The organism is Mesorhizobium sp. BR-1-1-10, from assembly GCF_020165595.1.
GTDB lineage: Bacteria > Pseudomonadota > Alphaproteobacteria > Rhizobiales > Rhizobiaceae > Mesorhizobium > Mesorhizobium australicum.
This window is the reverse complement of record NZ_JAIUIL010000003.1, coordinates 170,792-397,524: the sequence shown is the minus strand read 5'-3', so window position 1 is coordinate 397,524 and position 226,733 is coordinate 170,792. Positions and strand designations below refer to the sequence as shown.

Annotated in this window: 210 protein-coding genes, 3 tRNA genes, 3 pseudogenes and 1 riboswitch (2 of these 217 running past the window's edge); of the genes and pseudogenes, 81 read left to right on the top strand and 135 right to left on the bottom strand. The window is 62.9% G+C overall.

Annotated features, from left to right (window positions below; genetic code table 11):
• The 10 genes from LB555_RS07775 to LB555_RS07730 all read right to left on the bottom strand — a co-directional run.
• Nucleotides 1-789, bottom strand: the 5' portion of a protein-coding gene (locus LB555_RS07775) for an ABC transporter ATP-binding protein (RefSeq protein ID WP_224682589.1). The gene continues 279 nt to the left of window position 1, outside the view; only the first 789 of its 1,068 coding nucleotides appear in the window; its start codon is at nt 787-789; the stop codon falls past the left edge of the window.
• A 10-nt stretch (nt 790-799) separates the two neighbouring features.
• The gene (locus LB555_RS07770; RefSeq protein ID WP_224682588.1) at nt 800-1,879 is read right to left on the bottom strand and encodes an ABC transporter ATP-binding protein; all 1,080 of its coding nucleotides are present in this window, start codon (nt 1,877-1,879) and stop codon (nt 800-802) included.
• 41 nt (nt 1,880-1,920) lie between these two features.
• Nucleotides 1,921-3,447, bottom strand: a complete 1,527-nt coding sequence (glpD, locus tag LB555_RS07765) for a glycerol-3-phosphate dehydrogenase (protein WP_140616337.1) — start codon at nt 3,445-3,447, stop codon at nt 1,921-1,923.
• Nucleotides 3,448-3,573: 126 nt separating this feature from the next.
• A complete protein-coding gene (locus LB555_RS07760; protein ID WP_015317731.1) occupies nt 3,574-4,341 on the bottom strand; it encodes a DeoR/GlpR family DNA-binding transcription regulator in 768 nt (255 codons plus the stop codon).
• A 127-nt stretch (nt 4,342-4,468) separates the two neighbouring features.
• Nucleotides 4,469-5,881, bottom strand: coding sequence for a pyridoxal phosphate-dependent decarboxylase family protein (locus tag LB555_RS07755; RefSeq protein WP_015317730.1), 1,413 nt, complete (start codon nt 5,879-5,881; stop codon nt 4,469-4,471).
• Nucleotides 5,882-5,994: 113 nt separating this feature from the next.
• Nucleotides 5,995-6,726: a peptidase gene (locus LB555_RS07750; RefSeq protein WP_023773863.1), complete on the bottom strand. Its 732-nt coding sequence runs from the start codon at nt 6,724-6,726 to the stop codon at nt 5,995-5,997.
• 31 nt (nt 6,727-6,757) lie between these two features.
• The gene (locus LB555_RS07745) at nt 6,758-7,549 is read right to left on the bottom strand and encodes a transglutaminase domain-containing protein (RefSeq protein ID WP_140664319.1); all 792 of its coding nucleotides are present in this window, start codon (nt 7,547-7,549) and stop codon (nt 6,758-6,760) included.
• Nucleotides 7,550-7,613: 64 nt separating this feature from the next.
• Nucleotides 7,614-8,555, bottom strand: coding sequence for an alpha-E domain-containing protein (locus tag LB555_RS07740; protein ID WP_140616333.1), 942 nt, complete (start codon nt 8,553-8,555; stop codon nt 7,614-7,616).
• 147 nt (nt 8,556-8,702) lie between these two features.
• Nucleotides 8,703-10,115, bottom strand: coding sequence for a circularly permuted type 2 ATP-grasp protein (locus LB555_RS07735; RefSeq protein WP_224682587.1), 1,413 nt, complete (start codon nt 10,113-10,115; stop codon nt 8,703-8,705).
• A 171-nt stretch (nt 10,116-10,286) separates the two neighbouring features.
• A complete protein-coding gene (locus LB555_RS07730) occupies nt 10,287-10,523 on the bottom strand; it encodes an Lrp/AsnC family transcriptional regulator (RefSeq protein ID WP_010909609.1) in 237 nt (78 codons plus the stop codon).
• A gap of 321 nt (nt 10,524-10,844) precedes the next feature.
• On the opposite strand from LB555_RS07730, the gene LB555_RS07725 reads away from it, so the two are divergent.
• Complete coding sequence (locus LB555_RS07725) at nt 10,845-11,264, top strand: DUF4864 domain-containing protein (RefSeq protein ID WP_224682586.1); 420 nt, start codon at nt 10,845-10,847, stop codon at nt 11,262-11,264.
• Nucleotides 11,265-11,270: 6 nt separating this feature from the next.
• On the opposite strand, the gene tgt is transcribed toward LB555_RS07725, so the two are convergent.
• The 7 genes from tgt to coaD form a co-directional block, all read right to left on the bottom strand.
• Nucleotides 11,271-12,401: a tRNA guanosine(34) transglycosylase Tgt gene (tgt, locus tag LB555_RS07720; RefSeq protein ID WP_224682585.1), complete on the bottom strand. Its 1,131-nt coding sequence runs from the start codon at nt 12,399-12,401 to the stop codon at nt 11,271-11,273.
• Nucleotides 12,394-12,663 (bottom strand): hypothetical protein, encoded by a 270-nt coding sequence (locus LB555_RS07715; protein WP_015317723.1) that lies wholly within the window; start codon nt 12,661-12,663, stop codon nt 12,394-12,396. The genes tgt and LB555_RS07715 overlap by 8 nt, the downstream gene beginning before the upstream one ends.
• Nucleotides 12,653-13,738, bottom strand: a complete 1,086-nt coding sequence (gene queA / locus LB555_RS07710; protein ID WP_015317722.1) for a tRNA preQ1(34) S-adenosylmethionine ribosyltransferase-isomerase QueA — start codon at nt 13,736-13,738, stop codon at nt 12,653-12,655. Before queA ends, LB555_RS07715 begins: the two co-directional genes overlap by 11 nt.
• A gap of 6 nt (nt 13,739-13,744) precedes the next feature.
• Nucleotides 13,745-14,194, bottom strand: a complete 450-nt coding sequence (locus LB555_RS07705; RefSeq protein WP_015317721.1) for a DMT family transporter — start codon at nt 14,192-14,194, stop codon at nt 13,745-13,747.
• Between the two features lie 12 nt (nt 14,195-14,206).
• Nucleotides 14,207-14,719 carry a peptidylprolyl isomerase gene (locus LB555_RS07700; RefSeq protein WP_015317720.1) on the bottom strand — a complete coding sequence of 171 codons (513 nt, stop codon included), beginning with the start codon at nt 14,717-14,719 and terminating at the stop codon, nt 14,207-14,209.
• 27 nt (nt 14,720-14,746) lie between these two features.
• Nucleotides 14,747-15,241, bottom strand: a complete 495-nt coding sequence (locus LB555_RS07695) for a peptidylprolyl isomerase (RefSeq protein WP_411908818.1) — start codon at nt 15,239-15,241, stop codon at nt 14,747-14,749.
• Between the two features lie 108 nt (nt 15,242-15,349).
• Nucleotides 15,350-15,850, bottom strand: a complete 501-nt coding sequence (gene coaD, locus LB555_RS07690) for a pantetheine-phosphate adenylyltransferase (RefSeq protein WP_224682584.1) — start codon at nt 15,848-15,850, stop codon at nt 15,350-15,352.
• Nucleotides 15,851-16,044: 194 nt separating this feature from the next.
• Here coaD and LB555_RS07685 point away from each other — a divergent pair, with 194 nt between their 5' ends.
• On the top strand, nt 16,045-16,197 hold the full coding sequence (locus LB555_RS07685; RefSeq protein WP_015317717.1) for a hypothetical protein: 153 nt from the start codon (nt 16,045-16,047) through the stop codon (nt 16,195-16,197).
• Nucleotides 16,198-16,264: 67 nt separating this feature from the next.
• Here the strand turns inward: LB555_RS07685 and gyrA are convergent, their stop codons facing one another.
• Together gyrA and LB555_RS07675 are read right to left on the bottom strand one after the other, a co-directional pair.
• Nucleotides 16,265-19,063, bottom strand: a complete 2,799-nt coding sequence (gene gyrA, locus LB555_RS07680) for a DNA gyrase subunit A (protein ID WP_224682583.1) — start codon at nt 19,061-19,063, stop codon at nt 16,265-16,267.
• Between the two features lie 235 nt (nt 19,064-19,298).
• Nucleotides 19,299-20,129, bottom strand: a complete 831-nt coding sequence (locus LB555_RS07675; protein WP_224682582.1) for a helix-turn-helix transcriptional regulator — start codon at nt 20,127-20,129, stop codon at nt 19,299-19,301.
• 85 nt (nt 20,130-20,214) lie between these two features.
• Between LB555_RS07675 and LB555_RS07670 the strand changes: the two genes are divergently transcribed.
• The 3 genes and pseudogenes from LB555_RS07670 to LB555_RS07660 all read left to right on the top strand — a co-directional run bounded on the left by LB555_RS07670 (nt 20,215) and on the right by LB555_RS07660 (nt 21,883).
• A complete protein-coding gene (locus LB555_RS07670) occupies nt 20,215-20,748 on the top strand; it encodes a hypothetical protein (RefSeq protein WP_224682581.1) in 534 nt (177 codons plus the stop codon).
• 32 nt (nt 20,749-20,780) lie between these two features.
• Nucleotides 20,781-21,172: pseudogene (locus tag LB555_RS07665) on the top strand (VOC family protein).
• An 81-nt stretch (nt 21,173-21,253) separates the two neighbouring features.
• The gene (locus tag LB555_RS07660) at nt 21,254-21,883 is read left to right on the top strand and encodes a MarC family protein (RefSeq protein WP_015317712.1); all 630 of its coding nucleotides are present in this window, start codon (nt 21,254-21,256) and stop codon (nt 21,881-21,883) included.
• Between the two features lie 5 nt (nt 21,884-21,888).
• On the opposite strand, the gene LB555_RS07655 is transcribed toward LB555_RS07660, so the two are convergent.
• Nucleotides 21,889-22,314, bottom strand: a complete 426-nt coding sequence (locus tag LB555_RS07655) for an OsmC family protein (RefSeq protein WP_140616314.1) — start codon at nt 22,312-22,314, stop codon at nt 21,889-21,891.
• 127 nt (nt 22,315-22,441) lie between these two features.
• Nucleotides 22,442-22,966, bottom strand: a complete 525-nt coding sequence (locus tag LB555_RS07650; protein WP_023773877.1) for a single-stranded DNA-binding protein — start codon at nt 22,964-22,966, stop codon at nt 22,442-22,444.
• 225 nt (nt 22,967-23,191) lie between these two features.
• Here LB555_RS07650 and LB555_RS07645 point away from each other — a divergent pair, with 225 nt between their 5' ends.
• The 8 genes from LB555_RS07645 to LB555_RS07610 all read left to right on the top strand — a co-directional run bounded on the left by LB555_RS07645 (nt 23,192) and on the right by LB555_RS07610 (nt 31,275).
• Entirely contained in the window at nt 23,192-23,506 is a 315-nt protein-coding gene (locus LB555_RS07645) for an ArsR/SmtB family transcription factor (RefSeq protein WP_224682580.1), read from the top strand.
• A complete protein-coding gene (locus LB555_RS07640) occupies nt 23,503-23,964 on the top strand; it encodes an SRPBCC family protein (RefSeq protein ID WP_140616308.1) in 462 nt (153 codons plus the stop codon). Before LB555_RS07645 ends, LB555_RS07640 begins: the two co-directional genes overlap by 4 nt.
• Before the next feature lie 24 nt (nt 23,965-23,988).
• Entirely contained in the window at nt 23,989-24,594 is a 606-nt protein-coding gene (locus LB555_RS07635) for an ATP-dependent Clp protease proteolytic subunit (protein WP_224682579.1), read from the top strand.
• An 87-nt stretch (nt 24,595-24,681) separates the two neighbouring features.
• The gene (locus LB555_RS07630) at nt 24,682-24,981 is read left to right on the top strand and encodes a hypothetical protein (RefSeq protein WP_140664216.1); all 300 of its coding nucleotides are present in this window, start codon (nt 24,682-24,684) and stop codon (nt 24,979-24,981) included.
• A gap of 697 nt (nt 24,982-25,678) precedes the next feature.
• Nucleotides 25,679-28,600, top strand: a complete 2,922-nt coding sequence (gene uvrA, locus LB555_RS07625) for an excinuclease ABC subunit UvrA (RefSeq protein ID WP_140664219.1) — start codon at nt 25,679-25,681, stop codon at nt 28,598-28,600.
• A gap of 41 nt (nt 28,601-28,641) precedes the next feature.
• Nucleotides 28,642-29,109: a GNAT family N-acetyltransferase gene (locus LB555_RS07620; RefSeq protein WP_224682578.1), complete on the top strand. Its 468-nt coding sequence runs from the start codon at nt 28,642-28,644 to the stop codon at nt 29,107-29,109.
• Between the two features lie 28 nt (nt 29,110-29,137).
• Nucleotides 29,138-29,944: a DUF72 domain-containing protein gene (locus tag LB555_RS07615; protein ID WP_140664221.1), complete on the top strand. Its 807-nt coding sequence runs from the start codon at nt 29,138-29,140 to the stop codon at nt 29,942-29,944.
• Nucleotides 29,945-30,126: 182 nt separating this feature from the next.
• Nucleotides 30,127-31,275 carry a GGDEF domain-containing protein gene (locus LB555_RS07610; protein ID WP_140664224.1) on the top strand — a complete coding sequence of 383 codons (1,149 nt, stop codon included), beginning with the start codon at nt 30,127-30,129 and terminating at the stop codon, nt 31,273-31,275.
• A gap of 37 nt (nt 31,276-31,312) precedes the next feature.
• Here the strand turns inward: LB555_RS07610 and LB555_RS07605 are convergent, their stop codons facing one another.
• The 6 genes from LB555_RS07605 to urtA all read right to left on the bottom strand — a co-directional run bounded on the left by LB555_RS07605 (nt 31,313) and on the right by urtA (nt 37,508).
• Nucleotides 31,313-31,489: a hypothetical protein gene (locus LB555_RS07605; RefSeq protein ID WP_013531844.1), complete on the bottom strand. Its 177-nt coding sequence runs from the start codon at nt 31,487-31,489 to the stop codon at nt 31,313-31,315.
• 261 nt (nt 31,490-31,750) lie between these two features.
• Complete coding sequence (urtE, locus tag LB555_RS07600; protein ID WP_015317701.1) at nt 31,751-32,446, bottom strand: urea ABC transporter ATP-binding subunit UrtE; 696 nt, start codon at nt 32,444-32,446, stop codon at nt 31,751-31,753.
• Nucleotides 32,447-32,515: 69 nt separating this feature from the next.
• A complete protein-coding gene (gene urtD / locus LB555_RS07595; protein WP_015317700.1) occupies nt 32,516-33,262 on the bottom strand; it encodes an urea ABC transporter ATP-binding protein UrtD in 747 nt (248 codons plus the stop codon).
• Nucleotides 33,263-33,268: 6 nt separating this feature from the next.
• A complete protein-coding gene (urtC, locus tag LB555_RS07590; RefSeq protein ID WP_015317699.1) occupies nt 33,269-34,504 on the bottom strand; it encodes an urea ABC transporter permease subunit UrtC in 1,236 nt (411 codons plus the stop codon).
• On the bottom strand, nt 34,501-36,117 hold the full coding sequence (urtB, locus tag LB555_RS07585; protein WP_224682577.1) for an urea ABC transporter permease subunit UrtB: 1,617 nt from the start codon (nt 36,115-36,117) through the stop codon (nt 34,501-34,503). Before urtB ends, urtC begins: the two co-directional genes overlap by 4 nt.
• A gap of 110 nt (nt 36,118-36,227) precedes the next feature.
• A complete protein-coding gene (urtA, locus tag LB555_RS07580; protein ID WP_224682695.1) occupies nt 36,228-37,508 on the bottom strand; it encodes an urea ABC transporter substrate-binding protein in 1,281 nt (426 codons plus the stop codon).
• 344 nt (nt 37,509-37,852) lie between these two features.
• On the opposite strand from urtA, the gene LB555_RS07575 reads away from it, so the two are divergent.
• The gene (locus LB555_RS07575) at nt 37,853-38,263 is read left to right on the top strand and encodes a hypothetical protein (protein ID WP_224682576.1); all 411 of its coding nucleotides are present in this window, start codon (nt 37,853-37,855) and stop codon (nt 38,261-38,263) included.
• A gap of 156 nt (nt 38,264-38,419) precedes the next feature.
• Here the strand turns inward: LB555_RS07575 and LB555_RS07570 are convergent, their stop codons facing one another.
• The 3 genes from LB555_RS07570 to LB555_RS07560 all read right to left on the bottom strand — a co-directional run bounded on the left by LB555_RS07570 (nt 38,420) and on the right by LB555_RS07560 (nt 41,041).
• Nucleotides 38,420-39,991, bottom strand: coding sequence for a GMC family oxidoreductase (locus tag LB555_RS07570; protein ID WP_224682575.1), 1,572 nt, complete (start codon nt 39,989-39,991; stop codon nt 38,420-38,422).
• 46 nt (nt 39,992-40,037) lie between these two features.
• Nucleotides 40,038-40,568, bottom strand: coding sequence for a hypothetical protein (locus LB555_RS07565; RefSeq protein ID WP_015317694.1), 531 nt, complete (start codon nt 40,566-40,568; stop codon nt 40,038-40,040).
• A gap of 77 nt (nt 40,569-40,645) precedes the next feature.
• Nucleotides 40,646-41,041: a VOC family protein gene (locus LB555_RS07560; RefSeq protein WP_015317693.1), complete on the bottom strand. Its 396-nt coding sequence runs from the start codon at nt 41,039-41,041 to the stop codon at nt 40,646-40,648.
• A gap of 246 nt (nt 41,042-41,287) precedes the next feature.
• Between LB555_RS07560 and LB555_RS07555 the strand changes: the two genes are divergently transcribed.
• Nucleotides 41,288-41,587, top strand: a complete 300-nt coding sequence (locus LB555_RS07555; RefSeq protein ID WP_015317692.1) for a ribbon-helix-helix domain-containing protein — start codon at nt 41,288-41,290, stop codon at nt 41,585-41,587.
• Here LB555_RS07555 and LB555_RS07550 read toward each other — a convergent pair.
• Both LB555_RS07550 and cckA read right to left on the bottom strand, forming a co-directional pair.
• On the bottom strand, nt 41,584-42,297 hold the full coding sequence (locus LB555_RS07550; RefSeq protein WP_140726833.1) for a DeoD-type purine-nucleoside phosphorylase: 714 nt from the start codon (nt 42,295-42,297) through the stop codon (nt 41,584-41,586). The two genes, LB555_RS07555 and LB555_RS07550, sit on opposite strands and share 4 nt — an antisense overlap.
• A gap of 86 nt (nt 42,298-42,383) precedes the next feature.
• Entirely contained in the window at nt 42,384-44,960 is a 2,577-nt protein-coding gene (gene cckA, locus LB555_RS07545) for a cell cycle histidine kinase CckA (RefSeq protein ID WP_224682694.1), read from the bottom strand.
• A gap of 329 nt (nt 44,961-45,289) precedes the next feature.
• Between cckA and LB555_RS07540 the strand changes: the two genes are divergently transcribed.
• Nucleotides 45,290-46,042: a flagellar biosynthetic protein FliO gene (locus tag LB555_RS07540; RefSeq protein ID WP_224682574.1), complete on the top strand. Its 753-nt coding sequence runs from the start codon at nt 45,290-45,292 to the stop codon at nt 46,040-46,042.
• 146 nt (nt 46,043-46,188) lie between these two features.
• Here the strand turns inward: LB555_RS07540 and dksA are convergent, their stop codons facing one another.
• The gene (gene dksA, locus LB555_RS07535) at nt 46,189-46,605 is read right to left on the bottom strand and encodes an RNA polymerase-binding protein DksA (RefSeq protein WP_015317688.1); all 417 of its coding nucleotides are present in this window, start codon (nt 46,603-46,605) and stop codon (nt 46,189-46,191) included.
• 275 nt (nt 46,606-46,880) lie between these two features.
• On the opposite strand from dksA, the gene LB555_RS07530 reads away from it, so the two are divergent.
• The 4 genes from LB555_RS07530 (at nt 46,881) to LB555_RS07515 (ending at nt 50,696) form a co-directional block, all read left to right on the top strand.
• Nucleotides 46,881-47,384 carry a SixA phosphatase family protein gene (locus LB555_RS07530; protein ID WP_140726830.1) on the top strand — a complete coding sequence of 168 codons (504 nt, stop codon included), beginning with the start codon at nt 46,881-46,883 and terminating at the stop codon, nt 47,382-47,384.
• Nucleotides 47,385-47,460: 76 nt separating this feature from the next.
• A complete protein-coding gene (locus tag LB555_RS07525; RefSeq protein WP_224682573.1) occupies nt 47,461-48,939 on the top strand; it encodes a YcjX family protein in 1,479 nt (492 codons plus the stop codon).
• Nucleotides 48,936-50,021, top strand: coding sequence for a YcjF family protein (locus LB555_RS07520; protein ID WP_140821797.1), 1,086 nt, complete (start codon nt 48,936-48,938; stop codon nt 50,019-50,021). The genes LB555_RS07525 and LB555_RS07520 overlap by 4 nt, the downstream gene beginning before the upstream one ends.
• 123 nt (nt 50,022-50,144) lie before the next feature.
• Entirely contained in the window at nt 50,145-50,696 is a 552-nt protein-coding gene (locus LB555_RS07515) for a hypothetical protein (protein ID WP_140716846.1), read from the top strand.
• Between the two features lie 121 nt (nt 50,697-50,817).
• On the opposite strand, the gene LB555_RS07510 is transcribed toward LB555_RS07515, so the two are convergent.
• From LB555_RS07510 to LB555_RS07500, 3 genes are all read right to left on the bottom strand, one after another.
• Entirely contained in the window at nt 50,818-51,084 is a 267-nt protein-coding gene (locus LB555_RS07510; RefSeq protein WP_015317683.1) for a hypothetical protein, read from the bottom strand.
• A 173-nt stretch (nt 51,085-51,257) separates the two neighbouring features.
• The gene (locus LB555_RS07505) at nt 51,258-52,466 is read right to left on the bottom strand and encodes an MFS transporter (RefSeq protein ID WP_224682572.1); all 1,209 of its coding nucleotides are present in this window, start codon (nt 52,464-52,466) and stop codon (nt 51,258-51,260) included.
• Between the two features lie 59 nt (nt 52,467-52,525).
• On the bottom strand, nt 52,526-53,515 hold the full coding sequence (locus LB555_RS07500; protein WP_224527824.1) for an AraC family transcriptional regulator: 990 nt from the start codon (nt 53,513-53,515) through the stop codon (nt 52,526-52,528).
• A 159-nt stretch (nt 53,516-53,674) separates the two neighbouring features.
• Here LB555_RS07500 and LB555_RS07495 point away from each other — a divergent pair, with 159 nt between their 5' ends.
• A complete protein-coding gene (locus tag LB555_RS07495) occupies nt 53,675-55,510 on the top strand; it encodes a monovalent cation:proton antiporter-2 (CPA2) family protein (RefSeq protein ID WP_224682571.1) in 1,836 nt (611 codons plus the stop codon).
• Between the two features lie 11 nt (nt 55,511-55,521).
• Nucleotides 55,522-56,067 carry a DUF924 family protein gene (locus LB555_RS07490; protein ID WP_140716840.1) on the top strand — a complete coding sequence of 182 codons (546 nt, stop codon included), beginning with the start codon at nt 55,522-55,524 and terminating at the stop codon, nt 56,065-56,067.
• 8 nt (nt 56,068-56,075) lie between these two features.
• Here the strand turns inward: LB555_RS07490 and folK are convergent, their stop codons facing one another.
• Genes folK through folP form a run of 3 tightly spaced genes read right to left on the bottom strand, consistent with a single transcriptional unit; the run spans nt 56,076 to nt 57,783 of the window.
• Complete coding sequence (folK, locus tag LB555_RS07485; protein WP_140726813.1) at nt 56,076-56,588, bottom strand: 2-amino-4-hydroxy-6-hydroxymethyldihydropteridine diphosphokinase; 513 nt, start codon at nt 56,586-56,588, stop codon at nt 56,076-56,078.
• Nucleotides 56,572-56,931, bottom strand: coding sequence for a dihydroneopterin aldolase (folB, locus tag LB555_RS07480; protein ID WP_140616272.1), 360 nt, complete (start codon nt 56,929-56,931; stop codon nt 56,572-56,574). The genes folK and folB overlap by 17 nt, the downstream gene beginning before the upstream one ends.
• A gap of 3 nt (nt 56,932-56,934) precedes the next feature.
• On the bottom strand, nt 56,935-57,783 hold the full coding sequence (gene folP, locus LB555_RS07475; RefSeq protein WP_140726810.1) for a dihydropteroate synthase: 849 nt from the start codon (nt 57,781-57,783) through the stop codon (nt 56,935-56,937).
• Between the two features lie 114 nt (nt 57,784-57,897).
• Between folP and LB555_RS07470 the strand changes: the two genes are divergently transcribed.
• Entirely contained in the window at nt 57,898-58,515 is a 618-nt protein-coding gene (locus tag LB555_RS07470) for a DUF922 domain-containing Zn-dependent protease (protein WP_224682570.1), read from the top strand.
• A gap of 230 nt (nt 58,516-58,745) precedes the next feature.
• A complete protein-coding gene (locus tag LB555_RS07465; protein ID WP_224682569.1) occupies nt 58,746-60,227 on the top strand; it encodes an MDR family MFS transporter in 1,482 nt (493 codons plus the stop codon).
• On the opposite strand, the gene LB555_RS07460 is transcribed toward LB555_RS07465, so the two are convergent.
• The 3 genes from LB555_RS07460 to LB555_RS07450 all read right to left on the bottom strand — a co-directional run bounded on the left by LB555_RS07460 (nt 60,228) and on the right by LB555_RS07450 (nt 62,180).
• Entirely contained in the window at nt 60,228-61,259 is a 1,032-nt protein-coding gene (locus LB555_RS07460) for an NAD(P)/FAD-dependent oxidoreductase (protein ID WP_224682568.1), read from the bottom strand.
• A gap of 88 nt (nt 61,260-61,347) precedes the next feature.
• A complete protein-coding gene (locus LB555_RS07455) occupies nt 61,348-61,668 on the bottom strand; it encodes a 2Fe-2S iron-sulfur cluster-binding protein (RefSeq protein WP_015317672.1) in 321 nt (106 codons plus the stop codon).
• A gap of 143 nt (nt 61,669-61,811) precedes the next feature.
• Nucleotides 61,812-62,180 (bottom strand): Hpt domain-containing protein, encoded by a 369-nt coding sequence (locus tag LB555_RS07450; RefSeq protein WP_015317671.1) that lies wholly within the window; start codon nt 62,178-62,180, stop codon nt 61,812-61,814.
• Between the two features lie 274 nt (nt 62,181-62,454).
• Between LB555_RS07450 and LB555_RS07445 the strand changes: the two genes are divergently transcribed.
• Together LB555_RS07445 and LB555_RS07440 are read left to right on the top strand one after the other, a co-directional pair.
• Nucleotides 62,455-68,808, top strand: a complete 6,354-nt coding sequence (locus tag LB555_RS07445; RefSeq protein WP_224682567.1) for a kinesin — start codon at nt 62,455-62,457, stop codon at nt 68,806-68,808.
• Between the two features lie 124 nt (nt 68,809-68,932).
• Nucleotides 68,933-69,476: pseudogene (locus LB555_RS07440) on the top strand (exonuclease).
• A 37-nt stretch (nt 69,477-69,513) separates the two neighbouring features.
• Here the strand turns inward: LB555_RS07440 and LB555_RS07435 are convergent.
• The 4 genes from LB555_RS07435 to LB555_RS07420 form a co-directional block, all read right to left on the bottom strand.
• On the bottom strand, nt 69,514-70,092 hold the full coding sequence (locus tag LB555_RS07435; RefSeq protein ID WP_181166274.1) for an ABC-type transport auxiliary lipoprotein family protein: 579 nt from the start codon (nt 70,090-70,092) through the stop codon (nt 69,514-69,516).
• A gap of 109 nt (nt 70,093-70,201) precedes the next feature.
• Nucleotides 70,202-71,575, bottom strand: a complete 1,374-nt coding sequence (locus LB555_RS07430) for an MCE family protein (RefSeq protein WP_140664276.1) — start codon at nt 71,573-71,575, stop codon at nt 70,202-70,204.
• Between the two features lie 14 nt (nt 71,576-71,589).
• Nucleotides 71,590-72,399: an ABC transporter ATP-binding protein gene (locus LB555_RS07425; protein WP_224682566.1), complete on the bottom strand. Its 810-nt coding sequence runs from the start codon at nt 72,397-72,399 to the stop codon at nt 71,590-71,592.
• 4 nt (nt 72,400-72,403) lie between these two features.
• Entirely contained in the window at nt 72,404-73,591 is a 1,188-nt protein-coding gene (locus tag LB555_RS07420) for an ABC transporter permease (protein WP_140664278.1), read from the bottom strand.
• 77 nt (nt 73,592-73,668) lie between these two features.
• On the opposite strand from LB555_RS07420, the gene dgcA reads away from it, so the two are divergent.
• Complete coding sequence (gene dgcA / locus LB555_RS07415; RefSeq protein ID WP_224682565.1) at nt 73,669-74,652, top strand: N-acetyl-D-Glu racemase DgcA; 984 nt, start codon at nt 73,669-73,671, stop codon at nt 74,650-74,652.
• Here dgcA and LB555_RS07410 read toward each other — a convergent pair.
• Nucleotides 74,623-75,837, bottom strand: coding sequence for an MFS transporter (locus LB555_RS07410; RefSeq protein ID WP_224527843.1), 1,215 nt, complete (start codon nt 75,835-75,837; stop codon nt 74,623-74,625). The genes dgcA and LB555_RS07410 overlap by 30 nt on opposite strands.
• 130 nt (nt 75,838-75,967) lie before the next feature.
• On the bottom strand, nt 75,968-76,750 hold the full coding sequence (locus LB555_RS07405) for a UDP-2,3-diacylglucosamine diphosphatase (RefSeq protein WP_181171109.1): 783 nt from the start codon (nt 76,748-76,750) through the stop codon (nt 75,968-75,970).
• A gap of 153 nt (nt 76,751-76,903) precedes the next feature.
• Here LB555_RS07405 and LB555_RS07400 point away from each other — a divergent pair, with 153 nt between their 5' ends.
• The 4 genes from LB555_RS07400 to LB555_RS07385 all read left to right on the top strand — a co-directional run bounded on the left by LB555_RS07400 (nt 76,904) and on the right by LB555_RS07385 (nt 82,397).
• Nucleotides 76,904-77,683 carry an SDR family oxidoreductase gene (locus LB555_RS07400; RefSeq protein WP_140664287.1) on the top strand — a complete coding sequence of 260 codons (780 nt, stop codon included), beginning with the start codon at nt 76,904-76,906 and terminating at the stop codon, nt 77,681-77,683.
• A gap of 175 nt (nt 77,684-77,858) precedes the next feature.
• On the top strand, nt 77,859-80,183 hold the full coding sequence (locus tag LB555_RS07395; protein ID WP_224621981.1) for an NADP-dependent malic enzyme: 2,325 nt from the start codon (nt 77,859-77,861) through the stop codon (nt 80,181-80,183).
• A 193-nt stretch (nt 80,184-80,376) separates the two neighbouring features.
• Nucleotides 80,377-81,054: an outer membrane protein gene (locus tag LB555_RS07390; protein WP_224682564.1), complete on the top strand. Its 678-nt coding sequence runs from the start codon at nt 80,377-80,379 to the stop codon at nt 81,052-81,054.
• Nucleotides 81,055-81,197: 143 nt separating this feature from the next.
• Nucleotides 81,198-82,397, top strand: a complete 1,200-nt coding sequence (locus LB555_RS07385; protein ID WP_224682563.1) for a DUF2865 domain-containing protein — start codon at nt 81,198-81,200, stop codon at nt 82,395-82,397.
• Here LB555_RS07385 and LB555_RS07380 read toward each other — a convergent pair.
• The 6 genes from LB555_RS07380 to LB555_RS07355 form a co-directional block, all read right to left on the bottom strand.
• Nucleotides 82,315-83,688: a glutamate--tRNA ligase gene (locus tag LB555_RS07380; RefSeq protein ID WP_224682562.1), complete on the bottom strand. Its 1,374-nt coding sequence runs from the start codon at nt 83,686-83,688 to the stop codon at nt 82,315-82,317. The two genes, LB555_RS07385 and LB555_RS07380, sit on opposite strands and share 83 nt — an antisense overlap.
• A 169-nt stretch (nt 83,689-83,857) precedes the next feature.
• Nucleotides 83,858-85,225 carry a hypothetical protein gene (locus LB555_RS07375; RefSeq protein ID WP_224682561.1) on the bottom strand — a complete coding sequence of 456 codons (1,368 nt, stop codon included), beginning with the start codon at nt 85,223-85,225 and terminating at the stop codon, nt 83,858-83,860.
• Nucleotides 85,226-85,231: 6 nt separating this feature from the next.
• Complete coding sequence (locus LB555_RS07370) at nt 85,232-87,037, bottom strand: ABC transporter ATP-binding protein (protein WP_140716810.1); 1,806 nt, start codon at nt 87,035-87,037, stop codon at nt 85,232-85,234.
• A gap of 382 nt (nt 87,038-87,419) precedes the next feature.
• Nucleotides 87,420-87,836: a GNAT family N-acetyltransferase gene (locus tag LB555_RS07365; protein WP_015317654.1), complete on the bottom strand. Its 417-nt coding sequence runs from the start codon at nt 87,834-87,836 to the stop codon at nt 87,420-87,422.
• Nucleotides 87,837-87,892: 56 nt separating this feature from the next.
• On the bottom strand, nt 87,893-89,569 hold the full coding sequence (locus LB555_RS07360) for an NAD+ synthase (protein WP_224682560.1): 1,677 nt from the start codon (nt 89,567-89,569) through the stop codon (nt 87,893-87,895).
• Between the two features lie 63 nt (nt 89,570-89,632).
• The gene (locus LB555_RS07355) at nt 89,633-90,349 is read right to left on the bottom strand and encodes a DNA-3-methyladenine glycosylase I (RefSeq protein WP_140821817.1); all 717 of its coding nucleotides are present in this window, start codon (nt 90,347-90,349) and stop codon (nt 89,633-89,635) included.
• A gap of 191 nt (nt 90,350-90,540) precedes the next feature.
• Here LB555_RS07355 and LB555_RS07350 point away from each other — a divergent pair, with 191 nt between their 5' ends.
• Complete coding sequence (locus LB555_RS07350) at nt 90,541-91,101, top strand: DUF1003 domain-containing protein (RefSeq protein ID WP_015317651.1); 561 nt, start codon at nt 90,541-90,543, stop codon at nt 91,099-91,101.
• Complete coding sequence (locus LB555_RS07345; RefSeq protein WP_224682559.1) at nt 91,098-91,685, top strand: DedA family protein; 588 nt, start codon at nt 91,098-91,100, stop codon at nt 91,683-91,685. The genes LB555_RS07350 and LB555_RS07345 overlap by 4 nt, the downstream gene beginning before the upstream one ends.
• Before the next feature lie 3 nt (nt 91,686-91,688).
• Here the strand turns inward: LB555_RS07345 and LB555_RS07340 are convergent, their stop codons facing one another.
• The 3 genes from LB555_RS07340 to LB555_RS07330 form a co-directional block, all read right to left on the bottom strand.
• Nucleotides 91,689-92,276 carry a hemerythrin domain-containing protein gene (locus LB555_RS07340; RefSeq protein WP_224682558.1) on the bottom strand — a complete coding sequence of 196 codons (588 nt, stop codon included), beginning with the start codon at nt 92,274-92,276 and terminating at the stop codon, nt 91,689-91,691.
• A gap of 40 nt (nt 92,277-92,316) precedes the next feature.
• Nucleotides 92,317-92,676 (bottom strand): diacylglycerol kinase, encoded by a 360-nt coding sequence (locus LB555_RS07335; RefSeq protein ID WP_015317648.1) that lies wholly within the window; start codon nt 92,674-92,676, stop codon nt 92,317-92,319.
• A 78-nt stretch (nt 92,677-92,754) separates the two neighbouring features.
• Nucleotides 92,755-93,171, bottom strand: coding sequence for a GFA family protein (locus LB555_RS07330; RefSeq protein ID WP_015317647.1), 417 nt, complete (start codon nt 93,169-93,171; stop codon nt 92,755-92,757).
• A 397-nt stretch (nt 93,172-93,568) separates the two neighbouring features.
• On the opposite strand from LB555_RS07330, the gene LB555_RS07325 reads away from it, so the two are divergent.
• Entirely contained in the window at nt 93,569-94,639 is a 1,071-nt protein-coding gene (locus tag LB555_RS07325) for a GGDEF domain-containing protein (protein WP_015317646.1), read from the top strand.
• 114 nt (nt 94,640-94,753) lie between these two features.
• On the opposite strand, the gene LB555_RS07320 is transcribed toward LB555_RS07325, so the two are convergent.
• The 3 genes from LB555_RS07320 to LB555_RS07310 all read right to left on the bottom strand — a co-directional run bounded on the left by LB555_RS07320 (nt 94,754) and on the right by LB555_RS07310 (nt 100,142).
• Complete coding sequence (locus LB555_RS07320) at nt 94,754-96,127, bottom strand: class II 3-deoxy-7-phosphoheptulonate synthase (protein ID WP_015317645.1); 1,374 nt, start codon at nt 96,125-96,127, stop codon at nt 94,754-94,756.
• Between the two features lie 158 nt (nt 96,128-96,285).
• Nucleotides 96,286-99,783: a transcription-repair coupling factor gene (gene mfd / locus LB555_RS07315; protein ID WP_224682557.1), complete on the bottom strand. Its 3,498-nt coding sequence runs from the start codon at nt 99,781-99,783 to the stop codon at nt 96,286-96,288.
• Between the two features lie 71 nt (nt 99,784-99,854).
• Nucleotides 99,855-100,142: a succinate dehydrogenase assembly factor 2 gene (locus LB555_RS07310; RefSeq protein ID WP_224682556.1), complete on the bottom strand. Its 288-nt coding sequence runs from the start codon at nt 100,140-100,142 to the stop codon at nt 99,855-99,857.
• A 92-nt stretch (nt 100,143-100,234) separates the two neighbouring features.
• Here LB555_RS07310 and recG point away from each other — a divergent pair, with 92 nt between their 5' ends.
• Complete coding sequence (gene recG / locus LB555_RS07305; protein WP_224682555.1) at nt 100,235-102,343, top strand: ATP-dependent DNA helicase RecG; 2,109 nt, start codon at nt 100,235-100,237, stop codon at nt 102,341-102,343.
• Here the strand turns inward: recG and LB555_RS07300 are convergent.
• The 4 genes from LB555_RS07300 to LB555_RS07285 all read right to left on the bottom strand — a co-directional run bounded on the left by LB555_RS07300 (nt 102,295) and on the right by LB555_RS07285 (nt 107,445).
• The gene (locus LB555_RS07300) at nt 102,295-103,047 is read right to left on the bottom strand and encodes a DUF502 domain-containing protein (protein ID WP_031240956.1); all 753 of its coding nucleotides are present in this window, start codon (nt 103,045-103,047) and stop codon (nt 102,295-102,297) included. The two genes, recG and LB555_RS07300, sit on opposite strands and share 49 nt — an antisense overlap.
• A gap of 92 nt (nt 103,048-103,139) precedes the next feature.
• Nucleotides 103,140-104,963, bottom strand: coding sequence for a glutamine--fructose-6-phosphate transaminase (isomerizing) (glmS, locus tag LB555_RS07295; protein ID WP_224682554.1), 1,824 nt, complete (start codon nt 104,961-104,963; stop codon nt 103,140-103,142).
• Nucleotides 104,964-105,163: 200 nt separating this feature from the next.
• Entirely contained in the window at nt 105,164-106,540 is a 1,377-nt protein-coding gene (glmU, locus tag LB555_RS07290) for a bifunctional UDP-N-acetylglucosamine diphosphorylase/glucosamine-1-phosphate N-acetyltransferase GlmU (protein WP_224682553.1), read from the bottom strand.
• A 158-nt stretch (nt 106,541-106,698) separates the two neighbouring features.
• Nucleotides 106,699-107,445, bottom strand: a complete 747-nt coding sequence (locus LB555_RS07285) for a cytochrome c biogenesis CcdA family protein (RefSeq protein WP_140726755.1) — start codon at nt 107,443-107,445, stop codon at nt 106,699-106,701.
• Between the two features lie 168 nt (nt 107,446-107,613).
• Between LB555_RS07285 and LB555_RS07280 the strand changes: the two genes are divergently transcribed.
• The 8 genes from LB555_RS07280 to rpmG all read left to right on the top strand — a co-directional run bounded on the left by LB555_RS07280 (nt 107,614) and on the right by rpmG (nt 116,668).
• On the top strand, nt 107,614-107,991 hold the full coding sequence (locus LB555_RS07280; protein ID WP_140716784.1) for a hypothetical protein: 378 nt from the start codon (nt 107,614-107,616) through the stop codon (nt 107,989-107,991).
• Between the two features lie 344 nt (nt 107,992-108,335).
• Nucleotides 108,336-110,957 (top strand): type I DNA topoisomerase, encoded by a 2,622-nt coding sequence (gene topA, locus LB555_RS07275; protein ID WP_224527904.1) that lies wholly within the window; start codon nt 108,336-108,338, stop codon nt 110,955-110,957.
• 6 nt (nt 110,958-110,963) lie between these two features.
• A complete protein-coding gene (gene rnr, locus LB555_RS07270; RefSeq protein WP_224682552.1) occupies nt 110,964-113,270 on the top strand; it encodes a ribonuclease R in 2,307 nt (768 codons plus the stop codon).
• Complete coding sequence (locus LB555_RS07265) at nt 113,270-113,704, top strand: DUF983 domain-containing protein (protein WP_181166275.1); 435 nt, start codon at nt 113,270-113,272, stop codon at nt 113,702-113,704. Before rnr ends, LB555_RS07265 begins: the two co-directional genes overlap by 1 nt.
• 73 nt (nt 113,705-113,777) lie before the next feature.
• Nucleotides 113,778-114,518 (top strand): NUDIX hydrolase, encoded by a 741-nt coding sequence (locus tag LB555_RS07260; protein WP_224682551.1) that lies wholly within the window; start codon nt 113,778-113,780, stop codon nt 114,516-114,518.
• A 76-nt stretch (nt 114,519-114,594) separates the two neighbouring features.
• Nucleotides 114,595-115,773 carry an MFS transporter gene (locus LB555_RS07255; RefSeq protein WP_140616205.1) on the top strand — a complete coding sequence of 393 codons (1,179 nt, stop codon included), beginning with the start codon at nt 114,595-114,597 and terminating at the stop codon, nt 115,771-115,773.
• Nucleotides 115,774-115,887: 114 nt separating this feature from the next.
• Nucleotides 115,888-116,346: a hypothetical protein gene (locus tag LB555_RS07250; protein WP_224682549.1), complete on the top strand. Its 459-nt coding sequence runs from the start codon at nt 115,888-115,890 to the stop codon at nt 116,344-116,346.
• Nucleotides 116,347-116,500: 154 nt separating this feature from the next.
• Nucleotides 116,501-116,668 carry a 50S ribosomal protein L33 gene (rpmG, locus tag LB555_RS07245; RefSeq protein ID WP_006201775.1) on the top strand — a complete coding sequence of 56 codons (168 nt, stop codon included), beginning with the start codon at nt 116,501-116,503 and terminating at the stop codon, nt 116,666-116,668.
• A gap of 207 nt (nt 116,669-116,875) precedes the next feature.
• Here the strand turns inward: rpmG and LB555_RS07240 are convergent, their stop codons facing one another.
• From LB555_RS07240 to LB555_RS07200, 9 genes are all read right to left on the bottom strand, one after another.
• Nucleotides 116,876-117,943 (bottom strand): ABC transporter ATP-binding protein, encoded by a 1,068-nt coding sequence (locus LB555_RS07240; RefSeq protein ID WP_140661181.1) that lies wholly within the window; start codon nt 117,941-117,943, stop codon nt 116,876-116,878.
• Nucleotides 117,944-117,947: 4 nt separating this feature from the next.
• Nucleotides 117,948-118,796, bottom strand: coding sequence for a carbohydrate ABC transporter permease (locus tag LB555_RS07235; protein WP_015317628.1), 849 nt, complete (start codon nt 118,794-118,796; stop codon nt 117,948-117,950).
• On the bottom strand, nt 118,796-119,719 hold the full coding sequence (locus LB555_RS07230; RefSeq protein WP_015317627.1) for a carbohydrate ABC transporter permease: 924 nt from the start codon (nt 119,717-119,719) through the stop codon (nt 118,796-118,798). Before LB555_RS07230 ends, LB555_RS07235 begins: the two co-directional genes overlap by 1 nt.
• Before the next feature lie 183 nt (nt 119,720-119,902).
• A complete protein-coding gene (locus LB555_RS07225; RefSeq protein WP_224682548.1) occupies nt 119,903-121,180 on the bottom strand; it encodes an ABC transporter substrate-binding protein in 1,278 nt (425 codons plus the stop codon).
• A 29-nt stretch (nt 121,181-121,209) separates the two neighbouring features.
• Nucleotides 121,210-122,397 (bottom strand): PLP-dependent transferase, encoded by a 1,188-nt coding sequence (locus LB555_RS07220; protein WP_224682547.1) that lies wholly within the window; start codon nt 122,395-122,397, stop codon nt 121,210-121,212.
• Complete coding sequence (locus LB555_RS07215; RefSeq protein ID WP_140661178.1) at nt 122,394-123,128, bottom strand: FadR/GntR family transcriptional regulator; 735 nt, start codon at nt 123,126-123,128, stop codon at nt 122,394-122,396. Before LB555_RS07215 ends, LB555_RS07220 begins: the two co-directional genes overlap by 4 nt.
• Before the next feature lie 67 nt (nt 123,129-123,195).
• Nucleotides 123,196-124,749 (bottom strand): FAD-dependent monooxygenase, encoded by a 1,554-nt coding sequence (locus LB555_RS07210; protein ID WP_224682693.1) that lies wholly within the window; start codon nt 124,747-124,749, stop codon nt 123,196-123,198.
• A 552-nt stretch (nt 124,750-125,301) separates the two neighbouring features.
• On the bottom strand, nt 125,302-126,675 hold the full coding sequence (locus LB555_RS07205; RefSeq protein ID WP_224682546.1) for a PleD family two-component system response regulator: 1,374 nt from the start codon (nt 126,673-126,675) through the stop codon (nt 125,302-125,304).
• A gap of 33 nt (nt 126,676-126,708) precedes the next feature.
• On the bottom strand, nt 126,709-127,065 hold the full coding sequence (locus tag LB555_RS07200) for a response regulator (RefSeq protein ID WP_280110242.1): 357 nt from the start codon (nt 127,063-127,065) through the stop codon (nt 126,709-126,711).
• 262 nt (nt 127,066-127,327) lie between these two features.
• Between LB555_RS07200 and LB555_RS07195 the strand changes: the two genes are divergently transcribed.
• Together LB555_RS07195 and LB555_RS07190 are read left to right on the top strand one after the other, a co-directional pair.
• Nucleotides 127,328-127,627, top strand: coding sequence for a DUF3572 domain-containing protein (locus LB555_RS07195; protein WP_140661177.1), 300 nt, complete (start codon nt 127,328-127,330; stop codon nt 127,625-127,627).
• A complete protein-coding gene (locus LB555_RS07190) occupies nt 127,624-128,277 on the top strand; it encodes a hypothetical protein (RefSeq protein WP_140661176.1) in 654 nt (217 codons plus the stop codon). The genes LB555_RS07195 and LB555_RS07190 overlap by 4 nt, the downstream gene beginning before the upstream one ends.
• Before the next feature lie 74 nt (nt 128,278-128,351).
• On the opposite strand, the gene LB555_RS07185 is transcribed toward LB555_RS07190, so the two are convergent.
• Both LB555_RS07185 and LB555_RS07180 read right to left on the bottom strand, forming a co-directional pair.
• Complete coding sequence (locus LB555_RS07185) at nt 128,352-129,926, bottom strand: hypothetical protein (protein WP_224682545.1); 1,575 nt, start codon at nt 129,924-129,926, stop codon at nt 128,352-128,354.
• 78 nt (nt 129,927-130,004) lie between these two features.
• Nucleotides 130,005-130,592, bottom strand: coding sequence for a GNAT family N-acetyltransferase (locus LB555_RS07180; protein WP_224682544.1), 588 nt, complete (start codon nt 130,590-130,592; stop codon nt 130,005-130,007).
• Between the two features lie 65 nt (nt 130,593-130,657).
• Here LB555_RS07180 and LB555_RS07175 point away from each other — a divergent pair.
• Nucleotides 130,658-131,985: pseudogene (locus LB555_RS07175) on the top strand (DNA polymerase IV).
• 6 nt (nt 131,986-131,991) lie between these two features.
• Here the strand turns inward: LB555_RS07175 and LB555_RS07170 are convergent.
• Nucleotides 131,992-132,498 carry a hypothetical protein gene (locus LB555_RS07170; protein ID WP_015317615.1) on the bottom strand — a complete coding sequence of 169 codons (507 nt, stop codon included), beginning with the start codon at nt 132,496-132,498 and terminating at the stop codon, nt 131,992-131,994.
• Nucleotides 132,499-132,689: 191 nt separating this feature from the next.
• Here LB555_RS07170 and LB555_RS07165 point away from each other — a divergent pair, with 191 nt between their 5' ends.
• A complete protein-coding gene (locus tag LB555_RS07165) occupies nt 132,690-133,571 on the top strand; it encodes a DMT family transporter (protein WP_140723582.1) in 882 nt (293 codons plus the stop codon).
• Nucleotides 133,572-133,580: 9 nt separating this feature from the next.
• Here LB555_RS07165 and LB555_RS07160 read toward each other — a convergent pair whose 3' ends face one another.
• The 3 genes from LB555_RS07160 to LB555_RS07150 form a co-directional block, all read right to left on the bottom strand.
• On the bottom strand, nt 133,581-134,384 hold the full coding sequence (locus LB555_RS07160; RefSeq protein ID WP_140661174.1) for a potassium channel family protein: 804 nt from the start codon (nt 134,382-134,384) through the stop codon (nt 133,581-133,583).
• A 55-nt stretch (nt 134,385-134,439) separates the two neighbouring features.
• Nucleotides 134,440-137,985 (bottom strand): DNA polymerase III subunit alpha, encoded by a 3,546-nt coding sequence (dnaE, locus tag LB555_RS07155; RefSeq protein WP_224682543.1) that lies wholly within the window; start codon nt 137,983-137,985, stop codon nt 134,440-134,442.
• Nucleotides 137,986-138,092: 107 nt separating this feature from the next.
• A complete protein-coding gene (locus tag LB555_RS07150) occupies nt 138,093-140,105 on the bottom strand; it encodes an acetyl/propionyl/methylcrotonyl-CoA carboxylase subunit alpha (protein ID WP_224682542.1) in 2,013 nt (670 codons plus the stop codon).
• A gap of 249 nt (nt 140,106-140,354) precedes the next feature.
• Here LB555_RS07150 and LB555_RS07145 point away from each other — a divergent pair, with 249 nt between their 5' ends.
• From LB555_RS07145 to LB555_RS07115, 7 genes are all read left to right on the top strand, one after another.
• The gene (locus tag LB555_RS07145; protein WP_224682541.1) at nt 140,355-141,482 is read left to right on the top strand and encodes an S-(hydroxymethyl)glutathione dehydrogenase/class III alcohol dehydrogenase; all 1,128 of its coding nucleotides are present in this window, start codon (nt 140,355-140,357) and stop codon (nt 141,480-141,482) included.
• Nucleotides 141,483-141,550: 68 nt separating this feature from the next.
• On the top strand, nt 141,551-142,120 hold the full coding sequence (gene gfa, locus LB555_RS07140; protein WP_224682540.1) for an S-(hydroxymethyl)glutathione synthase: 570 nt from the start codon (nt 141,551-141,553) through the stop codon (nt 142,118-142,120).
• Between the two features lie 64 nt (nt 142,121-142,184).
• Nucleotides 142,185-142,652, top strand: a complete 468-nt coding sequence (locus LB555_RS07135) for a YaiI/YqxD family protein (RefSeq protein ID WP_140723596.1) — start codon at nt 142,185-142,187, stop codon at nt 142,650-142,652.
• A 30-nt stretch (nt 142,653-142,682) separates the two neighbouring features.
• Nucleotides 142,683-143,360 carry a DUF1345 domain-containing protein gene (locus LB555_RS07130; protein WP_015317608.1) on the top strand — a complete coding sequence of 226 codons (678 nt, stop codon included), beginning with the start codon at nt 142,683-142,685 and terminating at the stop codon, nt 143,358-143,360.
• A 97-nt stretch (nt 143,361-143,457) separates the two neighbouring features.
• Nucleotides 143,458-144,339, top strand: coding sequence for a cytochrome b/b6 domain-containing protein (locus LB555_RS07125; protein ID WP_224527948.1), 882 nt, complete (start codon nt 143,458-143,460; stop codon nt 144,337-144,339).
• Between the two features lies 1 nt (nt 144,340).
• Entirely contained in the window at nt 144,341-145,132 is a 792-nt protein-coding gene (locus LB555_RS07120; RefSeq protein ID WP_140616171.1) for a molybdopterin-binding protein, read from the top strand.
• Nucleotides 145,132-145,605: a GNAT family N-acetyltransferase gene (locus LB555_RS07115; RefSeq protein WP_411970756.1), complete on the top strand. Its 474-nt coding sequence runs from the start codon at nt 145,132-145,134 to the stop codon at nt 145,603-145,605. The genes LB555_RS07120 and LB555_RS07115 overlap by 1 nt, the downstream gene beginning before the upstream one ends.
• Here the strand turns inward: LB555_RS07115 and LB555_RS07110 are convergent.
• Nucleotides 145,566-146,567 (bottom strand): hypothetical protein, encoded by a 1,002-nt coding sequence (locus LB555_RS07110; RefSeq protein ID WP_224682538.1) that lies wholly within the window; start codon nt 146,565-146,567, stop codon nt 145,566-145,568. The genes LB555_RS07115 and LB555_RS07110 overlap by 40 nt on opposite strands.
• Nucleotides 146,568-146,741: 174 nt before the next feature.
• Nucleotides 146,742-146,828: riboswitch (glycine riboswitch) on the top strand.
• A 149-nt stretch (nt 146,829-146,977) separates the two neighbouring features.
• Between LB555_RS07110 and gcvT the strand changes: the two genes are divergently transcribed.
• The 3 genes from gcvT to gcvP are packed head-to-tail and all read left to right on the top strand — an operon-like array spanning nt 146,978 to nt 151,281.
• On the top strand, nt 146,978-148,078 hold the full coding sequence (gene gcvT / locus LB555_RS07105; RefSeq protein ID WP_224682537.1) for a glycine cleavage system aminomethyltransferase GcvT: 1,101 nt from the start codon (nt 146,978-146,980) through the stop codon (nt 148,076-148,078).
• Between the two features lie 5 nt (nt 148,079-148,083).
• The gene (gene gcvH, locus LB555_RS07100; RefSeq protein WP_015317602.1) at nt 148,084-148,452 is read left to right on the top strand and encodes a glycine cleavage system protein GcvH; all 369 of its coding nucleotides are present in this window, start codon (nt 148,084-148,086) and stop codon (nt 148,450-148,452) included.
• Nucleotides 148,453-148,470: 18 nt separating this feature from the next.
• Complete coding sequence (gene gcvP / locus LB555_RS07095; RefSeq protein ID WP_224682536.1) at nt 148,471-151,281, top strand: aminomethyl-transferring glycine dehydrogenase; 2,811 nt, start codon at nt 148,471-148,473, stop codon at nt 151,279-151,281.
• On the opposite strand, the gene LB555_RS07090 is transcribed toward gcvP, so the two are convergent.
• From LB555_RS07090 to cpaB, 9 genes are all read right to left on the bottom strand, one after another.
• Nucleotides 151,282-152,394: a GGDEF domain-containing protein gene (locus LB555_RS07090; protein ID WP_224682535.1), complete on the bottom strand. Its 1,113-nt coding sequence runs from the start codon at nt 152,392-152,394 to the stop codon at nt 151,282-151,284.
• Nucleotides 152,395-152,630: 236 nt separating this feature from the next.
• Nucleotides 152,631-153,104 carry a tetratricopeptide repeat protein gene (locus LB555_RS07085; RefSeq protein WP_140661163.1) on the bottom strand — a complete coding sequence of 158 codons (474 nt, stop codon included), beginning with the start codon at nt 153,102-153,104 and terminating at the stop codon, nt 152,631-152,633.
• Between the two features lie 150 nt (nt 153,105-153,254).
• A complete protein-coding gene (locus tag LB555_RS07080) occupies nt 153,255-154,217 on the bottom strand; it encodes a type II secretion system F family protein (RefSeq protein WP_015317598.1) in 963 nt (320 codons plus the stop codon).
• 1 nt (nt 154,218) lies between these two features.
• On the bottom strand, nt 154,219-155,184 hold the full coding sequence (locus LB555_RS07075; RefSeq protein WP_015317597.1) for a type II secretion system F family protein: 966 nt from the start codon (nt 155,182-155,184) through the stop codon (nt 154,219-154,221).
• A 5-nt stretch (nt 155,185-155,189) separates the two neighbouring features.
• Complete coding sequence (locus LB555_RS07070; protein ID WP_015317596.1) at nt 155,190-156,608, bottom strand: CpaF family protein; 1,419 nt, start codon at nt 156,606-156,608, stop codon at nt 155,190-155,192.
• On the bottom strand, nt 156,605-157,813 hold the full coding sequence (locus tag LB555_RS07065; RefSeq protein ID WP_015317595.1) for a CpaE family protein: 1,209 nt from the start codon (nt 157,811-157,813) through the stop codon (nt 156,605-156,607). Before LB555_RS07065 ends, LB555_RS07070 begins: the two co-directional genes overlap by 4 nt.
• Before the next feature lie 33 nt (nt 157,814-157,846).
• Nucleotides 157,847-158,116 (bottom strand): hypothetical protein, encoded by a 270-nt coding sequence (locus tag LB555_RS07060; RefSeq protein ID WP_015317594.1) that lies wholly within the window; start codon nt 158,114-158,116, stop codon nt 157,847-157,849.
• A 3-nt stretch (nt 158,117-158,119) separates the two neighbouring features.
• Nucleotides 158,120-159,565 carry a type II and III secretion system protein family protein gene (locus LB555_RS07055; protein WP_015317593.1) on the bottom strand — a complete coding sequence of 482 codons (1,446 nt, stop codon included), beginning with the start codon at nt 159,563-159,565 and terminating at the stop codon, nt 158,120-158,122.
• A 30-nt stretch (nt 159,566-159,595) separates the two neighbouring features.
• Entirely contained in the window at nt 159,596-160,522 is a 927-nt protein-coding gene (gene cpaB, locus LB555_RS07050) for a Flp pilus assembly protein CpaB (protein WP_245262879.1), read from the bottom strand.
• 237 nt (nt 160,523-160,759) lie between these two features.
• Between cpaB and parE the strand changes: the two genes are divergently transcribed.
• Nucleotides 160,760-162,817: a DNA topoisomerase IV subunit B gene (gene parE, locus LB555_RS07045; protein ID WP_015317591.1), complete on the top strand. Its 2,058-nt coding sequence runs from the start codon at nt 160,760-160,762 to the stop codon at nt 162,815-162,817.
• Between the two features lie 44 nt (nt 162,818-162,861).
• Nucleotides 162,862-164,931, top strand: coding sequence for an FUSC family protein (locus tag LB555_RS07040; RefSeq protein ID WP_015317590.1), 2,070 nt, complete (start codon nt 162,862-162,864; stop codon nt 164,929-164,931).
• Here LB555_RS07040 and LB555_RS07035 read toward each other — a convergent pair.
• A complete protein-coding gene (locus LB555_RS07035; RefSeq protein ID WP_041163439.1) occupies nt 164,928-166,052 on the bottom strand; it encodes a DUF2336 domain-containing protein in 1,125 nt (374 codons plus the stop codon). The two genes, LB555_RS07040 and LB555_RS07035, sit on opposite strands and share 4 nt — an antisense overlap.
• A gap of 152 nt (nt 166,053-166,204) precedes the next feature.
• Here LB555_RS07035 and LB555_RS07030 point away from each other — a divergent pair, with 152 nt between their 5' ends.
• Together LB555_RS07030 and LB555_RS07025 are read left to right on the top strand one after the other, a co-directional pair.
• Complete coding sequence (locus LB555_RS07030) at nt 166,205-166,657, top strand: MaoC family dehydratase (protein ID WP_015317588.1); 453 nt, start codon at nt 166,205-166,207, stop codon at nt 166,655-166,657.
• Nucleotides 166,657-167,538 (top strand): HpcH/HpaI aldolase/citrate lyase family protein, encoded by an 882-nt coding sequence (locus LB555_RS07025; protein WP_140616141.1) that lies wholly within the window; start codon nt 166,657-166,659, stop codon nt 167,536-167,538. Before LB555_RS07030 ends, LB555_RS07025 begins: the two co-directional genes overlap by 1 nt.
• Nucleotides 167,539-167,541: 3 nt before the next feature.
• Here the strand turns inward: LB555_RS07025 and LB555_RS07020 are convergent, their stop codons facing one another.
• Together LB555_RS07020 and LB555_RS07015 are read right to left on the bottom strand one after the other, a co-directional pair.
• Nucleotides 167,542-168,150, bottom strand: a complete 609-nt coding sequence (locus tag LB555_RS07020; RefSeq protein WP_224682534.1) for a flavin reductase family protein — start codon at nt 168,148-168,150, stop codon at nt 167,542-167,544.
• The gene (locus LB555_RS07015; RefSeq protein ID WP_015317585.1) at nt 168,151-168,735 is read right to left on the bottom strand and encodes a nitroreductase; all 585 of its coding nucleotides are present in this window, start codon (nt 168,733-168,735) and stop codon (nt 168,151-168,153) included.
• Between the two features lie 155 nt (nt 168,736-168,890).
• Between LB555_RS07015 and LB555_RS07010 the strand changes: the two genes are divergently transcribed.
• On the top strand, nt 168,891-169,853 hold the full coding sequence (locus LB555_RS07010) for a hypothetical protein (RefSeq protein WP_140616135.1): 963 nt from the start codon (nt 168,891-168,893) through the stop codon (nt 169,851-169,853).
• 3 nt (nt 169,854-169,856) lie between these two features.
• Here LB555_RS07010 and LB555_RS07005 read toward each other — a convergent pair whose 3' ends face one another.
• The 4 genes from LB555_RS07005 to yidD all read right to left on the bottom strand — a co-directional run bounded on the left by LB555_RS07005 (nt 169,857) and on the right by yidD (nt 174,334).
• Nucleotides 169,857-170,795 carry a lysophospholipid acyltransferase family protein gene (locus LB555_RS07005; protein ID WP_140716732.1) on the bottom strand — a complete coding sequence of 313 codons (939 nt, stop codon included), beginning with the start codon at nt 170,793-170,795 and terminating at the stop codon, nt 169,857-169,859.
• A gap of 86 nt (nt 170,796-170,881) precedes the next feature.
• A complete protein-coding gene (thrS, locus tag LB555_RS07000; RefSeq protein WP_224682533.1) occupies nt 170,882-172,858 on the bottom strand; it encodes a threonine--tRNA ligase in 1,977 nt (658 codons plus the stop codon).
• A gap of 144 nt (nt 172,859-173,002) precedes the next feature.
• Entirely contained in the window at nt 173,003-173,821 is an 819-nt protein-coding gene (gene blaOXA / locus LB555_RS06995; RefSeq protein WP_224682532.1) for a class D beta-lactamase, read from the bottom strand.
• Between the two features lie 138 nt (nt 173,822-173,959).
• Nucleotides 173,960-174,334: a membrane protein insertion efficiency factor YidD gene (gene yidD, locus LB555_RS06990; RefSeq protein WP_224682691.1), complete on the bottom strand. Its 375-nt coding sequence runs from the start codon at nt 174,332-174,334 to the stop codon at nt 173,960-173,962.
• Nucleotides 174,335-174,656: 322 nt separating this feature from the next.
• On the opposite strand from yidD, the gene LB555_RS06985 reads away from it, so the two are divergent.
• Nucleotides 174,657-175,574, top strand: coding sequence for a LysR substrate-binding domain-containing protein (locus LB555_RS06985; protein WP_140616125.1), 918 nt, complete (start codon nt 174,657-174,659; stop codon nt 175,572-175,574).
• Between the two features lie 22 nt (nt 175,575-175,596).
• Here the strand turns inward: LB555_RS06985 and LB555_RS06980 are convergent, their stop codons facing one another.
• Together LB555_RS06980 and LB555_RS06975 are read right to left on the bottom strand one after the other, a co-directional pair.
• A complete protein-coding gene (locus tag LB555_RS06980) occupies nt 175,597-176,064 on the bottom strand; it encodes a cell envelope integrity protein TolA (protein WP_224682531.1) in 468 nt (155 codons plus the stop codon).
• Nucleotides 176,065-176,084: 20 nt separating this feature from the next.
• Nucleotides 176,085-176,531: an iron-sulfur cluster assembly scaffold protein gene (locus LB555_RS06975; protein ID WP_015317578.1), complete on the bottom strand. Its 447-nt coding sequence runs from the start codon at nt 176,529-176,531 to the stop codon at nt 176,085-176,087.
• A 240-nt stretch (nt 176,532-176,771) separates the two neighbouring features.
• Here LB555_RS06975 and folE point away from each other — a divergent pair, with 240 nt between their 5' ends.
• The 4 genes from folE (at nt 176,772) to LB555_RS06955 (ending at nt 179,616) form a co-directional block, all read left to right on the top strand.
• A complete protein-coding gene (gene folE / locus LB555_RS06970; protein WP_015317577.1) occupies nt 176,772-177,407 on the top strand; it encodes a GTP cyclohydrolase I FolE in 636 nt (211 codons plus the stop codon).
• 42 nt (nt 177,408-177,449) lie between these two features.
• A complete protein-coding gene (gene hisI / locus LB555_RS06965) occupies nt 177,450-177,911 on the top strand; it encodes a phosphoribosyl-AMP cyclohydrolase (protein WP_015317576.1) in 462 nt (153 codons plus the stop codon).
• Nucleotides 177,912-177,991: 80 nt separating this feature from the next.
• Nucleotides 177,992-178,966 carry a patatin family protein gene (locus LB555_RS06960; RefSeq protein ID WP_411908811.1) on the top strand — a complete coding sequence of 325 codons (975 nt, stop codon included), beginning with the start codon at nt 177,992-177,994 and terminating at the stop codon, nt 178,964-178,966.
• Between the two features lie 92 nt (nt 178,967-179,058).
• Entirely contained in the window at nt 179,059-179,616 is a 558-nt protein-coding gene (locus tag LB555_RS06955; RefSeq protein ID WP_140873667.1) for a dihydrofolate reductase family protein, read from the top strand.
• A 23-nt stretch (nt 179,617-179,639) separates the two neighbouring features.
• Here the strand turns inward: LB555_RS06955 and recJ are convergent, their stop codons facing one another.
• From recJ to LB555_RS06920, 7 genes are all read right to left on the bottom strand, one after another.
• The gene (recJ, locus tag LB555_RS06950) at nt 179,640-181,421 is read right to left on the bottom strand and encodes a single-stranded-DNA-specific exonuclease RecJ (RefSeq protein WP_015317573.1); all 1,782 of its coding nucleotides are present in this window, start codon (nt 181,419-181,421) and stop codon (nt 179,640-179,642) included.
• 219 nt (nt 181,422-181,640) lie between these two features.
• Nucleotides 181,641-182,624: a class II fructose-bisphosphatase gene (gene glpX / locus LB555_RS06945; protein ID WP_015317572.1), complete on the bottom strand. Its 984-nt coding sequence runs from the start codon at nt 182,622-182,624 to the stop codon at nt 181,641-181,643.
• A 202-nt stretch (nt 182,625-182,826) separates the two neighbouring features.
• Complete coding sequence (locus LB555_RS06940; RefSeq protein ID WP_015317571.1) at nt 182,827-182,994, bottom strand: Thivi_2564 family membrane protein; 168 nt, start codon at nt 182,992-182,994, stop codon at nt 182,827-182,829.
• A 69-nt stretch (nt 182,995-183,063) separates the two neighbouring features.
• The gene (locus tag LB555_RS06935) at nt 183,064-183,420 is read right to left on the bottom strand and encodes a hypothetical protein (RefSeq protein WP_015317570.1); all 357 of its coding nucleotides are present in this window, start codon (nt 183,418-183,420) and stop codon (nt 183,064-183,066) included.
• 128 nt (nt 183,421-183,548) lie between these two features.
• Entirely contained in the window at nt 183,549-184,862 is a 1,314-nt protein-coding gene (locus LB555_RS06930; protein ID WP_015317569.1) for a homoserine dehydrogenase, read from the bottom strand.
• A 37-nt stretch (nt 184,863-184,899) separates the two neighbouring features.
• A complete protein-coding gene (locus LB555_RS06925; RefSeq protein WP_015317568.1) occupies nt 184,900-186,117 on the bottom strand; it encodes an LL-diaminopimelate aminotransferase in 1,218 nt (405 codons plus the stop codon).
• A gap of 44 nt (nt 186,118-186,161) precedes the next feature.
• Complete coding sequence (locus LB555_RS06920) at nt 186,162-186,554, bottom strand: hypothetical protein (protein ID WP_224682530.1); 393 nt, start codon at nt 186,552-186,554, stop codon at nt 186,162-186,164.
• Between the two features lie 98 nt (nt 186,555-186,652).
• Between LB555_RS06920 and phaC the strand changes: the two genes are divergently transcribed.
• The 4 genes from phaC (at nt 186,653) to LB555_RS06900 (ending at nt 191,614) form a co-directional block, all read left to right on the top strand.
• Nucleotides 186,653-188,488 carry a class I poly(R)-hydroxyalkanoic acid synthase gene (phaC, locus tag LB555_RS06915; protein ID WP_224682529.1) on the top strand — a complete coding sequence of 612 codons (1,836 nt, stop codon included), beginning with the start codon at nt 186,653-186,655 and terminating at the stop codon, nt 188,486-188,488.
• Nucleotides 188,489-188,703: 215 nt separating this feature from the next.
• The gene (locus LB555_RS06910) at nt 188,704-189,951 is read left to right on the top strand and encodes a YcbK family protein (protein ID WP_224682528.1); all 1,248 of its coding nucleotides are present in this window, start codon (nt 188,704-188,706) and stop codon (nt 189,949-189,951) included.
• 246 nt (nt 189,952-190,197) lie between these two features.
• Nucleotides 190,198-190,272: transfer RNA gene (locus LB555_RS06905), tRNA-Glu, on the top strand.
• Between the two features lie 202 nt (nt 190,273-190,474).
• On the top strand, nt 190,475-191,614 hold the full coding sequence (locus tag LB555_RS06900) for a hypothetical protein (RefSeq protein WP_140616111.1): 1,140 nt from the start codon (nt 190,475-190,477) through the stop codon (nt 191,612-191,614).
• A 100-nt stretch (nt 191,615-191,714) separates the two neighbouring features.
• On the opposite strand, the gene LB555_RS06895 is transcribed toward LB555_RS06900, so the two are convergent.
• The 6 genes from LB555_RS06895 to LB555_RS06870 all read right to left on the bottom strand — a co-directional run bounded on the left by LB555_RS06895 (nt 191,715) and on the right by LB555_RS06870 (nt 194,855).
• Nucleotides 191,715-191,790, bottom strand: a tRNA-Cys gene (locus LB555_RS06895).
• Nucleotides 191,791-191,940: 150 nt separating this feature from the next.
• Nucleotides 191,941-192,345 carry a TadE/TadG family type IV pilus assembly protein gene (locus LB555_RS06890; protein WP_140661131.1) on the bottom strand — a complete coding sequence of 135 codons (405 nt, stop codon included), beginning with the start codon at nt 192,343-192,345 and terminating at the stop codon, nt 191,941-191,943.
• The gene (locus tag LB555_RS06885; protein ID WP_041163437.1) at nt 192,335-192,775 is read right to left on the bottom strand and encodes a TadE/TadG family type IV pilus assembly protein; all 441 of its coding nucleotides are present in this window, start codon (nt 192,773-192,775) and stop codon (nt 192,335-192,337) included. Before LB555_RS06885 ends, LB555_RS06890 begins: the two co-directional genes overlap by 11 nt.
• Before the next feature lie 6 nt (nt 192,776-192,781).
• Entirely contained in the window at nt 192,782-194,023 is a 1,242-nt protein-coding gene (locus LB555_RS06880) for a pilus assembly protein TadG-related protein (protein WP_015317561.1), read from the bottom strand.
• Nucleotides 194,024-194,136: 113 nt separating this feature from the next.
• Nucleotides 194,137-194,400: a DUF6074 family protein gene (locus LB555_RS06875; RefSeq protein WP_015317560.1), complete on the bottom strand. Its 264-nt coding sequence runs from the start codon at nt 194,398-194,400 to the stop codon at nt 194,137-194,139.
• Nucleotides 194,401-194,558: 158 nt separating this feature from the next.
• The gene (locus tag LB555_RS06870) at nt 194,559-194,855 is read right to left on the bottom strand and encodes a DUF982 domain-containing protein (RefSeq protein ID WP_015317559.1); all 297 of its coding nucleotides are present in this window, start codon (nt 194,853-194,855) and stop codon (nt 194,559-194,561) included.
• 327 nt (nt 194,856-195,182) lie between these two features.
• On the opposite strand from LB555_RS06870, the gene map reads away from it, so the two are divergent.
• Nucleotides 195,183-196,010, top strand: coding sequence for a type I methionyl aminopeptidase (map, locus tag LB555_RS06865; RefSeq protein ID WP_015317558.1), 828 nt, complete (start codon nt 195,183-195,185; stop codon nt 196,008-196,010).
• A gap of 84 nt (nt 196,011-196,094) precedes the next feature.
• Here the strand turns inward: map and LB555_RS06860 are convergent, their stop codons facing one another.
• Entirely contained in the window at nt 196,095-196,331 is a 237-nt protein-coding gene (locus tag LB555_RS06860) for a hypothetical protein (protein WP_015317557.1), read from the bottom strand.
• A 188-nt stretch (nt 196,332-196,519) separates the two neighbouring features.
• Between LB555_RS06860 and radC the strand changes: the two genes are divergently transcribed.
• Nucleotides 196,520-197,281, top strand: a complete 762-nt coding sequence (gene radC, locus LB555_RS06855) for a RadC family protein (RefSeq protein WP_224682527.1) — start codon at nt 196,520-196,522, stop codon at nt 197,279-197,281.
• Between the two features lie 155 nt (nt 197,282-197,436).
• Here the strand turns inward: radC and LB555_RS06850 are convergent, their stop codons facing one another.
• The gene (locus LB555_RS06850) at nt 197,437-197,937 is read right to left on the bottom strand and encodes a hypothetical protein (protein WP_224682526.1); all 501 of its coding nucleotides are present in this window, start codon (nt 197,935-197,937) and stop codon (nt 197,437-197,439) included.
• A gap of 176 nt (nt 197,938-198,113) precedes the next feature.
• Nucleotides 198,114-199,598 (bottom strand): trigger factor, encoded by a 1,485-nt coding sequence (tig, locus tag LB555_RS06845; RefSeq protein WP_140723678.1) that lies wholly within the window; start codon nt 199,596-199,598, stop codon nt 198,114-198,116.
• A 360-nt stretch (nt 199,599-199,958) separates the two neighbouring features.
• On the opposite strand from tig, the gene LB555_RS06840 reads away from it, so the two are divergent.
• Nucleotides 199,959-200,041: transfer RNA gene (locus LB555_RS06840), tRNA-Leu, on the top strand.
• 112 nt (nt 200,042-200,153) lie between these two features.
• On the opposite strand, the gene LB555_RS06835 is transcribed toward LB555_RS06840, so the two are convergent.
• Both LB555_RS06835 and LB555_RS06830 read right to left on the bottom strand, forming a co-directional pair.
• Nucleotides 200,154-200,738: a GDYXXLXY domain-containing protein gene (locus tag LB555_RS06835; protein WP_015317553.1), complete on the bottom strand. Its 585-nt coding sequence runs from the start codon at nt 200,736-200,738 to the stop codon at nt 200,154-200,156.
• Nucleotides 200,735-201,853, bottom strand: a complete 1,119-nt coding sequence (locus LB555_RS06830; protein ID WP_015317552.1) for a DUF2157 domain-containing protein — start codon at nt 201,851-201,853, stop codon at nt 200,735-200,737. The genes LB555_RS06835 and LB555_RS06830 overlap by 4 nt, the downstream gene beginning before the upstream one ends.
• A gap of 234 nt (nt 201,854-202,087) precedes the next feature.
• Between LB555_RS06830 and LB555_RS06825 the strand changes: the two genes are divergently transcribed.
• Together LB555_RS06825 and LB555_RS06820 are read left to right on the top strand one after the other, a co-directional pair.
• On the top strand, nt 202,088-202,228 hold the full coding sequence (locus LB555_RS06825) for a DUF1127 domain-containing protein (protein WP_013531315.1): 141 nt from the start codon (nt 202,088-202,090) through the stop codon (nt 202,226-202,228).
• 48 nt (nt 202,229-202,276) lie between these two features.
• Nucleotides 202,277-202,417 (top strand): DUF1127 domain-containing protein, encoded by a 141-nt coding sequence (locus LB555_RS06820; protein WP_015317551.1) that lies wholly within the window; start codon nt 202,277-202,279, stop codon nt 202,415-202,417.
• Nucleotides 202,418-202,499: 82 nt separating this feature from the next.
• Here LB555_RS06820 and LB555_RS06815 read toward each other — a convergent pair whose 3' ends face one another.
• Complete coding sequence (locus LB555_RS06815; RefSeq protein ID WP_157163657.1) at nt 202,500-202,649, bottom strand: hypothetical protein; 150 nt, start codon at nt 202,647-202,649, stop codon at nt 202,500-202,502.
• 341 nt (nt 202,650-202,990) lie between these two features.
• Between LB555_RS06815 and trmFO the strand changes: the two genes are divergently transcribed.
• From trmFO to LB555_RS06800, 3 genes are all read left to right on the top strand, one after another.
• The gene (trmFO, locus tag LB555_RS06810; RefSeq protein WP_041163435.1) at nt 202,991-204,403 is read left to right on the top strand and encodes a methylenetetrahydrofolate--tRNA-(uracil(54)-C(5))-methyltransferase (FADH(2)-oxidizing) TrmFO; all 1,413 of its coding nucleotides are present in this window, start codon (nt 202,991-202,993) and stop codon (nt 204,401-204,403) included.
• Nucleotides 204,404-204,474: 71 nt separating this feature from the next.
• Complete coding sequence (locus LB555_RS06805; RefSeq protein ID WP_015317549.1) at nt 204,475-204,777, top strand: type II toxin-antitoxin system ParD family antitoxin; 303 nt, start codon at nt 204,475-204,477, stop codon at nt 204,775-204,777.
• Nucleotides 204,749-205,075, top strand: a complete 327-nt coding sequence (locus tag LB555_RS06800; RefSeq protein ID WP_015317548.1) for a type II toxin-antitoxin system RelE/ParE family toxin — start codon at nt 204,749-204,751, stop codon at nt 205,073-205,075. The genes LB555_RS06805 and LB555_RS06800 overlap by 29 nt, the downstream gene beginning before the upstream one ends.
• A gap of 8 nt (nt 205,076-205,083) precedes the next feature.
• Here LB555_RS06800 and LB555_RS06795 read toward each other — a convergent pair whose 3' ends face one another.
• The 6 genes from LB555_RS06795 to yajC form a co-directional block, all read right to left on the bottom strand.
• Nucleotides 205,084-206,034: a sterol desaturase family protein gene (locus tag LB555_RS06795; protein ID WP_015317547.1), complete on the bottom strand. Its 951-nt coding sequence runs from the start codon at nt 206,032-206,034 to the stop codon at nt 205,084-205,086.
• Nucleotides 206,034-206,456: a hypothetical protein gene (locus tag LB555_RS06790; protein WP_224528052.1), complete on the bottom strand. Its 423-nt coding sequence runs from the start codon at nt 206,454-206,456 to the stop codon at nt 206,034-206,036. Before LB555_RS06790 ends, LB555_RS06795 begins: the two co-directional genes overlap by 1 nt.
• 96 nt (nt 206,457-206,552) lie before the next feature.
• Nucleotides 206,553-207,401, bottom strand: coding sequence for a phytoene/squalene synthase family protein (locus tag LB555_RS06785; protein WP_224682525.1), 849 nt, complete (start codon nt 207,399-207,401; stop codon nt 206,553-206,555).
• A gap of 1 nt (nt 207,402) precedes the next feature.
• A complete protein-coding gene (locus LB555_RS06780; RefSeq protein ID WP_015317544.1) occupies nt 207,403-207,795 on the bottom strand; it encodes an Mth938-like domain-containing protein in 393 nt (130 codons plus the stop codon).
• Nucleotides 207,796-207,822: 27 nt separating this feature from the next.
• Nucleotides 207,823-210,372, bottom strand: coding sequence for a protein translocase subunit SecDF (gene secDF / locus LB555_RS06775; protein WP_015317543.1), 2,550 nt, complete (start codon nt 210,370-210,372; stop codon nt 207,823-207,825).
• A gap of 51 nt (nt 210,373-210,423) precedes the next feature.
• On the bottom strand, nt 210,424-210,765 hold the full coding sequence (gene yajC, locus LB555_RS06770) for a preprotein translocase subunit YajC (RefSeq protein WP_010909882.1): 342 nt from the start codon (nt 210,763-210,765) through the stop codon (nt 210,424-210,426).
• A 291-nt stretch (nt 210,766-211,056) separates the two neighbouring features.
• Here yajC and LB555_RS06765 point away from each other — a divergent pair, with 291 nt between their 5' ends.
• Nucleotides 211,057-211,932: an ATP-binding protein gene (locus LB555_RS06765; RefSeq protein WP_015317542.1), complete on the top strand. Its 876-nt coding sequence runs from the start codon at nt 211,057-211,059 to the stop codon at nt 211,930-211,932.
• 39 nt (nt 211,933-211,971) lie between these two features.
• Here LB555_RS06765 and LB555_RS06760 read toward each other — a convergent pair whose 3' ends face one another.
• The gene (locus LB555_RS06760; protein WP_015317541.1) at nt 211,972-212,790 is read right to left on the bottom strand and encodes an AraC family transcriptional regulator; all 819 of its coding nucleotides are present in this window, start codon (nt 212,788-212,790) and stop codon (nt 211,972-211,974) included.
• 115 nt (nt 212,791-212,905) lie between these two features.
• On the opposite strand from LB555_RS06760, the gene LB555_RS06755 reads away from it, so the two are divergent.
• Nucleotides 212,906-213,802 (top strand): NAD-dependent epimerase/dehydratase family protein, encoded by an 897-nt coding sequence (locus LB555_RS06755; RefSeq protein ID WP_015317540.1) that lies wholly within the window; start codon nt 212,906-212,908, stop codon nt 213,800-213,802.
• Nucleotides 213,803-213,905: 103 nt separating this feature from the next.
• Here LB555_RS06755 and LB555_RS06750 read toward each other — a convergent pair whose 3' ends face one another.
• From LB555_RS06750 to LB555_RS06700, 11 genes are all read right to left on the bottom strand, one after another.
• Nucleotides 213,906-215,438: a peptidoglycan DD-metalloendopeptidase family protein gene (locus LB555_RS06750; RefSeq protein WP_224682523.1), complete on the bottom strand. Its 1,533-nt coding sequence runs from the start codon at nt 215,436-215,438 to the stop codon at nt 213,906-213,908.
• A gap of 164 nt (nt 215,439-215,602) precedes the next feature.
• Nucleotides 215,603-216,262: a protein-L-isoaspartate(D-aspartate) O-methyltransferase gene (locus tag LB555_RS06745; protein ID WP_015317538.1), complete on the bottom strand. Its 660-nt coding sequence runs from the start codon at nt 216,260-216,262 to the stop codon at nt 215,603-215,605.
• Nucleotides 216,259-217,017 (bottom strand): 5'/3'-nucleotidase SurE, encoded by a 759-nt coding sequence (surE, locus tag LB555_RS06740; protein ID WP_015317537.1) that lies wholly within the window; start codon nt 217,015-217,017, stop codon nt 216,259-216,261. The genes LB555_RS06745 and surE overlap by 4 nt, the downstream gene beginning before the upstream one ends.
• Complete coding sequence (gene serS, locus LB555_RS06735; RefSeq protein WP_224682522.1) at nt 217,017-218,321, bottom strand: serine--tRNA ligase; 1,305 nt, start codon at nt 218,319-218,321, stop codon at nt 217,017-217,019. The genes surE and serS overlap by 1 nt, the downstream gene beginning before the upstream one ends.
• Nucleotides 218,322-218,422: 101 nt before the next feature.
• The gene (tatC, locus tag LB555_RS06730; RefSeq protein WP_015317535.1) at nt 218,423-219,298 is read right to left on the bottom strand and encodes a twin-arginine translocase subunit TatC; all 876 of its coding nucleotides are present in this window, start codon (nt 219,296-219,298) and stop codon (nt 218,423-218,425) included.
• Entirely contained in the window at nt 219,295-220,065 is a 771-nt protein-coding gene (tatB, locus tag LB555_RS06725; RefSeq protein WP_224682521.1) for a Sec-independent protein translocase protein TatB, read from the bottom strand. The genes tatC and tatB overlap by 4 nt, the downstream gene beginning before the upstream one ends.
• A gap of 29 nt (nt 220,066-220,094) precedes the next feature.
• Nucleotides 220,095-220,316, bottom strand: coding sequence for a twin-arginine translocase TatA/TatE family subunit (locus tag LB555_RS06720; RefSeq protein WP_015317533.1), 222 nt, complete (start codon nt 220,314-220,316; stop codon nt 220,095-220,097).
• A 180-nt stretch (nt 220,317-220,496) separates the two neighbouring features.
• Nucleotides 220,497-221,261, bottom strand: coding sequence for an SMC-Scp complex subunit ScpB (gene scpB / locus LB555_RS06715; protein WP_224682520.1), 765 nt, complete (start codon nt 221,259-221,261; stop codon nt 220,497-220,499).
• Entirely contained in the window at nt 221,258-222,058 is an 801-nt protein-coding gene (locus LB555_RS06710) for a segregation and condensation protein A (RefSeq protein WP_140724173.1), read from the bottom strand. Before LB555_RS06710 ends, scpB begins: the two co-directional genes overlap by 4 nt.
• Before the next feature lie 62 nt (nt 222,059-222,120).
• Nucleotides 222,121-223,140 (bottom strand): beta-N-acetylhexosaminidase, encoded by a 1,020-nt coding sequence (gene nagZ / locus LB555_RS06705; protein ID WP_023783178.1) that lies wholly within the window; start codon nt 223,138-223,140, stop codon nt 222,121-222,123.
• A gap of 243 nt (nt 223,141-223,383) precedes the next feature.
• Nucleotides 223,384-226,733, bottom strand: partial view of an SPOR domain-containing protein gene (locus tag LB555_RS06700; RefSeq protein ID WP_224682519.1) — the 3' portion only. 100 nt of this gene lie beyond the right edge of the window; 3,350 of the gene's 3,450 nt are visible here — the last part of the coding sequence; the start codon falls outside the window, past its right edge; it ends in the stop codon at nt 223,384-223,386.

Sequence of the window (226,733 nt, the reverse complement as noted above, 5' to 3'; positions counted from 1 at the left end):
CTGCGAGCCGAGCGTCGCCGTCTTGCCGTCGATCGCCACAGGCATGACGTTCATGCCCGGCGAACCGATGAAATAACCGACAAAGGTATGGCGCGGCCGCTCGAACAGTTCGGCCGGCGTGCCGATCTGCACGATGCCGCCATCATACATGACGACGACCTGGTCAGCGAAGGTCAGCGCCTCGGTCTGGTCGTGGGTGACATACACCATCGTGTAGCCGAAGCGGCGATGAAGCTGTTTCAATTGCGAGCGCAGCACCCACTTCATATGCGGGTCGATGACGGTCAGCGGCTCGTCGAACAGGATGGCGTTGACGTCCGAGCGCACCAGGCCGCGGCCGAGCGAGATCTTCTGCTTCTGGTCGGCGGTCAGGCCCCTGGCCTTCTTCTTGGCCCAGGACGCCAGGTGGATCATTTCCAGCGTCTCGCGCACCTTGCGGTCGACGTCTGCCTCCGGCACGCCGCGATTGCGTAGCGGGAACGCCAGATTGTCATAGACCGTCATGGTGTCGTAGATGACCGGGAACTGGAACACCTGCGCGATATTGCGCTCCTGCGTCGACAGGGTGGTCACGTCCCTGCCGTTGAACAGCAACTGGCCATGCGAGGGATGCAGCAGCCCCGATATGATGTTGAGCAGCGTGGTCTTGCCGCAGCCGGACGGCCCGAGCAGCGCATAGGCACCACCATCCTCGAAAGTGTGATGCACTTCGCGCAGCGCGAAATCGGCATCCTTGCGCGGGTTCGGTAGATAGGAATGCCTGACATGGTTGACGTCGATGCGCGCCATATCGTCCTCCTCAAGCCGCCAGCTTCGGCGCGGTCACGGCCCGGCCGTGCTCGTCGAAGACCATGATGTGACGTGGATCGATGAACACTTCGACCACCGCGTCTGTCTCGAAATCCCTGATGCCATGGGTCAACATCACCCAGCGTACATCGGCAAAGTCGAGATGGATGAAGCTTTCGGACCCGGTGATTTCCGTGATGGTGACTTTCGCCCGCACCGGCACCGCGGAGGGATTGGGCCGGTCGAGCGAAAGATGGTGCGGCTGGAAGCCGACCGTATAGTTCGCATCGGCGATGTCGACGAGATCAGCGGGCACCGGCAGCTTGACGCCGCCCTCCAGCAGAAAATCCGCCCCCTTCTTGGCCAGCACGATGGTGTTGAGCGGCGGATCGGCGAAGGTCCTCGCCGTCACCAGGTCGACCGGTTTGCGGAACACGTCGATGGTCGGCCCAAACTGGGTGATGCGGCCTTCCGACAGCGTTGCCGTATTGCCGCCGAGCAGCAGGGCCTCATGTGGCTCGGTGGTGGCATAGACGAAGATGGTACCGGCGGCCGCGAATATCCTCGGCAGTTCGGCTCGCAATTCCTCGCGCAATTTGTAGTCGAGATTTGCAAGGGGTTCGTCGAGCAGCACAAGGCTGGCATTCTTGACGATGGCGCGCGCCAGCGCGGTGCGCTGCTGCTGCCCGCCCGACAGACTGAGCGGCGTGCGGTCGAGATAGGGGGTCAGTTTGAGGAGTGCCGCCGCTTCGCGCACCTGGCTGTCGATCTTGCCCTGCTCGACGCCGGCCACCTTGAGGGGTGAGGCAATGTTGTCATAGACGGTCATCGCCGGATAATTGATGAACTGCTGGTAGACCATGGCGATCTTGCGCTTCTGCACAGGCGTGCCAGTGACATTCCGGCCGTCGAACCAGACCGAGCCGGAGGTCGGCACATCGAGGCCGGCCATCAGCCGCATCAGGCTGGTCTTGCCTGAAAGTGTGGGCCCGAGCAAAACGTTGAGCGAGCCGTGCTGAAGCGTCAGCGACACGTCGCGGATGTGCTCGACCGCACCGACCGTCTTGGTGACGTTCCTCAGTTCCAGCATGACGCCTCCTCCCAGGCTTTCCGCATCAGCTCAAAACCTCTTCATTCGGCGGCCGCGACGTGCTGCCGGCTTATGCCGCGCATGAATTCATCGAGTGCCGCGACCTGCTCGCGGTTAAGATGCAGGCCGCGCTTGGTTCGCCGCCACAGCACGTCTTCCGCCGTGACAGCCCATTCGTTTTCAACGAGATAGCGCACCTCGGCTTCGTGGAGATCGCCACCGAAATTGCGGCCGAGATCGGCAATCGACTTGGCCAAGCCGAGCAGCACCTGTACACGCGTTCCATAGAGCCTCGTCAGCCGGCGCGCCAAGCGCTGGTCGAGGAAAGGATAGGCGCTTTTCAGCTTCGCCACCTGCGCATCGAAACCCGTGGCCGGAAAATCGCCGCCCGGCAGCGGCGCATCTGATGTCCACGGCTTGCCGCGCTTGCCGAGAAAACCTTCGATCTTCTCCAGCATCGATTCCGACAGCCGGCGATAGGTGGTGATCTTGCCGCCAAACGCGTTGACCAGCGGTGCGGCGCCGTCGCCGCCATCCGCCTTCAGCACATAGTCACGTGTCGCTTCCTGCGCCTTGGAGGCGCCGTCATCGTAGAGCGGACGCACGGCCGAATAGGTCCAGACGATGTCGGAACGCTTGACGGGAACCGCGAAATACTCGCTCGCCGCGGCACAGAGATAGTCGATCTCGGTGTCGCTGATCCTCACATCGTGTGGGTCGCCGGGATAATCCTGGTCGGTGGTGCCGATCAGCGTGAACTCGTCTTCGTAGGGGATGGCGAAGATGATGCGGCCGTCCCTGTTCTGGAAGAAATAGGCGCGCGGGTCGTCGAACTTCTTGGCGATGACGATGTGGCTGCCCTGCACGAGGCGGACATTGTGCACGTCGTTGAGGCCGACGACGCCGGACAGCACGTGGTCGACCCAAGGACCCGCCGCATTGACCAGCAACCGTGCCTTGACCTCGTCGGTCTCGCCGGTCCGCAGGTCCTCGATCTTTATCGCCCAGATTCCGCCCTCGCGGCGCGCTCCAACCACTTTGGTGCGAGTCCGGATCGTTGCGCCCCGGTCAGCGGCGTCACGAGCATTCAGCGCTACCAGCCGCGCATCGTTGACCCAGCCATCCGAATATTCGAAAGCCTTTTTGAACAGCGGCTTCAAAGGCTTGCCCGCCGGGTCGCTTGCCATGTCGAGCGTTCTGGTCGCCGGCAGCAACTTGCGCCCGCCGATGTGGTCGTAAAGGAAAAGGCCGAGCCGGATCAGCCAGGCCGGGCGCAGGCCCTTGGCATAGGGCAGCACGAAGCGCATCGGCCAGATGATGTGCGGAGCGTTCTTCCACAGAACCTCGCGCTCCATCAGCGCCTCGCGCACCAGGCGGAATTCATAGAATTCGAGATAGCGCAGCCCGCCATGGATCAGCTTGGTCGAACCGGACGAGGTTCCGCTGGCGAGATCGTTCATTTCGGCGAGAAAGACCGAGAACCCGCGTCCCACGGCATCGCGGGCGATGCCGCAGCCGTTGATGCCGCCACCTATGACGAAAATGTCCCGGACTGAAGATGTGTCCACCTAGCTCCTCCACGATTTCGCATTGCACCATTTTTGCTCTTTTGCGAAACCGTGGCGGAATTATTTCGAACTCATAACGAATGTCAAACGAAATATCACACGCCTGTGAGAAGACCGTGAATTGCGTCAGCCAAGCGACGTCTCGATGAGCTGAACCTCGGCCTCCTGGCAGATCTTGCGCACGGACGGGATGTCGCAGCGATCGGTGATGAAGGTGTTGACCTGCGACAGATGGCCGATACGCACAGGCGCCGTGCGTTCGAACTTGGTCTGGTCGGAAACCAGGATGACGTGCCTGGCGTTGGCGATGATCGCTTGCGCCACCTTCACCTCGCGGAAATCAAAATCGAGCAGCGCGCCATCATGATCGATAGCCGAGGCGCCGATGACAGCGTAGTCGACCTTGAACTGCCTGATGAAATCGACCGCCGCCTCGCCGACAACACCCCCGTCGGAGCCGCGCACCACGCCGCCCGCAATCACCACCTCGATTGAGGGATAGATGCGCATCCTATTGGCAACATTGATGTTATTGGTGATGACCATCAGGCCGTCGTGATCGAGCAGTGCCTTGCTGACCGCCTCTGTCGTGGTGCCGATGTTGATGAACAGCGAGGCGTTGTCGGGGATCAGCCTGGCCGCCGCGCGGCCTATCGCTTCCTTCTCGTCGGCCGCGATCTTGCGCCTGGCTTCATACTCCATGTTCTCGATACCGGACGGGAACAAGGCGCCGCCATGGACACGCGAAAGCAGCCGCTGGTCGCACAAATCGTTGAGGTCCTTGCGTATGGTCTGCGGCGTCACGTTGAAATGCGTGGCCAGGTCATCGACCAGCACGCGGCCGTTGTCCTTGGCCATCTGGATGATCTCGGCATGGCGCGGCGACAGATACATAAGGCAAGCTCCCGTTTTCGTTTTTCTTGCTTATAATAGAAAACGAAACCGATGAAAAGGTGCAAGCCGGCTAACGAAATCTGATGATTGTACGGGTGAACCTCGGTGCCACCTTCATCCAGCCTTTTCAGGCCGTGGCACGCGCAATTTCGGTAATGGCGGTGAAAGCGGCATCGACGTCTCCCGCCGTCGCGTCGAACTGGCCGACCTGGAAGCGGATCGCCACCTTTCCATCGACCTTCGTTTGCGTCAGGTAGATGCGGCCATCGTCGTTGATCGCATTGACGAGCCGCAGATTGTGCTCGTCGGCATCGGCGCCCGAGGCAGCCTTGTGCCGGAACGAAAACAGCGACAGCATCGGCTCGGTGACGATCTCGAAATCCACCTCCCCTGCCAGCCGAGCGGCAAGGCCCTCGCTCCAGGCGACATGGTTGCGGATCATGGTTCGCAGGTTTTCCAGTCCATGCGCGCGCAGCAGAAACCAAAGCTTCAGCGCCCGGAAGCGCCGACCGAGCGGCACCGACCATTCGGAATAGTTGATGATGCCGTCGCGGCCATGTGTCTTGAGGAATTCGGGCTTGATGGCCAGCGTACGAACGAGGTCCTCGGGCTGGCGAATGAACTGCATCGAGCAGTCGAATTGCGCGCCTAGCCATTTATGGGGATTGAAGACGATGGAATCCGCCAGTTCGGCGCCGGCCCAGAAATGCCGGTACTCCGGGCAGATCATCGCCGACCCGGCCCAGGCGGCATCGACATGCAGATAGAGCCCATGCCGACCGGCGACCGCCGCAACTGCTGCAATATCGTCCGTCCCCCCGGTGCTGGTGCCGCCGACGCTGGCGATGATGCCGGCGGGCAACATGCCGGCCACGCGGTCGGCGACGATTGCCGCGTCGAGTGCGGCCGCATCCATGGCGCGAAAACGGCCGGCGACCGGAATGCGCACGAGATTGTCCTCGCCTATGCCTGACACCCAGATCGCCCGATCGATCGAAGTGTGCACCTGGTCGGAGGAATAGACGCGCAATCGGCCCTGCCCGGCCAATCCTTTTTTGTTGCCTTGCCAGTCCAGCGCCCGCTCGCGCATCGTCAACACCGCGTTGAGTGTCGCCGACGAGGCCGAATCCTGGATAACGCCGGAGAATCCTTCCGGCAGGCCGAGCGCCTGGCGCATCCAGTCGATGGTCCGCATTTCAAGCTCGGTCGCCGCCGGCGAGGTCTGCCAGAGCATGCATTGCGCGGCCATCGCCGACACCAGATATTCAGCCACCACCGAGACCGGCGCCGCGTTGGCCGGGAAATAGGCGAAGAAGCGCGGGTGCTGCCAATGCGTCATCCCCGGCACGATCTTCTCTTGGAAATCGGCGAAAATCCTGTCCATCGACTCCGCGTCTTCGGGCGGCGACGCCTCGATGCTCCTGAAAATGTCGCCCGGCTCGATCAGCGGCCGCACCGGCCGCTCACGCAAATTGTTGCGATAGTCGGCGCCCCAATCAGCGGCGCGTTGCGACCATTGCCGGAAATCATCATTGTTCATCTTGTCCTCCCGACAGGTCATTCGCTGCCGGTGGTAGCCGCCGGCTCCTCAAGATCGGATATTAGTCACCATGTGAAATATTTGAAGCCGCCGACGGGCGCGAGATATGCGGACTAGCCAGGAAAATCCGGCAGGCTGGCGAAGGCCGTCTTCAGCGCATTCGACCATCCATCGGAGATCGTGCGGTAATACTGGTCGTCCTGGCCGATCCGCTTTTTAAGGCCGACCTGAAAGGCGTCCTGCTCCAGGAAAAGCAGGTCGAGCGGCAGGCCGACCGACAGGTTCGACTTCAGCGTCGAATCGAACGACACCAGAAGCAGTTTCACCGTCTCGGCCAGGCTCATCGTCTTTTCGTAGGCGCGAATGATGATCGGCTTGCCGTACTTGGTTTCTCCGATCTGGAAGAACGGCGTGTCCTCGGTCGACTCAATGAAATTGCCTTCGGGGTAGATCATGAACAGGCGTGGCGGGCTGCCCTTGATCTGCCCGCCCAGGATGAAGGAAGCATTGAAATAGGAATCAGCCTTCTCGCCGGCGGGCGACGATTGCGCGATCACTTCCTTCACCGTGTCGCCGAGCAGCCGCACCGTCTGGTACATGGATGGCGTCTCGAGCAGCTTCTCATGACGGTCGGTCACCGCCTTTGTGCGTTCGTCGAGCAGGCTGACCACGGCCTGTGTCGTCGCCAGGTTGCCAGCCGACATCAGCACGATGACGCGCTCGCCCGGCTGTTCCCAGACATGCATCTTCTTGAAGGTCGAGATCGAATCCATACCGGCATTGGTGCGCGTGTCCGACATGAACACGAGCCCGCGATCGATCTTGAGGCCGACGCAATAGGTCATGGAATCTCTTAAGGCGGTAATCCCTGGGGGATTACTGCTCTACCGTGACGGTGACCGCAAGCAGTTCTTCCGCCTGTCCCAGTCGAATTCCCGACACAGGCGAAGCGTCACGGTAGTCGCGGCCGGTGGCCACCTTCACATAGCGTTCGTCGGGAGAAATACCGTTGGCGGGATCGAAGGCAACCCAGCCGAGGCCCGCGACATGCGCTTCTGCCCAGGCGTGGCTTGCTGCCTGCTCCACTGCATCCATCATCAGATAGCCGCTGACATAACGGGCCGGAAATCCCATGGCGCGCGCCGCGGCGGCAAAGATGTGGCTATGGTCCTGGCAGACTCCGGTTTTCAGTACCAAAGCTTCCTCGGCCGAGGTCGTCGCATTGGTTGTTCCCGGCGTGTAGGCGACGCGCTCGCCAATGGCGGCCATCAGCCGGTGCAGCCTGTCAAGGTCGGTGCCCTTGCCGACCGCCTCGGTAAGATCACGGATGCCGCCGCCTATCATGGTCAAAGCGGTCTCCTGCGCGAACAACCAGAGTGGCGCGAAGCCTTGATGAGGCCCGCAAACACCCGATGTATCGCGCGTCACCACCTCGCCCAACGCTTCGACTGTGATGAAGTCGTGGTCACCCTCGACGCTCAACAGCCTGTTGTCGTTGCCGTAATGATCGGTAAATCGCACTTCCTCGCGCGCACCCTCGACCTTCAGCGCCCAGGACAGCACGGTCTGAGTCGGCCCGCTCACGGGAAGCAGCCGCAGCCTCTGGAGCAAATACTGCACCGGTGCGTCGTAGCGGTACTCAGTCCGGTGCGTTATTTTCAGCCGCATGGCCATCTTCCGTTCGCGTGCATGATCTCTAGCGAAAAACGACATCCACTTCCCGGCATCATGCTCAATAAAACCTGTAGTCCTGCGCGATCTCGTCGCCGAGCCTGGTGTTGTCGCGAATGAACCCGGCCAGGAACTCGTGCAGCCCGGCATCGAATATGTCCTTGATCGATCCTGCTTGCAGCATTGCCTGCGTGTTTTGCGCCGTCGCATGGCAGGCATGGCGCTCGCCATAGTCGTCGCCCAGGAACTTCAGATGCTCTGCCAGGAAGCGATAGCAGAAGGTCAGCGATCGCGGCATGCGGACGTTGAGAATCAGGTAGTCGGCGATGTTGGTCGGCTTATAGTCGGCATCATAAACCCAGCGATACGAGCGATGCGCCGACACCGAGCGCAGGATCGATTCCCACTGATAGTTGTCGAGCGTCGAGCCGACCCAGGAGATCGACGGCAACAGCACGTAGTATTTCACGTCGAGGATGCGCGCGGTGTTGTCGGCGCGCTCGACATAGGTGCCGAGCTGCGAGAAATCGAAGATCTCGTTGCGCAGCATGGTGCCGTAAAACGAGCCGCGGATCAGCGCGGTCTCGCGCTTGATCGCGTCGAGCACGTTGGGCAGGTCGCGCTCATCGATCGGCCTCGCCAGCATCCGTTTCAGCGCCATCCAGGCTTCGTTGATGCTCTCCCATGTCTCGCGCGTCAGCGCGGTGCGCACCATGCGCGCATTGTTGCGGGCGGTCTCGATCGACGACATCGTGCTCGATGGGTTCGACGTGTCGCGCAAGAGGAAATCAGAGACATTGGCGGCGGTATAGTCCGGGTATTTCTGCTTGAAGGTGATATCGGAGCCGGCGCTGAGCAGCACCGAATTCCACTCCTCCGACGCGCTCTGGGTGCGAGTGAGCGCCATGCGCAGCCCGGCGTCGACCAGCCGCGCCATGTTTTCCGCCCGCTCAATATAGCGGTTCATCCAGTAGAGCCCGTTGGCGGTGCGGCCGAGAAGCATGGGAAGGCCCTTGGGCTAGTGAGTAGGGATTAGTGAGTAGTCAGTAGTAAATAGTTGAATCCATATGAGATATGACATGCGCTTTCCCTCTGTAGCTGACTACTCACTACTCACTACTTACTAATCGCTAATCCCTACTCGCTCAGCTCAATCATCCAGCACCCAGGTATCTTTCGTCCCGCCGCCCTGGGAAGAGTTCACCACCAGTGAGCCTTCCTTCAGCGCCACCCGCGTCAGCCCGCCGGGCACGATCTGGATGCGATCCGAGACCAGGACGTAGGGCCTGAGATCGACGTGGCGCGGCGCCAGCCCCTTTTCAGTCAGGATCGGACAGGTCGAGAGCGCGAGCGTCGGCTGGGCGATGTAATTAGACGGTTTGGCCTGCAGCTTCTTGGCGAAATCCTGACATTCCTTCTTGGTCGCCGCCGGGCCGACCAGCATGCCGTAGCCGCCGGAACCATGCACTTCCTTGATCACCAGTTCGTGGATGTGCTCGAGCACATATTTCAGGCTGTCCGGTTCCGAACAGCGCCAGGTCGGGATGTTGCCGAGGATCGCCTTGCGGCCGGTGTAGAATTCGACGATCTCGGGCATATAGGAATAGATCGCCTTGTCGTCGGCGATACCCGTGCCAGGCGCATTGGCGATGGTGATATTGCCGGCGCGATAGACATCCATGATGCCGGGTATGCCAAGCGCTGAATCCGGCCTGAAGGTCAGCGGATCGAGGAAGGAATCATCGACGCGGCGGTAAAGCACGTCGATCTGCTTGTAGCCTTCGGTGGTGCGCATCGCGACATGCCCGTCGACGACGCGCAGATCCTGGCCCTCCACAAGCTGCACACCCATCTGGTCGGCAAGGAAAGCGTGTTCGAAATAGGCGGAATTGAAACTGCCCGGCGTCAGCACCGCGATGGTCGGGGCACCGTTGGTGTTCTGTGGCCGCACGGCCGCCAGCGACTGGCGCAGCAGCTGCGGGTAGTTCTCCACTGGCCGCACCTTGATCTTCTGGAACAGCTCGGGGAACAGCTGCATCATCGTTTCGCGGTTCTCCAGCATGTAGGAGACACCGGACGGCGTGCGCGCATTGTCTTCCAGAACGTAGAACTCGTCCTCGCTGATGCGAACGATGTCGACGCCGATAATGTGGGTATAGACGCCGGCCGGCGGCCGCACGCCGATCATCTCCGGCAGGAAGGCCTCGTTCCTGGCGATGAGATCCCTTGGGACGCGGCCGGCGCGCAGGATTTCTTGGCGATGGTAGATGTCGTCGAGGAAGGCGTTCAGCGCCTGGACGCGCTGCTCGATGCCTTGCGTCAGGCGCCGCCACTCATTGCCTGAAATGATGCGAGGGACGATGTCGAACGGGATCAGCCGTTCGGAGGCTTCCTGTTCGCCATAGACGGCGAAGGTAATGCCCGTCTTGCGAAAGACGCGTTCGGCGTCCTGCATCTTCTCGGTAAGCCTGGCTGGATCCTGCTCCTTCAGCCAGCGATCGTAAGCCGAATACGGTCTTCTCAATCCGGAGACTCCCGGAAGCATTTCATCGAACGCTGCCAATCGCATACTCCCCTGTGAAGCCATTTCACTGGCGTCGTGGGAGAAAATCAAGCGCAATCGGTGATTTGGGGGAAGCGGACGATCAGTATGTTGCGGCTGCCCAAAATTAAGGCAGCCCAAATACAAGCTTGATCAGCCTTTGCCTCGTGCCCGGGCAACTGCCTCGCACTGTTAGAAGGCGCGGAAGGTGACGACGGTGAACGTGTCCTTGATGCCGGGAAGAATCTGCACCTTCTCGTTGACGAAATGGCCGACGTCTTCTTCGTCGTCGACATAGAATTTGGCGAGCAGATCGTAGTTGCCGGCGGTGGAGTAGATTTCCGAGGCGATCTCGGCGTCGGCAAGCGCGCTGGCAACCTCATAGGATTTGCCCAGCTCGCATTTGATCTGCACGAAAAACGCCTTCATGGCTTCGTCCCGCTAAACTTCCAGGTCCAAGCGGCCCTTCTGGCAGACTGGAGGCAGCCTTTCAAGCACTGGAATGCGCGCTTAGCCGGCGCGGGGTCCCGGCCACCCGCCTCGCGCGGCTCCGCAACCGGCATGCCGTGCTTGCAGAGCCTGCCGCCGATCACTAGCGCGGGCATGCCCCTGCAATATCGTTCGTGCATGGCTTCTGCACCGAGGCGCGACGAATATTGGCGGCCGCTGAAACCGTGAGGCGCCCTCGCACGTATGTTAGGATGTCTCCTGGAACTTCTGGAGGCGGTTCGAGGACGGTGGAGACAAGCCATGCGCCGCGGCTTTTTCGCATTCGCGTTCGTTTCGCTCATGCTGGCTTCCCAGGCGTCTGCCGGAGATGCCGAGATCAAGGCTGGTCAGGCCGTCATCGACAGTCAGTTGAAGGCCCTCATCGCCGATGACGGGGCCAAGGCCTACAGCTTTGCCGCCCCGAACGTGAAGCAGATATTCCCGACCGTCGATGCCTTCATGAATATGGTGACCAATGGCTACCCGCCTGTGCGCAAACCCCAGTCCTACGCTTTCGGTAAGGTCGAGCAGACTGGTCCCGGTTCTATCGTCCAGCAGGTACTGATCGTCGGCCCTGACGGCAAGGATTATGAGGCGGTCTACACGCTGCAGCAGCAGCCTGACGGCACATTCCAGATCACCGGCTGCAGCCTGCGGGCGTCGAACTCGCTCAGCACCTGAACGGGTTTACAGCGCCGGGATATCGCCCCTCGCCCAGCCCTCGGAAATCTCGGCCCCGCGCGTCTCGAAGGTGCCGGTTTCGATCGCGGCGCGGATCTCCTGCATCAGCTTCTGGTAGTAGGACAGGTTGTTCCAGGTCAGCAGCATCGCGCCGAGCGCCTCCTGCGAGCGCACCAGATGGTGCAGATAGGCACGCGAATAATCCCTGGCTGCCGGGCAGTCGCTCTCTTCATCGAGCGGGTGCGGATCGTCGGCATGGCGGGCGTTGCGCAGGTTGACCTTGCCGCGCCTCGTATAGGCCAGGCCGTGCCGGCCGGCGCGCGTCGGCATCACGCAATCGAACATGTCGATGCCGCGGGCAACCGATTTCAGGATATCGTCCGGGGTTCCCACGCCCATCAGATAGCGTGGCTTGTCGTCTGGCAGTTCGGGACAGGTGATGTCGAGCATGTCGAGCATCACCGCCTGCGGCTCGCCGACGGCCAAGCCGCCGACAGCATAGCCCTTGAGCTCCATCGCGCTCAGCGCCTGTGCCGAGCGAACCCTGAGCGCCGCGTTGTCACCACCCTGCACGATGCCGAACATCGCTTTGCCCGGCTGGTCGCCGAACGCCGTCTTGCAGCGCTCCGCCCAGCGCAGCGACAGCTCCATGGCGCGCTCGATCTCCTTGACCTCGGCCGGCAGCGCGGTGCATTCGTCGAGTTGCATCTGGATATCGGAATCGAGCAGACCTTGAATTTCGATCGAGCGTTCCGGCGACATCTCATAAGCCGCGCCATCGATGTGAGAGCGGAAGGTGACGCCCTTTTCCGTCAGCTTCCTCAGCTTCGACAGCGACATCACCTGAAAACCGCCGCTGTCGGTCAGGATCGGGTGCGGCCAGCGGGCGAATTCGTGCAGACCGCCGAGCCGCGCCACGCGCTCGGCCCCGGGCCGCAACATCAGGTGATAGGTGTTGCCCAGGATGATGTCGGCACCAACGCCGCGCACCTGGTCCATGTACATGGCTTTGACCGTGCCACCGGTGCCGACCGGCATGAAGGCCGGCGTGCGGATTTCGCCGCGCGGCATCTCGATCAGGCCGCGCCGCGCCTTGCCATCGGTCGCCAACACCCTGAAGGTGAAATTCTCAGCCATTGAATTCCTTGTCGAATACCGGCGCATCCGGCGCCTGCTCGTCGAGCGACTGACGGTACTGGATGCAGCCGCGCATGAATTTTGGCCAGGGCGGCACCGCGATTGACGGCTCGGTCTTTTCCGGCAGCAGGTCCCACAGATCGGGGTGATGCCAGCAGAGGTCATGACCTGATGTATCGCGGTGCGCGCGAATGCCGGCGCGCAGCCTTTTCACTTCCGCGATCAGCTTGTCGCGGTCGAAGGTCTGCAGATCATCGTCCATCGTTCTCCTCCCTGAACAAAAGACTGGCGTCTCCATAGGAATAGAACCTGTAACCGCTCTCGATGGCATGCGCATAGGCGGCACGCATCGTGTCGAGGCCACTGAAAGCCGAGACCAGCATGAACAGCGTCGAGCGCGGCAGATGGAAGTTGGTCATCAGCATGTCGGCCGTGCGAAAGCGGTAGCCGGGCGTGATGAAGATGTCGGTCGGTCCGGACCACGGCGCCAGCGTGCCGTCTTCACGCGCCGCACTCTCGAGCAGGCGCAGCGAGGTCGTACCGACGGCAATGACGCGCCCGCCCCTCGCCTTCGCCGCATTGAGCGCATCGGCGGTCGCCTGGCTGACCGAGCCGATCTCGGCATGCATCTTATGGTCCGCGGTATCGTCCGCCTTGACCGGCAGGAACGTACCGGCGCCCACATGCAAGGTGACGAAGCGGCGTTCGACCCCTTTGGCGTCCAGCGCCGCGAAAAGCGCCGGCGTGAAGTGCAGGCCCGCGGTGGGCGCCGCTACCGCGCCTTCTTCCCGGGCATAGATGGTCTGGTAGTCGGCACGATCGCGCTCGTCGTCATCGCGCTTCGAGGCGATGTAGGGCGGTAGTGGAATGTGGCCGACCGCGTGCAGCGCTTCGTCGAGGAAAGGACCGGATAGATCAAAGCCGAGCAGCGCTTCGCCGCCCTCGCCTTTTTCGATCACGGTGGCGTCGAGCTGGCCGAGGAAACAGGAATTGCCGTCATGGCCGAAATGGATGCGGTCGCCGGCGGCAATGCGCTTGCCCGGCCGCATGAAGGCCAGCCAGCGGTCCGGCGCCATGCGCATGTGCAGCGTGGCCTCGACTTGCGACTGTGCTTCGCCGCGCCGCCTGATGCCTTTCAACTGCGCCGGAATGACCTTGGTGTCGTTGAAAACCAGCACGTCGCCGGCGCGGAGCAAGGATGGCAGGTCGCCAACCGTCCTGTCCTCCAGCCCCTTGCCTGGCTTGACCACCAGCATTTTGGCGCTGTCGCGCGGTTCTGCCGGGCGAAGCGCGATGCGCTCCTCCGGCAGGTCGAAGTCAAAGAGGTCGACACGCATTGGGACTCAAAACAGCCGAACGAGCAGCGCTCCGGCCAGCAGAAGCACCGCGCCGGCGACGCGGCCGAGCGAGATTTCACGCACGGCGACCCCAAGGAAGCCGACGCGGTCGATGAGCATACCCGCGAGCAGCTGGCCGGCCACCAGGAACGCCATCAGGGCGGCCGCGCCGATGCGCGGCGTCAGGATCGTCGAAAGCGTGACATAGAAGCCGCCAAGCATGCCGCCGGCGACAAACAACCAGGGCGCGGGCGCCTTCCAGTCGAGCGAGATGCCTTGCAGCTTCACCACCGTGACGGAGATGATGCCAAGCACGATCGCGCCCGACAGGAACGAAAACGCTGCCGCCGCGACCGGGAGACCCAAGCCGCGCGCAAGCTGCGAATTGATCGGCGCCTGGATGGCAATGAAGGCGCCGGACAGGATGCCGAGAAGCGACCATACGACGCCCATCATTGTCGTTTGTCCTTACTTGACGTCGGCCGCGACCTTTAGGGACACGATCTTGTCGGGATCCTGCACCGGCTCGCCGCGCTTGATCTTGTCGACATTGTCCATGCCCTCGATGACCTGGCCCCAGACCGTGTACTGGCGGTTGAGGAACGCGGCGTCGTCGAAGCAGATGAAGAACTGCGAATTGGCCGAGTTCGGGTTCTGCGAACGAGCCATCGAGCAGGTGCCGCGGCCGTGGTTCGCGTTGGAGAACTCGGCCTTCAGGTCAGGCTTTTCCGAGCCGCCCATGCCGGCGCGAGACGGCGCGAAGCTGGGCTTGCTGGAATTGCCGAATTTCACGTCGCCGGTCTGCGCCATGAAGCCTTCGATGACGCGGTGGAAGACGACGCCGTCATAGGCGCCTTCACGCGCCAATTCCTTGATGCGGGCGACATGGCCAGGAGCCAAATCGGGAAACAGTTCGATGACGACCTTGCCCTTGGTCGTTTCCATGATGAGCGCGTTCTCGCGGTCCTTGATCTCAGCCATGTCAGATATCCTTTTGTAAAAATGAAACTATTTGTCGGCGGCGATGCGCACTTTGATCATCCGGTCGGGATCGGTGACCGTGCCATTGTCCGCCTCGTCGCCCTTCTTGATCTTGTCCACCAGGTCCATGCCGCTGACGACATTGCCGACGATCGTATACTGGCCATCGAGCGGCGGCGCCGGTGCGAACATGATGAAGAACTGCGAATTGGCGGAGTTCGGATCCTGCGAACGGGCCATGCCGACCACGCCGCGCTTGTAATGCTCGGCCTGCGAGAACTCGGCAGGCAGGTCGGGCAGGTCGGAGCCGCCGGTGCCGACGGCCTGGGCATTGAAACCCTTATTCATGTTGCCGAACTTGACGTCGCCGGTCTGCGCCATGAAGCCGTCGATGACACGGTGGAATGCGACATTGTCGTAGGCATGGTCACGCACCAGCTTCTTGATCTGCGCGACATGCTTGGGCGCCAGATCGGGGCGCAGCGCGATGGTCACGTCGCCATCTTTCAGCGTGATGATCATCGTGTTTTCCGGATCTGCGGCATAGGCCGAGACCGATGCGGTCACGAGACCGGCGAGCACAACAAGGAATGAGGCGAGCCTTTTGAGCTGCATGAGGGTTCTCCGAGCTTATTTCGCGAATTTTGCGGTGAGCGCGCCGGCCACGGCCGCCGGCACGAAGGGGCGGATGTCGCCGCCCATTGAGGCTATCTGGCGCACAAGTGTGGCGGTAATGGTGCGCACCGACGGGCTGGCGGGCAGGAAAACCGTCTGCAATTCAGGCGCCATGGTTTCGTTCATGCCGGCCATCTGCATTTCGTAGTCGAGGTCGGTGCCGTCGCGCAGACCGCGGATCATGATCGAGGCGCCTTCTCTCCTGGCCGCATCGATCACCAGCCCATCGAAGGCAACCACCTTGATGCGGGCGCCATCGCAGCCGAATTCGGCTTTCGCGGCGGCTTCGATCAACTGCACCCGATCCTCGAACGAAAACAGCGGCTTCTTGCCCGGATGAATGCCGATCGCGGCATAAACAATGTCGGCAACCGCCAGCGACGCTTTCAGCACATCGAGATGGCCGTTGGTCAGCGGGTCGAAGGAGCCGGCATAAAGGGCGATGCGTTCGGTCATGGCGGAGCTTCTAGCGAGCCTCTATCACAAAGGCAAATCCGATTGGCAGGCGGCCCATGAACCTTTTCCGGCACATGAACGACAGATGAACACGCTGATCACGAAGCCTTCACGCAGCGTTCACTAGGCTGCACCCTTAATAAGATGAAACCAAAGTCCCATATCTCCGTTGTAAGGCGCAGGAGAACACGCACATGCTGATCTACATGCTCGCCACCGCAATGACCGTTGCCATGCTGATCGCCACAGTATTCGGGCTGCATCAGGAAGCGCAGCGCATCCGCGTCAAAGCCACCACCAAACGCTTCGAAGGCTTTGGCCTGCGCAAGCCGTATCGCCACTACTAAGACAGTCCGCACTTGCTGCTGCGCCGGCCGACAGGCCGGCGTTGCTATATCAAACCTGCTCCAGGAACTATTCGGCGTTATCCGGACCGCTGGCAGTCGAATCCGGCTCCGCGCCACCCTCGACGGCCTCTTCCACTTCCTCGTCCGATTGCGGCTCCGAAATCCGCTCGACCGAAACCACCTTCTCACCTTCAGCCGTGTTGAAGATGGTCACGCCCTTGGTGGCGCGGCTAGCGAAACGGATGCCGTTGACGGGTACCCGGATGACGGTGCCGCCATCCGACACCAGCATGATCTGATCGTCATTGCCGACCGGGAAGGTTGCCACCAGCTGGCCGATTTCGGCTGCCTTGGACACGTCGGTGGCACGGATGCCCTTGCCGCCGCGGCCAGTCAGGCGGAAATCGTAGGACGACGAGCGCTTGCCGTATCCATATTCAGTCACCGTCAGCACGTACTGCTCATGCGCCTTGAGGAATTCGTAGCGGTCGTCTGGAAGCTCGGTCTCCTCGCCGATCTCCTCATTGGTGAGCGCGATCTCTTCTTCCTCTCCGGCTGTCTCGGCGGCAAGCCGCCGCTCCGACGCCGCCCGCTTGAGGTAAGCGGCGCGTTCCGCCGGTGAAGCATTGACATGCTCGATCACCGACATGGAGATGATGCGGTCGGTTTCAGCCATGGTTATGCCGCGAACGCCGACGGAATTGCGGCTCTGGAAGACGCGCACGTCGCCGACGGAGAAGCGAATGCACTGGCCCGAATTCGCCGTCAGAAGCACGTCGTCATTGTCGGTGCAGGTCTCGACGCCGAGAATTTCGTCGCCCTCCTCCTCCAGCTTCATGGCGATCTTGCCGTTGCGATTGACCTGGACGAAGTCGGACAATTTGTTGCGGCGCACGGTGCCGCGCGTCGTGGCGAACATCACGTCGAGATCGCCCCAGCTCGTCTCGTCCTCGGGCAGCGGCATGATGGTGGTGATGCGCTCGCCCTGCTCCAGCGGCAGCATGTTGATCAGCGCCTTGCCGCGTGACTGCGGGTTGCCGATCGGCAGCCGCCAGACCTTTTCCTTGTAGACGATGCCGCGCGAGGAGAAGAACAGCACCGGCGTGTGGGTGTTGGCCACGAACAGCCGGGTGACGAAATCCTCTTCCTTGGTCGACATGCCGGAGCGGCCCTTGCCGCCGCGGCGCTGCGCCCGATAGAGCGACAGCGGCACGCGCTTGATGTAGCCGGAATGGCTCACCGTCACGACCATGTCCTCGCGCTGGATCAGATCCTCATCTTCCATGTCCGCGCCGCCATCGGTGAGCTCGGTGCGGCGTGGCGTGCCGAATTCGTCGCGCACGGCGGCGAGCTCGTCCTTGACGATCTGCTGGATGCGCGCGCGCGACGACAGAATGTCGAGGTAGTCCTTGATCTCGTCGCCGATCGTATTCAACTCATCGGCGATTTCGTCGCGGCCAAGCGCGGTCAGGCGCTGCAGGCGCAGTTCGAGGATAGCGCGCGCCTGTTCCTCGGACAGATTGTAGGTGCCGTCCTCGTTGATACGATGGCGCGGATCGTCGATCAGGAGGATCAGCGATTCAACATCGCCCGAGGGCCAGCGCCGCTCCATCAACTGCTCGCGCGCCGTCTGCGGGTCCGCCGCGGTACGGATCAGCTTGATGACCTCGTCGATGTTGGCGACGGCGATGGCCAGGCCAACCAGCACATGGGCGCGGTCCCGCGCCTTGCGCAGCAGGAACTTCGTCCGCCGGCTGATCACCTCCTCGCGGAAGGTGACGAACGCCTTCAGCATGTCGGTCAGGTTCAGCAGTTCCGGCTTGCCGCCGTTCAGAGCCACCATATTGGCGCCGAAAGAGGTCTGCAGCGGCGTGAACCGGTAGAGCTGGTTGAGGACGACGTCGGCAACGGCGTCACGCTTGAGCTCGATGACGACGCGATAACCCTGGCGGTCGCTTTCGTCGCGGATATCGGAAATGCCCTCGACGCGCTTGTCGCGCACCAGTTCGGCCATCTTCTCGATCATCGAGGCCTTGTTCACCTGGTAGGGAACCTCGGTGATGATGATCGATTCGCGGTCATTGCCGCGCTGCTCTATGTTGACCTTGCCGCGCATGACGATGGAGCCGCGGCCGGTGGAATAGGCGCTGTAGATGCCGGAACGGCCAAGCACGATGCCGCCGGTCGGGAAATCGGGGCCCGGAATGATCTCCATCAGCGCCGGCAGGTCGATCGCCGGATTGTCGATGACGGCAATAGCGGCGTTGCAGACTTCACCGAGATTGTGCGGCGGGATGTTGGTGGCCATGCCGACGGCAATGCCGCCCGAACCGTTGACCAGCAGATTGGGAAAGCGCGCCGGCAGAACCTTAGGCTCGGTGTCCGAAGCATCATAAGTGTCCTGGAAATCGACGGTATCCTTGTCGATGTCCTCCAACAGCTCGTGCGCGACCTTGGTCAGGCGCGATTCGGTGTAGCGCATCGCCGCCGGCGGATCGCCGTCGATCGAACCGAAATTGCCCTGCCCGTCGATCAGCGGCACGCGCAACGACCAGTCCTGCGCCATGCGCACCAGGGCGTCATAGATCGAGGCGTCGCCATGCGGATGGTATTTACCCATCACGTCGGCGACGGGGCGCGCCGATTTCACATATTTGCGGTTCCAGTGATAGCCGCTCTCATGGGCGGCATAGAGGATGCGACGGTGCACCGGCTTCAGGCCGTCGCGCACATCGGGCAGCGCACGACTGACGATCACGCTCATGGCGTAATCGAGATAGGAGCGCTGCATCTCCTCGATGATGGATATCGGCTCGATGCCGCTAGGGCCGCCGTCTGTGCCGCGCGGTGTCTTCTGGTCGGTCAAATCGGATCACAATCTAATCAGGAATCACTCGCTGCTTATATAGGAAGCGAGGCCGAAACTCCAATGTCCGGGGCACTTTTCCAGTGTCAATTTTAGCGGTAATTTCAAGTGGATACCACTGATTGCGACGATATGGCCACGACCCTTTCGCCGCCAGCAAGGCAAAAGCCGGCAATGGACCGTTTTCCCCAGACGAACGCCCCGAGCGCGATCAATTGGAGCTCCTGGCAACTTTTCAGCGGCTGCCAACGCGCCCGGACCGATACCGGCCAGGCGTTTCGCCCATGACGCGCCGAAACCGGCGGTTGAAGGTCGACAGATCGTTGAAGCCGGCTTCGAAAGCAATTGCCGAGATGGCATCGTTGGACGTGCGCAATCGCACCGCCACACGATGCAATCGGGTCCTGAGCAGGTATTGATAGGGCGTCATGCCGGCAACCTGCCGGAAGGTGCGCAGGAAATGATAGGGACTGGTCGCGGTCTCATCCGCCAACGCTGGAAGCGAGACCGGTCCGTCGGCATCCAGTTCGATCCGCCTCACCGCCTCGGCAACCCTTTTCTGGTCGCGGCGGCTCGGATCGCGACTGGCGTGCCTTGCGCCTGAGATTGTCGCCACGGCGGCACCGGCGATGCGTAGGGCAACTTCCTCGAAGGCGCCTGCGTCGGCCATGTCGCGCGCGGCTTCCGCCTCGGCCAGCAGCGGTGCGATGGCGGGTAACGGCGGCAGGCGGGGCGTCTTGAAGGTGAGCTTCCCAGCGCCCGGTACGTCGGCGACGATCCGGTCCATATAGGCCGGCCCGAAATGGAAGGAGAGGCAACGGTCGCCGCTGCCATGCTCGTGCCCGCATTCGTAGCATGTGCCGGAATTGCCAAGCAGGAGGCTGCCTGGCGCGAGCATTGCGGTGCCTTGCTGTGCGCGATAGCGGAAGGTGCCACTGGTGACCGCCGCGACGCAAAAATCCCGATGGACTTCCTCGAACGGCCGATCGCCGGCGCTGGCCGTGCAGATCACATCCGCCACGTCCCAGCCAGGTCCGGACGCAAGGGTATTCGCGGTCGCCGTCATGGCTGAAATATAGCAATTTTTCCCAAGCCCAAAACCCCGCCGGCACCTATTGCTCGCGGTCTCCTGACAAGAAGAGGCCGCAGCCATGCCCGACCAATCCACATTTGCCGAAGCCTTGCACAGTCCCGGACCGATCGAAGGGCTTGCCGAAAAACTGAACCTTTACGGCCGCTTCGTCGGTGCCTGGACGTTTGACGCCGCGCGCCATCTCGAGGACGGCACGGTGCTGACCGGACGCGGCGAGGTGCACTTCGGCTGGGCGCTGGAAGGCCGCGCCATCCAGGACGTCTGGATCTTGCCCGCGCGTGACGCCGGCCCCTCGCCATCGCTTGGCAAATGGACCTTTTACGGCACGACGCTGCGGGTCTATGACCCCGGAATCGATGCCTGGCACATCTTCTGGAGCGACCCGCGCAACCAGTATTTCAGCCGTCAGCTCGGCCGCGCCGAAGGCGGCACGATCGTGCAGGTCGGCGCCGACGGCACTGGTTCCTCGGTACGCTGGAGCTTTTCGCGCATCACCGAGAATTCCTTCCGATGGCTCGGCGAGCGCTCGCATGACGGCGCGGACTGGCACCTCGAAGTCGAGTTCCTGGCGCGTCGTCAATCTGAAAGATGACCCCACAACCCTTGGTAACAATGGAGAAAACCATGTTCGATCATACTCGATCGGCGTTAGCGACGTCACTGCCTCCAAACGTTTCTACGATGCCGCGTTGAGGCCGCTCGGCTTCACTTGCGTCAGCCAATCGCCGGGTTCGCTCGGCTATGGTGTCCAGGCTGTCGCGCCCCAGGCTGTCGCGCTGTGGGTCAACGAGGCGGCGCGCCCGGTGCCGGCGGACGAAAGATCCGGCCTGCATTTCTGCTTCGCCGCGCCGACACGGGATAGCGTCGGTGCCTTTCATGCCGGGGCGTTGCGCGAAGGCGGCAGCGACAATGGCGGACCGGGCCTGCGCGCCGACTATGGCGAGAACTATTACGCGGCCTTCGTCGTCGATCCGGACGGCTATCGCCTGGAGGCCTATTGCGGCGCTGCCGCCTAACCTGCGGTTCTGACTGTTCCCACCGACCGGGCTTTGCTCTACCAATGTGGGTACGGGCTTGGCCCGGCGGGAGGGTCAGCGATGCCGAGTTTCGACAGCCTGTTCAATGCCTTCGTCACCATTCTCGTGACCATCGATCCGCCTGGGCTGGCGCCTCTGTTCCTCGCCGTGACACGCGGCATGAACCGCGAGGAGCGCAGCCAGGTTTCCGTGCGCGCCTCGGTCATCGGTTTTCTGGTGATGGCGCTGTTTGCGGTGGCCGGCGCATCGATCCTGTCGGTGTTCGGCATCACCTTGCCGGCGTTCCGTGTCGCCGGCGGATTCCTGCTGTTCTTCATCGCCTTTGAAATGGTGTTCGAGCGCCGGCAGGACCGCAAGGAAAAGATCGGCGACGTCGCCATCACCAAGGACATGATCCACAACATCGCCGCCTTCCCCCTGGCGATCCCGCTGATCGCCGGCCCCGGCGCGATTTCAGCGACGGTGCTGCTCTCAGGCTCGTTTCAGGGTTTTGCGGCGCAGGCGGCCCTGGTCGGCATCATTCTTGTCTGTCTCGTCATAACCTATCTGGTATTCGTGCTGTCGGAACGCATCGACCGCATCCTCGGCCAGACCGGCCGCTCGATCCTGACCCGCCTGCTCGGGGTTATCCTGGCGGCACTGGCCGTGCAGTTCGTGGCAGATGGCATCAAGGCGCTGATGGCCTCGTAGGCCGCTTATTCTGCGGTCGTATCGATGACTTCAAAGTCGTGGGTAATCGTCGCGGTCTTGGCCATCATGGCGGAGGCCGAGCAGTATTTTTCGATCGAAAGGTCGATTGCCCGCTTGACCTTGTCGCTGGACAGCGCCCGCCCCTTGACGATGAAATGCATATGGATGCGGGTGAACACTTTGGGATCGGTTTCGGAGCGGTCGGAATCGAGCTCGACCACGCAATCCTCGACGGCCTCGCGCCCCTTTTCGAGGATATGGACGACATCATAGGCCGAGCAGCCGCCGGTGCCGATCAGCACCAGTTCCATCGGGCTCGGTCCCGGCGTCTTGCCTTCCGGGCCTGACGCCGTGCCCAGCACGACCTTGTGGCCGCTGCTGGACTCGCCGACGAAGGTGCGCTCCTCGACCCATTTTACCCGTGCCTTCATCGCCAGTCCTCTTACGTCTCTGATCGCGCCAACGTCAGCTCAAAACCACCATGCAAAACCCCGAAAGTCCATGCGGACCCTCGGGGCATATCAAGTAAAGGCATTCGCTATTTGGTGCGGCTTTCGATCAGAACGGAATTTCGTCGTCCAGTTCGCGCGACGAACCACCGCCACCGCCGCCCCTGGGAGCGTTGCCGCCACCGCGGTTGAACCCTTCGTTCGGGCTCGACTGGCCGAAATCGGAACCACGGCTGCTGCCACCACCGCTGTAGCCGCCAACCTGACCGCCCTCACCCTGGCCACGCGCGTCGAGCATCTGCAACTCGCCGCGGAATTTCTGCAGCACGACTTCGGTCGTGTATTTGTCGGCACCGGTCTGGTCCTGCCATTTGCGCGTCTGCAGCTGGCCCTCGACATAAACCTTCATGCCCTTCTTCAGATACTGCTCCGCCACCTTGGCGATGCCCTCATTGAAGATGACGACGTTATGCCACTCGGTCTTTTCCTTGCGCTCGCCGGAATTCTTGTCGCGCCAGCTTTCCGACGTCGCGATGCGAATGTTGACGACCGGCTCGCCCGAGTTCAGGCGGCGGATTTCAGGGTCAGCGCCGAGATTGCCGACCAGAATGACCTTGTTGACGCTACCCGCCATGATATTTCTCCGCGCTATCCGAAACAAATTTTTGTCGCAGCACCTTACAGGCTACGCACGTCAGCCGCTTGCCAAGGCTGGCTTTTCCCACAAGGTTTTTGTTCCCTTTTCGTTCCTATATGCACTGCGGCCAATTGTCAAGGAATGGCAGCAATGCCGGAACGCCGCATATGGGTCTCAAAACAGCGCTTGCCAAATCGATAAGTATCGACTTATGCTTTTGTCATGATCGAAGCAGAGATTTTCCGCGCCTTGGCCGACCCGACACGCCGCGCCGTCTTTGAGCGTCTCGCCACAGGCGAGATGAGCGTGTCGGAATTGCGCAGCGGCCTGACGGTGTCGCAACCGGCGGTGTCGCAGCATCTGGCGGTGCTGCGGGGCGCCGGCCTCGTGGTCGAGCGGCGGGCCGGCCGCAACGCCTATTATCGTGCGGATCCGCAGGGGCTTGCCCCGCTGCTCTCATGGATCGAACGCTACCGTACCTTCTGGCCGGAGCGCATCGAAAGGCTGAAGACGGTTTTGAAGGACATGGATCAATGAACAGCCAAAGCGAAGTCTCTCCCGATGCGATTGAGTTCGAATACGATCTTGCCGAGCCGCCGGAAAAGGTTTGGCGGGCGCTGACCGTGCCGGAACTGCTCGCCGCCTGGATGATGCCCAACGACATCAGGCCGCAGACCGGCAGCCGCTTTGCCTTCGCCGGTCAAGACGCGGCGATCGAATGCGAGATTCTCGATGCCGAGCCCGAACGCCTGCTGCGCTATTCCTGGCGCGAGCGGTCGGACGATGCCGCGCACCCACTCGACAGCACCGTCACCTTCACACTCGCCCGAACCGTTTCCGGCGGCACGCATCTGCGCATCGTCCATGACGGCTTTGCTCGCAAGGCGATGCCGGCCGTGGCCATGGCGGGGGCAGGCTGCCGGCTTTCGCTGCACGGGACCGGCACGCCTATAGCCGCGAACACCCCACGCCTTCTGCTGCTGCACGCGGCTTGAACACGGAAAATTGGAGACAAAAAAATGGGCGGTGTTGCCAGTCTTGTGCCGATGGTAATCGAGCAATCGAGCCGCGGCGAACGCGCATTCGACATTTTTTCGCGGCTGCTGCGCGAGCGCATCGTCTTCGTCAACGGGGAGATTAACGATGACGTCTCGGCGCTGGTCTGCGCGCAACTTTTGTCGCTGGAGTCGGACAATCCCGAGAAGGAGATCTCGCTCTACATCAACTCGCCCGGCGGCATGGTGACCAGCGGCTTCGCCATCTACGACACGATGCAGTATATCAGCTGCCCGGTGTCGACCGTATGCATGGGCTTTGCCGCGTCGATGGGATCGTTCCTGCTGATGGCGGGCACCGCCGGGCGCCGCATCGCACTACCCAACGCCACCATCCTGCTACATCAGCCGCTGGGCGGCTTCCAGGGCCAGGCTTCCGACATCCAGCGGCACGCCGAACGCATCGGCCAGACCAAACGCCACATGACCGAACTCTACGCCCAGCATTGCGGCCGCAGCTATGACGAAGTCGAGCGCACGCTCGACCGCGACCATTTCATGACCGCCCGCGAGGCCCAGGCCTGGGGCATCGTCGACCATGTGTTCGACACCCGCAAAAAGGCTGCGTAGGACCAGAGTGAGGTCAAATCCTGCTGCTTGTCGAAGATTTGACGATCCCGCTCTGGCTCCGGTGGCGGCAGGCCCCTATAACAAGGGATGACCGACACTCATCGATCAAGAACATCGCACCGTGTCACGGCCGCCATGGTGCTTGCCATCGTCGGCCTTGTGTCCAGGTCGGCACTTGCCGACGAGGCCTCGTCGTCGGTTCGGAAAGGCGCCCTGCCCGGCGTAACCGGCGATTATCGCATCGCAAAGCCCGCCCCGGTGCCCGAACCCGACGACGCGTTCCCCAGCAGCGGCAACGGGCAGTTCAAGATCGGCAATACCGATGTCAGGATTTCCGGCAGCATCACCGTCGATGTCGGAGTTGGCGGGACCAAGCCACCCAGATAGGCAAAGATCGGGCCTTCCAACTGGAGCCCGCCAAAAGAACAGCCCCGCCGTGCCTTGGGCAAACGGACGGGGCTTTTCTGGATCTCAAATCCATTTTTGCCGGGAGTGTACTGCCGGCGTTTGATTTCGGATGCTTCGCGGCATTCAGCCGACGATCCGACTAGCAGTCTCTGATTTTCAGGGATACGGCAGGTCACGGTTTGTCGGGGGGCGAAAACGCCTGCCCTTGGCACTTATGCCTGCCGCGGCTCCAGTAACAACTGAAGCCCTGGGGGACTATCCGGTGGCGTCATGCTCCGCTCCTCTTGTCCGTTGCGACATTGTCGTCGTGAAGCGCAAATCGCAAATGCCTGCGGCGTCTCGCAGGCCGCCTTGGGGCGGCGAGGCCATCGATAGACGGCCGGCTTCGCTGACTTCGCAAGACTGCTCCCGTGAGTTGGCCGCGTCAACCATCAATAGCCGGTTACGGAAAAATGTGATCGCCGGGAGCTTACGTTCGGGTCAGCTTCCGCACAGCTTTGTCAGGAGCGTGTTCGGTCTTTGTTCTTTCCGCTTGCCCCCTCGCGCGAAAGGCGGTTAAACGACTTCTGTCGAGAATTGTGGCGTCTCTCGACGTGGCGGCAAAAATAACTACATAGGGAATGGCCGGGGAAACCCGCCTATCCCACAAATTCCAGATCTGAGGCGGCGACCTGACATGGCCGACCATAAATATCTTTCCATTCGCGGGGCGCGCGAACACAATCTGAAGAATGTCGATCTCGACCTGCCGCGTGACAGCCTGATCGTCATGACCGGCCTGTCGGGCTCCGGCAAATCGTCGCTTGCTTTCGACACCATCTATGCAGAAGGCCAGCGCCGCTATGTCGAGAGCCTCTCGGCCTATGCCCGGCAATTCCTCGAAATGATGCAAAAGCCCGACGTCGACCAGATCGACGGCCTGTCGCCGGCCATCTCGATCGAGCAGAAGACCACGTCGAAGAACCCGCGTTCGACGGTCGGTACCGTCACCGAGATCTACGACTATATGCGCCTTCTGTTTGCCCGCGTCGGCGTGCCCTATTCGCCGGCCACCGGCCTGCCGATCGAGAGCCAGACGGTCAGCCAGATGGTCGACCGGGTGCTGGCCGTCGAGGAAGGCACGCGCCTGTTCCTGCTGGCGCCCATCGTGCGCGGCCGCAAGGGCGAATATCGCAAGGAACTGCTGGAGTTGCAGAAGAAGGGCTTTCAGCGCGTCAAGGTCGACGGCGTCTTCTATGAAATCGCCGATGTGCCGGCGCTGGACAAGAAATACAAGCACGACATCGACGTCGTCGTCGACCGCATCGTCGTTCGCGGCGACCTTGCCACAAGGCTTGCCGACTCCATCGAGACGGCGCTGAAGCTGGCCGAGGGGCTGGCAGTGGCCGAGTTCGCCGACAGGCCGCTCGATGCCAGCCAGACTGGCGAGGATTCGGTCAACAAGTCGAAGAACGAGACGCATGAGCGCATCCTGTTCTCGGAAAAGTTCGCCTGCCCGGTTTCCGGCTTCACCATTCCGGAAATCGAGCCCAGGCTGTTCTCCTTCAACAACCCGTTTGGCGCCTGCCCGACCTGCGACGGTCTCGGCAGCCAGCGCGCCATCGACCCCAACCTCGTGGTGCCGGACGAGAACGTGTCGCTGCGCGACGGCGCCGTCAGCCCATGGGCGAAATCGACCTCGCCCTATTACTCGCAGACGCTCGAGGCATTGGGCAAGGCGTACGACTTCAAGCTCGGCGACAAGTTCAAGGATCTTTCAGCGCAAGCCCAGGAAGCGATCCTGCGCGGCACCGGCGAGCGCGAGATCACCTTCCAGTATGATGACGGCCTGCGCTCCTACAAAACGACCAAGACCTTCGAAGGCGTCATCCCCAATCTCGAGCGCCGCTGGAAGGAGACCGAATCCGCCTGGATGCGCGAGGAGATCGAGCGTTTCATGTCGGCAACGCCCTGCCCGGTCTGCAAGGGCTACCGGCTGAAGCCGGAGGCGCTGGCGGTGAAGATCGCCGGCAAGCACATTGGCGAAGTGACGGAACAGTCGATCCGCAACGCCGACAAATGGTTCACCGACCTGCCGGCGCAGCTCAACGACAAGCAGAACGAGATCGCTGTCCGCGTCCTGAAGGAAATCCGCGAGCGTCTGCGCTTCCTCAACGATGTCGGGCTCGACTATCTCACCTTGTCGCGCAATTCCGGCACGCTGTCGGGTGGCGAAAGCCAGCGCATCCGGCTGGCCTCGCAGATCGGCTCAGGCCTGACCGGCGTGCTCTACGTGCTGGACGAGCCGTCGATCGGCCTGCACCAGCGCGACAATACCCGCCTGCTCGACACGCTCAAGCACCTGCGCGACATCGGCAACACCGTGATCGTCGTCGAGCATGACGAGGACGCCATCCTGCATGCCGACTATGTCGTCGATATGGGTCCGGCCGCCGGCATCCATGGCGGCGAGATCATCGCCCAGGGCACGCCGCAGCAGGTGATGGCCAATCCCAATTCGATCACCGGCAAATATCTGTCCGGCGCGCTCGAAGTGGCAACGCCCGGCGTGCGCCGCGAGGCGAAGAAAAACCGGCGGCTGAAGATCGTCGGCGCGCGCGGCAACAATCTGAAGAACGTCACCGCCGAAATCCCGCTCGGCACCTTCACCGCCGTCACCGGCGTGTCGGGCGGCGGCAAGTCGACCTTCCTGATCGAGACGCTGTTCAAGGCGGCCTCGCGCCGCATCATGGGCTCGCGCGAGCATCCGGCCGAACATGACCGCATCGAGGGATTGGAGTTCCTCGACAAGGTCATCGACATCGACCAGTCGCCGATCGGCCGCACGCCGCGTTCGAACCCCGCCACCTATACCGGCGCCTTCACGCCGATCCGCGACTGGTTCGCCGGGCTACCGGAAGCGAAGGCGCGCGGCTATCAGCCCGGCCGTTTCTCCTTCAACGTCAAGGGCGGCCGCTGCGAGGCCTGCCAAGGCGACGGCGTCATCAAGATCGAGATGCACTTTTTGCCCGACGTCTACGTCACCTGCGACGTCTGTCACGGCAAGCGCTACAACAGGGAGACGCTCGACGTGCTGTTCAAGGGCAAGTCGATCGCCGACGTGCTCGACATGACCGTCGAGGAAGGCGTCGATTTCTTCGCCGCCGTACCCGGCGTACGCGACAAGCTGGAGACGCTGAAGCAGGTCGGCCTTGGTTACATTCATATCGGCCAGCAGGCGACGACGCTGTCCGGCGGTGAAGCGCAGCGCATCAAGCTCGCCAAGGAACTGTCGCGCAAGGCGACCGGCAAGACGCTCTACATCCTCGACGAGCCGACCACAGGCCTGCACTTCCACGACGTCGCCAAGCTGCTGGAAGTGCTGCACGAACTGGTCGACCAGGGCAATACCGTCGTCGTCATCGAGCACAATCTCGAAGTGATAAAAACCGCCGACTGGGTGCTCGACCTCGGCCCTGAAGGTGGCGACGGCGGCGGCGAACTGGTGGCGTCCGGCACACCGGAAGCGATCGTGCGGGAGAAGCGCAGCTACACCGGCCAGTTCCTCAAGGAGTTGCTGGAGCGTCGCCCTGGAGGCAAACGCGAAGCGGCGGAGTGATGGGTAGGGATGATCTCATCACGGTCCAGAGCAGCTTTGGCATGAGGCTTGCCGGCCCTGAAGATCTCGCCGCGATCGTCGCGCTGACGCAAGCCGCCTACGCTCCCTACTCCGCCATACTCGATGCACCGCCGATGCCGGTTACCGAGGACTACGCGCCGCGTATTGCCCAGGGTCAGGTCTGGCTGCTGGAGATCGGTGATGAACTTGCCGGAGTGATCACGCTGGAGCGGCATGAAGATCACGCGATGATCTTCTCCGTCGCGGTGTCGCCTGCCTTCCAGGGCAAGGGGTTCGGTATTGCATTGCTGAAGCACGCTGACGAGCAGGCGCGGCAGTGGGGCCTGCCGGAGATACGGCTCTACACCAATGCGAAAATGGAACGAAACATCGCGCTCTATCTCGCTTACGGCTATCGCGAAACGGGTCGCCGGCCCAATCCCTACCGGCCAGGGTGGATACTCGTCGACATGGCCAAACCCGTCGACAACAGGTCCACCACGGCCTGATCGCCACTAGAAATCTGGGAGGACGACAATGAGCAAATCGGGAACAATCCGCGCCGGCATGGGCGGCTGGACCTTCGAACCCTGGGACACGTCCTTCTACCCCGAGAAACTGTCGAAGGCCAAGCAACTGCAATACGCTACCCGGCAGGTGCCGAGCATCGAGGTCAACGGCACTTATTATTCGAGCTTCAAGGAGCCGACCTTCGTCAAATGGGCCAACGAAGCACCTGACAATTTCGTCTATTCGCTGAAAGGCAACCGCTTCGTTACCAACCGGCGCGTGCTGGGCGAGGCCGGTGAATCGATGATGCGTTTCCTGGGTTCCGGCGTTGCCGCGCTCGGCGACAAGCTGGGACCGATCCTGTGGCAGTTCGCTCCGACCAAGAAGTTCGATCCGGACGATTTCGAGGCGTTTCTGAAGCTGCTGCCGGAAAAGCAGGATGGTGTCGCGCTGCGCCACGCGCTGGAAGTGCGCAACGACAGTTTCATCGTGCCGGAATTCCCAGCGCTCGCGCGCAAATACAAGGCGGCGATCGTCTATGCCGACCATGCCAAATATCCTGATATCGCCGACATCACTGGCGATTTCATCTACGCGCGGCTGCAGACCGGCTCGGATGACAATCCGGACTGCTACACGCCAAAGGGCCTCGACGAATGGGCGGCGCGGGCCAAGATCTGGGCGCAAGGCAAGCAGCCGGCGGATCTGCGGCGCGCCGACCCTGCCAGCGACGCGCCGGTCCAACCGCGCGACGTGTTCGTCTACTTCATCACCGAGGGCAAGGTGCGGGCGCCGTTCGGGGCGATGGCATTGATGAGGCGCGTAGCCGACTGAAAAGGCATCAGTCGGTTTCCAGCTACACACAATAGGCGCATAGCCTGTGCGTATTAGCGTAGCAAAGCGCCTGTTCCTGGGCATCTTCGCCACGATCGTAACCTTATCGACACTTCCTTGCCGCATGAATGCGCCGACGCCAAGCCGCAGAGCTGGGACCGCCGCCGGCAGGGAAAGAGGGCATGTCGCTCGACTACACTTCACTTCTGCTGGCCGTCGGTTTCTCGGCCGCTTGCCTAAGCCTGACATTGTTCGGCATGTGGCTGACCGCCCGCTCGGAAAAATTCCTGCTGACATGGGCGATCAGCCTGGTGTTCGTGGTCGGCGATATTTTTATCTATGACGCCTATATCGAGATGCCGGGACGCCTGCTCGGCATCGCCACCTCCGCGTTTCTGCTGATCGGCTTTTCGGCCATGCTGGGTGCGGCCTATCAGTTCCGAACCGGCGGCTCGCCACTGCCGCGGACCCTGTGGGGTTGCTATTCCCTGGCGATAGCGTTGCCCCCCATGGCTCTGGGCTACGATGGCCTCGGCTTCGTGGCGGAGAACATGTTTGCCGCCGTGCTCCTGTTCGCCACGGCTTTCGAATACTGGAAGGGCCGTGATGAGGCACCCGCCCTGACGATCGGCATCACCGCGCTCTATTCGGCCACGGCCACCTCCTTCGGGCTCTGCGCCATGGTTCTCGCCTGGGAAGGAAAACTGGTGCTCGGACATGCACCAAGCAACTGGGCCGAGGAGCTCAGCCTCGTCGTGGTTATCGCCAGCATGACAGGTATTGGCGCGCTCTCGCTTGCCCTCAATCAGGGGCGTCTGGCGAGGCACCACCATCGCAACGCCCAGACGGATTCCCTGACCGGCCTGCTCAACCGGCGCGCGCTGTTCGACATGCATGGCCATGTCCCGGTCGGCGCCTTTACCGCGGTGGTCGTCTTCGACCTCGACAACTTCAAAACCATCAACGACGAATTCGGCCATGCGGCGGGCGATGAAGTGCTGAGGGTGTTCGCCAACGAGTTGGTAGCCAACCTTCGACCGGCCGACGTCGCCGCGCGCATGGGCGGCGAGGAATTCGCGCTGGTACTGAAGCGCACGCTGCCGGAGGCGGTCGAGGAAGCAGCCGAGCGTATCCGGGCGGCTTTCGCGGCGCGACTGATAGAAACCGAAACCGGTTCCCTCACCTGTACGGTCAGCGCCGGATTTGCGTTTGGCAGCAAAGAGGGGATCAGCCTGGACAAGGTACTCAGCGCCGCCGACAAGGCGCTCTATGACGCCAAGCGGGGAGGTCGCAACCGCGTCACCGCCTCGCCATTCCGACGCGCGAGCTAAACGCGCGTATCATGCCAAGCCCGCCGGGCGACATGCATTAGGCCGCCATGACGATTTCATTGAAGGTATCGAGATCGACATAGAAGACCTTGGTGATCTCCTCGATCAGGTCGTCGTAGTCACAGCCCTGCGACCTCAGAATGTTGATGGCGGCGATGATGTCGACGCGTTCGGTAAGCCGCCGCTTCTGGTAGTCCTCGACGTAACGTTCCATGGCTGTCCCTTAGCCTGTGTGCCCAAACGCGTTTGAACGACAATCAGATCGGGAAGCTAGGAAGCCTTGCTTGCGTGGAACTTGCAGGGCCTTTGCCGCGCCGCGATCTGCGATGACCAGACTGATACGGAAACGGCCGACTCACAAAGCCACGAAAAGACTAGCATGCGATATTGCATGTGCCAGAGACGCAGATGATGGATGTAGGAAATATTGGACTTGCCAATAACTTCAAATCTTCAATGAAGTCTGGCGCCGATTCTAGACCGTGAGGAATTTGCGGACATCAGCCCGGTCTAAATCTTCCGCTGGGCCGGTGTGGACGATCTGGCCGCGATCCATGATGTTGACCTCGTCGGCGAGTTCGCGGCAGAAATCGAGATACTGTTCGACCAGCAGCACCGCAATGCCGGCCTGGTCGCGCAGATAGCGTATGGCGCGGCCGATATCCTTGATGACAGAGGGCTGGATGCCTTCGGTCGGCTCGTCGAGCACCAGCAGCTTCGGCCGCATCACGAGTGCCCTGCCGATGGCGAGCTGCTGTTGCTGGCCGCCGGAAAGATCGCCACCACGGCGGCCAAGCATCTGCTTCAGCACCGGAAACAGCTCGAAGACGTGCGCAGGCACGTTGCGGTCGGCGCGCTTCAAGGGCGCGAAGCCGGACTCGAGATTTTCCCGCACGCTGAGCAGCGGAAAGATCTCCCTGCCCTGCGGCACGAATGCGATGCCCGACCGGGCGCGGTCATACGCCGCGCTCCGGTCGAGCGCCTTCCCCTCGAAGGCAACGCTTCCGCTCGTCAGCCGGTTATGGCCGACGATCGATCTCATCAAACTGGTCTTGCCGACGCCGTTGCGGCCGAGCACGCAGGTGATTTTGCCCGCACCCGCCTTCAGCGACACCCCGCGCAACGCCTGGGCGGCGCCGTAGTGCAGCGTGGCATTGGAAACCTCGAGCATGTCAGCGCCTTCTCCAGAACCTCAGCAAAGACAGATCGAAGCGATGGAATTGAACCCGCCAATGCATGCTCATCTCCCCAGATAGACTTCGACGACGCGCTCGTCGGCCGAAACGAAATCGAGCGTCCCTTCCGAGAGCACCGAGCCTTCATGCAGGCAGGTAACCTTGACGCCGAGTTCGCGGACGAAATGCATGTCGTGTTCGACGACAATGACCGAGTGGTCACGGGCGATATCCCTGAGCAGCCGCGCGGTTTCCTCGGTCTCGGCATCGGTCATGCCGGCCACCGGCTCGTCGACCAGAAGCAGCTTCGGGTCCTGCGCCAGCAGCATGCCGATCTCGAGCCATTGTTTCTGGCCGTGGCTAAGATTGGCGGCGAGTTCGCGGCGCTTGTCGCCCAACCGGATGATGCCAAGGATGTCATCGATCTGCCGCGCCTCGGCGGGCGATTGGCGATGGAACAGCGCCGGGAAGATCGAACGCGGTCCCTTCAGCGCCAGCATCAGGTTTTCTTCGATCGTGTGGCTTTCGAAAACGGTCGGCTTCTGGAATTTGCGGCCGATGCCCATCATGGCGATCTCGGCTTCGTCATGCCTGGTCAGGTCCACCTGGCCGTCGAAGAACACTTCGCCTTCATCCGGCCTCGTCTTGCCGGTGACGATGTCCATCATCGTCGTCTTGCCGGCGCCGTTGGGGCCGATGATGGCGCGCATCTCGCCCTTGTCGAGCACCAGGGACAGATTGTTGATGGCGCGAAAGCCGTCGAAGGACACCGAGACGCCGTCGAGATAGAGGATAGTGTTGGATTTGCTCATGGTCGCCTACTCCGCCGCCTGCGGTTCGGGGTCGGACCAGGACCATTCGCCTGGGTTTCTCGCCGGCGAGCGAGCGGGCTTCGAGGTCGCGGACGCGATGCCAACCTCGGCGCCGGCTTCTTCAGCCTGGGACGCCACGCGCAGCGCCCTGGCATTGCCGCGCCAGCTGTCCCACATGCCGATGATGCCCTTGGGCAGGAGCAAGGTGACGGCGACGAACAGGCCGCCGAGCGCGAACAGCCAGAATTCCGGCAGCACGCCGGTGAACCAGGATTTGCCGGCATTGACCAGCAACGCGCCGATGATCGGCCCGACAATGGTGCCGCGGCCGCCGACCGCCGCCCAAATCACCACCTCGATCGAATTGGCCGGCTCGAATTCGCCTGGATTGATGATGCCGACCTGCGGCACGTAGAGCGCGCCGGCAATGCCTGCCATGACGGCCGAAACGGTAAAAGCGAACAGCTTTACGTTCTCGGCCCGCCAGCCGAGGAAACGCGTGCGGCTCTCGGCGTCGCGCACGGCCATCAGCAGCTTGCCGTATTTGGAGCCGACGATCGCCCAGGTGATGAAAACGGCGAGTGCCAGCATCACCGCGCTGGCCGCGAACAGTGCCGAACGGGTCGTATCGGCCTGCACGTTGAAGCCCAGAATATCCTTGAAATCGGTCAGGCCGTTATTGCCTCCGAAACCCATGTCGTTGCGGAAGAAGGCAAGCAGCAGCGCATAGGTCATCGCCTGGGTGATGATGGAGAGGTAGACACCGGTGACGCGGCTGCGGAAGGCGAACCAGCCGAAGATGAAGGCAAGCAGGCCGGGCACCGCCAGCACCATGATGGCGGCGAACCAGAAATGGTCGAAACCGGTCCAGAACCAGGGCAATTCCTTGTAGTTCAGGAACACCATGAAATCGGGCAGGATCGGGTTGCCGTAGACGCCGCGCGAGCCGATCTGGCGCATCAGATACATTCCCATCGCATAGCCGCCGAGCGCGAAGAAGGCGCCGTGGCCGAGCGAGAGGATACCGCAATAGCCCCAGACCAGATCGAGCGAGAGCGCCAGCAGTGCATAGCAGAGATATTTGCCGGTCAGCGCCACGATGTAGGACGGAATGTAGAAGGCGCTTGTCGGCGAGACGGCCAGGTTAAGCACCGGCACGATTATAGCCACCGCCAGCAGGATGAAGATGGTGATGGCGATGCGGCGATCCGCGCCGGCGGCAAAGAAGCGTCCCGATATCATGCTTCCACCGCCCTGCCCTTGAGCGCGAACAGGCCTCGCGGGCGCTTCTGGATGAACAGGATGATCAGCACCAGCACGACGATCTTGCCGAGCACCGCGCCGGCATAGGGCTCGAGAACCTTGTTGACGATGCCGAGCGAAAAGGCGCCGACCAATGTACCCCAGAGATTGCCGACACCGCCGAAGACGACCACCATGAAGCTGTCGATGATGTAGCCGCGACCAAGATTGGGCGAGACATTGTCGATCTGGCTGAGCGCGACGCCGGCGATACCGGCAATGCCGGATCCCAGCGCGAAGGTCAGCGCGTCGACCCAGGGCGTCCTGATACCCATCGAGGCGGCCATGCGCCGGTTGGCGGTGACGGCGCGCATCTGCAGCCCCCAGGGCGTGCGCTTCATCACATAGAGCAACATGCCGAATACCGTGAGCGCGAACACCAGAATCCACAGACGGTTCCAGGTGATGGCCAGTTGCCCGACGTCGAAGGAGCCGGACATCCAGGACGGATTGCCGACCTCCTGGTTGGTCGGTCCGAAGATCGAGCGCACCGCCTGCTGCAGGATGAGCGAGACGCCCCAGGTTGCCAGCAGCGTCTCCAGCGGCCGGCCGTAGAGGAACCGGATCACGCCGCGCTCGATGATGAGACCGACGAATGCCGCGACCAGGAAGGCGAGCGGCAGCGCGATCACCAGCGACCAGTCGAACAGGCTGGGAAGGGACGTCCGGATCACCTGCTGGACGACGAAGGTCGTATAGGCGCCAAGCATCACCATCTCGCCATGCGCCATGTTGATGACGCCCATGACGCCGAAGGTGATGGCAAGCCCGATCGCTGCCAGCAGCAGCACGGAACCCAGCGAAATCCCGTACCAGATGTTCTGTCCGGCATCCCACAGGGCCAGCGTCGAATTGATGTTGGCGATCGCTGCCGTCGCCGCGTCCTTGACCGCGCCGGAGGCACTGGCCTCGACCGAAGTGAGCAGCGAAACCGCGTCCCGGTCGCCACGCGCGCCGATCAGGGCGACCGCGGCGAGTTTGTCGGCCTCGGGCCTGTCGGAAACAAGCACCGAGGCCGCACGGGCCTGTTCGAGCAGAGCCTTGACGCTGGCCACGGTCTCGCCGGCAATCGCCGTGTCGAGTGGCTCGATGTTGGCTGCGTCGGGCGTCTTGAACATGGTGCCGGCGGCGGCCAGCCGCACAGCCGGATCCTTGGCGCCAAGCGTCAACGTGCCGAGCGCATCGCGGATGACGCGGCGCAGTGTGTTGTTGACCTTGATCTTGGCGACGTCGTCCTTGGCCGCCTCGCCGGATGCTTCGCTGCTGAGCGGATCGAAAAGCTGGACGCTTTCGCCGGTTTCCTTGCCGACGAAGACCAGGGAATCGGCCTTGCGGATATAGAGATTGCCATCGGCGAGTGCCGAAAGCGGGTGTTCGACCAAAGGATCGCCGGTGGCGGCGAGGTCATGCACGACGGCTCCGGTCTCGGAAAAGCCCTTGGCGCTCGCGAACTTGGCGATGATGGCGCGCAGATCGGCTTCGCCTGCGCCCGACGACGACAGTGTCGCCAGCAGGAACAACAGCGTCAGGCCAATCGTGCGGATCAAGGTCATCGGCTTGAGTTAACCCTTGAAGGTTTGAAATGGGCGCGTCCGGACAGTGGAGGAAACCGTCCGGACGCGTGCGGTCTTGGGCTTGGCATGAAGGCCCAGCCCGGGGAGGATCAGTTTGTGCCCTTGCCGCCGCACTTGCCGGTGGCAACGTTGAAGTTGCCGCACGACAGCGGCTTGCGCCAATCGGAGATCAAATCCTTGGAGTCCGGCAGGTAGTCGGACCATTCGTCGCCCATCACTAGGCCCGGCGTGCGCGAAACCGTTTCGAACTGGCCGTCGGCCTGGATTTCGCCGATCAGCACCGGCTTGGTGATGTGATGGTTCGGCATCATCGTCGAGTAGCCGCCGGTCAGGTTTGGCACAGAAACGCCGATCATGGCGTCGATGACCTTGTCCGGATCGGTGGTGCCGGCCTTCTCGACCGCCTTCACCCACATGTTGAAGCCGATATAATGGGCTTCCATCGGGTCGTTGGTGGTGCGCTTGTCGCTCTTGATGAACTTGTGCCAGTCGGAGATGAACTTCTTGTTCTCGGGCGTATCGACGCTCTCGAAATAGTTCCAGGCGGCGAGATGGCCGACCAGCGGCGCGGTGTCGAGACCGGCCAGCTCTTCCTCGCCGACCGAGAAGGCCATGACCGGGATGTCCTCGGCCTTGATGCCCTGGTTGCCGAGTTCCTTGTAGAACGGCACGTTGGCATCGCCATTGACGGTCGAGACGACGGCGGTCTTCTTGCCGGCCGAGCCGAATTTCTTGATCGCCGAGACTTCGGTCTGCCAGTCGGAGAAGCCGAACGGCGTATAGTTGACCATGATGTCTTCGGCCGCGACGCCCTTGGCCTTCAGATAGGCTTCGAGGATCTTGTTGGTGGTGCGCGGATAGACGTAGTCGGTGCCTTCGAGCACCCAGCGCTTCACCGAACCGCCGTCCTCGCTCATCAGGTAATCGACGGCCGGAATGGCCTGCTGGTTCGGCGCGGCACCCGTGTAGAAGACGTTGCGCTCGCTTTCCTCGCCCTCATACTGGACCGGATAGAACAGGATATTGTCGAGTTCGGAAAACACCGGCAGCACCGACTTGCGCGACACCGAGGTCCAGCAGCCGAACACCGCGGCGACCTTGTCCTTCGAGATCAGCTCACGCGCCTTTTCGGCGAACAGCGGCCAGTTGGAAGCCGGATCGACGACGACCGCCTCGAGCTTCTTGCCGAGCAGGCCGCCCTTGGCGTTCTGCTCGTCGATGAGCATCAGCATGGCGTCCTTCAGCGTCGTCTCTGAAATCGCCATCGTGCCCGACAGCGAATGAAGAATGCCGACCTTGATCGTATCATCGGCGGCCCTGGCCGGAGCAGACATCACCAGGCCGGCGGCAACTACGCTCGCCGAGAACATTTTTGCTATTGTCGAGAAATTACCCCTCATGCGGAAGACTCCCAAGCTGGTTTGATTGCACCGCGACTATGCAAAGCAACCCCCGTGCCAACCACTGAAGGCATGCGGAAAAGCGCAAAATAGATACATGTTATCAGTGCGTTGCTATATTAGATTGAACGAAACAAAGAGAGCCGCTTAAAAATTGATTGAGGGAAATTTGCGCAATGCACAAGGTATATGCCTAAGTTTTGATCATTTTCTTTAGATGCCTATATTTTGATCTCGGAGGGAGATCGCCGACAGCAAATGTTGCGGCGCGGCGCAAAAATAGGGCAAGCTTGGTCGTTCAAGCGGACGGCATCATGACATCAGCCATTTCACGCATATTCATCGGCATAGTGGCTCTGGCGGCGGCAACCGGAGCGGCCCGAGCCGACTTCAGCGACGGCAGGATGCCCGACGGCATCTATCACTGCGAGGCCTACCTGCTCGGCATGTTCCTCAACCTCGGCGACATCACCATCAAGGGAAACGTCTATAGCGGCCCGGTCACGTTCGGGACCGCGCAGCAGCAGGGCTACAACTATCAGATGGATGCAAACGGCGTGATCTCCTGGCTGGGACCAGTTGGCGGTTACACCACCGGCGGCAACTCGCTCTCGCTCACCCAGGCAACGCTGGACGGCCAGAGTCCGCCCTCCTTCGACATCATCATGAAGCAGCCCGACGGCGCCTTCACCGCCACGACCTGCACCAGGGGAAGCAATCAATAGATCTTCCCTGGCAATGACACCGCCTCGGTCTGCAACCCTGCCCGTCTTCTCATCTCATCTGGATGTTGCCGAAGGACCGCCAGCCGGTCGGCGCCTGAGGCCATGAAAAAAAGGCGCGGAACTGGTCAAGTTCCGCGCCAGCAGGCAGTCGGGAGGTCAGATGGTTTTCGCCGACATCTGCGCGGCGATATAGTCGGCCTGGCGGATCGCCAGCGACACGATGGTCAGGGTCGGGTTTTCGGCCGCACCCGTCGTGAACTGGCTGCCGTCCGACACGAACAGGTTCTTGATGTCGTGTGCCTGGCCATGCTTGTTGACGACGCCGTCGGCGGCCTTCTCGCTCATCCGGTTGGTGCCGAGATTGTGCGTCGAGGGATAGGGTGGCGTCGGGAAAGTGCGTGTGGCGCCGACCGCATCGTAAAGCGCCGTGGCCTGCTTGTAGGCATGATTGCGCATTGCCGTGTCGTTGGCATGGTCGTCGAAATGCACATCGGCGATCGGCATGCCGTGCTCGTCCTTCTCGTCGCCATGCAGCGTGATGCGGTTCTCCTCGCGCGGCATGTCCTCACCGACGATCCACAGGCCGGCCATGTGGTCGTAGTGGTCGAGCGCGGTGGTGAAGGAACGCCCCCAGCCGCCAGGGTTCAGGAAGGCAGCCATGAAGGGCAGGCCGAGCGACAGCGTCTCGAACTCGTAACCGCCGACAAAACCGCGTGACGGATCATGGCGCGCCTCATCACGGATGATGCCGGCCATGGTTGTGCCGCGATACATGTGCACTGGCTTGTCGAAGATGGCATAGACCGATCCCGTGGTATGCCGCATGTAGTTCTTGCCCACCTGCCCCGACGAGTTGGCAAGGCCGTGCGGGAACTTGGCTGATTCGGAATTGAGCAGCAGGCGCGGGCTCTCGATCGAATTGCCGGCGACCGCCACGATGCGGGCCTTCTGCTCCTGCAGCTTGCCGTCCTTGTCGGCATAGACGACGCCGGTGACCTTTCCAGAGGCGTCATGGTTGATCTTGATCGCCATGGCGTTCGGCCGGACCTCGAGGTGGCCGGTCGCCTCGCCCTTCGGGATTTCGGTATAGAGCGTCGACCATTTGGCGCCCCATTTGCAGCCCTGGAAGCAGAAGCCGGTCTGCTGGCAGGAATTGCGGTCGTCGCGCTCCACCGAGTTGATCGCCATGTTGCCGGTATGGCATTCCTTGTAGCCGAGCTTGTCGGCGCCGGCCTTCAGCACCTTGAAATTGTTGTTGCCCGGCAGGCGTGGCCAGCCATTGGTGCCGGTGACGCCCATCTTGGCTTCCGCCTTGGCGTAGTAGGGCTCCATCTCGGCCAGCGTCACCGGCCAATCCAAAAGGTTGGCGCCTTCCAGCTTGCCGTAGGTCGACAGCGTCTTGAACTCATGCTCCTGGAAGCGCAGCGATGCGCCCGCCCAGTGCGTGGTCGAGCCGCCGACCGACTTGACGATCCAGGCCGGAAGGTTGGGAAGATCCTTGGCCACGCGCCAATCGCCGGATGTGGTGCGCTTGTCCGTCCAGGCGAGCTGAGCGAACGAATCCCACTCGTCGTTGATGAAGTCCTCATATTCGTGGCGGGCACCGGCCTCGAGAATGACGACGTCGATGCCCTTCTGCGCCAGCTCGTTGCCGAGCGTGCCGCCGCCGGCGCCGGAGCCGATGATGACGACCACGCCGTCGTTTTTCAGATCAAATGCTGCTGCCATGGTTTCCTCCCATGAAATCAATTGAATGCGGTTTGGGCGAAGCGGGTCAGAGCCACTCGATGTCGCTGAATCCCCGCGCGATGTAGCCGCCCTTGGAATAGGATTCGCCCTCGTAGCCGAAGATCGGCCAGACCTCCTTCTGGTTGTAGAGGCTGACGACAAGACCGCCGCGAACCGCCTGGAAGAAGGCCGTACCCTCAATGTCCCTGAGCAGCGCGACCCGCTGCTCCTCCCAGCCGAGCCCGCGATAACCGCCCTCGCCGGCTCTCTTGTCGAGATCGGCGATCCCGTTTTCGATAAGCTCCTTGTGAGCCTTGTCCTTGGCGGCCATCTCGTCATGGCCCTTGACCGCCACGGCGTAATATTTGTCAGGGACCTGGTCATGTGGGTAGATATCGCGCGCCAGCTGGATCAGCGTCGCCATTGTCTCGGGCTTCAGAGCCGAGGTTTCCAGCCCCCAGGCATGTTGCGGACTGATGACGGCGCTGCCGGAAATGACGAGCAGCGCGCCGACGCCGCCGCGTTTGAGAAGTTCGCGCCGTGAAAGCCCGGGCTTCCCCTCGTGGATCGTGACCATGTTTTCCTCCCTGCTTGCTGTTCGCACTCGAAGAGTGCCGTTGCTGGCGCCGCGCCGGTCCGCGCGGCCGGTTGTCCCTATTGGAAGCGCCCTCCGCGCTGCAGGACCTCGACCTTGTAGCCGTCGGGGTCCTCGATGAAGAAGAAGCGGGCGATGAGCGACCCGTCGCGGCTGAATTCGACAATCTTCTTCGGATTGAGGCCGAGAGCGCCGAGCCGATCATGTTCGCTGTCGAGATCGGCGACCGAGACCGCGAGGTGACCGTAGCCATCGCCCAGCGCATAGGGCTCCGCGCGCCCCTTGTTGACGGTCAACTCAACCTCGAAAGGCGCATCGGCATTGCTGAGGTAGACCAGCGTGAAGGTCTCGAAGTCCAGTCGTTGGGCGACCTCAAGGCCGAATGCCCGGGTGTAGAAATCGATGGAGCGGGCTTCGTCGAGAACCCGGATCATGGTGTGGATTGCCTTCGCCAAATCAGACTCCGCAGCTTCATGCTTTCGAAGGTGATTATGCGCGCCGGCGAAGAAAGGTGGTGGCAGCCGACTACCACGCATGGGGTTGGAAAAACGGATATGCCCATCCCAAGGACGTAAGTCTGCCAAGGACGAAAGTCTGATTGCCGTTGACGACCTTCCGGTCGATGATGAAACCGCAGGCAGTGTTCAAAAGGCACCGACCGCCCCGTCGGCGCCCAAGACCAACAAAAACGGGAGGTAACGATGTGCAGAGTCTTTGCCGCACAGGATCCGGAAGGCTATCGTCAGATCAACCGGTCGATCCGCATTGACGGACATTCGACGAGCATCCAGCTCGAGGTCACGTTCTGGGCCTTGCTCGACGAAATCGCCGAAAGCCAGAACCTGACGACGCCGAAATTCATCTCGAAGCTCTACGACGAAGCCATCGAGATCAACGGCGAGATCCCTAATTTCGCGTCGATGCTGCGCACCACTTGCGCACTCTATCTACGCGGCCACCGACCATCCATGGAGGAGGTGTTGAAGCGAGAGGCCGCCTAGCGCCCTTCCGTGGCGACTTCGAGCGCGAGCCGGCTCATGTCCGTGAAAAGCGCCTGGCGTTCGGAATAGTCGGTCTGTTCGCCGGTAAGCAGATTGTCGACGACGGTCAGCAGCGACAACGCCCTCGCGCCGAAATGGGCCGATATGCGATAGAGAGCGCTGGTTTCCATGTCTACCGCCAGCGCCCCGAGCGCCCTTGCGTCGGCATAACGGGCACGCGCTTCAGGATGGTAGAATATATCGGTGCAGGCTGTCAGGCCGGCGTGGTGGTCGATGCCAAGTGCGGCTGCCTTGCTCAATGCGCTAGCCAGCAGCGCCGGATCCGGGCCAACATCGGCTACGTAAAGGCCAAAAACTCGACCGCTCTCGGTATTTTCAGGCCGTGCCGATTGCGAGATCACAAGGCTGCGCAGCTTTGCCTCGGCGCTCAGGCTGCCGCAGGTACCGGTGCGGATCAGTGTTCGGACGCCATAAAAGTCAAGCAGTTCATGGGCGTAGATCAGGAAGGATGAAACGCCGATGCCCGTCGCCTGAATGCTGACAGGCTTGCCGCGAAACAAGCCGGTAAAGCCGAGAGCGCCGCGTCGGCGATTGACGCAGCGCGATGCCTCCAGGAATGTCTGCGCCATCCACTCCGCGCGCTGCGGGTCGCCCGGCAACAAAACCGTGTCGGCGTAATCGCCCTTGCCTGCCTCGATGTGTGGCGTCAACAGCCGCTCCCCCAAGCCCGCCTGCTGTATTTTCAACAATCATGGCGTTGTTACGGCGTTGTGCAAGAGCGCGGCATTGGAAGCACCTAGGATTCAAGGACATCCTTGACGATCGTGGCCAGTTGCTTGAGCGAGAACGGCTTTGGCAGGAAGCCGAAATGCGCCTCCGCCGGCAGGTTCCTGGCGAAAGCGTCCTCGGCATAGCCGGAGACGAAAACGAACTTGATGTCCGGCTGGCGTTTGCGCAACTCACCGAGCAGGGTCGGCCCGTCCATTTCCGGCATCACCACGTCGGAAACGACGATGTCGACCTTGCCGCCCAGCGCTTCGAACACTTCCAGCGCCTCGACGCCCGAGGATGCCTCGTGAACGGTATAGCCGCGCGAGGTCAGTGCCCGCATGCCGCCCATGCGCACGGCATCCTCATCCTCGACCAGCAGGACCGTCGCCGACCCGGACAGATCCTTGGTGCTATCGGCCAGTTTGACTGCCGCTGCCGCCGGCGCTTCACCGGCTTCGGCTGCCGTTTTCGCTTCCACGATGTGACGCGGCAGGAAGATGCGGAAGGTGGACCCCTTGCCGACTTCGGAATCGCAGAAAATGAAACCGCCGGTCTGCTTGATGATGCCGTAGACCATGGACAGGCCAAGGCCCGTGCCCTTGCCGACCTCCTTGGTGGTGAAGAACGGCTCGAAGATCTTCTTCAGCACGTCGGGCGCGATGCCTGAACCCGTATCCTCGACTTCGACCACCACATAGTCGGCGGCCGCGAGTTCGCGATAGGGAAAGCTCTTGCATTCCTCGGCGGTCACGTTGCGGGTGCGCACGGTGAGATCGCCGCCCGCCGGCATCGCGTCGCGCGCGTTGACCGCCAGGTTGACCACCACTTGCTCGAACTGCCCGATATCGACCTTGACCGGCCACAGGTCGCGGCCGTGGTCGACCTTGAGCTTGATGTCGTTGCCGACCAGCCGGGCAAGCAGCATCCTGAGATCGGCGAGCACGTCGGTGAGGTTCAGCACTTCCGGCCGCAGCGTCTGCTTGCGCGAGAAGGCCAGCAACTGCCGGACCAGGGAGGCCGCGCGATTGGCGTTCTGCTTGATGTTCATGATGTCGGGGAAGGACGGATCCGACGGCCGGTGATTGGTCAAAAGCAGGTCGGACGCCATGATGATGGCGGTCAGCACATTGTTGAAGTCGTGCGCGATGCCACCGGCGAGCTGGCCGACGGCCTGCATCTTCTGGCTTTGCGCCATCTGCCCTTCGAGCGCCTTCTGCTCGGTCGTCTCGACGGCGTAGACGATGGCCGCTTCCTCGGCTCCTTCGCCGCCGGTGCCATCGGCCACGGCGTTGACGTAGAAACGGATATGCCGCTCATCATTGCCGGGCAGCACGGTCTCGATCGGATCGATGTCGGCCTGCCGCTGTCGGGCTTTCTCGAAAGCCGCGGCAAAGGCCGGCCGGTCGCGGTCATGGATCACCGTGTCGAGCCGCACGCGGCGATCCACGGCATCGCGGTCGACGACCGAGGAAAACAGCGACAGGAACGGTGCGTTTGTGCGCAGGATGCGCCCGCTGGCATCGACACCGGCAATCGCCATCGGCGTCGAATTGAAGAAGCGGGTGAAGCGCACTTCCGAGGCGCGCAGGTCGGCCGAGGCATCCTCGCCCTGTGTGCGGTTGAGCACGATGGTGCGGGTTGGCCCGCCGACGCCCTCACGGCTGGCCGAAACGCGATGCATGAAGCGCACCGGCAGCGCCTCGCCGGTCATCGTCGTCAAGTCGAGATCGATGACCGCATTGCGCGTCGTCCCGGGGTCCGCCTTGACGGAGCGCACCAGCGCCATGCCGCCGCCGGCAACAATATCGGGCAAGGCGACGGCACCGGGGGTGAAGCTGGCGAGATCGATGCCCAGCCATCCGGCGAGCGTGGCGTTGATGTAGGTGACCCGGCCGTCCTGGTCGGCCGAAAAGAAGCCGGCCGGCGCGTGGTCGAGGTGGTCGATTGCCTTCTGCAGATCGAGGAAGAAACGCTCCTGCTCGGCCCGCTCTTGCGAAATGTCGGCGAGCTGCCAGGCCAGCATCGGCAGCCGCTGGCCCGGGACGCTGAACGCGCGGGCGCGTGCCCGGTACCAGCGCGCGCCCGGTTCGGCGCCGGGCCGGATCGATTGCGCGAGCCGGAACTCGCCGTCGCCCGGCTGCCCGTCACGCAAGCCGGACGCCAGCCGGTAAATGGTCACCGAGGCTTCGGGGACATCGGAGAGCAATCCTTCGACCGTCTTCAGGTCAGCGGCCGATGAGGCGCCGGTCATATCGGCATAGGCGCGGTTGGCGTAGACGACGCGACCCTTGGTGTCCGTGACCAGCAGGCCCTGCGACATCGAATCGACGAAGGCCTTGGACAGTTCGTCGCCCGTGGAGCGCGGTGTGATCTGCACGAAGCCGATCGCGGTCGCGAACAGGAAGCCGACACCGATCATCGCCAGTACGCCGAGCATGCCGAGCAGGAACGGATCGCCGAGGCGCTCGCGGAAAAGGCCGAAGACGATTGCGGCGCCCGTCAGGACGACGATGAAGATGATAAGCCGGGTGACCGCGCCCGGTCGCGTATTCTGGTCGACGATCGGTGCCGGATAGAAATCGCCGCGCGCTTCCTTGGCCATATGCCCCCTGCTCATGAAATCCGATGTTCCGACACCCGCCCCCAATGCATGTCGCCCAAAAATGACTTCGGTTTTGGGAAAACGACATGCATGAAAAACACGGACCTGAAACGCGCCGCATGAATCCGTTTCAGCGCGACGCGCTTTAGCCGGTTGAATCACATTCTCCTGGTCTGGAAAAGGCCCGGGCGGCAAATGTCGGATAAAAATGCTGTCGGCTGGCCTTCCCTGTGTTTCAAGCTGTTCACGATGCGTGAAAGGCAACTTGCGGTAGCCAGTCGCAACGGTCTAGTGTCGCGTCCACTTTCCAAACCGTTCGGGGGAAACCAATGCAGTGGCTGGATAGCGTGGCGGGTCCCGGTTATGCGGCGGCACTCCTGTGGACCTTCGCGGCGCTGATCCTGCTGGTCATCGTTCTCGTCATCGTCAGGCTCGTGCGCAACCTGACCTTCGGCACGTTTGTCGCCGGCGGCCGCAACCGCAAGACGCGGCTCGCCGTCATGGACGCAACCGCCGTCGACAGCCATCGCCGACTGGTGCTGGTGCGACGCGACGACATCGAACATCTGCTTCTGATCGGCGGCCCGACCGACGTCGTTGTCGAACGTGACATCCGCCTCGCCGCGCCGCGCCGTCCGGCGTTGACTGGAGATGGCGGCCTGCAGCCTGTCCCGGCGGCCGCCGCCCCGGCTGCGAAGCCTCGGTCGCCGCAGCCCGCTCCCGTGCCTCCGAGACAAGCACCCGCTCCGCAGCCGGTGGCCATGGCACGGCCTGCCCGCCAGCGTCCGGCGGCGCCACCACCGGCTCCGGCGCCCGCACCGAAACCAGCGGCGCAAACCTATCAATCGACCAATGTCACGCCGCTGCCTGCCTATGGCTCCGCCAACGTCAATGCCGCCAGGCACACGCCGCCACCGCCGACGCAGGACAGCATCGACGACACGCTGATGAAAGAACTCGAGGTTTCGCTCGACCAGCCCCGCTCCGGCGGCCCGGTGGGCAAACCGGCAGCCAAGGCGCCGCCCTCGCTCGACGATGAAATGACCAGGCTGTTGGGCGAACTTTCAAGCCAAAAGAGATGAACTGCCTAGGTCAAGAGATGAACTGTCGCCTGCCAGTGACTAGGCTGGCCGGCGTTCAAGCGTGTTCAAATCTATTGAAGGTGGCACGCATCGAACAGAAATGGCCGGATAACCGGCCATTTGGAAATCAATGCAAAGGCGGTCCATCAGTCGTCGCGATAGACTTTTTCACGGCGCTCATGCCGTTCTTGCGCTTCGATCGACAAGGTGGCGATCGGGCGCGCGTCGAGCCGCTTCAAGGCGATCGGCTCACCGGTTTCTTCGCAATAGCCGTAAGTGCCTTCATCGATGCGCTGCAGCGCCGAATCGATCTTTGAGATGAGTTTCCGCTGACGGTCGCGGGCCCTGAGCTCGATGGCGCGGTCGGTTTCCGAAGAGGCGCGGTCGGCGAGGTCGGGATGGTTGGCGTTTTCCTGCTGCAGGATTTCGAGGGTTTCGCGCGCCTCGCGCAAGATGTCATTTTTCCAGGTGACGAGCTTCTGGCGGAAGTAGGATTTCTGCCGTTCGTTCATGAACGGCTCGTCTTCGGAGGGTACGTAATCGGCGGTAACGATGTCGTTCATTCGACTCACCCAACAGCCCCAAATTTGGCGCCTATATATTCGCCACCAGACGCCTGCACAAGCGCAATCAGCCACCGACTCACGCAATTGTTAAAGTGCGTCTCCAGCCTTCTCCGGAGCGGCATAAATCTGTTTTGATGGCGAAAGTACGACGATCCTCGCCCATCGCCCTGCAAGTGATTCGCCGCGCTGAAGCACGCGCACCATTGTGCGTGCGGCTTTTCTCGTGGCTAATCGCGGCAGGACTTCAGCTCTCGGGCACCGTTGGAGGTTGGGTGAGCAGGCTTTATCTGTTGCGACACGCCAAGGCCGGTTGGGCCTTGCCAGGCATGCGTGATTTCGATCGTCCATTGGACGCATCCGGCCGCGCCGATGCCGAAAAAATGGGGACCGCGATGCGTTCCCGCTCCTATGTGCCGGACCTGACGCTGTGTTCCAACGCCAAACGCGCCAGGGAAACCCTCGAGGGTCTGGCCGGCCAGACCGACACAGGCAAGGTGCTGTTTTTGGACGCGCTCTACAGCGAGGACGCGGCCTGCTATCTCCGCCTCGTCCGGGATCATGGCGGACCCGGTTCATTGCTGGTCATAGGCCACAACCCGATGACGGAGGATCTCGCCATGGCGGTTTCGGGCGATGGCGGCGAGCCGGAGCGGGCAATGCTCAATCACGGCTTTCCAACCACGGGCCTCGCGGTCGTCCGTTTCCCCGGCGATCTGGCGAAAGCGACCCAGGGAGCGGGTTATCTTGAAGCGTTCCTGACACCGGCAGATCCCTGATGCCGATTTCCAGCGCCATTTCAAAGCCGGGTTCCAGCGCCTATATCGGGCTGACGCAAGCCCGAGAGATCATGTTTTGGCATCATCGCTGACCACCTTCACCGACGAGGCAAGAATTGCCCTCGACACATTGTCGGGACGTGCCACCGGACTTTTTTCTCCATCGCTGCGTCTGGGTGTGACGGGTCTCTCCCGCGCCGGCAAGACCGTCTTCATCTCGGCCTTCGTCCACAATCTGATCCACGGTGGACGTCTGCCGCTGTTCGAGGCGCAGAAGTCGGGGCGTATCGCGCGCGCCTTCCTCGAACAGCAGCCCGACGACGCCGTGCCGCGTTTTCAATATGAGGACCACATCGCCGCTTTGGTCAACGATCGCGTCTGGCCGGACTCGACCCGCGCCATTTCGGAACTGCGGCTGACGATCGAATATGAATCGGCCTCCGGCTGGAACCGCATGTTCTCGTCGGGCAAGCTGTCGGTCGACATCGTCGACTACCCCGGCGAATGGCTGCTCGACCTGCCGCTGCTCGGCAAATCCTTCGCCGATTTTTCGCGCGAAGCCCTCGAAATGGCCACGCTGCCGGTGCGCGAGGATCTTTCGCTGGCCTGGCGAGCGATCTCGGCGGAAATCGACCCGAATGCCGACGCCGAGGAAATGACGGCGCGCCGGCTGGCTGAAAGCTTCGCCGCCTATCTCAAAGCATGCAAGCTCGACGAACGGGCGCTTTCGACCTTGCCGCCCGGCCGTTTCCTGATGCCCGGCGATCTCGAAGGCTCGCCCGCGCTGACTTTCGCGCCGCTGGCCGGCCTGGGCGACAGGCGCGCGCGCAACGGCTCGTTGCACGCCATGATGGAACGGCGCTACGAGGCCTATAAGACGCATGTCGTCAAACCGTTCTTCCGCGAGCACGTCACGCGCCTGGACCGCCAGATCGTGCTCATCGACGCCATGCAGGCGCTGAACGCCGGGCCTGGTGCCATGGCCGACCTGGAGCGGGCCGTCACCGAGATCCTCAGCTGTTTTCGCCCCGGCCGGGGCAGCTTCATAACCGACCTGTTCTCCCGGCGTATCGACCGCATCCTGGTCGCGGCGACCAAGGCCGATCATCTGCACCACGAAAGCCACGACCGGTTGCAGGCGATCGTGCGGCGCCTTGCCGACCGCGCCGTGGCGCGGGCAAATTTCACCGGCGCCGATGTCGATGTCGTCGCCATGGCGGCGGTGCGCGCCACCCGCGAAGGCACCGTCAAACAGGGCCGCGAGACATTGCCTGTTATCATCGGCACGCCGATCGCCGGCGAGAAGATCGATGGTGAAACATTCGACGGAAAGACGGAAACAGCTATATTTCCTGGTGATTTGCCGGAGAACATTGATGCTGTTTTCGACCTTTCGGGGCCGGATCACAGGCAGGACTCCACGGACCCGGCAATCCGCTTCGTCCGGTTCCGACCGCCGAAACTCGAACGCACGGCCGAAGGTGTCACGCTGTCGCTGCCCCATATCAGGCTAGACCGCGCCTTGCAGTTCCTGATCGGAGACTATCTGGCATGACCGCGCCCCGCAAACCGGCGGCATTCCGCATCGAGCCGGAAGCCGCGCCGAAACAAGACGCGCCACAAGCACGCCAGACCGAACCGTCGCGCAGACCGCGCTCCATGAAGGCCGATGTGGCGCTGGTCATCCCGGCGGAGGTCGACGTTTTCGACGAACCGGACGTTATTGCCGCCGAGCCGCCGCCATCGGTCGCCCCCAGAAGGCGCTCGGTTCTCGGCAGCATCTTCTTCGGCGCCTTCGGCGTGCTGGTTTCGCTGGCTGTCGGCCTGTGGACCGACCAGTTGATACGCGATCTCTTTGCCCGCGCCGAATGGCTGGGCTGGCTGGCCGCCGGGATGGCGGCGATTGCGCTGCTGGCGCTGCTGGTAATCCTGATTCGCGAGTTCCTGGCCATCGCCCGCCTCGCCGAGGTCGAAAAGCTGCAGAAGCGCGCGCTCGATGCCATCGCGCGCGACGATCCGAAGGCGGCACGCGCGGTGGTCGACGAGTTGTCGGCCTTTGTCGCGGCCAAACCCGAGACCGCTGCCGGCCGGCGCGCGCTGGCTGAATTGCGCGGCGAGATTATCGACGGCGCCAATCTGGTGCGCCTGGCGGAGGCGGAAATCCTCGGCCCCCTTGATGTCAGGGCCAAGGTGATAATTCTCGAGGCCGCCAAGCGGGTTTCGCTGGTGACGGCCGTGAGCCCTCGCGCGCTGGTCGATGTCGGTTATGTGGTGTTCGAGGCCGGGCGCCTCATCCGCCGGCTTTCGGAACTCTATGGCGGACGGCCCGGAACGCTGGGTTTCTTCCGCCTGGCGCGCAGCGTACTGGCGCATCTGGCGGTCACCGGTTCGATCGCCATCGGCGACAGTTTCGTCCAGCAGATCGTCGGCCACGGCCTGGCGGCCCGCCTCTCGGCAAAGCTGGGCGAAGGCGTCGTCAACGGCATGATGACGGCGCGCATCGGTATCGCCGCGATGGAGACGGCGCGTCCCCTGCCCTTCAGCGCTGCCAGGCGCCCGGGGCTGGGCGATTTCCTCGCAGCATTGACGTCGTTCGCAGCCAAGAAAGACGCCGAAACAGCCGGCTCCGGCAAATAGCGTCCAGCTCTTCGGGACGATGATCGGACTGCTGTTTCGAGGGCCCGCGGTGACGAAGCATTAACCAATCTTCTTCATGGTCGAACCGGTTTCAAACAGCCTCGTTGTTGCCGGGTGTCGTCGATGAAAAGCGTAATTCTGTCCAGCGTCCTGCCCCTGGCGACGGTGATCACAGCTGTCGTCGGCATTGCCTCGGCGGCCTCTGCCACGGAACCGGACAAGCAGTTTTTCCAGTCGGCCGAAGGCAAATGGGTTGGCCCGGGCGAAATCGTCGCCGGCAAATACAAGGGCACGAAATTCAACTGCAGCTTCACCGGCTCCACGCCGGACGGCAAGATGGGCATGACACTGGACGGCGGTTGCCGGGTCGGCATGTTCACCCAGCCCATGTCGGCCAAGATCGAGCGCAAGGGCCGCGACTACAAGGGTTCCTTCATGGGTGGCGCTGCCGGCGCCGGCCTCGATATCATCGGCGGCAACGTCGTCGACGCCCACAAGGTGGTCTTCACCATCAACCGCAACCAATTGCGCGGTGTCATGCAGGCCCGCATTCCCGACGACAATTCCATGACCGTAACGGTTGCCGTGCGCGTTCAGGACCAGTTGGTGCCCGTCATCGGCATGAGCCTGAAGCGCGTCGATGCCGTCGAAGTCGGCTCAATCGCGCCGAACTGAGCGCACCCTCGCCTACGCTATTCCGGACTGAAAAACACTTTTCCTGGGATTTTCGAACCCCACAAAACAAAGAGGCGGCGGCCCATCGCCACCGCCTCCTTGGAAACGGACGAACCAGGCGTCAGCCCTTGATCGCCTTGGTCAGCTCGTCATACGCCTTGCAGGCATCGGCCAGGGTCGTGGAACCCTGGTACTTGGTCGTCACCGCCTGAACCTTGGCGGTCAGGTCAGCCGCCTTGGACGGATCCTTGGTGATCGCCTCCTGCAGCGCGGCGGCCATGTCCTGCGCCTTCTTGGTCGCGATCTCGGTCGTGCATTCCGGCGCCTTCGAACAGGCCGAGCCGGCAAGCACCGCCAGCCCGGCGGCAACGAGCAAAAACTTCTTCATGTCAGTCATCTCCTCAAAAGGGTGCGACTTGATCGCCGCTCACCCCCAATGGCCGAAGCCGAGCGTGCTTAGCCTTCGATTGCGGCAACAAGCAACGCGTGCATGGCGTAAACTTGTGTAAAGAGCCTGCAACATTGCGGCGGGTCGAGTTCAGCCCTTCCATGGAGCAAAGTTCAGCCGCGAGGCTGCAGCAGAGCGAGCACAGCTGTCGATGCAGCAAGGACGGCCGTAACGGTCAATGGCGCCGTGGCACCATAGGTATCCACGACATAGCCACCGACAACCGCGCCGATCGTGATGGCAACCTGGAAAGAGACGACCATCAGGCTGCCCGCTGCTTCCAGCGCGTCAGGTGCCGCACGCGAGAGATTGGTTGGCAGCACCACCGGCCCCATGCCGAAGGCGAAGCCCCAAAGCGTGACGAACCCGAAGGCAACGCCAATGTGCACGCCCCAAAGCACCAAGGCCAGCGCCGCAACCGCCATTAACGCCGCGGTGACCACGAGAGCCATGTGAATATTGGCATCGGCCATGCGGCCGCCGGCAATGTTGCCGATCACAGCGGCGATGCCAAACCCAAGCAGAGCCAGGGCGATTGGACCGGTTGCAAGCAGCGTGACGTGTTCGAGGAAGGGGCGCACATAGACAGAACCAGCAAAATGCCCCGTCATCAGCAAGACAATGGCCAGCATGCCGATTTGAATGCCGCGCCGCCGTGTAAGTCGAAACACGTCTGCAAGACTGTTGCTTGTTGTCGCCGGCAAGGTCGGCAGGCTGAGCAACTGCGCCAACATGGCCAATACGGCCAGCCCCGCTGTCATGGCCATGGCGCTGCGCCACCCCAGCCAGTCGCTGATCAACGCCCCCAAGGACGGCGCGGCAATGGTGGCGAGCGAGACGCCGAGGGTAACGATAGCCATGCCCCGGCCTGTCGCATTGGCGCCGACCAGCCTCGCCACGACGGCAACCGAAAGTGCCCAGAAAGCGCTGAGAGCGATCCCCAGCCCGGCCCGGCCCAACAACAACAGCCAGAAATTGGGTGCCAGCGCCGCAAGAATATTGGAGGCCACCGCCAAAGCCATGAGACCGACCAGCACCGTCTTGCGGTTCAGTCGGCCGATAAGAACATTGCTCAACATGGCCGTCACGGCGCCGACGGAAGCGGTGGCGGTGACGACCTGCCCGGCCGTTCCCTCACTGATACCGAGATCGCGCGCCATTGGCGTCAGCAGGCCTGCGGGCAGGAATTCGGCTGACACCAGGGCAAAGCTGGTGGCCGCCAGTGAAATGACCGCAAACCAAGTGGCTGCGCTCCACGCGGCCGGCGTGTCGGCATCAAGGCCAATCGCGGCGTCTTCAAGCTGTAATGTTGTGTCTGTCACGGAAAGATCTCCAAAGTTTGGAGATCTTGATAGACGAGTTCTGTCGGATGATATGTATCTTAAAATCCGAAATTCATGTCTATTCGTCCGGGATTTGTGCGACGCACAATTCCCGGCGAGACATTGGTGATGCGCTTGAACGCGCGAGCGAAGGATGCCTCGGAATCATAGCCCAAACGAGTAGCGACCTCGGCAACCGACAAACCGCTCTGCCCCAACAACTCGCGGGCAAGCTGCATGCGCAGGCGAGCGAGATAGCGTGCGGCACCCTCGCCCAATACAGCGCTGAAACGCGCGGCGAAAATCGATCGCGATTGGCCTGCCACGCTTGCAAGGCTTCCCAGCGTCCAGTCGTGGCCGGGGTCTCGATGCATGGCTGCCAGTGCGCGGCCGATATGGGGATCGCGGATGGCTGCGAGCCAACCTGTGGTCGAGGCTCCGTTGCAATTGACCCAACAGCGGATGAGCCGGGCTGTCAGCAAATCCGCCATTCGCGACAAGATGGTGGCGCTGCCCATCTGCGGTTGCGCGGCCTCCGTCGTCATAGCCGCCAGCAAAGGACCAACGACCGGGTCATTGCCGGCCACGTCGCAACCCTTGATGACAGCCGGCATCAACGTGATCAATGGATTGAGCGCACAGGAGTCCAAGGCCATGGAGCCGCAGAAAAGGGTGCTTGTCGCGCCCGTTCCTTCCCGCACCACTTCGCAGACATTGCCCCCTAACTTGATCACCTGGCAGCCCTCGAGCGAGTCGCCCACCACGTCCGGCGCACTCGCCAGCCGATGGGCGATGCCCTGCGGCAGCAGCACCAGATCGCCATCGCGCAACTCTTGCCAGCCCTGCGCTTCGGTATGAATCCAGCACGGACCCTGGCCGACAAAGTGAAAACGAAGCAGCGATTGTCGCGGAAATTCTATGCTCCATGGATGTCGGAGCTCGCAGCGGCCATAGTTGACGCCACTCAGGCGAAAATCTTGCAGGACCTCGCTGAGCGCATCCATCGGGATATGGGACGGCGAAGACGGCTGGGACGAACGGTCAAGCATGCAGCTGATATAGATGCCGAACGTCCCGCAGACAAGCGGAGACCGTTGTTCCACCGGGGGATTCGCACCGACAGCACCCTACCTTTCCTGGCAGGCTTCCCGCCCTTGCCTCCCGCTCCCACTGCATGCAAGGAGTGCTATAGGACAAAGGGACGGATCATGGCGGCAGAGGCAGCGGGCAGCGATCTCATTCAGGTGGTGGCATTGCTGGCGGCGGGCGTGGTGGCCGTCCCGATCTTCAAGCGCATGGGTCTCGGTTCGATTCTCGGTTACCTGGCCGCCGGCGTGGTGATCGGTCCGTTCGGCCTCGGCGTCTTTTCCGAATCGGGAGCCATCCTCCATGTCGCCGAACTCGGCGTGGTCATGTTCCTGTTCATCATCGGCCTGGAAATGCAGCCGTCTCGGCTCTGGGGCCTGCGCCGCGAGATCTTTGGGCTTGGCGCGCTTCAAGTCGGCGTCTGCGCGGCGCTCTTGACTGGTGTCGGCATGGCCGGAGGGTTTTCGATTGCGCAATCTTTCGTCGCCGGCGCCGGTTTCGTGCTGACTTCGACGGCCATCGTCATGCAGCTTCTGGAAGAACGCGGCGAAATCGCCGCGCCCAAGGGCCAGCGCATCGTCTCCATCCTGCTGCTGGAGGACCTGGCCATCGTGCCGCTGCTCGCCTTGATCGCCTTCCTGGCGCCGGGCGGTGCCGGTACCAGCCTGTCGGAGCGGCTGACCGAGGTCGGCATCGGCCTCGCCGCGATCATCGGCCTGGTGGTGGCGGGACGCTACCTCCTCAACCCCTTCTTCCGCATCCTGGCGGATGCCCGTGCGCGCGAAGTGATGACGGCTGCGGCTCTGCTGGTCGTGCTCGGATCGGCGCTTGCCATGCAGCTCAGCGGCCTGTCGATGGCGATGGGCGCGTTCCTGGCCGGCGTGCTGCTCTCGGAATCGACCTTCCGCCATCAGCTTGAAGCCGACATCGAGCCGTTCCGCGGCATCCTGCTCGGCCTGTTCTTCCTGGCGGTCGGCATGTCGCTCGATCTGCATGTGGTGGCCGCGAACTGGAAGCTGATCGCCGTCTACGTCGTGGCCTACATGGTGATGAAGGCTTTCGGCATCTACATTGTCGCCCGCATCCTGAAATCAGGCCACCGCGAGGCACTGGAGCGCGCGGTCTTCATGGCGCAAGGCGGTGAATTCGCCTTTGTGCTCTATTCCGCGGCCGCCGCCGTCGGCATCATCGACGGCCAGGCAAACGCAACGCTGACCGCGATAGTCATCATCTCCATGGTGCTGACGCCGCTGGCGATCATCGCCTTGCGCTATTTCACGCCACGGGACGAGCAGTCGCTGGACGGCGTCGAAGTCGCCGACGGCCTGTCCGGCAGCGTGCTGATCATCGGCTTTGGCCGCTTCGGCCAGATCGCCAGCCAACCCCTGCTCTTGCGCGGCATCGACGTCTCGATCATCGACAACGATGTCGAGATGATCCAGGCGGCCGCCGATTTCGGCTTCAAGGTCTATTATGGCGACGGCACGCGGCTGGATATCCTGCACGCGGCCGGGGCCGGCCGGGCGCGGGCCGTGCTCATTTGTGTCGACAAGCCCGACGCCGCCATCCGCATCGCCGAACTTGTCAAGGCTGAGTTCCCCTTGCTTACGGTGCTGGCCCGTGCGTTCGACCGCGGCACGGCGCTGCAGCTCATCCGCGCCGGCGTCGATTATCAGCTGCGCGAAACCTTCGAATCGGCGCTCGTCTTTGGTGGCTCGACCCTCGAGGCGCTGGGCGTCGATCCCGAGGACGTCGCCGAAACGATCGAGGACGTCAGGCGCCGCGACACGGCCCGGTTCGAGACCCAGCTCGCCGAAGGCATCCGCTCGGGACAGCGTTTCCTGAAAGGCAATATCGGTACGCCGATCCCGACCCCACTCTCCACGCCCCGCCGTCCTGGCCAGGCGCTCAACGAGGAAACGGCCGGCGTCCTGCATAAATCCGAATCGGCGGATTGAGGGAGTTAGGCATGGAATTGGACAGCAGAGCCCTGTCGATCACCAAGTTCTGGCGCGACGCCGGCGAGGATGCCTGGTTCGAGAAGAACGACGCTTTCGATGCCGATTTCCGCGACCGCTTCCTCGATCTCCACTACGCCGCAGCGCGCCGTGAATGCGATGTCTGGTCAAGCCATGCCGAGGGCTCGCTGGCGCTGATGATCCTGCTCGACCAGTTCCCGCGCAATTGCTTTCGCGGCACCGGCCACATGTTTGCAACCGACCCACTGGCAAAGCATTTTGCGCAAAAAGCGGTCGATGCCGGCCACGATCTGGCATTGGAACCGGAAGTGCGTGTGTTCCTCTATTTGCCGTTCGAACATTCGGAAAATCTTGCGGACCAGGAGCGGTCGGTCGAACTTCATACCGCCAGGGCCGAGTTCAATCTGAAATACGCGCTGGAGCACCGCGACATCATCCAGCGCTTCGGCCGCTTTCCGCACCGCAACCGGATGCTTGGCCGCGAGACCACGGCTGAGGAAAAAGCATTCCTGGATGACGGTGGTTTCTCCGGCTGATCCGCGATTTAGCGCCGCCACCAGTCGCGGCCTGATGGCAGCCGCTCGATGCCGGCCGCATCGACCGCGCTCAGGCGATCGGCCACGCGTTTGCCGCCGACGGCAAGATCCGGCGCGATTTCGGCCAGCGGCGCCAGCACGAAGGCGCGCTCCAGCATGCGCGGGTGCGGCACTTCCAGGCCCATTTCATGGATGATGCGGTCGCCGAACACCAGGATGTCGATGTCGATGAGGCGCGGCCCCCACCTCTCCTCGCGCACGCGTTTGAGCTTTCGCTCGGCATCGAGGCAGAGGTCGAGCAATGCCCGCGGCGACAGCCGCGTCGACAATTCGGCGGCCGCGTTGAGGAAATCCGGCTGGTCGAGCTTGCCCCAGGGCGGTGTCCGGTAGAGCGAGGAGACGGCGGCCATGTCGGTATCGGGATCGGCGTCGAGGAGGCGCAACGCCGCTCCCATCGACGCCGCCGGATCGCCCAGATTGCCGCCGAGGCTCAGATAGACGGTGTTACTCGGGCCAGACAACGGTCACCTCGACGTAATCGAGCACGCCAGGCACCGGCGCATTGGGCTTGCGAACGGTGACCTCGGCTTTCCGGATCTGGGGAAAGCGCCCGGTGAGAGCCTTCGCGACTTCCAGGGCCAGCGCCTCGATCAGGCAGCGCCGGTGTCCCGTGATGATCTCCTCGATGACGGTGAAGGCGACGCCGTAATTGACGGTTTCCCCGATGGCGTCATCGACGAGCGCGCGTCCCGGCTCGACGGTGAGCGAGGCATCGACGTAGAAGCGCTGCCCCAGCGCTTCTTCCTCGTCCAGCACGCCGTGCCGGGCAAAGAAGGCGCAATTCTTCATGCGGATGACATACATGGCTCAGCGTTCCGATCCGGTTTCCCGCGCCAGCATAGCATCCGCCACCGCCAGCGCGTCCACGTTGATTGCGATATCATGGACGCGAAACAGATGCGCGCCCTTGAGCCGGAGAATGACGCTGGTCGCCGCCGTGCCGGCCGCCCGATCAGCGGCGTCGCGGCCGGTGACGGTGCCGATGAAACGCTTTCGCGACGTACCGGCCATCAGCGGGAAGCCGAGCGCGCCAAGCTCGGCAAACCGTGCCATCAGATCGAGGTTTTCCTCCGCCGTCTCCTTGGCGAAGCCGAAGCCGGGATCGAGCACGATATGGCCGTCGGCGACACCTTGCCCGCGCCCGATCTCAAGCGATTTTCCCAGGAACGCCAGCTGGTCGGCGATCACATCGGGCAGCTTGTCGCGATCCCGTCCAGTATGCATGATGACAAGCCCGGCGCCGGTTTCGGCCGCCACCCGCGCAATGTCGGGCTCACGCTGCAGACCCCAGACATCGTTGACGATATGCGCACCGGCCTTGACGGCGAGCCGCGCGGTGTCGGCACGATAGGTGTCGACGGAAATCAGCACGTCGCCGACCTGCGCCAACGCCTCGATCACGGGCAGGATACGGGCCTGCTCCTCGCTGGCCGATATCGCGGCGGCGCCCGGGCGGGTCGATTCTCCGCCGACATCGATGACGGCGGCTCCTTCCCCGATCATGCGGCGCGCCTGGACGAGCGCGGGTTCAGGAGCATCAAACAAGCCGCCATCGGAGAAGCTGTCGGGTGTGACATTGAGGATGCCGACGACCACGGCCTTGCCGCCAAGCTCGAGATGGCGTCCATGCGCCAATTGCCATCGCCCCGCCGTCATTGCGCTTCAACCATGGGCTCATCAACCAAGATGCCATCAACGATGTGTGATCCGCATTGGATCAATTCCGTTGCGCCGGCGAAGGCCGTAAAGCAAGGTGATTGAAGAGGCAACATGATGATACGATCCCTGTGCGCGCTGCTGCTTACCGCCGCCGTTCCGGCGAATGCGGCCAATCTGGTGAAGACATACAGCTATTTCGCCATTGGCGGCAGAACGCTGGAGGATATCGAGCAGCAACTTGCCAAACACGGGCCCCAGGTCAAAAGCACGGGGTCGCGCCACCCTGGCGCCACCCAGATGGCTTTCACGACACGCATCAGCTACGCCAGCCAGCCGGGCTCCTGCCGGATCGCCGACGCGGCCGTCACCGTCAAGGTCAAGGTGATCCTTCCGGAATGGCGCCGCCCGCGCAAAGCCGACGCCGATGTGCGGCTGTTCTGGGATACCTTGTCCGCCGACATCAAGCGCCATGAAGACCGCCATGTCGAGATCGCCCAGAACCACGGCCGCGCGCTGGAAGACGCCCTGAAGGCAGCTTATCCGCAGAAGGATTGCGACGCCGCAAAGGCCAAGGCCGCCGCGATCACTGCGGCCGAGCTTGCCAAACACGACAGGGACCAGGTGCGGTTCGACCGTGTCGAAGGCGCCAATTTCGAAAGCCGCATCCTGCGGCTGCTGCGTTACCGGATGGAGCGCATCGAGAGCGGCCAGTTGCGGCCGCCGGCCTGAATCTCCTCGCCGCCTCCGTTCGCCTGGATGCAAGCCAGCCGGGCGGAAGCGTAGTGCCAGCTTGGAATTTTTTTCGAGCAACGGTCGAAATCGGCCTATACGGAACGACATATCCAGGGTTGCCAAGGGCACAATTCAGAAGCACGGGCATCACGATCGATCACGCCGCGGATGCACCAGACAAGCCCAATGGTGATGCGGCAGCGCAAAGCGCATGGACGAGAAGATTTATGGACCAGGCTGTCGACAAGCAGGCCGTGGCGGCCGTGAGCGCGCCGCTGAGCGAAAGCGAAAAGAACGCCATTATTGGCGGCGTTCTCCTGTCGATGCTGCTGGCAGCCCTCGACCAGACCATCGTCGCGCCCGCCATGCCGACCATCGGGCGCTTGCTCGGCCGTGCCGAATACCTGCCATGGATCGTCACCGGCTACCTCTTGACCGCAACCGCCGTGGCACCGCTCTACGGCAAGATTTCCGACGTCTATGGGCGTCGGCCAACCGTCTACGCGGCAATCCTCATCTTCCTTGCTGGATCGCTGGTCAGCGCACTGGCCCCCAACATGTTCGTCCTCATCCTGGGTCGCGCGATCCAGGGGGCCGGTGGCGGCGGTCTTTTCGCGCTGACGCAGACCGTGGTCGGAGACCTCGTCCCGCCGCGCGAGCGGGCGCGCTATGCGGCGTGGTTTTCCGGTACCTGGGCCGTTGCCAGCGTCGCCGGGCCGCTGCTGGGCGGCACCTTCGCTGAGCATCTGCACTGGTCTCTCATTTTCTGGATCAATATCCCGCTGGGCTTTCTTGCCATGGCGATCATCAACAAGCCGCTCAAGAAGCTGCCCATCGCGGCCAAGAACCACAGCATCGATGGCCTCGGCGCATTGCTGCTGATCGTGGCAACGGCGCTGTTGCTGCTGGCACTGAACTGGGGCGGCAGTGCCTATCCCTGGTTATCGCCGGAAGTCATCGGCGTCCTGGCGTGCTCCGCGCTGTTCTGGGGCGCCTTTGCCTTGCGGCTGATGCGGGCGGCCGAACCGCTCATCTCGCTCGAGGTGCTGGGCAACCCGATCGTCCTGGCCGGCACCCTGTCGATGTTCCTGCTCCAGGCCTCCAGCGTCGGCCTTGCCGTGTATCTGCCGGTCTATCTGCAGTCGATACTCGGCCTCACGGCCAGCGAGTCGGGCATTGCAATGCTTGGTCTTCTGCTTGGAACCGTGGGCGGCGCCGCTTCCAGCGGCCGCCTGATACCACGCTTCACCCACTACAAGCGCATCGCCATGGTCGGCGTCGTCTTCGCCATCCTGTGCACGGGCCTGCTGGCTTTTGTCGCCGGCCATGCATCGCTGCTTGCCGTCGAAGCCCTGACCATCTGTATCGGGCTGGGAACCGGCACGACATTTCCGGTAACCACCGTGTCCGTGCAGAACGCCGTCGACCGCATGCATCTTGGCGTAGCGACGGGGGTGCTTACCTTTCTGCGTTCGCTGGGCAGTGCATTGGGGGTGGCGATGCTCGGCGCGGTCGCCCTTGGCTTTGGGTTGCCGCTGGCCGGCGAAGGCGTTCAGGTGGCTGGACATGTCGTATCGGCCCAACCCTTCGTGATGATCTTTCTCGTCGCGGCCGGCACTCTGGGATTGGGCCTCGTCACGCTGACGCTGATGCCCGAGAAAGAACTTCGGGGCCACGTCGATGATCCGGCGCCGATCCTGGCGGAATAACTAGCCGGAAACGCCGAGCTTCTTTTGCAGGCTGGTGGACGAGGTCGTGTACTGGAACACGATGCGCTCGCCGGGGCTGACGATGCGCTTGGCGGCCTGCGCCATCAGTGCCACCTCGTGAAAGCCCGACAGGATCAGCTTCAGCTTGCCCGGGTACCAGTTGATGTCGCCCACCGCGAAAATGCCGGGCACCGAGGTCTGGAACTTCTCGGTATCGACCGGGATCAGGTTCTCATGGAGATTGAGCCCCCATTCCGCGATCGGGCCGAGCTTCATGGTCAGTCCGAAGAACGGCAGCATGCGGGTGCAAGGCACCTCGACGTCGCCATCCGGGCCGCCCTTGATGGTGGCCGATGACAACCGGCCATCGGCTCCGGTGAGCCCGGTCACCTGACCGACCCTGAATTCCAGCTGCTTCATCTCCTGCATGGCGTACATCTTGTTGACGCTGTCGGGCGCCGCGCGAAACTCGGCCCGCCGGTGAACCAGTGTCACGCTCTTTGCCATCGACTGCAGGTTCAGCGTCCAGTCGAGCGCCGAGTCGCCGCCGCCGACGATGACAAGGTCATGGCCGCGGAAATCCTCCATCCGGCGCACCGAATAGAAGACGCTCTTGCCCTCATAGGGTTCGATGCCCGGGATCGGCGGGCGCTTCGGCTGGAATGAGCCGCCGCCGGCGGCGATGACCACCACCTTGGCCTCGAATACCTCGTTCTCGTCCGTGGTGACGCGAAAGCCGCCGTCCTCCAGCTTCTCAAGGCTGGAGACCATGCGGTTATAGGTGAATTCAGGCTGGAACGGCGCGACCTGCTCGAGCAGCTTGTCGACGAGCCCTTGCGCCGAGATCGAGGGCCAGCCGGGAATGTCGTAGATCGGCTTTTCCGGATAGAGTTCCGCGCATTGGCCGCCGGGCTTGTCGAGGATGTCGATCAGGTGGCATTTCAGGTCCAGCAGGCCGAGCTCGAACACGGCGAACAGGCCGACCGGCCCTGCCCCGACAATGAGGACGTCTGTGCTGATGATGCCGGTCATGATGCGCCTCGCTGCGAAAGTCCGGGCGAGACTGCATGACCAGCGGCCCGCTGCCAAGCGTCAGCGGCAAAAATCGCCCGTGCTGGCTTCAGCCCTGACGCTCGGGCACCCGGACGATCAGGCCGTCGAGCGCGTCGCGTACCTTGATCTGGCAGGACAGGCGCGAGTTCGGCTGGACGTCGTAGGCGAAGTCCAGCATGTCTTCCTCCATCGCCTCGGGCTCGCCGACTTCGGCCGTCCATGCCTCATCGACATAGACATGGCAGGTCGCGCAGGCGCAGGCGCCGCCGCACTCCGCCTCGATGCCCGGGACAGCGTTGCGGATGGCGTTCTCCATGACCGTCGAGCCGTTTTCGGCGTCCACGTCGAAATGTGTGCCGTCATGGGCGATGAAGGTCAGTTTGGTCATTTGTCACCTGAAGGGAGTTTCGCCCCGGACGAAGGGAGTTCGCCCGAGGGGAAAGCGAGTTTCGCCCGAGATAATCACTCCGGCAAACAAGTCAACTGCCGTGCGAAAGCGGCGCTCCGTGACGTTTTTGTCGCAAACCTGGATCAGCGATTGATGGCGGCGATGAAGTCGCGCACTTCGTCGATCAGCCTGCCGAGCCGCTTGAGCGTCTGGGCGTCCTCCGGGCGATGCTCGATATCGGTGACACAATCGGCGATGGCGAAGGCACCCACGCCACGGGCCGACCCTTTCAAACCATGAGCCAGCAGGAGCCGGTCCTTGATGTCGGCATCGACTATTTTGTCGCGTACCGACAGTGCCTGCTGTACAAACAGCGCCAGCACCTCTTGCTCGAGGGCGCGGTCGCCCATCGTTTGCCGGGCAAGGTGTGCCAAATCGACCGGTCGGGACTGCCTCGTTCCCGATACGTCGCCCCCCGGCATTGAGAAGGCAATGCCGCTTTCGCCACGCATGAACTCGAACTCCATTTTCTTCGGTCGCCTGAAAACCTAGGCGAATCCAGTGGACAACGGGTTAATGGATGGCCCGGAAAAATGTTGCGAAAGCGGCGCCCAAATCACGCTTCCGTTAACCTTATATTTAAAGTTTTACGTATCCCGCGGAATGCATGTTTTCTTTACCCCCCTGTGTCATTACGATACGAGGGTCCATTTTCAGCCTCCTGCGCGGGGGTAAGACAAGCACAATTATAAGCCCCCGCGGCAGCTAGTACAGGGTAGCGAAGGCATGGCGAAGAAACCAACAACGACCAGAACTCTCGACAGCGACGTAGCCAGGGAACTCGAAAAAGCGCTCGATCTTGACCTGAGCGGCGATACCGATAGCGGCGACCTCGATATCGCGGCCTCGATGGAAGATCTGGAAGCGCAGATATCACAGGCCGCCGACGAACTGGCACGCGAGGGACGCAATCAGCAGCCGGCGCCCGTCGTCGATCAGCCCCAGGCCGCGAAGCCCGCGCCAAACGCCAAGCCGGCCGAACTTCGCCCGGTTGAGACGCGCAATGGTGGCCAGCCCGCCGGCTTCGCGCCAGCCAACGACGATCGTCAGAAAGATTACAAGACCCTTCTGCACAGCCTGAACAGGCGCGCCTCCAACACCATTTACTGGGTCATCGCCTTTGTCTCGCTTGCCTGGATCGCGGGCGCCGGCGGACTGGCGAACCTGCTTTTTGGACCGAGCATCTGGCGGATCCGCACGCTGGACCAGTTCTTCGCCCGCCCCGAACTGATCGGCCTTGCCGTCGCGGCTATCGTGCCTGTCATCCTGTTCTGGGCCTTCGCGACGATGATTCGCCGCGCTCAGGACATGCGCATCGCCGCGCAATCGATGACGGAAGTGGCCTTCCGCCTGACCGAGCCGGAAAACATGGCCCAGGATCGCGTCATGATGATCGGCCAGGCCGTCCGCCGCGAGGTGGCTGCCATGGGCGAAGGCATCGAACGCACCCTTGCCCGTGCCGTCGAACTGGAGACGCTGGTCCACAGCGAGGTCAACCAGATCGAGCGCTCCTATTCGGAAAACGAAACCCGCATCAGGTCGCTGGTCGACGGATTGGGCAGCGAACGCGAAGCAGTGGTCACCCATGCCGAACGCGTCCGCGCCTCGATCTCCGGCGCGCACGAGACGCTGCGCGATGAAATCGGCGCGGCAAGCGACATCATCCGTGACAGCATCCTCAACGCGTCGACCAAACTGTCGATGACGATCACCAATTCCGGCGACACGCTGATCGACCGCATCAACGAAAGCTCGATGTCGATCTTCGATTCGGTGGAGGGCCGGCTCGACAACATTACCGACAGGCTTTCAACCTCCGGCGAGGCTTTCGCCAGCCTGCTCGACACCCGTATCGCCAAGCTGACGGACACCACGGACGGCTTGACCCGTTCGTTGACGGACCTGCTCGACGATCGCACCACCGGCATGGTGTCGCTGCTCGGCGGCGCCGCGCGCACCCTCAATTCCGAGTTCGAGGCCAGCCTCAACGGCATCGAACGCACCTTGGCCGAACGCGGCCAGGCGCTGATCAGTGAATTTCAGACCCGCGCCGAAGCGCTGGACACCGGCACCCAGAAGCTCAATGCCGCGCTGGAAGCCCGCGCCCGCCAGATCAACGAAACGCTGGTCGAGCGCGCGCGCGAAATCGCCCACACCTTCGCCGAGAGCAAGGACACGCTGTCGGCCATGATCGATCAGGGCAAGACCCAGATCGGCGCCGACATGGCCGACATCGTCACCTCGACCTCTTCCATGCTCGAAGCGCGCGCCAGCGATTTCGCCGGCCGCATGGAGGCAGCCCGCCACGTCGTGTCGCGCTCCTTCGATGCCGACATCCAGCGGCTCGCCGACGCGCGCGTCGGTATCGAAGAAGCCGTCGAAAACCATAGCCGCAAGCTCTCCGAGAGCCGCGAGCGCATGGCGGCAGCCATGCAGGCGGACCTGGAGAAATTCGACGAAGGCCGCGCCGGCATCGATGCGGCGGTGACCAACCAGGTGCAGAGGCTGGCCGAAGGCCGCAGCCTGATAGCGCGTGCGCTCGAAGAAGACCTGCGCAAGGTCAACGAATCGCGTGCCGCCATCGATGCGTCGCTCGGCAGCCACCTCGAAAGGCTGGAAGAAGGCCGCAACCGGCTCTCACTGGCTCTCAACGAAGACTCCGGAAAATTGGTGCAAGCTCGTACCATCATTGATGAAATGGTGGCCGGGCACGTTGGAAAACTGGCCGAAGGCCGCAACATTTTGTCGCGCGCCTTGGAGGCCGATCTCGGCAAATTGTCCGAGAGCCGCGCCGACATTGACGGCCTTGTCGCCGGCCAGGTCGAGAAAATCGCCGAGGGCCGCGCGGTGCTCGCCAAGGCGCTGGAAAACGACATTGCTGGTATCAAGAACCTCATCGAGGCGCATTCGGCGAAACTGGCCGAGGACCGCACGCAGCTTGGCCGTTCGCTCGAAAGCGACCTGTCGGGGATACGCGGGCTGATCGACAGCCATTCGGGACGCCTGGCGGAAGACCGCGGCCTGCTGTCGCAGACGCTCGAAGCCGACCTCGCCAAGCTGGCCGAAAGCCGCTCCAGCATCGACGGTCTGGTCGCCGGCCAGGTCGAGAAGCTCGCCGAGGGCCGCGACATCCTCAAGCGTGCGCTGGAATCCGACCTCAATACGATCAAGAACGTCATATCAAGCCAGTCGGACAGGCTGGCCGAGGATCGCGGGCAGCTCTCACGTGTTCTGGAAGCCGATCTGCAGAATGTGAACAGCGTCATCGCCGACCACATGAACAGGCTGGTTCAGGATCGCTCGACCTTGTCGAAGGCGCTGGAGGACGATCTCGCCAAGCTGGCCGAAAGCCGCTCCGGCATCGACGGTCTGGTCGCCGGCCAGGTCGAGAAGCTCGCCGAGGGTCGCGACATCCTGCGCCGCGCATTGGAAGCCGACCTCAGCACGGTCAGAAACACCGTTGCCGACCAGTCCCAGAAGCTGGTCGACGACCGCGCCCAGTTCGCCCGCGCGCTGGAGGCCGATCTCGAAACTGTCAACAGACTTGTCAACAGCCACTCGGACCGACTTGCCCAAGAGCGATCGACACTGTCAAAGGCGCTTGAGGCCGATCTCGAGGCTGTCGGCAGCCACGTCAGCAGTCACGCGGAACGGCTTGTGCAGGAGCGTTCGACCTTGTCGAAGGCACTTGAGGCCGACCTTGAGACTGTCGGCACCCACGTCAACAATCATGCGGAACGGCTTGTGCAGGAGCGTTCGACCTTGTCGAAGGCTCTCGAGGACGATCTTGCCAAGCTGGCCGAAAGCCGCTCCAGCATCGACGGTCTGGTCGCCGGCCAGGTCGAGAAGCTTGCCGAAGGCCGCGATGTCCTCAAGCGTGCGCTGGAGGCAGACCTTGCCAAGCTGGCTGAAAGTCGCTCCAGCATCGACGGTCTGGTCGCCGGCCAGGTCGAGAAGCTCGCCGAAGGCCGCGACATTCTCAAGCGTGCTCTCGAAGCCGACCTCCAGAAGCTGACCGAAAGCCGCGGCGATATCGACGATATCATCGCCGGACATGTCGGCAAGTTGTCCGAAGGCCGCAACATGCTCAGCCGCGCGCTGGAAGATGATCTCGGCAAGCTCGCCGAGAGCCGCAAGGAGGTCGATCGTTCGCTGTCCGGCCACATCGACCAGATCGCGGCCAGGAGCACGGACATTTCCGCCGCGATCGCCGCCGATGTCGACAAGATCGAGCAGGCGTTCAGCCGCCAGACCGGCATCATCGAGGAACGCGCCGGCACCATGGAGCGCGCGCTCTCGACTGGTGTCGACAACGTCCGCAACGTGCTCGAGAAGAGCGCTGTCTTCGTCGCCGGCGCATTGCGCGAAAAGGTGTTGGAAGTCACCAGCACGCTGCACGAACAGGCCGGTGCGGCTTTCAGCGACGCCGATCGCAAGATCGCCGAGCGCGCCGAGCAGACGTCCGCCGCCCTGCTGGCCCGGGCCGAAGACATCGCCCGCACCTTCGAGGAGGCCGATCGTCGCCTCCACGCCCGTGCGGAGGATACGTCGAACGCCCTGCTCGCCCGCGCCGATGACACCTCCAGCTCGCTGCTGGCCCGTGCCCACGAAACCGCCGATCAACTCGCTGCCCGCGCCGGCGAGATCGCCGGCACCTTCGACATGGCCGACCAGAAGCTTGCCGCCCGCGCCCAGGAAACCGCCGATCAGCTGGCCGCCCGCGCAAGCGAGATTGCCGGCACGTTCGACGCGGCCGACCAGAAGCTGGTCGCCCGTGCCGTGGAAACGGCGCAGTCGCTGGCCGCCCGCGCCGGCGACATCCTGCGGAACTTCGAAAGCGCCGACCAGCGGCTCGGCATGCGCATCGGCGAATCCGCCGAGGCGCTCGCCGCCCGCGCGTCGGACCTCGGTCGTATCTTCGATGCCGCCGACCAGCATTTGGTCTCGCGCATCGCCGAGGGTTCGGACGCGCTGTCCAGCCGGGCATCCGAAATCGCCCGCATCTTCGACGACGCCGACCAGCGCCTGGTTTCGCGCATCGCCGACAGCACCTCGACGATCGGCGAGCATGCGCAGACCATTGTCGGCGCCTTTGCAAGCACCGAGCAGCGGGTCGCCGATCGCGCCCGCCAGACCGGTCAGGAGCTGGCCGTGCACGCCCGCGAAATCGAGCAGGCACTTGCTGGCGCCGACGAGCGTCTTGCATCGAGCGCGGCGGCAGCGGCCGCCCGTGTCGAAGAACAGATCGCTGGGGTCGAAAACCGGCTCGCCTACACCACCGAGACGATGGGCCAGAAGCTCAACGAGCAGGTGTCGAGTGCCGAGGCACAACTCGTATCGCGTGCCAATGTGATCGCGGAAACCTTTACCGCGGTCGGACAACATATCGGCCAGAGCACCAATGACGCGGCCAAGACGATCGGCGCCAACACCCGCGAGCTCAACACCATGCTCGCGGCGCGGTCGGCCGAGATGTCGAAGATCCTCGACGAAACCGCGCGGCCTTTGGTCGAGCGCTTCGCCCAGGGCGGCTCGGAACTGCAGAAGAGCATGGAAGAGGTCACGGAACGCGCGACCGAGAAGCTGCGCAGCGAGAATGCAGCCCTGGTCAACGCACTGGCCAGCCGCACCGCCGAAACCTTGTCGGCGGTCGAAGGCGCCCGCTCGTCGCTATCCGACAGCGTCGCCGATCTGATCGGCCGCATGACCGAGTCCAGCTCGCAGCTCGGTCAGCTGATCGAGCAGGCCGCGGTCAACCTCGGCGAGGTCGACGAACGTCTGACCGGCAGCACGCAAAGCTTCGCGGCGACCACCGAAAAGGCGGCGCAGACCTTTGCCAGCTCGGCGCGTCTGGTCGATTCGAACACGACGAGGCTGACGGAACTGTCGTCGTCGACCTTGCGCGAAGTCGCCTCGATCGCCACCAAGTTCGATGAACACAGCCGCTTGCTGGCCAGCGCCTCGGACCTGTTGAGCTCGGCCCAGAGCAACCTCGAACACACGCTGGAAAGGCAGTCCTCACTTGAGGACCTCGCCGTCGGCCTGGTCAAGAAGTCGGAAGATCTCGAAAGGGTCATGCGCTCGTTCGAAAATCTCGTCGGCCAGACCCTGCAGAACGCCGAGGGCAAGACAATGGAGTCCGCCGACAAGATCCGCAACGCCATCACCGACGTCGTCGATTCGGCAACCAAGCGCTTCGCCGATGCGACCGAGGAGATGCGGCGCACCGCGGGCTCGATCAAGAGCGAGCTCGACCTCACCCGCGCCGAGCTCAAGAAGGGCGTCATCGAGATGCCGGAAGAGGCAAAGGAGTCGACATCGGCCATCCGCCGCGCGGTTTCCGAGCAGATCAACGCCTTGAAGGAGCTTTCGGACATCGTGGCGAAGTCCGGTCGTGGCGGCGACACTTCAGAACCGCGGCCCTTGCGCCCTGCGCCGCAGGCACCGGCGGCACGCGCCGCCGAGCCACCCCGTCGCGCCCCGGCACCGCAGGCGGACCTGCGCCCGCCACAGGCGCCACTGGGCGGCGCGGGACTGCGCGGCACGCTCGATCTGGATCGCCCGGCTGAGGCAGCACCGCGCCAGCGTGCCACCGACGCCACTGCCCGCGCGCCGCAAGGCGGCTGGGTGCGCGATCTCTTGACCGCCGCGTCGAACGATGCCGAGCTCAGGCCGGCGGCTTCCCAGGCGCCAGCGGAAGCCCCGCGCGCGGCCCCTGCCCAGCGTTCGCCGGCACATGTCGTGGAATCGCTGAACTCGCTGTCCGTCGATATCGCGCGGGCCATCGACCACGATGCCTCGATCGAGCTGTGGAACCGCTACCGGCGTGGCGAGCGTGACGTGTTCACGCGCAGGCTCTACACGCTCAAGGGCCAGCAGACGTTCGACGAAATCCGCCGCAAGTACCAGGCGGAGGCCGAATTCCGCACCGCCGTCGACCGCTATTGCGACGATTTCGAGAAGCTGCTCAAGGATGTCTCGCGCAACGACCGCGACAACATCATGGCGCAGACCTATCTCACGTCGGACACCGGCAAGGTCTACACCATGCTGGCCCATGCCAGCGGCCGCCTGCATTAGGCGGTCGACAAGCCAAACCGAAAGAGGCGGGGGATTGTCTCCCGCCTTTTTCTTGAAGGAACTGACTCGCCACCCGGAGACGCATCCGGGTTTGATCTCGCTTTCCGGAACCGGATCCTGAGTTGTGAAGACGGCAATCATCTTCGACTGCGAGTTTCTCTGCCTTGAGGGATCACAACGTCGATTCTGGTGCGCGGCCCACGATCCCGATCCGATCATCGCGCAGATCGGCGCGGCAAGGCTCGGCCTCGAAGGTGACTTCCCCGTGCTGGGCACGCACAAGGCCTATATCAGACCGGTCGACCGGTTTGGCGAGCGGTACACGCTCGATCCGTTCTTCACTGGACTGACCGGCATCACCGAAGAAATCATCGAGGCCGAGGGCGTCGCGCTGGAAGATGCTCTTGCGGGCGTCGATCGTTTCCGATGGGCCCAGGTTCTGGTCCTGGGGCAAGGACGAACTGAACATGATCGCCATCAGTTGCTATGTCGCGGCATCAGGCCGCCTATCCCGGCCGCCCGGTTCGACAACGCCGTCAAGCTGCTGATCGCGGCCGGCATGCCTGCGGGGGCATGACGCGCTCGATGATACGCTGTCCGTAACCTACACCCTGCAGCACCTGATGAAGACTGGAAAGCTGCGGCCGGACACCTTCGACCGTCCGTAACCCGGAAGCGTTGGTGGAATCCCGGCGCGCCTGGCGCTCAGATCACCGAATCGGTCCAGCGAACGATCTGCTTGGCCGCATCGCCGAAGGCCGCGTCGAGCGCGCCGACATAGGCCGGGTTGCCGCTCCCCGAAACGGGTGCCGATGCGGTGAAGCTCTTGGAAGCCTTCACTTCCCCGTTGCGGTCGTTGAGCAAGCGCACGAACAGGTTGACCTCGGCATGTTCGCCGCCATTGACGCGCACTTCGAAGGAGCGAACCTCGACGATCACCTGATAGTCGATCGCCAGCCCCTCGCCCGGCTTGCCGACGCCGGCAAAGCTGCCCGAGCGCTGGAACGTTTCGGCCAGCCGCGCCTGCACGATCAGCGGCAGGCGGTCGGCCCATTGCGCGCCCTTCAGATACTGGATCGAGCCGTCGGAGGGTTTGATGACGATGTTCTGGCTGTCCAGTGCCTTCAGCGCCGAAGGCTGGGCGATCAGGATTTGCTTGCGGCTGTGGCCATGCGCGTCGACCGACGGCGCCGACAATTCGAACGTGTCGAGCGGTGCCGGCTTGCCGCCGAGCGCCGCGCAGCCGGCAACCGCCAGGACAAGCAGCGCCGCAGCCGATTTCAACCCGCCCGTTCCAAGCCTACTCAATCTCACGCGTGATCCCCGTTATCCCCTGATCGCAAGATCAACCCGCATTCACGAGCACTGTTCTTGCGGCGGGCCGATGCCGAAGTCAACGCCGCGCCCTGCCGTCGAACTGCCGAACCTCGCCGTCGCCGCCCGAAAGGATGCGCTGCGGATTGCGGCTGAGATCGGTCACCGCCTCCTCGATGCGGTTGATCGAGCGGCGGCTATCCTGCACCAGCGCTTCGACATTCTGCAGCCCCTGGCCCGAGAAGCGCGCCAGATTGTCGGTGATGACCCCAAGGCGGGCATTCAGCGTATCGGCGACCTGCTTGAACGATTTCAGCGTATCCCTGGCGTCGGCCATCACGCCGTCGGCCTGGCCCGAGCCGAGCAGCTTGTCGACCTTGGCGAGAATGCCGTCGACCCGCACCGAGGCGTCGTTGAGCCGTTGCGCCAGCTGCCTGGCGTCCTTGATCGTCTGGTCGATGTCGTCAGCCCGATTGGCGATCTTGCCGGTCACCTCCGCGATATCGGCAGCCGCCTTGTTGGCGCTGTCGCTGGCCTTCTGGATGTTGGCGAGCGCTTGGCGCACCTGCGCCGGATCGATGCCGTCGAGCACGCCATCGACCTTGGCCAGCGTGCCTTGCGTCTGCTTGGCGAAATCGTTGACCGATCCCACCGCCGTATCGACGTTCCTGATCACACCGTCCAGCTGCTGCGAGGTTTCCTTGAGATTCCCCGTCACCGCATCGACATTGGCAACGATGCTCTTGATCTTGTCCTTGTCGACGGCATTGAGCAGGCCTTCCGCTGCCTTCAACGTGCCGTCGAGCTTGCCTGAAACGCCTTTCAGCTCATCGGACAGCGCGCTGACGGCGGACAGGAATTTGTCGATGCCGTCGGAATTCCTGGCCAATGCGTCGGAAAACGTCTGGACGTTTTGGACGGTCTGCGTCAGCGGCCCGCGTACGTCCTTGGTGAAGCCTTCCAGCTCCGTCAGCACCTTGTCGGCACGGGTGAAGATGTTTTGCGCCGTCTGCAGCAGATTGGTCACGGCAGAAGGATTGGCGACGATCTCGGCGACCTTGCCTTCCTTCTCGGCCTGGTCGAGCAGCTTGACTTCCTTGGGGTCGGCGCCCTTGAGCTCGATATTGGCCTGCCCGGTGAGGCCGGCGAGGCCGATATCGGCCTGCGTCGACTTGGTGATCGGCGTCATCCGGTCGATCTCGGTGTCGGCGATGGCGACAGTCGGATTGTCGACGTCGATATAGACGCGCTTGACGTCGCCGACCTTGACGCCGTTGAACAGCACGAAGCTGCCGCGGCCGAGACCAGAGGCCGAGCCCGGAATCCGCACCCGCAGCAGCGTCGTCTCGCCCCTGTCGCCGATCGCCGCCGTCCAATAGACGAAGCCGAACGCCGCCAGGATCGCAACCAGCGTGAAAATGCCGACAATGACGTAGTTGGCTCTGGTTTCCATTGCTTCACTTATGGCTATGCACGTGCGGCAAGATCAAGTTGCCGTGCGCGTTTTCCGCGGAAATAGGATTTTACCCACGGCTCCTCGCTCTTCAGCATGTCGTCGATCGTGCCTTCGACCAGCACCTTTTTCTTGCCGAGCACCGCGACGTGGTCGCAGGCGGTAAACAGCGTGTCGAGATCGTGGGTCACCATGTAGACGGTCAGGTCCATGGTGTCGCGCAGCTTGACGACCAGTTCGTCGAACTCGGCCGCGCTGATCGGATCGAGGCCGGACGTCGGCTCGTCGAGAAAAACGATGTCGGGGTCGAGCGCCAGGGCGCGGGCAAGTGCCGCGCGCTTGATCATGCCGCCGGAGAGTTCGGAGGGAAACTTCTGCGCCGCATCCGGCGGCAGTCCGACCAGCTCGATTTTCAGCAGCGCCAGTTCGTCCATCAGCTTTCTTGGCAGATCGAGATATTCGCGCATCGGCACCTGCACGTTCTCCATCACGGTCAGCGCCGAAAACAGCGCCCCATGCTGGAACAGAACGCCAAGACGCATGTCGATGCGCAGCCGCTCGAGATCGCTTGCCTTGTCGACGTCGACGCCAAACAGTTTGATTGTTCCCGACTGCTTGGGCATCAGTCCGAGAATGGTTCGCAACAGCACGGACTTGCCGGCGCCCGAGGCACCGACGAACCCCAGTATCTCGCCGCGCATGATGTCGAGCGACAGTTTGTCGAGGATCAGCTTGTCGTCGATGGCAACGGTGACGTCGTGCACCGAAAGCACGATTTCGCTCTCGTGCGGCGCCTCAGTCGTGATTCCGTTTCCCTTTGCCATGTTACTAGAACTGGATCGCTGCGTAGAACATGGCGAAAAGTCCGTCGAGAATGATGACGACGAAGATCGACTTCACCACCGAAGCGGTTACGTGCTGCCCGAGCGATTCGGCACTGCCGCCGACCTTCATGCCCTCGACTGAAGCGATCGTGCCGATGATCATGGCCATGAACGGCGCCTTGATCAGCCCGGCGAAAATCGTGCTGAGATCGATTGCGACACGCAACCGGTCGATGAAGGCAGCGGGGGGGATATCGGAGTAGAGCCAGGCCGCGACAATGCCGCCGCCGAGCGCGGCGAAATTAGCGATGATCGTCAGACAGGGCAAGGCGATCACCAGGGCAACCAGACGTGGAAAGACCAGGACGCCGATCGGATTGAGGCCGATGACCTTCAGCGCGTCGACCTCCTCGCGCATCTTCATCGAGCCGATTTCGGCGGTGATCGCGCTGCCGGAGCGGCCGGCGATCATGATTGCCGTCATCAGCACGCCGAGTTCGCGCAGGATCAGCACGCCGACCAGGTCGACGACGAAGATGTCGGCGCCGAAATAGCTGAGCTGATAGGCACCCTGCTGGGCGACGATGGCGCCGACGATCGCCGACATAAGGACCACCACGGGGATAGCGCCGACGCCCATGCGATCGATCTGGTTGAAAATCGCCGCCGGGTTCACGGCATGGCCACGGCCGAGCTTCATCTGCGCGCCGCGGATGGTGGCGCCCAATATGTTCATCGAGGCGAGGAAATCGTCGCGCATCTCGTAGACGCGCCGGCCCACCGCCTCCAGTGCCCGAATGACAATGTTGGGCGGTCCCGCCGGTCCGGCTTCGGGTTCGCGCCGGACGGCCTCGCTCACCGCTTCGAGCAGGATGGAAGCGACGTCACTTTGGCCTTGCAGCCTTACCTCGACATTCTTCTTCTCGAAGACGCTGACCAAGCGGTCGATCAGCCAGGCGCCGGCGGTGTCGATCTTCTCGATTTTCGAAAGATCGAGCGCCAACATCTTGAAACCGCTTCGTTTCTCGATCTTGCGCATCTCGGCGTCGATCAGCGCCACCGTCCGCGTCGTCCAGATGCCGGAGAACGCACAGCCGAGGACCCCATCCTCCTCGCCGACCGCGACGCGCGGGTCGTGGTCAGTCCCCGAGGCGGTCGTGCCGCTTGCGTCGCGTTTGCCGATGGTCAACATGGCGTCCTGTTTAGCCTGATGGGTCCGACCTTGTCGATTTGCCGACAACCCTTCTCGCATAGCCGGAGCAGAAAAATATGGCGCGTGTCATTTCGGTCGAGGCCGAGCGTTTTCCGATCGCCGGGACCTTCACCATTTCGCGCGGCTCCAAGACAGAGGCCGAGGTCATCACCTGCACGATCAGCGACAACGGCCATGTCGGTCGCGGCGAATGCATTCCTTACAAGCGCTATGGCGAGACCATGGACGGTGTGAGCGGCGCGATCGCGGCGATGCGCGACCGGATCGCCGGCGGGATGGACCGTGCCGCCCTGCTCGACGCAATGCCTGCCGGAGCGGCGCGTAACGCTGTAGACTGTGCCCTGTGGGACCTTGAAGCCAAGATCAGCGGCAATCCGGTGGCGAACGCAATCTGGCCGGCCCCTTTGCATCAGCTCGAAACCGCCTACACGCTGTCGCTCGGCGAACCGGAGGCGATGGCTGCGCAGGCCCGCGCCAATGCCGGCAGGCCGCTGCTGAAGGTCAAGATCGGCGGCGACAACGACGCCGCCCGCATCCAGGCGGTGAGGCAGGCGGCGCCCGGGAGCCGATTGATCCTTGATGCGAATGAAGGCTGGACCGACGACAACATCGTCGCGAATCTCGCTTTTGCCGCGAAGCAAGATATCGCCTTGATCGAGCAGCCGCTGCCGGCGGGCCGTGACGGCATCCTGCGCCACATAGCCCATCCGGTGCCGATCTGCGCTGACGAGAGCGTCCATGAAGCAGGGAACCTCGAGGCGCTTGTCGGCCTCTACGACGCCGTCAACATCAAGCTCGACAAGTCCGGCGGGCTGACAGCGGCGCTCACCTTGCGCGACCGCGCCCGTGAGCTGGGTTTTGGCATCATGGTCGGCTGCATGGTCGGCACGTCGCTGGCAATGGCGCCGGCGGTGCTGCTCGCGCAAGGAGCGGATTTCGTCGACCTCGACGGCCCGCTGCTGCTTGCCCGGGATCGTGTGCCGGGTCTCGTTTACCAGGGATCGCTCGTCTCACCCCCGGACCGGGCTCTGTGGGGCTGAGCGCGCGGCAAACCCGATCAGCATAAGGCCGACGATCGCGATCGGGATCATCGCCAGGAATCCATCGACACCGAGACGGTCATAGAGCGGGCCGGAAACAAGCGTAACGGCGGCCATGAAGAAGCCGTTGAAGAAATAGGCGATGCCTTGCGCGGCACCCGTGCGCTCTTCGGAGACGGTCTCGCCGATCATTTTCTGCAGGCCGATCAGCACCATTGCGACAGACACCGAATGCAGCGACTGCACGGCAAAGAAGCCGGCGATGCCGAGGCCGAGCGGCCATATCAGTGGAAAGATGATCCAGCGCACAACGGAGCCGACGCCGGCAATCACCATCACCTTGACGACAGACACGGAGGCGAAAATGCGATTGAAAAACAAAAACATGCAGACTTCCGACACCACGCCCCACGCCCACAGCAGGCCGACAACGGAATCGCTGATGCCGATCGATTTCCAATAGATGGAAACGAAACCGTAGAGGAAGGCGTGGCTGGCTGTAATGATGCCGACGCCAAGGGTGAAGGAGAGGAAATAAGCGTTGAACAGGCTTGGCGCCGCATGCTGGATTTCCACTGCCGACAGCGGCGAGGCCTTTCGCGGCCGTCCCATGCGCGGTGCCAGCAGGCCTGCGATGAGTGCCGCGCCAAGGGCAAGGAATATGATCACCGGGACGGCTCCAGGGCCACTGGCTGCCAGGATGAAACCGCCCGCGACATTGGCCAGGAGATAACAGATCGACCCCCATTTGCGCATGCTCGCATAATTGGCCCCGAAGCGGCGCACACCCGAAAGCGCCAGCGAATCGGCGATCGGCGAATGTGGCGTCCAGACGATGGTCAGCACCAGCGACACCGCCAGCACCGTCGCGTATGTCGGGGTCAGGAAGTATCCCGCGGACAGCAGCAGCGATGCGGCGACGAGCACGACATAGACATCGGCGCGGTCCCTGGCTCGATCGGCAAGTGTGGTCAGCAGCGGCGTCGTTACGACGCGCAGGAACATCGGCGCCGCCAGGATGACGGCGATCTGCTCGGCATGAAACCCCTTGGCCTGCAACCAAAGCGGGAAATAGGGCAAATGGGTGCCAAGCGATATGAACAACGTGCCGAAGATCAGGCTCATGCGCAGTTCAAAACGGCTCGGCTTCACGAGTTGTTCGGGCGAAAGCGGTGGCAGCGGCATGAATCGATCCAATGACGCTGCGCTCAACGACCGGCGAGCAGCGCAAGCCGATCCTTAACATGAGCAAAAAGCGGGCGAAACCGGCTGGACCAGTCGATTAACACCAGAAATTGCAGGGCCGGCTTCCGCCTCAGGCCGCCTGCACCACCCTGTCCTCGATCAGCAGCGGGATGAAGGGCTCGTCAAGCGCTTCAGGCAATACATGCGCCCAGGTCAGGATTTCCATGCGGCCGTCGAAATGCTCGACCACGGCGGTGCAGCTCTCCACCCAGTCGCCGGTGTTGATATATTGTACGTCCCCATAGCTTTCGATGGCGGCATGGTGGATATGCCCGCAGATGACGCCGTCGACATGCGAGCGTCGCGCTTCCTCGCTGAGCACTGTCTGGAACGAGCCGATGAAGTTCACCGCCTTCTTGACCTTGACCTTGGCCCAGGACGAAAACGACCAGTAAGGCAGGCCGAGCAGCTGGCGCAACCGCGTGATCACCCGGTTGACTTGCATGGCGGCGTCATAGGCATGGTCGCCGAGATAAGCGAGCCAACGCTGGTTGTGGACTACAGTGTCGAACTGGTCGCCATGGATGACCAGCAGCCGCCGGCCATCGGCGGTTTCATGGATGGCGCGGTCGGCAACGACGATGCCGCCGAAATGCACGCCCTGGAACTGGCGGGCGAATTCGTCGTGATTGCCGGCGATATAGGTGATCGAGGCGCCCTTGCGCGCCTTGCGCAGCAGTTTCTGCACGACGTCATTGTGGCTTTGCGGCCAATGCCAGCTGCGCCTCAGGCGCCAGCCGTCGACGATATCGCCGACCAGATAGATGATGTCGGCGTCGTGGTAGCGCAGGAAGTCGATCAGGAAATCGGCCTTCGCCGCCTTCGAGCCCAGATGGACATCGGAAATGAACATGCTGCGGAAAGTGCGGGGCTCTTGGCCTGACATCGCGGATTCACCCTTGCTTTCGAGCAGCCTATGCCCCGATTCATGCAACAACCGTATGACGGTTGCGATTGGTCCAGCGCTGGCGCTAGCCTGCCGGGCAAATCAAAGGAGAAAATCGTCATGGATCTCGGTATCCGCGGAAAGAAGGCCATCGTCTGCGCTTCGAGCAAGGGGCTTGGCCGTGGCTGCGCCATGGCGCTGGCCGAGGCGGGCTGCGACATCGTCGTCAATGGGCGCAATGCGGAGCTGGTCGCGAAAACCGCCGCGGAACTGCGCCAGCGCCATGGCGTGACGGTGACGGAAGTGGTCGGCGACGTTTCTAAGCCGGAGATACAGAAAGCGCTGCTCGCCGCCTGTCCGGAACCCGACATCCTCGTCAACAACAATGGCGGACCGCCATTGCGCGATTTCCGCGAACTCGATCGCGGAAAAATCCTCGAAGGCGTGACCCAGAACATGGTGACGCCGATCGAACTGGTGCAGGCGGTCATTGACGGCATGGCTGCGCGCGGCTTCGGGCGCATCGTCAACATCACCTCGCTATCGGTCTACGTCCCCATACCCGGCCTCGACCTGTCATCGGGCGCGCGCGCCGGCCTGACCTCGTTTCTCGCCGGCGTGGCGCGCACGGTGATCGAGCGCAACGTGACCATCAACAGTCTCTTGCCCGGCAAGCTCGACACTGACCGACTGCGCGGCCCGCATGAGGCTGGCACGCCAGAGGATCCCAAGGCGGCCGCGGCGCGCAAGACCCGCATCAGTGCCGACGTGCCGGCCAAACGGCTCGGCACGCCGGAGGAATTCGGCCAGATCTGCGCCTTCCTCTGCTCGGTCCATGCCGGCTACCTGACCGGGCAGAATATACCCGTCGATGGCGGTCTCTACGTCAGCGCTTTCTGACCGAAATGTCGGCAAAGCGGCGCGAAACATCCGGCATGTAACAGCCGTAAGTGTCTGACATCTAGAGATTTTCGATGCGCTGGCGCTTAAAGATGCCGGCGCGTCAATTAGCGTCGCGAAAAACCTTGGCCTCATGCTAAAAGGACTCCCGAAGCAGGTTTCGAGGAGCGGCCGCATGGAAGGCGAGAACAAGAAAACGGCACGTTCGGACCTCGACGAAGCCGCGCTCTATTTCCACAAGCACCCGACGCCGGGAAAGCTAGAGATCCAGGCGACCAAGCCGCTCGGCAACCAGCGCGACCTGGCGCTCGCTTATTCGCCCGGCGTCGCCGCCCCTTGCCTCGAAATCCGCGACAATCCGGCGACTGCCGCCGACTACACGGCGCGCGCCAACCTGGTCGGTGTCGTATCAAACGGCTCGGCCGTGCTCGGCCTCGGCAATATCGGGCCGCTCGCCTCCAAGCCGGTGATGGAGGGCAAGGCGGTCCTGTTCAAGAAGTTCGCCGGCATCGACGTCTTCGACATCGAGATCGACGCGCCGGAAATCGAGCGCATGGTCGAAACCGTCGCCGCTCTGGAGCCGACCTTCGGCGGCATCAACCTCGAGGACATCAAGGCGCCGGAGTGTTTCGAGGTCGAGGAACGCCTGAAGGTTCGCATGAGCATACCGGTGTTCCATGACGATCAGCACGGGACCGCCATCATCGTTGCCGCTGCCGTGCTCAACGGGCTGGAATTCGCCGGCAAGACCATTTCGGACATCAAGGTCGTCACCTCCGGCGCGGGTGCTGCCGCACTAGCCTGTCTCAATCTTCTCGTTTCCCTCGGCGTGCGCGTCGAAAACATCTGGGTCACCGACCGGTTCGGCGTCGCTTACAAGGGCCGTGTCGACGAGATGGACCGTTGGAAAGACCCTTATGTGAAGGACACCGACGCGCGCACCCTGGCCGACGTCATAACGGGCGCCGATGTTTTCCTCGGTCTCTCCGCCGCCGGCGTGCTGAAGCCGGAACTGCTGCAACACATGGCACCGAAGCCGCTGATCCTGGCGCTGGCCAATCCCAATCCGGAGATCATGCCGGAAGTGGCGCGCGCGGCCCGTCCAGACGCCATGATCTGCACCGGACGGTCCGATTTTCCCAATCAGGTCAACAACGTGCTTTGCTTCCCCTACATCTTCAGGGGTGCGCTCGACTGCGGCGCCAGCGCCATCAACGAGGAGATGAAGATGGCGGCGGTGCGGGCCATCGCCGCCCTTGCCCGCGAAGAGCCTTCCGATGTCGCCGCGCGCGCCTATTCCAGCGAGACGCCGGTCTTTGGCCCCGAATTCCTGATCCCCTCGCCCTTCGATCCGCGCCTCATCCTGCGCATTGCGCCGGCGGTGGCCAAGGCAGCCTGCGACACCGGTGTGGCGACACGGCCGATCACCGACTTCGCCGCCTATATCGACAAGCTCAACCGCTTCGTCTTCCGCTCCGGCCTGGTGATGAAGCCGGTGTTCTCTTCCGCCAAGGCCTCCAGCGCCAAGCGCGTCATCTACGCCGACGGCGAGGACGAGCGCGTACTGCGTGCCGCCCAGGTTGTGCTTGAGGAAGGCATCGCCGAGCCGATCCTGATCGGCCGCCCGCACGTCATCGAGGTCAGGCTGAAGCGCTATGGCCTGCGTATCAAGCCCGGGGTCGATTTCGGCCTGATCAACCCGGAGGACGATCCGCGCTACCGCCACTATGTCGACCTCCTGATCGAACTCGCCGGCCGCCGCGGCGTGACGACGGAGGCCGCGCGTACCATGGTGCGCACCGACAACACGGTGATCGCCGCACTTGCGCTGAAGCGCGGCGATGCCGACGCCATGGTCTGCGGCCTCGAAGGCCGTTTCGAGCGGCATCTGCGCAATGTGACGCTGATCATAGGGCCGCGCACCGGCATCAAGGACCGGGACCTGTCCACGCTATCCATGCTGATCTCGCAACGCGGCATCATCTTCCTTACCGACACCCACGTCTCCGTCGACCCGACGGCCGACGAGATCGCCGAGATGACCGTGCTGGCGGCGGAAGAAATCCAGCGTTTCGGCATCGAGCCGAAGGCGGCACTCTTGTCGCATTCGGATTTCGGCTCGCGCGATTCGCCGAGCGCGCTGAAGATGCGTCAGGCCGCGGCGATTCTGGCGCGCATCGCGCCGGAGCTGCAATGCGACGGCGAAATGCACGCCGATTCCGCTTTGTCGGAGCATCTGCGCCAGCGCGTCTATCCGCATTCGCGCCTGAAGGGCGAAGCCAATCTCCTGGTGTTCCCGAACCTCGATTCGGCCAACATCACGCTGACGGCGCTGCGGGCCATGATGGATGCCTTGCATGTCGGCCCCATCCTGCTCGGCACCGACAAGCCGGCGCACATATTGACTCCCTCGGTGACCTCGCGCGGTGTGGTCAACATGACGGCGCTGGCGGTGGTCGAAGCCGCGCATAAGGCCCAGGCGATCGCCAATCTGGACTGAACCGGCGGTCGCGATCGGATTGATCCGGCCCCGATTGAGGTGTGGTGGCGACGCGCCACGGACCGCATTGGCGGGATCGAATGTTGCGAACCGACAACTCTTAACCGAGTAATCCGGCATCGGACGAATGCGGATTTCTCGGACCGGGTCAATTTGATATGGTCACACCGTCTGATCGGGCGGTGAAAATGTCATGAGAGCCCTGTTGCTCGCTTCGGCAATGCTGACTGTGATTGGCGGACGGGCGTTCGCCGCCGACGCCGTCGGGCTGGGCCCGGCCGCGCATGACTGGTCCGGCGTCTATGTCGGCGGGCATCTCGGCTATGGTTTCGGCAAAACCGACGCGACCTACAACCTGCCAAATACGCCAGCGATCCGGGGCACGCAGGACTACGACATCGACGGCTTTCTGGGCGGTGTCCAGATCGGCTACAATTACCAGGTCAATTCCGCGGTTCTGGGGATCGAGGCCGATATTTCGGGCGCCGATATCAAGGGGCATTCCGACGAGGTCAATGTCGGCGGAGGCGATGTCTACGACACCAGGGTGGATTGGTTCGGATCGATCAGCGCCAGGGCAGGCTATGCGTTCGGCAGCACCCTTGTCTACGGGACCGGCGGCCTCGCTATCGGAGGTGTCGAGAACCAGTATCTCGATGGCCCGGCCGACAGCTATTCCGAAAAGAACACCAAAATTGGCTGGACGATTGGCGCCGGGCTGGAGCAGGCAATCACCGATCATTGGTCGGCAAATGCCGAATACCGATATGTCGACCTGCGGGATCAGACGATCAACTACGCGCCCAACTCCAATACGACTTTCGACAACACGTTCAGTACCGTCAGGATCGGGATGAACTACAAGTTCTGATGGCCCACCCGGCCATTGCCGGACTGATGGGCACACCGAATGCGCGCGGCTTTTTTCAGCCGGCAACTAAGCAACTTCCGAAATGGACGCTTAACCGCGAACGGGGTAGCCTTGGCGACCACAGGCAAGCGGGATCGAGGCGGATGGCGAGCGGAGGTTTGAAGCAGGCGCATGCTGCCGTGCTGCTTGGCCTTCTGCTGTCCGGCGCCGTGGTCAGCGAGCCGCGGGCCGCTTCGCGGGTCTGCCGTCAACTGGAGGCCGAGCTCGCCGCGGCTTCGCGTGGCGGCGGCGGTCCGGCAATGATCCGCAAATACGATGCGGCCATCTACCGGCAGCGCGAACAGATCTCCAAGGCCCGCAGCCAGGCGGACAATGCCGGTTGCGGGTTTTCACTGTTTTCCCGCAACATCAACCGGTGCGCCGGGCTCAACGCCACCATCGAGCGCATGAGCGCCAATCTCGACAGTCTGCAAGCCAAGCGCGCCCAACTCGCCGGCGGCAGTTCACGCCGCGACCGGGGCCGTATCCTGGCGGCGCTCGATGCCAATGACTGTCGTGACGATGCGGTTGCGCCGCGCCGCGAGCCTCCGCTGGAAGCGAATCGTGAAGATGGAGGCAATGCCAATCTCTTCGACCAGCTTTTCGGCGGCGACGACCGCCAGATCGATACATTGGACCAGCCTGACGATTCCGGGGAGGAACGCGATGTCGGCCGCGTCCTGAACCAGCCCGGCAGTCCGGACGTTGCGAGCAGCGGCGGCGAATTCCACACCAGTTGCGTGCGCACTTGCGACGGCTATTTCTTCCCCATGTCGAACGCCGCCTCGGCCGGCGATTTCGAGCGCGACCAGAAGAATTGCGAATCAGCCTGCCCCGGCACCGAGATGCAGGTCTTCTATTCGCGCGGCATGGACGATGATTCGGCATCGATGATGTCATCGGTCACCGGCAGGCCCTACGGCGAATTGCCGACCGCCTATCTCTACAAGCAGCCCGACATGTCGCGGCCGCCCGCGTGCGGCTGCAACGCCGCGCAGAATTTCCAGATCATTGGCGGCAACTCGCCAAGCCCCCAACAGTCACAGCCCGAACCGGAAGCGGCACCGCTCGTTCCGGTGCCGGCCTTAAAGCCCGATCCGGGTGCCGACCCGGAGACCCTGGCCAACAGGGACGGCGGGCTCGACCGTGAGGCCATCAAGCGCCTCTCGGCCAAGCCTGTGACATCGCCGGTTTCTGCCGTGCCTCCGGACCAGCGCAAGGTCAGGGTCGTCGGGCCAACGTTCCTTCCCGACCCATCAGGGGCAATAGATCTGCAAGCTCCGGCCCCGAAGGCAGTCCAGTAAGGGCAAGCCTGAGCGGCATGAACAGCGCCTTGCCCTTGCGGCCGGTCGCTTCCCTGATCTTGCCGGTCCAATCCTTCCAGACCGTCCCGTTCCACGGCTCCTCAGGCAGGAGATCGAGCGCCTGGTGCAGAAAATCGCGGTCGTCGTCGGAAAAGTCGGGCTTCTCCCGCGGCCCTTCGCGCAGGACGCGCCACCAGGCAACCGCATCGGCTAGTCGGTCGAGATTGCCGCGCACCGCCAGCCAGAATGGTTCGGCCTGTTCGCCGGAAATGCCCAGCACCATCAGCCGGTCCCGCGCCTCGTCGAACGGCATGTGATGCAGCAGCACCCGGTTGAGCACGAACAATTCGGCCGGATCGAACTTGGAGGACGATTTCGAGGTCGCGGCCGGGTCGAAATGGCCGGCGAGTTCGGTCAGGTCATGCGCGGCCGCGACATTCTCCGACGTGCCGACCAGTACGGCCAGCGAAGCGACGGCCATCGGCTCGATGCCGTCTTCACGCAGGCTCTCGATGGAAAGTGCGCCGGTGCGCTTCGACAGCCCCTCGCCCGAGACGGTGGTCAGGAGATTGTGGTGGCCGAAGACGGGCGGCTCGGCACCCAGCGCCTTGAACAGGGCGATTTGCACGCCGGTATTCGTGATATGATCGTCGCCGCGGATGACATGGCTGACACCCATCTCCATGTCGTCGACGACGGAGGGCAGCGTGTAGAGATAGGTGCCGTCCTCACGCACCAGCACCGGATCGGACAGCGAGGCCAGATCCACCATCTCCTCGCCACGCACCAAATCGTCCCAGCGGATCTCGGTGCGCTCCGGCTGCAGCGGATCGCCGGAGAAATTGGGCAGCAGGAAACGCCAGTGGGGCCGGCGTCCATCGGCCTGATATTCGGCCACCTGCTCTGTCGTCAGCGCCAATGCTTCGCGGCCATAGACCGGCGGCAGGCCCCGCGTGCGGCGCACCTTGCGCCTGAGATCGAGTTCTTCCGGCGTTTCGTAGCAGGCGTAAAGAACACCCGCCGCCTTCAGCCGCTCCACCGCCGCGTCATAGATTTCGAAGCGCCGCGACTGATACTCGGTGGCATCCGGGAAAATGCCCAGCCAGTGCAGGTCGTAAAGGATGGCGTCGGCGAATTCCTGCTTCGAGCGGGCGATGTCGGTGTCGTCGAAGCGCTGGATGAAGCGGCCCTTGTTGTTGAGGGCAAACAGCCAGTTGAACAGAGCGGTGCGCGCATTGCCGATGTGGATGCGGCCGGTCGGTGACGGGGCGAAACGAACGGTAACTGTCATGAGCGGGGCGTACCGGATGCCTTTATGATTGACAAGATGCGCCCCCGCGCCGTGCCGCAGACATAGAACATGGCGGCTGGAATGAAAAGACCGGGCCGGCACGCGGCGCAAGGCCCGCCGTGAGAGGGCAAGCGGCCAGCGGAGCCGACGAACAGGTGGTTGACGACGATCAGCGGCCGAAGTCGTCTGAACTCAGGCGGGTCCAGCGGTCGCCCATCAAGCCGCCGATAGCGATGTCGCCGGAACGGACCGCTTGCGTGACCTCGGCGATTCGCGAGCGAACCATCGTCCCGCCGGCATAGCGGAAGAAGACATTCCTGTAGCCGAAGAGGTGAGGCATGAACTTGTCCTGGGTCTGCCCGGTGATGCCTGCGCAGCCCATATCCCGCGCTGCCGCGACGAGGCCGTCCAGCGTCGCGCCCCAGTGGTGTCCGGAAGCCTGGATTTGCAGCAGGACCGCCATGTCTCCGACTCGGCCGTAAAAGGCATAGCAACCGAGCATTTTGCCTGTCTCATCGTAAGTCCCGCCGAAATGAAGTGGTCCGTCGGCCCGCTTCTCGGCCGCCAGCGCGAGCAGCCGCGGCAGTTCGCCGTCCTTCCAACTCGGCCGAAGAGCGTAATCGGAGAGAAGGGTCGGCAGCCGCTCGGCAAACTGCGCGGCATTGATCGGCTCGGCATGGACCCGGTGCGACGATGAAGCCTGGAAAGGCGATCCGAACCTTCGCTTCGCGACAGCATCGAATGCTCTCGCGCAGGGATCGAGTGCCAAGCGAGGCAGGCCGGGCCATTTACGGTGCAGCGCGGCGGCGGCCATCGCGGCTGGCCGGAAGATGCAGGTCCATCCCAGGCAGTGGACCGGCAGGAGCTGGTATTTCATCGGTCGCGCGAAGGCCAGGGAGACCCGGTTGGCCGAATCCGTCAGTTGCAGATCGAATTCGCCTTGGTGCAAGGCGCGCAGCAATTGCGGTCCTGCCGAGCCATCGTCGGCGCCAGTGTCGGCCATGAACGGACCGATGATCGCCGCATTCAATCCAGCGCCGTTGAACTCGTAACGGGCTTTCAGGACGCCGAGGAACCCGCCCAGATCCCCCTGCCGGTTGATCTGGACAAGAGCGCTCGCACCGGGCTGGCCGGCGGGGTCAAGATAGATCTTTCTCATGTATTCGGCCGTCTCCTCGATAGCGCGATCGAGGAGGTGACGCCGGCGGCGGCGAAACTTCGTCAGGAAGAGTGCCGCGACGCGCTCGAGATCTTCGGCGGCGAGTGGCCGAACCGAGCCGTGCTGGGAGTCCAGCACCGACGGGGCCGTCACCTTTTGCGCGCCGGCATTTGCGGAAACGAGATGCATCGTAAACACCGAGTAGGTTGCTTTTACAGAGTACAGCAACCAAAAGTGGAAACAACGAATCTCGGCCGGTAACGTAAACAGACGTCCCGCACTCGGGACTTTGGCTTCGCGCTGCGATTGCGAGCGCCATATGGCTCGCCGGTTTATGGCAACCGATAGAGGTGGCCCCCGGCAGGAGCCGGAGGCCACCTCGGATCACATCACGAGGCCCTTGGTAAGTTCCAGCGCCTGGCGCTCGAACAGGCGGCGGTAGATGCCGCCCTTCAGCCGGATCAACTCGTCATGCGAGCCTTCCTCGACGATCTTGCCGCGATCGAAGACCAGCAGTCTGTCGAGCGCCCGCACCGTCGAAAGCCGATGCGCGATGACCAGTGTCGTGCGGCCGACCATCAGCCGTTCCATCGCCTGCTGGATGAGCACCTCCGATTCCGAATCGAGGCTCGACGTCGCCTCGTCCAGGATCAGGATACGCGCATCGGCCAGGAAAGCGCGGGCGATCGCCACGCGCTGGCGCTCGCCGCCCGACAGTTTCACGCCACGTTCGCCGACCAGCGTCCCATAGCCCTTCGGCAGGCTGGTGATGAAGTCATGCGCGCTCGCCAGCCTGGCGGCATGCTCGATCTCCCCCTGCGTCGCGCTTGGCCTGGCATAGGCGATGTTTTCGGCCAGCGACCGGTGGAACAGGATCGGTTCCTGCTGAACGATGGCGATCTGGCCGCGCAGCGACGCCTGGGCGACCTGTGAGATATCCTGGCCATCGATCACGATCTTTCCCGCATTCACGTCATAGAGCCGCTGGATGAGCTTGACGAATGTGGTCTTGCCCGAACCCGAGTGACCGACGAGCCCGACACGTTCGCCCGGCGCGATATCCACCGAAAAGTCACGGTAGAGCGGCGACCGGTGATTGCCGTAGTGAAAGGTGACGTTGTCGAAGGCGATGTGGCCCTGCGTGATGGCAATCGGTTCGGCGCCGGGCCTGTCTTCGATGCCGAGCGGTTCGGACTGGAAATCGACCAGTTCCTCCATGTCGTTGATCGAACGCTGCAAATTGCGGATATGCGTGCCGATATCGCGCAAATAGCCTTGCAGCACGAAGAATGAGGTCAGCACGAAAGCGACATCGCCGGCGCTCGCCTGCCCCCACGACCACAGCATCAGCGCCAGGCCGATCACGGCGGCCCGCATGACCAGCAGCAGCGCCCCTTGGGTGGTGCCGTTGATGGTGCCGCGCACCCAGGTGCGCCGCGTGCGCTCGCGCCATTTGGCGACCACCCTGGCGAGGCGGCGCTCTTCGCGCGTCTCGGCGCCAAAGCCCTTGACCACGGCGTTGCAGCTGACCGCGTCGGCCAGCGAGCCGCCGAGGCGCGTGTCCCAGGTGTTCGCAAGCCTTGCCGCGGGGGCGACATAGCCAAGCGACAACATGGCCGTCACCGTGATGAACAGCAGGGAGCCGGCCGCGACGACCACGCCCATCAGCGGCCAGAACCAGCCGAGCAGCAGCGTCGAGCCGGCGAGCATGACCACCGACGGCAGCAGCGCGATCAGGATCGTGTCGTTGAGCAGGTCGAGCGCCCACATGCCGCGCGTCACCTTGCGCACCGTCGAGCCGGCAAATGAGTTGGCATGCCAGTCGGTCGAAAAGCGCTGAACGCGATGGAAGGCGTCGGCCGCGATGTCGGCCATCATCTTGAGTGTCAGCTCCACGATGCCCATGAAGGCAAGATTGCGCAACACGACGCCAGTCAGCGCCAGCGCCATCAAGAAGAAAAATGCCGTCATCGCGGCGTTCCAGGCAATGGCATCCGCTCCGGCGCTGCTGGCGACAGCATCGACCAGCCGACCGGAGTAGAGCGGCGTCAGCACGTCGGCCAGCGTCGACAGCAGGAAACCGCCAATGATGAGCGAGAGCCGCCAAGGCTGACGCCGCCAATGGGTAAGTGTGAAGCCAAGAACGCTGCGAAAGGCGCTCGCGCGCAAATCGATCTTGAAACGAGCCATGATGTCATTCGGGCGCAAAACGAGCCCGATCCCAAATAAAGGTCGAAGGTTGAAAAACCGCGCCGGGGCGAATTGCCCATGAATGCGGAGGTTCGGCGTTGGTCGCCTGCCCATGGGCGGCGACCGGCAGCGGCAAATGCCTTTTCTACGCCCGGTATGGTTCCGATACTTCGGAACACCGGCGCAGACCTAGGCCTCGCGGCCTCGCATAACGATGTCAAATCCTGGCATTCGGTCCTCCCTGAAGGGAATCGCGGAAAGGCTCTTATAGGGGTGCTTCGATTGCGCGCCAAGGCAAGCCATGGCCAAAAGCATCTCTGGCCCAGCCGATGAGGCGATTTTGCAACAGTCGCTATCCCTGCCTATCGCCGTCGCACGTCGTTCACCCGGCATGCGGCGCACGATCGAGGCGCATGTATCGCCCATCCATCGATGCCTTGAAACCCAGCTTTTCATAGACCCCATGCGCGTCGCTGGTCGACAGGCTCCAATGCGAGACGGTGCTGAGTTCAGGATGGTCGATGAGTGCCCGCACCAGCCGCAAGCCGACGCCCTGCCCGCGATGCACGGGCCAGACGATGATATCCGCGAGATAGGCGAATACCGTGCGGTCGGTGATCGCCCTGCCGAAACCGACCTGTTTGCCAGCGATGTAGGCGGCGGCGCAGAACGAGTTGGCAAAGGCCCGGCGATGGAACTCGTCGCTGCGTCCAGCTCCCCAGTAGCTTTCCATCAACAGGTCGGAGGTCGCACGAAAGTCGATCCGTGAGAGGTCGAAGCTGATTTCACAGTCAGGCATGCTGGTATCCCTATCCCGCCATGCCGCGTATTTTCGTCCAGCAGACGAACTGCGCTTCAGCCACGATCCCTGAAACGATTGGTGATGGGATAGCGGCGGTCGCGGCCAAAATTCTTCCTGGTGATCTTCACACCCGGTGCCGCCTGCCTGCGCTTGTACTCGGCGATGTAGAGCAGGTGTTCGATGCGCGCCACCGTCGCCCGGTCATGGCCGCGCGAGACGATGTCGTCGACGCCCATCTCGTTCTCGACCAGGCATTCGAGGATGTCGTCCAGCACCGGATAGGGCGGCAGCGAATCCTGGTCGGTCTGGTTGTCGCGCAATTCGGCCGATGGCGCCTTGTCGATGATGTTCTTCGGGATCACCTCGCCCGAAGGCCCGAGCGCACCCGGCGGCACATGGCTGTTGCGCCAGCGCGAGAGCGCGTAGACCTGCATCTTGTAAAGGTCCTTGATCGGATTGAAGCCGCCATTCATGTCGCCGTAGAGGGTGGCGTAGCCGACCGACATCTCGCTCTTGTTGCCCGTAGTGACGACCATCGAGCCGAATTTGTTGGAGATTGCCATCAGGATGGTGCCGCGCGCGCGGCTCTGCAAATTCTCCTCGGTGATGCCTTCCTTGGTGCCTTCGAACAATTGCGTCAGCGCATGCAAAAAGCCTTCGACGGGCTCGAAGATCGGCACGATGTCATAGCGGCAGCCGAGGGCGCGGGCGCAGTCCTCGGCGTCCTTGAGGGAATCCTTCGAAGTGTAGCGATAAGGCATCATGACGGCACGCAGCCGTTCCTCGCCCAGCGCATCGACGGCCAATGCGGCACAGATCGCGGAATCGATGCCGCCGGAAAGGCCAAGCACCACATTCTTGAAGCCGTTTTTGTTGACGTAATCGCGCAGGCCGAGCATGCAGGCGCGGTAGTCGGCCTCCTCCTTGTCCGGGATTTTCGACATCGGTCCTTCCGAACAGACCCAGCCATCATCGGTACGTTTCCAGGTGGTGACGTCGACCGCATCCTCGAACTGACTCATCTGGAAGGCGAGCGTCTTGTCCGCCCCGATGGCGAAGGAGGCGCCGTCGAAGATCAGCTCGTCCTGGCCGCCGAGCTGGTTGGCATAGATCATCGGCAGGCCGCATTCGATGACTTGCTTGATCACGACCTGGTGGCGAACGTCGATCTTGGCGCGATAATAGGGCGACCCGTTCGGCACCAGCAGGATTTCCGCGCCGCTTTCGGCCAGCGTCTCGCAGACCGCGACGTCGCCCCAGATGTCCTCGCAGATCGGTATGCCGATGCGCACGCCGCGGAAGTTGACCGGTCCCTGGATCTCGGGCCCGGCCTGGAAGACGCGCTTCTCGTCGAATTCGCCGTAATTGGGCAGGTCGAGCTTGTAGCGTTCGGCGATGATCTTGCCGCCATCGGCGAAGACGATGGAATTATGCGTGCCGCTCTTGCGCTTCAGCGGCGTGCCGATGATGACGCCGGGACCGCCATCGGCGGTGTCCGCGGCAAAATCCTGTGCTGCCCGCTCGCATGCCTTGAGGAAGGCCGGCTTGAGCACCAGATCCTCCGGCGGATAGCCGGCGAGGAAAAGCTCGGTATAGAGCACGAGATCGGCGCCCTGGCGGGCGGCATCCGCCCTCGCCTCGCGCGCCTTGGCGAGGTTGCCGGCGACGTCGCCGACAGTCGGGTTGAGCTGGGCGATGGCGATACGCAGTATGTCGAGCTTCTTGGTCATGCTGCTGACTTAGCGCGGCGGAATTCACCTCGCAATGGCGTTCGTTTGGACCAATTCAGCCCGTCAATCGTCGCCCATATACGCGCGCAGCGATTGCGGAGAGTGGTTTTCGCCGATCGACATGGCCAGGATGCGCGAGAGATGCCGGCGCGGCAGCCCTGTCTCGTCGGCCCATCGGTTGATCTGGACCTGGATCTTGTCGAGGTCCTTCTTCGATGTCGGGTTGTCCGCGATGTCGAGGCCCGCGTCGCGAAGGGCTGCCGCCATGTCGGCCGAAATGACGAAAGCATCCCAGCCCAGCCAGCGCAAAAAATACTGGCCGGTGTTGCCGCCGAGCCGGCTGCCATGCTTGCCGAGATAGGCCATCAGCCCGACCTGGTCATCGGCGGGCCATTCGGCGAGAAAATTGCCGAAGCCGCCATGTTCCCGGGACACGCGCTCGACGAAGGCGGCGTTGTCGCGAACGGACCTGATCTTCTGCGGATTGCGCACGATGCGCTGGTCCGAGGCCAGATCGTGCCAGAAATCGTCGGGCTGGAACAAAAGCCGCTTCGGCTCGAAGCGCAGGAACGCTTCCTCGAAACCGGGCCATTTCTGCTCGATGACGCGCCAGACGAAACCGGCGGCAAAGACGCGCTCGGCCATGGTCGAGAGGATACGGTCGTCGGTGACGTTGGCCACCGCCGCATTGTCGGGTATCGGACCCAACAGCGAGGTCAGTTCCGCCTGACCGCCCTTGCGATTTGCCGCGCGAGCCCGAATTTTCTTGAAGTCGGCCATCGGTCCCCCTCGGTTCGCCTCAATCTAGCACTTCCCGCCCCGGCCGGCAGCCTCTACCTCTAATACATGTCGCCCAAAAGTGACCTCGGTTTTGGGAAGACGACATGCATAAAAGCAAAAACCTAAAGCGCGTCGCCTCAATCCGCTTCGACGCGACGCGCTTTAGCGCAGCAAAGCGCTTGGAGACGGCCATGAACAAGACCATCGACGACCTGGCGAACCGTTGGCTGAAGCGGAAGCCGGATGGGCTGAGCCAGTTGGAAAACCGGGTGCTGCAAAGCACCATCGAGCGTACCACCATCACCAGGGACACCAACAAGGCCGTCGCTTTCCACCAGACTTTTGGCGACCGCCTTGCCGATACGATCGCCCGCATCGGCGGCTCCTGGTCGTTCATCCTGACCTTCATCGCCTTCCTGATCGTGTGGACATCAGCCAATGTCTGGCTGTTGTCGCGCGATGCATTCGACCCCTACCCCTTCATCTTCCTCAACCTCGTCCTGTCGATGGTCGCCGCATTGCAGGCGCCGGTGATCATGATGGCGCAGAACCGCCAGACCGAACGCGACCGCATCGATGCCGCCCATGATTACGAGGTCAATCTGAAGGCCGAGATCGAGATCATGGCGCTGCATGAGAAGCTGGACGAACTGCGCCACAGCCAGATCATCGGCATGCGCGACGAAATCGTACGGCTGGCCGAACTGGTCAAGCGGATCGACGAAAGACTGTCACAGCAGTCGGCCTCATGACCGAAGCGATCCACCATTTCATCGAGCAATACGGGTTGCTGGCGGTTTTTCTCGGCTGCGTGGCCGAAGGCGAAAGTGCCGCGATCCTGGGAGGCTTCTTCGCCCACCAGCATGTTTTCGTGCTGTGGCATGTCTTCGTCGCGGCAGCGCTGGGCGCCTTCACTGGCGACACCTTTTTCTTCATCCTCGGCAGGAGTTTCGCCGATAATCGCCATGTCGTCAGGCTGCGCCGGCGGCCCGGCTTTCGCCGCGCCTACCGCCTGCTCAACACCCATCCCAACATCTTCGTGCTGTCGAACCGCTATGTCTACGGCATGCGCCTGGTCGGCGGCATCGCGGCCGGCCTTTCGACCATAGCGGCGCCGCGCTTCATCATTCTCAACGCCATTTCCTCGGTCATCTGGGCGGTCCTGTTCAGCACGATCGGCTATGTCTTCGGATTGGGAGCCGAACAGTTGATTGGCCAGGCGCTGATCCAGCACGAGCGGCTGTTCGTCGGGCTCGGCATCGGCCTTGCCGTGGCCGTGCTTGCCTGGTTTGTCGCCCGCCATGTCGCCAAGCGGGAGCGCGACAAGGAGTTTTGACCGTCAGTCGATGCCGAGCGCCTGGTCCCCCCGATCAAGGATGAGCGGGATGATCAGGTCCTCCTCATCGGCCAAATGCCGGGTCAGCATCGCGATCAGATGGTTGTTTTCGTCGGCATAGGCATCGGCGGCGAAGCGCTGCTTGTCCTCACTCTCCTGAAGTGTACGGATGAACGCGTTCGCCGCCTCGGCGTTGCGCTCCAATCCTACATGGATGGTGTGGTGGTCGGCATCGAGAATCTCGAAACCGCGCTTCAGACGGGGCTCCGCCTTGGTGAAGGCCGGGAAATACTGGTAATCCTCGACATTGTGGTGGCCGTCGAGATGCCCGAGAAAATGGTTGAGGCGCGGCGCGAACCAGCGCGCGAAATCGGGGGCCGTCAGTCTGCCTTCGCGATAGTTGCCAATGCCGCCGGTGAGCATGCCGCCGAGTTCGCGGAACATGTCGTGCCGCTGCAGCCACATATTGGCCATGCCGTGAATGTTGGCGTTAGCCTGCCAGTTTTCGCGAGGATATTTGTCGGCCAGCCAGCGCAGGTCGTCCGGCAGGCCCAGGCGTTCGAGAAGCGATGAATTCGTGACCTCTGCCATGACGGTCTCCTTTGGTGACCGTCATATAGGCATCAAAGCTTCAGATCGGCACCCCCGTTATGCGCTCGATGAGAGCGATGCCCCAGACGCCGCCGGCAATCACCACAGAAATCAGCACCGCCAGCGAGCCGCAATCCTTGGCGAGCTGGATATCGATATGGAATTCACGAGAAATTGCGTCGCACGCCGCCTCGATGCCCGTGTTCAGCACTTCGACCATGATCAAGAGGAGCACCGCGCCGATCAGCAGCGCGTAACCGCGCCAAGACACCGAAACGAACCAGCCAGCGGGCAAGGCCAGCACCAGCAGCATCAGTTCCTGCTGGAAAGCCTTCTCGCTAACCGCAAGCTTGCGAAATGCCCGCACCGAATTGATAAAAGCATCGATCAGCCGCTGCATGCCAAGGCCCCTCTCGGAATCACCGGCCCGGGATAAAGCAATGCCCCGATCAATGGAATAAGGCGGATCGTCCAAATTTCATTCGGCGACCGGTATGGCCGGTGTCGACTTTTCAAACTGCGGCAGCCCATCGTCGATCGAATAATAGTCGCCCTTGTCGCCGACGAAGATATGACATTCGCCCTCGAGCGCTGTCGGCTTGTCGAACGATCCCGCCATGACCGAGATATGGTCTTGGTCCATTGCCTTCCAGAACAGCAGCGACCCGCATGTCTTGCAAAAGCCGCGCCTGGCGAAGCCGGACGCTTCATACCAGGTGATGCTTTCCGTGCCTTCGATCACGATGTCGGTATCGGCAACATTGGTCGCGGCATAGAAATGCCCGCTCTGTTTGCGGCATTGCGAACAATGGCAGTAGACGACGCCACGCAGTGCCCCACTTGTCCGGAAGCGGACCGCTCCGCACAGGCATGATCCCTGGTGACTCTCCCGCACTGGGTTTCTCCCCTAAACTGTAGTCTGACGAAGGCACCAGCATTCCAGCTTTGCGGCCGTCATGCGTAAGCAATTGCGACATCTGTTGTTGTGGAAAATCCGAAGTTCAGTTTCGCTCAGCCAGATCGGTACGCGAATTTGCATGCAACGCCGCCAATCAGCGCTGCCTGGAGGTTGATAGTTTGGTTGGACGCATGCAGCCTGATGTAGCGAAAAGGCGTGAGTTCTGCCGATTAAGGAAACTTTAGCGCTACTGCATCTATGGTGGTCTCCATCGAAGGTCGCGTGTGGGGACGCGCCTTTTCGTGTGTCGGCTTCGAATGGGTGGCGTCCCCGCGTCAGCGATGATGGATATGCGCCAAGTTCAGGCGCGTTCCCAAGGGAAGAGCGAACAACCATGCAGCCGGCGGCCACCCAGACCGAACGAAACACTGAGATCGCAAGCACAGTCGTGGCCACCATGCGCCAGCTTGGCGTGCTCGGCCTGCCGCGCAACTACGAGATCTTCTATGAGGCCCTGAGCGGCACCAACCGCGAGCTCGGTCTTGCCGTCTTGTCGCTGAGCAGCCGGCCGACGCAGGATGAGCTGGATCAGATCGGGCGCGCTTTCTTTGCCCATAATCATGGCCCGGGCATCATCGAGCATGCCCGGGACGTCATCGCCAAGGAGCTTGAGGAGGTCGCGTCGCTCCTGCGCAGCGAGCGCAGCCATATCGAAAAATACGGCAGGATCCTCGACGAGACATCCAGTGGCCTGAGCAACCGCAGCCTTCTCTCCCAGGATCTTCTGCAAAAGATCGCCAACGCAATGACGATCGCAACCAATTCGACGATCGACCACGGCCGGCAGGTCGCCTCGACGCTCAGCGACAAGACGGCGGAGCTTGAGAGCGTCAAGTCGAAGCTCGAGGAATACAAGCGGCTGGCCGATACGGATCCGTTGACCCAGATCTGGAATCGTCGCGCTTTCGACAAGGAAATCACCAGGATCTACAACAGCAACAAGGGTATTCTGTTCAATGCCCTTGTCCTTGTCGACATCGACCGGTTCAAGGACATTAATGACCGCTATGGCCATCCTGTCGGCGACAAGATCATCCAGATCATCGCCGAGATTTTGCAGACCAGCATCCGCGGCGACATGTTCGTCGCCCGAACCGGCGGCGAGGAGTTCGCGCTGATCATCGAGGGCGCCAGCGAGGACGCAACCTACGAGATCGCGGAACGCATTCGCGCCCTGATCGAGCAGACGCCGTTCACCAGCAGCCAGACCGGCATGAATTACGGCACCGTGACGGTATCGATGGGCATCTGCATGGCATCAGAGGCCGAAGGCCCCGAAGACCTCTACACCAAGGCGGATCGGGCGCTCTACCGCTCCAAGGTCAGCGGGCGCAACCGCGTCACCAGGCATTCAGCCATGGCAGGGCGCGCCGGCAAAAGCTGGCTGCTTTACAAGAAAGACTGAGGCTTTCGCTTTTGGCGGTTGCGCCGACACGGTCGGAAGCACAAACCGAGGTTGCAATAAAAAAGGCGCCGGTTTCCCAGGCGCCTTTCCTTTATCGGTTCCAATTGGCCGAGATCAGCCGTTCGCGACCTGCTTGTGCTGCACCGGATGGCTCTTCTTCAACAGGTCCGAGACCAGGAAGGCCAGTTCGATCGCCTGGTCGGCGTTGAGACGCGGATCGCAATGGGTGTGATAGCGGTCCTGCAACTCCTCGGCGGTGATGGCACGGGCGCCACCGGTGCATTCGGTGACGTTCTTGCCGGTCATCTCAACATGGATGCCGCCCGGATGCGTGCCTTCGGCGCGGTGCACCTCGAAGAAGGTCTGCACCTCCTTCAGGATGCGGTCGAAGGGCCGTGTCTTGTAGCCGGCCGCCTCGATCGTGTTGCCATGCATCGGATCCGACGACCAGACCACGCTGCGGCCCTCCTTCTGCACAGCGCGCACCAGCTTCGGCAGATGGTCGGCAACCTTGTCCGAACCGAAGCGGGCGATCAGCGTCAGCCGGCCCGGCTCGTTCTCGGGGTTCAGCAGGTCGATCAGTTCCAGCAGACCGTCCGGCGTCAGCGACGGACCGCATTTCAGGCCGAGCGGGTTCTTGATGCCGCGGCAATATTCGACATGGGCGTGGTCGGGTTGACGCGTGCGGTCGCCGATCCAGATCATGTGACCCGACGTGGCGTACCAGTCGCCCGAGGTGGAATCAACACGGGTCAGCGCCTCCTCGTAGCCGAGCAGCAGAGCCTCATGGCTGGTGTAGAAGTCGGTTTCGCGCAGCGCGAAATTGGTTTCGGACGTAATGCCGACCGCGCGCATGAAATCCATCGTCTCGGTGATGCGGTTGGCAAGCGACTCGTATTTCTCGCCCTGCGGGCTGTCGGAGACGAAGCCGAGCATCCAGCGATGCACATTCTCCAGGCTGGCATAACCGCCCTGCGCGAAGGCACGCAGGAGGTTGAGCGTGGCCGCCGACTGGCGGTAGGCCATTTCCTGGCGGGCGGGATCGGGAATGCGCGACTTCTGGTCGAACTCGATGCCGTTGATGATGTCGCCGCGATAGCTCGGCAGCGTCACTTCGCCCTTGGTCTCGTTGTCGGACGAGCGCGGCTTGGCGAACTGGCCGGCGACACGGCCAACCTTCACCACCGGCTGCGCACCGGCGAAGGTCAGCACCACGGACATCTGCAGGAAGACGCGGAAGAAGTCGCGGATGTTGTCGGCGCCATGCTCGGCAAAACTCTCCGCGCAATCACCACCCTGGAGCAGGAAGGCTTCGCCGGCGGCAACCGCCGCCAACTGCTTCTTCAGCTTGCGCGCTTCGCCGGCAAAGACCAGCGGCGGGAAGGTGGCGAGTTGGGCTTCCGTATTCTTCAGCGCGGCAAGGTCCGGATAGGCGGGAACTTGCTTGATCGGCTTTGCTCTCCACGAATTCGGCGACCATTTCGTCATCGCTGCACCCAACGCTCTTTCCGGCGGACACCCTCGCCCGCCATTTCCCGCCCCAAACTGGGGTGGCGGCTCCATACACGAAGCCGATTTCCTATTCTAGACCGGAATTTCGGTGCTGGCGAATGGCTGACGCGCCCAGGACGGCCCGTAAGGCGAGATCAGGCTGCCTTCTCCACCAGTCGCGCCAGCTGCGTCATGACCACGGCCGAGCCCGCCAGACGCTTCTCCGCCGTCGGCCAGTCGCGGATGAAGACCACGCTATGGTCGGCCCTGATCTTGGCCAGCGAACCCTGCTCGCCAATATACTTGACCAGCCCGATCGGGTTCGAGAACTCGCGCTTGCGGAAATGGATGACGATACCCTTCGGCCCGGCATCGAGCTTCTCGACATTGGCCTTGCGGCACAGCGCCTTGATGAAGACGATCTTGAGGAGATGTTTCACTTCCTCCGGCAACGGGCCGAAACGGTCGATCAGTTCGGCGCCGAAGGCGTCGATCTCCTCGGTGTTTTCGAGATCGCCGAGACGGCGGTACAGCGCCAGCCTGAGCTGCAGGTCCGGTACGTAGCCTTCCGGGATCATCACCGCCGTGCCGACGGCGATCTGCGGCGACCATCCGCCATCCTGCACCTCGCCGGAATCCTTCACCTCGGCGACCGCTTCCTCCAGCATCTGCTGGTAGAGCTCGAAACCGACCTCCTTGATGTGCCCGGACTGTTCCTCCCCAAGCAGATTGCCTGCGCCCCTGATATCCAGGTCATGGCTGGCGAGCTGGAAACCGGCGCCGAGCGTGTCGAGCGACTGCAGTACCTTCAGACGGCGCTCGGCAGTGTCGGTCAGCTTGCGGTTGGCCGGCAGGGTGAACAGCGCATAGGCGCGCACCTTCGAGCGCCCGACGCGGCCGCGCAACTGATAGAGCTGCGACAGGCCGAACATGTCGGCGCGGTGGATGATCAGCGTGTTTGCGGTCGGGATGTCGAGCCCGGATTCGACGATGGTCGTCGACAAAAGCACATCGTACTGGCCGTCGTAGAACGCGTTCATGATGTCGTCGAGTTCGCCCGGTGGCATCTGGCCATGCGCCACCGCTACCTTCAGCTCAGGAACAGATTCCTTCAGGAAATCATGGATTTCCGCCAGATCGCTGATACGCGGAACGACATAGAAGGAATGGCCCCCTCGGTAGCGCTCGCGCAACAACGTCTCGCGAATGACCAGCGGGTCGAAGGGCGAGATGAAGGTGCGCACCGCCATGCGGTCGACCGGTGGCGTGGCGATCAGCGACAGTTCGCGCACGCCCGTCAGCGCCAGTTGCAGCGTGCGCGGGATCGGCGTCGCCGACAGGGTCAGAACATGGACGTCGGTCTTCAGGTCCTTCAGCCGTTCCTTATGCTTGACGCCAAAATGCTGCTCCTCGTCGATGATCAGCAGGCCGAGATTCTTGAACGAAATCGCGGAGCCCAGCAGCGCATGGGTGCCGATAACGATATCGACCTGCCCTTCGGCAATGCCCTTCTTGGTCTCCGCTAATTCCTTTGAGCCCACCAGCCGTGACGCCTGGGCGACACGGATGGGAAGCCCTGAGAAACGCTGCGAGAATGTCTTGAAATGCTGACGCGACAACAGTGTCGTCGGCACCACCACCGCTACCTGAAACCCTTCCATCGCCGCGATAAAGGCGGCGCGCAGCGCCACTTCGGTCTTGCCGAAGCCGACATCGCCGCAGATCAGCCGGTCCATCGGCCTGCCCGCGCCGAGATCGTCACGTACCGAGTCGATGGCCGTCTGCTGGTCGTCGGTTTCCTCGTAAGGGAACCGGGCGGCGAACTCGTCATAGAGGCCTTCGGCCGGCACCAGGGCCGGTGCGGCCCGCATCTGCCGCTCGGCGGCGATGCGGATCAGTTGTCCGGCCATGTCGAGCAGGCGCCGCTTCAGCTTCGCCTTGCGCGACTGCCAGGCGCCGCCGCCCAGCTTGTCCAGCGTCGCTTCGGCCGTGTCGGAGCCGTAGCGCGACAGCAGCTCGATGTTTTCCACCGGCAGGAACAGCCGGTCGTCGCCGGCATAGTGGATTTCCAGGCAGTCATGCGGCGCGCCGACCGCCTCAATGGTGCGCAGGCCGATGAAACGGCCAATTCCATGGTCGGCATGGACGACAATATCGCCGGCCGACAAGGCCGAGGCTTCGGCAATGAAGTCGGACGCGCGCTTCTTGCGCTTCGAACGGCGGATCAGCCGGTCGCCCAGAATGTCCTGTTCCGCGACGACGACCAGCTTTTCAGTCTCGAAGCCGGATTCCAGTGGCAAAACCGCCAATGCGGACTGTCCCGGCTCGAGCTGTTCGGCCTCCGCCAACGTCTCGACCTGCTTGAGATTGCCGAGATGGTGCTCGGCCAGGATCTGGCCAAGGCGGTCGAGCGAGCCCTCGGTCCAGCCGGCGATAACGACCCGGCGGCGCGCCGCGCGCTCGTCGGCTATGTGCCGGACGACGACATCGAAGACATTGACGTTCGGATCGGCTCGCTCCTCGACGAAGCTGCGGCCATGGCGCGAGCCGGCGTGGAAGACTTTCTTGCTCCCCAGGTCCGGCGCGTCGAACACGGTAAAGTCGATGTCTTCGCGCTCGCCAAGCGAAGCCTTCAGATTCTCCGGCGAGAGATAGAGCAGATCCGGCGCCACCGGCTTGTAGGGAACCGCATCCTTGAGCGCCGCGTCAGCCTGCTTTTTGCGCGCCTCGTAGTGATCGAGGATCAGCGTATGGCGCTCGGCCAGCGCCTCATGTGCCAGATGGTCGAAAACCACGGGTGCGTCGGGCAGGTAGTCGAACACGGTCTCCAGCCGCTCGTAGAAGAACGGCAGCCAATGCTCCATGCCCGCGAAGCGCCGGCCTTCGCTGACCGCCGCATAGAGTCCGTCGTCACGCTGGGGTGCGCCGAAAGCCTCGATATAGGAGCGGCGGAAGCGGCTGATGGTTTCGGGCGTCAGCGCCACCTCGCTCATCGCCTGAAGCGCCATCGACTTGCGCTGGCCGGTGGTGCGCTGCGTGGCGGCATCGAAGACGCGGATCGATTCCAGCGTGTCGCCGAAGAAATCAAGCCTCAGCGCCTCGCTCCAGCCGGGCGCAAAGAGGTCGAGAATGCCGCCGCGCACCGCGAATTCACCGATGCCGCGCACGGTCGGCACCCGCTCGAATCCCGACGTCTCCAGCCGGGCGATCAGCGCATTCATGTCGATCTGGTTGCCGGGCCTGGCGTGGAAGGTTTGGGCTTCGACAAGCTCCGCGGGCGGAATGCGCTGCAGCAGCGCATTTGCGGTGGTGAGAATGACGGCACGGTGCGGCTTCTTCGCCAGTGCGATCATGGCGGTCAGCGCATCGAGGCGCTTGGCGGCGGCATCCGAACCAGGCGAGACACGGTCGTATGGCAGGCAGTCCCAGGCAGGCAGTTCCAGCACAGGCAGGCCCGGCGCGACGAAGGACAGCGCCTCGATGATCGAAGGCAGGCGCTGGCCGTCGCGGGCCACGAACAGCACCGGCTTGTCGGGCGCGATCTCGAGCGCCGTCTGCACCAGTGCGAAAGCCTCGTAGCCGTCGGCGACACCGTCGACGATGAACTGGCCGGCGCGGCCCTTCGGCAAGCCAATGGTGGGAATGAGAGCCATCAAATCACGGTCTTGTTTGTCGCAATTCCCATGGGAAAACCGCTGCGCACTTTTCCTGGAATTGCGTGTGTTCAGAAAGTCATGGTCCGGCGGGACGCCAGGATTTTTTGCAGGACGGCACAGTCGATCTCCGCCGGCACCGGGCGTTCGCCCGTAACCAGCGGCAGGAATTCCGTGTCGGCAATATCGAGGAGCCTCTCATATTGGTCGATTTCCTCGGCGGTCAAGGTGCCGATCTCGGCATCGGCGAAGGTGCCGAGGATGAGATCCATCTCGCGCATGCCGCGATGCCAGGAACGGAACAACAGCTTGCGGCGATGGGCGTCCAGCCCCTCGCTTAATCGTTTCGTTCCGGTCATTGTGCCGCATCCTCACTTCAAGCGGCGCATATAGCGTGGATAGTGGGCGCTGTCAGCCTTGCGCTGCGGCCGTCGCGACATAAGCTGACATCATGCGTCCTTCCATCCTCGATCCCCTGTTTGTCCCGATCACCTCGCTTGCCGGCGTCGGGCCGAAGGTTGGCGCGCTGATCGAGAAGGTCGTTGCCGCCGATCTCGGCGACCGCGCCGCACGCGCCGGCGACCTCCTGTTCGTGCTGCCGCACACCGTCATCGACCGCCGAAACCGGCCGGGCATCGCACTCGCGGCCGAAGGCGCCATCGTCACGCTTGAGCTGCGCATAGACCGTCACCAGCCGCCACCGCGCGGCAACAGGTCGGTGCCCTACCGGGTCTACGCCCATGACGACACGGGCGAAATCGGCCTGACCTTCTTCCATGCCCATGCCGCCTATCTCGAAAAGGCAATGCCTGTGGGCGAGCAGGTCGTGGTGTCAGGCCGGATGGAATGGTTCAACGGCCGCCCGACCATGGTCCACCCCGACCATATCGCGCTCGCCAGCGAAGCGGAAAACCTGCCGCTGGTCGAACCGGTCTATCCGCTGACCGCCGGCCTCTCGGGCAAGGTGCTGCGCCGGGCGATCGGCCAGGCGCTCGGCCGCCTGCCGGAGCTGCCGGAATGGCAGGATAATGCCTTCATGCGCCGCCAGAGCTTTGCGTCCTTCGGCGACGCGCTGACCCGCATCCATTATCCCGCTGATCCGATCGATGTCGCGGTCGAAGGGGCTGCATGGCGCCGCCTCGCCTATGATGAATTGCTCGCCGGCCAGGTCTCGCTGGCTCTGGTGCGGGCAAAGGTGCGGCGCCTGTCAGGCCGCCCTCTCGTCGGCGATGGGCGCATCGTCGAGAAGCTGCGTACAGCCCTTCCCTATTCGCTTACGCCCTCGCAGGAATTCGCGCTCGCCGAAATCAACGCTGATCTCGCCGATCCGGAGCGCATGCTGCGGCTGCTGCAAGGTGACGTCGGCTCGGGCAAGACGGTGGTGGCGCTGCTTGCCATGGCACGCGCTGTCGAGGCCGGCGGCCAGGCGGCGCTGATGGCGCCGACCGAAATCCTCGCGCGCCAGCATCTGGCGACGATCACCCCGCTTGCCGCCAAGGTCGGCTTGCGCATCGCCATCCTGACCGGCCGTGAAAAGGGCCGCGAGCGAGCCGAAACGCTGGCGGGTCTTGCCAGCGGCGAGATCGACATCGTCGTCGGCACCCATGCGCTGTTTCAGGAAACGGTCAGCTTCCACGACCTGGTCCTGGCCGTTATCGATGAGCAGCATCGCTTCGGCGTCCACCAGCGGCTTGCCATCACCGCCAAGGGCGACGCCCCCGACATGCTGGTCATGACCGCGACCCCCATCCCGCGCACGCTGGTGCTGACCGCCTTCGGCGACATGGACGTGTCGAAGCTGACGGAAAAACCCGCCGGCCGCCAGCCGATCCGCACCGTCACGCTGCCGCTGGAGCGGCTCGACGAGCTGGTCGGCCGCATGCTCGATGCCGTCGCGGATGGCCAGAAGATCTACTGGATTTGCCCGCTGGTCGAGGAATCCGAAGAAATAAAACTGATGTCGGCCGAGGATCGCTTTGCCTCGCTGAAGCCGCTGTTCGGCGATCGCATCGGCCTTGTCCACGGCCGCATGAAGGGTGTCGAGAAGGACGAGGCGATGCGCGCCTTCAAGCAAGGCGAGACGCGCATCCTGATCGCCACCACGGTGATCGAGGTTGGCGTCGACGTTCCTGACGCCACGATCATGGTCATCGAGCATGCCGAACGCTTCGGCCTCGCTCAGTTGCACCAGCTGCGCGGCCGGGTCGGACGCGGCGACAAGCCCTCGTCCTGCGTGCTGCTGTACAAGGATCCGCTTGGCGAGACCGCAAAACGCCGGCTGTCGGTGATGCGCGAGACCGAGGACGGTTTCCTGATCGCCGAGGAGGACCTGAAATTGCGCGGCGAAGGCGAACTGCTGGGCACCCGCCAGTCCGGCACGCCGGGTTTCCAGGTGGCGCGCATCGAGGTGCATGCCGACCTACTGGAGGCCGCCCGTGACGACGCCAGGCTGATCCTGTCGCGCGACCCAGAACTGCAATCGGACCGCGGCGAGGCGCTGCGGCTCCTGCTCTACTTGTTCGGCCGCGACGAGGCCGTGCGGCTCCTGCGCGCCGGGTGAGGCCCTAGCGGCGGATTGGCCAGGGTTCCGTTGATCGGCTCGCCGTTCAGCGTCACCAGTTTCGTCTTCACCTCGGGAGCCACCAACCCGGCTGATACGATCAGCTTGGCGCCGTCCTCGATCGTCATGTCGAGCGGCACGATGTCCGACTTCAGCACATACATCAGGAAACCGGTCGTCGGGTTCGGCGTGCACGGCATGAACACGGCAATCAGCGGATCGCCTTCCTGGTCGAGCTTCTGGTTGATCTCGGTTTCCTTTTCGCTGGCGACGAACACCAGCGACCACACGCCCTTGCGTGGATATTCGACCAGCCCAACCTGGCGGAACATGTCGCCCTTGTTCGACAGCACGGTCTCGAAAATCTGCTTCAGCGAGCCGTATATGCCGCGCACCAGCGGCATGCGGCCAAGCAAGCGCTCGCCAAAGCCGACTATGGCGCGGCCGACAATGTTGGCGGTCAGAAAACCGATCAGCGTGATCAGGATGAGCGCAACGATGAGCCCGAACCCTGGAACCGGAAACGGCAGATAGGTGTCGGGGCTGTAGCGCGCCGGAATATACGGTTTCACCCAGGAATCGACCCAGCCGATGAACGACCAGGCGATATAGGCGGTGATCGCCAGCGGCGCGCAGACGATGAAGCCCGTGAGGAAATAGTTCCTCAGCCGTGTCATGCCGGAAGTCTTGGGAGCGTCTGACATGGTTCACCGGAGGCGCTATTGCGACGCGACATTAGTGAACCGGAAGACGCTTTGGAACTGCGAAGTTTTTAAAGGCGCCTGTTTACAAGCGCCTATTCCACCGTCACCGACTTCGCCAGATTGCGCGGCTGGTCGACGTCGGTGCCCATGAACACGGCGGCGAAGTAGGCGAGCATCTGGATCGGCAGCGCATAGATGATCGGCGAGATGATTTCCGGCACATCCGGAAGCACGATGGTCTCCATCGTCTTCAGACTCACCTGTGCCGCGCCCTTGGCGTCGGTGATCAGGATGATCTTGCCGCCACGCGCCGCCACTTCCTGCATGTTGGACACGGTCTTTTCGAAGATGCGGTCGTGCGGCGCGATCACGATCACCGGCATGTTCTCGTCGATCAGCGCGATCGGCCCATGCTTCAGCTCTCCGGCGGCATAGCCTTCGGCGTGGATGTAGGAAATCTCCTTCAGCTTCAGCGCGCCTTCCATGGCGAGCGGGAAATTGGTGTCCCGTCCGAGATAGAGCACGTCCTTGTAACGCGACAGTTCCCGCGCGATCCGTTCAATCTGCTCTTCGAGCTTCAGCACCTGGTTGGCATAGCGCGGCGCTTCCGAAAGCGCTCGCACCAGCGTTTTCTCTTGCTCCTTCGAGATCGCTCCGCGCGCCACGCCGGCGCGCACGGCAAGCGACGCGAGCACGGACAGCTGGCAGGTGAAAGCCTTGGTCGAAGCGACGCCAATCTCTGGCCCGGCCAGCGTCGGCAGCACGACGTCGGATTCGCGCGCCATGGTCGATTCCCGCACGTTGACGACGGCGCCGATCTTCATCCCGGCCTTGCGGCAATAGCGCAACGAGGCCAGTGTATCGGCGGTCTCGCCCGATTGCGAGATGAAGAAGGCGGCGTCGTTGGCCGACAACGGCATCTCGCGGTAACGGAATTCCGACGCGACATCGATATCGACCGGGAGCCGCGCATAGCGCTCGAACCAGTATTTGCCGATCAGGCCGGCGAGATAGGCGGTGCCACAGGCGGAGATCGCCAGCCGGCCGATCTTGGCGAAGTCGAATGGCAGATCGAGCGGCTTGGAGACGCCGGAGACAAAATCCACATAATGAGCCAGTGTGTGCGAGATCACCTCGGGCTGCTCATGGATCTCCTTTTCCATGAAATGGCGGCGGTTGCCTTTGTCGACCATGAAGCTGGTCGAGAGCGACTGCTGGCGCTTGCGGTCGACCTTTTTGCCGTCGATGTCGAAGATGGCGACACCGTCGCGGCGCACCACCGCCCAGTCGCCGTCCTCGAGATAGGTGATCGAATTGGTGAACGGAGCGAGCGCGATGGCGTCGGAACCCAAAAACATCTCGCCGTCGCCATGGCCAACGGCCAAAGGCGGGCCATTGCGCGCGCCGACGATCAGGTCCTCGTCACCCTTGAACATGATGGCTAGCGCAAAGGCGCCTTCCAGCCGCTTCAGCGCCTGGTGCGCGGCCTCGACCGGCTTTAGCCCCCTGGCGAGTTCGCGCGCCACCAGATGTGCCACGACCTCGGTGTCGGTCTGCGACGAGAAGGAATAGCCGTCGCGGATCAGCTCCTCGCGCAGTTCGGCGAAATTCTCGATGATGCCGTTGTGGACGATGGCGACGCCGTCCGAAAAATGCGGGTGCGCATTGGTCTCGTTGGGCACGCCGTGGGTTGCCCAGCGCGTATGGCCGATACCGATCATGCCGTCGAGCGGCTCATCCTTGAGCCGGCGTTCGAGGTTGACCAGCTTGCCCTCGGCACGGCGGCGGCCCAGCTCGCCCTTCTCAATGGTGGCGACGCCGGCGGAGTCATAGCCGCGATATTCGAGCCGCTTCAGTGCGTCGACGATGAGCGGCGCAACCTGCGAGTGGCCGACGATTCCAACGATACCGCACATGCAGACAGTCCCCGATTGCCCACGGAAAACCAGCGATATTTAGGCGTGGCCGGCCTGCCGCGAAAGTCACATTGCATTTCGTCCGCTGTAACGGACGCTTCAGCAGGCATGCACCATGACAGCCCGCTCTTGCAATCCGGTTACGGCAATCGTTCGGTTTTTCGATTGCTTCGGCGAGAAAGCAGACCGTCGACCAATCGCTAGTGGTCGGCGCCAGCCGCTTTCTTCTTCGCGGCCGCCGCGGAAGCAAAGCGTTCGCGCAATTCCTTGCCCTTGCCGGGGATCGTCTTCTGGCGGGCCCGGCCGAAGGCCAGCGCATCGTCGGGCACGCTTTCGGTGATGACACTGCCCGAGGCGATATAGCCGCCATTGCCGATGGTGACCGGCGCCACGAGCGAGGAATTGGAGCCGATGAAGGCGCCCTCGCCGATGTCCGTGAAGAACTTTGAGTAGCCGTCGTAATTGCAGGTGATGGTGCCCGCCCCGATATTGGCGCCCGCGCCGACACGCGCGTCGCCAATATAGGTCAAATGATTGACCTTGGCGCCGTCCTCGATAACGGCTTGCTTGACCTCGCAGAAATTGCCGACCTTGGCCTTGTTCCTGAGATCGGCGCCTGGCCGCAGCCGTGCGAACGGCCCGACATCGCAATTGGAAGCGATGGTGGCGCCCTCGATGTGGCTGAAGGCGTGAATTTTGGCGCCGCTGGCGATCCTCACGCCCGGACCAAACCAGACGTTGGGTTCGACGATGGTGTCGGCGCCGATTTCAGTGTCGTGCGAGAAAAACACGGTTTCCGGGGCGATCAGAGTCACGCCCGACAGCATCGCGTCATGGCGCCGGCGCTGTTGCCAGATGGCTTCGGCTTGCGCCAGTTCGGCGCGATTGTTGATGCCGAGCGCGCTTTCGAAGCTGGCTTCGGTGGCAACGACATCGAGATTTTGTGCACTGGCGATCTCGACGATATCGGTCAGATAATACTCGCCCTTGGCATTCTCGTTGCCTACCGCGTCGAGCAGTTTCAGCGCGTGCGCACCGGCCACCGCCATCATGCCGGCATTGCAGAAGCCGATTTTCTTCTCCTCTTCGGAGCAGTCTTTTTCCTCGCGGATAGCTGTGAGCTTGCCATCCCTTTCGATCAACCGGCCATAGCCGGCCGGATTGGGTGGGCGGAATCCGATCACCACGACGGCAGCACCTTCCGCCAATCTCCGCCGCGCCACCGTGAGCGCATCCGCATCGATCAGTGGCGTGTCGCCAAACATCACGAGGACGTCGTCATAACCCCTTGATATCGCTGCGCGGGCAGCGATAACGGCATGCGCCGTACCCAAGCGCTTTTCCTGCTCGAAGGTTTCCGCCTTCGGTGCAAACCTGGCCGCCGCCTTGCGCATCTCGTCGGCCCCATGGCCGATCACCAGCGCCAGCCCGCTCGCACCCGCGGCTTCGGCCGCCTTGACCACATGGGCCACCATCGGCAACCCGGCGATCTGATGCAGCACCTTCGGCTGCGCGCTCTTCATGCGCGTGCCTTCGCCGGCTGCGAGGATGACGGACAGGCAGGATCTCTGGCTCATGGACGGGCAACCGTATGAAAGGGTTGGGAATCGATACAGGATAGCAGTGGCGCCATGCTGCACCAATGCGGTTAAATTCCGGTGAGATGATAGAGCAGCTGACTCATAATCAACGGGTCCTCAGTTGAGTCCCATAGCTCGCCCCAAGTCGACAATCGTCAGCCCAGCCGCCCCAGCACCGGGAAATTCTCCAGCAGCCAGTACGACACCGTCTGCACGCCGCCGGTGAGGAAAAACACGCCGGCGACCACCAGCAGCGCGCCGATCGCCTTTTCGACGCGGCCGAGATGGACGCGGAATTTGCCGAGGAAGCGCATGAAAGCGCCGGAGAACAGCGCGGCAATCAGGAACGGGATACCGAGGCCGAGCGAATAGGCGGCGAGCAGAAGAGCCCCCTCGCCGACCGTCTCGCGGCCACCGGCCAGCGTCAGGATCGGCCCCAGCACCGGGCCGATGCAGGGCGTCCAGCCGAAGGCGAAGGCAAGGCCCATGACATAGGCGGCGACGGCGCTGGCCGGCTTGCCCTGCGACTGGAAGCGCGCCTCGCGTGACAGAAGCGGGATGCGCAGGATGCCCAAAAAGTTCAGGCCCATCAGGATGATCAGCACGCCGGCGCCCATCGCCAGCGGCTCCTGCCAGACGCGCAGCAGCCGGCCGATGGTCGACGCGCCGGCGCCTAGCGCGACGAACACGGTGGAAAAACCGAGCACGAAGGCGATCGAGGAATAGAGCAGCGCGCCGCGCGCGCCCTCGCGTGCCGTCGCACCTGCATTGCCGCGGAAATCGTCGACGGAGACGCCGGCCATGTAGCAGAGATAAGGCGGCACGAGCGGCAGCACGCATGGCGACAGGAACGAGATGGCCCCCGCCCCGACCGCGCTGACATAGCCGATATCCACTGCCATTCCAAAACTCCACCTTTGGCGTCCGATATAGCGGCACGCCGGTTTGTCCGCCAATCACCATCGTGTGGCAAGTCATCGCGGGCGGGGAAGAAAGCATCGGCGCAAGGCGTTGACACGACGAGGCCGCGATTTGCCGCGCGCCTTCGAATATCAGCCACGGAGATTTCCATGAAAACGATAACCGCGGCGCTGGCCGCGCTCCTGCTCAGCACCGCCGCATCCTTTGCCGCCGAAGCGTGGAAGGAAGCCGAGGTCAACGGCACCAAGATCTACACCGACGCCAATGGCATGACGCTCTACACCTATGACAAGGACGAGAAGGGCAAGACCAACTGCTACGACAAGTGCGCCACCAACTGGCCGCCGCTGAAGGCCGAGGCGGGCGCCAAGGCGGACGATGAATGGAGCGTCGTCGACCGTACCGACGGCACCAAGATGTGGGCCTATGACGGCAAGCCGGTTTACACCTTCATCAAGGACAAGAAGGCCGGCGACGTGACCGGTGATGGCGTCGCCGGCGTCTGGCACGTTGTCAAGGCGGACTGATTTCCCCATCGGGAGTTCCGCCAAACGGGACTTCTCACCGGCCGCCGGGCATCCCTCCAAGTCCGGCGGCCGGGCCGTCACGGACTCGACTTGACCCATTCCAGGCCGATTGGACCAGCAACAAATTGAACCTCTCCCAATCTTCCGAGGCTTGCGCCCACTCATTCTAAAATATGTGATGTTCTCCATACACTCTTAGAGTGTATTGCTGTCGGCGGCCCCGCAATTTGGGCGCTTGCCCTTGACCGGATGCAAAAGCGCGGCCATGTGAGCGACGAACAGAACCGAGATTTCGTCGCGCGCAGCGGAATTCTTCTGCCGCATCACAGCTGATATGAGACCTCATGGACGTCGTCGTCGTCGAATCGCCGGCCAAGGCAAAAACAATCAACAAATATCTGGGCAGGAACTACAAGGTTCTGGCCTCGTTCGGCCATGTCCGCGATTTGCCGGCCAAGGATGGCTCGGTGCGCCCGGATGAGGATTTTGCCATGTCCTGGGCGGTCGACACCGCCTCCGGCAAGCGGCTCGCCGACATCGCCAAGGCAGTCAAGGACGCCGACGGCCTGATCCTCGCCACCGACCCGGATCGTGAAGGTGAAGCCATCTCCTGGCACGTTCTGGAAGTGCTCAAGCAGAAGCGCGCGCTGAAGGACAAGCCGGTCAGCCGCGTCGTCTTCAACGCCATCACCAAATCGTCGGTGCTGGAGGCGATGGCCAATCCGCGCCAGATCGATGCGCCGCTGGTCGACGCTTATCTGGCCCGCCGCGCGCTCGACTATCTCGTCGGCTTCACCCTGTCGCCTGTCCTGTGGCGCAAATTGCCGGGCGCCCGCTCCGCCGGCCGCGTCCAGTCGGTAGCGCTGCGCCTGGTCTGCGACCGCGAATCCGAGATCGAGCGCTTCATCCGCGAGGAATACTGGCAGATATCAGCTCTCCTCGGCACGCCGCGCAACGAGACCTTCGAAGCCCGCCTCACTGCCTTCGAGCGCAAGAAGCTGCAAAAGCTCGACATTGCCAACAAGGCACAAGCCGACGACATCAAGGCGATGCTCGAAGGTGCCACCTTCAAGGCGCTGTCCGTCGAAGCCAAGCCGACCAAGCGCAACCCCGGCCCGCCCTTCACCACCTCGACATTGCAGCAGGCTGCCTCATCGGGCCTCGGCTTCTCGGCCACGCGCACGATGCAGGTGGCCCAGCGGCTCTATGAGGGCATGGAGATCGGCGGCGAGACCACCGGCCTGATCACCTATATGCGAACCGACGGCGTGCAGATGGCCCCCGAGGCGATCGACGCCGCGCGCGATGCCATCGCAAAGGAATTCGGCCCGAAATACCTGCCGGAGAAGCCGCGCCAATACACCGCCAAGGCCAAGAACGCGCAGGAAGCGCACGAGGCCATCCGGCCGACGGATTTCATGCGCACCCCCGCATCGGTCAGGCAATATCTCGATTCCGACCAGATGCGGCTTTACGAACTGATCTGGAAGCGCGCCATCGCAAGCCAGATGCAGTCGGCCGAGATCGAGCGCACCACTGTCGAGATCGAGGCGCTGAATGGCGCCCGCACCGCTGAACTTCGCGCTGTCGGTTCGGTCGTTCGCTTCGACGGCTTCATCGCCGCCTACACCGATCAGAAGGAGGACGACGCCGAAGACGAGGAAAACCGCCGTCTGCCGGAGATCCGCTCCGGCGAGCAGCTTGCCCGCCGCGCGATCAATGCCACCCAGCACACGACCGAGCCGCCGCCGCGCTACTCCGAGGCGTCGCTGATCAAGAAGCTGGAAGAACTCGGCATCGGCCGCCCCTCGACCTACACCGCGATCCTGAAGACGCTCGAGGACCGAGACTACGTCACCATCGACAAGCGCCGGCTGGTGCCGCAGGCCAAGGGCCGCCTGCTGTCGGCCTTCCTGGAAAGCTTCTTCGAGCGCTATGTAGAGTATGACTTCACGGCATCGCTGGAAGAAAAGCTCGACGAGATCTCCGACGGCAAGCTCGCCTGGAAGGACGTGCTGCGCGATTTCTGGAAGGATTTTTCGGGCGCCGTCGCCGACATCAAGGAGCTGCGCGTCACCGATGTGCTCGATGCGCTGAACGAGGAACTGGCGCCGCTGGTTTTTCCCGCCCGCGAGGACGGTTCCAACCCGCGCATCTGCCCCAAATGCGGCACCGGTAATCTGTCGCTGAAGCTCGGCAAGTTCGGCGCTTTCGTCGGCTGCTCGAACTATCCCGAATGCTCCTTCACCCGCCAGCTCGGCGACGCCGCTAATCCCAATGGCGAGAATGGCGGCGGCGAGGACGGCACCAAGGTGCTGGGCAAGGATCCTTACACGGCCGAGGAAATCACGCTGCGCTCCGGCCGCTTCGGCCCCTACATCCAGCGCGGCGACGGCAAGGAGGCAAAACGTTCGAGCCTGCCCAAGGGCTGGACGCCTGATTCCATCGACCATGAGAAGGCGCTCGCCTTGCTGGGGCTGCCGCGCGACGTGGGCAAACATCCCGAATCCGGCAAGATGATCTCGGCCGGCCTCGGCCGTTACGGGCCGTTCGTGCTGCACGATGGCACCTACGCCAATCTCGACAGCATCGAGGATGTGTTTTCCATTGGCCTCAACCGTGCCGTCACGGTGATTGCCGAGAAGCAGTCCAAGGGCAAGGGTGGCCGCAATGGTGGCACCCCTGCGGCTCTGAAGGAACTCGGCGACCATCCGGATGGCGGCGGCAAGATCGTCGTGCGCGACGGCAAATACGGCCCCTACGTCAATTTCGGCAAGGTCAACGCCACGCTGCCCAAGGGCAAGGATCCGCAATCGGTGACGATCGAGGATGCGCTGGCGCTGATTGCCGAGAAGGAAGCCAAGGGCGGCGGTGGCAAGAAGCCGTTCCGCAAGGCGGCGGCAACCAAAGCCCCCGCCGCCAAGAAGACAGCGGCCAAGAAGCCGGCCGCGAAGAAAAAAGGGTAGAACGGCGTGGCGCGCAGGATCACCGGAAGAAGTCACGGCGATCCCCGCACCGCCGGCACCCGGGCCAAGGTCAAGGACGATTATCGGCCCTCGCGCGACGAAATCCTGCGCTATATCGCCGAAAACCCAGATCGCGCCGGAAAGCGCGACATCGCCAAGGCGTTCGCGCTGCGCGGCGACGACCGCATCTGGCTGAAGGATCTCCTGCGCGACCTGCAGGACGAAGGCGTTCTGACCAAGGAGCGCAAGCGGTTGGCCCGGGTCGGCGCCCTACCCCATGTCGCCGTGCTCGACATCTTTGGCCGCGACGGCGATGGCATCTTGCTGGCGCACCCGACCGAGGCAGTCGGTCCGGGCGAGCCTCCCGTGGTCTCGATCCGCGTTTCGCGCAGCGGCAACGGTCCCGCGCCAGGCATCGGCGACCGCGTGCTGGCCAAAACCTTCCCGACCGACGATCCGTCAGGGCCTGCCTATACCGGCCGGGTGATCAAGATCTTCGAGAAGCGCACGGACGCTGTCCTCGGTGTCTTTCGCGTGCTTCAGGACGGCAGCTTCCGCATCGAGCCGGTGGAACGGCGCCAGCCCGAGCTGATCGTCGACAAGGAATTCCAGAACGGCGCCAAAAACGGCGATCTTGTCGAAGTCGAGCCAGCGCGAGCCTCCCGCTTTGGGTTGCCGCGCGCCAAGGTGCTGAACGTGCTGGGTTCGCTGACCAGCGAAAAGGCGGTTTCGATGATCGCCATCCACGCGCACGACATTCCCCACATTTTCCCGGCCGACGTCATTGCCGAATCCGAGGCGGTGAAGCCCGCGACGCTTGACCATCGCGAGGACTGGCGCGACCTGCCGCTGGTTACCATCGATCCGGCCGACGCCAAGGACCATGACGACGCGGTCTTCGCCACCCCTGATCCCGACGAGAAGAACCCCGGCGGCGTCATCGCGACGGTCGCCATCGCGGATGTCGCGGCCTATGTCCGCCATGGCACGGCGCTCGACCGCGAAGCGCTGAAGCGCGGCAATTCGGTTTATTTCCCCGATCGCGTCGTGCCGATGCTGCCCGAGCGCATCTCCAACGATCTCTGTTCGCTGCGCGAGGGTCAGGATCGCCCAGCACTCGCGGTGCGCATGACCTTCTCCGCCGATGGCAGAAAGATCAGGCACTCCTTCCACCGCGTCATGATGAAGTCGGCGGCCAAGCTAGCCTATAGCCAGGCCCAGGCCGCGATCGACGGTGTACCGGACGACAAGACCGGCCCGATCCTCGACACTGTGCTGAGGCCGCTGTGGGAGGCCTATGCGATCCTCAAGCGCGGCCGCGATGGCCGCCAGCCGCTGGAACTCGACCTGCCGGAGCGCAAGATCCTGCTCAAGCCGGATGGCACGGTCGACCGCGTCATCGTGCCGGAGCGGCTCGAGGCCCACAAGCTGATCGAAGAGTTCATGATCCAGGCCAATGTCGCCGCGGCCGAAACGCTGGAAGGCAAGAAGCAGGCGCTGGTCTATCGCGTCCATGACGCGCCGTCGCTGGCCAAGCAGGAATCGCTGCGCGAATTCCTGCAGACGCTTAGCCTGTCATTGGCACGCGGCGCCCAGATGCGGCCCAGCCAGTTCAACGGCATTCTTGAGCGTGTGCGCGGCGCCGACAATGAGGCGCTGGTCAACGAAGTGGTGCTGCGCTCGCAGAGCCAGGCCGAATATTCACCCAAGAACATCGGCCATTTCGGCCTCAACCTCAGCCGTTACGCTCATTTCACCTCGCCGATCCGCCGCTACGCCGACCTGATCGTGCATCGCGGACTTATTGCCGCGCTCGGTCTCGGCCCCGGCGGGCTGACGCAGGATGAGGAGGCCCGCCTCGAAGATGTTGCGGTGCTGATCTCCGGCACCGAGCGGCGCGCGATGGCTGCCGAGCGCGACACGGTCGACCGGCTGATCTCGGCCTACCTCGCCGAGCGCATCGACGACCGCTTCGACGCCCGCATCTCCGGCGTCACCAAATCAGGACTTTTTGTCCAATTGCCGCAATATGGCGCCGATGGTTTCATCCCGGTGTCAACTTTGGGCGGCGATTACTATATATACGACGAAACGGCCCGTTCCCTGTTCGGAGAACGCTCGGGCAAAGGCTACCAGCTCGCGGACCGCGTCGAGGTCCGGCTCGTCGAGGTGGCGCCAATGGCCGGCGCGATGCGCTTCGAGATGTTGACCGACCCAAAGCCCCTGCCAGGCTCCAGCAGGTCGTTTCACAAGGCTAAGGGCCGCGCCCGTGCGTCGCAAACGCGACCGGGGCCGCGCGGCAGGAGACGATGATGGAACAACAGATTTTTGGCGGCGAACATCACTCTGGCCGGGTTGCCCGCCCATTGTGGACGGCGATGAGGCGGGGCTTCTTGGGCCGCTGCCCCAACTGTGGCGAAGGCAAGCTGTTCCGCGGCTTCACCAAGACTGTCGAAACCTGCAGCGTCTGCGGCGAGGAGATCCATCACCATCGCGCCGACGATCTGCCGGCCTACCTGGTCATCGTCATCGTCGGCCATATCGTTCTCGGTGCCTTCATGGGCGTGGAAGCGACCTCGACGCTCTCCACCTGGCAGCACATTGCAATATGGGTGCCCTTGACCATCCTGCTCTCCATCGCGCTGCTGCAACCGGTCAAGGGTGCCGTCATCGGACTGCAATGGGCGTTCTATATGCACGGGTTCGGTGGCCAAAAGGATGGGACGGAGTCCCACCACGGCGCCTGAGGCGCCGCTGGCGCAACACGCCAATCGGTAAGGCCACTTTCGCATGCAAGAAGTTTCCGCTAGGTCCCTGCGCATGGAAGCATTGACCAAGGCGGATGCCGACAAGCTCGACAAGGGTCTTGCCACGCATGGCGGCGGGCGCCTGCGTCCGCGTGACGCCGCGACGCTCATCCTGCTCGACCGCAAGGGCGACGACGTCCTGGTGTTGATGGGGCGCCGCCACGCCGCACACGCTTTCATGCCAGGCAAGTTCGTGTTCCCCGGCGGCCGAACCGACCCTGCCGACAGCCGCATACCGACAGCGACGGCACTTGACCAGCACGAAGAAGCCAAGCTGACGGCCGGCCCCGGCCGCACCAGCCGCGCCCGCGCCCGCGCCATTGCTTTGTCGGCGGTCCGCGAGACCTACGAGGAAGCCGGCCTGCTGATCGGCCGCAAAGGCGCCTTTGCCACGACCAGGCGCGATTGGCAGGGTTTCGTCGAACATGGCGTGGCACCGTCGCTGGAAGCATTGCGCTTCGTCGCGCGCGCCATCACGCCGCCGAACCGGGTACGCCGCTTCGATACCCGCTTCTTCAGCGCCTGGCGTGGCGATGTCGCCGTCGAACTGCCCTATGGCGGCCCGACCAATGAATTGGAGGAACTGGTCTGGCTGCCGCTCGCCAAGGCCAAGCAGGCCGACATACCCGACATCACTCGAATGATCCTGGACGAGCTGGAAAAGCGGCTCGCCGACGATCCGCTGCTGCGTCCGGGCGGACCTGTCCCTTTCTACCGGCTTGTCCGCAACCACTTCACCCGCGAACTTCTCTAAGCAATTCCAGGAACACTGTGCCGCGGTTTCCCACGGGAATTGCGCAAGATCAAAAAGACAGAGTATTCAGCATCCCATGACGGTCGATACCCAACCACAGGGCGACGAACGCGTACACTGGCTGCCGATGGTGGCGGCGATTTCGTCGATCAGCGTCGTCGGCATCGCCATTGGCCTCGGCATGCCCTTGCTCAGCGTCATCCTGGAAACACGCGGTCATTCGGCCTCGATGATCGGCCTGAACACGGCTGTCGCCGGCCTGGCCTCGATCGCCGGGGCGCCGCTGGCCACGCCGCTCGCCATGCGCTTCGGCGTGGCCTGGACCATGATCGCCATGATTGCCACCGGCGCGCTCGCCTTCGTCGGCTTCCATTTCGCGCCCGATTTCTGGATGTGGTTTCCGCTGCGCGTCGTTCTGCACATCGCGCTGACCGTGCTGTTCATCCTGTCGGAATTCTGGATCAGCACGTCGGCGCCGCCACACCGGCGCGGCCTTGTGCTTGGCATCTATGCCACCGTCCTGTCGCTCGGCTTTGCCGCCGGGCCGTGGCTGTTCGCCCATCTCGGCAGCTCCGGCTTCAGGCCGTTCGGCGTCATCATTGCCCTGGTGACGCTGGCTGCCATACCGGTGCTCGCCGCGCGCAACGAAAGCCCGACCATCGTGGCCGACAGCGAAACCAGCCACTTCCTGCGTTATATCTGGCTGGTGCCGACCGCGACTTTCGCCGTGCTCGTGTTCGGCGCGGTTGAGACAGGCGGCTTCGCGCTGTTCCCGGTCTACGGCAACCGCATCGGTTATTCCGAGGCCGACGCGGCGCTGCTGCTGACCATGATCGGCCTCGGCAATGTGCTGTTGCAGATTCCGATCGGCATGATCAGCGACCGCGTCTCCGACCGGCGTTATCTCTTGCTCGCCTGCGCCACGGTCGGCCTCGTCGGCACGATATTCATGCCGTTCTTTGCCGCGAACTGGCATTTGATGGCCGCGCTACTCTTCGTCTGGGGCGGTGTCGTCGCCGCCATGTACACGATCGGCCTCGCCCATCTCGGCTCGCAGCTCTCCGGCCACGAACTGGCCTCCGCCAACGCCGCCTTCGTGCTCTGCTACGGCGTCGGCATGGTGCTTGGCCCGCAGGCGATCGGCATCGGAATGGACAGTTTCGGGCCTTCCGGATTCGGCTGGTCACTCGGCCTGTTCTTCGGCGCCTACATCGCCCTGGTCTGCTTCAGGCTCGTGCGCAAGCTCCTGCTGTAACGCTGTGCCGTCGAGTGCCCTTATCCGCCGCGCCGCGGCGGATGCTGACAGAACCGTGTCAGGAGCGTCCGGTTAAAAGAGTGTCCCCTGATACCCGAAGTTGAGGACACTGCCATGATCGACAGCGGCTTTGAGACCACATCACTGCGAATGACGCTTCTGCTGCTTGTAACCTTCCAGGCTCCAGCTGCCGATGTTGACCGCATCATGGACGCGGTTGTCGCGATCGCACCGCTCGCCATGGGCAAGTATGACCGCAACGCGTATCAGTCGGCACACGGCATCGAGCGCTACAGGCCGATTGAAGGAGCCGCGGCCGGCGCCGAGACCGAATTGCGCCACCGCCCGGGCACGGTCGAGGTTTCCTTCGAACTGCCCGACGACCAGACGCTGGCGGCCCGCGTCGTCGAAGCGATCTTCCAGGCGCATTCCTATCAGGAACCGGTGATCCGCATCCAGCCGATCCTTGCCAGCCGCTCCAAGGGGCTGGACGACCGTGCCAATCCGAATCGCTGGTGGAACACGACCGGAGACTGGAAGAAGGTTGCGGTATCCGAGGCGGAAACCGCCTGATTTATGCGTTCTGGGCAGCTTGGGCCGGCCACATCAGGCCAGCCGGGCTTGACTTTCCAGGCACGTTCTTTATGTGTCGCGCCAAGTTTCCCGCGTCCGGGTGTTTTCCCGTGCTCCAGCGGCCAAAACCCCACGAACATAACGGACTGAGATCATGGCCAAAGCCGCAAACATCAAGATCAAGCTTCTGTCGACCGCCGACACCGGTTTCTTCTACGTCACCAGCAAGAACAGCCGTACCAAGACCGACAAGCTGTCGTTCCGCAAATACGACCCGGTCGCCAAGAAGCACGTCGAATTCAAGGAAACCAAGATCAAGTAATCTGGTTTTTCCTCTGGAATGCCAAACGCCGCCCATCGGGCGGCGTTTTCGTTCGGCCCGGGCGGCTGAAGTCCGTCAGCCCGGCTGAGCGCCTTAGAGCCGGATGATTTCAGGTCGAGTCGACCTGAAATCTGAATCCGTCTCTAAATCAAAGAGATAGAGCATGATGTCGTCCGAAAACCGCTTCACACTTTTCGGCATCATGCTCTAGCCGATGCGGTCGCCGCTCTTCCCGTCGAACAAATGCAGCGATGCCGGATCGGCCGACAGGCGCACCATGTCGCCAGGCTTCACGGCCGCGCGCCCCATCGCAAAGACGCAAAGCTGCTGGCCGGCCAGCTTGACGTAGAACTGCGTCGACAGGCCGAGCGGCTCCACCACTCCTACTTCGCCTTGCAGCGTGCCGTCGTCAGCCAGCCGGATATGCTCGGGCCGCAGGCCGACGGTGATGACGTCACCGTCCCTGAGCGGCAGGCCGTCCGGCAGCCGAAGCTTCTGGCCATCGGACAACACGGCGTCCACCTTGCCGCCCTTCTCCACCGTGGCCGGCAGGAAATTCATTCCAGGCGAGCCAATGAAGCCGGCGACGAACATATTGGCCGGCCGGTCATAGAGATCGAGCGGCGCCCCCACCTGCTGGATCAGCCCGTCATGCATGACGACGATGCGGTCGGCCATGGTCATCGCCTCGATCTGGTCGTGGGTGACGTAGACCGAAGTGGTCTTCAACTGCTGGTGCAGCGCCTTGATCTCGGCGCGCATATGAACGCGCAGCTTGGCATCGAGGTTCGACAGCGGCTCGTCGAAGAGAAAAACCTTGGGATCGCGTACGATGGCGCGGCCCATGGCGACGCGCTGGCGCTGGCCACCAGACAATTGCCTGGGCAGGCGTTGCAGGAACGTATCGAGCCCCAGCCGCTTGGCGGCACCATCGACGCGGGCATCGATCGCCGGCTTCTCGGCCTTTCGCAGCATCAGGCTGAAGCCCATGTTCTTCGAGACGTCCATATGCGGATAGAGCGCATAGGACTGGAACACCATGGCGATATCGCGGTCCTTGGGTGCAACATCGTTGACCAGCCGTTCGCCGATGCGGATCTCGCCGCCCGAGGCTTCCTCGAGCCCGGCGATCATGCGCAACAGCGTGGACTTGCCGCAGCCGGACGGACCGACCAGCACGACGAACTCGCCATCGGCGATTTCGAGATCGACCGCGTGCAGGACGCGCACGGCGCCATAATCCTTGCGGACCTTTTCGAGCGTGACAGAGGCCATCGGTCTATCCTTTGACGGCGCCGGCGGTCAGGCCGGTGACGAGATAGCGTTGCAGGAAAGCGAAGAAGATGCAGACCGGGATCAGCGCCAGGATCGACGCCGCCATCATCTGTCCCCAGTCGACGGCGAACTTGCCGATGAAGGTGAGCAGGCCGACGGCGAAGGTTTTCTGGTCGTCGCTGGAAATCAGCATCAGCGCGAACAGCAGCTCGCTCCAGGCGGCGGTAAAGACGAAGCCCAGCGTCGCGCCCATGCCGGGCAGCGTCAGCGGCACGATCACCTTGCGCATCGCCTGCGCGCGCGTGCAGCCGTCGATCATCGCCGCCTCCTCCAGGTCCTTGGGGATGCCGTCGAAGAAGGACTGCATCAGGAAGGTGGCAAAGGCGGTGTTGAAGGCCGTGTAGATGATGATCAGCCCGGTCAGGCTGTTGATCAGGCCGATCTGCCCCATCACGCGGTAGATAGGCGGAATGACCATCACCAGCGGAAAGGTCTGGGTCAGCAGCAACATGAGAGCCAGTGCAGCCTTGCCGCGAAAGGTGAAGCGGGACATGGCGTAGCCGGCGAGCGTGGCGATGACCGTGACCAGTGCCGCCGTCGACACCGAGACGATGACGCTGTTGAGGAAATAGCGCGGGAAATCGGTGGCTTCGAGCACGGTCACGAAATTCTGCAACGTCATGTGCGACGGCCAGAAGGTGATGCCTTCGGAATAGAGCAGCCGCTCCGGCGTGACCGAGATCTTCAGCGTCCAGTAAATCGGGAACAGAGCGAAGACGACGTAGGCGGCGATCGCGGCGTAAAGGCCGATGCCACCGAAGAAGCGCTGTGATGCTGAGCGTCCGGCAATCATCAGACGTGCCTCACAAGCGAGCGGCGGATGGCGATGAGCACGATCGCGTAGGCGATGAGCAGGACCAGCAGCAGCACGGCCACGGCCGAGGCATAGCCTTTGTCCAGCGACTTGAAGGCGCTGACATAGATGTAGACCGGCACCGTGTTGGTCGAGCCGGCCGGTCCGCCCTCGGTCATGACGAAGATCAGGTCGGCGAAAGTGGCGATCCAGATGGTGCGCAACATCACCGTGATGGCGATGGTTGGGGCCAGGAAAGGCAGCGTCACCTTGGTGAAACGTTGCCACGGCGAAGCGCCGTCGATCGCCGCCGCCTCATGCAGTTCCGAGGGAATAGACTTCAGCGCCGCCAGCAGCGTTATGGCGAAGAACGGAATGCCGAACCAGACATTGGCTATGATCGGCCCCCACATGGCGGTGGAGGGATCGGACAGGACGTTGGTCGGTTCGGCCTTCAGCCCCAAGGCGAACAGCCAGTGCGGCAGCGGACCGACGATCGGGTTGAACAGCCAGGCCCAGGTCAGGCCCGACAGGAAGGACGGCACCGCCCAGGGCAGGAAGACCAGTGCCTGCACCGCCTTGCGGCCTGGGAAAGGCTTGTCGAGCAGCAACGCCAGGCCAAGGCCGAGGAAGAACTGGAAGAACAGGCTGGCCGCCGTCCACCACAACGTGTTGATCAGCGCCTGGCCCAGCACCTGGTCCGACAGCATCGCCTGATACTGCCCGAGCCCGACATACTCGGACTTGAAGGCCGAAAATTTGCGGAAGGAATAGCTGATGCCGATGACCAGCGGCACGAGCAGCACCACGACCAGCAGGATGATCGCCGGGCTGAGGTAGAGCCAAGGCTCGATCGTCGCGTAGGAGAGCCGCTTTTTTCGCGGCGCCGCTGCGGACCGAATTTCGGATACGGCATAGGTCATTTGGCTGAGAAATGGCTCCCTGGAGCGGCGGGATGGACAATGAGCGTCCTTCTCCCCGTTCACGGGGAGAAGATGCCGGCAGGCAGATGAGGGGCGGCGCCAGCTTTTCAGAACTTGGCGCAGCCCCTCATCCGGCCCTATCGGGCCACCTTCTCCCCGTGAACGGGGAGAAGGGAAGAAAAGCTACTTCTTGTTCTTCGCCAGCCAGTCCTGCTGTTCCTTGGTCAGGAAGGCAGCCCACTGGTCGGCGACCTCCTTGGCCGTCTTCTGGCCGAGCAGCACTTCCTGGAAGTTCTTGATCGCGACCTGGTCGACGAAATTGCCGAGGTTTTCCAGATGCGTCGGCGGCGTCACCATTTCATATTTGGAGCTGTCGCTGAGTTCCGTGAACCAGCCCTTGAACTGCTCGGTCTTGAAATGGGGATCCTGGTCGGCACCGTTGTGGATCGGCACGACGCCGACTTCCTTGGCCCATTCCAGATTGTCCTTCGGCGACAGAAGCGTCGCCATCAGCTTCCAGGCATCATCCTTGTGCTGCGAGTTGGCGAACATCGCCCAGCCGGCATAGCCGAGCGTCGGATAGGACTTTCCGCTTGGTCCGACCGGCAGCGGCGCCACGGCGAAGTCGTCGGCGCTCATCTTGTCGGCGATGCCGAGAAGCGCGTCCGGATCCTGATTGAGCATGGCGCAAGTGCCGGAGTAGAAACCGGTGACGGTTTCGTTGAAGCCCCAGCTTACGGCATCCTTCGGCGCGAGACCATTCTTGTACATGTCGGCCAGCATCTGCAGGCCCTTGACCGAGCCTTCTTCATTGATGGTCGAGGTGCCGTCCTCGTTGAAATAGCCGCCCTTGCCCTGAGCGATGTTCATGAACATGTGCATGCCGTTGAAGGCGCCCGGCCCGCCGCGCAGGCAGTAGCCGTATTTTCCGGGAATGGCCGAGATCTTCTTGGAATCGGCGACAAACTCGTCGAGCGTCGCTGGTGGGCCGTCAAGACCAGCCTCCTTGAACAGCTTCTTGTTCCAGAACAGCGCGTTCACATAGTAGCCATAGGGGATCATGAACTGGGTGTTGTTGACCGTCGAGCCGAACTGTTTGGCGCGGTCGCCGAGCGTCTTGGCGTCGTCCCACTTGGCCATATAGGGGCCGAGATCCTCGAGCTGGGCATTGTTGGCGTAAAGCCCCACCCAGCGTTCCGGCATCTCGACCACATCGGGCGTGTCACCGGCCTGCACCATGGTCAGGAATTTCTCGAAAGCCTGGCCCCAGGGCAGCGAGACCAGTTCGACCTTGACGCCTGGATTGGCCGCCTCGAACTCGGCGATCTGCTTCTTGAGGAATTCGGTGCGTGGCGGGCTGGTGATCACCTCGACCATTTTCAGGGTTGAATCGGCGAGCGCGCCACCGGCGGAAATCGCCAGCCCCGCGACGGTGGCAAGCATGACGGTCAGTTTTTTCATGTTCAAGACTCCCATTTTGAACCCGCTTGTTATTTTCTGGCTTTTTCGAGGGCCTGGGCGACATCCGCCCAGAGATCCTCGACACTTTCCAATCCGACATTGAAGCGGATGGTTCGGGGGCTGACGCCGAAGCGCGCCATCGAATTCAGTCCTGGCGTCTGCTCCAGCGACGCCTTGGCCGGTACGACCAGGCTCTCATGCCCACCCCAGCTGACGCCGATGCGGAAATATTTCAGCGCGTCGACGAAGGCGGGAATGTCGATGTCCTCGGTAACCTCGAACGAGAACAACCCGCCATAGCCGGCAAGCGTCGCCTTGCCCGGATGGTTCGAATAGGCCGGATGGTTGACCCGCTCGACATGGCCATGCGCCTTCAGCCGCTCGGCGATGGCAAGCCCGCTCTTCATATGGTGCGGCAGGCGCAGCGGCAGCGTGCGCAGGCCGCGCAGCAAAAGCCAGGCCTCGAACGGCGACAGCTTGCCGCCGAGATAGGAATAGGTCTGCTCGTTGATCTGCTTGATATGCGCTGCCGAGCCAGCCACCACGCCGGCGACCGTGTCGCTGTGGCCGCCGAGATATTTCGAGGCCGAGTGCAGCACGAGGTCGACGCCGTGCAAGATCGGCTTCTGGAACACCGGCGTCGCCCAGGAATTGTCGATGGTGGTGACGATGCCCTGCTCTTTTGCCAGCCGGGTCAGATGCGGCAGGTCCTGGAGCTCGAACACCATCGAGGTCGGGCTTTCCAGATAGAGCAGCTTGGCGCCGGGAAGCGCCGCCGCGACCGCGTCCGGGTCGGAACCGTCGATATAGTCGACCTTGATGTTGAGCCGCGGCAGGAGCCGCTCGAACAGCCGGTAGGCATCGCCATAGCAGTTGCGTACCGCAACGATGCGCTCGCCCGCCCCGACGAAGGCAAGCACGGTGGCGCTGATCGCCGCCATGCCGCTGGAGAAGCCGCGTGCGGCCTCTGCACCCTCGAGCGCGGCGACACGAGCCTCGAACTCCATGACCGTCGGATTGTCGCCGCGGGAATAGATCGGCTGCTTTCGTTTGCCGGCAAAGGTATCGGCCATTTCCGCATAATTGGCGAAGGTGAACAACGAGGTCTGGTAGATCGGCGGCACGACGGCGCCGCCAGGAAATGGTTCGTCATGTGCCAAAAGCGTCGCCGCCTCGGCGAGATAATCGTGGTCGAAACCGTCTGAATGCCCGTTCATTTCAGGTCCGAAAGTTTGAGTTTGGCCGCACCGCGCTTGAGGTCGTCCTCGACGGTGGCGATGAGCTTGAGCGCCTCGTCGCGGGCGCCCTGCGGATCCCGCGCGGCGATACGTTCGTAGATGGTGCGGTGATAGGGAAAGCTGGCATGGCCGAAATCGCGCACACCGAGCGGATGCTCCCAGAAGCGATGGAACAGTTCGTGCATGGCCGCGATGATCTGTTCGAACAGTGGATTGCCGGAGACCCGGTAGATCGCCTGGTGGAATTCCCAGTCCTCTTCCGACGACATGCCATCAAGGGTGCGAAACGCCTGCTCCATGATATCGAGCTTGCCCTCGATCTCGGCAATGTCGGCCGGGCTTGCCCGCTCGGCGCACAGTGCCGCTGCCTCGGCCTCCAGCGCGCGGCGGATTTCCAGCGTCTGCATCAGGCTGGTGAAGTCATTGCCGCCCGCCAGCGTCAGCGGCAAATGCAGCATGTCGGGCGAGACGGCGGCCTTGAGAAAAGTGCCGCTGCCTTGCCGGCGTTCGACCAGGCCCAATCCTTCCCACCGCGTCAGCGCCTCGCGCACCGTGTTGCGGCTGACCTTGAGCCGTTCGGCCAGGATGCGCTCGGTCGGCAGTCGCTCGCCAGGCCGCAAGGCCTCGGCGCGGACGAAGCCCACCAATGCCTTCAGCACGGCGTCGTCACGCGCCGTCGTCTGGATGGGTGGCAGGCTGTTCTGGTCCACATTTCCTCCAAGTGGTCCAATGGTCCAACCAATTTCTGCATAGATGGAATCTCCTGTCAATCGCTTGTCAGGAGGCAGCCGGCCTTTCAGGCCGTGAAGGTGACGCGCCGCGTTCGGAGGGGCGCCCGGCTCCGGCATCCGGTCCGAACCATCTGGTCAGCGCATCGGCCAATCCCTGTCCATCCTCAACGCCAACCCAGGCCACGTATCCATCGGGCCGGATCAAGACCGCGTCGGGTGCGGCGACCGTTCCGAGTACGGGAAGCTCCCAGGCACCGGCATACGATGCGTCGATCTGCCGGATCCGGTCGGCCCAAGGCGCAATGTCCAGCCTGCCTGGCTCACCGAAATTGAGGAGCAGCGGCCGCGCGTCGTGGAGCAACGTGAACAGTCGCAACGGCCCATCAGCGGTGGAGAGATCGAGGTCGGGTATTCGTCGCCCAAGCAGCGCGTGCCCCTCCCCGAGATCGTAGTGGACATCCAGGCCAGACATCTCCGCGGCGATCCGTTTGCGTGGCCCATCCATGGCGAGCAGTTCGGCGAATGTGTCGCTCAAGGCCTTGGTGCGAGCATCCATCCGGCGAAGCGCGACCTGCGCCATCGCGTTGCGCAGCACGCGGGCGGCGACCGGATAGCGTTCGGCATGGTAGCTGTCGAGCAGGCCTTCCAGTGACAGCCGCTTGACCACCTGGGCCAGCTTCCACCCCAGGTTCACCGCGTCCTGCACGCCGATATTGAGGCCCTGTCCGCCCATTGGGGGATGGATATGCGCGGCGTCACCGGCCAGCAGAACACGTCTGTCGCGGTAAGCGGCAGCCTGCCGCGTCATGTCGGTGAACCGGGAAATCCAGGTCGGACTGTGGACCCCGTAATCGGTGCCGTAGACACCGACAAGCGCCTCGCTGAGATCGCGCAGTGTCGGTTCGCCACCAATGGTCAGTTGTCGCTCGGTCAGCACGATACCCACCCGGCCGTCTTCCTCAATCTTGCCGATCGCATGGATACCATGGGCGTCGCTGTGAAAGCCCAATGCTGGTTCCTCCGCCGTCTCGACCTCGGCGATTATCCAGCTCATCGTCGGATCCCATCCATCGAACGCGATCCCCGCGGCCTTGCGGATCATGCTGCGCCCTCCGTCGCAGCCGACGAGATACTGCGTCCGCAACCGCTGGCCGCCAGACAGATCGATGTCGACGCCACCATTATCCTGTGCGAAGCCCGTGACGTCCTGCCGGCGATAGATCGGCACGCCGAACTCGCTGATCCAGTCGGCCAATATCCGCTCGATGTGGTTTTGCCGCAGTGCCAGCAGATAGTTGTGCCGCGTGGGAAAGTCGCTGATGTCCAATCGGATCATGTGGAAGCCCACCGACGGCGATGTCTGTCCCTGCGAGAGGAACCGGTCGGCAATTCCGCGCTGGTCGAGCACCTCGATGGTGCGTGCGTGCAGGCCGCCCGCGCGCAAACCGACGAGTTCCTGGTTTGGCCGCCGCTCGACAACGGCCACATCGACGCCCGCCAATGCGAGTTCGCCAGCCAGCATCAACCCGGTCGGACCGCCTCCGGCGATCACCACCGCATGATCCCGACGCACTCGGCCACCTGGCAACAATTCCGGCATTTCGCCACTCCCGTTTCCGTTAACCTGGGTCGTGGTTCTACGGGAACAGCCGGGTCTTGCCGCAAGCCCCTTGCGCGCCATATGTATGAAATGGAGGGGGCTGGCTCCTCTTCTTCCCCTTATGCATATGGCGGCGAAAAAGTCGCGGTGTTGCCAAGCAATAGCACGCGAGGGTGCAACCGAAGCCGTTACAGTCCAGAAAAGCGGGACCTGCCGCAAAAAAGCCCCGGTTCTTCCGGGGCTTGACGCAGATTCCTGATGTCATATCGGGCAAAGGGGGCCGGTCGGCGTTTGGCAGCGGTACGAGGAGGCCACTATGTGCCAGCGCCGGCCGGCCGACCCCACGGACCCAGGAGATGCGGCGGACCTGAGCATCATGGGGTATTCGAGGATCGAGCCGGCTGTCTACCTCGTGCCGGCTTCGTCTTGGCCTTCACATTTGCGCAAGAGCTTATGGAAATCAACAGTTTCTTAACCAAGGCTCGCGAATCGCTTGGATTAAGGTAAATGGGTAACCCTGTTGGGGTTGGCCGGATAATCGGGCCCGGAGCGTCAGGCTGCCTTGGCAACGACGCGGTTGCGGCCGCCGCTCTTGGCTTCGTAGAGCGCGAGATCGGCGCGTTTCATCAGTGCCGCCACCGTGTCCACGCCCTTCAGCACCGATGACACGCCAACACTGACGGTGACCTCGATCGTCTTGCCCTCGGCGCCGATGGCGAACGGCATCTGGGCGATTTCGGCACGAATGCGCTCGGCCACCTTCTCGGCCACTGCGCCGTCGGTGTCGGGCATTACCACCACGAACTCCTCGCCGCCGAACCGGCAGGCAAGGTCGATACCCCGGACGTTCTTGCGCAGCCGCCGCGCGAATTCGCGCAGCACCTCGTCGCCGCCGTCATGCCCATGCGCATCATTGATGGACTTGAAGCGGTCGAGATCGGTGATCATCACCGACAGCGGCCGGCGCCGCGCCACGGCGCGATCGAACAGCGTCTGCAGATGGCTGTCTAGATAGCGGCGATTGTGCAGCCCCGTGAGGCCGTCGGTCACGGCCATTTCGATGGTCTGGGTGACACTGGCGCGCAATTGGTCGTTGTAGCGCTTGCGGCGCACCTGGGTACGCAGCCGCGCCGTCAGTTCCTGCTGGTCGATCGGCCGCATCAGATAGTCGTTGATGCCGAGTTCGAGCCCTCGGATGATGCGCTCCTCCTCGCCCTCCTCCGCCAGCAGGATGATCGGCACGAAACGGGTGCGGTCGAGCGAGCGCAGTTGCGAGCAGAGCCTGAGCGGATCGAAATCGGCGAAGGCCGTCGAGATTATCACGCATTCATAGGGCGTCTCCGCGGCCTGGAAGAACCCGGCATGCGGATCGCCCGTGACGTCGAGGTCGGCACGATCGCGTAGCATCTTCTGGATGCGCTCGACCGACGATTTGCGCTCGTCGATCAAAAGCACCTTCGGCGTCGTGTCCTCGGACGCGAAATTGCGGCTCAAAAGTTCTTCGATGCCGATGTTGCGCGTGGTCGAGGCGCGCAGCCGAAGCTCGTCGGTCAACGACTTCAGGCGGACCAGGCTCTTGACGCGCGTCATCAGCTGCAAGTCGTTGACCGGCTTGGTCAGGAAATCGTCGGCACCGGCCTCGAGCCCGCGCACGCGGTCGGTGACCTGATCGAGCGCGGTGATCATCACCACCGGAATGTGCGACGTCGCCGGATCGCTCTTCAATCGCCGGCAGACCTCGAACCCGTCCATGTCGGGCATCATTACGTCGAGCAGCACGACATCGACCTTGCCGTTCTCGCAGGTCTCGATCGCATCGGCCCCATTGGTGGCGGTCAGAACCTCGAAATACTCGGCCAGCAGCCGGACTTCCAGCAGCCTCACATTGGCAGGGATGTCGTCGACGACGAGGATCCGCGCAGTCATTTCACAACGCTCCGGCTCGGCTGGAAGGGTACATCAGGCATCGCCCAGATAAGATTTGATGGTTTCGATGAAACGCGGCACCGAGATCGGCTTCGAAATATACGCCTCGCAGCCGCCTTGGCGGATGCGTTCCTCGTCGCCTTTCATCGCAAAGGCAGTCACCGCAATCACCGGGATGACGTGCAGATCGTCGTCCTCTTTCAGCCATTTGGTCACTTCCAGTCCCGACACTTCGGGCAGTTGGATGTCCATCAGGATGAGGTCCGGCCGGTGCTGGCGCGCCAGGTCGAGCGCCTCCAGACCGTTGCGGGTGCGCACCGTCTCGTAACCGCTTGCTTCGATGAGGTCCCGAAAGAGCTTCATGTTGAGCTCATTGTCCTCGACGATCATGACCTTCTTAGGCATCGGCATCCCGTCCCGGCCGTCCTCCACCCGGAGGTGGCCGTCATGCGCTCTTTCCTTGAACGCACCAAACCCTGCTTCACTATACGGCAATATGATTGACGAAACGGAAACCCGAAGCCTGCAAAGCAGCACGAATTCCGCCTCGCCTCCCTGCGCGTCCAAAAGGCGCGCCACACGCTAATGGCTTGCCGCAAGCAATTCTTGCCATTACTGCGGGAGAGACTCATTCCACGCACCGAAGGTAGTGATGGCAAACGCAGCGTCAATGCGCGAAGAGGCGGAAACCATTGCCGTCAAGGCACTGGGCTTCGTTGCCACCGATCCGGAGCTTTTACCGCGCTTTCTGGCAATCACGGGAATAGAGGCGCATTCGATCCGCCGGGCGGCCGGCGAGCCGGGTTTCATGGCCGGCGTCCTGCAGTTCATTCTCGCCCACGAGCCGACCTTAATGCGCTTCGCCGAGGAAACCGGCACGCCACCAGCGGCTGTCGGCAAGGCGTTGCGCGTCTTGCCGCTTGGCGATGACAATCACGAGCACTCCACATGAGCGATGATCCCGAAACCGCGCGCCAGATCGAGGAACTGGCGGCTGACGACCGACCGCTGCTGGTGCTCGATGTCGATGACGTGGTGCTCGAATTCATCCGGCCCTTCCCGCATTTCCTCAAGGCGCGCGGCTATGGCCTGACGCTGGCGTCCTTCCGGCTGACCGGCAACATTGCCGAGACAGCCAGCGGCCGCCTGATCGGACAACCTGAAGTCACCGCACTCCTCGGCGATTTCTTCGACGCGCAAGCCGATTGGCAAAGCATCACCGATGGCGCCGCGGAAGCCCTGACCGGGCTTGGAGACCGTGCCGAAATCATATTGCTGACAGCCATGCCGCACCGGCATCGCGCCGTGCGACGCGCCCATCTCGATGCACTGGGGCTAGCCTATCCGCTGCTGACCACCGAAATGGCCAAGGGCCCGGCGGTAGCCAAACTGCGCGGCAAGAGCGGCAGGCCGGTGGTCTTCGTCGACGATCAGCCAGCCAATCTGGCGTCGGTGCGTGACTCGGTCGCCGACGCAAACCTATTCCATCTGATGGCCGACAATTCGCTGCGTACGTTCCTGCCATCGGTCCCGGACGATGTCATCGTCGTCCAGGATTGGCACGAAGCCGCGCCTAAGATCGCTGGCGCGCTGGGGTTCTAATCCAGGCGTTTTGGTGCGATCCCGGACGAAAGAACCGGTTCGCACTGTTCCGGATTTGCTCAAGGGCAGAACACTCAAGGATTGAGCTTCGCCCCTGCCCCGCCGTTAGCGCCGCCGCCATTATCGCTACCGCCATTATCGCCGCCGCTCTCATCGTCCGAACCGTCACCGTCGTCGACGCTATCGTCCACCGCCGGGTCGGCGGGCTTCAGCATGACGCCGTTGACGGTGACCGAGCCGTCGGCCTTGGTGTTGATAGCCCATTCCAGCTTGCCGTCCGGCAGCGTCTTGGCAAAACCCTTCGCCATGAGAGCGACAGGCACGTACTGCCCGACTTCCGGCTCCGCCTTCGCCGCTTCCTGCAGATGCTCCATGATCTTGTCGAAGCCAGCGACGTCGACAGTGAGATTTGCGTCGGGTTTCTGGCCGAAGCTTGTCATCTCACCTTCCAGCGCGATCTCCATGTCCTTGTTCTTTACGGTACTGTGGCCGATGACGACCTTCGGCGTCTTGGCCAGGAAGTCGGCTTTGAGCTGGTCGCCGAACTCGGCCGGCAGCGGCGGATCCTGGTTGAGATCAAAGGCTTCGATGGCTTTCTTCGCCATGCTGTCGAGATCGATATTGGCACCGCCGAAATTCAGGTCGATATCGGTGGGCAGCAATGCCACGCTCCAGCTCGGCAAAAGCTGCTGCGGCACGGTCAGCCCCGAAGCCTTGATACCATACCTGACCTTGCCGTTCTGGGCGACGCCGTCGGAACCGAACGCTATGCCGAACTGGGTTGCTCCGAACGTGCCGATCGGGCTGTCGACCGCGAAGTCCTTGAAACCATAGGTTCCGTCGATACGCTCCCACACCGGAAGCGCTGCAAGCAGAAGCGACTTGAGCTGCGCCTGGTTTGCCTTCAGCGTCTTCTCGTCCTCGTTGGCCACGGCAAACGCCAGAAGATCGAGCAGAGGCTTGGTCTGCACGCCCTTACCGCTGGCCTCCACGGAAAATTCCGGCGACTTCACGGTGACGGGAAAATTCAGCCCGCTCTCGGCATCGTCGAATTTTATCGCTTCGACGAAGTTCGAAATCTTTTGCGACGTCGTGAAATCGACGCCGCCATTGCTCGCCTTGGTCGCGGAAAGCGTCACGGTGCCGGCACCGGCGGTCACATCCATCTTTTGCTTGGCGTCCTGCGACGACATCGTCATTCCGGCCATCGAACTCGTGGCGCTGGTGAAGGCCGCCAACTTGGGGTCGTAGACGCCGTTGCCCTTGCCATCCTTGATCGAGAACTGCGTGCTCTGCTTTCCCTGAGGGCCGTTGAATTCAAAGGAGGCGCTCTGCGAAAAATCCATCGAGACATCCCAGGACCCGTCGCTGCGCGGCTTGACCAGCAGGGCGTAGGGCGCAAGGTCGAATTTCACCAGTTTCTGGTCGGGAAAGCTGCTGGCCAGCGCCTTGAAATCAACCACGATCTTGTAGGCGTCGCCTTCGGCCGAAACCTTCAGGATGCCCTTGTCGAGCGCCTGTTTGCCGACATAGCGCGACAGGTCATCGGACAATTGCTTGGCGCCCTGACTGTCGACGGTCTGGCCGAAAGCAGGCGCGCTCAGCAGGAACGCGGTAAAGGCAATAGGCAACATACGGTTCACGGGCATTCTCCGTTCGGTCGAAAAGGCAAAATGGTCTCGTATCTCTGGTAGGGAAATACCATCGCGACTGCAAGACGATGACAGTCAGGCAATCGGCTTCAACACCAGCCGCATCAGCGGTCGACCGGCCTTGCGCTTCACAAGCCTTTCGAACCCGGCTTTCTCGAACACTCCCGATGACCCGACAAACAGGCCGATCGAACGCGAATCGCGCGACAGGTCGATCGGGCAGGCCTCGACGAGCCGCGCCCCGTTCCTGCGGGCGAACTCGATGCCGCCTTCGACGAGGCGGTGGGTGATGCCCCTGCCGCGCGCCTTGGCGCGGATGAAAAAGCATGAGATCGCCCAAACGGCCGGATCGGACGCGTCGGCGGGATCGATCGGCGCCGAGCCCCTGCCCTTGTTGTTCCATTCGGGCACGTCGGCGCGTGGCCCGATCTGCATCCAGCCGACCGCCTTGCCGTCCTCGAAAGCCAGCAGGCCGGGCGGCGGGCCGGCTTCGATGCGCGCCTTGATGTGATCCTTGTTGCGTTCACGACTGCTCTCGCGCCGCGCCGCCGGCGCCAGCCGGAAATGGGTACACCAGCAGCCGTAGCAGGCGCCCTGCTTGCCGAAAAGGTCCTCGAATTCAGGCCAGAGCTCTGGCGCCAGCGGCACTACGGTCGTGCTCATGCGTTCTCCCCAGGCCAGGCTTGTCGCTGGCCTTGCGCTGTCGTACCATTGGTTTTGTTCTCTTTATGTTCGCAGCGATGGCGACCCCTGTCAACAATCCCGACCACGGTTTTTGTCGTGACTGCCTGACCTATCAGCGCAGTGAAACGCGCCGTTGCGAACGCTGCGGCAGCCCTCGCCTTGCCCGCCATCCCGAGCTTTACCGGCTGCACCTCGCCCATATCGATTGCGACGCCTTCTACGCGGCCATCGAGAAGCGCGACAACCCTGCGCTCAAGGACAAGCCGCTGATCATCGGCGGCGGCAAGCGCGGTGTCGTCTCCACCGCCTGCTACATCGCTCGCATCCGCGGCGTGCGCTCCGCCATGCCGATGTTCAAGGCGCTCGAGGCCTGCCCGGAGGCGGTCGTGATCGCGCCCAACATGGAAAAGTACGTGGCCGTCGGCCGCGAGGTGCGCGCCATGATGCAGGCTTTGACACCGCTGGTCGAGCCGTTGTCGATCGATGAGGCCTTCCTCGACCTCGCCGGCACCGAGCGCCTGCACGGACTGCCACCGGCCGTGGTGCTGGCGCGCTTTTCGCTGGCGGTGGAGAAGGAGATCGGCATCACCGTTTCATCAGGCCTGTCCTATTGCAAATTCCTCGCCAAGATAGCGTCCGATTTCCGCAAACCGCGCGGCTTTTCCGTCATCGGCGAGGCGGAGGCGGTCGGCTTTCTGGCCACGCAGCCGGTGACCATGATCTGGGGCGTCGGCAAGGCGTTCAACGCCACGCTGGAACAGGATGGCATCCGCACGATCGGCCAGCTCCAGAAGATGGAGCGTGGCGACCTGATGCGCCGCTATGGGTGATGGGCGAACGGCTCTACCGGCTTTCGCGCGGTGAGGATGTCCGCCGCGTCGACCCCGACCAGGACGCAAAGAGCGTATCGGCCGAAACCACTTTCGACACCGATATCGCTTCACTGGACGAGCTTGTCTCGGTGCTGAGGGGCCTTTCGGAAAAAGTCTCGGCGAGGCTGAAGAAATCAGGCATCGCCGGGCGCACCGTGGTGCTGAAGCTGAAGACCCAGGACTTCAGGCTGCGCACGCGCAACCGTCAGCTCGGCGACCCGACCCGGCTCGCCGACCGCATCTTTTCGACCGGCGTGGAACTTCTTCGCAAGGAGACCGACGGAACGAAATTCCGATTGCTCGGCATCGGCGTCAGCGACCTCTCCGACGACGACAAGGCCGACCCGCCGGATTTGGTCGATGTGCAGTCGCGCAAGCGCGCCATGGCCGAAGGCGCCATCGATGCGCTACGCGACAAGTTCGGCCGCAAGGCGGTGCAAACCGGCTACACCTTCGGCAAGGGCCGCGACGCCCATCCGCCGGAACCGCTGGAAGATTGAACCCGATCAGCTGCGTCGAAGATCGATGCGGCTGGTCACCACGCTCTTGCCGGTCTTGGGATCGCGGTCGACCACGGTCAAGACAATGCCGTCCGCACCGTTTTTCTGCACGGTAAGCTGCGCGGCGCGGTCGCCGTTGACCTCCTTGGCCCAGCGGATGGCGAGGTTTATCGCATTGCCGGAACGGCTTCCGTTCAACTGCGCCGGTCCGGTGCGCGATCCCACATAGACACCGCTGTATTTGGCGCCGCTGGTCTTCAGGCGAGCACTGATGGCGCGTGTCACCAGGATCAGGCCGCGGCAGTTGCCGTCGAGGGACAGCGAAGACGATGTCGCATTCGATTTGAACGTGCAGGAAACGCTGACCGTTGGCGCCTGCGTCGTCACCTGAACGGTTCCCTTGCCGGCGAAATTCCCCTTGAAGGATTGGAGAAATTTGCTCTCGTCCGCATGCGCGGCTGTGGCCGCGACGGCCAGGCACCCGGCAAGCACAAACCGCGTGAGTAATGTCATCGAAGGTCTCCTTGTGACGGGTGGAACGGCGATCGGTGATGCTCAAGCGGACATCGCGACTCAACGCGGCTTGCCATGTCAGGTTCCGCCCGCGACAGGGCTGTTTTGCAACGTCGCGCCAATATCTCTGGCCCAGTCAAATGCGGCGGCTAGTGGTTGCGGCAAAAACCCCGGCTTGCGAGATAGCTGACATGGCACCTACCCCCTCGATCCCCAAGGCCGCTTTCTGGATGGCGCTGTCGATCGCCTCGTTCCTGGCGATGTCGGTCGCCGGCCGCGCCACGACCGCCGAGCTCAACGTCTTCCAGGTGCTGGAACTGCGCTCGGTCATCGGGTTCTTCATTCTGCTGCCGCTGGTGATGATGAGCGGCGGCTTCGCGGCGATGCGCACGCAGCGTCCCGTCGCTCATATCGCCAGAAACGTCATCCACTATACCGGGCAGGCGGCATGGCTCTACGCATTGACCTTGATTCCGTTGGCCGTGCTGATTTCGATCGAATTCACCACACCGATCTGGACGGCTATCTTGGCGGTGAGCTTTCTTGGTGAAAGGTTGTCCCGGCCAAAGCTTGCCGCGATCGTGCTGGGCCTGATCGGGGTGGTGATCATCGTTCGTCCCGGTGTGGGCTCGGTCGATCCGGGCCATCTCATCGTGCTCGGCGCCGCGGTTTGCTTCGGCATCTCGGTGGTCCTGGTCAAGTCGCTGACGCGGACGGACAGCGTCGTGCGCATCATTTTCTGGATGCTGATCATCCAGTCGGTGGTCGGCCTCGTTCCAGCCCTTTACGAGTGGCGCAACCCGCCGCTGGAACTGTGGCCATGGATCGTGCTGATCGCCTTCACCGGCATGTCCTCGCATTTTTGCATGGCCCGTGCGCTTGGCTATGCCGACGCCACCGTCATTTCGCCGATGGATTTCCTGCGTGTACCGTTGTCGGCCCTCATCGGCTGGCTGCTTTACAGCGAGCAGATCGACGCTTTCACCGCTGGCGGTGCATTGCTGATCCTGATGGGCAATCTGCTCAACTTGCAGCGCAAGGCAGTCAAGCCGGCAGAGGTCGCGGCGTCATAGCGTTGCCGGTCAGTTCCCTTCGTCTGGAATGTTGAGCACGTGTCCGCACGCCTTGCAGTGTACGGCGTCCGGCTCGTGACGCTGCAACCCGCATTGCGGACAGGGAAAGAACACCTTGGCCGGCCGAAAGATCGCCTGCGCCAGCCTGACGAACAGCGATATGCCGATGATCATGGTTACGATCGCCGTCAGCTTGCCGGCGATGCCCGGCAGCACGATGTCGCCGAAGCCTGTCGTCGTCACGGTCGCGACGGTGAAGTAAAGCGCGTCGATGTAGTTTTCCAGTCCGGCTCCGTTGCGAAAAAAGAACGTGTAGACGAAGCCCGTGATGACAAAGAGAAAGGTCAAAAGGTTGATCACCGCGTGGCTTGCCTCGCGCCAGGGCCGCAGGCCACGCATCTCGAAATGCCGCCAGATCGAACCGCTGCGCGACAGCGACCATAGCCGCAGGATGCGCAGAAAGCCGAGGCTCGCGAGAGCCGTCGGCATCAGCAGCGTCAGAAGGATGAAGGCATCCACCCAAAAGGTCGGCTGCTTCGTCAGGCGCAGCATGTCGTTGGAGGCGAGCAGCCTGGCAATCAGATCGGCGGCGACGAGAGCCGCCACGGCATAATCTAGCCACAGAAACGAGGGCGACTGCTGGATGACCGGGGTGGCGATGAAAAAAGCGATGATGGCGAGGTCGATGATGACAGCCACCAGTTGGAACCGGAACGCGGCCGGCGAGCGTCCGTGATAGAGCCTGCGCAGCCTGTCGCGTAATCGCGCCGTCGCGGAAAGGTTCTGCGATGGACGCCTCTCCTTGGCCTTCATGCTGGCATGAGCAGCCGGTGCCGGCCCGCGGAGTGCCGCCTGGTAAGCGCGCAGATCACACCAGTTCCACTTCAATCACGCCCGGCACGGCGCGCATTGCCGAGGCGATCTGTGGCGAGACGCGATAGCCGCCTTGCAGAGCGATCTCGACCTCGCCCTGCGCCTCTTCCTTGATCACGATGATGCTCACCTGGCTTTCACCCCGCTGCGTGAGTTGGGATTGGATCATCGAGGCAGGTCCATCGTTCCTGACGAAGATGCGCAGCGCCTTCTGGATGCGGCTTGCCTCGTCCTCCAGCGATTGCACGGAGTTGATGCGCAGGTTGACGCCCTCGGGCCTGTCCTCCGCCGCGACAGTGATGACAACCGAGCGGCCGGCTTCGAGGAGGTCGCGATACTGGGCCAAACCTTCTGAAAACAATACGGCCTCGTATTGGCCGGAGGTGTCCGAAAAGGCCACCACGCCCATCTTGTTGCCGGTGCGCGTCTTGCGCTCCTGCTTGCTGGTAACGGTGCCGGCAAGCCGGCCGGCGGAAGCACCGCGCTTGACGGCGGCGGAGAACTCCGCCCAGTTCTGCACCCGCATCTTCTGCAGCGCCGCCTTGTACTCGTCGAGCGGATGCGCCGAGAGATAGAAGCCGACGACCTGGAACTCGCGGTGCAGGCGGTCGGCAGCGAGCCACGGATCGGTCGCCGGCAGATTGAGCGCCTGCGACTGTGCGCCGAGCGAGGCGCCGAAGATGTCGGCCTGACCCGAAACGGCGTTCTGCTGGGCGAGCGACGCCAGCCCCATCATCCGCTCGACGCCGGCCAACATCTGGGCGCGGTCGTGGCCGAAGCAGTCGAGCGCGCCGGCCATGATCAGGCTTTCGAAAACCCGTTTGCCGACGATCTTCGGGTCGACCCTCTCGCAGAAATCGGCCAGGCTCTTGAACGGCTTTTCGCCGCGAACGGCGACGATGTGCTCCACCGCGGCATCGCCGACGCCCTTCAGCGCGGCCATCGAATAATAGATCCGGTTCTCCCCGACCTCGAAGGCACGGAAACTCGTCATCACTGACGGCGCCAGGACTTCGATGCCAAGGCGCAGCGCATCCTGGCGGAAGTCGGCGAGCTTGTCGGTGTTACCCATGTCTAGCGTCATCGACGCTGCCAGGAACTCGACCGGATAATGCGCCTTGAGATAGGCAGTCTGGTAGGAGACGACAGCGTAGGCGGCCGCATGAGACTTGTTGAAACCGTAGTCGGCGAACTTTGCCAGCAGGTCGAAAATGAAGTCGGCTTGCGGCTTTGCGACGCCGCGCTCGACCGCGCCGGAGACAAAGCGTTCGCGCTGCTTGTCCATCTCGGCGCGGATCTTCTTGCCCATGGCGCGCCGCAGAAGGTCGGCTTCGCCAAGCGAATAGCCGGACAACTCCTGCGCGATCTGCATCACCTGTTCCTGGTAGACGATGACGCCTTGCGTCTCCTTCACCAGATGGTCGATCTTGGGATGGATCGAGGCCATCTCCTCCTCGCCATGCTTTCTGGCGTTGTAGGTCGGGATGTTCTCCATCGGTCCCGGCCGGTAGAGGGCAACCAGCGCGATGATGTCCTCGATGCAGTCGGGCCGCATACCGATCAGCGCCTTGCGCATGCCGGCACTTTCCACCTGGAACACGCCGACCACCTCGCCGCGCGACAGCATCGCATAGGTCTCGGGATCGTCGAGCGGGATGGTCGCCAGGTCGATATCGATGCCGCGCCGGCGGATCAACTTGACGGCCGTCTCCAGCACCGTCAGCGTCTTCAGGCCGAGGAAGTCGAACTTCACCAACCCCGCCTGCTCGACATATTTCATGTTGAACTGGGTGACAGGCATGTCCGAGCGCGGATCGCGGTACATCGGCACCAGTTCCGACAACGGTCGGTCGCCAATGACGATGCCGGCGGCGTGCGTCGAGGCGTGGCGGTAGAGGCCCTCCAGCTTCTGCGCCATGTCGAGCAGCGTCTGCACGATCGGCTCTTTCTCGGCCTCCTCCGCAAAGCGCGGCTCGTTGGCGATGGCGTCGGCGAGCTTGACCGGATTGGCCGGGTTCTGCGGCACCATTTTCGACAGCTTGTCGACCTGGCCGTACGGCATCTGCAGCACGCGGCCGACGTCGCGCAGCACGGCGCGCGCCTGCAGCGTACCGAAAGTGATGATCTGGCCGACCTGGTCGCGGCCGTATTTCTGCTGGACGTAGCGGATCACCTCTTCGCGACGGTCCTGGCAGAAATCGATGTCGAAATCGGGCATCGAAACGCGGTCCGGATTGAGGAAGCGTTCGAACAGCAGCGAGAAACGCAGCGGATCGATGTCGGTGATGGTGGTCGAATAGGCAACCAGCGAACCAGCGCCCGAACCACGCCCCGGCCCGACCGGAATGCCTTGCGCCTTGGCCCATTTGATGAAGTCGGCAACGATCAGGAAGTAGCCGGGGAATTTCATCTTCTCGATGATGCCAAGCTCGAATTCGAGCCGCTCTCGATACTGCTCGACCGTGTAGCCCGGTGTCGGTCCGTGCAAGGCGAGCCGTGCATCGAGCCCCTCGCGCGCCTGACGGGCCAGTTCCTCGGCCTCGGCCTTTTCGGCGGCGTCCTTGTCGGAGGCATCGCCGCCCGTGAAACGCGGCAGGATCGGACTGCGGGTTTTTGGATAGTAGGAGCAGCGCAGGGCGATCTCGACGGTGTTGTCGATGGCTTCAGGCAGGTCGGCGAACAATTTCGCCATATCGGCCTGGCTGCGCAGGAAATTGTCCGGCGACAGCCGGCGGCGGGTGTCGACGGCGACAACCGACCCCTCGGCGATGGCGATCAACGCGTCATGCGCCTCATACTCGTCGCGCGACGAGAAGAACGCCTCGTTGGTGGCAACCAGCGGCAATTCATGGGCATAGGCGAGATCGATCGAGGATTTCTCGATCATCCGGTCGTACCCCGAAACCCGGTCCAGCTCGACATAGAGCCGGTCGCCGAACATCGCCTTGAGCGTTACCAGCCGCGCTTCGGCAAGATCGCGGCGATCTTCCTTCAGGGCCATGCCGATCGGGCCGCGCGGCCCGCCACTAAGACAAATCAGGCCGTCACATTGGCCGTCCATCATTTCGGTGGTCAGGTGCACCGCTTCGCCGGGCGGTGTTTCAAGGTAAACGCGGCTGACCAGCCGGACGAGATTGGAATAGCCGGTTTCGGTCGCCGCGATCAGCACGACCGGCCGCATATCGGGACCTTGCCGACGACGGTCACGCTGGCCGTCGCTGTTTTCGCCGGAAAAGGCAAGCGCGATCTGGCAGCCGATGATCGGCTGGATGCCGTCCTTCACCGCCTTCTGGGCGAACTCCAAGGCGCCGAACAAATTGTTGGTGTCGGTCACCGCGATCGCTGGCGCTTCGTCCTTGACGGCATGGCCGACGATCTTGCCGAGTTGCAGCGCGCCTTCCAGCAGCGAATAGGCCGAGTGCACGCGCAGATGGACGAACGGCCGCGCCGGCACCTCCGGCCGCGCGGGCCCCGCGGGCCGCGCGCCCGCGATCGCGGCCTCGCGCTTCAGGGGATCGCGTGGAAGTCTCTCATCCGCCATGGTTTCTCGCGCTGTCCGTAAGACTTGAGTCGATGGAGATGTATTGTCCGGGACCGGGCGATACCAGTCCAGCACAAACGACTACCGACCCACAGGCTTCCAGCCGTTCAGGCGAATTCCATGATCACCGCGTCGACGGCAAGGCTGTCGCCCGGCTTGGCATTGAGTTTCGCCACGACGAGGTCGCGCTCGGCGCGCAGAACGTTTTCCATCTTCATCGCCTCGACCACGGCCAGCGTCTCGCCCGCCTTGACCTCCTGGCCTTCGACAACGGCGATCGACACGACGAGGCCCGGCATCGGGCAGAGCAGCAGTTTCGACGTGTCCGGCGCTATTTTCTCCGGCATCAGCCGTTCCAATTCGGCGGTGCGCGGCAGCATGGCGCGCGCGGTCACCGACATGCCTTTCCAGGCGATGCGGAGGCCATTGGCGACAGGACGGATCTGGGCGGCAACCCTGCGCTTGCCGACCGTGCCGCGCCAGATGAGATCGCCGGGCCGCCAATCGGACGAAACTGTCAGCGCCTTGCCGCAATCGATGGACAGGTCCATTTCCATCGGGATGGAAATCATGCCTTCGAGGATCGACGCCGACAAATACTCTTCGCCGATCTTCACCACCCATTCGCGCTTGAGCGCTCCCGAATGCGGCGCCAGCCGCCCGCCCAGCCGGTCGAGACGATCGCGGCGCAGCAGTTCCACCGCGGTCGCGATCGATGCCAGAACGGCTTTTTCCTCGCTGTTCGGCACGACGGGGGCAAAACCGTCGGGATATTCCTCCGCGATGAAGCCGGTCGATATCGCCCCTTCCCGCCAGCGTGGATGCTGCATCAGCGCCGCCAGGAACGGTATGTTGTGCTCGATGCCGTCGACGACAAAGCTGTCCAGCGCTTCCGACATGGCGTCGATGGCCTCGAGCCGCGTCGGCGCCCAGGTGCACAGCTTGGCCAGCATCGGATCGTAGAACATGGAGATTTCCGAGCCTTCGGTGACACCGGTGTCGTTGCGGATGACGACATCGCCGAAGCGGCCTTCCTCGGGTGGCCGGTAGCGTGTCAGCCGGCCGATCGAGGGCAGGAAATTGCGATAGGGATCCTCGGCGTAGAGCCGGCTTTCCACCGCCCAGCCGTTCAGCTTGATGTCGCTCTGCTTGATGGCGAGCTCTTCGCCGGCGGCGACGCGGATCATCTGCTCGACCAGATCGATGCCGGTGACGAGTTCGGTCACCGGATGCTCAACCTGCAATCGCGTATTCATTTCAAGGAAATAGAAGTTCTTGTCCTTATCGACGATGAACTCGACGGTGCCGGCGCTCTGGTAGTCGACAGCCCTGGCCAACGCCACCGACTGCTCGCCCATCGCCTTGCGCGTCTTGGCATCGAGGAAAGGCGATGGCGCCTCTTCCGCCACCTTCTGGTTGCGGCGCTGGATCGAGCATTCGCGTTCGCCAAGATAGAGCGCGTTGCCATGCCCGTCGGCCAGCACCTGGATTTCGATGTGACGCGGGTCGACCACGAACTTTTCGATGAAGACACGGTCGTCGCCGAACGAACTCTTGGCTTCCGAGCGCGCCCGGTCGAATCCGTCACGTACTTCCGATTGGTCCCAGGCGATGCGCATGCCTTTGCCGCCGCCACCGGCCGAGGCCTTGATCATCACGGGATAGCCGATCTCGCCGGCGATCTTTTCGGCGTGATCGGCATTCTCGATGACGCCGAGCCAACCCGGAACCGTCGAAACCTCGGCGGCGTTGGCGAATTTCTTCGACTCGATCTTGTCGCCCATCGCCTTGATTGCCCTGGGTTTCGGCCCGATGAAGACGATGCCTTCCGCTTCCAGGGCTTCGCAGAACGCGGCTCGCTCGGACAGGAAGCCATAGCCGGGGTGCACGGCCTGAGCGCCCGTCGCCTTGCAGGCCGCGATGATCTTTTCAGGAACGAGGTAGCTCTGCGCGGCAGGCGACGGCCCGATATGCACCGCCTCGTCGGCCATTTCGACATGCACGGCATCGCGATCGGCGTCGGAATAGACGGCGACCGTGGCAATGCCCATCTTGCGCGCCGTCCTGATGACGCGGCAGGCGATCTCGCCACGATTGGCGATCAGGATCTTGGTGAACATGCGGGCAGAATTCCCCTCCGGCAGATGGTTCAGTTCTATGGACTATGTCGCCAGGTCTCAAGTGCCGCAGCGGACGACATGACGGGCGTCCCTCCCAATGCTTCCGTCGCACTCCCCTGCCGAGCCGGGCTGGTTGTCGACGGTGTGCTATCTGCGTCAAGAAAGCCAAGATTTCGTCTCATCTGAGAGTTGATGAGCAGCTCAAAACCTGAAACCTTGGCTCAAAATCGCCTTTGGAGGAATTGCCCGATGAAAACCCGCGCCGCTGTCGCTGTCGCCGCCGGAAAACCGCTGGAGATCATGGAGGTCGACCTTGATGGACCGCGCGATGGCGAGGTGCTGGTCGAGATCAAGGCGACCGGCATCTGCCACACCGACGAATTCACATTGTCGGGCGCCGATCCGGAAGGCCTGTTCCCGGCCATCCTCGGCCATGAAGGCGCCGGCGTGGTTGTCGATGTCGGCAAGGGCGTCACCTCGGTCAGGAAGGGCGACCATGTCATCCCGCTCTATACGCCCGAATGCCGGCAGTGCCCGTCGTGTTTGTCGAGGAAGACCAATCTGTGCACCGCCATCCGCGCCACGCAGGGCCAGGGCCTGATGCCGGACGGCACCTCGCGCTTCTCGATCGGAGGCGAAAAATTGTTTCATTATATGGGCTGCTCGACCTTCTCCAACTTCACCGTGCTGCCGGAGATCGCGGTGGCCAAGGTCAATCCCGACGCGCCCTTCGACAAGATCTGCTACATCGGCTGCGGGGTGACCACCGGCGTGGGTGCCGTCATCAACACGGCAAAGGTCGAGCAAGGCGCGACCGCAGTGGTCTTCGGCCTCGGCGGCATCGGCCTCAACGTCATCCAGGGCCTGAAGCTTGCCGGCGCCGACATGATCATCGGTGTCGACCTGAACAACGACAAGAAGGAATGGGGCGAGCGATTCGGCATGACGCATTTCGTCAATCCGAAGGAGATCGACGGCGACATCGTGCCCCACCTCGTCAACATGACCAAGCGCGGAGCCGACCAGATCGGCGGCGCCGACTACACATTCGACTGCACCGGCAACACCAAGGTCATGCGCCAGGCACTGGAGGCCTCGCATCGCGGCTGGGGCAAGTCGGTCGTCATCGGCGTCGCCGGCGCCGGCCAGGAGATCTCGACCCGGCCGTTCCAGCTGGTCACCGGACGCAGCTGGATGGGCACCGCCTTCGGCGGTGCGCGCGGCCGCACCGACGTGCCCAGAATCGTCGACTGGTACATGGACGGCAAGATCCAGATCGACCCGATGATCACCCACACGCTGAAGCTCGAGGACATCAACAAGGGATTCGACCTCATGCATGAGGGCAAGTCGATCAGGAGTGTCGTGGTTTACTAAAAGACAGCCACACGCCGCCGGCCATCCGGCCAGCGACCCCTGTGGTGAAACATGGGAGGAGAGAAACAATGGCGGAGAAACTGCACCCAAAGATCGACAATGGGCTGCCCAAGGAGAGCGCCAGCTTTGCCGGCGGCACGCTGGTCTGCGCCTGCACCAGCAAGCCGGTCAAGGTGAAGGTCAAGGGCCAGATCGCCCACAACCACGCCTGTGGCTGCACCAAATGCTGGAAGCCCGAAGGTGCTGTGTTCTCGGTGGTTGCCGTCGCCGGCACCGGCGATGTCACCGTCACCGAGAACGGCGACAAGCTCAAGGTGGTCGACCCCTCGGCGCTGATCCAGCGTCATGCCTGCACCCAATGCGGCGTCCACATGCACGGGCCGGTCGAGCGCGACCATCCGTTCAAGGGCCTGTCCTTCATCCATCCCGAGCGCTTCGAGGAAGACGGCTGGTCGCCTCCGGGCTTCACCGCCTTCGTCTCCTCGATCATCGAATCGGGTGTCGACCCAAGCCGCATGGACGGCATTCGCGGCAGGCTGAAGACGATCGGGCTGGAACCTTATGACTGCCTCAATCCGGGCCTGATGGACTATATCGCCACCTGGACGGCGAAGAAATCCGGCGCCCTGCCGGCCTGACCACCGAGAGATTTCAGGCAGGGGCCGGATATGTTTCCGGCCCTTGCTCGTTTCCGGAGAGACAATGCCCGCACCCGCCATCTACGTCGACGCCGACGCATGCCCGGTCAAGGCCGAGGTAGAAAAGGTCGCCGAACGCCATGGCGTCGTCATCACCTATGTTTCCAATGGCGGTCTGCGCCCCTCCCGCGACCCGATGATCCGCAATGTCGTGGTCTCCAAGAGTGCCGATGCCGCCGACGACTGGATCGTCGAGAACACCAAGCCCAACGACATCGTGGTGACGGCGGACATTCCGCTCGCCGCCCGCACGGTGGCGCTCGGCGCGCATGTGTTGGGACCGACCGGGCGGCCGTTCACGCCCGAGACGATCGGCATGGCGGTGGCGATGCGGGACCTCAAGCAGCATTTGCGCGAAACCGGCGAGAGCAAGGGCTACAATGCCAGCTTCGCGCCGCAGGATCGTTCCCGGTTCCTGGGTGAACTTGACCGCATCTTGCGGCGCGCGCTGAAATCCGCCACACCGGGCTAGCAACAAAGCGCCATCCAGGTGGAGACCGCCATGGCCGCCGAAACCCCGATCAAGAAACCGATGCAGCGCCACATGCTGTTCGCGGTGTCGGCCTGTATCGGTGCGTTTGCGCTGCTTGTGGCGCTGCTGCTGCACGCCCCACTCGCCTATTCGATCGGCGCCAACATATTTTTTGCCGCTTACGTCCTTCTTGTCGTCAGCCAGATGCCCAAATTCACCGGCAAGTATCTGAGCAAGAATGCACGCGCCACCGATCAGCCGGTGCTGGTGATCTTCGCGGTCACGCTCGTTGTCGTCGGCGTTGCCCTTGTCTCCCTGTTCCTGCTGATCAATCGCAAGGATGGGGATCACCCGATCGAACTCGGCTTCGCACTGCTGTCGATCCCGCTCGGCTGGTTCACCATCCATGCCATGGCTGCGCTCCACTATGCCCATGTCTACTGGATGGACGGCGACGCGGTCGACGCCGGCACCAATAAGAAGATTCCGGTCGGCGGCCTGCTGTTCCCGGGCGACAAACGCCCCGAGGGCTGGGATTTCCTCTATTTCTCGACCGTCATCGGCATGACGGCGCAGACCGCCGACACCAACATCTCGACGACGCACATGCGCTGCGTCGTGCTTGTCCACTCGGTCCTGTCGTTCTTCTTCAATACGGTCATTGTCGCCGCCGCCGTCAATCTCGCCGTCAGCCTGGGCGGTCCGTAATAAATCCGTGATCGCATGAAACATCGGTTTGGATCGCGACGTATCAAGAGGACAATGAACGCTTAGGACAAGCCGCAAGGCCGGGAGACCAGACAAGATGGAATCGGTTGCCAGAAGCCAATCCGAAATTGGACCGGGCGCCCCCGCGTCAAAAGAGAAAACATTGATCTACCGGCAGTCGCGCTGGACGCGGCTGACACACTGGCTCTGGGCCATCTCGTTGTTTTTCATGCTGCTGTCCGGCCTGCAGATCTTCAATGCCCGCCCGCAGCTCTACATCGGCAAGCAATCCGGCTTCGACTACAACAACACCATTTTCGCCATAGGCGCCGAAAACACCAATGCCGGGCCGCGCGGCTACACCGAAATCTTCGGGCACCGCTTTGACACGACAGGCGTCCTTGGCTGGTCGGGCCCGACCGGTAACGAGACGGCGCGCGGTTTCCCGTCCTGGGCGACGATCCCGTCCTACTATGACCTCGGCACCGCCCGCGTGATCCATTTCTTCTTCGCCTGGGTATTGACGACGACCTTGATCGTCTGGCTCGTCGCCAGCCTGATCAACGGCCACATCCGCCGCGATCTGGCGCCTCGCCTGGATGACCTCAAACGCTTGCCCCGGGACGTCGCCAACCACGCCAGGCTGAAATTCCACCACACGCGCGAATACAACACGCTGCAGAAGATGGCCTATGGCGGCGTGCTGTTCGTGCTCTTGCCACTGATGATCATCACCGGCCTTGCAATGTCGCCGAGCATGAATTCGGTGCTGCCCTTCCTCAATGAATTGACCGGTGGCCGGCAGACGGCACGCACCATCCATTTCACCGTCATGGTGCTGCTGGTCGCCTTCTTCGTCATTCACATCCTGATGATCCTCGCCGCCGGCCCGATCAACGAACTGCGCTCGATCATTACCGGCTGGTACCGCACCGATCCTCCCGTGCATGACGACAAAACGTCCGAGAGGAGTGCCTGAGATGGCGAAATTTGAGATAAGCCGCCGAAAGTTCCTCACCGCCGCCGGCCTCGGCGCGTCCGGCATCATGCTGTCGGGCTGCGACGCCTTCGACAGCCAGCTCAGCATCGGCAGCGGCCTGCGCAGCTTCCTCGAAAACGCCAATGGCCTGACCCACAAGGCACAACGGTTGCTCGGCGGCGGCAATTCGCTGGCGCCCGAATTCACCGAGGCTGATATCCGTCAGCCAATGCGGCCGAACGGCGTGACCGCGCCGGACGACGACGCTTACAAGGCCCTGCTCGCCAACAACTTCGCCGATTGGCGACTGGAGGTGTCAGGCCTCGTGGAAAAGCCGCTGTCACTCACCCGCGAGCAGCTCATGAACATGCCGAGCCGCACCCAGATCACCCGACACGATTGCGTCGAAGGCTGGAGTTGCATCGCCAAATGGACCGGCACGCCACTGGCGCTGCTGCTCGACCAGGCGGTGGTCAAGCCACAGGCGCGCTATGTCATGTTCCATTGCCTCGACACGATCGACCGCAGCCTGTCAGGCGACATCAAATATTACGGCACGATCGACCTCATCGATGCCCGCCATCCGCAAACGATCCTTGCCTACGGCCTGAACGGCAAGCCGCTGCCGGTCGAGAACGGCGCGCCGCTGCGTGTCCGCGTCGAGCGCCAGCTCGGCTACAAAATGCCGAAATATCTCTACAAGATCGAACTGGTCGATGGCTTCGCCACTATCGGCGGCGGCCGGGGCGGCTATTGGGAAGACAACGGCTATGACTGGTATGGCGGGATTTGATGGTCCCTCGCATACGGGCCGAGCACGATTTGTCCCCCATGGAATTGAGTTCGCTCGAGGATCGTCTCAACCGCGATAACCGACGTATGATCGACCGCGACGATGACCGAGGGCTGACCTTTGTCGTCCGCGATGGTGCGGGACACGCGGTCGGAGTAGCCGCCGGCTACTCCTGGGCGGGCATGTCCGAACTGACCTTGATGTGGATAGACGAGGCTCACCGAGGTCGCGGCTACGCAAGGCAGTTGCTCGACGCCTTTATCGCGGAGGCCGCCGATCGCGGCGTCAGGAAAATCTGGGTCTCCAGCCACGACTTCCAGGCACCAGGTCTCTATGAAAAGGCTGGCTTCGAGCGTATGGCCGAATTCTCGGGATGGCCTGAAGGCCATTCCAATATCATTCTTTGCAAAACGATAGCAGCGGACGGCGCGTCTCAGGCAACCTTGTCGAGCAACGGCTTCAGCGCCGGGTGAATTTCCGGCGAGGCATGCTTGATCAGGGTCAGCAGTGCGCGCTCATTCTCGTACAAGGGCCGGTTCACCCCGATATGTCCGACCAGCCACTTTGCCTCACCGGCATCGATCGTCTCGGCACGGCGGGCCAGCGCCTCGGCGGCCCTGTTCTTGGCCTCCCATTCGGTCTCTATGTCGTCAGGAGAGCGGTAGGCCTCGATGACACCGGCAAGACCGCCGGAGACCATGCGGCTGAAGAAGCCGCCGATTTCCGGATCGGTATGATCGAGGAAAGTTTCCCGGCGCAGCGCCACCTCGCGGGTGGGCGCCTCATAACCGGCCGAGCACATGACGAAATTGGCGATCGCCTTGACGAACAGGTCGTTCCACGACGGATCGTTATTGGCCTGGGCGGTCCGCTCGTTGATCCTGAACAGCACCTCGGCCTCGGCCTGGGTGATGGCGATGTTGCCGTCGCCACCATGGGCATGGAGGATGCGGCGCAAAAGCTCGACTTCGGCCCCGGCGATCAGTCCGGGCACCAGCGCGCCGCCGAGCATCAGCGGTCCCTTACCGTCGACGACGGCGTGGGCGACCTGCTCCAGCGCGTAGACGCAAAGCCGGCTCGGCGAGGATTTCGCCTCTTCCAGCACATGGACCAGCAATTCGAGTTCGGTCCGGCTGTCGACCATGCCGTCGCGCGAAATCGTGCGGACCAGCCAGTCGGCATTCTCCCCCGAAATGTAGCCCAAGGGCTTTTCCTGATGAACGATGTAGTCGGTGACCGCCTCGACGAAGAACGGCGCCCATTCCGCGCATTTGTCCCGCGCCGTCTGGTTGAGCGCGAACAAGGCCTCGGCTTCGCCCCGGCTCACCACGCCGTCGGCGAACACGTCGCGGCGCAGCATCACGACGTCCTCTGAAGCAATGCGGTTCTTCGAAGTCAGCCCCGCCACCGGAGCACTCATGATCAACTCGCCCATCTGTCGTCCCCGTCCGCCCCAACGCGTCACATCGGTCAGCTTTATCAGGAGTGTCTTGAAAAACCGGCAAACGGCGTGGTTAGCGAAGACTTGTCAGAACAATGTCGCTGGGAGGTGACAAGGTGTCGTCGACGGGCTATGGATGGCGCGTCGAGGGCTCAGGGTTTTGAGTCCTACCTGTTTGCGGGAGAGAGCAGCGAGAGCTGCCGCCGAAGGGGAAATCGCCCGAAATCTCTCAGGCAAAAGAACCGTAGACGGGAAAGACACTCTGGAAAGTCGGGGCTTGCCCCCGCGCCGAAGGTGTAAGCGCCGCTGACAGAGTTCCGGCTGCGCGAGTCTCTCAGGCTTCAGACAGAGGGGCACGGACTGGTCGCCATCAGCGGCCGATTGCGTGCGACTCTGGAGGCGACATGACGGGCGACGACGACAAACACCTTCCCCTCGAAGATATTCATGCGGCTGCCGGAGCGCGCTTCGGCGCCTTTGCCGGCTGGTCGATGCCGCTGACCTATCCGGCCGGCGTCATGAAAGAGCATCTTCACACCCGCGAGCATGCGGGGTTGTTCGACATCTCGCATATGAAACTGTTCGAGGTCAGTGGCCCGGAAGCGGTTGCGCTGTTGAACCGCGCCTGCCCGCTGGACGCCGGCGCGCTCGAAATCTCGCAGTCAAAGCTATCCTTTTTCCTGAACGAAGCAGGCGGCATTCTCGACGACCTGATCGTCACCCGGCTCGGCGACACCAGGTTCATGGTGGTCGCCAATGCCGGCAATGCCGTCGCCGACGAAAAGCATTTGCGCGCCCTGGCGACCGATTTCGAGGTGAAGGTCGAGCCGCTCGACCGCGTCTTCCTGGCGATCCAGGGTCCCGAAGCCTGGGCTGCACTCTCCCGCGCCGGCATCGAGACCGGCTCGCTGCTGTTCATGCATGGGGTCGAGCCGCGAAAAAACTGGTTTATGAGCCGGTCCGGCTACACCGGCGAGGACGGTTTCGAGATCGGCCTGCCGGAAGCCGATGCGCGTGACCTTGTCACCAAGCTGCTGGAGGATGAACGCGTGCTCTGGATCGGCCTTGCCGCGCGCGACAGCCTGCGGCTGGAGGCCGGCCTCTGCCTGCACGGCCAGGACATCACGCCCGAGACCGACCCGGCCGCGGCGGCGCTGATGTGGGCGATCCCGAAAGAAATCCGTGCCTCCGGCACCTTCATTGGCGCCGGCGCCTTGCGCGCCGCCGTGGAACGTGGTCCGGCGCAGAAGCGCGTCGGGCTCAAACCGGAGGGTCGCCAGCCGGTGCGCGCCGGTGCCGCGCTGTTCGAAGCCGACGGCAATCCTGCCGGCCATGTCACATCGGGCGGCTTCGGCCCTTCCGCCGGCCATCCGGTTGCCATGGGTTATGTCTCCACGCCGCTGGCAAAGCCCGGAACGCGGATTTTCGCCGACGTGCGCGGCACGAAGATCCCAGTCGATGTCAGTTCTCTGCCCTTCACCCCTCATCGCTACCGCAAAGGATGAATTCCATGGCAACAACCTATTTCACATCGGATCACGAGTGGCTCAGCGTCGAGGGCGGCATCGCCACCGTCGGCATCACCGATTACGCGCAGGAGCAGCTCGGCGACCTCGTCTTCGTGGAACTGCCGGAAACGGGAAAGAAGCTCGCCAAGGGCGACACCGCCGTCGTGGTCGAGTCCGTCAAGGCAGCCTCGGACGTTTATGCGCCGGTCGATGGCGAAATCACCGAAGCCAATGGCACGCTGTCGTCCGACCCCTCGCTGGTCAACTCGGCGGCAACCGGGGCCGGATGGCTGTGGAAGATGAAGCTCGCCGACGAAAGTCAGCTCGCCAGCCTCATGGATGAGGCCGCCTACAAAGCCCATATCGCCTGACATCGGGAACTTATCGACATGACCGCCGCTCCCTACCCCTTCTCGGCCCGCCACATTGGACCCGGCCTTGCCGACGTCAGAGCCATGCTCGCCGTCATCGGTGTTCCCTCCGTCGAGACACTGATCAGCCAGGCCGTGCCGAGATCGATCCGCCTCGACCAGCCGCTGGACCTCCCCGCGCCGGCCAGCGAAGCCGAAGCTCTCGCCGAATTGTCGGTGATCATGGCAAGAAATACGGTGCTGAAAAGCTTTATCGGCGCCGGTTACCACGGCGTCCACGTGCCGCCGGTCATCCAGCGCAATCTGTTCGAGAATCCGGCCTGGTACACCGCCTACACGCCCTATCAGGCCGAGATCAGCCAGGGCCGGCTCGAAATGCTGTTCAACTTCCAGACGCTGGTCACCGAACTGACCGGCCTGCCGGTGGCATCGGCTTCACTGCTCGACGAGGCGACCGCCGTCGCCGAAGCGGTTGGCATTGCGCTGCGCCACCACCGCGACAAGCGCACCAAGGTGGCGCTTGCGGGCACGCCGCACCCGCAGACGCTGGACGTCGTGCGCACCCGCGCCGAGCCGCTCGGCATCGAGATCGACGGCGAGACGATCGACGACAACACCGCCGCCCTGCTCGTCTCCTGGCCGGACACCTTTGGCGTCTATGGCGACCACAAGGCGGCGATCGAAAAAGCGCGCGCCACTGGCGCCATTGTCGTCTTCATCGCCGACCCGCTTGGTCTGACGCTGACCGACGCGCCGGCGAAACTCGGCGCCGACATCGCGGTCGGCCCGATGCAGCGCTTTGGCGTGCCGATGGGCTTTGGCGGCCCGCATGCGGCCTATTGCGCGGTCTCCGACAAGCTGACGCGGCTGATGCCCGGTCGCCTGGTCGGTCAGTCGACCGACAGCAAGGGCCGCCCCGGCTACCGCCTCGCCTTGCAGACGCGCGAGCAGCATATCCGCCGCGACAAGGCGACGTCCAACATCTGCACCGCACAGGCCCTGCTTGCCAATATGGCCACCGCCTACGCCATCTGGCACGGCCCGGTCGGCCTGCAAGCGATCGCCGGGCGCATACACGCGCTGGCCAACCGCCTGGCAAGCGGCCTCGAGGCGGCGGGCGTATCGGTGCTCGGCTCCAGCCGCTTCGACACGGTGACGGTGGAGACCAACGGCAAGGCGGCCCAGATCGCGGTGGCCGCCGAAAAGACCGGCCGGCTGCTGCGTGTGCTCGATGCCGACCATGTCGGCATCAGTTTTGACGAGACCTCGACCGACGCCGATCTCGACGCGATCGCGGCCTTGTTCGATGCCAAGGCTGCCGCTTCCGCCGACAGCACGGTGCCCGGCAAGCCGCGTGGCAAGGAGTTTTTGACCCAGCCGGTCTTCCACGAGAACAAGTCGGAAACCGAGATGATGCGCTTTCTGCGCCGGTTGGCCGACAAGGACCTGGCGCTCGACCGCGCCATGATCCCGCTGGGCTCCTGCACCATGAAGCTCAACGCCGCGGCGGAAATGATGCCGGTGAGTTGGCCAAGCATCGCCAATTTGCATCCCTTCGCGCCGGCAAGCCATTCGGCCGGCTACCGCGCCATGATCGGCGAACTGGAAGGCTGGCTGTCGGAGATCACCGGTTTCGACGCCGTGACCTTGCAGCCCAATGCCGGCAGCCAGGGCGAATATGCCGGGCTGCTCGCCATTCGCGCCTATCACCGTTCGCGCGGCGAGGGCCATCGTACCGTCTGCCTGATCCCGTCTTCCGCGCATGGCACCAATCCGGCGAGTGCCGCGATGGCCGGCATGAGCGTCGTCGTCGTGCGCTGCCTGGAAGACGGCAACATCGACATGGATGATATGCGCGCCAAGGCCAACGAGCATTCCAAGAATCTCGCGGCGCTGATGTTCACCTATCCCTCTACCCACGGCGTCTACGAGGAAGGCGCGCGCCACCTCTGCGCCCTCATCCATGAGCATGGCGGCCAGGTCTATTTCGATGGCGCCAACCTCAACGCGCTGGTCGGCCTTGCTCGGCCAGGCGACATCGGCGCCGACGTCTGTCACATGAACCTGCACAAGACCTTCTGCATCCCGCATGGCGGCGGTGGCCCGGGTGTCGGTCCGATCGGTGTCAGGGCGCATCTGAAGCCCTATCTGCCCGGCCATGTCAGCGAAGGCTCGGCTCATGCCGTGGCCGCCGCTCCCTTCGGCAGCGCTTCCATCCTGCCGATCACCTGGATGTACATCCGCATGATGGGCGCTTCCGGCCTGAAGCAGGCGACCGAGACAGCGATCGTTTCGGCCAACTATGTGGCGACGCGGCTCGCCCCGCATTTCCCGCTGCTTTACAAGGGCAGGAGCGATCGCGTCGCCCACGAATGCATCCTCGACACCCGCGTGCTCAAGGAGAGCGCCGGCATCAGTGTCGAGGACATCGCCAAACGCCTGATCGATTATGGTTTCCACGCGCCGACGATGTCGTTTCCGGTCGCCGGCACGCTGATGGTGGAGCCGACCGAGTCCGAACCCAAGCGCGAGTTGGATCGCTTCTGCGAGGCCATGATCGCCATTGCCGGCGAAGCGGCGAAAGTGGCCAAAGGCGAATGGCCCTTTGCCGACAATCCGCTGGTCAACGCACCGCACACATCGGCCGAGGCGCTGGCCGGTCAATGGACCCATCCGTATTCGCGTCTGGAGGCGGCCTATCCCGCCGGCGATGCCGACACGGCGACGAAGTACTGGCCGCCGGTGTCGCGCATCGACAATGTCGCCGGCGACCGTAATCTGGTCTGCTCCTGCCCGCCGCTGTCGGATTACCTGGGCGCGGCCGAATAGCTACGCGGAACGCAAGGCCGGCTCGGCCGCGTCGGCCTTGCCCGTCCTTTTGCGGCCGATGACGCAATTTCGCCCCGCACGCTTGGCGGCATAGAGCATGGCGTCGGCCCTGGCCAGCACCTCATCGAGGGTGCTGCCGTCGGCCTCGCCGAAGCCAATCCCGCCGCTGACCGTGCTGCGCAAGGGCCCGAGCGCGGTGGGCACGACTTCCGTGCCGAAAGCGACGCCGATCTTGCTGGCGAGGTCATAGGCCCGCTCTTCCGTCACGCGCGACATGACGATTGCGAACTCCTCGCCGCCCAGGCGAAAGGCGTCGACCCCGGTTCTGGCATATCTCCTGATGACGGCGGCGAAGCGGCACAGGACCTGGTCCCCGACCGGGTGTCCATAGATGTCGTTCGTCCGCTTGAAGTGATCGAGATCGAACATGACGATCGCCATGAACGGGCCGAAGGTGCGCTCGCCATAAAGCGACGCCAGCCCCCGACGGTTCATCAGTCCGGTCAACGGGTCGGTCATGGTCTCGGCCTTGAGCTCGATCTGCGCCTGCAGATGGTGGAGCGAAAGCGTCAGCGCGCCAAGGCCGGTCATACAGGCCACCGCCACGACCGAGTTAAGGCGTTCGGCCCAATTGTCGGGCGCGACGCCGAGCGTCCACTGGCCTTTGGCCATCAGAACCACGCCGCAAAGGGCAAACGACAGCGCACAGGTGCCGCTCAGGACCGATACCACCAGGAGAATACGGCGATCGTGACTGCCATTGATCCAGAACATGGCCCCGATCGTCGAGAGCAGCGCGGTAACCGTCGCGTAGGTGATCACGAAGCCGACCCCGTCAAGGCCCATGAAAGTCACGGCCGCGCAGACAGCCATGGCGGCAAATGTCGGCGCGATCGCACGCCTGTGCTCGCGCACGCCGAGATACTGCATGGCCGAAATGCAGATGATGAGAAAACCCAGGCTGAGTAGCGCCAGCGCGATCTGGCAAAGCAGCGGATCGGGCTCCCTGGTATAGCGCCAGAACAGGATCACATGCGCGACGAGCACGATAATGCCGCACGCCACTGTCAGCACGAAGCCCGCCCGCGGCGCCGTGAGCCAGATCGCAACCATGGTAGCGGCTAGACAGGTACCCGACAGCGCGGCTGCGAGGAGGAGCGAACTGAAATCCAGCATATCGGGCGGAGGCCTCTCGAGCGTCGGCGGTTGCGCCGCATTCTAGGTCAGCGGCAGCCCTCGGATATGATTTTCGGGCGATCTCTCGACCCAAGCTGCGGATAGGGTTTACAAAGCGTCGATGCCACCTGTGCCAAAATCGCCCCCCTGGACGGCGCGACCATCAACCGGCATCAGCCCTTGTTCAGCAAGGCGAGGTTGGCGTCGACAACGGTGGGATCGGTCATGCCGGCCTTCGCCTCGAGCAGCAGCGCCCGGGCCTTCTTCTTGTTGCCGCGCAACAGTTGCGAATAACCCATATTGTTGACGATCTGCGGCTTGCGGCCGGCAACCTTCAGGAGCTGGCCGTAGGCGCGGTCGGCGAAGTCGAAGCGGCCAAGTTCGTCATAGGAAGCCGCGAGCCCCATCCAGGCCTCGGCATTGTCGGCCTTCAGCTCGACGGCCTTGCGGAAATGCGCTTCGGCAAGACCATAATTGGCATCGCGAAACTGTGCCTTGCCTTCCGCCAGGTCGGATGTGGCGACATCCTTCCCTGCAGGCTGGATCGCAGTGGTCTTGGTCGTGTCGACGTTATTGTTCGTCGTACACCCGCTGATCATTAGGACGGCCGCCATCATGGCCATCGCCGCAAATTTTATCTGACGCATGCCCTGCCCCGTCGCCCGATTTGCCGGGTCGTTCTTCGGGAAAGAGACTACAGAAGAGCGATTAAGCTTCGGTGCCGAAATGCAGCTAACTTTCAGTTTCCGGAATACCGATCATTAACCACCGGCGCGCCATCTCACTCCAATGTAGAGCTAATGGGCCGTCATTTTGACGATGATGGGAATGACCGCGATCATCAGCACCACCGGCAGGATGCAGACCACGACCGGCACGGACATCTTGGCCGGCAAGGCATGGGCCTTCTCCTCGGCCAGCGACATGCGCTTGTGGCGCATTTCGTCTGAAAACACCCTGAGCGCGCCCGACAGGCTGGTGCCGAGTTCCTTCGACTGCTGCAGGAGCGTGGCGAAGGAGCGTACCTCGTCCAGGCTGAGACGATCGGCGAGCGCCTTCAGCGCGTCGTCCAGGCTGCGCCCCGCCCGAAGTTCCAAGCACACGAGCTGCAGGTTCTGGCTGAGCGACGGATAGCTCTTGGCGAGTTCTTTCGAAACGCGCTCGACGCCGGCTTCCATACTCATGCCGGCGTCCGAACAGACGATCATCAGGTCCATGAAATCGGGGAAGCCGTTGCGGTATTCGCGCATCTTCTCGCGCACCTTCTGGGTCAGCACGAGACCCGGCAAAAAATAGCCGGCGGCCCCCGACAGGATGATGAAGGTCCACCGGCTGGTCATGGTCGCGTCGGGACTGGCCATCCACCGGTTGAGCACGAAGACCGCGAACGTCGTGCCGATCATTGCCGTGAACCGGATGAGGAAGAACATGCCGACGGCGCGCGGCTCCATGTAGCCCGCCTGGATGAGCTTCAGGCGCAGGCGAGCGACATTTTCCGGGTCGCTCTTGGCATAGAATTCCTGCGCCCTCTTCACCGCTTGCTCGCGCACGACGCCGCTATTCTTCTTCTGCACAGGTTCGGGTCTGGCGGCCACCGGACCCTGGTCGACCTTGAGCCGGCGCTTGACGTCGTTGCGGTCGCCCTTCGCCACCACCATCGGCCAGGCGACAGCGGCCGCTCCCGCGGCAAGCAGGAGGACGGCCACCGGCATCAGCGAGGTCGGCGCGAGGGAAGCGAGGAATTCAATGACGCTTTGCATGTCAGAACTTGAAATTCGACATTTTGAACATGATCAGATTGCCCAGCATCAGCCAGCTGACCGAGCCGCCGATCATGTACCATGTCTTCGGCACGCCCCAGACGTCGCTGTAATATCCCGGCATCATGGCCATGATGGCGGTGAACAGCAGCGCCGGTACGGCCGTCAAAATGTAGGCCGAGAGGCGCCCTTCCGTCGAAATGGCGCGCACCTTGCGTCGCAGCTTGCCGCGTTCGCGGATCGTCGTCGACAACCCATCAAGGATCTCGCGCAGATTGCCGCCCGAACTGGTCTGGATCGACACGGCGGTGATGAACAGCGGCAGATCCTCGTGGCCGACCCGGTCGAACAGTGCATTCAGCGCCGTGACTAGGTCGGAACCATAAGTGACTTCGTCGGCAATGACGCCGAATTCCGTGCCGATCGGATCGGGCATCTCGCGCGACACCATGGCGATGGCCACCGGCACCGGATGACCGGCCTTGAGACCGCGCGTGATCAGCTCCAGCGCTTCCGGCAGCTGCATGCCGAAACGCTTCAGCCGGCGCTTGCGCATGGAGCGCATCGTAATGACCGGCAGCAACGGCACCAGCACGACGAACAGGATGAGCCCCATCAGCAGCGGCAGCCCGCGCCAGATCGCGGCCAGGGCAACGGCCGTCGCCACACCGCAGGTGATCGTCAGGAATTTCGAAAGCGGCATCACCATGCCCGACTGCGTGCGCAGGGCACGGAACCGGTCGGGCGAAAACAGCGACGTTCCCGCGTCGAGACCGCGCTCCTTGCGCAGCTGGATCAGCACCTGCTCCTGGCTGATCTTGTTTTCCTGCAGTTTCATGCGCCGGTTGATGGCGGTGCGCTTGTCGCTGCGTCCGGCATAGAGCAGGTAGATCGCCTCGGCCACCATGATGCCGGTCAGTGCGGCTCCGGCATAGACGACATATATCGCGCTGAACCCGTCGAACACGCCGGCTACTCCTGCGGCCGGCCGGGTTCGAAATAACGTCCGGGAAAGTCGATGCCCATGGCGCGCAGGTCTTCCAGGAAACGCGGCCGAATGCCGGTCGCCTCGTAGTAGCCAAGGATCTTGCCATCGGCCTCCATGCCGGTACGCACGAAGCGGAAGATCTCCTGCATCTGGATGACATCGCCTTCCATGCCGGTCACCTCGGCGACGCTCGTCACCTTGCGCTTGCCGTCGGAAAGTCGGGTCAGCTGGACGATGATGTCGATGGCGCTGGCGATCTGGCTGCGGATCGACTGCACCGTCATCGGCATGCCGGTCATGCCCAGCATCTGCTCGAGGCGCGAAATGCAGTCGCGCGGCGTATTGGCGTGAATGGTCGCCATCGAGCCTTCGTGGCCGGTGTTCATGGCCTGCAGCATGTCGAAGGCTTCCTCGCCGCGGCACTCGCCGAGGATGACGCGGTCGGGACGCATGCGCAGCGCGTTCTTGACCAGGTCGCGCTGTTTGAGCTCGCCATGGCCTTCGATGTTGGCGGGACGCGTCTCCATGCGTGCGACATGCGGCTGCTGCAATTGAAGTTCCGCTGCGTCCTCGATGGTGATCAGTCGCTCGTCTTCGGGAATGAACGCCGACAGCGCGTTGAGCATCGTCGTCTTGCCTGTGCCGGTGCCGCCCGAAATGATCGTCGTCTTGCGGGCGTGGACGGCCGCGGCCAGCACTTCGGCCATGTTCTGTGTGATGGCGCCGAATTCGACGAGCCTGTGCAGGCCAAGCTTGTTCTTGGAGAACTTGCGGATCGACACCAGCGGGCCGTCGACGGCCACCGGGCGGATGGCTGCGTTGAACCGCGAGCCGTCCAGCATGCGAGCGTCGACCATCGGTTGCGATTCATCGACGCGGCGGCCGACGGCGGCCACGATCTTGTTGACGATTCTGAGCAGATGCGCCTCGTCCTTGAACGGGATATGGACCTGCTGCAGCTTGCCTTTCTTTTCGACGAAGCAGTTCTGATGGCCGTTGATCAGGATATCGTTGATTTCGGGATCCTTGAGCAGCGGCTCGAGCGGGCCGAGGCCGACCATCTCGTCGACGATGTCGTCAACCAGCGCGTCGAGTTCGGCGGTGTTGATCGCCATCCGCTCCTGGCGGGTCTTTTCCGATACGAAATCGTGCACTTGCCGGCGCATCTCCTCCTTGGGCAAGCGCTCCAACGCGACGAGATTGATCTCCTCGAGCAGCATCCGGTGGATGCGCACGCGGGCATCGAGCACCTTGTTGGCATTCTTTGCCGGCGCCGCCTCCGCCTTCGTCGGCAAAGCCTTCCGGCTGGTCGGGATGACGACTGCATGATGCGCGACCGGCGTCGATTCAGCCGGGCGCGGACGCGCGTCACGGTTCTGCAGGGTGGAAAAACGGCTGGTCATCCAGCTTTCCTTTTCAAGAGGCCCCTGCCGAAGCCGAACAGCGACTTCGACTTGCTCGCGGTTGCCACCGCCTCTTCCGGAAGAATGATCTTCTTCAGGTCGTTGACGACATTGGCGTTGGGATCGATCTCGTGCAGCGGCACGCCGCGGTCGACCGCCTCGCGCACCAGCCGGTAGTTGTTGGCGATGCCGCCGACAAAATGCTCGCCAAGGATTTCCTGGACGTCCGCCTGCTTGATGCCGTTGTCGAACATCTTCTGCTCGAAACGGTTGACGATCACGTTCGGCTTCACTTCCTTGCCGGCGGTCTCGTAGACGGCCTGGATCAGCCGCTGCGTATGGCGCAGGCACGGCACCGTCATTTCGGCCACGATGTAAAGCTTGTTGGAACCGAGCAGCACAGTTTCCGTCCACGGAAACCAGGTGCGCGGCATGTCGATGACGACATTGTCGAAATAGGCCGAAACGAGGTCCAGCATGCGCACCACGACATCGGTCTTGAATGACCGCATTTCGGACGGATGTGTCGGCGCCGCCAGCACACACAGTCCGCTGGCGTGCTTGGACAGCATCACATCGAGCAGTTGCCGGTCGAGGCGCTCAGGCTGGTTCTCGATTTCGGTGATGTCGAAACGCGGCTCGAGATCGAGATATTCGGCGCAGGCACCTTGCTGGAAATTGAGGTCGACCACGCAGGTCGAGGCGCCGCGCGTCACCGAATGATGCAGCTGGAACGCGGTCTGCAGTGCCAGTGTCGTGGTTCCGACGCCGCCGGCGGCGGGCATGAAGGTATAGATCTGCGACTCGGTGTTTTCCTCGCGCCCGGGTCCCTGCAGAGCCCGCACGACCGAACGCACGAGGTCTGCGGTGGTGATCGGCTTGACCAGGAAATCGGCGACCTTGAGCTGCACCAGGATGCGCACGGCCGCGGCGTTGAACTCCTGGGTGACCACGACCACCGGTGCCTTGCCCTCGAGCCGGCGCATGACGCGCTGCAGGGACTCGATCTCCTCGAGTTTCGCTGCATCCATGTCGACGATGACAACGCCGAACTCGGCCTCCTGGACCTCGCCGCGCAGCTCGGTGACGTTCTTCTCCACCGTCATGAGCTGGATGATCTCGGAGGCGGCGAAGGCCGTCTTCGTGTCCTGCGCGAAGGTCCGGTCTGTCGATACGAGCAGGATTTTCTTGGTGCTGTTTGCCATTCTCGCCGCCTGTGAGGTCGATCGCCGTCTGGATCAGTTGTCGGTGGTCGTTTGCGCTGCCTTGGCACCGGCCGCCTGATCGGGCGTGACGGGTCCGGCACTGCCGCGCTTGGCAGGCACGAGAAGTCTCGTGTTCTGTACGCCGTACTTCCACGGGTCGACCATCTGCATGACGGTGTTGGCGGCCTGCGCCTCGCCGGCGCCGGACGTCACCCCTTCGCTGCGCACGTAGTCGTCGCTGGTGCAGCCGCTTGCCAGGCCGGCAAGAAGCAGGCCGATGCACGATCTCAGGATCAGACGCATGGCTCAGTCCTTCGGCAGGTCGAGGAAATGACCGACTTTGGTGGCAGGAGCGGCCCGTGCGGCACTGCCGTCGGCCAGCGCCAGCGCGCGGCCCGTATCCGGCGCCTTCACCTCCTCGGTGTTGTTGAGGAAATAGTCGACATTGCTGGCTGGCTGCGTGCCATCGGTCGGCTCAGCCATTTTCTTCGACGGATCGACCGGCTTGACCAGATAGGGCGTGACGATGATGACCAGGTCGGTCTCGCGCCGCTGATAGGATTTCGACGAAAACAGCGCTCCAAGCACCGGCATCTTGCCAAGGCCGGGAATGCGAGACGTGGTGATGTCGTTCTGGGACTGCAAAAGCCCGGCGATCATGAAGCTCTGGCCGTTCTTCAGGTCGACCGAGGTCTTGGCGCGGCGCACGATGAAGCCGGGCACGGAAATGTTGCCGATATTGTAGGACGCCGACGCATCGATCGAGGAGACTTCCGGCGCGATGTCGAGGCTGACCAACCCGTCCTTGAGTACGGTCGGCTTGAAATCCAGGCTAACGCCATATTTCTTGTAGCTGACCGAAATCTTGCCGTTGTCCTCCGAAACCGGGATCGGAAATTCGCCGCCGGCCAGGAAGCTCGCTGTCTCCCCTGAACGCGCGATCAGGTTCGGCTCAGCCAGCCGACGGGCAAGGCCGCGCTCTTCCAGCGCCTTAATGGCAATGTCGATCGAGACGCCGTTCGACAGCAGTCGGCCGATGATCTCGCCGGTCCCCGCCGCTGGGACCGTGCCCGGATCCAGTGAAATGTCGCGACCGCCGAAGCCGTAGGCGAAATTGGCGCTGTATTTCGCGCCCAGGTCCTGCCCTGCCTGGCGGTTGATCTCGACGAACCGGACATTGAGCTGAACCTGCTGCGACGAAGAGATATTGACCGAGTTGATCACTTCCTCATTGCCGGAAAAGCGGCTGGCGATCTTGCTTGCCTTATCCGCTGCAACCGCGTCATCCGCCTCACCCGACAGCACGACACGGCCGTTGGCCGAGCCGACCTTGATCTTGGCGTCCGGCACACTGGCACGGATAGTGTTCGCCAATTGGTCGGTGTCGAGCGTCACCTCGATGTCCACGGTGCCGACGAGCTGCTTGTTCTGGTCGAACAGCGCAATGCCGGTGGTGCCGAGATTGTTGCCCAGCACATAGAAGGATTTGTCGGTCAGCGGGTTGACGTTGGCGATCTCCGGATCACCGATGACGATCTGGTAGAAGGCCGCGCTCGTCATGATCGTCTTGGGCTTGCCCTTGGCAACCTTGATCGACGCATTCTTGGTCGACGAGACATAGACGATGTCGTTGTCCGCCTTCGCCGCTCCGGGCAAGGCAAGCACGCCGCTCGCAGCCAGGGTAAACGCCATCGCCAGGGCGCGCACCAAGCGCGACCGAGCCTTCATTCGATATAGGGTACGCATCAACATTGTCCCGTCCCGCCCGGTCCCCACCGGTCTTTACTTCTGGTCCCGCGTTGGAACCTGATATTCCTCGGCCTGCGTGCCGCGCGTCACGATGATCGTCTTGAATTTAGGCTTCTCCGGCTCCTTCGCTATGGCATCGAACAAGGAGCCGGCCACGGCCTGCGTCTTGGAAGCGACGGATCCGCCGAAGGAAGAGATGGTGGTGACGCCGTTCTTGCCATCGCCGCCTTCGCTGGCGGAGCGAAGCGACAGCGACAGCGTTCCGACGGTGCGGGCAAGCGCCACTTTCTGCGCGCCGTCGCTCGTCACCTCGAGGGTCACGGAATTGGCCACCTGCGGCGTCGTCTGGCGCTCGTCGGCGCCCTGCCCGACGCTGAGCACCTTGGCGTCGGCAACGACGATCTCCGAGGTGATGGTCGAACCGGCAGCCCCTTGCGCGTTCTTGGCGACTTCCTGGATTTCGCCGGCATCGCGCGTCAGCACGACATCGACCCGGTCGCCCGGCGTCACGAAGCCACCGACGCCGGCGATCTCGTCGGTGCGGATGGTGACCGCCCGCATTCCGGGCGTCAGCATGTTGGACAGCGTCGCGCGGCCGTTCGGTCCCGACAGCTTGGCGAGCAGCACCGGCTCGTTGATCTCGATCGGCGACAGCGCGACCCGGCCGCCTTCGCCGAGCAATCCATCGATGGTGGCAAAGGCGCCCTGCGGAAGGGAATCCTGCGGCCACGGGATTTCGCTGAGCTTGGCGCGGTCGAGCTCCATGCCGTAGCGCAACGGCGCGTTCGCCACCACGATGGTCTTGAACTCGATCCTGGGCGCGGCCGGAGCGGCGATCGAGGCCGTTTTCTCCTGGGCATCGGCCTTCGCTTGGCTCTTGACCCAGAAATCCGCGGCAAAGATCGAGATCGCGCCGAAAACGGCGGCGATGCCGATCATCGTTATGGCCTTGCCCCTCACGCCGAAAACCCCTGATGCCCGCCGTTTCTTGTTATGTTGGGCTCACGCTAGGCGGCATTGTTAAAGAATCAGGAATATTGCGCGGCGGCATTTGACCTATTTCCGCCCGCTTGGTTATCGAATGGTTTTAGGGTAAGAGCAGTTAAATCCCCGAACGTAACAGGAACCTCCGTCGCTTGGCGCTGAAAAGCGTGGCAGTATCGACGGGTGATTCGCAGCTTGGACTCTATGGCAGGCATGGACGACAACAACGATCTTTTCGGCAATCTGGAAAAACAGCCGCAGCCGGTTCGCACGCCGGCGCGCCCGGCGGATCCGCTGGTACAGGCGGCCGCCAGGCGTCCAGCCGCAACCAAGGATGGCAGCGAGGGCTACAGCGCCGCCGACATCGAGGTGCTTGAGGGCCTTGAGCCGGTGCGCCGCCGGCCAGGCATGTATATTGGCGGCACCGACGACAAGGCGATGCACCATCTGTTCGCCGAGGTCATCGACAATTCGATGGACGAAGCGGTTGCCGGCCACGCCACCTTCATCGATGTCGAACTCTCCGCCGACGGCCATCTCACGGTCACCGACAATGGCCGCGGCATTCCGGTCGACATGCACCCAAAATTCAAGAAGCCGGCGCTCGAAGTCATCATGACGACGCTGCATTCGGGCGGCAAGTTCGACTCCAAGGTCTACGAGACATCAGGCGGCCTGCACGGCGTTGGCGTCTCCGTCGTCAACGCCCTGTCGGATCATCTTGAGGTCGAGGTGGCACGTGGGCGCCAGCTCTATCGCCAGCGCTTTTCGCGCGGCGTCCCGGTGACCGGACTGGAGCAGCTCGGCGAAGTCCACAACCGGCGCGGCACAAAAATCCGCTTCCATCCCGACGAGCAGATTTTCGGCAAGGGCGCGGCCTTCGAGCCGGCGCGTCTCTACCGCATGACGCGTTCGAAGGCGTACCTGTTTGGCGGCGTCGAGATCCGCTGGACCTGCGATCCCTCCCTCATCAAGGAAAAGGATCAGACACCGGCCAAGGCGGAATTCCATTTCCCAGGCGGCCTCAAGGATTATCTGAAGGCGTCGCTCGGCGACGATTTCCAGGTGACGCGCGAAATCTTCGCCGGCAAGAGCGACAAGCAAGGCGGCCATGGCTCGCTCGAATGGGCGGTCACCTGGTTCGGTGGCGACGGCTTCATCAATTCCTACTGCAACACCATCCCGACCGGTGAAGGCGGCACCCACGAAGCCGGCTTCCGAAACGTGCTGACGCGCGGTCTGCGCGCCTATGCCGACCTCGTCGGCAACAAGCGCGCCTCGATCGTCACCTCGGAAGACGTCATGATTTCGGCCGCCGGCATGCTGTCGGTGTTCATCCGCGAGCCGGAATTCGTCGGCCAGACCAAGGACAGGCTGGCGACGATCGAAGCGATACGCATCGTCGAGACCGCGATCCGCGACCCATTCGACCATTGGCTGGCCGACAATCCGCAGGAAGCCTCGAAGCTGCTCGACTGGGTGATCGCGCGCGCCGACGAACGGGTGCGCCGCCGCCAGGAAAAGGAAGTGTCGCGCAAGAGCGCGGTGCGCAAGCTGCGCTTGCCGGGCAAGCTCGCCGACTGCACGCAGAACGCGGCGGCGGGTGCCGAACTCTTCATCGTCGAAGGCGATTCCGCCGGCGGCTCGGCCAAGCAGGCGCGCGATCGTGCCAGCCAGGCCGTCTTGCCGCTGCGCGGAAAAATCCTCAACGTCGCCAGCGCCGGCAATGACAAGCTGGCCGCCAACCAGCAGATATCGGACCTGATCCAGGCGCTCGGCTGCGGCACACGGTCAAAATACCGTGACGAGGATTTGCGCTACGACCGCGTCATCATCATGACCGACGCCGACGTCGACGGCGCACACATCGCTTCGCTGCTGATCACCTTCTTCTACCAGGAGATGCCGGCGCTGGTGCGCGGCGGCCATCTCTATCTGGCGGTGCCGCCGCTTTACTCGATCAGGCAAGGCGGCAAGGTCGCCTATGCCCGCGACGACGCCCACAAGGACGAGCTTCTGCGCACCGAATTCACCGGGCGCGGCAAGGTCGAGCTTGGCCGCTTCAAGGGCCTGGGCGAAATGATGGCCGCGCAGCTCAAGGAAACCACCATGGATCCAAGGAAGCGCACCTTGCTCAGGGTCGATGTGAACGAAGTCGATTCCGCCACCAAGGACAGGGTCGACGAGCTGATGGGCACCAAACCCGAAGCCCGCTTCCGCTTCATCCAGGAACGCGCCGAATTCGCCGAGACGGAAGTGCTGGATATCTAGCCGCTGGCGCGTTTAGCTTGCGTTCCTGACATGGAGACCAGCATGTGACCTGGGCGCGGCTGAAAACCTATTTCGAGACGAGCCTGGCCGGGCTGACGCAACCGACACGCTCGGACTGGATTTTCGCGCTGCGCACCGTTTCGGCCGGCATGATCGCATTGCTGGCCGCTTACGCGCTGAAGCTCGACCATCCGCAATGGGCGATGATGACGGTGTTCATCGTCGCCCAGCCGGTTGCCGGCATGGTGCTGGCGAAAGGCTTCTACCGCCTGCTCGGCACGCTGGCCGGCGGTGTCGCGGCAATCGGCATCACCACGGCATTCGGCACCGGCCCCTGGATTCTGGTGACGGTGCTTGCTGTCTGGATTGGCATTTGCACCTTCGTCTCGTCGCTGCTGCGCAATCCCGAAGCCTATGGCGCGGCTCTTGCAGGCTACACCGCAATGATCATCGGCCTGCCCGCTTTCGGACAACCGCATCTGGTCGTAGACCTCGCGGTCGCGCGTTGTGCCGAGATCGTGCTCGGCATCGTCTGCGCCGGCCTGACCAGCCGACTGATCCTGCCAAAACTGGCCAGCGACGCCATCGTCTCGCGGCTGAAACGCTGCATTCTCGACCTCGCCACCTATGCCGGCGGTGCGTTTTCAGGCGGCGACCGGGCAACGCTGATCGGCCTGCACCGGAAGCTTGTCGCCGATACCCAGACGCTTGGCGAGATGCGCGCCTATGCCAGGCTCGAAGCGCCGAGCTTCGCGCCGCGCGCGCATCCGGTGCGGCGCACCATCGGACAACTGCTTTCGGCACTTTCGGCGGCGCGCGCGCTCTATTCGCATGCCGCTCCCAAAAACGCCGCCCTCATCCCGGTGCGCTCGGAACTGCAGGCCCTTGTCAGCGAACTGGCAGCCAAGCCGGGAGCGCTGGACGATACCTCATCCTGGGTGGCGCGGCTCGACGCGATCTCGATCAGGGCCAGGCAAATGCCCGACGCCTCGATCGAGCCGGGTGAGGACAGGGTCGGCACCATTACCCGCCTTACCATAGCGGCCGATTTCGCCGAGGCGCTGAAACAGGTGCTGCGTGGCCTCGATGCCTTGCGCGCGCCGGTCACGCGCCGTCCAGGTCCCGGCAGCCAGCAGCCGGCCCTGGTGGTGCATCGCGACTATCCCGGTGCTGCGCGCAACGCCATCCGCGCGGCCGTTGCCACGCTGCTGGTGGCGGCTTTCTGGCTGACGACGAAGTGGTCGGAGGCGGCCGGCACCGTCATCCTCGTTGCCGTCGTGTCGAGCCTGTTTGCCGCTCGCCCCGACCCCGTGCAAGTATCCTGGGGATTCTTCAAGGGAACGCTGCTCGCTTTGCCTTTTGCCTTTCTCGTCGGGCAGGTTGCGCTCCCTGCTCTGCCCGGCTTCGGCTGGTTCATGCTGTTCGTCGTGCCGATCATGGTGCCGGCGGCACTCGCCATGGCCAATCCGCGCCATGTCGGCGTGGCGACGGCCTTCGCCATCAATTTTCTGGCCTTTCTCAGCCCACATCAGGCGATGACCTACGATCCCGGCCCCTTCTTCGCCGGCTCGGCATCCATCCTGGTCGGCATCCTCTTGGCCATCGGCGTCTTCATCGTGGTATTGCCGGCCGATCCATGGCTCGCGGCCGACCGCATCGTGCGGGCCATGCGGGAGGATCTGGCGCGGCTTTGCCTGCATGAGCGCGTGCCGAGGCGCTCAGCCTTCGAGAGCCTCGCTTACGACCGGGTCAATCAGTTGATGCCGCTGGTGCAGAATTCCGGCAGGAAGGGCGAGGCGGTGCTGGGCGGCGGCGTCGCTTCCGTCACGGTCGGCCTGGAAATCCTGCGGCTGCGCACGGCCAGCCAAAACCATGCCCTCCCATCGGAAACGACGCTTTCAATCGCCACCTTCCTGAGGGGACTGGCGCGCGAGCTGCTTTTCCGAGCCCCTGGGGATCCGCAAACAGCGACCATTGCCGTCGCCCGGCAGTATGCGGCAGGCATCGCCCAGCGAAACGCCACCGGCGACATGCTGCAGATCGCGGCGTCCCTGCGCATCATCGCCGCGGCGATGGAAGATTTCCCGGATTTCTTCGCGAGGGAGAAAACCTAGGCAGCGGCGATCGCCAGTGCATGGCCGCGTGCGTTCTCACGCAGGGCGTCTAGGTGGATCGATTTGATCAATGCGGCAAGATCGCCTTCGGCGGATTGCCCGCCCAATTCCTTGAGCATCAGCCAACTGACTTCCTGCACGCCGGCGACGCGCTTGCCGTTGGCGACCTCGCGCCAGATCTTCAGGGCGCGCAGGATGACGGCATGCGTGGCGGCAGCCATGCCGGCACTGCGGAACAGCGCCTGCAGGGCCACGTCGTGCCCGCCGGCCAGCAGCGCCCTCACCCGTGGTTCGGATTGCTGGCTGAGCGCCACCAGCGCCGAGCCGAAGAAATCGACCTTGCCGTGCGCGATGGTGCGGATCAGGAAGCTCGCGGTCAGATCGCCGCGCAGCCTGAGATGCTCGATCAGCGCGGCGTGCTCTTCTTGGCGCGTGCCCTCGATCAGCGTCACCGAGGCCTTGACGCAAGCATCGCGCATGACCCGGTCGGCACGCGCGGCTCCCATCAATGCCATGACCAGCGGCGATGTCTTCAATGTCTCGCCGAGCTTGACGAGCAGCATATGCCGGCAATCGGCAGGCAGCCTGATATCCGATATCAGCGCCTCGCGCACCAGAGGCAGATGCCCGTGGCGTTCCGCCATGCGCCGGAAGCTGAGTGACGCGATGTCGGCGCCGCTATTGGCCAAAAGCACGGCGCATGCCTCCGCCTCCCCGACCTCGGCGATGGCCGCCGAAAGCGCCATCGAGACGGAAGGCCGGTCGGCGATCAGCTTCTGCGTTGCCTTCTGGCTCGCCGCCACGCGATTGATCAGGTCGGCGTCGGTGAGCAGCGGCGAGCGCGCCAGCACGACCCCGGCGACCTCCGGCTGGTCAGCGGCAAGCGCACTGATGATCTGCAACGGTGCGTGATGGCTCATCGAGAACGCTTCCGCCATCGCCAGCCGCACTTTCGACGAGGCGTCGTCGAGCAGCAGCGTCAGCGCGGCCTCGGCGGCGCAGCGATCCTCGAACGGCAATTCGCAATTCACATAGGCTCGGGCCAGCGCATGAGCGGCGGCGGCGCGCTCCGAAACCCTGGCCGTGTAGATCCATTTCAGGAAATGCGAAACAACTACCATGCCCGTCTGCTTACGCCCCATGCCGGAAGGTTTCCGGCCCCGTGAGAAGGGTAGGCAGAAATGGTTTACGAACGGTTCACCATGTTCATTAACTGGCTTGCGAGCGCCTGAAGCAGCGCCTATCAACCGTCAGACAGCGCAGGAGGCGGAAGATGGCCGGGCTATATCTGGAGGAGTTTGTTGTCGGCCATGTCTTCCGGCACACGCTGCGCAAGACTGTCACCGAGAGCGACAACATGCTGTTTTCGGTGATGACGCTGAACCCGCAGCCGCTGCATATCGACTTCGATTTCGCCGCTAGGAGCGAATGGGGCAAGCCGCTGGTCAACTCGCTGTTCACGCTCGGCCTGATGATCGGCATTTCGGTCAACGACATCACGGTCGGCACGACGGTTGCCAATCTCGGCATGAAGGAAACCGTGTTTCCTCACCCGGTCTTCCATGGCGACACCATCCGCGTCGAAACATCTGTCGTCTCGGTGCGCGAATCCAGGTCGAAGCCCGACCGCGGCATCGTCGAATTCGAGCACCGCGCCTACAACCAGCATGGCGATCTGGTCGCCAAATGCATCAGGCAAGCGATGATGCTGAAGAAGGCAGACTGATGCGCTCGCTGCTATTCGTTCCAGGCGATTCCGAACGGAAGCTGGAAAAGGGATTTGGCGCCGGCGCCGACGTGGTTATCGTCGATCTCGAGGACTCCGTGGCGCCGCAGAACAAGGCGCGGGCGCGCGAGATCGCGGCGCGCTTTATCCTCGAACGCAGGGGGCAAACCAACTCGGCGCTTTATGTCAGGGTCAACGACCTCTCGACCGGAATGACGGACGATGATCTTGCCAAGCTCGTTCCGGCAAGACCGGACGGCATCATGCTGCCTAAATCGAACAGCGGCCAGGATGTGCAGCAGCTCGCGGCCAAGCTCAGGGTTTGGGAAGCCGAAAACGGCCTGCCCGACGGGTCGATAAAAATCCTGCCGATCATCACCGAAACTCCGGCGGGCGTGCTCGCCGCCGCCACCTATGCCGGGACAAGCGCACGGCTCGCCGGTCTCACCTGGGGCGCGGAAGACCTGTCGGCGGCGATCGGCGCACGCTCTGCCCGCGACGAGCACGGCCGCTACACCGATCTCTTCCGTCACGCCCGCCTGACGACCATTCTCGCGGCCGGAGCCGCGGAAGTCGCCGCGATCGACACCGTATTTCCTGGCTTTCGCGACATGGTGGCCTTCGCCGCGGAATGTGCCGACGCCGAGCGTGACGGTTTCACCGGCAAAATGGCGATCCACCCCGATCAGGTGCCCGTCATCAACACCGCCTTCACGCCCTCTGCCGAGGCGGTGAGACAGTCGGCGGCTATCGTGGCGGCCTTCGAGGCGGCCGGAAATCCGGGCGTCGTCGGCATCGACGGCAAGATGTTCGACCGTCCGCATCTGCGGCTGGCCGAACGCCTTCTGGCCCGCGCGAAAGCGGCCGGGATATCCGCCTGACGGCTACTCCTTGCCCCAGCGTGGCCGCCGCATCGAAAAGACCTCGTCGACGCTGGCGTAATCCATATAACCGAGACGCGCGACATTGCCGGCCTTGGTGATGTCGAACAGGCCGTCTTTCAGGAAAGCATCGTCGATGTGAACGCCGATCACCTCACCGGCGACGACAAAGGCACTCGTCGGTGATCCGTCCAGCGCCTTCGGGCGAAACACTTCCGTCACCCGGCATTCGAGCGCCGCTGGTGCAGCCGCCACGCGCGGCGGCTTGACGAGACGCGAGGGCGCCATGGCGAGATCGGCATAGATGAACTCGTTGACGCCACGCGGTGCGTCGACGGATGTGTAGTTCATCTTGTCCGCAAGATCGCGGCTGACCAGATTGGCGACGAACTCGCCGGTTTCCTGGGCAAACGAGGCGCTGTCCTTCTCACCCTCCGAGGAAAACCAGACAATGAAAGGTCGCGTCGAAAAGGCGTTGAAGAAGGAGTATGGCGCCAGATTGACCTCGCCGGCCTGGTTCAGCGTCGATATCCAGCCGATCGGGCGCGGCGCGACGATCCCCTTCGAAGGATCGTGCGGCAGGCCATGCCCCTTGGACGGCTCGTAGAACATTCAGCCCGCCCAAGGTCCGGCATAATCGGTGTAGAGCTTGGCCGGATCAGGCCGTGGCCGCTCCGGCGCCGGACCGGCGTAGGAGCCGATATGGATGAACCCGACGACGCGCTCCTGCGGCGCCAGTCCGAGAATCGCCCTGCCCTCCGGCACGTCGGAATACCAGTTGCTGATCATGTTCGTGCCATAGCCCAGCGCAGTGGCCGCGATCATCAGGTTCATCGCCGCCATGCCTCCGGACAGGAACATCTCCCATTGGGGGATTTTTGGGTTCTCCCTCGGAATGGATACGACACCGATCACCAGCGGGGCGCGCGAGAACCGCGCCAGTTCCTGGTTGCGACGGCCTTCCGGCAACGGCCCCTCGCGCTGTTCGGCCAAGGCCGCTAGTTTTTTGCCGATCTCGATGCGGGCTTCGCCGCGATAAAGGATGAAGCGCCAGGGTTCGAGCCGTCCATGGTCGGGCACGCGTGTGGCGGCGGTGATCATCGTGGCGATATCGGCGTCGCTGGGCGCCGGTTCCCTGAGGTCGGGTATCGGCGCTGAATTTCGGGTCAATAGAAAGTCGATGATCGGCGACGCCATGGGCGCAAGTCTCCTGAAACACTCTGTTTTGAGCTGAAGCGCACCATCGGGGATTCGGGCGGCTCGGGCAAAGGCGCGCAAACGCCGGGCTGAAGAGTCCCGGATCGGACTCTTAAGCCTTGAAATTGCCACCGCCATGGGCTTCAACGCAAGGCATGTTTGAGGGGCGACTGCGTCTTTTCCTGGTTCGGCTCTGCGCCGCGCTGTTCCTGCTGCCGGTCTCCATGGCTGTCGCGCAGGAAAAGGACGGCGTCGGCGACCTGAAACTTCCCGGAATTTCGAGCTATGCAACGCCGAAGAGCGAGACCCCGCTGGCGCTTGGCGGCGGTGGCGCCATTACGCTCTCGGCCCAGTTGACCGACAAGGGCACCGACATCACACGTGGGCTAGTCTGGCGTGTCTTCAAGCCAGAAGCGGTGAACGGCAAATTGCCCATGGTCGCCTCCTCCCATGGCGGCAGCGCCGTCTTCCAGCTCGAGCCCGGCAGTTACCTAGTCCACGCTTCTTATGGCCGCGCCGGCGCCACCAAGCGCATCACAGTCGGCAAGGAAGCCAAGCGAGAAAGCCTCGTGCTCGATGCCGGCGGCCTGAAGCTGGACGCGGTTCTGTCCGGCGGCGTGCGCATACCGCCGAAGAAACTGCGCTTTTCGATCTATGAGGGCACCGCCGAGGCCAATGGCGACCGCGCGCTGATCATTCCCGATGTCGAACCCAACAGCGTCGTGCGGCTCAATGCCGGCATCTATCATGTCGTCTCGACTTACGGCGCGGTCAACGCCGTCATCCGATCCGATATCCGCGTCGAGGCGGGCAAGCTGACGGAAGCCACCGTCGAGCATCACGCCGCTGAAATCACCATGAAGCTGGTACGCGAGACGGGCGGCGAAGCGATTGCCGACACCTCGTGGTCGCTGCTTAACGAATCCGGCGATCCGATCAAGGAAACCGTCGGCGCCTTCGCCTCGATGGTGCTGGCCGAAGGCGACTACACCATCATCGCCAAGAACCGCGATCGCATCTACCAGAAGGATTTCACGGTCGTTGGCGGGCAGAACCAGGAAATTGAGGTTCTCGCCACCGAAGCAGCGGCGATGGATCCCGAGGAAGGCGCCGATTAGCCTTCAGGCGGCGAGCTTGGTTCGCGCCGGGAGGAACGGAATGCGACGGCGCGGCAGGCTCGGCGCCAGGTCGAATACACCGCGATAGAGACGGTCGAGCAACGTTTTGCGGTCGCGCAGCGGCTCCAGTTCGTTCCAGCTCAGCACGTTGCCGACGCGCACGTCGATCGCCCTGCCGGACAGCCGCGCGAATTCACGAATGAGCAGCGAGGTGCGCAAGGTCAGCGAGGCCTTGCCGACGAATTTGGCCACACGCCCGTCGCGCTCGGCCATGTTCATCGGCCCGCTGACGAGATGGAAAAGCCTGCCGTTCTGGCCGGAGAAATGCATGGGGATGACCGATGCCTTGGCCTCCTGGACGAGACGGGCCGGAAACATCTTCCACGGCAGGTCGCGCGCGCGGCCAAAACCCTTGGGCGCAGTGGCCACGCCGCCGGCCGGAAACACCACGATGGTGACACCTTCCCTGAGCAGCCGGACCGCCTCATGGCGCACCGCCATGTTGTTCTTCACCGCGTCCTTGGTCTCGGAAAAGTCGATCGGCAGCGAATAGGGCTCCATCTCGCGGATCCTGAGCAGGTCCTTGTGGATCATCACCCGGAAAGGCCGACCGAGTTGCTCTGCCAGCGATAGCACGGCAATGCCGTCGCCGATGCCGAAGGGATGGTTGGCGACGATCACCAGTGGCGTGTCGGGCAATTGCGCGGGCGGCCATTGGTCGGGAATTCGCACGCGCACGTCAATGAGGTCCAGCATGCGGCTGAACACACGCTCGCCCGTCGGCACCACCTGGCGGCGCCAGAAATCATAAAGCGCGGCAAAGCGATCGCGGCCCGACAGGCCTTCGACCGAATGGATGAACCAGCGCGCCAGCGCCGGCTGGTGCGGATTGGCGTAGGAAAGCTCTGGGAACGGTCGTTCGCGCGATTTCAGCTTGAGCATAGGGGCTCGTTACAACGTTGCCGTGACAGGGATATGAAAATGGCGATGGATCGCTCCACCGCCATTCGATCGAAAAACACTCCGATTCAAGCAGCGCGCTTGCGTCGGCGATCAGGCGTGATCGCTTCTTCGGTCAGCCGTTTGATTGCTTCGGCAAGACCAAGCGATTCCTGATCGCGCGAGCCGAGCCGGCGGATGTTGACCGTCTGCTCCTCCGCCTCGCGCTTGCCGCAGACGAGGATGACCGGCACCTTGGCCAGGCTGTGCTCACGGACCTTGTAGTTGATCTTCTCGTTGCGCAGATCGGCTTCCGCCAACAGCCCGGCGGCCTTCAGCTTTGCCACGACCTCGGTCGCATAGCTGTCGGCGTCTGACGTGATCGTCGCCACCACCACCTGCAGCGGCGCGAACCATAGCGGGAAGTGGCCGGAATAGTTCTCGATCAGGATGCCGAGGAAACGCTCCATCGAACCGCATATGGCGCGGTGCACCATGACCGGCTGCTTCTTTTCCGAATCCGAGCCGATGTAGAAGGCGCCAAAACGCTCCGGCAGGTTGAAGTCGACCTGCGTCGTCCCGCATTGCCATTCGCGGCCGATGGCATCCTTCAACACATATTCGAACTTCGGCCCGTAGAAGGCGCCCTCGCCCGGATTGATCGAGGTCTTGATCCGATTGCCGGACCTTGTCCTGATCGTCTCCAGCACGCCGCCCATGATCGCCTCGGCATGATCCCAGGCCTCGTCCGTGCCGACGCGCTTTTCGGGCCGCGTCGACAGTTTGACGCTGATTTCGTCGAAACCGAAATCGGCATAGGTCGACAGGATCAGGTCATTGATGCGCAGGCACTCGGCCGCCAGCTGTTCCTCGGTGCAGAAGATATGCGCATCGTCTTGCGTGAAGCCGCGCACGCGCATCAGCCCGTGCAGCGCGCCCGACGGCTCGTAGCGATGCACATTGCCGAACTCCGCCAGCTTCACCGGCAGGTCGCGATAGGATTTCAGCCCATGTTTGAAAATCTGCACGTGGCCCGGGCAGTTCATCGGCTTCAGCGCAAAGATGCGGTCATCGTCGGTTTCATCGCCGGCGACCGTCACCTTGAACATGGCGTCGCGGTACCAGCCCCAGTGGCCTGACGTCTCCCACAGGCTCTTGTCGAGTACCTGCGGGGCGTTGACCTCCTGGTAGCCCTGCTCGTCGAGCCGGCGCCGCATGTAGTTGACCAGGTTCTGGAACATCTTCCAGCCCTTGGCGTGCCAGAAGACCACGCCCGGCCCCTCTTCCTGGAAATGGAAAAGGTCCATTTCGCGGCCGAGCTTGCGGTGGTCGCGCTTCTCGGCCTCTTCCAGCATCGTTTGGTAGGCTTCGAGCTGCGCCTGGTCGGCCCAGGCCGTGCCGTAGATGCGCGTCAGCATCGGATTGTTGGAATCGCCGCGCCAATAGGCGCCGGCCACCTTCATCAGCTTGAAGGCGTTGCCGATCTGGCCGGTCGAGGCCATGTGCGGACCGCGGCAGAGATCGAACCAGTCGCCCTGCGCATAGATCTTGAGATCCTGGTCCTCGGGAATGGCATCGATCAGTTCGAGCTTGTAGCGCTCGCCCTTGTCGGCAAAGACCTTTTTTGCCTTGTCGCGCGACCAGACCTCCTTGGTGAACGGCTTGTTGCGCGCGATGATCTCGCGCATTTTCTTCTCGATCACCGGGAAATCGTCCGGGGTGAACGGCTCGTTGCGGGCAAAGTCGTAATAAAATCCGTTCTCGATCACCGGTCCGATGGTCACCTGCGTTCCCGGCCATATCTCTTGCACGGCTTCCGCCAGCACGTGCGCGGTGTCATGGCGGATGAGTTCCAGCGCGCGCGGATCGTCGCGGGTGATGATCTCCACCTTGCCGGATTTGCCCAGGGGATCACTGAGGTCGCGCACCGTGCCATCAATGGCATAGGCCACGGCCTTCTTGGCCAGCGACTTCGAGATCGATTCGGCGAGACCCGCACCGGTCATCGCCGCGTCGTAGTCGCGGACGGAGCCATCGGGAAATGTCAGGGAAACGGAATTCAGCATATGGTTCTCCTATCCAGTCCCGCAAACGAGCGCGGGTGGTAAATGCAGATCATCAGCGGTTCGGGGCTGCGACCTGCCAGGGTGCCGGATGCGTCCGGCGGCGGCAGTCTTTTATGAGCAGATGCCGCCGCCGTAAAGCCCGGCTCACTTAATCAGCTGTGGCAGGTCCTTCAGGAACGCAGCCCGTGTCGCCAACCCTTTCGGCATGTCGGTGCGCTTCGTATCGACGACGAGCCGGGCGAACACGATCTGGCGGCCGTCTTTCCCAGCCCAGCCGACAAACCATCCGAGCGAGCGCTTGTCCTTGCCGCCCGCGCCGAGCCTGGTCGTGCCGGTCTTGCCCTGAACGGCCCAGTCGCCAGCCTTGAAGTTCGGCATGATGGCGCGTGTCATTTCATGCGCCCTGGCCGACACCGGCATTGTGCCGGCCAGCAGTTGCCGCAGGAAGGCAACCTGTTCGACTGGCGTGATCTTGAGCGAAGAGTTAACCCAGGAATGGGTGAGCCCGTCATCCCTGCCAGGATTGCCAGAAACGTCACCATTGCCATAGTTGAACTTCGATACATAGCCGGCAAATTTCTGAGGTCCGAGCCTGCGGGTGATCTCGCGCGAGAACCAGATGATGGAATCACGTTCCCAGATCGTCGGATCGACGGTTTTCTGGTCGCGTTTCACCGCGTTGAACTCAGGCTTGTAGTCGCATGCCGGGGTATGTTCATCGGCAAGGATGCCTGCGTCGTAGCCGATCAGCGAAAGCGGCACCTTGAACGTGGAGGCCGGGCTGAAGCGCTGGTCGCAGATACCGTCCTGGTAAAGCGTCTTGCCGCTCTGGGCATCGGCGATCAGCGTGCACTGCACGTCCGCGAGCGGCGCGGACTGCGCGCGCATCGGAAATCCCAGCAGCCAGGCGAGCAGGAACAGGACACCAGCCATGATAAAGGGAAGACGATCGACATTGCGCATTTTCTGCTCGCTCCAGAAGGGGGTTCGCGAGCGGGCTTAGCGAGGTCTCTTGTCTCGATTTTGTCTCAAATGCGCAGTTGTTGTGCAGGCTTGCGTTAACCCTACCGGAGCGTAAACAGCGCGGTGTGACCAGCCACCCTAGCCCTGCGCTCCGCCGCGCTTGCGGCCGACCCGCCAATAACGCCAGGGCATGAACCAGACGTTACGGTCCGCCAGCGCTTCCGGAACCAGATCGATGCCATGCGTGCCGAATGGGCCGCAGCGCAGCACGCGGAACAACCCCATCCAGCCGCCGGCCCAAAGGCCATGGCGGGCGATCGCCTCATGCGCGTATTCCGAACAGGTCGGCAGATGGCGGCAGGAATTGCCGACAAAGCCGGACAGCGTCAATTGGTAAAGCCGCACGAGCGAGGTGCCGAGCAAGCGGCCCGGCGTCTTGCGCCAGGGGCCGGCCCAGTTGCGGCCGCGCCTCGACGCTCCGGCTGTATGCGCATGCCTGTGCTGGTCGCCCACTGCGATCTCCGCGTTTTCCAGCTGATAGATGTGCGCTTGCACCGGAGAACGCAATCCCGATCGCCGTGCGGTCACGGGCGAGAACGGCGAAATGGCCGTCGGTCGGCTGGCGGCGCCCAGCGGCCAGGATGAGACCATTCTTCGTGATGCCTTGCAGCGCGTCTTTCGTGGCGCCATTGGAACGTCGCGATCCGTATGACGTCGCCAAGGATCTCAAGCAACTGCATCATGGCGGCATCTCCTTGAAGACGATTAGACCGCCGCTGGCCTTCGCCTTCAAACGAGTATAATTTCCGCTTCGGATAATCCTGGGTTATGCGAAATGAAGCGTGGACGCTTGCCCCTGACGGCGTTGAGGAGCTTCGAGGCGGCGGGGCGGCATTTGAGCTTCAGCAACGCCGCCGAGGAGCTTTTCGTCTCACAGGCGGCGATCAGCCGGCAGATCCGCGAACTCGAAACCTTCCTGCGCCAACCGCTTTTCGAACGGCACCATCGCCGCGTCGAATTGACGGATGCAGGCCGTCGGCTGCTTGCTCAACTGGTCAGAAGTTTCGACGACATCGACAAACTACTCTCGGAACTGGTCGCGGTTCCCGCGCAGGCCGTGGTTCGTGTCAGCGTCGAGCCGTCGATTGCATCCGTCTGGCTGGTACCCCGGCTCAACCGGTTTCGCCAGTTGCGGCCCGATATCGACGTCTCCCTCGAAGTGGACCCAAGGCTGATCGAGTTCCGCAGCGACCAGCCCGAACTTGCCTTACGTTTCAGCTCGAACGCGACGTCATGGCCCCGCAGCGAAGCCGAGCGGCTGGCCTCGACAGTCGATTCGCCGGTTCTGTCGCCGGCGCTGCTTTCATCGGGCCCAGCCCTCGGGAAGCCGGCCGATCTTGCTCGCTTCACGCTTTTGCACGAGGAAAACCGCCAGGGTTGGACGCGCTGGTTCGAGGCGGCGGGCGTACCCGCCAACGCCATGCCCACGCGCGGGCCGATGCTTGCGGACGCCTCACTCTCCAAGCAGGCCGCGCTGCTCGGCCACGGCGTGGCGCTGGGCGATCTCCTGCAGATTGGAGAAGAATTGGAGACCGGAGCACTGGTCAAACCGTTCGACATCGATGTCGCATCCGGGGCCTATTGGCTGGTGGCCAGGAGTTTGCACAGTCTCTCCGAACCGGCCGCGGCCTTCGCCGACTGGCTAAGAAGCGAATTCATCGAAAGCAGGCGAGCGCTGAAAGCTCCGGCCTGAGCCGTGCGCTGGCCGGAGCCGGCTACTTTACCTTCTTGTATTTTCCGAGAAGTTTATCGAGGTCGTTGATGTCCATGGACGGATGTCCCGCCGCCGGGTCGACTGCTGGGTAGAATGTGACGACGATGTCGCGCCACAAATCATAGTCGGCGCCGTAGGACGCCAGCCCGGGAAACGGCGCGCAACGCGTGATCGCGCGAATGGCGGCTTCGGCAACCTTATGCCTTGCCGATGTCACGGGGCCGACGATTTTTGGCGGCCCGGCGAGCGATCCGTCCTTGTTCAGGCTGATCCGGACGCGTGCAGTATTTGTGGCATTTGCGGGCACGTTCCAACAGGGCTGGACGGCCCTCATGAGATAGTCGCCGATATCGCGATGGACTGCTGGTTCCGCCCCGCTTGAGCCACCGGCCGACACAAGTGAAGCGGCAAGAGTACCGGCGAACACAAAGCCATGGCATGAACGACCGCTCTGGCGGGATCCGCTCACCGTAAGCTCGAAGACCACTCTCAGGCCGCTTCGTCGGCGCGCTTCTTCTCGATCTGGCCGATGGCGTCGACCACGGCGTCGAAAGTCAGCATGGTCGACGCGTGACGCGCCTTGTAGTCGCGCACCGGCTCCAGATAGCCGAGGTCGGCGAAGCGGCCTTCCGGCGGCGCGCCGTTCTCCTTCAGCATCTTCAGCATGGTCTCGCGCACCGCGCGCAATTCCTCAGCGCTGGCGCCGACGACATGTTGCGCCATGATCGAGGACGATGCCTGTCCGAGCGCACAGGCCTTCACGTCGTGGGCGAAGTCGGTGACCACGCCGTCCTCCATCTTGAGGTCGACGGTAACGGTCGACCCGCACAGCTTGGAATGCGCTTTCGCGGTCGCGTCGGGATGATCGAGCCGGCCGATGCGGGCGATATTTCCGGCAAAACCGAGAATTTTCGCGTTGTAGACGTCGTTGATCATTATTTTCCAATCCGTCGCCGCCAAGCGAACAGCGATTGCCGTTGTTGCGTCTTTCATTCGCTCGGCACGACCATATATAATGCTGGCAGTCCGGTATCGACAAGGCGGCGAACGCCACTGTCCTTGCCGGGAAGTTCACGCCGCTTACGGGGCTGGAAACGGGGCGAGTTTCCGACACCGAAAGGTCGTGGTCCGTTCAACTCGTTCCTCCTCAGAGAGGAACTACGGGAGACGCCTTTTATGGATGCCGTCATCAAGAAACTAATGCCCCAGTCCGCCTATATGGAAAAGCCGGTCACCGACCGCCCGAGCGAGGCCGAAGTCGAGGCCGCCGTACGCACCTTGCTGCGCTGGACCGGCGACAATCCGGATCGCGAGGGTTTGATCGACACGCCCAAGCGCGTGACCAAGGCCTATCGCGAAATGTTCGGCGGCTACGACATGTGCCCGGCCGAGGAGCTTGGCCGTACTTTCGAGGAGGTCGCCGGCTACGACGACCTGGTCATCGTCAAGGACATCCAGTTCCATTCGCATTGCGAACATCACATGGTGCCGATCATCGGCAAGGCGCATGTCGGCTACCTGCCCGACGGCAAGGTCGTCGGCCTGTCCAAGATCGCGCGCGTCGTCGATATCTTTGCCCATCGGCTGCAGACGCAGGAAGCCCTGACTGCCCAGATTGCCGGCGTCATCCAGGATGTGCTCAACCCGCGCGGCGTTGCCGTCATGATCGAGGCGGAGCACATGTGCATGGCCATGCGCGGCATCCGTAAGCAAGGTTCCACAACGCTGACCTCCACCTTCACGGGCGTCTTCAAGGATACGCCCGAAGAGCAGGTTCGTTTTGTCACCATGGTGCGCGGCGGCAGGGCGTAAGCCCTTTGCCGACGTCGCGGTCAATAGGAAGATAGACCGGCAATGTCGGCACTGGAATTTCCGGAAGCTCCCTCGGACAAGAAAGCCTTGGAGGAAGGCGCGGTGTTTTCGCCGCGCTTCGATGCCGCCGGTCTTGTCACCGTCGTCGTCACCGATGCCGCCGACGGCATGCTGCTGATGGTCGCGCATATGAATGCACGGGCGCTGGCTCTGACGCTGGAAACAGGCATTGCCCATTACTGGTCGCGCTCGCGCAACACGCTCTGGAAGAAGGGCGAAACCTCGGGCAATTTCCAGCATGTCGTCGAGATGCTCACGGATTGTGACCAGGATGCGGTGTGGCTTCGCGTGAAAGTGTTGGGCCACGACGCAACCTGTCACACCGGCCGGCGTTCATGCTTTTATCGGACGGTGGGGCTGATCGACGGCAAGGGGACGCTTGCCGACGACGGCAGCAAGCCGCTGTTCGATGCGGAAAACACGTATCGGAAGCCATCAGCTTGAACCTTCTGCCTGACACCGACCACATAGATTCATCATTTCGATACGGCCCGTCCGTATACTAGCCTGGGACAAGGGAGATCATGATGCTCGAATGGGCGTCATTGCGTAACAGACCAGATGTCAGGGAGGCCAACGGCCTGTCCTCGGCAGGCGGCGCATCCGAAACAACCTCCCCCAAGAAAACAGGTATTTCGCTCGCGCTCGGCGGCGGTTGCGCCAGAGGCTGGGCCCATATCGGCGTGCTGCGCGCGCTCGATGAAGCCGGCATCGAAGTTTCGATGATCGCCGGCACCTCGATCGGCGCCCTGGTCGGTGGCTGTTATCTGGCCGGCAAACTGGATGAGCTGGAAGAGTTCGCCCGCAGCCTCACCAGACGACGTATCTTCGGCCTGCTCGATCTCAACCTGCGCGGCAGCGGCCTCTTCGGCGGGATGAAGCTGGACGCGCGCCTGCGCGAGCACGTGGCCGGCATCCGCTTCGACGATCTGCCCAAGCCATTTGTCTGCGTCGCGTCGGAAATCCGCACCGGCCACGAGATCTGGCTGTCGAGCGGATCGCTGATCACCGCCATGCGCGCGTCCTACGCGCTGCCTGGCGTGTTCGAGCCTGTCGATTGCAACGGCCGCGTGCTGGTGGACGGAGCGCTGGTCAACCCGGTGCCCGTTTCGGTCTGCCGCGCCTACGAGCAGCCGCTCGTCGTGGCGGTCAACCTCCACTACGACCTGTTCGGCCGCGCCGCCGTGATCAAGCACAGCGCTGGCGAGCTGGTTATCGAAAAGGATGCGCCAAGGCCCGGCCAGGTCGACGCCCAACACCAATCGCACCAGACGCGTTTGGGCATCACCGGCGTGATGGTCGAAGCCTTCAACATCATCCAGGACCGTATTTCGCGGGCGAGACTTGCCGGCGATCCGCCCGACATGTCGCTGCAGCCCAAGCTCAGCCATATCGGCCTCACCGAATTTCACCGGGCCGACGAGGCGATCCAGCTCGGCTACCAGGCGACGATGGCGCAGATCGGCGAACTGACGCGGCTGCAGACGGTTCTCGCCTAGACCATTTCCTCAAGTTGTATTGGCCTCAGGACAAACCGATTGCAAAACGCAATTGGTTATGGTGATCTGCGTCAATCCAGGCGGAGGTGCCGATGGCCAGGATTGTCTATTCCATGCTGACGTCGTTGGACGGCTATATCGCCCGATCGAACGAGGACATCGGCTTGCCAGTGCCCGAGGCGGAACTGCACCAGCACTTCAACGACATGATGAGACAGGCTTCCGCCGTGCTCGCCGGACGGCGCATGTACGAAACCATGCGCTTCTGGGACAGCCCTGAACGCGAAACCGGCGCCACCGAGGTCGAGCGGGATTTTGCCCATGCATGGCGCGAAACGCCGAAGATCGTCTTCTCGACCACGCTTCGGCAAGTCGGGCTCAATGCCCGGCTGGTGGATGGCGATGCGGAGGATGCGGTACGATCTCTCAAGGCGCAGGCCGATGGCCTCGTCATCCTTGGCGGCGCCGACCTTGCCGCCTCTCTGGCACGAGCCGGCCTCATCGACGAATACCGGCTCTATATGCATCCCGTGGTGCTGGGTGGCGGCAAGCCATATTTTGAATCCGGCCTGTCGCTGGCGTTGACCCCGCTCGGCACGCAAAGTCTTCCCCAGGGCGTGACGTTGCTGCGTTATGCGCCGGCCGGCTGAATTGCGCGGGTTTCCGGCGCGCCCTACGCCCGCGCGGCGTCGATGATGCGAAACTGCACCGTACGGTTGCCGTTCCAGTAATTGCCCGACAGCGAGCCGGCGACATGCACCGTCTTGCCGCGGTTCTTGGAAAGGAACTCGCCAAGCACCGTATCGACGGCGCGAAAGGCGATCGCCTGGATGCGGCCGCCGCTCTCCGACTGTAAATCGGCGCGAATATGGTTGGTGCCGACCGGCCTGATGTCGGCCAGCCGATGGCGCGGCAGCACGAAAACAGGCGCGACATGCCCGGCACCGAAGGGCCCCGCCTTTTCCAACGCATCGAGCAGGCCGAGCGTCGCGCCTTCGGCGGCAAGCGCGCCGTCTATCGCCAGGCTTTCCTCATCCTGCAACCTGAAAACGTCGGCGGCTGCCCGCTCCTCGAAGAAGGCCCTGAGCTCACCCAGTCTTGCCCGCTCGACGGTGATGCCGGCAGCCATGCCATGGCCGCCGCCCTTGACGATGAGCCCGGCATTGGCGGCTTCGCGCACCAGCCGGCCAAGGTCGAAACCCGACACCGAACGGCCCGAGCCCGTGCCGGTGCCGTTGGCGTTGAAGGCGATGGCAAAGGCCGGCCGCCGTGCGTGATCCTTCAGTCGTGAGGCAAGCAGGCCTACGATGCCGGGGTGCCAGCTGTTGCTGGCGGTGACGACGATCGCCGGGCCGCTGCCGCCCGCGAGCTCGGCATCGGCTTCGGCGCGCGCGGCGGCGAGCATCTCCTGCTCCATCAGCTGCCGCTCCTGGTTCAGCCGGTCTAGCGTCTCTGCGATGGTCTGCGCCTCGACGGGATCGTCCGTTGCAAGCAGCCGGCTGCCGAGTGCCGCATCGCCAATGCGCCCGCCCGCATTGATGCGCGGACCGATCAGATAGGCGAGATGGAAGGTGCTGATCGGCTCGCCAACGCGCGACACTCGTGCCAGCGCGGCCATGCCTTCATTCTTCTGCTGTCGCGCCACTTGCAAACCCTTGACAACGAAGGCGCGATTGACGCCCGTGAGCGGCACCACGTCGCAAACGGTGGCAAGCGCCACGAGATCGAGCAGGGAAAGCAGGTCGGGCGGCGTGACATCGCTCAGGCCACGCAGCACCTTTGCGGTCTGGACCAAGGCGAGGAACACGACACCGGCGGCACAGAGATGGCCCTGTCCGGAAAGGTCGTCGTCGCGGTTTGGATTGACGACGGCAATTGCCGCAGGCAAGACGCCGCCGACCTGGTGGTGGTCGAGCACCACGACATCGGCGCCGGCGGCATTGGCCGCGTCGATCGAAACGGCGCTGTTGGTGCCGCAATCGACTGTGACGATCAGCGTCGCGCCGCGCGATACCAGTTCGCGCATGGCATCGGGATTGGGACCGTAGCCCTCGAAAATACGATCCGGGATATAGATTTCCGACGGCACCGAGAAATGCGTGAGAAACCGCTTCAGCAAGGCCGACGAGGCCGCGCCATCTACGTCGTAATCGCCGAAGATCGCAATTTTCTCCCGCGCCATGACGGCGGCGGCGATGCGGATGGCGGCCTTGTCCATATCGGTCAGCGAGGCCGGGTTCGGCAACAGGTCGCGGATCGTCGGGTCCAGAAACCGCTCGGTCTCGTCGGCGGCCACGCCGCGTCCGGCAAGAACGCGCGCGACGATGTCGGGCACGCCATGACCCTGTGCGATGGCGAGCGCGATCATGTCCTGCCGTTCGGTCAGCCGGTGCTCCCAGGAGAGACCGGTTGCCGACTGCCTGACATCGAGGAAGAGGCGCCTTTCGCCCATCATGCGCTTTGCCAACTCATGGTTGGCGGCAGGATAAGCCAAAGGCCGCGGGAGACTTCAAGAAAAACTACGCTTTCCGCCTTTCAGCCGTGCACCCACCGTTCGCTGGCCGCCCGAGACATCAGAGGCCGCATGCCGATCGGGCGGTGTCATCGTTAAACCCTTGCCGCCATCGGAGGCAGCCAGATGGCTAACAACTGCGGCCCGGCTTCGCAAGCGGGTCTAGAACTTATCCATATCCTGGTGCCTGGCCTTGATCTCGCGCACGGTCCGCGATGACGATCGCAGCACGATCGTGTGGGTGGTGATGTATGTGCGGCCGAACTTGACGCCAGCCAGCATGTTGCCATCGGTGACACCGGTGGCCGCAAACAGCACGTCGCCGCGCGCCATGTCTTCCGCTTGATAGATCCGCTTCGGATTGGAAATGCCCATCTTTGCGGCACGTGCGACCTTTTCCGGCGTATCAAGGATCAGCCTGCCTTGCATCTGGCCGCCGGTGCAGCGCAACGCCGCAGCGGCCAGCACGCCTTCCGGCGCGCCCCCGGTGCCGAGATAGATATCGATGCCGGTTTCTTCCGCGTCCGTGGTGTGGATGACGCCGGCGACGTCGCCGTCGCCGATCAGCCGGATCGCGGCGCCCGTGGCGCGCACGGCATCGATCAGCTTGGCGTGGCGCGGACGGTCGAGAATGCAGGCCGTGATGTCGGACACAGCAACGCCCTTCGCTCGCGCAAGGCTGGCGACGTTTTCGGCCGGCGATGCGTCGATATCGATGACTCCGTCGGCGTAACCGGGACCGACCGCGATCTTGTCCATGTAGACGTCGGGCGCGAACAGCAGGCTGCCCTTCTCGGCGATCGCGATCACGGCGAGCGCGTTCGGCAGGTTCTTGGCGCAGATCGTCGTGCCTTCGAGCGGATCAAGCGCGATATCGACCGCGGGCCCTTTGCCGGTCCCGACCTCCTCGCCGATATAGAGCATCGGCGCCTCGTCCCGCTCGCCCTCGCCGATCACCACCGTGCCCTTGATCGCGAGGCGGTTGAGCTCCTCACGCATGGCATCGACGGCGACCTGGTCGGCAGCCTTTTCGTCGCCGCGGCCGCGCAGCCTGGCGGCCGCGACCGCGGCCCGTTCGGTGACGCGCACCAGTTCCATGGTGAGTATCCGGTCAAGGCCGGCGACGATGTTCTGGGCCACATTCATTCGACAAATCCTCGTTTGATGCCGCCTCCCGCCAAGAGGCGTGCTTGTTTTGTCAAACGACCATGACAACGGCAAGACCTGCCGGATGGTTTATCGAAAGGATAGCAATATCAATCGATTGAACCGAATTTTTGAAAACAATGCCGGCCCGGTTTGAGATGAACCGAGCCGGCACGAAACAGAAATTGCCGTCTTCGTGGTCCTAGAAAACCGCGAGGTATTTGAGCAGCGAAATAATGCCGATGATGATGACGATGACCTGGACGATCTGCCTCATCCTGGCATCAAGCGGCAGCCGCTGCACCAGGTAGAGAACGAGAATGATGACGAGAAATGTGATCAGGATGCCGATTAACACGGACGAAGCCATAATGCCCTCCTTAAATGACTTGCTGAAACGGAGAAATGAGCCGGCATTGCCGGCTCAATATCGGCGCGGTCAATACCAGCGGCGCGAGGTGTCGTTCATCGACTGGCCGACGGCAATCCCGGCCAGAAACCCGAGCAGGCCGATCACGCCAACCACGGCGGTCGTCGTGCCCGGATTTTCACGCGCGACTTCCGAAACGGACTGGGCCTGGCTGCGCAACTGCTGCGCTGTCCGCGAGGCGCGGGAAGCGGCAGTATCGTAGAAATCCGATGCTTGCTCACTGGCATCATCGAGCATTTCCGCGCTGCGCTGCGAAATGCTCTTGTTGATCTTGGTGATCTCCTTGCGCAGGTCGGCGATCTGCTTTTCCAGCGTCTTCTGGATGTCGCCGATGTCAGGGGCGTCGGATTTGTTGGTATCGGCCATGAAGCGGCTCCCTTGGTTGCTGACCAAGAGAACGGTACCGACGCCAATTCGTTCCGGCGGCAGCGGGACGTCCTCACCGAACCGAGATACACCGCCGGTGGTTATGCCCACCGCAACGAGGCTGCCTGCTACCCTGCCCGCTCGATGCGGATGACCTGTGGCTTGTCGGTCAGATGGCCGTCCTTGGTAATGCCGTCGACAGCCTTGCGCACGGCGGCCTCGGTAGTCTCGTGGGTGACGAGGATCACCGTCTTCTGCGCCGCCGCCTCGCCGCTGACCGCATGCTGGACGATCGATTCCAGCGAAATATCGTTGTCGGCCATGCGCTTGGCGATCGCCGCGAACACGCCGATGCGGTCGTGCACGGTCAGCCGGATGAAGTAGCCGCCGGCATGGCTGCGCATCTGCGCCTTCTTATACGGTCTCAGCTCCTTCGCCGGCCGGCCGAAGACGGGACCATGCTGGAAGCCGGGCCGGCTCTTGGCGATGTCGGCGATGTCGCCGATGACCGCCGAGGCGGTGGCATTGCCGCCGGCGCCGGGGCCCGAGAGCAGCAACTCGCCCAGGATATCGGTCTCGATCGCCACCGCGTTGGTGACACCATGCACCTGCGCGATGACCGAAGCAGTCGGCACCATGGTTGGGTGCACACGCTGCTCGATGCCGCTTTCGGTGCGCTGGGCGACACCGAGCAGCTTGATCCGGTAGCCGAGATCGCCGGCGGCACGGATGTCGGCCTGGGTAATGTTAGAAATGCCTTCCATGTAGATGTCGTTGGCGGCGATTTTGGTGCCGAAGGCAAGGCTGGTCAGGATCGACAGCTTGTGCGCCGTGTCATGGCCCTCGATGTCGAAGGTCGGGTCGGCTTCGGCATAACCCAGCCGCTGCGCGTCCTTCAGCACGACGTCGAAGGAGACGCCCTCGGCCTCCATGCGGGTCAGGATATAGTTGCAGGTGCCGTTGAGGATGCCGAAGACACGAGTGACGGAATTGCCGGCCATCGCCTCGCGCATCGTCTTGATGACCGGGATGCCGCCTGCCACCGCGGCCTCGTAATTGAGCAGCACGCCCTTCTTTTCAGCGATTTCGGCAAGCGCCACGCCATGCTTGGCAAGCAGCGCCTTGTTGGCGGTGACGACATGGCGGCCGGCTTCGAGCGCGGCCTTCACCGAGGCGCGCGCCGACCCCTCATCGCCGCCGATCAGCTCGACGAACACGTCGATCTCGGCGGTCTGCGCCATCTTGACCGGATCGTCGAACCAATTCGCGGAGCTCAGATCGATGCCACGCTCGCGTTTCCGGTCGCGTGCGGAAATCGCCGACACGATGATGTCGCGCCCGCATTGGCGGGTCAGTTCCGCCGCCTTGTCGCGCAACACGCGCGCCACCGATGCACCGACCGTGCCAAGTCCAGCAATTCCAACACGCAGTGCTTCAGCCATGGAAGGCGACGCCCCTCAAATAAGATCGAATTTGTATTTACCGGTGGGCGGACAGCGGCACCACATTGTTGGGCTGCTTGGCGCTGGCCGACAGGAAGCGCTTGATGTTGCGTGCCGCCTGGCGAATCCGGTGTTCGTTCTCGACCAGTGCTACGCGCACGAAATCGTCGCCATGTTCGCCGAAGCCGACACCGGGCGCCACCGCCACATCGGCGTGCTCGATGAGCAGCTTGGAGAATTCGAGCGAGCCCAGATGACGGAACGGCTCAGGGATCGGCGCCCAGGCGAACATCGAGGCCGCGGGGGCCGGAATGGTCCATCCCGCGCGGCCGAACGCATCGACCATCACGTCGCGGCGTTTGTGATAGATGTCGCGCACCTCGGCGATATCGGCGCCGTCGCCATTGAGCGCGTGCGCCGCCGCCACCTGGATCGGCGTGAAGGCACCGTAGTCGAGATAGGATTTGACCCGGGTCAGCGCCGAGATCAGCCGTTCGTTTCCGACGGCGAAGCCCATGCGCCAGCCGGGCATGGAGAAGGTCTTCGACATCGAGGTGAACTCGACGCAGACGTCGATGGCGCCCGGCACCTGCAGCACGGAAGGCGGCGGATTGCCGTCGAAGTAGATTTCCGAATAGGCGAGGTCGGACAGGATGATGATGTCGTTCTTCTTGGCGAAGGCCACCACGTCCTTGTAGAAATCGAGCGAGGCGACCAGTGCCGTCGGGTTCGATGGATAGTTGAGGATCAGCGCTAGCGGCTTCGGGATCGAATGGCGGACGCCGCGCTCGAGCGCCGGAATGAAGCCGTCATCGGGCTCGACTTGCAGCGAGCGGATGACCCCGCCCGACATGATGAAGCCGAAGGCATGGATCGGATAGGTCGGGTTGGGGCACAGGATCACGTCGCCGGGCGCGGTGATCGCCTGCGCCATGTTAGCGAAGCCTTCCTTCGAACCGAGCGTGGCCACCACCTGGGTGTCGGGGTTGAGCTTCACGCCGAAGCGGCGGGCATAGTAGTTTGCCTGGGCGCGGCGCAAACCGGGAATCCCGCGCGACGAGGAATAGCGGTGCGTGCGCGGATCGCGCACGACCTCGCACAATTTGTCGACGATGGCCTTGGGCGTCGGCAGGTCCGGGTTGCCCATGCCGAGGTCGACGATGTCGGCGCCCCGCGAACGGGCGCTCGCCTTGAGCCGGTTGACCTGCTCGAACACGTAAGGCGGAAGCCGGCGGACCTTGTGAAATTCTTCCATGGCAGTTCCAGACAGCAAGGGAGCGTTGGGCGCGCGCTATATACTCATTTGCAGGTAGGGTCGAGGGCGGGGTCGCATTTGCCTTCGATCTGCTTCAGGGTCTGCGGACCATGTTTCTTGGCGAGATCGGTCAGCGCCGCCTGGTTGGTGACGGCCGCGCCGCCGCCCTTGGCGCCCTGCCCGTTCTCGTCGGCCTTCAACTGGGCGAGCTTGGCTTTCTTCTCGGCCTCGGTGAATTGTTTCGCCGCCACCTGCGGCGGGATGTTGAGGTTCGGAAAGGTGCCGGTGTCCTTCGGGCCCGCGTCGGTGGCCATCGGCACCGGACCGCTGGTATTCGTGCTCGAGCATCCGGCAACGGCCAGGAACATGATGGCCGCGCTGATGCGGCAAAAGTGGCCGGCACCGAAAAAAACAGTCTCGCCAAACTTAATCGTCATATTGTTTCCTTGGCAGCCGGGGTAGAGCGAGATTGGACCCTGTCGGATGTCCCATGTTAATATGTCAAGAAAACGCTTCCGGAGGAACCCCGCGAACCATGTCCAAAACACCCGATTCGGGCAAAGCGGAAGATGGCGGACCTTCGACGGTCGAGCAATATCTGGTGAAGGACCCGGAACGCTTCGCGCTGAACATGGCGCGGATGATCGAGCAGGCTGGCAAGGCGGCTTCCGCATGGGCCGAACCGCGCGAAAAAGGTGAGGTGCGCGACCAGGTCGCCGAGCCGGTCGTCGACATGGTCAAGACCTTCTCCAAGCTCAGCGAATACTGGCTCGCCGATCCGCAGCGGGCGCTCGAAGCGCAGACGCGGCTGTTCGCTGGCTACATGACGGTTTGGGCGAACGCCATCCAGCGCGTCAGCCCCAATGCCGAGGGGGCCGACGATGCCGTCAAGCCGGAGCGCGGCGACAAGCGGTTCCAGGACCCGGAATGGGGCCGCAACGCCTTCTTCGACTTCTTGAAACAGGCCTATCTGGTCACCTCGCGCTGGGCGTCCGAACTGGTCGACCATGCCGAAGGCCTGGACGAGCATACCCGCCACAAGGCGAGCTTCTACGTCAAGCAAGTATCCAACGCCATCTCGCCGTCCAATTTCATCCTGACCAATCCCGAACTGTTTCGCGAAACCGTCGCCTCCAACGGCGAAAACCTGGTGCGCGGCATGAAGATGCTGGCTGAGGACATCGCCGCCGGCAAGGGCGACCTCAAACTGCGTCAGGCTGACTATTCACCCTTCGAGATCGGCAGGAACATCGCCACCACGCCCGGCAAGGTGGTCGGCCGCAGCGATGTCGCCGAGATCATCCAGTATGATGCGGCGACCGAGACGGTGCTGAAGCGCCCGCTGCTGATCTGCCCGCCTTGGATCAACAAGTTCTACATACTCGACCTCAACCCGCAGAAATCCTTCATCCGCTGGGCGGTCGAGCAAGGCCACACCGTCTTCGTCATCTCGTGGATCAATCCGGATGAACGCCACGGCGCCAAGAACTGGGAAGCCTATATCAGGGAAGGCCTGCAATACGGCCTCGACACGATCGAGAAGGCGACCGGCGAGCGCGACGTCAATGCTATAGGCTACTGCGTCGGTGGCACGTTGCTGGCGGCGGCCTTGGCGCTGATGGCTGGGGAAGGCGACGACCGCATCAAGTCGGCGACCTTCTTCACCACACAGGTCGACTTCACCCATGCCGGCGATCTGAAAGTGTTCGTCGACGAGGAACAGGTCGCGGCGGTGGAAAAGTCGATGAACGAAAAGGGCTATCTCGACGGCACCAAGATGGCGACCGCCTTCAACATGCTGCGCTCGGGTGACCTGATCTGGCCCTATGTCGTCAACAACTACATGCGCGGCAAGGACCCCCTGCCCTTCGACCTGCTCTACTGGAACGCCGATTCGACCCGCATGGCGGCGGCCAACCACTCCTTCTACCTGCGCAACTGCTATCTCGAGAACAACCTCTCGCGCGGCACGATGCAACTGGCGGGCCACACGATCTCGCTCGGCGATGTCACCATTCCGGTCTACAATCTCGCCTCCCGGGAAGATCACATCGCGCCGGCTCTGTCCGTCTTCCTCGGCTCGAAATATTTCGGCGGCCCGGTCGAGTACGTGATGGCGGGATCGGGCCATATTGCTGGCGTCGTCAATCCGCCCGCATCCAACAAATATCAGTACTGGACCGGCGGTCCGCCGAAGGGCGACTTCGACCAGTGGATAGCCTCCGCCACCGGCCATCCGGGATCCTGGTGGCCGCACTGGCAAGGCTGGATAGAGGCCAAGGACAACACCCGTGTGCCTGCCCGCAAACCCGGCAAGCATATGAAAACCTTGGGCGATGCTCCCGGGACCTATGTCAAGGTGCGTGTGTAACGGACTGTAATGTCTGGTGAGTTGACGCCCCCGCAAAAGCGGGCGAAATGGTGTCGTCAACCATCAAGCGGCCGCAATTCGGCAATCGCTGCAAAAATACTTACAGGCTTGCTGATTTGACACAGGTCTCGTTTCCGGATCGGAGACAAAGGTCCACCTGACGCGGACATACCAGTCGGCGCCAGGTATATACCGATCGGACACCGAGGGGGAATTTGACTTTGAAATCAGCAGGATGGAGCCTCGCAAAGGGAGAACGCCGCGCCATTGTGGCAGCGCTCTGCTCCATGCTTCTGGCCTCCTGCACATCGGCTGGCGATCCGACAATGTCGGTTGGAATGCCCGGCTATAATGCTTCCGCATCGGACCTCCACGCCGCCTCCGCGGGCAAGCCTCTCGCCGCTGATTCGTCGTCGCAAGTGGCGACAGAGCAGACGACCGTGATGAGCGAAAGCGACACGGCACTCCCCGAAAAGGTTGCTTACGTACCGATTGCCAAGCCTGGGGCCACTTTCCCGCTCACCATACCGGCCGGCGCGGAAACGATCGCGGGACAGACGCCGCAGTCCTTGCAGCAGCCGGTACATACGGCGCGGCAGACCGACGCGGTCGCCCAGAAGATCGCCGCCGCCGATGCCGCCGCCACCGCGCCGACGCCAGCCGCGGCACCGGTGATGAACAATCCGGTATACGTGACCGCCGGCGAGGCACCGCAAGCCGACGCGCCGAAGAAAAAAGGCTTCCTGGCCTCGATGTTCGGCGCCGCCCCGGCTTCGGCGACGCCTGCTCCGCTGGTCAACACCCGATCGGGCGAACAGCCTGCCGTGCAGCCCAAGCCTGCTCCGCCTGCGGCAAAACCGATCATCACTTTGGCCTCTGCTGATTCCACGCAGAAGCCACTGCAACTGGCTTCACTCGGCGGCGATGCCGGTCACATCACCGGCAGTGACGCCTTGCCCGGCGTGCGCCAGACGGCCCTGTTCGAGATCAAGCGCAAATCCGGCCTCGACGATGAAAGCGACGTCGACCTCAACGAGGACGAAGGCTCGGGCGGCTCCTATCAGGTTGCCTCCGCCGCCGGCATGGCTCGGCTCGCGCCCAACGGTCTCTTGAAGCAGAATGAGAGCGTCGACGTGGCTTGCCTGAAGCCGTCCCTTGTGCGCGTGCTGAAGACGATCGAAGGCCATTACGGCCGCAAGATGATGGTGACCTCGGGCTATCGCGATCCGGCCCGCAACCGGCGCGCCAACGGCGCCAAGAATTCGCTGCACATGTATTGCGCCGCCGCCGACATCCAGGTGCCCGGCGTCTCCAAGTGGGAGCTTGCGAATTACATCAGGACCATGCCCGGCCGCGGTGGCGTCGGCACCTACTGCCACACCGAATCGGTTCATGTCGACGTCGGCCCCGAGCGCGACTGGAACTGGCGCTGCCGCCGGCGCAGCGGCGGTGACGACGGCTAGCGGCGATTTGTCGGGCCGGAGCCTGTCAGCGGCGAAGGCCGCGACTTCGTCAGCCACGGGCAGAGCAGGAGCGAAGCTCCGTCGCGAACACCCGAGGATGCCGGGGCGCCTGACGTCACCGCAAATTGCAAGCTCTTCCGCCCCCGCGAAAACGCTGATTTGGCAGGTCGGAAAAAAGTTGTCCAAGGCGGCACCTAACGGGTTGCCGGTTGCGCGCAACGCCAGTATAAGCCGCTTCGTCTGAGCGCGCCCATCGTCTAGCGGTTAGGACACCGCCCTTTCACGGCGGTAACAGGGGTTCGATTCCCCTTGGGCGTACCAGATTTTTCAGGCCTCGGTCTCTCCTTCCCGATTCTACACAGCGAGTGCCCGGCAGATTTGGCAGGGCGGCACCGCATCGACAATTTGAGGATCACGGCGTCCGTTGCGGCCGATGCTCAAGCCTGTTGCGGTGACCGCTCGGATTCTCGACCTTGTCGAGCAAACGGGCCGGTGGTTAAATGGACCGTAAGGGAGCGCTCACATGGCAGTTCACCTTTCGGCGGATACACGCGCTCCTGCGGCAACGCCTCCAAAATATCTCTTTGGTCCGCTCGCGGACTTTCTGATGCTTGGCGGCAGCGCATTCCTGATTTTGCCCGTGCTGTATTTCGTGCCGCTGAGATACGAAGGGCTCGTAGCGGCGACGATGCTTTTCCTGGCTTATCTGATCAACTATCCGCACTTCGCCCACTCCTACCAACTCTTCTACCGCAATTTTGGGCGGAAGCTGCGTGGCGACGGATACGACAGGAACCTGCAGATCCGCTACATCTTCGCCGGCATCGTCGTTCCTCTGCTCATGGGCGCATTTTTCGCTTATGGCTCGATAACGGCTAACGCCCGGCTCTTGGGGAATGCAACCAACGCGATGTTCTTTTTCGTGGGTTGGCACTACGTCAAGCAAGGCTACGGCATGTTGATGGTGGATGCCGTCCTGAAGCGCCGGTTCTTCACCGATCCGGACAAGAAAATCCTGCTGGTCAACAGCTATGCCGTTTGGCTGTTCGCGTGGCTTCAGACGAACACGGCGGTCAGCCAGGGAAAATACCTGGGGCTGGAATATTACACGTTTGCCACCCCTGCATGGCTCAATGCGATTGCACTCTCGGCCGCGGCCGCTTCCACGGCTGCCACGGTTGTGATGCTGATCAATCGCTGGACCAGGAATGGCGGCAGCCTGCCATATAACGGCATCATCGCCTACAGCGCGTCGCTATATCTTTGGATTCTGATCGTAAGGACAAACCCGCTCTGGCTGCTCGTAGTGCCGGCGCTCCATTCCTTGCAGTACCTGGCGGTGGTCTGGCGCTATCAGAGCAATGTCGAGCGTGATGCGCGCGATGCCGAAAAAATTCCGCAATCCAGAATCCTGTCGATTCTTGGTCCGGCCTACAGAGTGCGGCTCCTGGAGTTCATTAGTGCTGGCCTCCTCCTTGGCGGTCTGGGTTTCTGGCTGATTCCGACCGCGCTGACCGCCATTGTCCCCTATGACCGGGAGGTCCTTGGGTCGTCGCTGTTCTTCTTCATCGTGTTGATTTTCATCAACGTACACCACTATTTCCTCGACAACGTGATGTGGCGCCGCGGCAACCCCGAGGTGTCGAGATATCTGTTCCGTTAGAGCTTTTTGCGCCCAAGCGGAACCGCTCGGCGTAATGCGTAATGGACCAGGGACGGCTCCAATCCCGTCCCGGACCGACGATCCAGCCGCATCGGGATTTTGGAGGCCTCGCCTCGGAATCGAACCGAGGCTTCCGAGATTTGCAGTCTCTAGCGTAGCCGCTCCGCCACGAGGCCATACGTGCTTTCGTAAAGGGCAGGAGTTTAAAGATTCTTGATGTCTTGGATAAAAATTTCGACAATCCCGCGCTGGCAAAAGAGCCTGTTACTGGGCGGAATGGAACCGTTCCAAACGTCCTTCGCCGACATGGCAGGGACAGCCCACGTCTAGCTGCCGACCAGCGGCACGGTAACGGTCGTCGCATAATTGATCGGAAAGGCACTGAAGTACGGGAAGTCTATGACGAACGCATAGGCAGCGGTCAGGTGCGCCATGCGAAAGCCGCCGCTCACGGGATCGATGGCGATCGTGACGTTGACATCCTTCAGACCCAGCGCAAGCAGTTTCTGCGTCGCGATCGCCTGGATGTCGGCCTGAGTCAGCGTGTTGTTAAGCTGCAGGGACCGTGCGGACGCCTCCAGCGTGTACCGAACGCTTGAGGCCGAATTCATCGACCAGCCGAAGGCGAAGATTCCGAATAGCAGCATGATGAGGAACGGTGCGATCAGCGCGAATTCGAGCGCGGCTCCGCCCGATCGATCGGCCCTGAAGCCCCTCGCATTACCGAACACGGATCAACTCCTGGTGGCCGATCGTGCTGGGGGCGGAAAAGACGCCGAAGGTGAAGGGCGGGGTCCAGGTGGCCGATGCCTGGATCTGAACAAAGACCGCCGACAACTTCGGTCCGCTGCACAGCGTCGAGGCGTCGACCACCGTCGTCCCGCATTTGTGGATCCGGCTCAGCGTGACCTGTCCGTCGTCCGGCCGCTTCTCCCAGCTCGAAAGGGCAACGGCCTGCGTTGCCGCATCGTCAGTCGACCCAGCCAGCACCAGGTTTGCCGCTGTCTTGACGCCGGCGCGCATCGACAGTGAGTTCGTGACGTATGACCAGCCGTCGACGATGCCGAGCAGCGCCAGGCACAGGAAGGGCAGCACCATCGCGAACTCAACGGCCGCAGCGCCTACCTCATCTTTAAGAATTGAGTACGATCGGCGATCCACGGAAGGTTACTCGACCAGCATCACGGACTGGGCGGCGAAAATATCGCCCATTCCAAGGCTCGTGCAATCCTGATTGATGGTCGCGTTGCCGGACCATTGGATCATGTCGGCGACAACCTGCGTGCACCCGCTTTTGCCGGAGAAATTCCCGAGATAGTTTACCTGCTGCCTGGGGAAGTAGAGCGCGCCGGTCAGCAGCGAGGTTGCCGTGCCGTTAAAGGTACTCTGTCCGCCGGTGGCCGTTCTGTCGCCATACATCAGCACGCCCGAGTAACTGCCGGACGTCGGCGCGCTCAGATTGACCGTGGCGTTGCCGTTCATCGACACACGCGAGGCGCCGGCGAGGTAGATGGTGACGCCGTCACCGAAGACGTTGGCGTTCGCATTCACTTTGAAATCGCCCCCCTGGACGACGTAGACCCCAGGCGAAAGGGTGACATCGCCGCTGAGGCTGAGTCCACTGCAGTAGGTCCCCGGCTGGATCGTTTGCGTCGTCTTGTTGCCATTGATATTCTTGCAGGGGTTCGAGGCCGCCGGGGCCGGCAGGCCGGCAAATGGATCCGCGGCAGGCAGCGCCTGGGTGATCGGGGCCGCGCAAACGGTGGTGACGGGATTGCTGAGAGAGACGCCGCCCGCCGTTATCAGACAATCGGCCTGGAGACCCGCCGATCCCTGAAGCTTGATGGCATCCGAGGCGATCGAATTGGCCATCACCGAGCAGCCGGTGAACTTCACGCCGGTGTTGCCTGAAAACAGGGCAGCCTGCGAGGCGGTCGGATCGAGCGCGAGTATGCAGGCCTTCGAAGCATTGGTGATGAGGGCCACGGCCCTCGCCTGTTCTGGAACCTGGGTCTGAGTGAAGATCAGGGTGAACATCCGATCGAGCTTTTGGCCGACGATCACCTCAACCGCTTTCTTGGCCGTGTTCGGTCCGGACGCGGGCGGCGTATTGACGACGATCGTGCCTGCGCCAAGCCCATTCGTCGCGGCCGACTGGGTCGCCGCCGCGACGATAGTCGGCGTATCGGAACCCGAGATCTGCTCCAGCGCGCCGGCATAGGCCGCGGCATCCGCCGTGGCCTGCAGTCTCAAGCTGTTATAGTACCAATAGGAGGTTTCCACGCCAAAACCCGCCGCACCGACAACGATCGGCAGGGTGAGGGCAAAGATGGTGGCGACGTTCGCGGCTCTGCTGCGGCCTATGCCGGCCGCCGTCAGCCGTATCCGGGTGAAGCAGTTGAACACCATGGTCAATTAGAAAGCACGCATATATGAACGAAAGGCTAAAACTTAGGCTCATTTTCGATCAGGGGTGCCATTGTTTGATCGGGGGTCCCATTGCCTGATCGGCGTCCGCCGCTTCAGGCAGAAAGAACTGGCGCGGACTCACCGTTCGACTCAGCCAACAATTCTCTTTGCACGGCCAGGAAGAACCTGCGCACTTCGTCGCTGGCTGCCGTTCTGTCCCTGCCCGTCCCGACAACGAGATCGAGCAACTCCGTCGCTTTTGCCTTCCAGAACGAGGTGGCGGTCTCGCCATGCAGATTGCCGAGCTTGGCGGCAACTTCCCTGACCAAGAATACCTGACGATCGATCGGGAACGCACGGACTTTTTCTGGGTACATCTTCCGAACCATGAAACTGACGCAACGAATCAACCATTGCCGAACAAGCAATGGCTAACAGCGAAGGTGGAAACGGAAGCTTAACGGTGACCGGCCGATGCGTCGCGCACGCGAATTGTCATGTACTTTCGAACCCGAACTGGTTCACCCGGCGGCCCTCAGGCCGGCAGTGCTCTCGCCTCGCCGCCGCGCTTGCGCGGCACCATCATGTCGCCGGCCATCAGTCCGGTGACACGGCAGAACGCCATGAACGCCCGGCAGGCGTCTTCGGTCTCGACCACATCCACCGTGGCACCGAAACAGGCATTGAAGGCTTTCTGATACACCGGCCCCTGCCGGCGTGCCGGCCAATCCTGCAGAAAATCGAGCGCCTGCTCGACGCTGTAGATTTCCTCGACGGGCAAGCCGGGGCCTGGTGCGATGCGCACCGGCACCTCGAATTGCAATCTGTCCATTCGACATCTCCCGAACCGGCATCGCCCAAGCAACGCCGTTCGTCGTCAAAAGTTGCTTCGTTCGTTTTGTGCCACGGAAATGTGTCGTCACTGCGGAAAGTCGCCGCTTTGCTGCAGCGGCAAAGGCAAAGCCTGCCGGCACCAGGCGGCCCGGCAGTGGAAAGCAACGCCGCGAAAAACCGGAAAGGCATTGCCTCGGCAAGCGAATATCCGGGCGGCTGAGACCGCATCAGGCAGTTCTTCCTTGAACCTTTCGCCCCCAAGTGCCAAATCTGGTGCCACTTACGCGCCTCACTCCTGCCGCGCGCCACCTTCTATATGGATAAAATGGTCACCTATCTCGACGCCGCCACTGCACCGCTCAGAAACACCGGCCAGATCCGCCTCTATGGCGAGGAAGGCTTTGCCGGCATGCGCAAGGCATGCGACCTCACCGCGCGCTGCCTGGACGAGCTGGTGCCAATGGTCGGTCCCGGCGTCACCACGGACACGATCGACCGTTTCGTCTTCGAGTTCGGCATGGACAACGGCGCGCTGCCGGCCACACTCAACTATCGCGGTTACACGAAATCGTCCTGCACCTCGATCAACCATGTCGTCTGTCACGGCATTCCCGACAACAAGCCGCTGAAGGATGGCGATATCGTCAACATCGACGTGACCTACATCCTCGATGGCTGGCACGGCGATTCCTCGCGCATGTATCCGGTCGGCACGATCAAGCGCGCCGCCGAACGCCTGCTCGAGGTCACCCATGAGTGTCTGATGCGCGGCATCGCCGCGGTCAGGCCGGGCGCGCGCACCGGCGCCATCGGCGCCGCCATCCAGACCTACGCCGAAGCGGAGCGCTGCTCCGTGGTGCGCGATTTCTGCGGCCACGGTGTCGGCCAGCTGTTCCATGATGCCCCCAACATCCTGCATTATGGCAGCGCCAATGAAGGCGTGGAAATGCGCGCCGGCATGATCTTCACCATCGAACCGATGATCAATCTTGGCCGGCCGCATGTGAAAGTCCTGTCGGACGGCTGGACGGCGGTGACGCGCGATCGCTCGCTGTCGGCGCAGTATGAGCACACGATCGGCGTGACCGACACCGGCTGCGAGATTTTCACGCTGTCGCCCAAAAAGCTCGACCGCCCCGGCCTGCCGGTTTAGGACACCGTGGCGAGGTCTTGAATAGCGGCCTGTTTCCAGTGTTTGCGCGGCCGCCAGTCTCGTCCTGATCTCGTAGCCAGCGCATTATTTCCCGGCAACTGCGCAGACGGCCATCGCTGATCCTGCCATCGGTGCAGGATCATAGCGTTCGCGCGGGTAACGGCCGTCCGTGCAAGGATCATCGTATTGGATGAAATGGATCGGGAGGTTCTGATCAGAGCGGCTACCGGCGGGTACGGCATCGATCACCAGGGCAGCCATTGCAGGGCTGAAGCTCAGAAACAGCCCGACGGACAGCAGGATACGAAGGAGGCTGGGCATCTTGGTTCTCCAATGCGGGGCCATCAATGGCGATGCCATGAGCTTGCGCGACCCCCATTGCCGCAACATTGCGTTGAGGTCGGTGGCTTACTTATTCCTTGCCGCCGAAAAGACCTCGACCGCCCCCGCCCGCCGTCCTAGTGTTTCGCGGGGATCAGCGATCATTGCTCGGGCTGGATGGGCGGCACATGGCGACACAGGGCGATGACGACGAGCGGAGTTTCTTCTCCGTGGTGCCAGTGCGGCAAGCCACGAAGGCCAGACAGGCTCCCGCCGAAAAGCCTCACTATCTCGGCCACCGTGATCGTCTGCGCGAGCGCTTTGCCTCGGCCGGCCCGGATGCCTTGCCCGACTATGAACTGCTGGAACTCCTGCTTTTCCGCCTGATCCCGCGCGCCGACACCAAGCCGGTCGCGAAGGCGCTGCTGGCCCGCTTCGGCACGTTGGCCGAAGTGCTCGGCGCGCCCGTCGGCCTGTTGCAGGAGGTCACGGGCATCGGCCCGACCGTGGCGCTCGAGCTGAAGGTCGTCGCGGCGACCGCCCAGCGCATGGCGCGCGGCGAGGTTCAGGGCCGCGAAATCCTCTCGTCATGGCAGCAGCTCCTCGACTATTGCCGCTCGGCCATGGCGTTCGAGGCGCGCGAGCAGTTCCGCATCCTTTTCCTCGACAAGAAGAACGCGCTGATATCAGACGAGGTGCAGCAGACAGGCACGGTCGACCACACGCCCGTCTATCCAAGGGAAGTGGTCAAGCGCGCGCTCGAACTGTCGGCCACCGCGATCATCCTGGTCCACAATCATCCCTCCGGCGACCCGACGCCGTCGCGTGCCGATATCGAGATGACGAAAGAGATCATCGAAGCCGCCAAGCGGCTGGGCATTTCCGTGCACGACCACATCATCATCGGGCGCAAAGGATACGCCAGCATGAAGGGCCTGTTGCTGATCTAGGTCTTGTATTCGTGAGACGGCAACGTCACGGCGCTGGCGATTATCCTGGCCGGAATTTGAAATCATTCAATTGTGGAAAGAACGATGCTGATGCCGCGCACTCGCGGATCAATCTTCCAGTGGCGACAGCCCAAAAGATCGCCACTCTTCTAAAATCAAGGCCGATCGGTCTTGCAGCTGCCGGCAATCTGGCTGACCGCCTCGTCGAAGCCGGCGAGGTCGAAATCGGCTTGGCCACGCCCCGACAACAATCCGAAGCGCCATGACAGCAGCAGGCGGTTTGCCGGAACGAGGCGCTTGATGCCATCGGCGCCGTCGTGCATCAGCTGCCTGCCGCGCGTGCCGACCGACCAGCTCTCGTCGAATTTGCCGGCGCCGTCGATGGTGACCGACATGGTGATCTTCCGGCTTGCGGAGACCGCGTCGTTCAATTGCAGCCATTCGGTCCAGGCCGGCTCGCCGTCAGCCCGGCAAGCGATGGTCAGCACCGGGCTGTAGCTCAGCGCGCCGCCTCCGGTGATCAGCTTGTTGGTGGCATAGACCGACGCCGTGACGAGGCCGTCATTGGCCGTGTCAAAACGCCAATTGTCCGTACCGGCCCCGGCAGCGCCGCAGGCCAAGGCAAGGAAAAGCACCGTGGCGGCAGCGCGCCTCATTCCCACGAACACCCCCAACGACATCACCAATTACCTCTGGCCTTCCAACCAACCAGATAATGATCAAGGCTTCGTATCGCCACCGGTGCCCATCAGGAACGAATCCGATGTTGCAGTTTGGCAACGAAAAAAGGCCGCCCGGAGGCGGCCTTTCGGAATTCGCTGCCATGAGCGGCCTATTCGGCGTCCTTGGCGGCCTTCTTTTTCGGCGCGGCCTTTTTCTTCGGCTCTTCCGTCTCGTCAGCGGCATCGCTTGCCTTGGCTTCGGCCTTCTTCGACGCGGCTTTTTTGGCCGGCTTCGCCTTGGCCTTGGTCTCGTCTTCCTCGTCGTCGGCCATCAGCTCTTCCTTGCTGACCTTGACGTCGGTGACCGAGATCTGTTCGAGCAGGTGGTCGACAACCTTCTCCTCGAACATCGGCGCCCTCAGCGCGTTGAGCGCCTCGGGATTGCTGCGATAAAACTCGAAGGCTTCCTGCTGCTGGTTGGCCGGGAAGCGGCGAACCTGCTCGAACAGGCCGCGCTGCAGTTCCTCGTCCGAAACCGTGACGCCGGCCTTCTCGCCGATCTCGGCCAGCACCAGGCCAAGGCGCACGCGGCGCTCGGCAAGGCGCATGTATTCGGCGCGCGCTTCTTCCTCGGTCGTCTCTTCGTCGGCGAAGGTGCGGCCGGCGGCTTCCAGGTCGCGGTTGACCTGCGCCCAGATGTTGTTGAACTCGGCTTCGACGAGCTTCGACGGCGCTTCGAAGGAATAGGCCGCATCGAGCTGATCGAGCAGCTGGCGCTTGACCTTCTGGCGCGTCATCGAACCGAACTGGTTCTCGATCTGGCCGCGCACGATGTCACGCAGGCGCTCGAGCGATTCCAGGCCAAGGTTCTTGGCGGTCTCGTCGTTGATTTCGAGCTCGCCGGGCTTCGACACTTCCTTGACGGTGACCTCGAAGGTCGCTTCCTTGCCGGCCAGATGCGCCGCCTGGTAGTTTTCCGGGAAGGTCACGGTGATCTGCTTCTCGTCACCGGCCTTGGCGCCGATCAGTTGATCCTCGAAGCCCGGAATGAACTCCTTGGAGCCCAGCACCAGCGGCTGGTCGTTGCCGGCGCCGCCAGCGAAAGCCTCGCCGTCGATCTTGCCGACATAGTCGATCGTGACGCGGTCGCCTTCAACGGCCTTGCCGGTCTTCGGCTCGTAGCTGCGCGCCGATTCGGCGACGCGCTTGACCTGGTCGTCGATTTCCGAATCCGGAACGTCGAACACCTGGCGCGTCACCTTGATGTCGGAGAAATCCTTGATCTCGATCGCCGGAATGACCTCATAGTTGAGGCGGAACTCGAAGTCGGCGCCTCCGGCCAGGATCTTCTCGGCTTCTTTCTCGTCCTCGGTCATGATGACCTCAGGCTGCATGGCGGCCTTTTCGCCGCGCCCGGTGATGATCGAGCGGGTCGAGTCGTTGAGGATCTCGTTGACCACTTCGGCCATGAACGACTTGCCATAGACCTTGCGCAGGTGCTGCACCGGCACCTTGCCCGGACGGAAGCCGTTGATGCGGACCTTGTTGCGGGCGTCCGACAGCCGCGCCATCAGCTTGGCTTCCATATCACCGGCCGGCACGGTGATCTTGATCTCGCGCTTGAGACCGGAATTGAGAGTTTCGGTGACCTGCATCGTAAAACCTTTGTTTTCACCAATGAGGCTGCCAAACGGCTCCCTGCCGTTCACAGCCTGCCGGTAATTCTTGCCGGGAATGGCTTTTGGTACGGAACCTGGCGATTTGACCGGAAATACGGCTCAAACTCTCCCAAACTGCGTTCCAAAATGTGAATAAGTTCTTGTTTTTCCTACTTCTTATCACATCTTGTAGAAGCGGATCGTCGCGTTCCGTCACATTTGACACGCCTTTTGTCACAGGCGAGCCTAATTTTCAACAGTCTTCGCGTTTAGGCGAATAACCAACATTCCGGCCCTGAGCCGACATCTTGTCTCCGACATTGACAGAATGATGGCTACATGGGATTGCCGGGCCACGCGGGTATGGCGGAACTGGTAGACGCACCAGATTTAGGTTCTGGCGAGAGATCGTGGGGGTTCGAGTCCCTCTACCCGCACCACTTTTTCGCTCTTCGAGCTTCGGGTGGCAGGTCACCCCGAGCTCGCTAGACGAAGGAGCGTCCTGCGAGACCTGGCGAAGAGGACCGGCGTCGTTATCGCGCGTCCCACGACCTAATAGAGCGGCTCCTCGAAAAGCGTCTTGTCGCCATCCATCAGCGCCTTGATCTGCGCCGTGCCGTCGGCGGCGAGCGCCAGCTTGATCCCGAACGGGCGCACCCGCATATCGCTCTGGATCGCCATCCCCTCGCCTTCGGGCAGATAGAAGCGCTCGATGCCGTAATCCGGCGCGATCGTCATGCCTTCGCCGCGAAGATCCCAACCTGCGGCGACATGGCCCGAAATGTCGGCTTCGTCCGCGGCGGCCGGCGTCGGCGCCGTGCCGAACCAGGCGGCGGTCGGCGTCCAGTAGCCGTCGGCGCCCTTCTTCAGCCGGACCACGATCGAGGTGTCGTCGCTGGACTGTTTGTCGGACGCAATGTTGGCGATCATTTTCACCGGTATGCGCGAGATGTCATAGCCGAGGACGATATAGTCGCCGCGCAGCAAGTCGCGCGGATCGACTGGTTCGATCTTCAGCAGCACTTCCTTGCCGTTACGCAGGATCGCCGCCCGGCTGGCGATGATCCAACTGAGAAAACCGAGTTGGACGAGCGCCAGCACCAGCGCCGAGATGACAAGCCTCTTCCCGGTCATCATGCCGTGGCTCCCCCAATGGCCGGACCCTTCATGCGTTTTTCGACGCGGATGATGACGATCGCAAGCACGCCCAGCAGCAGCGCGGCGGCAAGGAAGAAGCCGGCGGTGTCGAGCATCGACTGAAGCGTCACGACATAAATGATGGCGAGTTCGAAGGCGAAGCCGAGATAGGCCAGCCAGCGCAGGCCACGGCTCTCACGGCCTGCGAACACGACTGCCGCGACGATCCCCGCCAATGCGACGACCGAAGCGATGGCGAAACCGCTGTTGTAGGTGCTCTCGCCAGCCAGTTCGAACTGGATGATGGCCAGGCCGGTGAGGAAGCCAAGCAGCGCGTGCAGGGGCAAACGACCGCCGAGTTGCACGATCCTGTCGACCGGTTCCGGCGCAAGGGCGGCAGCAGCAAAAAGCGCGACAGAGACGATGACCAGAGGGATCGCTACCGGCAGCGTCGCGTGATCCATGGCCAGGAGCACCAGATAGAAAAGCAGCGACAGGATGATCAGATGCCGCGCCGGCTGGCTGCGGGTCCAGAACGAAACAGCAAACAGCACCACCGCCATGACGACGAAGGCGTGCGGAAACTCGCTACGGCTGTAATAGTCGAACCCTTTCAGGAACAGCCAGGCGTCGGCGATGCCGATCGCTGCCACGGTCAGCGCGTTGGAGCGCAGCGCAACCGCCGCCAATGCCGTGCCGGCGCCCCAGGTGACCAGGGCGGAAGCCTCGTCGCCGGACAAATGGTACATCTGCCCGATCAGCGCGATCGAAGCGCCGAACGCGGCCGCCGCCACGATCCACAGGGCTTCGCCGATCGCCGCATGGTCGCGCGTCTTCAGCACCGCCCCGCCGACATAGCCGCCAAGGATAACGGCGAACAGCGCGGCCACCCGCGCCAGCCGCGGGATCGCTTCCCAATTGGCGGCGACGAAGATCAGGATGGCCGCTCCAAAGAGCAGGGCCGCCATCATCGCGAGGGTCGAGCCGAAGCTGAGCGACTGGCGGGCGTTGGCGTCGACGTCACGGACCAGGGAATCGGCTGTGGCGGCGTCGATCAGGCCTGCCTGCCGCCACCGCGCGATATCGGACCTTAATCGTGATGAATAGCCCGCCATTCCCCTTCTCCCCCAGTTGGTCTTTTTTCAGCCGATCAGCCCCAAACCGTTGACGTCGCGGCACTTTCTGATCTGGCTTCTTTGTGTCAGGTCGGTGAAGCCGCGTTAATGTTGCATTGCACAATTTGCATTGCTGCCATGCAGCCATAGCGCTTTTAAATCGATATGGGTCCCCCTACTTATGGTTCGTACACAAACGGAATGATCCGCAAGAAAGACGAAACGAGAACTACCATGAACCTGATCCGCAACTACCGCAACTGGCGCCGCTACCGGGACACCGTCTCCGAGCTGAGCCGCCTGAGCAACCGTGAACTGACCGACCTCGGCATCAGCCGCAGCGACATCCCTTACGTCGCTCGCAAGGCGGTCTAATCCTTCGGGCCGCGAATGGTCCGAACCAGTTTTGAAAAAGAGAACGACATGAACCTGATCCGCAACTATCGTAACTGGCGCGTTTATCGCGAAACGGTTACCGAGCTGGGTCGCCTTTCGAACCGCCAGCTGCATGATCTCGGTATCGTCCGCGACGAAATCAAGATCATCGCCCGCCAGGCGATGTAACCAAGGAATTTCGCTGGGGTCGACCTCCTCCCCGACCCAAGCGAATACGGTCCGCCCTTACCCTCCTCCCAAGGGCTGACCATCAAAACGGCGCCCGCTGCACCTCCTCCCGCGGCGGGCGTTGTTTACCCAGGGCAAAACGGATTTTGCCCAGAGGCTTCGCCCTCTCTAAAAATGCGAAGAGAATTTCGTCAAAGCCGACCTCCTCCCCGGCGATGACGAATAGGCCCAACCTTCACCTCCTCCCGAAGGTTGGCCACCCAAACGGCGCCCGCCGCACCTCCTCCCGCGGCGGGCGCTGTTTCCCCGGGACAAACGAATTTTGCCCCAGAGGTTTCGCCCTCTCCAAAAAATGCGAAGAGAATTTCGTCTGAGCCGACCTCCTCCCCGGCGATGACGAATACGGTCGGCCTTCACCTCCTCCCGAGGGTCGACCCCCAAAACGACACCCGCTGGACCTCCTCCCCCGGCGGGTGTTGTTGTATTCAGGGACAGGTGTTCCCGACCCAGGCGTTTCGCGTTACCGCCACGCGACAATTGCAATCGCCGCGGCAAGCGATTATTCCGGCGGCCATGAGCAAAAATCCAATCCATATCATCGGCGGCGGCCTCGCCGGTTCCGAAGCGGCATGGCAGGCGGCCGAGGCCGGTGTTCCCGTCATCCTGCATGAAATGCGCCCGGTTCGCGGCACCGATGCCCACAAGACCGATGGCCTGGCCGAACTCGTCTGTTCCAATTCCTTCCGCTCCGACGACGCCGAAAACAACGCCGTCGGCCTGCTGCATGCCGAAATGCGGCTGGCCGGCTCGCTGATCATGAGCGCCGGCGACGCCAACCAGGTGCCGGCAGGCGGCGCGCTGGCCGTCGACCGCGATGGTTTTTCCGACGCAGTGACGAAAAAGCTCGAGGCACATCCGCTGATCACCATCGAGCGCGAGGAAGTTCCCGGCCTGCCGCCGGCGGAGTGGGACCAGACGATCATCGCCACCGGGCCGCTGACCGCGCCGTCGCTTGCCCAGTCGATCGCCGAAGCGACCGGCGCCGATGCGCTCGCTTTCTTCGATGCCATCGCGCCGATCATCCATTTCGACACGATCGACATGGATACCTGCTGGTTCCAGTCGCGCTACGACAAGGTCGGGCCTGGCGGCACCGGCAAGGACTATATCAACTGTCCCATGGACAAGGATCAGTACCTCGCCTTCGTGCAGGCGCTGGTCGACGGTCAGAAGACCGAGTTCAAGCAATGGGAAGGCACGCCCTATTTCGACGGGTGCCTGCCGATCGAGATCATGGCCGAACGCGGCGTCGAGACGCTGCGCTACGGACCGATGAAGCCGATGGGCCTCACCAATGCGCACAATCCGACGGTGAAGGCCTATGCGGTCGTCCAGTTGCGGCAGGACAATGCGCTGGGCACGCTCTACAACATGGTCGGCTTTCAGACCAAGCTGAAGCACGCCGAACAGGTGCGCGTGTTCCGCACCATTCCGGGCCTCGAAAACGCCGACTTCGCCCGCCTTGGCGGCCTGCACCGCAACACCTACATCAACTCGCCGACCTTGCTGGACGCCTCGCTGCAGCTGAAGTCGCGACCCGGCCTGCGCTTCGCCGGCCAGATCACCGGCTGCGAAGGCTATGTCGAGAGCGCCGCCATCGGCCTGCTCGCCGGGCGCTTCGCCGCGGCCGAGCGGCTCGGCCATGCACCATCGCTACCGCCGCTTACCACCGCCTTCGGCGCGCTGCTCAACCACATCACCGGTGGCCACATCGTTTCCGACGACGAGCCGGGCAAACGCTCTTTCCAGCCGATGAACGTCAATTTCGGCCTGTTCCCGCCGGTCGAGGCGCCGAAGAGCGAGGGCAAGCGCATGCGCGGCAAGGACAAGACCGTCGCCAAGCGCCACGCCATCACCTCGCGTGCCCTGCAAGACTGCCGTGAATGGCTGGGTGTGCCGGCGCAGACGGCTGAGGCTGCCGAATAAGCTCGCGGCCTGATTGGACGCTCGGCGTAAAGTAGGATACTATCCTACTTTACGCCGAGCGGAGCCGTTCCATGGAAGCAGCCGAGAAACTATCCGTCACCGTCACACCCGCGATGGCACGCATGATCCGCGAAAGAGTCGAGGACGGTTCGTTCGGCTCGGCCAGCGAGGTTATCCGCGCAGCTCTTCGCGCTTTCCAACGCGAAGAAGAGGAACACGCGGAGCGCATGGCCTCGATCAGGGCGCGTGTGAAGGCGTCGATCGAGGATACGAGACCCGCCGTTCCGCTCAATGAGGCAATCGACAGAGTAAAGAACCGCATTTCGCAACTGGCGCGAGACAATGATGATTCAGCGTCTCGCCGTCGTTCTTAGCGAAGGAGCTATATCCGACCTTGAGGCTATCGCCGCCTATGTGCTTGAGAGCAGCGGAAGCGAAAGCATCACCAACGGTTTCGTCGACCGGATCAAGGAACGCTGCCTGGGCGTTGGAAACGTCCCTCGTGGCGGTCGCCCGCGTGATGACATCGCGCCGGGACTGAGGACGGTTCCTTTCGAACACTCCGCTGTTATAGCCTACGTGGTCGAAAGCGATGTCGTTCACATCGTCAACATCTTCCACGGCGGCCGCGACTACGAAGCGCTGATAGGCGATAGCGACAAACCCTCTTGACCGGACAGCTACTCGGCCGGCTCGGCGGTCGCTAACGGCAAGCCTGGCTTGCCCGCCTCCGCAGGATTTCGCCTGACATAAGCAGCCTTCAGCGTCTCCGAAGTTTCGCGTGAGCCGTCATGGCTCCAGCCTGGTGGCTTAATCAGGTAGTTCAGTCGCTCGCTCACTGTCAGCCCCGGCGCGAAGGCATCCCTGAACATGCCGATCCATTCGTGGAACGCCACTTTCAGCGGATTGAAAGTGCCGAGATTTTTCACGATGCCGTAGCGCGGCCGGTCCTCTTCCAACTCCTCGACGAAGGTGCCGAACATGCGGTCCCATATGATCAGCGTGCCCGCATAGTTGGCGTCGAGATAGCGCGGGTTGGTGGCGTGATGGACGCGGTGGTGCGAGGGCGTGTTGAAGATGAACTCGAACCAGTTCCACATCTTGCCGATCGTCTCGGTGTGGATCCAGAACTGCCAGACCAGGTTGAAACCGAAGGTGAAGGCAATCACCGCCGGATGGAAGCCGAGCAGCACCAGCGGCGCCTGCAGCACGAACATGAAGGTGAACAGGCCGGTCCAGCTTTGCCTGAGCGCCGTCGACAAATTGTAGTGCTGGCTGGAATGATGGTTGACGTGCTCCGCCCACACCCAGCGCACCCGGTGCGCGATGCGGTGGTAGACGTAGTAGCGCAGATCATCGAGCAGGAAGGCCGCCAGGAACACCCAAACCGACAGGCCGAGATTGGAGACTCGGAACTGCCACAGCCACAACAGCGCCCAGTAGGACACGACGCCGAGCAGCAGCCCGGCGACGACGTTGCCGGTGCCCATCATCAGGCTGGTCAGCGTGTCGCGGGTCTCGAACGAGCCCTTGGCGCGACCGGTCCGCACCAGCCAGAGCTCGATCAGGATCGCGGCGACGAAAAACGGAATGGCCAGTTGGGTGACCTGCGGAAAGTCGTAGCTGTCCATCACGCTGCCTCCTTCCCGGAACTCGTGTCTCGCGGCCCAAGAGCGTTCCGCAAGGCCTGCACGTCGGCGGCATTGGCGAAGCGGAAGCGGCCGCCCTTCCAGGTGAAGTCCGTCAGCCGCAGCTGGATCGTGTCCGTCTCGTCAGTTTTGGACACAACGACGTCCCGAGGCGTCACGACGCGGGTCAGAAAGCAGTCGCCGATACCGTGGACGATGCCCGTGCGGCCATGGGCAAGATCGAGAAAAGCGGATCGGCTGTCCGCGGTTAGTCGAACCGCGGTCACAATCTCGTCGGGAAAGTCCTCTGCGAAACGGCCCGTGGCTTGATCCGCGCCGGTCAGAGTGACCATATTGCTGCCGCCGGTGAAATGCACGGCGGCTACCGACAGCGCGATGCCCAGAACGACGATCACGACCAGCACGGGCAAGCTCATGAACGGGAATCTCCTCCGGGCCAGCCTGTCGTCTTAGGCGACAGTTCTCGGCAGGCGGACTTCTTAACACGATTGACGTTTACGTCAATGTGTCGGCCAGCCCTTGCCCGCATGGCGCAGCAGCAGCCAGTGTCGGCGCAACGCCGACAGCCGTGCCACGCCCCCGAGCGGGGCCTGGCGCGAGCCTTCCATCGTGTCGAGATAAGCGCGTGACAGCGCCAGCGGCAGAAATGCCGGACGCAACGACCCCGGCAGGGCGGCAGCACCGCGTTCGAAGGCGGAAAGATGTTCGCGCGCCAGCGAGATCATCGCGGCCACGGCGCGCTGGGCACCAGGACCGCCATCGCCGGCAATAAATTCTTCCGGCGACGAGCCCGCCGCCGCCAGGATGTCAGCCGGGACAAAACACTGCCCGCGCCCGCGGTGCAGCGGCAACAGAAGCAAAAGGCCCGTCATTGCCTGCGCGCAGCCCGCCCTGCCGGCCAGTTCGGCGAACCTTGGCGCCTCGACAGGATCGAGCACCATTGCCGCAAGCTGGATCAGCGCGGCTGCCGTCTCGCCGCAATAGCCTTCCAGATCGGTGCGCGACGGCATCGGATCGTCGTAGAGATCGAAGATGCGTGCTTCGAGCATGTTCTCAAAGGCCAGTTTCGGCAGCTTGAACGCCGCAATGGTGGCGTTCAAGGCTTCGGCAACAGGATGGCCCGCGGCCGCCTCGCCGCCGGCGGCGATGACATCGCGCCACCATTGCAGCCGGACCTCCCCGGGCAAAGGCTCATGGATGCGGTCACGAATGCCTGATATCTCGGCATTGAATGCGTACAGCGAAAACAGCGGCTTGCGCTTGTCGGCCGGCGCGTAGAGCGCGGTGAGATACCGATCATGGTCGGCGACGCGCACCGCATCCATGACGATTTCAGTATTCTGCGACATATCAATCGACGGCGATGAGCGCGGCCGCCACGGCGCGGTTTTCAGCCAGAAGGACATTGTAGGTCCGCACTGCTGCCCCAGTCGACATCGGGTCGGACGCTATGCCGGCATCCTTCAGCGCGGCCCGCAGCGCCGCCGGCAACGGCCTGAGATCCCGACCCATGCCAACCAGCAGGATCTCGACCTTGTCGGCCTCGGCGAGCAGCCTGTCGAAATCCGCCACGGTCAACGCTTGGGGATTTGCCGGCTCCCAACCATGGATGCCTGTGGGCAGGCACATGAGAGAGCCGCGATGCGACATGTCGGCAAAGCGGAAGCCGCCATTGCCATAGGCCTCGATTGGCGCGCGGCCGGGGAAATGCGCCTCGCGGATAATGATGCCTTTGCCGGCCATCACTCTATCACCCCTCGGGGCCGCGCGTCAGGTCGCGACGGCCTTGCCGCCGCTGACCGGCTTTTCCTCGTCGGCCGAAGCCTGCGGCCGCAGCTTGAACAGGATCAGCAACGGCGCCGCGATGAAGATCGACGAATACGTGCCGAACACGACGCCGAACAGCATCGCCAGCGTAAACGAGCGGATCACTTCGCCGCCGAACAGCACCAGCGCCAGCAGCGCCAAGCTGGTCGTCACGGACGTCAGCGTCGTTCTCGACAACGTCTCGTTGATGGCGTTGTTCAACAGCTGCGGCAACGGCATTCGCTTGTATTTTCGCAGATCCTCGCGGACGCGGTCATAGACCACGATCGTGTCGTTCAGCGAATACCCGATAATGGTCAGGATCGCCGCCAGTGACGACTGGTTGAACTCGAGCCCGGTGATGACGAAGAAACCGAGCGTCATGACCACATCGTGCACTGTCGCGACAATGGCGCCGACCGCGAACTGCCATTCGAAGCGGAACCAGACATAGATCAGGATGCCGGCCAGCGCGACGATCATGGCGATCGTGCCTTGCTTGGCCAACTCGCCGGAAACCGTCGGGCCCACCACTTCGACGCGACGGAAATTATACTGATCCTGCAGCTCGCCGCGCACCTTGTCGATTACGGTCTGCTCGGCATTTTCACCGGCATCCTGCGTGCCGACGCGGATCAACACGTCGTTGGGTGCACCGAACTGCTGCACCTGCACTTCGCCGATGTTCAGTTCCGTCAATCGGCTGCGGATGTCACCAATATTGGCATCGCCGCTCTTCGACTGCACCTCGATCAGGGAACCGCCCTTGAAGTCGATGCCGTAATTGATGCCGACGCTCATGAACAACACGACGGACAATATCGACAATGTGCTGGACAGCGCGAACGTCCACCGGCGGATACCCATGAACGGAATTTTCGTGCCGGGCGGAACGAAAGTCACCGGTGCGCGCGGCAGTTCCTTCGGACGTGCGCGGCGCAGCCAGATCGACACCAGCAGGCGGGTGAAGGTGAAAGCGGTGAAGACCGTGGTCAGGATGCCGATGGCATAGGTGATGGCAAAGCCCTTCACGGGTCCGGTACCGAGATAGAACAGCACCACTGTCGCAATCAGCGAGGTGACGTTGGAATCGACGATGGTCGCCAGCGCCTTCGAGAAGCCGGTGTCGATCGCCTGGATCACCGAGCGACCGGCGCGTCGCTCCTCGCGGATACGCTCGTAGATCAGCACGTTGGAATCGACCGCCATGCCGATGGTCAGTACGATACCGGCAATACCCGGCAAGGTCAGCGTCGCGCCGAGCAGCGACAGCAGTCCGACGATCATCGCCACGTGCACCGCCAGCGCGATATTGGCGAGGAAACCGAGGAAACCGTAGGCGACGAACATGAATGCCACGACGAGAATCGAACCGATGATGCCGGCGACCTTGCCGGCGTGGATCGAATCCTGGCCGAGGCCCGGACCCACGGTACGCTCCTCGATGACCGTCAATGTCGCGGGCAGCGCGCCGGCGCGCAGCAGCACGGCGAGGTCGTTGGCGCTTTGGGCTGTGAAATTGCCGGAGATCTGGCCGGTGCCGCCAAGGATCGGTTCACGGATCTGCGGCGCCGAAATCACCTGGTTGTCGAGGATGATGGCGAACAGCTTGCCGACGTTCTGCGCGGTGGCCTGGCCGAAGCGGGCGGCACCCTTGGAATCGAAGCGGAACGAAACCACCGGCTCGTTGTTCTGCGAATTGTACGTCGCCTGTGCGTCGACGAGGTTTTCACCCGACACGATAACGCGGTTCTCGATCAGGTATGGAACTGGCGGATCGTCCTGGGAATAGAGCACCGACGAACCGGCTGGCGGGCGCCCCTTGAGCGCGTCCTGCACCGGCATCGACTGGTCGACCATCTGGAAGGTCAGCTTCGCGGTCTGGCCGAGAATTTCCTTCAGCCGCTGCGGATCCTGCAGGCCAGGCACCTGGACGAGGATGCGGTCCTCGCCTTGCCGCTGCACGATAGGCTCGGTCGTGCCGAGTTCGTTGACGCGGCGCTCGACCACCTCGATCGATTGTGCCAACGCGGTCGACGTGCGGTATTTGATGCCGGCGTCGGTGACGGTGAACTTGAGCAGGCCCGGCTCGGAATCATCGAGCGCCATTTCCTGGATGGAACCGCCCGTGAACAAGCCGGCGGCGACAGGATCGGTCAAAGTCTTCAATGCCTTCTTGGCGGCATCGAGCTGGGCGGGATCGGTGATGCGGACCTGCAGGGTCTTGCCGGTGCCGGCAAGACCGGTATAGCCGATCTTGGCATCGCGCAGCAGTGTGCGGATTTCGTCGCGCGTCGTCTCCAACCGATCCTTGATCAGATCGTTCTGGTTCATCTCCAGCAGGATGTGCGAACCGCCCTGCAGGTCGAGGCCGAGCGTCATCTGCCGCTTCGGCACCCAACTGGGCAGCTGAGCCAGCGTGCTGGCGGGGAACAGGTTGGGCGCGGCGAGGATCACTGTGGCGGCCACGGCCAGCCAGATCAGGATCATCTTGAAGCGCGAGAAATAAAGCATAGGGCGTCGTCCGTCAGAGCGTGTCCGCGGATCGCTCCGCCTTGAATCTGGTTATTTCTTGGCGTTCTGGTTGGCCACCGGTTCGCCCTTGACGCGCACATCGGCGATCGTCGAGCGCAGCGCCGTCACCTTGGTGCCGCCGCCAAGATCGATCTCCAGCTCGTTGTCGTCGATCACTTTCGTCACCTTGCCGACAAAGCCGCCGCCGGTGACGACAGTGTCGCCGCGACGAACCGCCGCCAGCATCTCGCCGCGCTTCTTCAGCTGCGTGCGCTGCGGGCGGATGATCAGAAAATACATGATCACGAAAATCAGGACAAACGGCAAAATGCTGATGAACATATCGGGAGAGGCGCCGCCGATGCCTTGGGCGTATGCCGGTGTCACGAACATCGAGGTACTCCTGAATTTTGAAAAACAGCCACCAAACGATCAAGCGGGATTTGGCGGCCCCTAGAAATTTGGCCGGAATATAGTCGGTAAAGTTGTCAATGCAACTGCGCGGCCGGGCAAATCGGCTGCTTTTCCGGCCTGTTTAGCCGTGTTAGAGCAGGATCGCGAAAACCGCGAGCCGGTTTTCGGAAAAGATCACGCTCGAACAAATGGTTGCAACCGGTTTCGAAACCGCCGGAATCGAACCGGACCTACCTGCCACCGCAAAAACCGAAGCAAAAAAGACCCGACATGACCGATACCAGCATCGACGCCCTGAACCAGAAACTCGACCGCCTGATCGAGGCGGTCAGCCGCCTCGCGCCGCCGCCGGCGCCTGAAACCGACCTCAACGTGGCCGACTGCTTCGTCTGGCAGGCCGATCCCGGATATCTGGAGCCGGTGCGCAAGGTCAACCGCGTGGATATCGGCCTGATCCGCGGTGTCGACCGCGTCCGCGACATCCTCGTCGACAACACTGAGCGCTTCGCCGCCGGTTTCGCCGCCAACAACGTCCTGTTGTGGGGTGCCCGCGGCATGGGCAAATCGTCGCTGGTCAAAGCCGTACACGCGCGGATCAATGCCAAGGCGAAGCCCGGCCTGCCACTCAAGCTGATAGAAATCCACCGCGAGGACATCGACACGCTGCCGAAGCTGATGGGCCTGCTGAAGGCGGCCCCCTTCCGCGTCATCCTGTTTTGCGACGATCTGTCCTTTGACCATGACGATACGTCCTACAAGTCGCTCAAGGCAGCACTCGAAGGCGGCGTCGAGGGCCGTCCGGCCAACGTCATCTTCTACGCGACCTCGAACCGCCGCCACCTGTTGCCGCGCGACATGATCGACAATGAGCGCTCGACCGCCATCAACCCATCGGAAGCGGTCGAGGAAAAGGTCTCGCTATCCGACCGTTTCGGGCTGTGGCTCGGCTTCCATAAATGCTCGCAGGACGAATATCTCGACATGGTCAACGGCTATGCCAGCCATCATGGCCTCGACATCGACCCCGAGCAGTTGCGCGCCGAAGCGCTGGAATGGGCCACCACACGCGGCAGCCGCTCAGGCCGCGTCGCCTGGCAATTCACCCAGGATCTGGCCGGCAGGCTCGGCAAGCCATTGAAGGATTGAGGCGATGGATCGCGCCGCCAACCCGATCAACCGACAGCGTCATTTGGGCGGCGTCCGTCGCAAATCGCGCGGCGTTTGACCGATCTCGCGGCGCATCCAATGCGCCAGGTGTGACTGGTGCGCGAAGCCCGTCATTTCAGCTACTTCGCTTGTGCTGAGGTCGCCTCGCTGCAGCAGAACGCGTGCGCGTTCAACGCGACGCCGTAACACATAGCGGTGCAAGGTGACGCCCGTCGCCACTTTGAACCATGTCCGCAAATGCGAGCTGCTCGCGCCGGCAACGCGGCTCAGTCGATGAATCGAAAGCGGCTCGTGAAGAGCCGCCTCGATGTGCTCCAGCACGCGTTTGAGCTGGGTATCCGACAACCGGTTCGTTCGGCGGATATCAGGTTCACCAAGGCCAAGCAGCCTCACCGCCAGTGCGGCGCCAATGCTGTCGGCAAACAAAGGGCCGCTCGGCGAATCTGCATTCAGTTCGCTCCCGAGCGCCCGGGCGAGATGTTCGATGCGCTGGTCGCGAAGCAGGTGGCGCGTGTCGAGCCGCAATGCTTGCCCCTTGCCGCCAAGCTCCGCCACCACCCTTTCCATCAGCGCTGGCTGCAACGCAATCTCGATCGTGTCGAACGGGGTTTCGGCCTCGAAGCCGCCCTCCTGGCCGGCTGGCACCAGGTCGATATCCCCGGCGCGCCTGACGAAATATCGCCCAACCTGATCGCAGTAGGAGCGTGTCGCCGCGCTGGCATGCACCATGATGCGATGGTGTGGAGCCCGGGACAGGCGGTGGACTCCGGCTTCGATATGCCGGGAGGCCATTGTTACATCGGACACGGCTTGAGCCGGAGCGTATTGCGACTGCATGCTCTCTCTCGATTCATGGCAAAACCTGTCCGAGATTTGGCAATTCCCGCGCGATTTTCAATGCCGTCGACCTGTACTCACGCCTCTCCATCAAACTTGGACGAGAGGTTACACCATGAGTTTCTATGTTGTTGTCGGAGCGGGCCCGGTCGGTCGCGAAACCGCTCGCCTTCTTGGCGAGGAAGGACATGATGTCGTTCTCACCAGCCGAAGCGTCGGCTCCAACGCATTGCGGAACGTGCGGCCCATGCAGGCCGATGCTACCGATGCGTCGGAACTCGCGCGTGTCTGCCAAGGCGCCGATGCCATCTTCATGTGCGCCATGGCCACCTATCACAGGTGGCCAACCGATTTTTTCCCCATCATCGACGGCACCGTGCGCGCGGCCGAAGCGGTCGGCGCGAAACTCATCGTGTTGGGCAACCTCTATGGCTATGGGGAAAATGCCGATAGCCCGCTTCGTTCCGACCTGTCCCTGGATCCTACTTCGAAGAAGGGAACGGCCAGGACGATCATGTGGCAGCGAGCCGCCCGTGCCGACGTGCCGGCAATCGAAGTGCGGTCCAGCGACTATCTCGGCCACAGCGCGATCAGCTACTTCTCGCTGGTCGCCCTGCCCTCCATCATCGAAGGGAAGCCTACCGCTTTCATTGGAAACCTCGATGCGACGCATGCCTGGGCCTTCACCAAGGACGTCGCCAAGACGCTGGTCGCGGCTTCCCGCTTCACGGGCGAATGGGGACGGGCGTTTCACGTCCCCTCGCAATACGCCTCACCCCGGGAGCTCATCCAGAAAACCGCTGCGATGCTTCGACAGGAGGTTTCAGAAATCCGTTCTTATTCGATTGCCGAGATGGAAGCATTGGGTATGCATGAGCTCATCGAGATGAGCTATCTTTTCGAGAACCCCTTGCTGGTGGATTCTTCCGACGCCGAGGTGCTTCTCGGTATCAAGGCCAGCAGCCTTGAGGTCATGATCGCCGACACGCTGCGTGATCATCTCCGCGCTTGAGGGCCGGCCTTCGACAGAACTGAAAAAGCCCGCTCCTTGCGGAACGGGCTCAGCCGGCGGGCTGGACTGGAGGTCAGGCGGCCCGCATATCGCTTTTTTTCTTCTATTCGAGATAGCCTGACGGATCGACCGGGGCGGAGTTCTTGCGCACTTCGAAGTGCAGCTTCGGCGAATCCGTCGTGCCGCTCATGCCCGAGAGCGCGATTTCCTGGCCGCGCTTGACCTTCTGGCCGCGCTGGACCTCGATCGAGCTGGCATGGCCATACACGGTGACCAGGCCGTTCTCATGGCGCACCAGCACCGTGTTGCCGAATTCCTTGAGGCCGTCGCCGGCATAGATGACAACACCGTTCTCGGCCGCCTTGACCGGCGTGCCCGTGGGCACGGCGATATCGACGCCGTCCTTGCCGGATCCGAAACCGGAGATCACCCGGCCGCGCACCGGCCAGCGCATCTTGCCGATGCCGGTGGCATCGGGTGCCACCGCGTCGTCGTCCTCGGCCTGCTGGATGACCTTGGCGTCCTTCTTCGGCGGCGTGTAGGAGGCCAGCGTTTCCGAAGGCGTGGCCTTTGCCGGGACTTGCGTTGTCGCGGTGGTCACCGGATCGACCTTGGCCGGCTTGGCGCTGGCAACCGTCGCCGTTCCGCCGCCCGGCACCTTCAAGGTCTGGCCGATTTTCAATATGCCGTCCTTCATGCCGTTGGCCTGCTTCAGCGCGACCACGCCGACGCCGGGCTTTCTGGCAATCGAGGACATCGTGTCACCCGACTGAACCGTATAGGTACCGGCGGCGCCGGTTGCCTTGGCCATCTGCGCCGGCTTGGGTTCCTTGGGCTGGTTCGCCGTGGCCGACGCATCGACCTGGGCGGCGGACTTGCCCTCCTTCAGCTTAGGCTGCTGCGGCAGCACCGCCACCTTGTCCGGCGCGCTGGCCGGCAGATCATGCTTGCCGTCCTTTGCCGGCTTTGCGTCGGCGACCTTCGGCTCGGCCTTGCTCGAATAGGCATAGGCCGGGATGACGATCTTCTGGCCGGTCTTCAGCCCCTTGGTCGGGCTCAGGCCATTCACCTTCATGATGACATCGGCCGGCACCTTGTAATGCGCCGCCAGGCCGGAAATGCTCTCGCCGTCCCTGACGGTGATTTCGGTCGCGTGCGGCGTGCCTGCCTGGGCCATCCTCGGCTCGTCGGGCTGGGCATTCTTGAAAGGCTTGGCGGCCGGCGCGACAGTGCCGGTCGTCGTCCTGTCGACATGAGGAGCGGGCCGAACCAAGGCCGGCGCCGATGCGACACGCACCGGATTGGCGGCAGGCGCGAGCGCTGGAGCCGGCTGCGCTTGCGCGGAAGCCGGCGGCGGCAAAGGCCGGCTCGAAACCGGATCGAGGCTGGAACGGCTCACCGACTGCGTGTGGCTGCCATCGAGCGGAGCAGCCGAGACGTCGCCCGGATAAGGCTGCACCGCATCCTGCTTGTTGATGATGGCACGTTGATTGTTGGTCGAGGACGTGAAGACGTCGTCGACACTGTTGAACCGCGAAGCCTGGGAACTGCACCCGGCCGCCGCGCCTGCAATCATCAGAACAGCGCAGCCCCGCGCCAGATTGCGACTATTTGTCTTCAAAACACTGAGTTGCATCGCACTAACCCGCACAAACGCTGCACCAACTGGACAGGATTAAAGCGCGTTAATGTTACTGGCCGGTTAACCCATTAGAATCCGACGAAAATTTTCTTAAAACATTTGGGGATGATCAGCGGCACGATGGCGAGCCCGAAAGAGATCCGGCGGCCGGCCGGAAACTAGATAACCGCTGCAATGCTTCGCAGGATCGGCTGCAGCCGCACGAGGCCGATATCCTCGCGCTCGAAACGGCTGCCGACCTTGGTGAGCTTGGCCAGCACCTGCTCGCCCTCCTCCGGCCCGATCGGCGCGATGACGATGCCGCCGCTCGACAATTGGTCGAGCAGGAAGCGCGGCAAACTGTCGAATGCAGCCCAGGCGACGATGCGGTCAAACGGCCCTTCATTGGGCAATCCGTTGGAACCATCGGCCTGCCGCACGATGGCATTGCCTATGCCGAGTGCCTCGAAACGCTGCCTGGCTTGCTCGACCAGCGTCTTGTACCGATCCACGGTCACGATCCGCGCCGCCAGCCGCGACATGACAGCCGATGTGTAGCCGGAACCGGTGCCGATCTCGAGCACGCGGTTTCCCGTTTCAATGGCCAATGCGGCGATCACCGCCGCCTGCAGATCCGCCCCTTCGATCGCTTCGCCGCATTCGATCGGCAGCATGCGGTCCGACCAGGCGATCTGGTGGTATTGCGCTGCCAGGAAGCCGCGTCGCGGCGTTGCCTCGAAAGCCGCGATCAGCGCCTTCGGCACCGTTCCCCTGCCGCGCAGGCGCAGCAGGAAAGCGGCAAATCCTTCGCGATCATCGATTGGAAAGCCCTGATTCATGCAAGCGCCTTGCTCAGCTGGTCACGGATCTCATGCGCGGTAAGGTCAAGCTGCAGCGGCGTCACCGACACCAGCCTGTTGCGCAGGGCAAAGAGATCGGTGCCTTGCTTGCCCTCGACCGGCTCGCGGCCGAAGCGCAGCCAGTAATAAGGCAGGCCGCGCCCGTCGCGGCGCTCGTCGACCCACAGGCTGTGCACCAGCTTGCCCTGCGTGGTGACCACCGTGCCGGCCACTTCCTCGGGAAGGCAGTTGGGAAAATTGACGTTGAGCAGGACGCCGTCCGGCAGCGGCGTCGCCACGAGCTTCTTCAGCAGTGCCGGAGCAAGCGCTTCGGTGGTCTCATAAGGCACGACGCGATCCTCGCCGACAGTGCTGTAGCCCTGGCTGAGCGCTATCGACCGGATGCCGAGCAGCGCGCCTTCCATGGCGCCGGCGACGGTACCGGAATAGGTGACGTCGTCGGCGATGTTGGCGCCCGAATTGATGCCGGACAGGATCAGGTCGGGCGCACCGGGCAGGATCTTCTTGACGCCCATGATGACGCAATCGGTCGGCGTGCCGCGCACGGCAAAATGCCTTTCGCCGATTTTCCGCAACCGCAGCGGCTCCGAAATCGACAGCGAATGCGCATAGCCCGACTGGTCCTGTTCCGGCGCCACCACCCAGACATCGTCGGACAGGGTGCGGGCGACGCGCTCGAGCGACGCCAGGCCCTCGGCATGAATGCCGTCGTCATTGGTCAGAAGAATGCGCATTATTTCGATTCGATCTTTTCCAGCCCGCCCATGTAAGGCCGCAGCACTTCAGGAATGGTTACGCTGCCATCCTCATTCTGATAGTTTTCGATGACAGCTATGAGCGCGCGGCCGACAGCGGTGCCCGAACCGTTCAGCGTATGGACGAAGCGGTTGCCCTTGCCATCCTTGTCCTTGTAACGGGCATCCATGCGGCGCGCCTGGAAATCGCCGCAGACAGAGCAGGACGAGATTTCGCGATAGGCGTTCTGGCCGGGCAGCCAGACCTCGATGTCATAGGTCTTGCGTGCGCCAAAACCCATGTCGCCGGTGCAGAGCACCATGGTTCGGAACGGCAGCTCAAGCCGCTTCAAGACTTCCTCGGCGCATTGTGTCATCCGCTCATGCTCGGCGAGTGAGGATTCCTGGTCGGTGATCGAGACCAGCTCGACCTTGTAGAATTGATGCTGGCGCAGCATGCCGCGCGTATCGCGTCCCGCCGAGCCTGCCTCGGAACGAAAGCAGGGCGTCAGCGCCGTGAAGCGCAGCGGCAGCTTTTCATGCGCCGTGATTTCTTCGCGCACGAGGTTGGTGAGCGGCACTTCGGCGGTCGGGATCAGGCCAAGCCTGCCCTCTCCATGTGGCGTGAAGAACAGATCCTCCTCGAACTTCGGCAACTGGTTGGTGCCGAACAGAACGTCGTCCTTCACCATCAGCGGCGGGATCACTTCCTCATAGCCATGCTCCGTCGTGTGCAGGTCGAGCATGAACTGGCCGATGGCGCGTTCCATCCGCGCCAGACCACTCCTGAGCACGGTGAAGCGCGATCCCGACAGTTTCGCCGCGCGCTCGAAATCCATCATGCCGAGCGCTTCGCCGATCTCGAAATGCTCCTTCACCCAGTTCGGCCGTGTCGGCACCTTGCCGACGACATGCTTGACGACATTGTCGTGCTCGTCCTTGCCGACCGGCACGTCGCCGAACGGCACATTCGGCAGCACCGCCAGCGCATCGTTCAGCGCCTTGTCAAGCTCGCGCTCGCGCGCCTCGCCGTTCTGGATGAAGGTCTTGATCTCGCCGACTTCGGCCTTGAGTTTCTCGGCAAGGGCGGCATCGCCCGAACGCATGGCGTTGCCGATCTCCTTCGAGGCGGCGTTGCGGCGCTCCTGCTTGGTCTGCAGCTCGGTGACATGTTCGCGCCGCGCCTCGTCCTTGGCGATCAGCCCGTCGACCGTGGACTGCGCCTCATCCGCCGACCACGAGCGCTTGATGAGCGCCTCGACAAGGGCCTTCGGGTTGTCGCGAATCCATTTGATGTCAAGCATGGTGTCCGTCCTCAAGCTAGGTTTGAGGGGCGTAAACCGCATCCTTGATCGATGCAAGATGGGCCGGGCGGCGGTTGTCGTTTTCCGCCGCCGCCGATGCCCTACGAGGCCGCCGGCGCTGGCGGCTCGTCCGGCGCCTTGCCGGCCACGGTCTCGCCGGCTTCCTGCTTCTCGCGCGCAAGCCGCTGTTTCTCCTGGTCGCGCTCGATCCACCGCGCGGCCCAGATGGAAACCTCGTAGAGAAGGATGGTCGGAATGGCCAAGCCGATCTGGCTCATCGGATCCGGAGGTGTCAGCACCGCGGCAACGATGAAGGCGATGACGATCGCCCATTTGCGTTTTTCGGCCAGCGCCTTGGACGACAGCATGCCGACGCGCGTCATCAGGCTGGTTACCACCGGCAGCTGGAACACCAGGCCGAAGGAGAAGATCAACGTCATGATCAGGCTGAGATATTCCGACACTTTCGGCAGCAGCGAAATCTGTACCTGGTCATCGGTGCCGACCTGCTGCATGGCGAGGAAGAACCACATCACCATCGGCGTGAAGAAGAAATAGACCAGCGAGGCGCCCATCAGGAACAGGATGGGCGATGCGATCAGGAACGGCAGGAAGGCATTGCGCTCGTTCTTGTAGAGCCCAGGCGCAATGAATTTGTAGATCTGCGTGGCGATCAGCGGAAAGGCGATGACCATGCCGCCGAACATGGCGAGCTTGACCTGCGTGAAGAAGAATTCCTGGGGCGCGGTATAGATCAGCTCGACCTTGTGCGGGTCCAGCCCTGCCCATTTCGTCGCCCACTTGAAGGGGACAACCAGAAGGTTGAACAGCCTCTTGGCAAAGAAGAAGCAAACCAGGAAGGCAACGAAGAAGCCACCGAGAGACCAGATCAACCGCCTGCGCAGCTCGATCAGATGCTCCATCAGAGGCGCCGACGATTTTTCGATCTCGTCCTTTTCCTTGTCCGAAACGCTCACTTGGCGGCTCCAGCCGTCTTTTTGGCTACCGGCTTCTTGGCCCCAGCAGGTTTCGGTTCGGTTTTCGCAGGCGCCTTGGCAGCAGGCGCCTTGGCTGCAGGCGCCTTGGCGACGGCAGGCTTCGTCACAGCCGCGGTTTCAGGAACTGCCGCTGTCGTGGCCTTTGTCGACGCCTTGGGCGTGGGTGCGGTTTTTGCCGCCCCCGCGGGTGAGGCTTTTGCCGCCACCACCTTAATGGATGGCGCTTTTGAAGCCGGCACCGCCTTGGCGGTTTTCTTGGATGCCTTCGGTTCCGTGGAAGCCGCCACCACCGATTCATCGGTCATCGCCGGGAACATCGATGCTGGGGTCGTGACTTCCGGGCCATTGACGCCAGGCATGGTCGTTGCACCGTTCTTCAACGGCTCGGCCGCCTGTGGCGTCGCCGCGGCAGGGGCCGATGGATCGGCGGCGGCCGGCTTCGGCTTCATCGCCGCGTCGACGCCGGCGCGCACATCGGCTGCCGCCTGCTCGAACGGATTGAGCTGCTTCTTGACCTCGGCGACTGGGCTGAGACCCCGGAGTTCGTCGACCGACTTCTTGACGTCGTCGAGCTCGGCTTCCTTCAAGGCCTCGTTGAATTGCTTCTGGAAATCGGCGGCCATGGCGCGCAGCTTCGCCGTCGTGCGGCCGAATGTGCGCAGCATGTTGGGCAAATCCTTCGGCCCGACGACCACGATCATGACGATCGCGATCACCAGCATTTCGGTCCAGCCGACTTCAAACATGGCAATCTGTTCCGACTAGAACTTTTGGCTCAGCTCTTGCTGGCCTTTTCCTTCGCGGCCGAAACGGTCTCATCGGCACGGTGTTCGACGGTGCGCTTGTCGTCGGCAACGTCGTCGTCGGCCATGCCTTTCTTGAAGCTCTTGATGCCCTTGGCCATGTCACCCATCAGCTCGGGAATCTTGCCGCGGCCGAACACCAGCAGCACGATCACCAGCACGATCATCCAGTGCCAAATCGAAAATGAACCCATAACCAAATCTCTCTCGAATGTTTTCCCTGGCGATGATCTATGCGTTTTCGCTTTGGGATTCAAACACAACCGCGACAGAGTTTATGAAAGGCCGACGGATGTCACGCATTTTCGGCGATGCGGCCCGCTACCAAACGGCGCATGTAAAGCCGGTAAGCAGCTTTTGAAAGGCGCTCGTGGTCAATCTTCCGTGACGCGCGGCGTCAGCAGACCGAGCTCCTCGAGGTCGATGTCGGTCAGCGGATCCTCGTCCTCGGTCAGCGCGTCGGGATCGGCCGGCGGTTGCGGGATGGAGAAATTCGAAGGCATGCGGCCCGAAAGCAGGCCGGCGCCCTTCAGTTCCTCCATGCCTGGAAGATCACGGATTTCCTCGAGTGCGAAATGGTCGAGGAAGGTTTCGGTGGTGCCATAGGTAACGGGGCGACCGGGCGTTTTGCGGCGGCCGCGCATGCGCACCCATTCCGTTTCGAGCAGCGTGTCGAGCGTGCCCTTCGAGGTTTCGACACCTCTGATGTCCTCGATCTCGGCGCGCGTCACCGGCTGGTGGTAGGCTATGATCGCCAGCACCTCGAGCGCCGCCCGTGACAGCTTGCGCTGCTGCACCGTATCGCGGCTCATCAGGAAAGCCAGGTCGCCAGCGGTTCGGAAGGCCCAGGCATCGCCAACCCGCACCAGATTGACGCCGCGCCGGGCGTAGATCTGCTGCAGCTCCCTCATGGCTAGCGCGACATTGATGCCATCGGGAAGGCGTGCGGCAAGCTGCTTTTCGCTGACGGGTCCGGCGCTGGCGAACACGATCGCCTCCGCCATGCGCACGGCTTCCGCCATATGCAGACGCTCGGCCGGGTTCTGCACCTGCTCGGCCACATCCTCGGAGAACAACTCCTGCCCAGGCTCGTCCTCGACCTTGAACGGGATAACCGAAGCGTTGGCGCGTTCGCTCATGATGCCACCTCGACTGCCTTGATTGCTTGCGTGCGGCCGCGCAAATAGATCGGGGCAAATGTCTGATCCTGCCGCACGTCCATCGTGCCGTCGCGCACCAGTTCCAATGTTGCCGCGAAGGAACTGGCGATCGCCGTGCGCCTTTCCTCGGGGCTTGTCATGTACACGATCAGGAAACTTTCCAGTGTCGTCCAGTCGCTTACAGCCCCGACAAGGCGGGTCAGGATGTCGCGCGCGTCCTTGAGCGACCAGACACCGCGCCTGGCGATCGTCACGTTGTTGATCGCCTGCTTCTGCCGCTGCTGGGCATAGGCCGTCAGCAAGTCGTAGAGCGACGCCGAATAGGCGTTGCGCTTCTCGATGATCACCATTTCCGGCATGCCGCGCGCGAACACGTCGCGACCGAGCCGGTTGCGGTTGACCAGACGCGCAGACGCGTCGCGCATGGCTTCGAGCCGCTTCAGCCGGAACTGCAGCACCGCCGCCAGTTCCTCACCGCTTTCGCCCTCCTCGCCCGGCTGCTTGGGAATCAGCAGCTTCGACTTGAGGAAGGCCAGCCAAGCCGCCATCACCAGATAGTCGGCGGCAAGTTCGAGCCGCAGCGCCCTCGCCGTCTCGACAAAGGTCAGATATTGCTCGACCAGTGCCAAGATCGAAATGCGCGCCAGATCGACCTTCTGGTTACGGGCAAGATGCAGGAGAAGGTCGAGCGGGCCTTCGAAGCCGGCCACGTCAACGACCAGCGACGGATCGCCGGTGACGCGTGAATCGTCATTCTCGGCCCACAGGCGGTCCATCGGTGCGGCCTTCGGAGCCTTGCTTTCCAATGCTTCCGCCACTGCCCTGTCACTTCCCTTGGCTATGCCACCGCGTCGAAATAGGTGGCGAATTCAGCGCGTATCTCGGTTTCTTCTACCGTGTCGCTTTTCTTTATATAGGTCATTGCCCGCTTGGCGCGCTCCAGCGACTTGCCTTCAAGCCCTTTGGTGCGCGATGCGATCCCCGCCATCTCCTCGAAAACGCCGTTGCAGTGAAGGACCAGATCACAGCCGGCCGCAAGGATCGAGGCGGCCTTTGTGGGGAAATCCCCAGAAAGTGCCTTCATCGAGGTGTCGTCGCTCATCAATAGCCCGTCGAAGCCGATCTCGCGGCGTATGATCTCGTCGATGACCTTGCCGGAAGTGGTCGCCGGGTTCTTGGGATCGATGGCGCTGTAGACGACATGCGCGGTCATGGCCATCGGCAGATGGTTGAGTTCGCGGAACGGGGCAAAGTCGTGCCGTTGCAGATCGCTGAGCGAGGCGTCGACGACAGGCAGCTCGAAATGCGTGTCGGCAAACGCCCGGCCGTGCCCCGGAACATGCTTCATCACGGGCAGCACGCCGCCCGACATCAGGCCTTCGGCCGCGGCGCGGCCGAGTTCGATGACCGGACGCGGATCCTTGCCATAGGCGCGCGCGCCGATGACATCGCTGGCCCCTTCGATCGGGACGTCGAGCACCGGCAGGCAATCCGCCGATATGCCGTAGCGCAGGAGGTCGAAGGCATGCAGCCGCGCCATCAGCCAGGCGGCGCGCGCGCCTGCGTCGTGATCGTCGCGCCAAAGCGCCCCCAGCGCGCCACCGGCCGGATAGTTCGGCGCCAGCGGCGGTCGCAGGCGCTGCACCCTGCCGCCTTCCTGGTCGATGAACACCAGCGCGTCCGGGCGCCCGATGCAGTCGCGCATCTCGGCGACGAGATCGCGGATCTGCTCGGCCTCGCCGATGTTGCGGGCAAACAGGATGAAGGCCCACGGGCACTCATTGCGATAGAAACGGATCTCTTCGCGGGTGAGCGTTTTCCCGGCACAGCCGAGGATCATGGATTTTGATTCGGTCATTTCAGGAGTCTAGGGCTTCGCGAGGTCAAAGGGAATCATCCCTGACCGCATGGCCGGCTGCAAAACAGGCTTCCCCCATGAAAAAGTCGGCGCGGCCTTGGGCGCGCCGGCTTTGAGAGATTGGATCGACGTCTAGAGCATGATGCCGAAAAGTGTGAAACGGCTTTCGGACGATATGCTCTATCTCTTTGATTTAGAGACGGATTCAGATTTCAGGTCGACTCGACCTGAAATCATCCGGCTCTAGCGCGATACGAAGCAGTTGCCGCCCGCGGTCTTGTAGCTGGTGCACAAATTGATCGCATCGTTGCGCGACTGAGCCGGAACGCGCACGCGGTAGAACGTGCCCTTGCCGGCGATCTCGGCCTTGACGATGTTGGCCGTGCGGCCGGAGAGCACGCTGCCGTAGCGGCGCTGCAGGTCCTGGTAGGTCGACTGGGCACTCTCTACCGTCGGCTGAGAAGCGATCTGCATCGACCACGAACCGCTGCCGGTCGCGGTCGAGGCGGGATCGATGGAAGCGACCTGATCTGGCTTGACCTCGCCGACCACGTCGACCGGCTGGTCGGACGGACGCTGCGGCGCGATCGCAACCTTGGCCGGCGTGTTGGCCGACTGCGCCTTGGCAGGCTTGGCCGCGGGCTTCAGAGCCGGCTCATCGTCGGCCTGCGCGGCGGCGGGCGCCACGGTTCCAGTCTGGTCGGTGCCAGTCTGGGCGGTACCGGTCTGGGCGGCGCCAGTCTGGGCGGCGCCAGTCTGGTCGGCCCCAGTCTGGTCGGCCCCAGTCTGGTCGGCATTGGCCAGCGCGGCAGGCGCCACATGCTGTGGTGCCGGATCGGTCGGCTCCGCCGCGGCGACCTGGGGTGTCGCCGGTGCCGGATCCTCACGCGCCACCAGCGAGCCGTCGGACTTGACCACCATGGTCCTGACCTTGCGCGGCGCAACGGCAACGACATCGTTGCTGGTGCCCTTATCGGCTTCCTGCAGGACCTGCGCGATGCGATCCTCCGACTTCGGCGTGGGCGCCGCTATGTTGGCGGGGGCCGCACCAGCGGTCGAGACGTCGCCTGCGCCATCCGTGCCGGCGGCGGCGTTCTGGTCGGGAGAAAGATCGACGGCGCGGGCCGGGTCCTTCGCCTGCACGTCCACCGGCTCCTCGGCGTTGGTGACGAGCTTCTGCTGGACCGGCTCGGCCGGCTTCGCGCCCTTGACCACCGCGTCATAGACCTTGTTGTCCTGGTTCGGCACCACGGTGCCACCCGGATTTTCCGGCTTGATCTTGATCGGTGAATTATCGGCCTTGACGATCACCGGAGCCTCACTGCCGCCCTTGCCGCCGAAAGACAGCGCAAAGGCGCCAAGGCCGCCCGCGACCGCCACGGCACCGACAATCGCCGCGATGAAGAGGCCGCGCCGGCCGGACGACCGGGCGGCTTCCCGCTCGCCGAGACCCGGAACCGACATCGCTTCGTCCAGTTCGGGATCGTAGTCGAGTTCATCGACGGTGAAATCGTCCGCCTGCGAGATCGGCTGGCTGCCGGGCAGATCATCGAAGCCTTCAGCAGCATCGGCATAGGTCGAGGCCGCCGCCGCGCGGGCAGGCATTTCCGCCGGCCGTGCCGCATAGGTCCGTGCTTCCGGCTGATAGGCCGGCCTGGATTCTTCATATCCCGGATTGACCGCGTCATATCCCGGATTGGCGTTGCCATATCCCGGATTGGCGTCGCCATATCCCGGATTGGCCGCGCCGTATCCCGGATTGAACCCGGCATTGTAGGATTCGTCCGCATAGGTGGCGCTAGTGGCAGAAGCAGGCGCGACCTCCACCGAATTCATTTCAGTCAGAAGGCTGGCGAATTCGGCGTCGAGATCGTCATAACCGGATGCTACCGGCTCATCGTCCTCGAAATGCAACTCTGGAATGTCGAGATCGTCGGCCAGCGCCACGACGCGCTCCGGCACATCGACCGTCTCGACATCGGGCATCTCTTCATAACGCGAGGACTGCTGCGCCTGCGGTGCCGACGGAGCCACGTAGGGAGCGGCTGCAACCGGCTCGGCCGGATGGTAGGACGGCACCGCGGCCATTTCCGGTGCTGCCGTCCAGGCCGCCATCGAGGCGGCAGGCTGCGCGGCAAATGCCGGCTGTTGGGGAACCGGTGTCACGCGGCTCCACGAACGGGCCGGCTCCGACGGCGCGGAGCGTTCCGCCAGCCAATCGAGCGAATCGGCTTGATCCTGCAGGGAAGCTGTTTCCTCATGCGGGTCAACGCCCTCGGCCCGGATGGCGTCGATGGCGCCATTGTCGAAATTGACCTCGCCCTGTTCAGCGGTCTCCGAGCCGAAATCATGGTCCTGAAGCTCGTCGAGCAGCAGGTCGTCGAGGTCAACGTCGGCGGCCTGGTCGGAACCGGACTGATGCACATCCTGGGACGCTGCTTCATCGAGATCCCAGTCGAGATCACCAACAAGATCGACAGGTTGCTCCGCGGCCTTTGCAGTCGAGACGAGTGGCGGCTGAACAGGCGCGGCGGCCGGCTGGGGCACGACCGGCTGAGCCATGGCCGGCTCCCTGGCCGACGGCAGCGTGCGCGCGGTCATGGCGCCAAGAAGCGCGTTCAACTCGTCTTCGAGGCTTCGTTCGTCCGTGATGGGCGCCTGCACTGGGGGCGCGATGGCTGCCGCCATCGGCTGCGCGGGAGCCGCGGCAATTTCGGCGGCTGGCTCTTCGGCGGGCTCGGCAAACGCCTCGTCCAAATCCAGGTCGAAAGCGTCATCCGAAATGGCTTCAGCGCCTGGAACCTCGTCCTTCGTGCCGATGACATCGGCAAGCAACTCATGTGCTCGCGGCTCCTCAAAAGCTTCTGGCTCGTCGGCCTGAACGTCAAAATCCACGTCGACATCGGCCATGGCATCGTCGAACTGACCAACGAAATCCTCGCCGGAGATCGACTGGGTCTCATCCGCGGTGGCCGGCGCCGGCTCTGGATATTCGGCAGCAGCCACTTGGCGCTGATCCGCCGAATGGTCGTCGAGCATCAGCTCGTCCTCGAGCGAGATCGCAACGGCATCGTCGAATTCTTGATCGGAAGCCGGCTCGGCCGCTGCCGCCACTTCTGCAACCGGCGATTCAACGGCATACCGGGGCTCGGCGGCCTCGTCCTCGATATGGAAATCCCGGTCGAGGGAAGCGGCAAGCTCGTCTTCCATCGGCAGATCGTCGTAGAAGGCCGAAACGTCTGCGAGCGAGCTGGCCACGGTAGTGTCGAAATCGATGTCGACGGCAGGCTCGACGGACGGCACAGCTTCCGCGGCGCCGGCATGGCTGGCGGCCACCGTCCGGTCATCGACCTCAGCCATGTCCAGGTGAAAATCGTCATCAAGCGACAGCGCGAGATCGTCATCCGACACATCGATTGCGACCGGCTCGAATGCCGGCTCATGAGCCTCGACAAGCGGAGCGACGACGCTGTCGGCAGCGTCGAATTCGCCCATAAGTTCCTTCTCGAGATCGATGTCGAAATCGCCCTCTCCCGCAGCCTGATCGGCGACCATGGCTTTCGGCTCGGCCGGCGCCTGCGGCTTGACCGGCT

Excerpts from the sequence above, each read along its gene's own strand:
- LB555_RS07770 (WP_224682588.1), bottom strand. The coding sequence starts at position 1,879 with ATGCTGGAACTGAGGAACGTCACCAAGACGGTCGGTGCGGTCGAGCAC.
- LB555_RS07760 (WP_015317731.1), bottom strand. The coding sequence starts at position 4,341 with ATGTATCTGTCGCCGCGCCATGCCGAGATCATCCAGATGGCCAAGGAC.
- LB555_RS07755 (WP_015317730.1), bottom strand. The coding sequence starts at position 5,881 with ATGAACAATGATGATTTCCGGCAATGGTCGCAACGCGCCGCTGATTGG.
- LB555_RS07750 (WP_023773863.1), bottom strand. The coding sequence starts at position 6,726 with ATGACCTATTGCGTCGGCCTCAAGATCGATCGCGGGCTCGTGTTCATG.
- LB555_RS07745 (WP_140664319.1), bottom strand. The coding sequence starts at position 7,549 with ATGCGGCTGAAAATAACGCACCGGACTGAGTACCGCTACGACGCACCG.
- LB555_RS07740 (WP_140616333.1), bottom strand. The coding sequence starts at position 8,555 with ATGCTTCTCGGCCGCACCGCCAACGGGCTCTACTGGATGAACCGCTAT.
- LB555_RS07730 (WP_010909609.1), bottom strand. The coding sequence starts at position 10,523 with ATGAAGGCGTTTTTCGTGCAGATCAAATGCGAGCTGGGCAAATCCTAT.
- LB555_RS07725 (WP_224682586.1), top strand. The coding sequence starts at position 10,845 with ATGCGCCGCGGCTTTTTCGCATTCGCGTTCGTTTCGCTCATGCTGGCT.
- tgt (WP_224682585.1), bottom strand. The coding sequence starts at position 12,401 with ATGGCTGAGAATTTCACCTTCAGGGTGTTGGCGACCGATGGCAAGGCG.
- LB555_RS07715 (WP_015317723.1), bottom strand. The coding sequence starts at position 12,663 with ATGGACGATGATCTGCAGACCTTCGACCGCGACAAGCTGATCGCGGAA.
- queA (WP_015317722.1), bottom strand. The coding sequence starts at position 13,738 with ATGCGTGTCGACCTCTTTGACTTCGACCTGCCGGAGGAGCGCATCGCG.
- LB555_RS07705 (WP_015317721.1), bottom strand. The coding sequence starts at position 14,194 with ATGATGGGCGTCGTATGGTCGCTTCTCGGCATCCTGTCCGGCGCCTTC.
- LB555_RS07700 (WP_015317720.1), bottom strand. The coding sequence starts at position 14,719 with ATGGCTGAGATCAAGGACCGCGAGAACGCGCTCATCATGGAAACGACC.
- LB555_RS07695 (WP_411908818.1), bottom strand. The coding sequence starts at position 15,241 with ATGATCATCACGCTGAAAGATGGCGACGTGACCATCGCGCTGCGCCCC.
- coaD (WP_224682584.1), bottom strand. The coding sequence starts at position 15,850 with ATGACCGAACGCATCGCCCTTTATGCCGGCTCCTTCGACCCGCTGACC.
- LB555_RS07685 (WP_015317717.1), top strand. The coding sequence starts at position 16,045 with ATGCTGATCTACATGCTCGCCACCGCAATGACCGTTGCCATGCTGATC.
- LB555_RS07675 (WP_224682582.1), bottom strand. The coding sequence starts at position 20,129 with ATGACGGCGACCGCGAATACCCTTGCGTCCGGACCTGGCTGGGACGTG.
- LB555_RS07670 (WP_224682581.1), top strand. The coding sequence starts at position 20,215 with ATGCCCGACCAATCCACATTTGCCGAAGCCTTGCACAGTCCCGGACCG.
- LB555_RS07660 (WP_015317712.1), top strand. The coding sequence starts at position 21,254 with ATGCCGAGTTTCGACAGCCTGTTCAATGCCTTCGTCACCATTCTCGTG.
- LB555_RS07655 (WP_140616314.1), bottom strand. The coding sequence starts at position 22,314 with ATGAAGGCACGGGTAAAATGGGTCGAGGAGCGCACCTTCGTCGGCGAG.
- LB555_RS07650 (WP_023773877.1), bottom strand. The coding sequence starts at position 22,966 with ATGGCGGGTAGCGTCAACAAGGTCATTCTGGTCGGCAATCTCGGCGCT.
- LB555_RS07645 (WP_224682580.1), top strand. The coding sequence starts at position 23,192 with ATGATCGAAGCAGAGATTTTCCGCGCCTTGGCCGACCCGACACGCCGC.
- LB555_RS07640 (WP_140616308.1), top strand. The coding sequence starts at position 23,503 with ATGAACAGCCAAAGCGAAGTCTCTCCCGATGCGATTGAGTTCGAATAC.
- LB555_RS07635 (WP_224682579.1), top strand. The coding sequence starts at position 23,989 with ATGGGCGGTGTTGCCAGTCTTGTGCCGATGGTAATCGAGCAATCGAGC.
- LB555_RS07630 (WP_140664216.1), top strand. The coding sequence starts at position 24,682 with ATGACCGACACTCATCGATCAAGAACATCGCACCGTGTCACGGCCGCC.
- uvrA (WP_140664219.1), top strand. The coding sequence starts at position 25,679 with ATGGCCGACCATAAATATCTTTCCATTCGCGGGGCGCGCGAACACAAT.
- LB555_RS07620 (WP_224682578.1), top strand. The coding sequence starts at position 28,642 with ATGAGGCTTGCCGGCCCTGAAGATCTCGCCGCGATCGTCGCGCTGACG.
- LB555_RS07615 (WP_140664221.1), top strand. The coding sequence starts at position 29,138 with ATGAGCAAATCGGGAACAATCCGCGCCGGCATGGGCGGCTGGACCTTC.
- LB555_RS07610 (WP_140664224.1), top strand. The coding sequence starts at position 30,127 with ATGTCGCTCGACTACACTTCACTTCTGCTGGCCGTCGGTTTCTCGGCC.
- LB555_RS07605 (WP_013531844.1), bottom strand. The coding sequence starts at position 31,489 with ATGGAACGTTACGTCGAGGACTACCAGAAGCGGCGGCTTACCGAACGC.
- urtE (WP_015317701.1), bottom strand. The coding sequence starts at position 32,446 with ATGCTCGAGGTTTCCAATGCCACGCTGCACTACGGCGCCGCCCAGGCG.
- urtD (WP_015317700.1), bottom strand. The coding sequence starts at position 33,262 with ATGAGCAAATCCAACACTATCCTCTATCTCGACGGCGTCTCGGTGTCC.
- urtC (WP_015317699.1), bottom strand. The coding sequence starts at position 34,504 with ATGATATCGGGACGCTTCTTTGCCGCCGGCGCGGATCGCCGCATCGCC.
- urtB (WP_224682577.1), bottom strand. The coding sequence starts at position 36,117 with ATGACCTTGATCCGCACGATTGGCCTGACGCTGTTGTTCCTGCTGGCG.
- urtA (WP_224682695.1), bottom strand. The coding sequence starts at position 37,508 with ATGTTCTCGGCGAGCGTAGTTGCCGCCGGCCTGGTGATGTCTGCTCCG.
- LB555_RS07575 (WP_224682576.1), top strand. The coding sequence starts at position 37,853 with ATGACATCAGCCATTTCACGCATATTCATCGGCATAGTGGCTCTGGCG.
- LB555_RS07570 (WP_224682575.1), bottom strand. The coding sequence starts at position 39,991 with ATGGCAGCAGCATTTGATCTGAAAAACGACGGCGTGGTCGTCATCATC.
- LB555_RS07565 (WP_015317694.1), bottom strand. The coding sequence starts at position 40,568 with ATGGTCACGATCCACGAGGGGAAGCCCGGGCTTTCACGGCGCGAACTT.
- LB555_RS07555 (WP_015317692.1), top strand. The coding sequence starts at position 41,288 with ATGTGCAGAGTCTTTGCCGCACAGGATCCGGAAGGCTATCGTCAGATC.
- cckA (WP_224682694.1), bottom strand. The coding sequence starts at position 44,960 with ATGGCCAAGGAAGCGCGCGGCGATTTCTATCCGGCACCGATCGTCGAC.
- LB555_RS07540 (WP_224682574.1), top strand. The coding sequence starts at position 45,290 with ATGCAGTGGCTGGATAGCGTGGCGGGTCCCGGTTATGCGGCGGCACTC.
- dksA (WP_015317688.1), bottom strand. The coding sequence starts at position 46,605 with ATGAACGACATCGTTACCGCCGATTACGTACCCTCCGAAGACGAGCCG.
- LB555_RS07520 (WP_140821797.1), top strand. The coding sequence starts at position 48,936 with ATGACCGCGCCCCGCAAACCGGCGGCATTCCGCATCGAGCCGGAAGCC.
- LB555_RS07515 (WP_140716846.1), top strand. The coding sequence starts at position 50,145 with ATGAAAAGCGTAATTCTGTCCAGCGTCCTGCCCCTGGCGACGGTGATC.
- LB555_RS07510 (WP_015317683.1), bottom strand. The coding sequence starts at position 51,084 with ATGAAGAAGTTTTTGCTCGTTGCCGCCGGGCTGGCGGTGCTTGCCGGC.
- LB555_RS07500 (WP_224527824.1), bottom strand. The coding sequence starts at position 53,515 with ATGCTTGACCGTTCGTCCCAGCCGTCTTCGCCGTCCCATATCCCGATG.
- LB555_RS07495 (WP_224682571.1), top strand. The coding sequence starts at position 53,675 with ATGGCGGCAGAGGCAGCGGGCAGCGATCTCATTCAGGTGGTGGCATTG.
- LB555_RS07490 (WP_140716840.1), top strand. The coding sequence starts at position 55,522 with ATGGAATTGGACAGCAGAGCCCTGTCGATCACCAAGTTCTGGCGCGAC.
- folB (WP_140616272.1), bottom strand. The coding sequence starts at position 56,931 with ATGTATGTCATCCGCATGAAGAATTGCGCCTTCTTTGCCCGGCACGGC.
- folP (WP_140726810.1), bottom strand. The coding sequence starts at position 57,783 with ATGACGGCGGGGCGATGGCAATTGGCGCATGGACGCCATCTCGAGCTT.
- LB555_RS07470 (WP_224682570.1), top strand. The coding sequence starts at position 57,898 with ATGATGATACGATCCCTGTGCGCGCTGCTGCTTACCGCCGCCGTTCCG.
- LB555_RS07465 (WP_224682569.1), top strand. The coding sequence starts at position 58,746 with ATGGACCAGGCTGTCGACAAGCAGGCCGTGGCGGCCGTGAGCGCGCCG.
- LB555_RS07460 (WP_224682568.1), bottom strand. The coding sequence starts at position 61,259 with ATGACCGGCATCATCAGCACAGACGTCCTCATTGTCGGGGCAGGGCCG.
- LB555_RS07455 (WP_015317672.1), bottom strand. The coding sequence starts at position 61,668 with ATGACCAAACTGACCTTCATCGCCCATGACGGCACACATTTCGACGTG.
- LB555_RS07450 (WP_015317671.1), bottom strand. The coding sequence starts at position 62,180 with ATGCGTGGCGAAAGCGGCATTGCCTTCTCAATGCCGGGGGGCGACGTA.
- LB555_RS07445 (WP_224682567.1), top strand. The coding sequence starts at position 62,455 with ATGGCGAAGAAACCAACAACGACCAGAACTCTCGACAGCGACGTAGCC.
- LB555_RS07430 (WP_140664276.1), bottom strand. The coding sequence starts at position 71,575 with ATGGAAACCAGAGCCAACTACGTCATTGTCGGCATTTTCACGCTGGTT.
- LB555_RS07425 (WP_224682566.1), bottom strand. The coding sequence starts at position 72,399 with ATGGCAAAGGGAAACGGAATCACGACTGAGGCGCCGCACGAGAGCGAA.
- LB555_RS07420 (WP_140664278.1), bottom strand. The coding sequence starts at position 73,591 with ATGTTGACCATCGGCAAACGCGACGCAAGCGGCACGACCGCCTCGGGG.
- dgcA (WP_224682565.1), top strand. The coding sequence starts at position 73,669 with ATGGCGCGTGTCATTTCGGTCGAGGCCGAGCGTTTTCCGATCGCCGGG.
- LB555_RS07410 (WP_224527843.1), bottom strand. The coding sequence starts at position 75,837 with ATGCCGCTGCCACCGCTTTCGCCCGAACAACTCGTGAAGCCGAGCCGT.
- LB555_RS07405 (WP_181171109.1), bottom strand. The coding sequence starts at position 76,750 with ATGTTCATTTCCGATGTCCATCTGGGCTCGAAGGCGGCGAAGGCCGAT.
- LB555_RS07400 (WP_140664287.1), top strand. The coding sequence starts at position 76,904 with ATGGATCTCGGTATCCGCGGAAAGAAGGCCATCGTCTGCGCTTCGAGC.
- LB555_RS07395 (WP_224621981.1), top strand. The coding sequence starts at position 77,859 with ATGGAAGGCGAGAACAAGAAAACGGCACGTTCGGACCTCGACGAAGCC.
- LB555_RS07390 (WP_224682564.1), top strand. The coding sequence starts at position 80,377 with ATGAGAGCCCTGTTGCTCGCTTCGGCAATGCTGACTGTGATTGGCGGA.
- LB555_RS07385 (WP_224682563.1), top strand. The coding sequence starts at position 81,198 with ATGGCGAGCGGAGGTTTGAAGCAGGCGCATGCTGCCGTGCTGCTTGGC.
- LB555_RS07380 (WP_224682562.1), bottom strand. The coding sequence starts at position 83,688 with ATGACAGTTACCGTTCGTTTCGCCCCGTCACCGACCGGCCGCATCCAC.
- LB555_RS07370 (WP_140716810.1), bottom strand. The coding sequence starts at position 87,037 with ATGGCTCGTTTCAAGATCGATTTGCGCGCGAGCGCCTTTCGCAGCGTT.
- LB555_RS07365 (WP_015317654.1), bottom strand. The coding sequence starts at position 87,836 with ATGCCTGACTGTGAAATCAGCTTCGACCTCTCACGGATCGACTTTCGT.
- LB555_RS07360 (WP_224682560.1), bottom strand. The coding sequence starts at position 89,569 with ATGACCAAGAAGCTCGACATACTGCGTATCGCCATCGCCCAGCTCAAC.
- LB555_RS07355 (WP_140821817.1), bottom strand. The coding sequence starts at position 90,349 with ATGGCCGACTTCAAGAAAATTCGGGCTCGCGCGGCAAATCGCAAGGGC.
- LB555_RS07350 (WP_015317651.1), top strand. The coding sequence starts at position 90,541 with ATGAACAAGACCATCGACGACCTGGCGAACCGTTGGCTGAAGCGGAAG.
- LB555_RS07345 (WP_224682559.1), top strand. The coding sequence starts at position 91,098 with ATGACCGAAGCGATCCACCATTTCATCGAGCAATACGGGTTGCTGGCG.
- LB555_RS07340 (WP_224682558.1), bottom strand. The coding sequence starts at position 92,276 with ATGGCAGAGGTCACGAATTCATCGCTTCTCGAACGCCTGGGCCTGCCG.
- LB555_RS07335 (WP_015317648.1), bottom strand. The coding sequence starts at position 92,676 with ATGCAGCGGCTGATCGATGCTTTTATCAATTCGGTGCGGGCATTTCGC.
- LB555_RS07325 (WP_015317646.1), top strand. The coding sequence starts at position 93,569 with ATGCAGCCGGCGGCCACCCAGACCGAACGAAACACTGAGATCGCAAGC.
- LB555_RS07320 (WP_015317645.1), bottom strand. The coding sequence starts at position 96,127 with ATGACGAAATGGTCGCCGAATTCGTGGAGAGCAAAGCCGATCAAGCAA.
- mfd (WP_224682557.1), bottom strand. The coding sequence starts at position 99,783 with ATGGCTCTCATTCCCACCATTGGCTTGCCGAAGGGCCGCGCCGGCCAG.
- LB555_RS07310 (WP_224682556.1), bottom strand. The coding sequence starts at position 100,142 with ATGACCGGAACGAAACGATTAAGCGAGGGGCTGGACGCCCATCGCCGC.
- recG (WP_224682555.1), top strand. The coding sequence starts at position 100,235 with ATGCGTCCTTCCATCCTCGATCCCCTGTTTGTCCCGATCACCTCGCTT.
- LB555_RS07300 (WP_031240956.1), bottom strand. The coding sequence starts at position 103,047 with ATGTCAGACGCTCCCAAGACTTCCGGCATGACACGGCTGAGGAACTAT.
- glmS (WP_224682554.1), bottom strand. The coding sequence starts at position 104,963 with ATGTGCGGTATCGTTGGAATCGTCGGCCACTCGCAGGTTGCGCCGCTC.
- glmU (WP_224682553.1), bottom strand. The coding sequence starts at position 106,540 with ATGAGCCAGAGATCCTGCCTGTCCGTCATCCTCGCAGCCGGCGAAGGC.
- LB555_RS07285 (WP_140726755.1), bottom strand. The coding sequence starts at position 107,445 with ATGGCAGTGGATATCGGCTATGTCAGCGCGGTCGGGGCGGGGGCCATC.
- LB555_RS07280 (WP_140716784.1), top strand. The coding sequence starts at position 107,614 with ATGAAAACGATAACCGCGGCGCTGGCCGCGCTCCTGCTCAGCACCGCC.
- topA (WP_224527904.1), top strand. The coding sequence starts at position 108,336 with ATGGACGTCGTCGTCGTCGAATCGCCGGCCAAGGCAAAAACAATCAAC.
- LB555_RS07265 (WP_181166275.1), top strand. The coding sequence starts at position 113,270 with ATGGAACAACAGATTTTTGGCGGCGAACATCACTCTGGCCGGGTTGCC.
- LB555_RS07260 (WP_224682551.1), top strand. The coding sequence starts at position 113,778 with ATGGAAGCATTGACCAAGGCGGATGCCGACAAGCTCGACAAGGGTCTT.
- LB555_RS07255 (WP_140616205.1), top strand. The coding sequence starts at position 114,595 with ATGACGGTCGATACCCAACCACAGGGCGACGAACGCGTACACTGGCTG.
- LB555_RS07250 (WP_224682549.1), top strand. The coding sequence starts at position 115,888 with ATGATCGACAGCGGCTTTGAGACCACATCACTGCGAATGACGCTTCTG.
- rpmG (WP_006201775.1), top strand. The coding sequence starts at position 116,501 with ATGGCCAAAGCCGCAAACATCAAGATCAAGCTTCTGTCGACCGCCGAC.
- LB555_RS07240 (WP_140661181.1), bottom strand. The coding sequence starts at position 117,943 with ATGGCCTCTGTCACGCTCGAAAAGGTCCGCAAGGATTATGGCGCCGTG.
- LB555_RS07235 (WP_015317628.1), bottom strand. The coding sequence starts at position 118,796 with ATGATTGCCGGACGCTCAGCATCACAGCGCTTCTTCGGTGGCATCGGC.
- LB555_RS07230 (WP_015317627.1), bottom strand. The coding sequence starts at position 119,719 with ATGACCTATGCCGTATCCGAAATTCGGTCCGCAGCGGCGCCGCGAAAA.
- LB555_RS07225 (WP_224682548.1), bottom strand. The coding sequence starts at position 121,180 with ATGAAAAAACTGACCGTCATGCTTGCCACCGTCGCGGGGCTGGCGATT.
- LB555_RS07220 (WP_224682547.1), bottom strand. The coding sequence starts at position 122,397 with ATGAACGGGCATTCAGACGGTTTCGACCACGATTATCTCGCCGAGGCG.
- LB555_RS07210 (WP_224682693.1), bottom strand. The coding sequence starts at position 124,749 with ATGCCGGAATTGTTGCCAGGTGGCCGAGTGCGTCGGGATCATGCGGTG.
- LB555_RS07205 (WP_224682546.1), bottom strand. The coding sequence starts at position 126,675 with ATGACTGCGCGGATCCTCGTCGTCGACGACATCCCTGCCAATGTGAGG.
- LB555_RS07200 (WP_280110242.1), bottom strand. The coding sequence starts at position 127,065 with ATGATCGTCGAGGACAATGAGCTCAACATGAAGCTCTTTCGGGACCTC.
- LB555_RS07195 (WP_140661177.1), top strand. The coding sequence starts at position 127,328 with ATGGCAAACGCAGCGTCAATGCGCGAAGAGGCGGAAACCATTGCCGTC.
- LB555_RS07190 (WP_140661176.1), top strand. The coding sequence starts at position 127,624 with ATGAGCGATGATCCCGAAACCGCGCGCCAGATCGAGGAACTGGCGGCT.
- LB555_RS07185 (WP_224682545.1), bottom strand. The coding sequence starts at position 129,926 with ATGCCCGTGAACCGTATGTTGCCTATTGCCTTTACCGCGTTCCTGCTG.
- LB555_RS07180 (WP_224682544.1), bottom strand. The coding sequence starts at position 130,592 with ATGAGCACGACCGTAGTGCCGCTGGCGCCAGAGCTCTGGCCTGAATTC.
- LB555_RS07170 (WP_015317615.1), bottom strand. The coding sequence starts at position 132,498 with ATGACATTACTCACGCGGTTTGTGCTTGCCGGGTGCCTGGCCGTCGCG.
- LB555_RS07165 (WP_140723582.1), top strand. The coding sequence starts at position 132,690 with ATGGCACCTACCCCCTCGATCCCCAAGGCCGCTTTCTGGATGGCGCTG.
- LB555_RS07160 (WP_140661174.1), bottom strand. The coding sequence starts at position 134,384 with ATGAAGGCCAAGGAGAGGCGTCCATCGCAGAACCTTTCCGCGACGGCG.
- dnaE (WP_224682543.1), bottom strand. The coding sequence starts at position 137,985 with ATGGCGGATGAGAGACTTCCACGCGATCCCCTGAAGCGCGAGGCCGCG.
- LB555_RS07150 (WP_224682542.1), bottom strand. The coding sequence starts at position 140,105 with ATGTTCACCAAGATCCTGATCGCCAATCGTGGCGAGATCGCCTGCCGC.
- LB555_RS07145 (WP_224682541.1), top strand. The coding sequence starts at position 140,355 with ATGAAAACCCGCGCCGCTGTCGCTGTCGCCGCCGGAAAACCGCTGGAG.
- gfa (WP_224682540.1), top strand. The coding sequence starts at position 141,551 with ATGGCGGAGAAACTGCACCCAAAGATCGACAATGGGCTGCCCAAGGAG.
- LB555_RS07135 (WP_140723596.1), top strand. The coding sequence starts at position 142,185 with ATGCCCGCACCCGCCATCTACGTCGACGCCGACGCATGCCCGGTCAAG.
- LB555_RS07130 (WP_015317608.1), top strand. The coding sequence starts at position 142,683 with ATGGCCGCCGAAACCCCGATCAAGAAACCGATGCAGCGCCACATGCTG.
- LB555_RS07125 (WP_224527948.1), top strand. The coding sequence starts at position 143,458 with ATGGAATCGGTTGCCAGAAGCCAATCCGAAATTGGACCGGGCGCCCCC.
- LB555_RS07120 (WP_140616171.1), top strand. The coding sequence starts at position 144,341 with ATGGCGAAATTTGAGATAAGCCGCCGAAAGTTCCTCACCGCCGCCGGC.
- LB555_RS07115 (WP_411970756.1), top strand. The coding sequence starts at position 145,132 with ATGGTCCCTCGCATACGGGCCGAGCACGATTTGTCCCCCATGGAATTG.
- LB555_RS07110 (WP_224682538.1), bottom strand. The coding sequence starts at position 146,567 with ATGGGCGAGTTGATCATGAGTGCTCCGGTGGCGGGGCTGACTTCGAAG.
- gcvT (WP_224682537.1), top strand. The coding sequence starts at position 146,978 with ATGACGGGCGACGACGACAAACACCTTCCCCTCGAAGATATTCATGCG.
- gcvH (WP_015317602.1), top strand. The coding sequence starts at position 148,084 with ATGGCAACAACCTATTTCACATCGGATCACGAGTGGCTCAGCGTCGAG.
- gcvP (WP_224682536.1), top strand. The coding sequence starts at position 148,471 with ATGACCGCCGCTCCCTACCCCTTCTCGGCCCGCCACATTGGACCCGGC.
- LB555_RS07090 (WP_224682535.1), bottom strand. The coding sequence starts at position 152,394 with ATGGTTGCGATCTGGCTCACGGCGCCGCGGGCGGGCTTCGTGCTGACA.
- LB555_RS07085 (WP_140661163.1), bottom strand. The coding sequence starts at position 153,104 with ATGCGTCAGATAAAATTTGCGGCGATGGCCATGATGGCGGCCGTCCTA.
- LB555_RS07080 (WP_015317598.1), bottom strand. The coding sequence starts at position 154,217 with ATGCAAAGCGTCATTGAATTCCTCGCTTCCCTCGCGCCGACCTCGCTG.
- LB555_RS07070 (WP_015317596.1), bottom strand. The coding sequence starts at position 156,608 with ATGACCAGCCGTTTTTCCACCCTGCAGAACCGTGACGCGCGTCCGCGC.
- LB555_RS07065 (WP_015317595.1), bottom strand. The coding sequence starts at position 157,813 with ATGGCAAACAGCACCAAGAAAATCCTGCTCGTATCGACAGACCGGACC.
- LB555_RS07060 (WP_015317594.1), bottom strand. The coding sequence starts at position 158,116 with ATGCGTCTGATCCTGAGATCGTGCATCGGCCTGCTTCTTGCCGGCCTG.
- LB555_RS07055 (WP_015317593.1), bottom strand. The coding sequence starts at position 159,565 with ATGTTGATGCGTACCCTATATCGAATGAAGGCTCGGTCGCGCTTGGTG.
- parE (WP_015317591.1), top strand. The coding sequence starts at position 160,760 with ATGGACGACAACAACGATCTTTTCGGCAATCTGGAAAAACAGCCGCAG.
- LB555_RS07035 (WP_041163439.1), bottom strand. The coding sequence starts at position 166,052 with ATGGTAGTTGTTTCGCATTTCCTGAAATGGATCTACACGGCCAGGGTT.
- LB555_RS07030 (WP_015317588.1), top strand. The coding sequence starts at position 166,205 with ATGGCCGGGCTATATCTGGAGGAGTTTGTTGTCGGCCATGTCTTCCGG.
- LB555_RS07025 (WP_140616141.1), top strand. The coding sequence starts at position 166,657 with ATGCGCTCGCTGCTATTCGTTCCAGGCGATTCCGAACGGAAGCTGGAA.
- LB555_RS07020 (WP_224682534.1), bottom strand. The coding sequence starts at position 168,150 with ATGTTCTACGAGCCGTCCAAGGGGCATGGCCTGCCGCACGATCCTTCG.
- LB555_RS07015 (WP_015317585.1), bottom strand. The coding sequence starts at position 168,735 with ATGGCGTCGCCGATCATCGACTTTCTATTGACCCGAAATTCAGCGCCG.
- LB555_RS07010 (WP_140616135.1), top strand. The coding sequence starts at position 168,891 with ATGTTTGAGGGGCGACTGCGTCTTTTCCTGGTTCGGCTCTGCGCCGCG.
- LB555_RS07005 (WP_140716732.1), bottom strand. The coding sequence starts at position 170,795 with ATGCTCAAGCTGAAATCGCGCGAACGACCGTTCCCAGAGCTTTCCTAC.
- thrS (WP_224682533.1), bottom strand. The coding sequence starts at position 172,858 with ATGCTGAATTCCGTTTCCCTGACATTTCCCGATGGCTCCGTCCGCGAC.
- blaOXA (WP_224682532.1), bottom strand. The coding sequence starts at position 173,821 with ATGCGCAATGTCGATCGTCTTCCCTTTATCATGGCTGGTGTCCTGTTC.
- LB555_RS06985 (WP_140616125.1), top strand. The coding sequence starts at position 174,657 with ATGAAGCGTGGACGCTTGCCCCTGACGGCGTTGAGGAGCTTCGAGGCG.
- LB555_RS06975 (WP_015317578.1), bottom strand. The coding sequence starts at position 176,531 with ATGATCAACGACGTCTACAACGCGAAAATTCTCGGTTTTGCCGGAAAT.
- folE (WP_015317577.1), top strand. The coding sequence starts at position 176,772 with ATGGATGCCGTCATCAAGAAACTAATGCCCCAGTCCGCCTATATGGAA.
- hisI (WP_015317576.1), top strand. The coding sequence starts at position 177,450 with ATGTCGGCACTGGAATTTCCGGAAGCTCCCTCGGACAAGAAAGCCTTG.
- LB555_RS06960 (WP_411908811.1), top strand. The coding sequence starts at position 177,992 with ATGATGCTCGAATGGGCGTCATTGCGTAACAGACCAGATGTCAGGGAG.
- LB555_RS06955 (WP_140873667.1), top strand. The coding sequence starts at position 179,059 with ATGGCCAGGATTGTCTATTCCATGCTGACGTCGTTGGACGGCTATATC.
- recJ (WP_015317573.1), bottom strand. The coding sequence starts at position 181,421 with ATGATGGGCGAAAGGCGCCTCTTCCTCGATGTCAGGCAGTCGGCAACC.
- glpX (WP_015317572.1), bottom strand. The coding sequence starts at position 182,624 with ATGAATGTGGCCCAGAACATCGTCGCCGGCCTTGACCGGATACTCACC.
- LB555_RS06940 (WP_015317571.1), bottom strand. The coding sequence starts at position 182,994 with ATGGCTTCGTCCGTGTTAATCGGCATCCTGATCACATTTCTCGTCATC.
- LB555_RS06935 (WP_015317570.1), bottom strand. The coding sequence starts at position 183,420 with ATGGCCGATACCAACAAATCCGACGCCCCTGACATCGGCGACATCCAG.
- LB555_RS06930 (WP_015317569.1), bottom strand. The coding sequence starts at position 184,862 with ATGGCTGAAGCACTGCGTGTTGGAATTGCTGGACTTGGCACGGTCGGT.
- LB555_RS06925 (WP_015317568.1), bottom strand. The coding sequence starts at position 186,117 with ATGGAAGAATTTCACAAGGTCCGCCGGCTTCCGCCTTACGTGTTCGAG.
- LB555_RS06920 (WP_224682530.1), bottom strand. The coding sequence starts at position 186,554 with ATGACGATTAAGTTTGGCGAGACTGTTTTTTTCGGTGCCGGCCACTTT.
- phaC (WP_224682529.1), top strand. The coding sequence starts at position 186,653 with ATGTCCAAAACACCCGATTCGGGCAAAGCGGAAGATGGCGGACCTTCG.
- LB555_RS06900 (WP_140616111.1), top strand. The coding sequence starts at position 190,475 with ATGGCAGTTCACCTTTCGGCGGATACACGCGCTCCTGCGGCAACGCCT.
- LB555_RS06880 (WP_015317561.1), bottom strand. The coding sequence starts at position 194,023 with ATGGTGTTCAACTGCTTCACCCGGATACGGCTGACGGCGGCCGGCATA.
- LB555_RS06875 (WP_015317560.1), bottom strand. The coding sequence starts at position 194,400 with ATGTACCCAGAAAAAGTCCGTGCGTTCCCGATCGATCGTCAGGTATTC.
- LB555_RS06870 (WP_015317559.1), bottom strand. The coding sequence starts at position 194,855 with ATGGACAGATTGCAATTCGAGGTGCCGGTGCGCATCGCACCAGGCCCC.
- map (WP_015317558.1), top strand. The coding sequence starts at position 195,183 with ATGGTCACCTATCTCGACGCCGCCACTGCACCGCTCAGAAACACCGGC.
- LB555_RS06860 (WP_015317557.1), bottom strand. The coding sequence starts at position 196,331 with ATGCCCAGCCTCCTTCGTATCCTGCTGTCCGTCGGGCTGTTTCTGAGC.
- radC (WP_224682527.1), top strand. The coding sequence starts at position 196,520 with ATGGCGACACAGGGCGATGACGACGAGCGGAGTTTCTTCTCCGTGGTG.
- LB555_RS06850 (WP_224682526.1), bottom strand. The coding sequence starts at position 197,937 with ATGAGGCGCGCTGCCGCCACGGTGCTTTTCCTTGCCTTGGCCTGCGGC.
- tig (WP_140723678.1), bottom strand. The coding sequence starts at position 199,598 with ATGCAGGTCACCGAAACTCTCAATTCCGGTCTCAAGCGCGAGATCAAG.
- LB555_RS06835 (WP_015317553.1), bottom strand. The coding sequence starts at position 200,738 with ATGATGACCGGGAAGAGGCTTGTCATCTCGGCGCTGGTGCTGGCGCTC.
- LB555_RS06830 (WP_015317552.1), bottom strand. The coding sequence starts at position 201,853 with ATGGCGGGCTATTCATCACGATTAAGGTCCGATATCGCGCGGTGGCGG.
- LB555_RS06825 (WP_013531315.1), top strand. The coding sequence starts at position 202,088 with ATGAACCTGATCCGCAACTACCGCAACTGGCGCCGCTACCGGGACACC.
- LB555_RS06820 (WP_015317551.1), top strand. The coding sequence starts at position 202,277 with ATGAACCTGATCCGCAACTATCGTAACTGGCGCGTTTATCGCGAAACG.
- trmFO (WP_041163435.1), top strand. The coding sequence starts at position 202,991 with ATGAGCAAAAATCCAATCCATATCATCGGCGGCGGCCTCGCCGGTTCC.
- LB555_RS06805 (WP_015317549.1), top strand. The coding sequence starts at position 204,475 with ATGGAAGCAGCCGAGAAACTATCCGTCACCGTCACACCCGCGATGGCA.
- LB555_RS06800 (WP_015317548.1), top strand. The coding sequence starts at position 204,749 with ATGATTCAGCGTCTCGCCGTCGTTCTTAGCGAAGGAGCTATATCCGAC.
- LB555_RS06795 (WP_015317547.1), bottom strand. The coding sequence starts at position 206,034 with ATGGACAGCTACGACTTTCCGCAGGTCACCCAACTGGCCATTCCGTTT.
- LB555_RS06785 (WP_224682525.1), bottom strand. The coding sequence starts at position 207,401 with ATGTCGCAGAATACTGAAATCGTCATGGATGCGGTGCGCGTCGCCGAC.
- LB555_RS06780 (WP_015317544.1), bottom strand. The coding sequence starts at position 207,795 with ATGGCCGGCAAAGGCATCATTATCCGCGAGGCGCATTTCCCCGGCCGC.
- secDF (WP_015317543.1), bottom strand. The coding sequence starts at position 210,372 with ATGCTTTATTTCTCGCGCTTCAAGATGATCCTGATCTGGCTGGCCGTG.
- yajC (WP_010909882.1), bottom strand. The coding sequence starts at position 210,765 with ATGTTCGTGACACCGGCATACGCCCAAGGCATCGGCGGCGCCTCTCCC.
- LB555_RS06765 (WP_015317542.1), top strand. The coding sequence starts at position 211,057 with ATGACCGATACCAGCATCGACGCCCTGAACCAGAAACTCGACCGCCTG.
- LB555_RS06760 (WP_015317541.1), bottom strand. The coding sequence starts at position 212,790 with ATGCAGTCGCAATACGCTCCGGCTCAAGCCGTGTCCGATGTAACAATG.
- LB555_RS06755 (WP_015317540.1), top strand. The coding sequence starts at position 212,906 with ATGAGTTTCTATGTTGTTGTCGGAGCGGGCCCGGTCGGTCGCGAAACC.
- LB555_RS06750 (WP_224682523.1), bottom strand. The coding sequence starts at position 215,438 with ATGCAACTCAGTGTTTTGAAGACAAATAGTCGCAATCTGGCGCGGGGC.
- LB555_RS06745 (WP_015317538.1), bottom strand. The coding sequence starts at position 216,262 with ATGAATCAGGGCTTTCCAATCGATGATCGCGAAGGATTTGCCGCTTTC.
- surE (WP_015317537.1), bottom strand. The coding sequence starts at position 217,017 with ATGCGCATTCTTCTGACCAATGACGACGGCATTCATGCCGAGGGCCTG.
- serS (WP_224682522.1), bottom strand. The coding sequence starts at position 218,321 with ATGCTTGACATCAAATGGATTCGCGACAACCCGAAGGCCCTTGTCGAG.
- tatB (WP_224682521.1), bottom strand. The coding sequence starts at position 220,065 with ATGTTTGAAGTCGGCTGGACCGAAATGCTGGTGATCGCGATCGTCATG.
- LB555_RS06720 (WP_015317533.1), bottom strand. The coding sequence starts at position 220,316 with ATGGGTTCATTTTCGATTTGGCACTGGATGATCGTGCTGGTGATCGTG.
- scpB (WP_224682520.1), bottom strand. The coding sequence starts at position 221,261 with ATGAGCGAACGCGCCAACGCTTCGGTTATCCCGTTCAAGGTCGAGGAC.
- LB555_RS06710 (WP_140724173.1), bottom strand. The coding sequence starts at position 222,058 with ATGGACCGCCTGTGGGCCGAGAATGACGATTCACGCGTCACCGGCGAT.
- nagZ (WP_023783178.1), bottom strand. The coding sequence starts at position 223,140 with ATGACCGAATCAAAATCCATGATCCTCGGCTGTGCCGGGAAAACGCTC.